The following is a 199,551-nucleotide window of genomic DNA, read 5'->3' on the forward strand; positions in this document are numbered from 1 at the left end:
GCTATCGAGCAGCATGGTGTGTTCTGCCGCGCTCAGCATGGCCGCTTCGCCCGTAGTACCGCATACCACCAGGCCATCAACGCCGCTGGCGGCCAGCTCGCAAGCGAGCTGCTGGGCGGCGTCAAAGTCGATCTCGCCATCACGGAATGGCGTGACCATCGGCACCCAGATGCCCTGGAAGTGCGCGGTGATGCGCGACGAAGACATCGCCTGCTCGCAGGAATACTGGTTCATAGCGATTTCCCCTGGCTGATGCGGCCAAATTCCGCCGCTGGCAGCAGGCGCATGACGGCATCCATGGTCAGGCGCAGGGCCGGCTCCGTCACGCACAGCCATACCTTCATGCGCTCGGCGTGGTCGACCGCCTCGACGCGCATGAACGACAGCATGCCGCCGCAGGTCCTGACGACCAGCTGGCGCAGCTCGGCCAGGCAGGACTTGTCGACCGTGATATGCATGAGGAAAGTGGGCAGGCGGGGATGGCGGTGGGGCAGTGCTTGATGCGCTTGATGCGTTTGCAGGCGTGAATGGGGTTCCATGGTGGCTTTGCAGCGGTGGTTGAGGTACGTTCAAGATTAGCAGCGGGGGCGTAAAGATTCTCTAAAAAGCGGGGCCGTGGGCGTAAACGGGCTGTATGCGGGCTGTATGCAGTTTTACTGCCGGCGTGTTGCGTGGAAATGCCGCGCATGTGCTTTTGTTACAAAATTGAATCGTGCTTTCGGGGGCAGGGGTTTATATTGAAAACGTCTCCGCTTTCAGTTAGCCTTGCCATGCCAGACGAAAAAGATCCCCAGCAGCCCCCTTCCGCCGATCCTGCAACGCCGGCGCGGCCCGACCGTGTCGGCAGGGCACCCGATGACGACCACCGCGCGCGCGATGCGGCACCGCGCTACTTGAAGGATAACGACACGCCGCTGGCGCTGGCCTGGCGCGTGATCACATCGCGCTACCGTTCCATGCGCGACAAGGCCAGCCGCGATTTCATGCGGCGCACGCTGCGCATCGGCATCTCGGCGCGCATTTTCCACCCCGAACCTGGCGCCACTGGCCTGCGCAGCAAGAACCTGCAATACCTGGAAGAGTCGATTGCGCAGTGGGTCATGTCGCGCGATGTGCTGGTGTTCATGATTCCGACGGTCAATACCAGCGGCTTGCTACACCCGAGCAACATCACCTTGCGTCACTATGCGCGCCACCTGGACGGTCTGGTGCTGCAGGGCGGCGCCGACGTCTCGCCGCAGACCTATTCCGAGACGGCCACGCGCCCCGAATGGAGCGGCGACCGCGCGCGCGACCTGTACGAACTGGAATTGCTGCACGAATTCGTCGACGCGGGCAAGCCCGTGCTGGGTATTTGCCGCGGCTGCCAACTCATCAACGTGGGCTTTGGCGGCACCTTGTACCAGGACATCGCCTCGGACGTGGAAGGCGCCACCTCGCACGTCAACGACCTGTATGACCGTCACCGCCACAGCATCGCCTTCCCGAAAGGCTCGTCACTGGCCGGCATGTTCCCGAAGGCGGGCGAGGCGCTCGTCAATTCCATCCACCATCAGTCGGTCAAGGATTTGGGACGCGACATCACCGTGGAAGCGTATTCGCAAGGGGACAATATCGTCGAAGCCATCCGCTACCAGCGGGCGCGCTTCGTCATGGGCTTGCAGTGGCACCCGGAATTTCATTCGGCGGGCGGGGTCGAACTGCTCGATTGCACCCCGATCCTCGATAACTTTTTGCGCGCGGCGCGGGAGACGCGGTTTTGAGTACGCACCTGACGCGCCGGCGCACCTTGCTGGCTGGCCTGCTGGCACTGCCCCTGACGGGCTTGCGCGCCGCGCCGCACCCGCGTGATAGCGTGCTGGCGTTTGCGCTGACGTCCGCCGCGCGCGCCCGCACGTTCAAGATGCGAGTGGCGCCGGCCATTGCCGAGCAGGTGCTCAAGGCGGCGCGCAAGGATGCGGCGCGACCCGTGCACCTGATGGCCGAAGTGCGCACGGGCGGCTTGCTGAAGGGAGAAGGCGGACGCGAGACCAGCCAGCAGGCGCAGGAAGACTGGCGCCAGGCGCGCCTGCAGGCGCTGGCCTGGAGATTATCGGGCGAGCTGGCGCATTTCGAAGCAGCGCGCCAGTTGCTGCTGGCCTGGAGCGGTGCTTATCAGCCATCGTTCAGTCCCGTCGACGAGACGGAGCTGGCCAGCCTGCTGATGGGTTTTGACTTGATACAGGAACGCTTGAACGGCGTCGAGCGCGAGCAGGTGCAGGCGTTTTGCCGCACCCTGGCGCAAGGGTATTTGAGCGATCCCATCAAGGTGGGCGGTCCGTCCACGGCACGCAACAACTGGCATAGCCACCGCATCAAGATCGGCACGGCCGCCGCGTATGTCACGGGCGACGCCTTGCTGATCGCGCGCGCGAAAGAGCGCTTCCTGGCGCACGTGCCGCGCAATATCGGCGCCGGCGGCGTACCCTTCGATTTCGAACAGCGCGACGCCCTGCACTACACCACCTACAGCCTGGAGCCGCTGCTGACGACGGCCCTGATGGCGCAGGCGCATGGCGACGACTGGTATGACGCGCCGGAAGCGCGGCGCCTGGCCGATGCGCTGGCCTGGCTGGCGCCGTACGCGCAGGGCAGAAAGACGCACGAGGAATTCGCAAAGAGCGCCGTGCCGTTCGACCGCAAGCGCGTGGCCGCCGGTGAAAAGGGATTTACGGGGAATTGGGAGTCCAAGGGCGCCGCCAATGTGTATCTGCTGGCGGCGCGCTTCGACCCCGCTTACCTGCCCCTGGCGCTGGAATTGCGCCCGCCAGCCTGGGCGCTGGCGCTGTACGGTGCTTAGTGAGAACTTAGCGTTAAAACTTCGTGCGCACGGTGAACATCACATTGCGCGGTTCGCCATAAAAACCTGTTCCGAACAGGCCCAGACCCGTCAGGTATTTTTTGTTCATCAGGTTGTTGACGTTCAGGCTGGCCGTGACGTTCTTGCTGATCTCGTAGCGCGCCATCAGGTTGACCAGTGCATAGCTGCCCTGCTGCAGGCGCGCATTGTCGTTGGTGGCAGGGTTCCAGACCTCGCCGTGGAAACTGCTTTGCCAGGTCAGGCCGCCGCCCACCGTCACTTTGTCCAGGCTGGCCGGCAGGCGCCAGCTGCCTTGCACTCTTGCCAGGTGGGCCGGCTGCGTGGTTTTCATCGTTTCCGCGAACACTGCCTTGCCATCCTTGTCGCGCACATGCGCATACGTGTAGCCGGCGCTCAGTTTCACATCCTTCAGCACCTCGCCTGTTACTTCCATTTCCGCGCCGCGGCTGGTGACGCCATCGATGGCCTTATACACTAACTCACCGTTGACTTCGCCCACAGGGCTGGCCACATTGCTTTGGCGGATCTGGAACAGGGACGCGCTGGCGTTGACCTTGCCATCGAGGTACTCCGCCTTCACGCCCGCTTCCATACCCTTGCCGCGCACGGGTGCGAGGAAGTTGCGGTTGATGTCGCGGTTGCTCTGCGGCGCGAAGATGCTGGTGTAGCTGCCGAACACGGAATAGGTCTTGTCGAGGTCATACACGACGCCCGCATATGGCGTGATGACGCCGCTTTCGTCCATGCGCGTATGGCTGGGCGTGCCATTGTCGAATAAGCTGCGCTTCTGGTCCATCTTGTAGTTGCTGATCCGCGTGCCGACGATCACCGATAGCGCATCGCTCGGGCGCAGGCGCACGGCGCCATACAGACCGCTCTGGCGTGTGCTGTCGTTGTCGTTTCCCTGGTGTTCGAACGCCGGCTCCGCATACTGGCCACGCCAGTCGAAGTAGCTGCTGTCCAGGGTCGGATAAACCGAATCATAGACGGGACCATCCTGTTTTGCCGTCGAGGTGGAATAGCCGAACATCGCTTCATGCTGGCGGCCGAACAGGGTAAACGGGCCGCTGGCGTCCACGTTGAAGGTGGTCTGGCGGCGGTCGCCCGCGTATTTGCCCATGTAGAAGCTGGCGCCTTCCCCTGTGACTGGGTTAGGATAGCCGCCGCTGACCGAGCTCAACACGCTGTCATGCTTGCTGCGCAACTGGTTGGCGCTCAATTTCACTTTCCACGCGTTGGCGAAGCTGTGTTCCAGCGACGTGAACAGCGTGGTGTTCTGCATGTCGCGGCGGCTCCAGTCGGTGGCAGGATTCCACGAGGTGGGGAAATCCGTGCGCGTGCCGTCGGAAAACAGCAGAGGAAAGCCCGTCCAGGTGGAGCCGCGCGGCTTGTAATCCTGGTGCGTGAAGCCTGCCGTCAGCAGGGTGACTTGTGTCAGGTCCGCCTCGACGATGCCGTAGGCGACCGATTTTTGCTGCTTGTAGCGGTCCAGGTAGGAGTGTTTGTCCTGGTAGGCGCCCACCAGGCGGCCGCGCACCGTGCGGCTGTCGTTCAGTGGGCCGGAAACATCGACTTCGCCGCGGTAGTTGTCCCACGATCCTGCGCCCAGGGTTGCCGAGCCCTCGAAGTTGGCGGTGGGGCGCTTGCGCACCATGTTGACGGTGGCCGACGGGTCGCCCGAGCCGCTCATCAGGCCCGTCGCGCCCTTCAGCACTTCGATGCGGTCGTAGATGGCCATGTCGCTGTTCGTCGTGCCCCAGTCGTAGACGCCGTCATAGATGGCCGACACGCCGTCGTACTGGAAATTGGTGACGGCAAAGCCGCGCGCCTGGAAGCTCCAGCGGTCGCTGTCGTAGTTTTGCACGCTCACGCCATTGACGTTCTTCATGACGTCGGAAACGGCGTTGCTGTTTTGGTCATCCATCTGCTGGCGCGTGACAATGGTCAGCGACTGCGGCGTTTCGCGTTGCGTCAGGGCCAGGCCTGTGGCGCCGCTGGCGGGGCCGCCCGTATAGCTGCCCGTGCCGCTAGTGGCGGCGTTGCGCTCGGCTGCCGCGATCACGGTGACGCCGCTCATGACGGCCACGCCGCGGCTGTCCGCCGAGGGAATATTCGCGCCGGAGGGGATCTTTTGCAGCAGGTAGCCGCCATTCGGCTGCGGTACGGCTTGCAGGCCGCTGCCTGCCAGCAGCACGCGGAAACCATCCTGCAAGCTGTAGCTGCCTTGCAGCCCGGCGCTGCGCAAGCCTTGCGTGGCATCGCTGGAGAACGACAGCAGGATGGCGCTGTCGCTGCCGAAGCGCGTCAGCACGTCGCCCAAGGAAGCTGCGGGGATGCTGTAGCTGCGCACTTGCCGGGTTTGCGCCTGAGCTGATGCCGGCAGGGCCAGGGCCATGCCGATCTGCGACAGGGCGCAGGCCAGGACGGTGCGGGTAAGGAGGGAACGCGAAGCGTGGTGCATGGAATAAAACCTTTCGTGGATGCGCAAGATGGAGACTACCTGTCTACCAAGTCACGCGAGCACGGCGAAACAGCTCACTTTGCAGAAAATACTTTTTTTCAACGCGCCGCCAGTTCGATCCTGACGACTTGATGGCCCCAGAAGCGCGTGACGGTATTGCGCCGCAGCCGCAGGCTGGCGCTGACGGTGTCGAGGATGGCATTGACATCGGCCAGAGGGTAGGAGCCGGAGACGCGCAAGCCGGCGATGGCCGGCGCGCAGGCCAGCGGATGGTTGCTGTAGCGCGACAGCTCGGCGAGGAAATCGGCCAGGCGCATGTCGCGCGCCACCAGCATGCCATCGAGCCAGGCGCCGCCATACGGCGCCAGCGCCTGGCGGTGCACACCCATGTCGTCGAAATGCGCGCCTTCGCCGGGACGCAGCACCAGGCGCTGTGCGCCATCGCCGGCCAGCACGGCGACTGCCCCTTCGAGCACGCCGGCGCTGGCGTATTGCTGGTGTAGGCGCACGGTGAAACGCGTGCCCAGCGCCTGCAGGCCGCCGTGCGGCGTGCCGACGAAGAAGGGACGTTGTACCGCATCCTTGCCGGTGGCGATGAAAATTTCGCCGGCCAGCAGTTCAATACGGCGCTGTGCACCGTCATAAGCGATGTTGACGGCGCTGTTGGTATTGAGCGTGAGCTGCGTGCCATCATTCAGGGTCACCACGCGGCGCTGGTTGACGCCGGTGCGATAGTCGGCTGTCCAGCCGCGCCATGGGCTGCGGCGTTCCAGCGCATACAGCGAGGCGCCGCAGCCCAGCAGCAGGGCCAGCGTCTTGACGGCATGGCGGCGCGGCGCGTTGGCTTGCACGCAGGCGCGCAGCAGGGTCGCGTGCATGGCGGGCGGCAGATGCTCGTGCTGCGTTTGCAACTGCTGCCACGCTTGCGTGGCGCTACCGGCCCGCTGCAGATGGCGTTTCACCGTGGCCAGCGAGATGCCGAGCTGGCGCGCGATATCTTCCTGCGGCAGCTCATCGAGCTGGCGTAGTAAAAAAGCCCGTTTGACGGGAGGCGGCAAGCCGTCGAGCATGCGGTCGAGTTCAAACACGGTGGCCAGCAGCATTGCCCGATCCTCCGGCGACGGTGTGTGCAGGGGCGGCAGTTGCGTCAGTACGTCGAGGTAAGCCTGTTCGAGTTTCTGGCGGCGGTAATGGTTGAACAGCACGCGCTGTGCGACGGTAACGAGCAAGGCGCGCGGCGCGCGCGCGGCGACGGCGTCTTCGCGGTCGAGCAGGCGCATGAAGGTGTCATGCGCCACATCGGCCGCGCAAGCCGTGCTGCCCAGCTTCTTGCGCAGCCAGCCTTGCAGCCAACCGTGGTGGTCGGCGTACAGTGTCGCGATGTCCTGGCGTTGTAGCGGCTTTGCCAGCGGCATCGCGTTCCCCTTGCATGGCCGGTCCGGCTGGACTGGTATTTTTAAACAATAATAAGAATCATTCTCACTTATTGTAACAAGCGGGGGCGGATGCTGTAAATGACGGGGGGATGGGGTGTGGTTTTTTGGGTTGCGTTATTGGGGTAAAAGTCACGATGCCTGGCCAAACCGTCGTGCAGCAGGTTTGGCCAGGCATCCTCAATAATTCATCGGCTCGCCGCGGAAGCAGCGAATAGCCGAATCGACCATGCCCTCGGCGCTGCCCTGCAGGCTGTGCTGCTTGCGCAAGTATTGCGCGTCGCTCCATTGCTTGGCCACGTCCGACAGGTGTTTCAGTGCTGGCGTGCTGCCCAGTGCCTCGGCGTGCGGCTCCATCTTGCGCAGGGTGGTCATGATGTCTTCGCGCAGCGACATCGTTTCGTAGGTTTTCGGATGCGTGATGGCGCCGTCGAGGCCGAAGCGGCAAGCCTGGAAGCGGTTGTAGTTATACACGAGGTAATCGTCTTCCACGGGCGGCGTTTCTTTCCGCTCCAGCAGGTAGCGGCACAGGGCTTGCAGGTAGGCGGCCAGCGCGGCGGCCCGCTCCACCGTCAGCGGCGTGTCGCACACGCGCAATTCGATGGTGCCGAATTCCGGCTTGGGACGGATGTCCCAGTAAAAGTCCTTCATGCTCTTGATGATGCCCGTGTTCTCCATCTTGGCGAAGTACTGATTGGAGAACTGGTCCCAGCTCAGCGTAAACGGCGCGCGCCCGCTCATGGGGAAGGCGAACACGGAGTTCAGGCGCGCTGAATCGAACAGGGTGTCGCGTCCCTGCACGTAGGGCGAGGAAGCCGACAGGGCGATGAAGTGGGGGATGTAGCGGTTCAACGAATGCAGCAGGAACATGGCATCGTCGCCCGAGGCGCAGCCGATGTGCACGTGCTGGCCGAAGATGGTGAATTGTTTGGCCAGGTAGCCGTACAGTTCCGAAATTTCCTGGAAACGGGGCTTGGAAAAGATTTTTTGCGACGACCATTGCTGGAACGGGTGCGTGCCGCCGCCCGCGATGCCGATATTGAGCTTGTCGCCGGCCGTGATCAAGGTGTCGCGGATTTCCTGCAACTGCGCCAGCAGGGGGCCGTGATGCGTGTGCACGCTCGAATTAATCTCGATCATGCTCTCGGTGATTTCCGGCGTGACGTTGCCGGGGAACGGTTTTTTATTCAGCAGATGCAGCAGGTCGGGGCTGGCGGCCGTCAAGTCATAGTCCGACAGGTTCACCAGTTGCAGTTCGAGTTCGACGCCGAAGGTCAGCGCGGCCGATTGGCCAAAGGGTTCCAGCGGCATTTAGCGCTCCTTGATTTCGTGGGTTTCTTTGGCCAGCATCAGCACGCGCTGCACCAACACGGGGCCGACCAGTTCCAGGCCCAGGGTGACGGCGGCCAGGGCGTTCAATTCGTCGCCGAAGTTCACGCCGTGCTGGCGCGCGTGCTCGAGAAGCAGGATGATGAAGACGGAGACGGGCGTCAGTGCCACGCCTGTCAGCACGCCCTTGCGCCAGGAAATGCCGCTCACATGCGAAAACGCGGCCACGCCAACGACTTTGGTCAGCAGGCGCCCGCCAACGACGGCCAGTGCCAGGCCCGCGCCTGCCGTCACGCTGGCCCATTCCAGGGTCGAGGCGGCATACACGAATAGCAGCACCGTCAGCAGCTCGCCCAGCGCGCCGAAATTGCGCTGCGCCTGGCTGAAGGCCACGCGGCGATGGCGCGCCACCAGGCCAAACGTCAGGGTGGCCAGTAGCGGCGACAGGCTGGTGGTGTAGGTCAGGGCGACCAGCAGCATCACCGACAGTGCAAATGCGACGGTGGCATCCTGCGCCATATTGCCCAGGCGGCGAAGCATGGCCGGCACGACGATGCCAAAGACGGTGCCGGCGGCCACCGAGGCGGCCAGCACGGCGGCGCTGCTGCTGCTCGCCTCGATCAAGTCGGTGGAACTCTGGAACATCCAGAAGCCGACGATGATGTTGAACGTGAAGACGGCCAGTACGCAGTTGAGCGCCGTCAGGTGGACGATGCGTTCCGTCACCTGGCCCGAGCTGCGTTCCTCGTTGATGACGCGCATGATGGTGGCCGGCGAGGTGGACATGGCCAGGGACGCCAGCAGCAGCGCCGTCATCGAGGTGCTGCCGAATTCGATGCCGATGAAGTAGACGACGGCAAAGGTCAGCAGGGATTCGACCAGGCCCGTGACGGCGATCCACGGATTGTTCTTCAGCCAGCGCAGGTTGATGCGGTAGCCGACCTCGAACAGGATCAGGCCGAAGGCCACGTCGGCCAGCACCAGCATGGGGCCGGCGTCCGTCTGCGGCAGGATGCCCACCTGCGTCTGCGCGAGGACGAAACCGATCACGCCGTAAAAACTGATGCGCGGCAGGCCAGTCCAGCGGTGGCCGAATTCGCCCACCACCCAGGCCAGGGTAATGGCGAACGGCCAGGACAGGTCGGCGGCGATCGAGATCAGACTTTGCATGCTCATTCCTTTGAAATAGCGCTGGCACCAGCCGGCAGCGCGGAGGCTGGCGCGGCAATGTCGTGGTGCAGCGATGGTGCATTGTTTGCGCAGAGCGATGCGCCGATTCTACCGGAGCAGAAGGCGCGCACCATGTGCGCAATCGAACAGAGTCGTGGCCATGGCGGCCGCGCACAGGATGCAGCAGGTTAGGGCCGGGCTGGTATCAGCGTATGGTACCCGCCCGCAGCGGAGAAGCTCCGCACGGTAGTGCCGTGTCGCAGTGTACGACATGGCGGCCACTTGCCGCCATGGACTTTTTGTCGTGCGTCTTTATTTACTGAGCAGACGCATACCCCGTTCCAGCCCGTCGATCGACAGGGGGAACATGCGGTTGTTCATCAATTGCCGCATCACGCCGATCGACTGGCGGTATTGCCACAGGCCTTCTGCTTCCGGATTGAGCCAGATGAATTTCGGGAACGCCTGGGTAAAGCGCGCCAGCCACGTCGATCCCGCTTCCTCGTTGTTGTATTCGACACTGCCTCCCGGCTGCAGGATTTCATAGGGGCTCATGGTGGCGTCGCCGACGAAAATCAGCTTGGTGTCGGACGGGTACTTGCGCAGCACGTCCCAGGTGGGAAAACGCTCGGCGTTGCGGCGCCGGTTGTTCTTCCACAAGGTGTCGTAGACGCAGTTATGGAAGTAAAAGAACTCCATGTTCTTGAATTCCGTCTTCGCCGCCGAAAACAGTTCCTCGGTGCGCTCGATATGGTCGTCCATGCTGCCGCCCACGTCAAACAGCATCAGCACCTTGATGCGGTTCTTGCGCTCGGGCCGCATCCGGATGTCGAGGTAGCCCGCATTGTTGGCCGTGGCGGCGATGGTGGCGTCCAGGGCCAGTTCGTCTTCCGCGCCTTCGCGCGCGAATTTGCGCAGGCGGCGCAAGGCTACCTTGATGTTGCGCGTGCCCAGTTCGCGCTCGCCGTCGTAATCCTTGTAGCTGCGCGCTTCCCATACTTTCACGGCCGTGCGGTTGCCACCCTTGCCGCCGATGCGGATGCCTTCCGGATTCGTGCCGCCATTGCCGAATGGCGACGTGCCGCCCGTGCCGATCCACTTGCTGCCGCCTTCGTGGCGCTCCTTCTGCTCCTTCAGCAGCTGGTTCAGGCGGTCCATCAGCTTGTCGTAGCCGAATTTTTCTAGCTGCGCCTTCTGCTCCTCGGACAGTTCGCGCTGCATGCGTTTCAGCAGCCAGTCGAGGGGAATCGCCGCGTTCGACTCGAAGGCCGCGTTGACGCCTTTGAAGTACTGCGCAAACGCGCGGTCGAACTTGTCGAAATGCGCTTCATCCTTGACCAGGGTCAGGCGTGCCAGATAGTAAAAATCGTCCATCGAAGCGTCGATGACGTTCTTTTGCAGCGCCTCAAGCAGCGTCAAAAATTCCTTGATCGAGACGGGAATCTTCGCATCCTTGAGCGTGAAGAAGAAATCGATCAGCATGGCGCTTCCTCTGTCGCTGCCTCGGTCCCTTCACCTCCTGCGCAAGGCAGGGCGGCGATAGGGCGCTGCGCCAGCTTGTAGCGCAGATGGGCGGCAATTTCCGGCCACTCGCCGCGCGTGATGCTGTACATGACCGTGTCGCGCACGGTGCCGTCGCGGCGCAGCGCATGGTGGCGCAGCACGCCATCCTTCTTCGCGCCCAGGCGTTCGATGGCCGCCTGCGAGGCATGGTTGAAGTTATCGGTGCGAAAACCCACCAGTGCACAGCCGAGCGTGTCGAAGGCGTGCGCCAGCAGCAGCAATTTGCAGGTGGTGTTGACGTGGCTGCGCTGGCAGCGCTTCGCATACCAGGTGTAGCCGATTTCCAGGCGGCCAATACTTGCTATCACGTCGTGGTAGCTGGTGGTGCCGAGCACCTCGCCGCTGGCCGCGTCGACGACGGCAAAGGCGAAGCGCGAAGGGCGCATCTCGATGCCCTTGAAAATGTACTGGTCCACCTGGTCCGGTTCGGGCACGGAGGTGACGCGCAGATTCCACAGCTCGCCATCCGTGGCCGCCGCGCGCAAGCCGGGCGCGTGGTGCGGCGCCAGCGTTTCGAGGCGGATACCGTGCAGTTGCAGGGGCACGAAGACCTTGTCCGAGCTGATGTCGTTCACCGGCGCTCCTTAGCGGTTGGTGCGCGACATGAACATCAGGCGCTCGAACAGATGCACGTCTTGCTCGTTTTTCAGCAGCGCGCCATGCAGCGGCGGTACGACAGCCTTGTTGTCCTTGCTGCGCAGGGCTTCGGCCGGGATGTCTTCGGCCAGCAGGAGCTTGAGCCAGTCGAGAAATTCCGAGGTCGACGGTTTTTTCTTCAGGCCCGGCACATCGCGCACTTCATAGAAGGTTTGCAGCGCCTGCGCCAGCAATTCCTGTTTCAGGTGCGGGTAGTGGACGGCGACGATCTGCTCCATCGTGTCTTTGTCCGGGAATTTGATGTAATGGAAGAAGCAGCGGCGCAAGAAGGCGTCCGGCAATTCCTTCTCGTTGTTCGAGGTGATGATGACGAGTGGACGATGGCGCGCCGTGACCATTTCGCGCGTTTCGTAGACATAGAATTCCATGCGGTCCAGTTCGCGCAGCAAGTCGTTGGGGAATTCGATGTCGGCCTTGTCGATTTCATCGATCAAGAGTACCACCGGTTCGGGCGCCGTGAATGCCTGCCACAGCACGCCCTTGACGATGTAGTTCTGGATATCGCGCACGCGCTCGTCGCCCAGCTGCGAATCGCGCAGGCGCGACACCGCGTCGTATTCGTACAGGCCCTGCTGCGCCTTGGTGGTTGATTTGATATGCCATTGCATCAGCGGCATGTTCAGCGCGGCCGCCACTTCCTCGGCCAGCATGGTCTTGCCCGTGCCCGGTTCGCCCTTGATCAGCAAGGGGCGCTGCAAGGTCAGCGCCGCATTCACGGCCAGTTTCAGGTCGGCGGTGGCGACATAGCTGTCGGAACCATCGAAGCGTTGGCCTTGCTGGGTGTGCTGTGCTTGCATGAGCGGTCTGCCAAAGTAGGGAAAGGGAGAGTATAAACAGAACTGTGGCGCACCGCCACGCGGACGGCCTGTGCCCGCCTGCCTACAATGCGGGTTTTATAGGTGGACTTGCAAGAATATCTTGGCTAGAATCGGCAAGCAGCAGATTAATTGTCAACCTTAATTGTCAATACATAAAATCAATAAAAACCAGCTCTGGCGTTTCTCCGATTACCTCTGTTCACTTTGCCACTATGAAAAAAATATTTGCACTTCTCGTGCTTGCCGGCATAGCAAATGCCGTCACAGCGGCTGACATTGTAGGAAACGCCAAGGCAGCGACTGCCAAGGTGGAAATGTGTATCGGTTGCCACGGCATTCCCGGTTACAAGGCGACCTTCCCTGAAGTGTTCCAGGTACCGATGATCGGTGGCCAGCCGGCAAAATATATCGAGAATGCGCTGCAAGCCTACAAGAAGGGCGATCGCAAGCACCCTAGCATGAAGGGCATTGCCAGCAGCCTGTCGGACCAGGATATCGCCGATGTCGCCGCGTATTATGCGCAACAAGCCAAGCCGAACTGAGGATCAGCCAGATGAAAACACTACTCGCCGCCCTCGTTTGTGCCACCGTCTCGTTCGGTGCCAGCGCCGCCGGCAATATCAACACGGGCAAGGCCCTGGCCGAAAAATACAGCTGCGCCACCTGCCACGGCAAGGATTACGGCTCGCCCATCGACCCGTCGTACCCAAAACTGGCGGGCCAGCACAAGGATTACCTGGAACACGCCTTGACGGCGTATAAACGCGGCGACAAGGCCAATGGCCGCAATAACGCCATCATGACGGGCCAGGTGAAACCGCTGAGCAACCAGGACATCAAGGATCTGGCCGCCTACTTCCACAGCCTGCCAACCACCCTGGTGATCCACCGCTGAGTTGCATCGCCGCGTCAGGCTTTCAGCCCGACGCGGCGCGCCAGCTTGTGCAAATTGCTGGCGTCCATCCCCAGATGGCGCGCGGCGGCGGCCCAATTATCCTGATGCAGGACCAGCGCTTGCCGGATGGCTTGGCGCTGGCTCGCTTCGACGATCTGATGCATGGATAGCAGCGGCGCCGCCGGCGTGCCGCATGTGGCCGGCGCTGGCAGTAGCGCGTCCGTGCCCGCCGGCGCTTCCAGCGCATCGAGATCGAGCATATCCGTTTCCAGGGTCACGATGTCCTTGCGGTTCGCGCCGCGGATGACGGCTTTCAGCGCGGCCCGGCTGATCACATGTTCGAGTTCGCGCACGTTGCCGGGCCAGCGGTAGTGGCAGAGCGCGTTTTCGGCGGCGGCCGACAGGCGCAGGCTGCGCAGCCCCAGGCGCGCACGGTTGAGCTCAAGGAAACCGCCGGCCAGCAGCAGCACGTCATTGCCCCGCTCGCGCAGCGGCGGAATCGGCACGGGATAGACCGATAAACGGTGATACAGGTCGGCGCGGAACGTGCCGTCGCGCACATGCTCGCGCAAGCTGCGGTTGGTGGCGGCGATCACGCGCACGTTGACCCGGCGTGGCCGGTCCGCGCCCAGGCGCTGGATTTCGCCATTTTGCAGGGTACGCAGAAGCTTGGCCTGTATCGACAGCGGCAACTCGCCCACTTCATCGAGAAATAGCGTGCCCCCTTCGGCCGCTTCGAATCGGCCTGGCCGGTCGCTGACGGCGCCGGAAAACGCGCCGCGTACATGGCCGAACAATTCGCTCTCGGCCAGGGATTCCGGCAAGGCTGCGCAATTGACGTGGATCAGCGGCTTGCCGGCGCGGCGTGACAGGCGGTGCAGGCGGTGTGCGCATAGTTCCTTGCCGACACCCGTTTCGCCCAGCAGCAGCACGGGCAAGTCCGATTCGGCCACCACCTGCAATTCATGCAGCAACTGCGTGATGGCGCTGCTCTGGCCGACAAAATCGTGTTCCTCGCGCGGCGCTTGCGCATCGGCCAGCATGGCGCCGCCCGACAGGCGCAGGGCGCGGATTTCCGTTTCCAGGCGGGTCACGCGCACGGCCGCCTCGATGGCGCAGGCCAGCTCGCCCAGGTCGCGCTGCGCGCGCGCGTCGAAGGTGCCCACCTGCAGGGCGTCGAGCGTGATCACGCCCCAGCGTTCGCCTTCCAGGTCGAGCGCCATGCCCATGCAGTCGTGCACGGGCAAGGGCTCGCCGGCCCGTTCGGCGATCAGACCATCGTAGGGATCGGGCAGGGAACTGTCGTGATGGAAGCACAGCACGCCGCGCCGTTGCAGGATGGCGGCCAGGCGCGGATGGTCGGCGATGGCGAAGCGGCGTCCCAGCGCGTCGCTGGCCAGGCCGGCCATCGCCACGGGGCGCAGGTGCTCGCCATCGAGCTTGAGCAAGGCCACGGCCTCGCAGCCGAAGTGCGCGCGCAGGCTGCCAACCAGGCGCTGCAGGCGCACGGCCACGGGCAGGTTGGCGACCAGATCGGTGAGTAGCAATAGGTGGATGGCAGTGGTGGTCATAAGTACCATGCAGGGTACATGGAACCACGGCAAACAAGGGTCATAACGACCCTGCATTTTTCAAATCGTTGATTTAAAACAAGTTTTCCCTGGCACGTCGTTTGCGTAGGTAAGAGTGCCGAACCGGCATACAAGACCAAGGAAAGCTTGATGAAAACGACTCCCTCCCTCCGCGCCATTGCCGCCGCCGTCTGCGTCCTGGCCATGCCCCTGTCCGTGCAAGCCCAGGCGAGCCTGCCGGCCAGTGCTGCCGCCACTGTCACCAAACCCGCCACCGCCGCGGTCAAACGCTATGAACTGCAAACCAATATCGTTGACGGCAAGATGGTATTCATCGACGCCAAGGGCCAGGTCAATCCCGTGCTGACAGCCAAGGTGGGTGACACGGTGGAACTCGTGCTGAAAAGCGGCGAAGGCGCCGAGCACGACCTGCTGATCCCGCAGCTCAACGTGGCCTCAAGCAAATTCAGCGCCAATAGCGGCAGCACTACAGTGCGCTTCACGGTCACGCGCGCCGGCACGTTCACCTATTACTGCTCGATTCCCGGCCACCGCCAGATCGGCATGGAAGGCAAGCTGGAAGTGAGCGGCACTTCGCTGGCCGAAGCCGCAGCTCCGAAGGCTGCTGGCGCCGGCTCCGCTGCCAACGAGTCCAGCCAGGCTGCGGCACTGGCCCTGTACACGCCCGCGCCGTCGCCGATGCGCGGCCCCGATCCCTCGGCCGTCAGCGTGGCCGCCAACCCGGCGCAGGTACCCGCCGCCATCGGCGCGCGCGCGCCGCAAACCTTGAAATACCGCATGGAGACGGTGGAATTGCCGGGCAAGCTCGATGACGGCACCAGTTTTACGTATTGGACTTTCAATCGCCAGGTGCCCGGCCCGATGCTGCGCGCGAAGGTGGGCGACACGGTGGAACTGACCCTGTTCAACGCCAAAGACAGCAAGATGATCCACTCGATCGACCTGCACGCCGTGACGGGCGGCCATGGCGGCGGACAACACACGCAGGTGGCGCCGGGTCAGGAAAAAACAGTCACCTTCAAGGCGCTCAATCCTGGCCTGTACGTGTATCACTGTGCCACGCCCTTGGTGCCGCAGCATATCGCTGCCGGCATGTACGGCATGATCCTGGTCGAACCGGAAGGCGGCCTGTCGAAGGTGGACCGCGAGTATTACGTGATGCAGGGCGAGATGTACACGGGCCGTCCGCACGGTGCGCCCGTGCACCAGGAACCGAACCTGGAAAAAATGGCCAATGAACTGCCCGACTACTACGTCTTCAACGGCGAAGTGGGCGCCCTGAGCAAGACGCATAAATTACAGGCGAAAGTCGGCGAGACGGTGCGCATCTATTTCGGCGTCGGTGGCCCGAACAAGATTTCGTCCTTCCACATCATCGGCGAGATTTTCGACAAGGTGTACAGCGAGGGCTCGATCAGCAGCCCGAAACACGACGTGCAAACCACGCTCGTGGCACCGGGCGGCGCGACCATCGTCGAACTCAAGGTACAGCATCCGGGCAGCTATCTGCTGGTCGACCATGCGCTGTCGCGCGCCGGCAAGGGCGCCGTGGGCGTGCTTGAAGTGACTGGAGAACCCGTACCCGGCGTCTACCACGCGGGCGCGGTGCAATAAATCTACCTATTCATCCTCAAGGAACTGTTATGGAAATGATCGAGCTATCCCTGGGCCAGCTGGCCCGCCGCATCCCCGGCGCCACGCGCCTGTTCGATGCGCACCGCCTGGATTTCTGCTGCGGCGGCAACAAGACCCTGCGCGCGGCGGCCGAAGCGGCCGGCGTGGACACGGCGCCCATCGTCGCGGAACTGCGGCTGCTGGCAGGGCGCGCAGATACCAGCGGCGAGCGTGACTGGCAGGAGGCCTCGGCCACCGAGCTGGTGGAGCACCTCTTGGCGCGTTACCACGCCGTGCACCGTGAGCAGCTGCCCGAGCTGATACGCCTGGCGCGCAAGGTCGAGCAGGTGCATGGCGACCGCGCCGACTGTCCGCACGGGCTGGCGGAACACCTGTCGGCCATGGCGCAGGAGCTGGAAAGCCATATGCGCAAGGAAGAAGACGTGCTGTTCCCGATGATCGTGCGCGGCCAGGGCCCCCGCGCCGGCGCGCCCATCAACGTGATGCGCATGGAGCATGACGAGCATGGCGTGGCCTTGCGCGCCATGGAGGCAATGACGAACGATATCACCGCGCCGGCTGGCGCCTGCACCACCTGGCGCGCGCTGTACACGGGCTTGCGCACCTTCCGTGCAGACCTGATGGCGCACATCCATACTGAAAACAATATCCTGTTCGAGCGCTTTGCGCCGGCCGTGGTGCACTGACAAAGGAAAGACCCATGGGTCCCTACAAAAAACTCTGGTTCACCCTGATCGGTGTGCTGATCGTGACGTTTTCGCTACTCGGCTACTACGGCGTCGAAGTCTACCGGCAGGCGCCGCCCATCCCCGCGCAAGTGCTGGCGCAGGATGGCCGGCAGCTGTTCGACCGCGAGGGCATCCTCGATGGCCAGACGGCCTGGCAATCGGTCGGCGGCATGCAGCTGGGCTCCATCTGGGGCCACGGCGCCTACCAGGCGCCCGACTGGACGGCCGACTGGCTGCACCGCGAACTGACGGCCTGGCTGGAGCTGGCTGCGCAAGAGCAGCATGGCAAGGCATACGCGGCGCTCGACGGCCCCGCGCAGGCGGCGCTGCGCGAAGCGCTCAAGATGGAATACCGCGGCAACCGCGTCGATGATGCACAAGTGCTGCGCCTGTCGCCGCGCCGCGTGCAAGCCATCGCCAACACGGCGCACTATTACGACCAGCTGTTTTCCGATGCGCCCGCGCTGCACGCCAGCCGCGAGCATTTCGCCATGAAGGAAAATACCCTGCCCAGTGCCGCGCGACGCGCGCAGATGACGCAGTTCTTCTTCTGGACCGCGTGGGCCGCCGCCACCGAGCGTCCGGGCCAGAAAGTGACCTATACGAACAACTGGCCGCATGAACCGTTGATTGGCAACCAGCCCAGCGGCGAAAACCTCGTCTGGTCGGTCGCCAGCGTGGTGGTGCTGCTGGCCGGCGTGGGCTTCCTCGTCTGGGGCTGGGCCTTTTTGCGCAACCACGACGAAGCGCTGCCGGCCCCCGGTCCGCGCGATCCGCTCACCACTTTCGCGCTGACGCCTTCGCAGCGCGGACTGGGAAAATATCTGTTCCTGGTCGTGGCGCTGTTCATCTTCCAGGTCTTCATCGGCGGCTTCACGGCGCATTACACGGTGGAAGGACAGCAGTTCTACGGCATCGACGTCTCGCGCTGGTTCCCGTATGCGCTCACGCGCACCTGGCATATCCAGGCAGCGCTGTTCTGGATCGCCACGGGCTTTCTGGCCGCCGGCCTGTTCCTGGCGCCCTTGATCAATGGCGGCAAGGACCCCAAGTGGCAGCGTCTGGGCATCGATGTGCTGTTCTGGGCCCTGGTCGCCGTCGTCGTCGGCTCGTTTATCGGCAACTACCTGGCGATTGCGCAAGTGATGCCGCCCGAGTGGAACTTCTGGCTCGGTCACCAAGGCTATGAATATGTGGACCTGGGACGCTTGTGGCAGATCGGAAAATACGTGGGCATCCTGCTGTGGCTGGTGTTGATGCTGCGCGGCGTGGTGCCGGCCCTGCGCAAGCCGGGCGGCGACAAGAACCTGCTGGCGCTGCTGACCGCGTCCGTCGGCGCCATCGGCCTGTTCTATGGCGCCGGCCTGTTCTACGGCGAACGCACACATCTGTCGGTGATGGAGTACTGGCGCTGGTGGGTGGTGCACCTGTGGGTGGAAGGGTTCTTCGAAGTCTTCGCCACCACGGCGCTGGCCTTCATCTTTTCGACCCTGGGCCTGGTGTCGGTGCGCATGGCCACGGCGGCCAGCCTGGCGTCGGCCTCGCTGTTCATGTTGGGCGGCATACCCGGTACCTTCCACCACCTGTACTTTGCGGGCACTACCACGCCCGTGATGGCCATCGGCGCCAGTTTCAGCGCGCTGGAAGTGGTGCCGCTGATCGTGCTGGGGCATGAAGCGTGGGAAAACTGGCGCCTGAAGGAGCGCGCGCCATGGATGGAGCAGTTACGCTGGCCCATGATGTGCTTTGTCGCCGTCGCCTTCTGGAACATGCTGGGCGCGGGTGTGTTGGGCTTTATGATCAACCCACCCGTGGCGCTGTACTACATCCAGGGCCTCAACACGACTCCCGTGCATGCGCATGCGGCGCTGTTCGGCGTGTACGGCTTCCTGGCGCTGGGCTTTACCTTGCTGGTGCTGCGCTATTTGCGGCCCGACTACCGCTTCAGCCCTGCGTTGATGAAGACGGCGTTCTGGGGCTTGAACGCGGGCCTGGTGCTGATGATCTTTACCAGTTTGTTGCCGATAGGCATTATCCAGTTCCACGCCAGCGTGACGGAAGGCCTGTGGTATGCGCGCAGCGAGGAATTCATGCAGCAGCCGCTGTTGCAGAATCTGCGCTGGATACGTACCTTTGGCGACGTGGTCTTCATCGTCGGCGCCGTCGCCATGGCGTTGCAGGTGGTGCTGGGGTTGTTGTGCAAGGCGCCGAAGGCAGCTGTACTGCAGCCTTCGGCAGTGTAGCCATGTTAGCGGCGGCGGACGCAATCGATATACGCATCCGTATCGGGCGGCAAGCCCGAGCGCTGCGAAGCCCAGATCATCTGGCCCAGGCATTCCATCACTTCGTGCTGGGCTGCATGGGCCGAATCGAGGCGTTGCGTCAGTTGCTGCACGGCCGGGCGGATGCCGCGCGGCTGGTCCACCTGCACCTGCTCTGTGATCGACAGATGCATGGATAGGTGCAGGAAGGGATTGGCTTGTCCGCCTTCGACGGAATAGTCGCGCGCCAGTGCCGCTTCGACATCGGAGAGCTCGTTTTCATACTCGGGGTGTTCGAGAATCCAGTCGAGCGCGATGGCTTCCATCGGCGTGAGGATGTCATGGGCGCGGTGCTTGCGCAAAGTGTCGCAAAAGAAGCGGCGCACATCGTCGGAAGAGGGGTTGAACATGGCTGAAGAACTATGGCTAAAGGGCAGCCGGCATTGTACCGCGTACATACGCAAAGGGCATCGAGGATGCCCTTTTTGCCGTCTGGCGCCCGCTTTCATGACCTGATATTCACCGTCATTTAATACCCTGCAGTAAGTATTATCCACTACCGCCGCAGCCTGGCGGTGCCAAATAACGGTGATAAAATCGCCGCTCTTGATATTTGCACTGGACATGACGGCGATTTTATTGCCGGTTTTTCAGCCGACAACGCAGTCCGCGCTGTCCATTGCCTGCACCTTTGCCACCAGATCTCGCTCCTGGCTTATCCCGGAGCGCGGCAGCATGCCTATCACCATCGACATTGACCTGTCCGGCCGTCTCGGCGCCGGAGTGCTGCCTGTCTTTCGTCAGATCAGCCGATAGCCGCGATGCTGCCGCCACGGTGGCGCGCAAGAATCATCCTTCAGTATTCATAAACGGAGTTACGTATGCGTAAATCGCTATTACTTTTGATGTCGTGCCTGATCCTGGCGGCATGTGACAAGACCCCTCCGGCCTCGTCCGAAAAACCGGTCGACGTGCTGCTGATCGGCGCCGGCACCATGAGCGCCACCCTGGGCAGCATGCTCAAGGAACTCGATCCCTCGCTGACGATGGAAATGGTTGAGCGCCTCGATGCCGTGGCCGCCGAAAGCTCGGACGCGATGAACAACGCGGGCACGGGCCATTCGGCATTTGCCGAACTGAACTACACGCCGGAAGCGGCCGACGGCAGCATCGAGACCAAGAAAGCCGTCGACATCAACGAGCAATTCGAAATTTCCAAGCAGTTCTGGGCTTATCAGGTAGCCAACAAGCACTTGGGCGCACCGCAAACCTTCATCAACAATGTGCCGCACATGGCCTTTGTCTGGGGCGACGCCAATATTGCTTTCTTGCACAAGCGCTATGAGGCGCTGCAAAAGCAAAACTTGTTCAAAGGCATGCTGTACTCGGAAGACCAGGCGCAGATCGCGCAATGGGCGCCGCTGGTCATGCAAGGCCGCGACAAGGGGCAGAAAGTGGCCGCGACGCGCATGGAAATCGGTACCGACGTCAATTTCGGCAACCTCACGCGCGGCCTGGTGAAATACCTGACGGACAGCCATGGCATGGTCCTGCACCTGCGTCACCAAGTGGAAGACATCCAGCGCGGCGCCGATGGCGTGTGGAACGTGACGGTGAAAGACTTGAACGCCGGTAAGGAAAAAACCGTGCGCGCCAAGTTCGTCTTCATCGGCGCCGGTGGCGGTTCGCTGCCGCTGCTGGAAAAATCGGGCATTCCTGAAGCCAAGGGCTACGGCGGCGTGCCGGTGGGCGGCCAATGGCTGGTCACCACCAATCCGCAACTGGTGGCGGCGCATGCGGCCAAGGTCTACGGCAAGGCATCCGTCGGTTCGCCGCCGATGTCCGTGCCGCATCTCGATACGCGCATCATCGATGGCAAGAAAGCCCTGCTGTTTGGCCCGTTTGCCACCTTCTCGACCAAGTTCTTGAAAAACGGTTCGTGGATCGACTTGCCTGCCTCGATCGGTACGGGCAATGTGAAACCGATGTTGCAAGCTGGCTACGACAATATTCCACTGACGAAATACCTGATTGAACAGGTCATGAACACGCCGGAAGACCGTTTGAAAACCCTGCGTGAATACTTGCCAAACGCCAAGATGGAAGACTGGACCCTGCAAAACGCTGGCCAGCGCGTGCAGATCGTCAAGGATGACCCCGTCAAAGGCGGCTTGCTGCAGTTCGGCACGGAAGTCGTCGGTGCCGCCGATGGCAGCATCGTTGCCTTGCTGGGCGCCTCGCCCGGTGCCTCGACCGCGCCGCCTATCATGATCAAGGTGCTGCAAACGGCCTTCAAGAGCCGCCTGGCGACACCGGAATGGCAAGCCAAGATGGTGGAAATGGTACCCTCGTATGGTCAAAAGCTGAACAGCGACCCAGCCCTGGCCAACAAGATCCGCCACTACAGCAGCAATATCCTGGGTTTGAAAGCGATCACCCTGGATGTACCGCCAGCACCAGCGCCTGCGGCCAAGTAAGTTGACTGGTCCGGCAGGGTGTTCCTGCCGGCATGAAAAAAGGGGCAGCCTGGTCAGGCTGCCCCTTTTGCGTGGGAAATTGCATTCATTGCGGCGGATTACCCCTTGCCCGGCAAGATCAGCTCCGGCGTACATCCTTCGGCGGCAATGCCGTCGCAAGGCTGGGCCAGTGCCGCGCCATCCTGCGCGCGTGGCGCGTGGGGTTGGCGCAGGTAGCGCGAGGTATGGCGGTGCGCTTGCTGTGCATTGCCATGCACGGGCCAGGTCAGGAAGCGGGACAGCTCCTGCAAGGCGCGCTGGTACACATCGCGTTTAAATTCAATCACGACATCGAGCGGGACCCAATATTCATGCCAGCGCCAGGCGTCGAACTCGGGATGGTCGGTCAGGCGCAGATTGACGTCGTTATCGCGCGCGCACATTCTCAGCAGAAACCAAATCTGCTTCTGGCCACGGTAATGGCCGCGAATCTCGCGCTTGATGAAGTGGTCTGGCACTTCATAGCGCAGCCAGTCGCGGGTGCGGCCGACAATTTTGACGTGTTCCTGTCTGAGTCCGATTTCCTCTTCAAGTTCGCGAAACATGGCTTGTTCCGGTGTTTCGCCATATTTGATACCGCCTTGCGGAAACTGCCATGAGTGCTCGCGCACCCGCTTGCCCCACCACACCTCGTTCTGGGCGTTTAGCAGGATGATGCCGACGTTGGGCCGAAACCCTTCACGGTCGAGCATAATGCACCTCAAACTTTCTGCGACAGTGCGTCTTTTTTTACATAATTACCCACAACTTCGCAAGCCGGTGACCTTTTCGGGGTGCGAAAAGCGCCGGAATCGCACCAATTGAGCGCATTTGTGTAAAGTATGGACGCATCAGCCAGCTAATCCTTTAAAATTAGGTTGATTATAACCCTCTCTTTTTAAAAAGAATTCACCGTTATGCGCGCCTCCCGTTTTTTTATTTCCACACTTAAAGATGCACCTTCTGACGCGGAAATCGTCAGCCACCAATTGATGATGCGTGCAGGCATGATCAAACGCCTCGGTTCCGGCATTTATACCTACATGCCGATGGGCTTGCGCGTGATACGCAAGGTGGAAGCCATCATCCGTGACGAGATGAACAAAGCCGCCGGCATCGAACTGCTGATGCCGCTCGTGCAGCCAGCCGAACTGTGGCAGGAGACGGGCCGCTGGACCAAGATGGGTGACGAACTGATGCGCGTGAAAGACCGCCACGGCCGCGAATACGCGATCCAGCCGACATCGGAAGAAGTCATCACCGACGTCGTGCGCACGGAAATCAAGTCCTACCGCCAGTTGCCGCTGAACTTTTATCATATCCAGACCAAGTTCCGCGACGAGCGCCGTCCCCGCTTTGGCCTGATGCGCGGCCGCGAATTCACCATGAAGGACGCCTATTCCTTCGACCGCGACCTGGCCGGCATGCAAGCGTCGTACAAGGTCATGTTTGACGCCTACACGCGCATCTTCACGCGTTTTGGCCTGCAATTCCGCGCCGTGGCCGCCGACAACGGCGCCATCGGCGGTTCCGGTTCGCATGAATTCCACGTCATCGCCCACACGGGTGAAGACGCGCTCGTGTATTGCCCGACGTCCGACTACGCCGCCAACATGGAAGCGGCCGAAGCGCTGCCGCCAGCGGGCGAGCGTCCTGCCGCCGCCCAGGCACTGACCAAAACGGCCACGCCGGACACAGTCAAGTGCGAAACCGTGGCGGCCCTGTTAGGTATTGATTTGTCGCAGACCGTGAAAACCATCGCCCTGACGGTGGAAACCACGGGCAAGGACGAGAAAGTCACGCAACAGCATTTCATGCTGCTGCTGCGCGGCGACCATGAATTGAACGACATCAAGGTAGGCAAGGTTGCCGGCCTGGCCGGTCACCGTTTCTCGACCGAAGCGGAAATCCTGGAAATCTACGGCACGATTCCCGGCTACCTGGGCCCGATCGGCACGAAAGCACCGGTCACCGTGGTGGCGGACCGCACGGTCGCCCACATGAGCGACTTCGTCTGCGGCGCGAATGACGCCGGTTTCCACTACACGGGCGCCAACTGGGGCCGTGACGTGGCCGAGCCAGCCATCGTGGCCGACTTGCGCAATGTCGTCGCCGGCGACGCTTCGCCGGACGGCCAAGGCCTGCTGGCCATCGAGCGCGGCATCGAAGTGGGCCACGTGTTCCAGCTGGGCACGGCGTACTCGGAAAGCATGAAAGCCACCTTCCTCGACGAAAACGGCAAGCCTGCGCCGCTGCAGATGGGTTGCTACGGCATCGGCGTGACGCGCATCCTGGGCGCCGCCATCGAACAGAACTTCGATGACAAGGGCATCATCTGGCCAGCGTCGATTGCGCCATTCGAGGTCGTGCTGTGCCCGATGGGCATGGACCGCAGCGAACTGGTCAAGGAAGAGACGGAGAAGCTGTACGCGGCCCTGCAAGGCGCTGGCGTCGATGTCATCGTCGATGACCGCGGCCTGCGTCCTGGCGCCATGTTTGCCGACTGGGAACTGATCGGCGTGCCGCACCGCATCGTCATCGGCGAGCGCGGCTTGAAAGAAGGCAAGCTGGAATACCAGGGCCGCCGCGACGTGGAAGCCACCGGCGTGGCGCCGGACGAGATCGTCGCCTTCATCCAGGGCAAAATGGCGCAGTGAAGCGCATATCGGTAAGTAAAACGGCTGGCGCGCTCGCGCTGGCCGCCTGCCTTGCCAGCGCTTTCCCGGCGCAGGCCGGTAACCAGAAAGAGGAGGCGCTGGCCGACTCCGTGCGCCTGGCCCTGTCGCACGCGATCCGCGACGAACGCCCGCCGCAGCCCAAATTTGCCACGTCCGCCGACTTGCAGCGCTACCAGCAATGGCTGGCGCAGATGTCCACGCGCCTGCAGCGCAAGCTGCCGGACGCGCAGTTGCGCACGGAATTCCTGGAAACGGTATGGTACGAAGCGCGTCGCGCGGGCCTGGAGCCGGCCCTGGTCTTGGGCTTGATCCAGGTGGAGTCGGCCTACCGCAAATATGCCGTCTCGCTGGCCGGCGCACGCGGCTACATGCAGGTGATGCCGTTCTGGACGGGCGTCATCGGCGACAGCGACCGCAGCAAGCTGTTCCACATGCAGACAAATCTGCGCTATGGCTGCGCGATCTTGCGCATGTACCTGGATATGGAACGAGGCGATTTATACTTGGCGCTGGGGCGGTATAACGGCAGCCGGGGGCGGGCCGAGTATCCGAATGCAGTGCGCGCCGCGTGGCGCCAGTGGGAATTCAAACCGGCCGGGTGATGGGCAAGCAAAAAAATGCCCCGCTCGCAGTGATGCGGCGGGGCACTCACACGGCGCGGAACGCCCTGCGCGTATCTGATTATTTCAAATGATCGGAGATCAGTTTCGTCATTTCAAACATGGAGACTTGGGCTTTGCCGCCGAAAACAGCTTTCAGCTTGTCGTCCGCATTGATCATGCGGCGGTTGGCCGGATCTTGCAAATCGAGTTTTTTGATGTAATCCCATACCTTTTTGGTCACTTCCGTGCGCGGCAGTGGTGCTGCGCCAACAACGGCGGCCAGCTCTTTCGATGGCGTCATTGCTTTCATGAATGCTGCGTTTGGCTTGCGTGGTGTTGCCGGTGCTGCCGCTTTCTTCGCCGCTGCTGGTTTAGCTGCTGCTTTGGCTGCGGGTGCTGCTTTCTTGGCGGCTGCAGGCTTGGCTGCTGCTGCTGCTTTGGCTGGCGCTGCTACTGGGGTTTTTTTGGCTGTTGCCATCTTCGAGCCTCCTTAACAAACACATGGGAAATTGCGCAATTAATCGCACGGCTAATATTGGTGTGGATTTACCTTGTATGCAAGTGTTTTTCACGTTTTCACGAGGAAAAAGCAGGGAAATGGCGATGCTGTCGCCCGGGCGCACCGCTTGGGGGCGCAGAACGGCGTTTTTGCCCGTGAAGGGCATGGTTGCTGGCTATGCGGGGAGGGGCGCTGCGGGGCAGGGAAGAAACGATACCGGACGCATGAAAATGCAATCCGGCATGATTTTATAACAGTGTTTTCAGCGTATTGCGCTTGGATACGCGGCGTAAAAAAGGCCTTCAAAATCACAGCGAGCGGGGATGATTTGTGGCCGAGAAGCGCAAGCGCACTCTAGTGCGCTGAGCATCGCCGGCCGCAAAGACCACCGCGCAGCGGATTTTGAAGCCTTTCCTCATCGCGGATTTTGAAGCCTTACCTCATCCCAGGCATCATGCCCTTCATGGAGCGCATCATCTTCATCATGCCGCCGCCCGACAATTTCTTCATCATCGTCTGCATTTGCTCGAATTGCGTCAACATGCGGTTGACTTCCTGCACTTGCACGCCGGCGCCAGCGGCGATGCGGCGCTTGCGCGTGGCCTTGATCAGTTCAGGCTTGGCGCGCTCTTGCGGCGTCATCGAATCGATGATGCCGCACATGCGGCGCACCTGTTTATCGGCTTGATCCATGTTCTTGCCGCCTGCCGCCTGCTGGAACTGCGCCGGCAGCTTGTCCATCAGGTTGGCCATGCCGCCCATTTTCTTCATCTGGCCAAGCTGCGCCTTGAAGTCGTTCATGTCGAACTTGCCGCCGACCTTGATTTTTTGCGCCAGGTCGGCCGCTGCCTTGCTGTCGACGCCCTTGCGCGCCTCTTCCACCAGCGCGAGGATGTCGCCCATGCCCAGGATGCGGTTGGCCATGCGGGTCGGATCGAACGCTTCCAGGCCGTCGAGTTTTTCCGAGACACCGGCAAACTTGATCGGTTTGCCCGTGATGTGGCGCACCGACAGGGCCGCACCGCCGCGCGCGTCGCCATCGAGCTTGGTCAGCACGATACCGGTCAGCGGCAGCGCATCGTTGAAGGCTTTCGCCGTGTTGATGGCATCCTGGCCCAGCATGGCGTCGACGACAAACAGGGTTTCGATCGGTTTCACGGCGCTGTGGACGGCGGCGATTTCGCGCATCATCTCTTCGTCGATACCCAGGCGGCCCGCAGTATCGATGATCAGTACGTCGTGGTAGTGTTTTTTCGCCCAATCCAGCGCGGCCAGGGCAATATCGACCGGCTTGTCTGTGCTGGAAGACGGGAAGAAGTCGGCGCCCACCTGGGCGGTGACCGATTGCAACTGCGCGATCGCGGCGGGACGGTAGACGTCGGCCGAGACGGTCAGCACTTTCTTCTTCTTTTCTTCCTTCAGGTATTTCGCCAGCTTGCCGACGGTGGTGGTCTTACCCACACCCTGCAGACCGGCCATCAGGATGATGGCGGGCGGCTGCTGGGCAAAGCTGATCTGCGACGCTTCCGGTCCCAGGTCGGCGCCCATCAGGGCGGCCAGCTCGCGCTGCACCACGCCGACCAGGGCCTGGCCTGGCGTGAGTGAGGAAATGACATCCTCGCCCATGGCTTTTTCTTTGACTTTGGCGATGAATTCGCGCACGGCGGGCAGGGCGACGTCGGCTTCGAGCAGCGCCAGGCGCACTTCGCGCAGCATGTCGGCGGTGTTCGCTTCGGTCAGGCGCGCCTCGCCGCGCATGGTCTTGACGACTTTGGCAAGCCGTTGGGTGAGATTATCTAGCATGATGAACCTGCAATGAAAGCTTGGGAGTGGGCGGCGCAAACCGGACGATGGGCGTCATTTTACCCCATCGCGGGTGGCAGGCGGTCCTGCGCTGCATCGCCTGGCGGTTGGCCCGCTTTTGAATTAGTTGGTATTTCTGTCAATGCCGCGATTGCATGAAAGGCATTGCGCAGTTAAAATGAGAATAATTCTTATTTACATTCTCAGGCGCCGCACGCCTGAGCGGAAAGGGATGCCATGTCGGCCGCCGATTTTGCACAGCAACAAGACCTGCACTCACTCTACAGCAGCCATCACGGCTGGCTGCAGGGATGGCTGCGGCATAAGCTGGGCAATGCGGGCGAAGCGGCGGACCTGGCGCAAGATACCTTTATCAGCGTGCTGACCAACGGCACGCCGCCGCAGATCCGCGAAGCGCGGCCTTTTCTCGCCACCATCGCGCGGCGCCTGGTGGCGCACCGCTACCGCCGGCAAGTGCTGGAAGACGCCTACCTGGAGGCGCTGGCTTGTCTGCCGCCCGAGGCGGCGCCCGCGCCGGAAGCACGTTTGCTGGCGCTGGAAGCCTTGCAGGAAATCGATGCGGCCCTCGACGGCTTGCCGACACCCGTGCGCACGGCGTTTTTGCTGGCGCAGCTGGAAGGTCTCAGCTATGCCGAGATCGCCGCGCGCCTGAACGTGTCGGCCAGCTCGGTCAAGCAATATTTGACGCGTGCCAACCGCCAGGTGTTTTTCTCCCTGTCGGCATGAGCACGGTGGCAGAACCTACGGCTCCGGCAGCCATCGACGAGGAAGTGCAGCAGCAGGCGGCCGAGTGGCTGACCGTGCTGATGTCGGACGAGGCCAGCGAAGCGGAACACGCCGCCTGGCAGCACTGGCGCACGCTGGACCCCGAGCATGAGCGGGCCTGGCAGCATATCGACGCGGTGTCGCAGCGGTTCAAGGGCTTGCACGGCGGTGCGGCCGCGCAGGCGCTGGCCGGCACGCAGCAGCAAGCCGTCAATGGCAAGCGGCGCCAGCTGCTGGCGTGGCTGAGCGTGGCGGTTGGCGGCGGCTTGCTGGCCGCGCAGACGGGCGCCTGGGATGGTGTGCGCGCCCTGCGCGCCGACTACCGCACGGCCACGGGCGAACGGCGCGAGGTGGTGCTGGACGATGGCAGTGTGCTCCGCCTGAATACGGCATCGGCCGCAAACGTACGTTTCGATGGCAGCCGTCGCCTGATTGAGTTGCTGGCTGGCGAAATCCTCGTTACCAGCGGCCACGGCATCGGCAGCGACGCGCCGCTGGTGGTGGCCACGCGCGAAGGCCGGGTGCGCGCGCTGGGCACGCGCTTTGCCGTGCGCCAGCAGGATGGCTACAGCACCGTGGAGGTGTTTGAAAGCGTCGTTGAAATCCGTCCGCGCGACGGTGCTGGCGCGCCTTTGCTGCTGACGGCCGGCCGCGGCGCGGCATTTTCCCGTCATGCGCCGGACGCGCCGCACGCCATCGATGCGTATGCGGGCGCCTGGTCGCGCGGGCAACTGATCGTCGACGACGTGACCCTGGGCGATTTCCTGGCCGACCTGGCCCGTTACCGCCCCGGCGTGATCGACTGCGCGCCGGCAGTGGCCCAACTGCGCCTGTCGGGTGTATTCCCGCTGGCCGATACCCAGCGCATCCTGAACATGCTGCCCAATTCGCTGCCGGTGCAGGTGCGCAGCCGCACGCGTTACTGGGTGACGGTGGAACCGGCCACGTAGCCCGCCTCGATAAAAATATTTTTCAATCGGACTGCCCGTTTTCGATTCTCGCGGCACCTGTAGTTGAGAGACATAATTTCAAGTACCCATTCAAGGCGCCACGTTGCGCGGTTTCATGCCGCTGCGTGCCGCCGCCATAATTAACTTTGATGGAAGGACGCAGTGTGATGCATCTGATGTATATGGTCTGCCACCCGGCGCAACAGCAGTTGTCTGGGGTGCCGCAACGATGAAATCGGCCAACATGATGTTGTTTTCGCGCGTGCTCGCCGCCGTCTTTGGCGGCTATGCGCTGACGTCCAGCGTGGCCGTGCTGCTGTCGGCCGTGCTGCCGCTGTCGCGCGCCGAAGCCGTGCTGACGGCCACCCTGAGCGCCTTCGTCGTCTACACCTGCGCCGTGATCTGGGTCTTTGCCGTGCAAGACCTGCGCCGCGCCTGGCTCGGGATGCTGCTGCCGGCCATCGTCTGCGGCGGCATCGGCATGCTGCTGTCGCGAGGTGCCGCATGAACGCCGTCAAGGTAGATAAAGTGGTCAAGACGCCACAGCAGGGCGGCTTGCGCCAGGCCATGGCCTGGCTGCATACATGGAGCGGCCTGTGGATTTCCTGGCTGCTGTTCGCCATTTTCCTGACCGGTACCCTGGCCGTCTTCGACGACCCGATCGGCCACTGGATGACGCCCGAACACGCCCTGGAAGAGGCGGCGCACGCGAACGATCCGCCGCTGCCGAAGGTCACGGACCGCGCGCACCGCCTGGAACTGGCGCTCGATTTCATGGCGAAGGAGCACCCGAAGGCGGACATGTGGGAAATCTGGCCCGTGCAGCGTCCCGGCCACGGCCTGTCCGCTTACTGGTTCCAGCCCAGCGGCGGCTATGGCTCGGCGGACCTCGACCCGCTGACGGGAGCCATCGTCAAACATGCGCGTGAGGTAACGGAACGCGAAACCATCGGCGGTCACCATTTCGTCGATTTCCACTACGAGCTGCACGCGGGACGCATCGGCGTGTGGATCGTCGCCATCACCACCATGATCATGCTGGTGGCGCTGGTGAGCGGCGTCATCACGCACAAGCGCATCTTCAAGGATTTCTTTACCTTCCGCCCGGCCAAGGGCCAGCGTTCGTGGCTCGACGCGCACAACGCGGTGGCCGTGCTGACGTTACCGTTCCAGTTCATGATCGCCTACACGGGCCTGGCATTTTTCAGCGATGACTATGTGCCGGCCCCCGTGGTGGCGCAGTACGGCATGGACAATTCCAAGAAGGCCTTTTTGGCCGATTGGAACGATGCGGGCAAGCCTGCGCGCTCGGGACAGCCGCTGGCCATTCCCGCGCTGGAATCGTTCGCGCTGCGCGCCGAGCAGGCCATCGGCCAGGAAATCCGCGCCGTGGTGCTGGACAATCCGAATGACGCCTCCATGCGCGTGTGTATGTATGGCTGGAATGAAGACGCGGATTTGCTGGAACGGATCAGCGCCAATTCGGGCAGGGCCTGCTATGCGCTGGCCACGGGCGAGCAGGTCGCCGTGCGCCGGCCGGGCGAGTCGGATACGGGCGGCGCCGGCTTGACGCGCTCCGTCATGTCGAACCTGCACATGGTCGGCTTTGGCGGCACGCCGATGCGCTGGCTGTACTTCTTCTGCGGCTTGGCCGGCACGGCCATGATGGGCACGGGCGCCATCCTGTTCCTGGTCAAGCGGCGCCAGAAGTCCGGCGGCGAGTTCGGCGCCTACACGCGGCGCGTGTACCGCGTCATCGAATGCCTGAACGTGGCGGCGATTGCCGGCCTGGCCATCGCCTGCGTGGGCTTCCTGTGGGCTAACCGTTTGATCCCTGTCGGCCTCGAGCACCGCGCCGGCTGGGAAGTGCGCGCCTTCTTCGGCGTCTGGTTCCTGATGCTGGTGCATGCCTGTCTGCGCGGGGAAAAGAGGGCGTGGATCGAGCAATTGTGCCTGCTGGCCGCCCTGTGCCTGCTGCTGCCGGTCCTGAATGTCCTGAGCACCGGCGACAATCTGGTGGCGCAGGTCGCGCGCGGCGACTGGGAAAGCGCCGGCGTGGAACTGGGCAGCATGGCCTTCGGCCTGCTGGCCGCCTGGGGCGCGTGGAAAGTCCACAAGCGCAAGGAAAAACCGGCCAGGAAGGCTGCGGCCAAGGAAAGCGCTGCGCCCACGACCAGCCTGCAAGTCACTACGGAAGGACAGTCATGATCAATACCATCCTCTGTGCGCTGGGCCTGTCGTACGCGGGCATGGCCAGCCTCTCGCTGGCGATGGACCGCCATCATGGCCAAGTCTGGGGCAGGGACGCGGCGCCGAACGTGCGGCGCGCGCTGCAACTGGCCGGAGCCATCCTGCTGGCGCTGGCCATCTGGCCTTGCGTGGCCGGCTGGAGCGCTACCGTCGGCGTGGTCGCCTGGCTGGGATTCATCGGGGCGGGAGCGTTGCTGGTGGCCCTGCTGCTGCCGTATGCACCCCGATTGTTGTTGCGTAGTTCCCTGCTGGCAGCCGTCGCCGCGCTGGCAGGTCTTGTGACGTTCTTGCGGTGATGTTCACCGCCATTTTCAAGGATAGACCGATGTATTTTTCATGCCTGGCGACACCGTTTGACGTTTGTAATTTCGTTTTGACTTCATCCAAGGCGGCTTCCTGATGGCGGCCCGCCTGCCTTCCCGCCGCACCCGCATCCTGGGCGGTGCGGTCTTGCTTGCGCTGTTTGGCGCCGGTGCCCTGTGGGCCACGCGCGGCCCGACCACCGTGTTCGACACGGCCCCCGTCAAGCGCGGCAATATCGAAGCCAGCGTCACGGCCATCGGCACCCTGCAGCCGCAAACCTATGTCGACGTGGGGGCGCAGGTGTCGGGCCAGATCACGCGCCTGCACGTGCAGCCCGGCAGCGCCGTGGAAAAAGGCCAGTTGCTGGCCGAGATCGACCCCAGCGTGCAGCAAGCCACGGTCGATGCGGGCCGCGCCGCGCTGGCGGGCTTGCGCGCGCAACTGGCCGACCAGCAGGCGCAGCACCGCCTCGCGGGCCAGCAGCACGTGCGCCAGAAGCAGATGGCCAAGTTCGACTCGACGCCGCTGGCCGACCTGGAAACGGCCGAAGCCACCCTGGCCTCGGCTAGCGCCAAGATCGACCACCTGAAGGCGCAGATCGATCAGACCCAGGCCAGCCTGAAGGCGGACGAGGCGCGCCTCGGCTATACGCGCATCTACGCGCCGATGGCCGGCAAGGTCGTGGGCCTGGACGCGAAAGAAGGGCAAACCCTGAACGCCACGTACCAGACGCCGAACATCCTGCGCATCGCCGATCTGTCGGCCATGACGGTGTGGACGGAAGTGTCGGAAGCGGACGTGCGCCGCGTGCGCCCGGACATGCCCGTGTATTTCACTACCCTGGGCGGCGACCAGCGGCGCTGGAGCGGCAAGGTGCGGCAAGTGCTGCCGGCGCCGCCGGTACCCGGTGGTTCTGCCGCCGGCACGGCCCTGGCGCCGTCGACCAGTAAGGTGATTCTGTATACCGTGCTGTTCGACGTGGATAACGCCGATGGCGAATTGATGCCGCAGATGACGGCGCAGGTGGTGTTTGTCACGGCCGCGGCAAACAATGTGCTGGCCGTGCCCTTGCCGGCGCTGAAACCATCGACTGAGGAAGGCGCCAAGCCGGGGCAGTTTACGGCCCGCGTGATGGATGCGGACGGCAAGGTCGATACGCGCGCCGTCACCGTGGGCGTGCGCAACCGTCTCAGCGCGGAAGTGCTGCAAGGCTTGCGCGAAGGTGAATTGCTGGTCACGGGTGAGCAGCCGGCCGGCAGCGGCGCCAGCAGGTTCCAGTTATGAGTGCCATGAGCGAGGCCGCGTCACTGGGGCAATCAGGACGGCCGGACCAGCCGCCGCCCCTGACGCCTTTGATTTCCCTGCAGGGCATCCGCAAGCGCTACGGCGGCCATGACGGCGCGCCGGCCGTGGAAGTGCTGCGCGGCCTGACCTTGTCGATTGGCGCCGGCGAATTCGTCGCCATCGTGGGCGCGTCCGGTTCCGGCAAATCGACGCTGATGCATCTGCTCGGCTGCCTTGACCGTCCCAGCGACGGCACCTACCGCTTCGCCGGCCAGGACGTGGCCAGCCTGAATCCCGATGAACTGGCGTGGCTGCGGCGTGTAGCGTTCGGCTTCGTCTTCCAGGGCTATCACCTGATCGCCACCGAATCGGCGCGCGAAAATGTGGAAGTGCCGGCCCTGTACGCGGGCATGCCGGCCGCGGCCCGCCACGCGCGTTCCGAAGCGCTGCTCAAGCGCCTGGGCCTGGGCGACCGGCTCGACCACCGGCCGAATCAATTATCGGGCGGGCAGCAGCAGCGCGTGTCGATCGCGCGCGCGCTGATGAATGGCGGGCGCATCATCCTTGCCGATGAACCGACGGGGGCGTTAGATAGCAGCAGCGGCGCCGAAGTCATGGCCCTGCTGGGCGAACTGGCCGACGCGGGCCACACCATCATCCTCATTACGCATGACCGCAAGGTGGCGGCCCAGGCGCGCCGCGTGATCGAGATCAGCGATGGCGAAATCATCGCAGATTCGGGCGCCATCGCCATCCCCGCTACGTCGACGGCCCTGCCGCCGCTGGACATGTCGCGCGCCGCCCACGATACAGGCGCGTCGCTGGGCACGGAATTGCTCGACGCGGCGCGCGCCGCCTGGCGCGTGCTGTGGATCAACCGCTTCCGCACGGGATTGACCCTGCTCGGCATCGTCATCGGCGTCGCTTCCGTGATCGTCATGCTGGCCATCGGCCTGGGCACGCGCCAGCAAGTGATGGCGCAGCTGGGCGCGTTCGGCTCGAACCTCTTGTATATGTCGTCGATCGGTGAAAGCTCGCGCATTCCCGGGCGCAGCATTACCTTGGCCGATCTGGAAGCGCTGGAGGAAGTGCCTGGCATTTCCCACGTGCTGCCGAATGTCACGGGCAACAAGGTGATACGCCACGGCAACCTCGACGTGCAGACGTATGTGCGCGGCACGGGGCCGGCCCTGCCGCAGATCCAGACCTGGCCGGTGGCCAAGGGCGGCTTCTTTACCGAAGAAGACGAGCGCGAGATGGCCACCGTGGCCGTGCTGGGCGCGCACCTGGCCGAAAAACTGATGCCCGACGTGGCCAATCCCGTGGGGCAGAGCATCCTGATCGGCAATGTGCCGTTCCAGGTGATCGGCGTGATGAGCGCGAAGGGCGCGCTGACGGGCGAGAAGGATGAAGACGACGTGCTGCTGCTGCCGTTTTCCACGGCCGGCATCCGTGTCTTCGGCCAGCGCGAACCGACGTACACGGTGCTGGCGGTGACCGACGTCAAGCGCGTGACGGAGGTGGAGGCGGCGGTCGACGCCACCATGTTCGAGCGCCACCGCATCCGCGACTATGGCATCAGCAACGCGGCCGCGTCGATCGCCGCCGAAGCCAAGACGCAGGACAACATGACGATGATGCTCAGCCTGATCGCCGCAGTCTCTCTGGTGGTGGGCGGCATCGGCGTCATGAATGTGATGCTGATGACGGTGCGCGAGCGCACGCGCGAAATCGGCATCCGCATGGCGACGGGCGCGCGCCGGCGCGACATCCTGCGCCAGTTCCTTACCGAAGCCGTGCTGGTGTCGGTAGTGGGCGGCGTGGCCGGCATCGTGGTCGGCGTGACGGTGGCCGGCTTGCTGCTGGTATGGGACGTACCGGTGATCTTTTCGCTGAGCGCCATCGGTGGCGCGTTTGCCTGCGCCGTGGTGACGGGGCTGGTGTTTGGCTTCATGCCGGCGCGCAAGGCGTCAGGACTCGATCCGGTGGTGGCACTGGCGGGCCAGTAAGCCGGCTGTTGTAACAATGCCGGCAGCGTGGCTGCCGGCAAAAAAATGTTGCCCTGGCTCTAACACACGGTACTATCTCCCCATAATAAAAAAAAGCTGTGTTTTATGCCCTTGCGGGCACACACCAACCACCACAGGAGAACCCGATGCAGACAAAATCAACCTTGAAAACCGGTATCGCCGCCGCCCTCATGCTGGCCTTCAGCGTGGGTGCCGTCCAGGCGCAGGCGCAGGAAGTCGTGCGCTTGGGCAATTTGAAATTCGCCCATTACGGCGCCGTGTCGTACATCAAGGAAATCGCGCCCAAGTGCGGCATCAAGGTCGAAGAGCATATCTTTGCCAAGGGCCTTGATGTCATGCAGGCCATTATCGCGGGCGAGCTTGACGTGGGTGCGACGGCATCCGAAGCGGCCATTTCCGGCCGCGCCGGCGGTGCGCCCATCTATGTGGTGGCCGGCTTTGCCAAGGGCGGTGCGCGCCTGGTGGGCGGCATGGGGCAAAAGATCGCCAGCGTCAAGGATTTGAAGGGCAAGCGCGTGGGTGTGACGCGCGGCGGTATCCAAGAAGTGCTGCTGCTGGCCGAGCTGTCGCAAGCGGGCCTGACATATTCCGAAACCAAGGGCAAGGACGTGCAACTGGTGTTCCTGGCCTACGCCGACTTGAACCAGGCGCTGATGGGCAAGAATATCGACGCCATGATGCAGTCGGAGCCGCAATCGTCGCAGGCGATCAATAAGGGATTCGGCACCGAAGTCATCAAACCGTACGACACGCCGATCGGCGAACCCGTGCGCACCATGGTGATGACGGAAAAGTTTTACAAGGATCGTCGCCCCGTGGCGGAAAAATTCATGCGCTGCTTCGTCGAAGCCACCAAGACCTTTATCGACAATAAGGCGACGGCGGAAAAGTATGTGCGGGAAGTCGTGTTCCGCGGCCAGATCACGAAGGATGACTTCGACGACGCGATCAGCAATTCGCCGTATTCCTATGACATTTCGCCCGAACATATTCAGGTGACCACCGATGTGATGGTGAAAACGGGCGTGGGCCGCATGAGCAAACCGCCCGTGGCCAAGGACTGGGTCAAGACGGACTTGCTGGAGCAGGCGAAAAAGAGCCTGAACGTGAAGTAAACCAGATATTGGCAGTGCCCGATGGCTCGCTTAAGCGGGCCATCATTTTTTTGCGGCATACTAATATATAGGCAGGTGGCACGCGGCGGCGCGAAAGATTACCGAAATCTTGAGGGTGCGCCACCCCGTTGCGCCTCAGGCGCGATATCATGGCAGGCTTGCAGCATTGGTTGGCGGCGGAATGCCTGTCACCCGGGCTGTCGCTTGAATCGCGCTTGTCGGCTATGGTGTAAACTTAAACTATGCAGATCTATTTCTTTTTTATCGCCGCTTTGTTGTACGTGGCGTGCGCGGTGCTTCCCTCGTCCCGTGCCCGGCTCATTGCCGGCCTGACCGGTGTCGGCTGGCTGGCGCATGCCGCCACCCTGTGGTTCGACCTGATGGCGCCTGGCACTTTGCGTTTCGGTTTTTCCGCCATGCTGTCGGCCGCGCTGTGGGTCTCGGTGGGCGCCTACTGGATCGAGAACCGCAATTTCAGCCTGGACGGATTGCGCCGCATGGTCATGCCCAGCGCCGTCATCGCCATCGGCCTGGCCTGGGCCTTTCCTGGCAGCCAGGTCAGCATGGAGGGCAAGTCCGCCGTCTTCGGCTGGCATATTGCCGTGGCGGTGCTGGCCTACAGCACCTTGACGATTGCTGCCTTTCACGCCGTGCTCATGGCGCTGCAGGAATCGCGCCTGCATACGCGCAGCGAAAGCCGTGGCTTCATCGGCAGCGCGCTGGACCAGTTGCCAGCGCTGCTGACGATGGAAAAGTTGCTGTTCCGCATGATCGGTCTGGGTTTTATCCTGCTCAGCTTGACCGTGCTGTCGGGCATCGTCTTTTCCGAGCAATTATTTGGCAAGGCGCTCAACTGGGATCACAAATCCGTGTTCACCATGCTGTCGTGGCTATTGTTTGCCGCCCTGCTGGCAGGGCGCCGCTATCGCGGCTGGCGCGGCAAGACGGCCTTGAGCTTCACCCTGGCCGGTTTCGCCACCTTGCTGCTGGCCTATGTCGGCAGCCGTTTTGTACTGGAAGTGGTTTTACACCGAGGATACGCATGACACGTGTTTTATTCTGGCTGGCGCTGGTGTTCCTGGTGCTGTTTGCTATTCGCAGCAAGATCCGGGGCATGCAGCAGCGCGCTCGCGCGCAGCAACAGCGGTCGCAGCCGTTTGCGCCGCCGGGCCGGCCGCAGGAATTGCCGGATGCCGAGCTGATGCTGTGTTGCGCCCATTGCGGCGTGTACTATCCGGTCTCCGAAAATGTGCAGGCCAAGGGGCACGATTACTGCAGCCACGCGCACGCCACGCTGTAAGGGGAAGCGCGCGCCGCGTTGCTCATCCGTATCGTAACGTCCTCCGGCAGCAGTCCGGCGTAGCATCTGCAGCAAGCGGTTTGCCACCGCCCTCGCAGAAAGGCGCGCTCCCCTATGCCCAGTCCCAACCCGCAGACCGCGACCGCCGCCGGCAACACGGCGGCCAGCGGCCTGCCGTCGGCGCCGCAACTAGGTGGCAATTCGCTGCCCATGCAGGCACTGCGCTCGCAGATCGGCCGCATCGCCCGCTGCGGCGCGCCGGTGGCCATCCGCGGCGAATCAGGCACGGGCAAGGAATTGGCGGCACGCGCCATCCACGCGCAGGGGGCGCGCGCCAGCGCCCCGTTTATCGCCGTCAACTGCGGTGCCATTCCCGAAGCGCTGATGGAAGCCGAATTCTTCGGCTGCCGGCCGGGCGCCTATACGGGCGCGCTGCACGAACGTCAGGGATTCTTCCAGGCAGCCCATGGCGGCAGTTTGTTGCTTGATGAAGTCGATGATCTGCCGCTGGCCATGCAGGTGAAGCTGTTGCGCGTGCTGCAGGAGCGCCGCGTGCGCAAGCTGGGCGGCAGTAGCGACGAAGCCGTTGACGTGCGCATCCTGTGCGCCAGCCAGCATGGCCTGGCGCGCGGCGTGGCCGCCGGCACGTTTCGCCAGGATCTGTTTTTCCGGCTCAATGTCATCGAGTTGGCGCTGCCGCCGCTGCGGGAGCGGCGCGGCGATCTGCAGGTATTATGTGAGGCAATCCTGGCGCGTCTGGCACCGGGCCAGGCCGTGAGCCTGGCGCCGCCGGTGCTGGCGGCCCTGACCGCGTATGCGTTTCCCGGCAATGTGCGCGAACTTGAAAATATGCTGGAACGGGCGCTGGCTTTTGCAGATGGCGGCGTGATCGCGCTCGATGGGCTGGGGCTGCAGTCGGCGGCGGGCATCACCCCGTTGCAGGCGGGGCCGGCCTTGCCGGAACGGCAACTGTGCCTGCCGGGCATGGCCGTGTGCGGCGTGCCGCTGGATGTGTATTTGCGCCAGGTCGAGCGCGACATGATCATGCAGGCGCTGGTGCAGGCGTGCTATCACCGCGTACGGGCGGCGCGCCAGCTGGGGCTGAGCGTGCGCCAGTTGCGTTACCGCATGCAGAAATTGACGATACAGGAAGCGCTACCTTGATGACAGCATGGACGATAGATGAAGACGGCTGGTGTGACGGCGCGCTGCGCTATGACTCGCCGTACCAGGATGCGCGCCCGGACGGTGCGCAAGTCGACTTGCTGGTGATCCATAACATCAGCTTGCCGGGCGGCCACTTTGGCGGACCACATGTGTCGGACTTGTTTACCGGTCGGGTAGATTATAATGCCGATCCTTCTTTCGCCGACCTGCGTGGCTTGCAGGTGTCGGCGCACTTTTTTGTGCGGCGCGATGGTGCGCTGTTGCAATATGTTTCTGCTGATCAACGTGCCTGGCATGCTGGCGCATCCACCTTCGAAGGACGCCCGCAGTGCAATAGCTATTCCATCGGTATCGAAATGGAAGGCGCGGACTTTGTCCCCTTCCAGCCGCAGCAATATCGCGTGCTGGCGGCGCTGACGGCGGCGCTGGTGGCGCGCTATGGCTTGTCCCAGGTGCGCGGCCACGAGCATATTGCACCGGGGAGGAAAACGGATCCGGGACCGTTTTTTGACTGGCATTTTTATCAAGAATGCTGGTTGGAAACTGTGCGCGGGCAGCCTGCGTTAGCGCTTACTACGCGGGGATTGGGCTTTCCATCCAAGCCCTGAAAAGTCAACCGAAATCGTATATGAAAATACAAAAAATTACGCTGGCGGATGCCGGAAAACTATTGCATCGCCTTTCGATGGGCACTACAATTAGTGCATAACTTGGATTTAAAGACTATATGTAGTGCCATCACAGACGTTTTCAGAATTATTACCAAAGCTACCCTGCTTGTTGATATGGCAACGGGAACTGGCGTTTCACCACCCTTGATCGTGTTTCGCGCCAGCCGGGCTGTACAGGTTGGCCGCATGATTTTTGGTTGTAAATTATTTACTATTTAGCAACAAACACCTGAAGAAACCCTGACCATCGGGCGTTCTATTCAACAACACACGCGGCAGCAAAACTGCAGGCTGACTTTAGCTGACAACGGGAGCTTCAATGCAATCACCACAAGATATTTCCATCCATCCAACGCCAGTATCGCCAGCGCCAGGCGCGGCCAATAGCGTGGCGAGCAAGGGCGCGGCATTGGGCGACTATCGCATCATCCGCCGCAACGGCGCGGTGGTGGCATTTGAGCCTTCGAAGATCGCCATCGCCATGACCAAGGCGTTTTTGGCCGTTAACGGCGGCCAGGGTGCCGCCTCGGCACGCATCCGCGACCTGGTGGAACAACTGACCGATGGCGTCGTCGCCGCGCTGGTACGCCGCCATCCGGGTGGCGGCACCTTCCATATCGAAGACGTGCAAGACCAGGTGGAACTGTCGCTGATGCGTTCGGGCGAGCACGACGTGGCGCGTGCCTACGTGCTGTACCGTGCCAAGCACATGGAAGAGCGTCGCCTGCAGAAGGAAGCGCTGGGCGCTTCCGCGCAAGTGACCGCACCCCAACTGAACGTGCTTGATAATGGCGTGCGCCGTCTGCTGGACATGCAGGAAGTGCGCGACCTGATCAACGCCGCCTGCGCCGGCCTGGAAAAGCACGTCGATGCCGACGCCATCCTGGCTGAAACGGTGAAGAACCTGTACGACGGCGTGCCCGTCGAAGAGCTGCACAAGTCGGCCATCCTGGCGGCGCGCGCGCTGATGGAAAAAGATCCGGCCTACAGCCAGGTCACGGCCCGCATCCTGCTGCACACGGTGCGCAAGGAAGTGTTCGGCAAGGAAGTGCCGCAAGCGGCCGCTGCTGCCGAGTACCTGACGTATTTCCCGCAATATATCGCCAAGGGCATCGCCAACGAGCTGCTGAACCCGGTACTCGCCAGCTTCGACCTGGAACGCCTGGCCAAAGCCATCGTTGCCGACCGCGACTTGCAATTCGGCTACATCGGTCTGCAAACCCTGTATGACCGCTACTTCCTGCACATCCATGACGTCCGCATCGAAATGCCGCAAGCGTTCTACATGCGTGTGGCCATGGGCCTGTCGCTGAACGAAGCGGACCGCGAAGCGCGCACCATCGAGTTCTACAATCTGCTGTCCTCGTTCGACTTCATGAGCTCGACCCCTACCCTGTTCAACTCGGGCACCCTGCGCTCGCAGCTGTCGTCGTGCTACCTGAGCACCGTCTCGGACGACCTGGAAGGCATCTACGACGCCATCAAGGACAACGCGCTGCTGGCCAAGTACGCCGGCGGCCTGGGCAACGACTGGACGCCAGTGCGCGCCCTGGGCGCCCACATCAAGGGCACCAACGGCAAGTCGCAAGGCGTGGTGCCGTTCCTGAAAGTGGTTAACGACACGGCCGTGGCAGTCAACCAGGGCGGCAAGCGCAAGGGCGCCGTCTGCGCCTACCTGGAAACCTGGCACATGGACATCGAGGAATTCCTCGACCTGCGCAAGAACACGGGCGACGACCGCCGCCGCACGCACGACATGAACACGGCGAACTGGATTCCCGACATGTTCATGAAGCGCGTCATGGAAAAAGGCGAGTGGACCCTGTTCTCGCCGAGCGAAACGCCAGACTTGCACGACTTGGTGGGCAAAGCCTTTGAAAAGGCTTACCTGGGCTACGAAGCCAAGGCAGCCGCCGGCGAAATCCGCTCGTTCAAGAAAGTCCAGGCGCTGGACCTGTGGCGCAAGATGCTGTCGATGCTGTTTGAAACGGGCCACCCATGGATCACGTTCAAGGATCCTTGCAACATCCGCAGCCCGCAGTCGCACGTCGGCGTCGTCCACAGCTCGAATCTGTGCACCGAAATCACGCTGAACACGGGGCCTGACGAAATCGCCGTCTGCAACCTCGGTTCCGTGAACATGCCGGCGCACATGAAGGAAGGCAAGCTCGATCACGTCAAGCTGGCCAAGACCATCCGCACCGCCATGCGCATGCTCGACAACGTCATCGACATCAATTACTACGCCGTCGAGAAGGCCCGCAATTCGAACATGCGCCATCGTCCGGTCGGCATGGGCGTCATGGGCTTCCAGGATTGCCTGCACATGATGCGCATCCCGTTCGCCTCGGACGCAGCGGTCAGCTTCGCCGACACCTCGATGGAAGCGGTCTGCTACTACGCCTACCTGGCGTCGACGGAACTGGCCGAAGAGCGCGGCCGCTATGAATCGTATGCCGGTTCGCTGTGGGACCGTGGCATCCTGCCGCAAGACTCGGTGAAACTGCTGGCGGAAGAGCGCGGCGGCTACCTGGAAGTCGATTCCTCGTCGGCCATGGACTGGACGCCGGTGCGCGAACGCATCGCCAAGTTCGGCATGCGCAACTCGAACTGCGTGGCGATCGCCCCGACGGCGACGATTTCGAACATCATCGGCGTGTCGGCCTGTATCGAGCCGACGTTCCAGAACCTGTACGTGAAATCGAACCTGTCGGGCGAATTCACCGAGATCAACGGCTATCTGGTGCGTGACCTGAAGGCACGCGACTTGTGGGATGAAGTCATGATCTCCGACCTGAAGTACTTCGACGGCTCCCTGGTAAAGATCGACCGCATCCCGCAAGACCTGCGCGACATCTACGCTACGGCCTTTGAAGTGTCGCCAAGCTGGCTGGTGGAAGCGGCTTCGCGTCGCCAGAAGTGGATCGATCAGGCCCAGTCGCTGAACATCTACATGGCGGGTGCTTCCGGCAAGAAGCTGGACGAGACCTACAAGCTGGCATGGCTGCGCGGTCTGAAAACCACCTACTACCTGCGTACCATCGCCGCTACCCACATGGAGAAATCGACCTCCAAGACGGGCGCCCTGAACGCCGTGGCAGTCGATGGCGGCATGTCGGCCAGCGCACAGAGCGCCCAGGCAGCGGTCATGGCGGCAGCCGCTGCCGCCGTGGTGGCACCCGTGGTGGCTGCGGCAGCAGACGACGCCGATGGTGAAGCCTGCTACCTGCGTCCGGGTGATGACGGTTTCGAAGAGTGCGAAGCCTGCCAGTAAAAACCTGCTGCGCAGCCCCCTCTCGGGTTCTGTGTTGCTCACCGTACTAAAGTACGGCTCCGCTACTCAACCCGATATCGGGCTTGCTCGCGACGGTTTTTAAAAAATTTAAAGTTGTCAGCCCAGCGCTGCTGGGCTGATTCAATGTTGTTAATGTCCGTATTGTCCGATTCAACGGGCCTGTTGCGGATCGCCGGCTTGCCGGCATGGAAAGGAAGAAGATTATGTCGTTGTCCTGGGATGATGAAAACACGTCGGCAGCAGTGCCGCGTCCGGCGCAGCAAGCGCCGTTGGGAAATGCCGAATTGAACGCGCCAGCGGGCGCCGAGCCGTCCGAAGCCAATGCCGAACAAGTGGCGCGCCGCGTGAATGCCGACGACAAGCGCATCATCAACGGCAAGACGGACGTCAACCAACTGGTGCCGTTCAAGTACAAATGGGCGTGGGACAAATACCTGGCCGGTTGCGCCAACCACTGGATGCCGCAGGAAGTGAACATGCAGCGCGATATCGAGCTGTGGAAAAACCCGAACGGCCTGACGGAAGACGAGCGCCGTCTGGTCAAGCGCAACCTGGGCTTCTTCGTGACGGCCGACTCGCTGGCAGCAAACAATATCGTGCTGGGCACTTATCGCCACATCACGGCGCCGGAATGCCGCCAGTACCTGCTGCGCCAGGCGTTCGAGGAAGCGATCCATACGCACGCCTACCAGTACATCGTCGAGTCGCTGGGCCTGGATGAAGGCGAGATTTTCAACGCCTACAACGAAGTCAAGTCGATCCGCGACAAGGATGAGTTCCTGATCCCGTTCATCGACATGCTGACCGATCCGACCTTCACCACGGGCACGACCGAAAACGACCAGAAGCTGCTGAAGTCCCTGATTGTGTTTGCCTGCCTGATGGAAGGCCTGTTCTTCTACGTCGGCTTCACGCAGATCCTGGCGCTGGGCCGCCAGAACAAGATGATGGGCGCGGCGGAACAGTACCAGTACATTCTGCGCGACGAATCGATGCACTGCAACTTCGGCATCGACTTGATCAACACGATCAAGATGGAAAATCCGCAGCTTTGGACGGCCGAATTCCGCGAAGAAATCAAAGTGCTGTTCCTGCGCGCCGTCGACCTGGAATACGCGTATGCGGAAGACACCATGCCGCGCGGCGTGCTGGGTCTGAATGCGCCGATGTTCAAGGGCTATTTGCGCTTCATCGCCAACCGCCGCGCGCAGCAGATCGGCATCGAGCCGCTGTTCGCGCAAGAGGAAAACCCATTCCCTTGGATGAGCGAAATGATCGATATGAAGAAGGAACGCAACTTCTTCGAGACGCGCGTGACCGAATACCAGACCGGTGGTGCGCTGAACTGGGAATAAGCGTTTTTCCCGCCAACGCCAAAAGCGCCGTCATCGTGACGGCGCTTTTTTTTTTGGCGTGCATGGCGGTGAAAAATGCCGCCGCCGCTGGAGGTTAAAAGTGCCGCCAGCGGGACGGAAAAAATGCGTGCTTCATTCAGCGATGCGAAGAGGCTTGCGCCAGGTTTTTTGGATGCCGCGAACGGCCGCATTGGCGGCCAAAAAAATCGTTTCCGGAGACGCTGGCGGCAGCATTTGCCGCGCGATTGTGCGATAGCACGCGTAACGTGCAAAAAAGCGGTCGAAAACGTGTCGTGCCGGTTGCGCATTGACAAGGTTTTCGTGTACTTTATGAGATTGCAAATGCGAGCGTTAGAATGCGGGGTTTTTTAACCAGCGCGGTAGCGAAAAAACCTCGCAAAACAGGGATACAGATTTACACGGATATGCACAAAACCACACCGTTTTCGTCTGCCGCCGTGCCCGAATTTTTTCAGGCATGGCGGTTTTTTATTTGACGCATGGGTGTTGTCGCGAGCGCGATGCGAGGAGCGAAAAACGCACGGCATCGAAAACGAATGACCGAATTCAGACTTTGCCACCAGCTGCGAGATAAAGCAGGGTGGCACCGACGATGGCTGAAGTGCTGCAAACGTGAGGAGTTGCAGCAGTTCAGCTGGTGCCGAATTCATTAGCGCAAACGACCGTTTGTGCCGATGAATAATTCGCCTGGCCTATCCCTGTGGTGGGTCGGACGGGTTTAAATCTTGTAGCTTAAATTTCTCATCTCAGATGAAGGAGAGACAAATGGCAACAGCCGCTAAGAAATCAGAAGTAAAGAAACCAGCCGCCAAGGCTGCTCCTGCCGCGAAGAAGCCGGCAGCCGCAGCCAAGACGGTTGCCGCTAAACCAGCTGCCAAAGCCGCAGCCAAACCAGCCGCCAAACCAGTCGCCAAAGCCGCAGCCAAGCCTGCAGCAAAAGTGGCTGCCAAGCCAGTAGCGAAAGCCGCAGCAAAACCAGCGGCCAAGCCAGCAGCCAAGGTAGCAGCGAAACCTGTCGCCAAGGCAGCAGCGAAGCCGGTGGCGAAAAAAGCCGTTGCCAAGCCTGCAGCAAAAGCCGTAGCGAAGCCTGCCGCCAAGGCAGCAGCCAAGCCTGCAGTGAAAAAAGCCGCAGCGAAACCTGCAGCCAAGGCAGCAGCGAAACCGGTCGCCAAGGCGGCAGCCAAGCCAGCAGCGAAAAAAGTTGTCGCCAAGGCAGCAGCCAAGCCGGCCGCCAAGGCAGCAGCGAAGCCAGCAGCAAAAGCTGCAGCCAAGCCGGCAGCCAAGGTAGCAGCGAAGCCAGCAGCGAAGCCAGCAGCAAAAGCGGCAGCCAAGCCAGCTGCCAAAGCAGCAGCGAAGCCAGCAGCGAAAAAGGTCGTTGCCAAGCCGGCAGCCAAAGCAGCAGCCAAGCCAGCAGCGAAAGCCGCAGCGAAACCTGCCGCCAAAGCAGTAGCGAAGCCAGCGGCCAAGCCTGCAGCGAAAAAAGCGGCAGCGAAACCAGCTGCCAAACCGGTAGCCAAGGCAGCAGCGAAGCCAGCAGCAAAAGTGGCAGCCAAGCCCGCAGCCAAGGTAGCAGCAAAGCCGGCAGCGAAAGTTGCCGCCAAGCCAGCCGCCAAAGTAGCAGCCAAGCCGGTAGCCAAAGCTGCAGCGAAACCTGCCGCCAAGATTGCAGCGAAACCTGCAGCGAAACCGGCAGCCAAGCCAGCGGCCAAGGTAGCAGCCAAGCCAGCAGTAAAAGCAGCCGTCAAACCGGCGGCCAAGCCGGCAGCGAAAGCAGCAGCGAAACCTGCCGCCAAGCCAGCCGCAGCGCCAGTCGTGGCAGCCGCACCAGCAGCAGTGCCGGCAGCAGCTCCAGCGGCAACAGCCGCCGTGGCCGCCAAGCCAGCCGCCAAGAAGGCCGCGCCTAAAAAAGCCGCGCCGAAGAAGGCAGCTCCTGTCGCCAAGCCATCGGCACCCATCGCACCTGTAGCAAAAACCGTGTTGGCACCGGCTGCAGCCTGGCCATTCCCAACCAGCACCCGCCCATCGTAATTCCAACGATACGGGTGCCTGGATGAGGCAACACGCCGCTGTGTGACTCAATCACACAGCGGTTTTTTTTTGGAGAATTAGTCGTGCTGATCGTTATCCTTACATTGGTCGTTGATACCATTGCCACCTTGCTGGGCGGCGTGTTGCTGCTGCGCTTCTGGATGCAGGCGGTGCGCGTGCGGCCTCCCTCGTCGGTGGCGCAATTCACGTTTCAATTGTCCGACTGGCTGGTGCGCCCCCTGCGCCGCGTAGTGCCGGGCGTGGGCGGGTATGACTGGGCCAGCCTGATCGGCGCCTTCCTGATCGTGCTGCTGGCCAGCTCGGTTCTGTTTATTTCCGGCGCTCCCGTCGAAGCGGTGCTGCTCAAGTCGCTGCAACGCTTCCTGCAATGGATACTCTACGGTTTCATGGCCTTGCTGATCATCGAAGCCATCTTCAGCTGGGTCAACCCGCATGCGCCGCTGGCGCCGTTTGTACGTGCCCTGAACGAGCCGCTGCTGCGTCCTATCCGCAAGGTCGTGCCGCTGGTTGGCAGCCTGGACCTGTCGCTGCTGGTGGCGCTGATCCTGTTGCAGATCGCGCAAGTGCTGGTGGGGATGATTATCGTGTTGAGGTAAAGCGGGGAGGCCGGCCTGGCGCTGGCGCGCAAGCCGACCGGACTACATATTAATAGCGGTATCCAAATGCCGCTTCAAACTGCTCGGCGATGCTGGCCGGCGTAAATACATGGTTTTGCGCGCCCTGGGTGGCGATCTTGATGGCGCCCAGCAGGCTGGCCAGGCGGCCGCTGGTTTCCCAGCCCAGGTCGTTGGTGATGCCGAACAGCAAGCCAGCACGGTAGGCGTCGCCGCAACCGGTTGGGTCCAGCACTTCCTTGGCGGTCACGACAGGAATGTCGATGCGCTTGCCGTCCGCATAAATTTCCGAACCCTTTTCGCCGCGCGTGACGATCAGCGCTTCCAGGCGGCTGGCGATGTCCGGCAGGGTCAAGCCCGTGCGTTCCATCAACATTTCCATTTCATAGTCGTTGGCCGATACATACGTGGCTTTGTTGATGAAGTCGATCAACTGGTCGCCATTGAAACGTGGCAACTGCTGACCTGGGTCGAACATGAAGGGGATGCCCAGCTCGGCCAGGTCGGCGGCGTGCTTGAGCATGCCCTGGTCGCCGTCCGGCGAAATGATGGCCACTCTGGCCGGCCCCGCATTGGCAATCGGGTTTTCATGCGCAAACGACATGGCGCCCGGGTGGAAGGCATTGATCTGGTTATTGTCCGCATCAGCCGTGACGAAGCACTGCGCGTTGTAGCTGTCGGCCTTGATCAGGATGGTGGCGGTGGAAATGCCCAGCTTTTGCAGGCGCTCCAGGTAGGCGGCGCTATCCTGGCCCATGACGCCGACGATGCGCGGGTCGCCGCCCAGCATTTTCAGGCTGTAGGCGATATTGCCCGAGCAGCCGCCGAACTCCGTGCGCATGGTGGGCACAAGGAAGGAGACATTCACCTTGTGCAACTGGTCGGCCAGCAGGGATTCGCCGAAGCGGCCGGGGAATTGCATGATGGTGTCGGTGGCAAGCGAGCCGCAGATCAGCGATGTTTTGGTCATGATAGTGTCCGTTAAGGATAAAAGATGGCGATATGGTAGCCAGACGCCGTGAGCTGGTCTAATGCAAAGTACAGTTTGATGGTTTGTTCCGAGCGCGGTGCAAAACCCTTGCTCACGTCGATATGGGCCGGCAGGTAGTCGCGCGGCGCGATCACGCGGCGCAAGAGCGGCTTGTCGTTGGCATCGTTGAGTATCAGTTCGATGCTGGGCCAGGCTTGCACGCTGCGGCTCTGGTTGCGCAGCAGCGAGACGTAGGAAAAGGTCTGTTCCTTGAGGGTTTGCAATTCACCCTGTTCGATGGCCAGCGCCTCGATCTGCGCCGGCAAGTCGACCTGGCAGCCACTGAGCTTGCACAGTGCGACCAGGGTTGGCTTCCACTGCGGCAATTGTGCCGCCAGCGGATTGCGGAAGGTGGTCATCACTTGCAGCAATAGCAAGAGCAGCAGCACCGCCGAGCCGATGGCCATGGCCATGCGCAGGGCCTTGCCGCTCTGTTCGCGGCGCCGTCCCCGGGTCACAAAGGCCGGTTCGTCGTCGGCCGGCGCCACTGCCGTTTCCTCGGCCTCGCCCTCAATCGCTGGCTCGGGCCTAACAGGGGCGGGCATGGCTTCAAACGAGTGGTCAAACGAGTGGTCGGCCAAGGTCGGTTCCAGGCGCGCGGGTGCGGGCGCGACGGGCACGGGCTTGTGCAGGCTGACTTTGTCGGCGGCAGGCAATACTGGGGCTACTGGGGTGACCACCGTTTCCAGGTTCGGCTCGCGGCGGCTGTCGCGCAAATACGTGGCGAAGGCGGGTGCGTCATCGACTTGGCGGCGCTTGAAGGGCGCCATCGGCTGGGGCAGCGGCGCTTCGGGCGGCTCGGCCGGTGCAATGACAGGGGTGGCGACAGGCGCGTCGACCGGCGCCTCGGCGGGCAGGGTGACGTCGAGGTCCAGCTCGATGTGGTCGCCGTCGTCTTCCTTGAGCTGCGCCGTTTCCGGCAGGATGCCGAACGGGTCGAACGAGGTATCGAAGTCGAGAGAATAGATGGGTTCGTCGTCCGTGGCGGACGGCAGGCTGTTGTCGGCCGGATACGTGGTCGACAGCGGGGCGGCAGCGCCGGGGTCAGACGTTAACAACGGCGATGCGGCAGCTGGATCGACCAGCGCAGCATTGCCGTCAAACACTTCCCTGCACGTGCCACAGCGTACGATGCCCCCACGTAACTTCAACTGGTCAGCAGCGACCCGAAATATCGTGTTGCAATGGGGGCATTTGGTGGCGAGGGCCATTGCTGTGCTTATGCACCTTCCGCGCGGGGCGCAGGTGCTTGCGTACTGCCCAGGCGGCCATGCAGGGCCACCCAGCCATCTTGCTCGGCCCAGACACCCAGTTCGATGAACGGTGCGTAGGCAGCGGCCACTTCTTCCGCCTGGCGTGCCAGCACGCCGGACAGGATCAGGGCGCCGCCGTCGGCGACGCGACCCGACAGCATCGGCGCCATCAGCTTCAATGGGCTCGACAGGATGTTGGCGACGACGATGTCAAATTTCGCCGTGGCGTGTGCCGAAGTGGCAAACGTGTCTGGCAAGAAATATTCGATCTCGCACTGGTTGCGTTCGGCATTCTCGCCAGCCGATTCGATGGCTTGCGGGTCGATATCGACGCCGACGACAGTTTGCGCACCGAGTTTCTTGGCCACCATGGCCAGGATGCCGGAGCCGCAACCGTAGTCGAGCACGCTCTTGCCAGGGGCGGGATTGGCTTCCAACCACTCCATGCACAGGCGCGTGGTCGGATGGCTGCCCGTGCCGAAGGCCAGGCCCGGGTCCAGTTCCAGGATCAGGCCATCAGGATCCGGTGCCTCGTGCCAGCTGGGTACGACCCAGATATTCTTGCCGATGTGAATCGGCGCGAATTGCGACTGGGTCAGGCGCACCCAATCCTGCTCTTCCACGGGGCGCATGGTAAATGCCGGTACCGTTGCCATGCCGACAGCTGCGGCGGCTGCGGCCACGATGGCGGCCTGGTCGGCGTCGACGTCGGTCAGCGCCACCACGCGGCTGCGTTCCCACGCCGCTTCCTTCGGTTCCATGCCGGGCTCGCCAAACAAGGGCTGCTCGGCATCCGTGCCTTCATCGGCGTCTTCCACAGAGACCGACAGAGCGCCCGCTTCCATCAACGCGTCGGACATGGCCTCGGCGTTGTCACGGGCGATTTCGATGACGATTTCCGTCCAGCTCATGCGCCCGCCTTGATTTCGGACTTCTTGGCGATGCTGGGGCTGCCGCCATTCAGATTCTTGCCCAGGTCCGGCATGTCGGCCAGTTTCTGTTCCAGATAGTGAATGTTGGTGCCGCCTTCGATGAAGCGCGCATCGATCATCAATTCGCGGTGCAGGGCGATATTCGTGTTGATGCCTTCGACCACCATTTCGGACAGGGCGATCTGCATGCGGCGGATCGCTTGCTCGCGCGTGGCGCCGTAAGCGATCACTTTGCCGATCATCGAGTCGTAGTGCGGCGGCACGTAGTAGCCGGCGTAAGCGTGCGAGTCGACGCGGATGCCAGGGCCGCCCGGTGCATGCCACGACACGATCTTGCCTGGCGATGGCGTGAACTTGAAGGGATCTTCGGCATTGATGCGGCACTCGATGGCGTGGCCCGACAGCAAGACGTCGCGCTGGCGGAAACGCAGTTTTTCGCCGGCGGCGATGCGGATCTGTTCTTGTACGATATCGATGCCGGTAATCATCTCGGTGACGGGATGCTCGACTTGCACGCGGGTATTCATTTCAATGAAATAGAACTCGCCGTTTTCGTACAGGAATTCGAACGTGCCGGCGCCGCGGTAGCCGATTTTGCGGCAGGCTTCGGCGCAACGGTCGCCAATTTTCTCGATCAGCTTGCGCGGGATGCCCGGCGCTGGCGCTTCTTCGATGACTTTCTGGTGGCGGCGCTGCATGGAGCAATCGCGCTCGCCCAACCAGACGGCGTTCTTGTGTTCGTCGGCCAGGATCTGGATTTCCACGTGGCGCGGATTTTCCAGGTACTTCTCCATATACACTTCAGGGTTGCCGAAAGCCGTGCCGGCTTCCGTCTTGGTCATCGCCACGGCGTTGATCAGGGCAGCTTCCGTGTGCACCACGCGCATGCCGCGTCCGCCACCGCCGCCGGCAGCCTTGATGATGACCGGGTAGCCGACCTTGCGGGCAATTTGCACGATCGCTTTCGGATCGTCCGGCAAGGCGCCTTCCGAGCCGGGGACGCACGGTACGCCAGCCTTGATCATGGTTTGCTTGGCCGACACTTTGTCGCCCATCAAACGGATCGATTCGGAGCGGGGGCCGATGAAGACGAAGCCCGATTTCTCGACGCGTTCGGCAAAGTCGGCGTTTTCCGACAGGAAGCCATAGCCAGGGTGAATCGCTTGTGCATCCGTCACTTCAGCGGCGCTGATGATGGCGGGCATGTTCAGGTAGCTCAGGGATGACTGTGCCGGGCCGATACAAACGGATTCGTCGGCCAGCTTGACGTATTTCGCGTCCTTGTCGGCTTCGGAGTGGACTACAACCGTTTTAATGCCCATTTCGCGGCAGGCGCGCTGAATACGGAGGGCAATTTCACCACGGTTGGCAATCAGGATTTTTTCAAACATGGTAGGTTCGCGTATGTCTGTGAGAGCCGGCGAGCCGGCGAAACAACAAGTGTGAGGGGCTAAAACTGCAAACGGCCGTTGCCGGCCGTGTGGACTGGGTTTTAGCCGATCACAAACAAGGGTTGACCGAATTCGACCGGTTGGCCGTTTTCGACCAGGATCTGGGTCACGACACCGGCTTTATCGGTGTCGATTTCATTCAGGAGCTTCATCGCTTCGATGATGCACAGGGTATCACCTTCCTTGACGGTAGCGCCCACTTCAACGTATGCGGCGGTGCCAGGAGCGGAGGAGCGGTAGAAGGTACCGACCATCGGCGACTTGACCACATAGCCCGTTGGCTCGGCGGCCACCACGACGGCAGACGCCGCAGCGGGAGCGGCGGCTGGCGCGGCCGGCTGATAGTGGGCTTGCATGCCTTGCGGCTGCATCATGACCATCTGGTTTTGCGGCATGGCCGACGATTTGACGATGCGAACCTTGCTTTCGCCTTCGGTAACTTCCAGCTCTGCGATATCCGATTCGGCGACCAGGTCGATCAAGGTCTTGAGTTTTCGTAGATCCATGTAAAACCCCTAGGAATGTAGTTTGTTTTATGAGTGATGCGGTGATGTCCAGAACCTATCGCCGCGCTAAATGCGTGCAGATCGCGTAGATTAACGTTTTTTAAGCGCAAAGTCGATGGCAAACCGATATCCATCGATACCCAGGCCGCAGATCGTCCCCTGCGCGATCGCGCTGAGAAATGAGTGATGTCGAAACGTTTCGCGTTGATAAATATTCGAGATATGCACTTCCACGAACGGAATGGCGACCCCGGCCAGCGCATCGCGCAAGGCAACGCTGGTATGGGTCAGGCCGCCCGGATTGATGACGATGGCATCGATCCCTTCCGCTCGCGCGGCATGGATGCGGTCGATCAGCGCGCCTTCATGGTTGCTTTGAAAGCAGACCAGGTCGGCACCGGCCGCCATGGCTTGCGCCATTGCTGCCTGTTCGATATCGGCCAAGGTGCTGGCGCCGTAGACCTCAGGCTCGCGCGTTCCCAGCAAATTCAGGTTGGGACCGTTGAGCAGAAGGAGGTTTTTTGCCATGTATGGAAGACCGTTTTAGCGAAAGTTCCGCATTTTGCCGCCAAAGATACGCATTGGCAAGAGAAAAAAGCACGCTCCGAATTTACAATTTATCCAGATCGGCGCGCAACTGATCAAATTTTAAGCGGCCCAGATAGGTCTTTTTGACTTCGCCATCGGCGCCGATCAGCACCGTAAAGGGCAAACCGCCCGTGGCATTGCCAAAATGGCGCGATAGATCGGTGCCGCTCAGGCCGGATACATACACGGGATAGGCGATCTTGAACTTGCTGGCAAAAGTGGCAATATTGCTGGCCGAATCGATACCGATGCCGATCACTTGCAGGTTTTTCGCCGCGTAGTGGCCTTGCACTTCGGATAACTCCGGCATTTCTTCCACGCATGGCGGACACCATGGGGCCCAGAAATTGACCAGCAAATTCTTGCCTTTCCATTGTGATAAGGCTTGCGTGGTGCCTGCCGCGTCCGGCAGGGACAGCGCATACAGCTCGTTGACGGGCCCCGTCGCGCCTGGCGCGATGGTGGTCGTCTGCGGCCCCGCTTCTTTCCCCGCTGCTTTCACTTTTTCCTTGCCCAAACCGACGTAGGCGCCCATGCCGCCAAACATCAGCGCAACGATGGCGCAGGCGATCCAATTCTTTTTTGTCATAACTTTATCTATATCAATGTTAGTCGGCAGCCGGCACGCCATCGGCGAGGCTGGCGGCCAGCAGGCTGCGCAGCCCCGCGATGTCGGTGCGCAGCACTTTGCCGTCCGCCTTGGCTTTCAGCGCGCCGCGCATATCGTCGAGCTCATACATGGCTGCGTGCACGCCTTCGTTTTTCCATAAGAAATTGGCTGTCTCGACCGCATCATAACGCGCTCCCTTGAAATGCGGGCTTTCCGACATGTCGAGCACGACATTTTTATTGAGCAGGAAGATGTGGATGTCCTTGGCGCTCTCGGCAAACAGCTGCACATAGATCTCGTCGTGCGGGCCGGCCGTGCCGTTCAGCACGGGGCCGCTGAGCAGGGGATGAAATTGTTGCAACGCTTCCATGACCTGCAGCGCTATCGTGCGCAGCTGGAACAGGCGCGCAGGCTGGCTGTCGGCGAGGAACAGGGCATTGTATTGCCGCAGCTGTTCCTCGATCATGTCGTTATCGGGCAGTATATTTGGCCGATTCGTGGGCCGGTTCGGCGCGTCGCCGAGGACCTGCCGCGCCGCCTTGCGCTTGGCGCTGCCATAGTCGGCGCCATCCTGCGCCACCAGGCGCGCGGCAGCGGCGGCAATTTCCAGGCGCAACTGCGCGCTATCGTCAAATGCATCGTTCGTCATGAGCGAGATGATACTCCGAAGCGGAAAAAGTCATGGCGTCAGGTAAAATCCCACACTTGCTCTTTTTTATCTCACCGTCTTACTTACTTAAGCGTGCACCTTTCGCACTGAACACATGCATATTCATATTCTCGGCATTTGCGGTACCTTCATGGGCGGCCTGGCCGTGCTGGCCAAGGAAGCCGGCCATAAAGTCACTGGTTGCGATGCCAACGTGTATCCGCCGATGAGCACCCAGCTGGAATCGCAGGGAATCGAACTGATCCAGGGTTTTGATCCGGAACAAACCCAGCTGAACCCGGATTTGTATGTGATTGGCAATGTGGTCTCGCGCGGCAATCCGCTGGTGGAAGAAATTCTAAACCGCAGCCTGCCGTATGTGTCTGGTCCGCAGTGGATCGGCGAACATATCTTGCGCAACAAGTGGGTGCTGGCCGTGGCCGGCACGCATGGCAAGACGACCACCTCGGCCATGCTGGCCTGGATACTCGAAGATGCGGGCTACGCGCCGGGCTTCCTGATCGGCGGCGTGCCGATGAACTTTGGCATTTCCGCCCGCCTCAGCGGCAAGATCGACGGCAAGAGCGCCGATTCTGACTTCTTCGTCATCGAAGCCGATGAATACGATACGGCTTTCTTCGACAAGCGCAGCAAGTTCGTGCATTACCACGCGAAGACGGCCATCATGAATAACCTGGAATATGATCACGCCGACATCTTCCCCGATTTGCACGCGATCGAGACGCAATTCCACCATCTGGTGCGCACCGTGCCCGGTATCGGCCGCCTGGTGTTCAACGGCGACGAAGCGTCGCTACAGCGCGTGCTGGCGCGTGGTTGCTGGAGCGAAAAGGAAAGTTTTGGTCAGGATGCCAACTGGCAACTGCAAGAGCAGGCCGATGGCAGTTTCGACGTGTATTTCAATGGCCGGCAGGAAGGCCATGTGGCGTGGGCGCTCACGGGCAAGCACAACCGCAGCAATGCGCTGGCGGCCATCGCCGCCGCACGTCACGTGGGCGTGCCCATTGCCCAGGCCTGCGCCGCGCTGGCCACGTTTGACAGTGTCAAGCGCCGCATGGAAGTGCGCGGCGTGGTCAACGACATTACCGTATATGACGATTTCGCGCATCACCCGACGGCCATTGCCACCACGGTGGGCGGGCTGCGGCAAAAAATCGGCAAGACAGTTGATAATAAGGGACGCATCCTGGCCGTGCTGGAACCGCGTTCGAACACCATGAAGCTGGGCGCCATGAAAGATGCGCTGCCCGGCAGCCTGAAGGACGCCGACCTGGTCTTCGGTTTCGGCAGCCATGCCGCGCTGGGCTGGAGCCTGGGCGACGCGTTGGCGCCGCTGGGCAAGATTGCCAGTGCCTATGAAGACATCGATACCTTGGTTGCCGCCGTGGCCGCTAGCGCCCGTCCCGGCGACCAGATCGTGGTCATGAGCAACGGCGGCTTTGGCGGCGTGCACCAGAAATTGCTGGAGGCGCTGGGCCGATGATTCTGTACCTGCATGGATTTCGCTCGTCACCCCTGTCGATGAAGTCGCGCCTGCTGGCCGCGCAAATGCAGGCGCTGGGCCGCGAAGCAGAGTGGCTGTGCCCGCAATTGCCGGCCTCGCCCAAGCTGGCCATCGCACTGGCCTTGTCGCTGGTCAAGGATGTGGCGCCCGCCGAACTGACGATTATCGGCTCCTCGCTGGGCGGCTATTACGCCACTTGGCTGGCCGAGCAACTGGGTTGCCGCGCCGTGCTGCTCAATCCCGCCATCGTGCCCCTGATCGACCTGGAACAGCATGTGGGGGTGACGACAGAGTTTCATTCTGACAAGCCATTCGAGTTCAAGCGCGCATACATAGCCGAGCTGGGAACCTTTGCTGTAGAGAAGATTACTGAGCCGCAACGCTATTTCCTGATTGCCGCCACCGGTGATGAAGTACTCGACTACCGCGACATGCTGGCGCATTATCAGGGGGCGCAGCAGTGCGTCATCGACGGCAGCGACCATGGCATCAGCGAATTTGCCGCCTACCTGTCGCCCGTGCTCGCATTTTGCTGCATCCCGACGGACGCCGCCCGGTGAGGCCGGGTTCGCTGCGCCAGGCGCAATGGCATGCGCACGTCAACGCCATCAATGCGCCACCGGCCTTGCGTCACTGGCTGACGGGCGGCGGTTCGCTGACGGCCAAGCTGAAAGCGCATAGTCAGGCATTTCGCGTGCAATGTTTGCACCAGGAAACAGCGCGCTGTTTGAGCGACGAGGCCGCCAGCATCGGCTTGCACCGCGCGGGTCGGGTATGGGAACGCGAAGTGCTGTTGCGTTGTGATAATAAACCGGCCGTGTTTGGTCATACCGTCGTGCCCATGCAGGCGACGGCCACGGACTGGCCCTTGTTTTCCGCGCTGGGCGAACGTTCGCTGGGCACGACCCTGTTTGGCGACCGCATGGTGCGGCGCGGCACACTGGAATTTGCCCGCTTGCGCGCCGGCCACCCGCTGGTGCAGCGGGCGCAGGCGGCGCTGGCACGGGAAAGGCAGCGCGCCGACGAGCCGGCGCTGTTTTTTGCCCGCCGCTGCCTGTATCAGCGTTACCAGGGCTTGCTGCTGGTAACAGAAGTATTTTTGCCGGCGGTGCTCGAGTTGACGTCCACCACTCGTACCGTTGCAACCGACACATTAATAAACAAAGCATAACAATGAATCTATTTTTTGAAGAATCCGGCGATTTCAAGGTCGGCACGGTCCTGTCGCAAGCGGGTGAAGCGTATCAAGTGGAAATGGCCAGCGGCAAGCGCACCAAGGTCAAGATCAAGGATGTGCTGCTGCAGTATGAAAAGCCGGCCCCGGCCGAGCTGCTCGAGCAAGCCAAAGCTGTTGCTGCCGAGATCGATCTCGATTTCCTGTGGGAAGTAGCGGGCGAAGACGAGTTCGGCTTTGCCGAGCTGGGCGCCGAGTATTTCGGCCACGCCCCGTTGCCGCCGGAAGCGGCTGGGCTGATCCTGGCCCTCCATTCGGCGCCCGTATATTTCTACAAGAAGGGGCGCGGCCGCTACAAGGCGGCGCCGGAAGCGTCCTTGAAGGCGGCGCTGGCCGGCATCGAAAAGAAAAAGCAGCAGGCGCTGGTGCAAGCCGCGTATGTGGAAGAGCTGAAACAGAACCGCTTGCCTGCCTCGATGCAGACGATGGTGCTGCAACTGCTGTTCAAGCCCGACAAGAACACTATCGAATACAAGGCGCTGGAAGCGGCGTGCACGGAATTGCACACGACGCCGCCGCGTTTGATGCTGGCTGTCGGTGGTATTGCTTCACCGAAAGACTTGCACCTGTCGAAATTCCTCTTTGAAAATTTCCCCAAGGGCGCCGGCTTCCCGAGCGTGCCCGTACCCGCCGTGACGGCCAAGCTGCCGCTGGCCGATGTGGCCGCCTTCTCTATCGACGACGTGACCACCACCGAGATCGACGATGCTTTCTCCGTGCAACCGTTGCCCGATGGCACCGTGAAAGTGGGCATCCACATCGCCGCGCCCGGCCTGGGCATCCGCCCGGACGACGTGATCGACAAGATGGCGCGCCAGCGCATGTCGACCGTCTACATGCCGGGCGACAAGATCACCATGCTGCCGGACGAAATCGTGAATGCGTTCACGCTCGCTGAAGGTACGACGTGCCCGGCACTGTCGCTGTACGCGACGCTGGACCCGAAAGCCGACTGGGCCGTGATCAGCACGCAGACGCGCGCCGAGCTGGTGCCGATTGCCAGCAATTTGCGCCACAACCAGCTCGATGACCTGGTCAACGAGGAAACCCTGGCCAGTGGCGAAGGCGAGTACCCGCACAAGGCCGATTTTGCCGTGCTGTGGCAATGGGCACAGCAGCTGGAGCAAGGCCGCATGAAGAAGCGCGAAGCGTTCGGCCTGAAGCCGGAACAGAATAACCGTGTCGATTTCAATTTCTATGTGGAAAATGATATCGTCAGCGTGGCGCGCCGCAAGCGTGGCGCGCCGCTCGACAAGATCGTCGCCGAACTGATGATTTTTGCCAACAGTACCTGGGGCAAGATGCTGCACGACCATGGCGTGCCCGGCATCTACCGCAGCCAGGGTGGCGGCAGTGGCAATAGCTGGGCGGCAAAGATGCAGGTGCGCATGGTCACCCATGCGGCGCCGCACCAGGGTCTGGGCGTGGATCAATACGCATGGAGTACTTCCCCCTTGCGCCGCTACACGGACCTGGTGAACCAGTGGCAAATCATTGCCTGCGCCGAGCATGGCGTGACGGCGCCGCTGGTGGCCCCGTTCAAGCCGCGCGATGCGAATCTGTTCGCCATCGTCTCGGCGTTTGACGCCGCATATGCCGCATATGGCGATTTCCAGTCGAACATGGAACGCTATTGGTGCTTGCGCTGGCTGCACCAGGAAAACGCGCGCCAGGTCGATGCCGTGGTCTTGAAAGATGAAATCCTGCGCCTGGTCGACATTCCGCTGGTCATCAAGCTGCCAGGCATGCCATCGGTGGCGCGCGGCGCCCAGGTGAAACTGGACTTGCTGCGCTGGGATGAAGTCGACCTGAGCATTGAAGCGCGCCTGCTGGAAATCGCCACCGTGCCCGATGCGGCGGCCGATGCCGAGCTGGACTACGAGGAAGAGGCGGGCGATGCGTCCCCTGAAGATGGCGACGTGACGGCTGAAGCATCGCCGGAAGCGGCCAACCAGGTCAGCGACGCCGATGCGGAAGTGGCGGAACTGGCCAGCGAAGACGTGGTCAGCGAGCCCGAGGTCAAGTAAGGCATCCAAGCCACAAGGCGGTGCTGAAAACTGTTGCCGGCATCGCCCTTTGACGTAGAATTCAGGCATCTTGTATCTTGTGTTGTAAAGAACTGGGTTGCGCGTGAAGTCTTTCCGAGAGTATCGTTTCCTGATGATTGCCGTGGCGGTATCGCTGCTGGCGCACGGCGCCTTGCTGGCGATGCATTTTGTCGCCCCGGCCCCGCAGCGGGCCGTGGCCACGGATCCCGGCCTGGAAGTGATCCTGGTCAACGCCAAGCATGCCAATACACCCCTGAAGGCCGAGGCCCTGGCGCAAGCCAACCTCGACGGTGGTGGTCAGGCCGACAAGGGCCGGGCCAAGTCGCCCTTGCCTGACATGCGCAAGGTGGAAGAGGGCGACAGCGTCAAGGCCAACGCCCGGCGCATTGCCGAACTGGAACAAAAACAGCAGGAGCTGCTGACGCAGGCGGCCAAGCCGACGCCTTACAGCGCCGCGCCCGTCACGGAAAAGGACAAACCCAATCCCCTGGCATCGGGCTCGGACTTGATGGAAAGTAGCAAGGCCATCGCGCGCATGGCGGCCGAGATCAGCCAGACCGTGGAAGACCAGAACAAGCGTCCCCGCAAGACCTTCATTACCCCCAGCACGCAGGAGGTCGGCTATGCCATGTATTACAAGACCTTGCAAAAGCGCATCGAGGAAATCGGCACCCTGAATTTCCCGCAAAAGAATGGCCGCAAGATGTATGGCGAACTGGTCGTCTACATTCCCATCTTCCAGGACGGCACGATTTACCAGAAGGAAGGCGGCGCCCGCGTGGAGAAAAGCTCGGGCAACCCGGCGTTGGATGCGGCGGCCCTGGCCATCGTGCGCCGCGCGGCGCCTTTCGGCCGTTTCCCACCGAATATGTTGTCGAGTGATAAAGATGACCTATGGGTCGTCATCACCCGTTTCAAATTTACCCGCGAAGAAAAAATGGAAGCTAACCTGACTGGCGGCAGCAATTGAGCAAGAAAAATATTAATCCTGATCAATATTGTGTATTCGGCAATCCTATCGCCCACAGCAAGTCCCCCCTGATACACGCCGCGTTTGCCCTGCAGACGGGCCTGGCCATGGTCTATGAACGCCGGCTGGCGCCGCTCGATGGCTTTGCCCTGGCGGCCCGCACGTTTGCCGCCGAGGGCGGCAAGGGCGCGAACGTGACGGTGCCGTTCAAGCTCGAAGCGTGTGCGCTGGCCACTGTCTTGACGCCGCGGGCCAGGGCGGCCGGTGCCGTCAATACCCTGCGTTTCGATGGCGAGACCATTCTTGGCGACAATACCGATGGCGCGGGCCTGGTGGCTGACATCGTGCGCAACGCGGGCGTGGCCATCGCCGGCAAGCGCATCCTGCTGCTGGGCGCGGGCGGCGCGGCGCGCGGCGTGGTGCTGCCCTTGCTGGAACAGGCGCCGCAGCAAGTGTTCATTGCCAACCGCACCGTGGCCACGGCCGAGGCGCTGGTGGCGCAGTTTGCCGATGCGGCGAGTCACGCTGTCCAGCTGCGCGCAGGTAGCTTCGCGCAGGCGGACGGCCAGTTCGATATCGTCATCAATGCCACCTCGGCCAGCCTGGCGGGCGACTTGCCGCCGGTGCCGCCGAGTATCTTCGGCAGCCACACCCTGGCGCTGGACATGATGTATGGCGCGCAAGCCACCGTCTTCATGGACTTTGCCGCGCAGCATGGCGCGCAGGTGCGCGACGGCCTGGGCATGCTGGTGGAGCAGGCGGCAGTAGCGTTTTACGTGTGGCGCGGCGTGCGGCCGCAGACGCAGGACTTGTTGGTGCAATTGCGGGGCAGCCTGTGAGCGGCGGCAAGAAGGGCGCGCGCAAAGGCGCTAGCCGCTACGGCTGGATCAAGTGGCTGTTCATCGTGCCCGTGCTGGCCTTCATCGTCGTGCAACTGTATTTCTTCCTGCAAATCTGGTGGTGGATCGACCATAACCCGTCCAGCACGGCCTTTATGCGCGAACAGTTGTCTGTCTTGCAGGACAAGAATCCGAACGCCACGATCAAGCAGAGCTGGGTGCCTTACAACCGCATCTCGAACAATCTGAAACGGGCCATCATCGCCTCGGAAGACGCGAATTTCTCCGAACATGAAGGCGTGGACTGGGAAGCCTTGCAAAAGGCATATGAAAAAAATAGCAAGAAGCAGAAGGTCGTGGCGGGCGGCTCCACCATCACGCAGCAGTTGGCGAAGAATCTGTTCCTGTCCGGTTCGCGCAGCTATGTGCGCAAGGGCCAGGAGTTGATCATCACGTATATGCTGGAAAGCCTGATGGAAAAGCAGCGTATTTTCGAGATTTATTTGAACGTGGTGGAATTTGGCACGGGCATCTTTGGTGCCGAAGCGGCCGCGCGCCACTATTACCGGGTCAGCGCGGCGGGCTTGAGCGCCGGACAGGCGGCGAAACTGGCCGTGATGCTGCCAAACCCGCGCTTTTACGACCGTCACCGCGATACGGGCTATCTGAACCGGCGCACGGGTGTCATCCTGCGCCGCATGGGAGCGGCCGAATTGCCTTGATGGCGGCCAGCTTTCTTTGCATAAAATCAAAGCTGCCTGATTGGCATTATTGCGGAACAGCATCTTAATCGGCGCCGTTGGTGCAACGCCGCACTTTTTCCGCGAAAAAGCGCTGCCGGGGGTGGTCGTGAAAAGGCCTTTGCGGGTACACTTGCGCTGTTTTCACTTTTGGCGCCAGCGCCAGCACATCACGATAACCCAACATCCGGCTGAGAGCGCGCATGATCAATGTCTTTGTATTACAGAATGGCCGGCTCAACCAGGTGCCGATCGACAGCCGCGCAGACCTCGAAAATGCCGAACCGGTGTGGGTCGACCTGACCGACCCCACCGATGATGAACGGGCCTGGGTCAAGGCCATCTACAACGTCACCCTGCCGGGTGAAGACGAAGTCAAGGATATTGAAGCATCGGCCCGCTATTACGAAGCGGAAAACGGCGACTTGCATCTGCGCACGGACTTCTTGCGCGAAGAAGACGACGGTCCCTCGCGCGTCATCACTGTGGCCTTCATTCTGGCCCGCAAGATTCTGTTTTCCATGCATACGGACGATTTGCCCGTGTTCCGCCTGGTGCGCATGCGCGCCCGTTCGCGGCCAGGTTCGATCGCCGACTACATGGATGTGCTGCTCGACTTGTACGCCACCGACGCCGAATATTCGGCTGACGTGCTCGAAGGCATCTACCAGAATCTGGAAGAGGTCAGCACGCGCGTGCTGCAAAAGGAATTTACCGATGCGCACGCGGCCGAAGCGCTGAATGCGATTGCCCACGAGGAAGATTTGAATGGCCGCATCCGTCGCAACATGATGGATACGCGCCGCGCCGTCAGCTTTTTGATGCGCGGCCGTCTGTTAAATTCCGAACAATTCGAGGAAGCGCGGCAGATTTTGCGTGATATCGAATCGCTCGACGGCCATACCTCGTTCCTGTTTGACAAGATCAACTTCCTGATGGACGCCACTGTCGGTTTCATCAACATCAACCAGAACAAGATCATCAAGATATTCTCGGTGGCCAGCGTGGCCTTCCTGCCGCCGACCCTGATCGCCAGCGTGTACGGCATGAACTTCAAGCTGATGCCGGAACTGGAATGGTCGTTCGGTTATCCTTGGGCCTGGGGCCTGATGATCACCAGCGCCATCGCGCCCTTCCTGTACTTCCGCCATCGCGGCTGGCTGAAATAAGCAAACGGGCCAGCAGGCCCGTTTTTTCAAGGAGCCGGTTTTTTCGGCGCGATGCCCGTGTATTGCGCGGACAGCAGTTTCCACACCGCTCCCTCCTTTTTCGCCACATAGCTGGCGCGCAGGGCCATGGCGCGCTGCTGTCCGCCCATCTGCACCGTCACCGCCAGCCTGGCGATCAGCACGGCGGTATCGCCCGCGACGCGCATGAACGGTTCTTCCACCATGATGACGGGGGCGGCGGATTTTTTCTCTGGCGCATAAAACGCCAGCATCTTTTCGCGCGTGTCGACGTCGCCCAGTGGCGAGACTTCGGCGTAATTGTCGGCCGTCAAGGCTGTCAGGGCCGGTACGTCAAAACTGGCTTGCGCCGCCACGTGCTGGCGCACGAGCTTGAGGACGGCAGCATCGTCGTCCGCCGCCCGTGCTGGCAGCGCAGCCGTCACGAAGGCAAACGCGGCAATTGTGGAAATCAGGGATAATCGGTCTTGCAAAAAGTGATTGCGAGTCATGGTATCGATCCTGTTGAGCCTGATTCAAACGATCAGGGCAAGGAGAGTATGCCATTGAAGTTATATAAAAGAAATTACTTCATGCCGCCGATGCCCGGCACGCAACGCACAGTATCGGGATGTGGCCGGCCAGGCGTAGCGCGCCACGTCCCCCTGTTTTATGCTGGCGGTGCGCACGGTGTGCGCCGCCCCTACTGGAGAATACATGCCTGACACCGTTCCTTCCCTTCCGCGTTTCACCCACCTGATCAGCGACTGCGATGGCGTGCTGATCGACAGCGAAGCCGTGGCCCTGCAAGCGCTGCTGGAATTGCTGGCGCCGCGCCTGCCCAACCTCCCCCAGGGCGTCACCCTGCAAGGCTTGATCGAGCCGCGCCTGGGCCAGCGCCTGGTGCCGCTGATGCAGGATATCTACAAGGAGCTGGGCTTGCCGCAATTGCCGGCCGATGACATCATGGCCATCGGCAACGCCGTCGATGCGGCCTGCGATGCGCAGCTGCGCGCCGTGCCCGGCGTGGCGCAGGCGCTGGCCGCCATTCCCCTGCCCAAGGCCGTGGCCTCGAACAGCGTCAGCGCACGCGTGCTGTCGGCGCTCGAACGCACGGGCATGGCGCCGCTGTTTGACCGTCGTGTTTTCACGCCGGACCTGGTGGGCCATGCCAAGCCGCATCCGGGCGTCTACCTGGCGGCGGCTGCCGCCTTTGGCGTGCCGCCAGGTCAATGCCTGGTGCTGGAAGACAGCGTCACGGGCGTGACGGCCGCCGTGGCGGCAGGCATGACGGTGCTGGGATTCATCGGCGGCGGGCATATCGCGCCGGGCCAGGAAGCGCGCCTGAAGGCGGCCGGCGCGCATGTCGTGTTCAGCGACATGGCCAGCCTGCCGGAATTGGTAGCGGCGCAGCTACAAAGTGCTACAGTGTAACGACACCTGACAAAACCGTAGCGAGCGGCAGTGATTTGTGGCCGAGAAGCGCAACCGTACTGAAGTACGGTGAGCATCGCCGGCCGCAAAGCGCGACGCGCAGTAGGTTTTGTCAGGTGTGTACCTTACGCCAGCTTGGCAAACACCTTGCGCGCCGCGGCGATGGTGGCGTCGATGACGGCATCATCGTGCTGAGCCGAGACGAAGCCCGCCTCGAAGGCGGCTGGCGCAAAGTACACGCCTTCGTCCAGCATGGCGTGGAAGAAGGCGTTGAACTTGCTGCGGTCGCCCGCCATCATTTCCGCGTAGCTGGTCGGTGGCGTGACGCTGAAATAAATGCCGAACATGCCGCCGATGTAGTCGGCGCAGAAAACCACGCCCGCCTCTTTTGCGGCGGTCGTCAAGCCTTCGGCCAGGCGCTTGGCGGTGGCGCCCAGTTGCTCGTAGAAGCCTGGCTGCTGGATCAGTTTCAAGGTGGCCATGCCGGCCGCCACGGCGACCGGATTGCCCGATAGGGTGCCCGCCTGATAGACGGCGCCCAAGGGCGCCATGTGGTGCATCAGCGCCGCGCTGCCGCCGAAGGCCGCCACCGGCATGCCGCCGCCAATCACCTTGCCCAGCGCGGTGAGATCGGGTTTGATGCCGTATAGCGCCTGCGCGCCGCCCAGGGCCACGCGCAAGCCACACATGACTTCATCAAAAATGAGCAGGGCACCGTGCTGCGTGCACAGATCGCGCATCGCCTGCAGGAATTGCGGCGTGGCTTTCACCAGGTTCATGTTGCCAGCCACGGGCTCGACGATCACGCAGGCGATCTCCGCGCCGAAGCTGTCGAAGGCGTCCTTCAATTGCTCCACGTTGTTATAGTCGAGCACCAGGGTGTGCTTCACAAAATCTTCCGGCACGCCGGCCGAGGTCGGGTTGCCGAAGGTGAGCAAGCCGCTGCCCGCCTTTACCAGCAGTGAATCGGCGTGGCCGTGGTAGCAGCCTTCGAACTTGACGATCTTGTCGCGTCCCGTGGCGCCGCGCGCCAGGCGCAGGGCGCTCATGGTCGCTTCCGTGCCCGACGACACCAGGCGCACCTGCTCGATCGACGGCACCAGACGTGTGATTTCCTCGGCCATCAGCACTTCGCCTTCGGTTGGCGCGCCGAACGACAGGCCCAGCGCGGCCGCATCCTGCACTGCCTTGACCACCTCGGGGTGGGCGTGGCCGACAATGGCCGGGCCCCACGAGCCGATGTAGTCGATATAGCGCTTGCCATCGGCATCCCAGAAGTACGGGCCTTCGGCGCGCGTGATGAAGCGCGGCGTGCCACCGACGGAACGGAAGGCGCGCACGGGCGAGTTGACGCCGCCTGGCGTGGTTTTTTGTGCGCGGGCAAACAGGATGTCGTTCTGTGAAGTCGTCGTCATGATAATCGTGCCTTGAAAGTGGATCGTTGTCTGTGTCGTCTGGTCTGTCTGGTCTACTACAGAATTATTGGCCGTCGCGCTGGCGCTGCTGCCGGAACAGCCGGTTCGGCACCAGCTTGCCCATGCCGTGGCGCCGTGCGTGAGCCAGTGCGCCGGCAGTGAATTCCTGCGCCGCCACGACCACCTGTGGCACATCATCTTCGTTTTCCGCCAGGGCCAGCAGGGCGGTGGCCGCTGCCGACAAGGTGCTGCCGGCGCCGTTGAAGATGCCGGGTAGGTGCTGCCATACGTCGTGGCGTACCACGCCGTCTTCGCCGAACAGGGTATTGGCGCGCAACTTGCCTTCTGCCGTGCCGGACTTGCTGGCGTCGGCCGGCATGCCGGTGACGAGCACGTATTCGCAGCCCAGGGCTACCAGGTAATCGACATCGTTTTGCAGGGTGTCGTCCGGATCGGCGTCGCGCCAGGTTTCGGCCAGGCGCTCCAGTTCCACCGGCGAGAGCACCAGCAAGGTCGTTTGCGGGATCAAGAGCTGGCGCACGGCGGTGAGAATGTCTTCGTCGTCCATGCCCTGTTCCGGCAGCGCGGAAATGAAGGGATCGAGGATCAGCGGCACGTTCGGATAGTCGGAGACGATTTCTGCGATGGCTGTCACGTTTTCCACGCTGCCCAGGGCGCCGATCTTGATGGCCGCGACGGACATGTCTTCCAGCAGCACGCGCGCCTGGTCGGAAACCCAGTCCGGGTCGACCGCCTGCACGTCTTCCACGCGCGCTGTATCGCTGATCAACAGGCCCGTGGTGACCGACAGGCCATGGCAGCCGAAGGCTGAAAACGTGGCCAGGTCGGCCTGGATGCCGATCGCACCGACCGGATCGGACACGCCGAAGCTTAATATGAGGGGAGAAGTTTGGTTTTGCACGGCGGGTAGATTAAGATACCTAATTCAGCATTTTACTTGATTGAAGGGTGGCAGAACGTGAGTAGCAACGAAACAACGCAGCAATTCCAAACGTGGATGTGTCTAATTTGCGGCTGGGTTTATGATGAAGCGGCCGGTCTGCCCGACGAAGACATCGCTCCCGGCACGCGTTGGGCCGATGTTCCGATGAACTGGACATGTCCTGAATGTGGTGCGCGCAAGGATGATTTCGAGATGGTGGCGCTTTAATTCCTCCAGATCCGTGGCATGGTGCTGCCAGCACGCTGGTATCGCGGCAGCCTGTGCTATGGTATGAAAGATTGTCGAATAATCATATGACGCATCCCATCCTGCCCGAGGCACCGTCCGATGCCGAGTGCGTCAGCGCCACGATACTCGTCATCGACGACAGCGCGACGATACGCAGCGCGGCCGCGAAGATACTGGGCGAGGCAGGTTATCGCGTCGTGGTGGCGGAAAACGGCTTCGAGGCCTTGGCCAAGATCGCCGACTGCCAGCCGGCGCTGATCGTGTGCGACATTCTGATGCCGCGCCTGGACGGCTACCGCACGTGTGCGCTGATCAAGGCCAGTGCGGCCTTTCATGCCACGCCGGTGCTGATGCTGTCGTCGAAGGAGGGTTTGTTCGACCGTGCGCGCGGCGCCATGGCAGGCGCCAGTGCTTGCCTGGTCAAGCCGCTGGCGCGCGAGGCGCTGCTGGAGGCCGTGCGGCTGCACCTGGCCAGGCATTTTGAGTAAGTGGTTTATTGATTGACAACGCAGCAAGGAAGCAGATGGCCATACATACAATTCTGATCGTCGATGACTCGCCGACAGAACGCTATTACCTGAGCGAGATGCTGGTGCGTGCCGGTTATGCCGTCGTCACGGCGCAGGACGGTGCCGACGCGTTGGCGCAACTGAAGCAGTCCAAGCCCGACCTGATCTTGATGGATGTGGTGATGCCCGGTGCGAATGGCTTCCAGATCACGCGCGCGATTGCGCGCGATCCCGAACTGCAGGACGTGCCGGTGATTATCTGCTCCAGCAAGAGCCAGGAAACGGACCGCATCTGGGGCTTGCGCCAGGGCGCGCGCGATTACCTGGTCAAGCCGGTGGTCGAAGCCGAGCTGCTGGTCAAGATCGCTGCGCTTTCCTGAGAATGCAAACGATGCCAGGTTACGGCGTTTCCACAGCGGCCTTCCCGCCTGCCGCTGCCGCCATGCCATCCTTCGAGACGGGCGCGCGGCAGGGGCGCTTGCGCCAGTATCAGTTGCAATTGATCGAGCGGATACAGGCCGCGCGCGGCGGCGCGCTGGCCGCGCGCAAGGAACTGGGCGTGATGCTCGGTGGCCGGCCGTGCCTGCTCGACCTGACGCAGCTCGGTGAAATCGTCATTGCCGCCGGCGTGCAGATCCAGGGCGTGCCGCTGGCGCAGGACTGGTACCTGGGCCTGGCAGCCATGCGCGGGCGCCTGACGGGGGTCGTCGACCTGGCCCGCTACATGGGCGAACCGCCTTGCGCGGCAGGCAATCACTGCCGCATCATCACGTTTTCTCCCCGCCTGGGCCTCAATTGCGCTTTGCTGGTCGAGCGCGTACTGGGCTTGCGCCAGCTGCGCACGCTGCAATCCGTACCCTTGCCGGATGCGCCACCATCCTGGGCGGCGCAGGCGCTGTGCGACAGCGAAGGGCAGCAGTGGCTGCGCCTGGACCTGGCGCAGCTGGCGCAATCGGAACGCTTCCTCGATGCCGGTTTTGGCGGCCTGGCCGCACACAAGGATATTTGCTGATGGGCGCCCATTCCCCTATCCTGGCCGCTGGCATGCCCGAAGCGGAACACCTTGCTGGCGAGCCGGCATCGGCGGCCGACCTGCCGCTACGCTTGCGCGACGCGCTGGGACGGCGCAAGTCGCTGGCCAGCGCGCCGGTCAGCGACTTGAAGCTGCCGCTGATTGGCCATTTGCCGCTGCAAAAGCAATTAAGCATCCTGTCGACGGTGATGGCCCTGAGCCTGGCCGCCAGCCTGCTGTTCGTCGGCCTCAACACGCGCAGCGGCAATATCGCCTCGGCGCAGACGCAGCTGGCCAGCGACGCGCTGATGCATTCTCAGCGCATCGGCAAGGCTGCGCCGAATGCCGTGCAAGGCAATCCGGAAGCCTTCCGCCAGCTCGAGGAAAGCCGCAATGAACTGAACCAGGATTTCCGCCTCATGCTGCGCGGCGGGACGTATCACGGGCGCGATATCGGCGAGTCGCGTTCCGGCCTGCTGGCGGCGGTGGCCGACGCGCGCAAGAAGTGGGCCAGCAGCGACCGCGCAGCCAGCACCATCTTGCGCCTGAAGACGGAGCTGGGTGAATTCGACAAGACCTTGCAGCAATTGAACGCGCTGTCGCCGGCGTTGCTGGCGCAGACGGAAGAAATCGCGGCGCTCAAGGTACAGCACGGCGGCAACGCGCGCGACCTGGCCGTCATCGGCCGCCTGATGATGCTGAGCCAGCGCATGAGCCGCAGTGCCAGCGAGTTTCTGTCGTCGGGCAGCATCAGCTCGGAAACGGCATTTTCGCTGGGGCGCGACACGACGTATTTCCGTACTGCCGTCGAAGGCTTGCTCAATGGCAGCGTGGCGTTGCAATTGGCACCCACGCGCGACGCCGAATTGCGCGACCGGCTGGTGGCGCTGAAAGCCAGTTTCGACACTTACCAGAAAATGGTCTCGTCGATACTCGACCGGCTGGATAAATTCAGTTCGGCCAAGAGCGCCGAACAGCTGATCTTCAACGAGAACGAAGACCTGCGCCAGCGCTTGACCCTGCTGCAGCAGATGTACCATGTGAACCAGGAAACGCTGGGCATGGTTTTCTGGATGATGGTCGGCGGCGTGTTGCTGACCCTGATCGCGGCGGCCGGCATTGGCCGCGTGCTGCTGCAGGACTCCGTCAACCGCACGCGCGACGCCGAGCGGCGGCGCCAGGAGGCGGAAATCCTGCGCCTGCTGTCGCAGGAAAAGGAAGCGCAGGCCAAGGCCAAGAATGAGCAGAACCAGGCGGCCATCCTGCGCTTGATGAACGAATTGCAGAAGGTCGCCGACGGCGACCTGACGGTGCAGGCCACCGTGTCGGAGGATATCACAGGCGCCATCGCCGATTCCGTCAACTACACGGTCGAGGAATTGCGCGGCCTGGTGGGGCGCGTGACGGCGACGGCCGAGCAGGTCAACCGCGCCTCGACGCAGGCGCAAGGCATCTCCAGCAAGCTGCTGATCGCTTCACAGCAGCAGTCGCGCGAAATTCAGGGCGTCAGCGCCACCGTGGTCAAAATGGCCAATGCGATTACCGACGTGTCGAAGTCGGCCAGTGTCTCGGCCGACGTAGCGCGCCAGTCGGTGGCGGCGGCGCAGCAGGGGGCGACGGCGGTGGAAAACGCCATCAAGGGCATGCATGAAATCCGCGAGCAGATCCAGGATACCTCCAAGCGCATCAAGCGCCTGGGCGAATCGTCGCAGGAAATCGGCGAAATCACCGAGCTCATTTCCGACATCACCGAGCAGACCAACGTGCTGGCGCTGAACGCCGCCATCCAGGCCGCCTCGGCCGGCGAGGCGGGGCGCGGCTTCTCGGTCGTCGCCGAGGAAGTGCAGCGCCTGGCCGAACGCTCGGCCGCCGCCGCCAAGCAAATCGGTGCGCTGGTGCGCACCATCCAGGCCGACACCCAGGATGCGACGCGGGCGATGGAAAAATCCACGCAGGGCGTGGTCGAGGGCGCACACCTGTCCGACGCGGCCGGCGCTGCCTTGAACGATATCAGCCAGGTGTCGAAACACCTGGCTGAACTGATCCAGGGCATCTCGTTTGCCACCGGCACGCAGGCCAGCTCGGCCAGCGGCGTGGCCTTGAATATCCAGCATATCCTGAGCGTGACGGAGCAGACCCAGGACGGCACGCAGCAAACGGCGCAGTCGATCCACAAGTTGTCGATGCTGGCGCAGGAACTGAAAAACTCGGTGTCGCGCTTCCGCGTCGCCGCCTGAACGGCGCGCCATTCCAGGCGCGGCGTGTTGTGCGTACCGATTTTTTGCGCTACGATTTCTTTACCGAGGCATGCATGAGCACACCTGATAGTCCGCAGCAGTCCAAGCCGTTCGACAGCGAACCCCTGTCGTGGGTGATGCTGGAAATCCGCGAAGCGCTGGGCCGCTCGAAAACGGCGCTGTTCGAAGCGGGTGGCCGCGAGCGCGAGGAACGCGCCACGGCACTGCAGCATGCACGCTCGCACTTGCACCAGGCGCATGGCGCGCTGGTGATGGTGGACGTGGCCGGTGCCAGCCTGCTGACGGATGGCGCCGAACAGGCATTGACGCGCTTTCGCGACGGCAGCCTGGAATACACGCTCGACCATGCGCAGATCGTCGCCGGGCTGTATCAGGCCCTGATCGAATACCTGGAAGACCTGGTGGCCGGCACGCCGCCGCAGCCGACGCGTTTGTTCCCCTACTACCGCGACCTGCAAACCATGCTGGGCGCCGAGCGCAGTCACCCGGCCGACCTGTTTTTCCCGCCCTCGGCTATGCTGGAAGGCCATGCCATTGCGCTGGCGGACGCTCCCCTGGTGACCGATTATCCGGCCTGGCGCGGGCGCTTTGAAAAGTCCTTGCTGCCTTTCCTGAAGGCGCAGGATGACGCGGCGCGGCGCCAGCATGCGGGCGACCTGCACGCCACCCTGACCCTGGTGGCGGCCGCGCAGCAAGAAGCGCCGGCGCGTACCTTCTGGTTCGCCATGCAGGCGTTTGCAGGACTGGCGGCCAGCGGCGAGGGCATGGGCACGCTCAACGTCAAACAGTTGTTCGGCCTGATCAATCTGCAATTGCGCCGCCTGGCGCAGGGCACGGCCAGCCTGCCTGCATCGATGCTGCGCGACGCCTTGTTCTTCATCGCCTCCGCCGCCGAGCCGACGCCGGAGGCGCGCCAGCTGCGTGCCGCTTTTGCGCTGGAGGGGCTGGTGCCCGCCGACGTGGAAGCGCGGCGCTACGGCCAGGTCGACCAGGATGCCTTGCAAGGCGCGCGCACGGCATTGGCGCAGGCGCGCGCCAGTTGGAGCCGTCTGGCGCAAGCCGACCTGGATCCTGCCCTGGGCGAAGCATTCGAACAGTCCTTGCAGCAGGTGGCGGCGCAGACCGACATCTTGAAGCAGCCGGCCCTGGCCAGCCTGCTGCGCGAATGCGCGGCCGTGGCGCGGCAAGCCGTGGCCAGCGGGCGCAGTGCGGCCTTGGCGAATGAAATCGGCATGGCGCTGCTGTTTGCCGACACGGGCCTGGAGCAGGTGCGCCGCCTGCCCGACGATTTCGCCGGCAATGCGGAAACCATCGCCGCGCGCCTGCAGGCGCTGCTGGCTGGCGAAGCGCCGCCGCCCGTCACGGCGGGCGAGCTGTCGCGCCAGATCGAACAGGGACAGACCGTCGCCGCGCTGGCCGAGGACATGAAGACGGGCCTGCGCCAGGTGGAAAAGGTGCTCAACGCGTACTACGCGGATGCCTCGCGTGGCGTAGCGGGGTCCCTGGATGGCGTCGCGCCCGTGCTGGGGCAGTTGCAGCAGCAGTTGGCCGGGCTGGGACAGGACGACGCGCGCGCCGCCGTGCTGCAGGTCGACGCGGCCGTGCGGCAGCTGGCCGGTGGTGACGCCAATGCGGATACCAATGCGGAGGCGCACGCCGACGCGCTCGACGAGATCGCGCAAAATGTCAGCGCGCTGGGCTTTTTTATCGATATGCTGGGCCGCAACGCGCAGGCGGCCAGCGGGCGTTTCCATTTCGATGCCGCCGCCGGTACCTTTCGCGCCCTGCCCTTTGAAAAAGTCGCCGCCGCCGGCGTCGTGCCGGTGCCCTTGCTCGACCAGGCCCTGGCGCCCGCCGCGCCTGCCGGCGTGGATGCCGCGCCGGCAGTGACCGATGTCGATGCGCAGATGCTCGACATCTTCATCGCCGAAGCACGCGAAGTGCTGGCCTTTATCGATACCACGCTGGCCCTGCCGCGCGAGCAGGCCGCCAGCGGCGACCACCTGGCCATGCTGCGCCGCTCGTTCCATACACTGAAAGGCAGTAGCCGCATGATCGGCCTGGCGCAGTTTGCCGAGGCCGCCGGCGCCATCGAGCGTGTCATGAATACCTGGCTGGCCGAGGCGCGCCCTGCCAGCGACGACTTGTTCACACTGCTCAATTACGGCTGGTACCAGCTCAGCGAATGGGTGGCCGAACTGGAAGGCGGCGCAGGACGCGAGCGCGAGGCCGGCATGCTGCTGGCGGCGGCCGAGCGCGTGCGCGAAGGCGGTCCGTTCGAACTGCGCAAGCCGCGCCCGGCCGCGCCCGTTGCCAGCAATGGCAATGTGATCGGTTTTCCTTCCGCCACGGCGCCCGCCGCGCACGAAGCGCCTGACGATCACCTCAAGCATGTCGGCGAACTGCGCATCAGCCTTCCCTTGTACAACATCTACCTGGCCGAGACGGATGAATTGCTGCGCGTGCTGACGCGCGACTTCGGCGAATGGCGCCATGAACAGCGCGCCGTCAGCGCGGAGGCGCTGCAAGCCGTGCATACCCTGGCGGGAACGTCCGGCACGGTCGGCTTCCAATCCCTGCGCGACCTGGCGCACGCGCTCGAGACGGTGATCGAGACGGTGGTGCCGCCACTGGCCGGCTTGCGCGCCGCGCAGCACGACGTGCTGGAGCAGGCCACGCAGCGCATCGCGCAGATGCTGCAGGCGTTTGCGCTGGGCGACCTGGCGCCATCGCAGCCGGACATGATCGAAGCGCTCAACACCCTGTGGCGCGCCTTGACGGCGGCACCAGGCGCGGGCAAGGAAGAGCAGCTCGACGCCCTGTTTGCCGCCGCTTACGCCAGCATCGTCGGCATGCCGGCGCAGCCTGCCGAAGCGCAGGCCAACGCCTTGGCCGAGATCCCTGCGGCGCAGCTCGAGACCTTGTTCGAGGCAACGTATGCGAGCATCGTCGCCGATGCGCTGCAGTCGGCCGCGCCAGCCACGCCAGCCACGCCCGCAGCGCTGGCGCCGACGCCGACGCAGGACAGTGGCGCCAGCGATGACCTGTTCGACGCCGGTTTCGAGCACTCGCCGCCGTTGGAGCACGTGGAGCCGGAAGCGCCGGCGCCCACCATCATGCCGGCCGATGCGGCTGCGCTGCTGGCGGCGAGCGCCGGCATCAGCGATGAACTCGACCTTGATTTGCTGTCCGTCTTCCTGGAAGAGGGCGCCGACCTGCTGCCGCAGATCGGCGAGGCGCTGCGCAGCTGGCAGCAGCAGCCGCACGACAGCGGCCAGGCGCAGATGCTGCTGCGCACCCTGCATACCGTCAAAGGCAGCGCGCGCATGGCCGGCGCCATGCGCCTGGGCCAGCATGCGCATGAAATCGAGACGCATATCGAAAACATGCTGCACGCAGGTACCGCCACGCCGCAGGCTTTCGATGAATTGCTGGCCCATTACGACCATGCGCTGCACCTGTTCGAACAGTTGCAGCAGCCCTTGCTGCCTTTGCCAGGCATGGAAGACACGCCGGCGGCCGAACCGAAGGCGGCGCTGGTGCGCGTGCGCGCCGATATCCTCGACCGTCTGGTGAACCAGGCTGGCGAAGTGTCGATTACGCGCTCGAAGATGGAAAATGAAGTGGGCGTGCTGGGCGCTTCGCTGTCCGAGTTTTCCGACAACCTGGCGCGCCTGCGCCGACAGCTGCGCGAAGTGGAAATGCAGGCCGAATCGCAGATCGCCTCGCGCATGGCCGTCGGCAGCGAGCGCGATTTCGATCCGCTCGAATTCGACCGCTTTACGCGCTTGCAGGAACTCACGCGCATGATGGCTGAAAGCGTCAACGACGTGGCCTCGTTCCATGAAAACCTCAGCCACAGCGTCGATGCAGTGACGGACGACCTGGTGCTGCAGGCGCGCCTGACGCGCGAGCTGCAGCGCGACCTGATGCAGATCCGCATGGTGCCGTTTGCCAGCATTGCCGAACGCCTGTTCCGCGTGGCGCGGCAAAGCGCCAAGGAAGTCGACAAGCGCGTCAATCTCGATATCCGGGGCGGTGGCGTGGAAATCGACCGCAGCGTGCTCGAACGCATGGCGGCGCCCTTCGAGCACCTGCTGCGCAACGCCATCGTGCACGGCATCGAGCCGCGCGATGCCCGCCTGGCCGGAGGCAAGAACGAGACGGGCGAGCTGCTGATACAGGTCAGCCAGCAGGGCAATGAAGTGGCGATCGCTTTTTCTGACGATGGCGCGGGGCTGGACCTGGAACGCATCCGCGCCAAGGCGCACGGCGCCGGCCTGGTGGCGACGGATGCGCCTTTGACCGACGCGCAGGCGGCCGAGCTGATTTTCAAGCCCGGTTTTTCCACCGCCGACAGCCTGACGGAACTGGCCGGACGCGGTGTTGGCATGGACATCGTGCGTTCCGAGGCATTGGCCCTGGGCGGGCGCGTGGAAACGTTGACGCAGGCGGGACTGGGCATGCGTTTTACCATCCACTTGCCGCTGACCCTGGCCGTTACGCAAGTGGTGCTGCTGGCGGCGAACGGCAAGACGTATGCCTTGCCATCGGTGCTGGTGGAGCAGGTGTTGCACCTGAAAGGCGCGCAGCTGGAGCAGGTGCGGGCGGCCGGGTGCGTCGAGTCGCACGGGCAGTCGCTGGCGCTGCACCACCTGTCGGCCATGCTAGGCGAGACGCCGACGGCGCAGTCCACGCAGCGTTATGCACCCGTGCTGTTGCTGCGCAATGGCAATGACCGGCTGGCCTTGCAAGTCGATGACGTGGTGGGCAACCGCGAAGTCGTGGTCAAGCATGTGGGGCCGCAGCTGGCGCGCATGCCGGGCATCGCCGGCGCCACGGTGCTGGGCACGGGCGATATCGTGCTGATCCTCAATCCGGTGGCGCTGGCGCAGCACCTGGAACATCATCCGGAACTGCTGTCGCAATATGCGCTGGCCAGCAGCGAACAACATGCCGCTTCCAGCGCACTGGCCGTGCCAGCCGTGCGCGTGATGGTGGTCGACGATTCACTGACGGTGCGCCGCGTGATGCAGCGTTTGTTCGAGCGCGAAGGCTACCAGGTATTGCTGGCCAAGGATGGCGTCGATGCGCTGGAACAGCTGCATGCGCTGGAAGCCGCTGCCGTGCCGGCCCTGCTGCTGGTCGACGTGGAAATGCCGCGCATGGACGGTTTTGACTTGACGCGCAATGTGCGCAGCGACGACAAGACGCGCGCCATCCCCGTCATCATGATTACCTCGCGCAGCGCCGACAAGCACCGCGCGCACGCATTCGAGCTGGGCGTGAATGCGTATTTCGGCAAGCCGTTCCAGGAAGAGGAATTGCTGGCCGAAGTGCGGCGTTTACAAACGGGGGCGGGTTCCGAACCACCTCGGCAACCATGACAGGCGTGCATCGCCGCGCCAGGAAAATAATGAGCCTTCACGCCAAACTGAAAAAACTCGAAGACAAAGCCACGGCCAAAGGCGAGCATGCGGTCGCCGCGGCAGCAGCCCATCTGTTGCAAAATATCGACGCCATCGACAGGCAAATCAACCTCGTCGGGGCGCTGCACGAAGTGGGCTACCTGCAAAACTCGCTGAAGCCCTACTGGAATGCGTTCAGAGCCGATGAGTCAGCATGGATAGAACGCTGCCTGGCGAGGCTGCTCATGTCCGATCATGACTATTGGGCACTCGCCGCGCTGCTGGGATGCGATGGCCCGGCCACCATCGGCATCGCCATGGGCAAGGGATTCAACTCCGCCGCGACGCGGCTATATGAGCGTTTTGATCAACCCGATGTCCATGTCGATACCTTGTATTTGACAGGTGTGGGGAGGGTGCTGCATCCCATATTGGAAGTCGGTTATGACACCAGGAAAATGATCAATGTGGACGTGGGAAGGGCGCGGGCACTGAGTTTGGACAATAAGCTGGACAATGCGCCATGGCAGCCTGGTGACCCGCTGGGAACGGGGGGACTCTCCATTTCCATGCAGGCGAAACTTCCGCACGGCGCCTGGCGGTCGGCCTGGACCGCGTTCACGCCACCCGATGCCACCTGACGGCAGTGGCGGCGCACGGCTTTGCTCCCGCCAGCTGCCTTATTTGACCACTTTGACGACTTCATAACGCTCCAGGGTTTCCTTGCGCGCCTCGTCGTGCTGTACCAGCGGTTCCGGATAGTCGCGCCCCAGCACGATATTTTTTTGCTCGAGCAGCATGCGTGGCACCAGCCAGGGCGCATGGATTTCCTTGTCGCCCAGCGCCTTCAGTTGCGGCAGGTAGCGGCGGATGAAGCGCCCGCTGGCATCGAATTTTTCCGACTGCGTGATCGGGTTGAAGATGCGGAAGTAGGGCTGGGCGTCGCAGCCCGACGACGAAGCCCATTGCCAGCCGCCGTTGTTCGAGGCCAGGTCGAAGTCATTCAGGTGCAGCGCGAAGTACGCTTCGCCGCGGCGCCAGTCGATGCCCAGATCCTTGATCAAAAAGCAGGCCGTGACCATGCGCAGGCGGTTGTGCATATAGCCCGTCTGGTTCAGCTGCGCCATGGCCGCGTCCACCAGCGGATAGCCGGTGCGCCCCTCGCACCAGGCCGCAAAGGCGGCATCGGCGTCAAGCCCCGTTTCCCAGGCGATGGCGTCGTAGGCCGGTTTGAAGGCGCCGCCTTCCACATGCGGGTTCTGGTACAGGATCATGGCGTAAAAATCGCGCCAGATCAGTTCTGCCAGCCACACGGGCGCGCCATCGCCGCCGCTACCCCGGTCCATCAGGTCAAGTACGGTGCGCACCAGGTAGCGCAGCGATACGGTACCGAAGCGCAGATGCATGGACAGGTAGGACGGCCCCTTCAGGGCAGGAAAATCGCGTGCCACGTCATAGCGGGCCACGCGCGGCAGGAAATCCTCGAACAGCTTGCCGGCGCCCGACATGCCCGTGGGAATGGCCAGTTCGGCCAGGTTGCTCGCTTCGAAACCCAGCTCGCCCAAGGTCGGCAGGGGGGCAGGCGTGCCGGTGCGCGGCGGCGCCAGGCTGGCCGCGTGCGGTTCGATATCGAACGGCGCCAGGCAGCCGGGTTCGGCGCGCATTTTCTTCAGCCAGGCATTCTTGTACGGCGTGTAGACCGTGTACGGCTTGGCCGAGAGCGTCAGCACCTCGTCCTTTTCAAAGATGACCTGGTCCTTGAAACTGAACCACAGGCGCGCGTCGCGCGTAAGCGCCGCGGCTACCCTGGCGTCGCGGGCGATCGCTTGCGGCTCGTAGTCGTGGTTGGCAAACACGGCGTCGGCGTTCAGCTCGGCGGCCAGGCGCGGGATGGCTTCGGCGGCGTCCGCGTGCAGCACGATCAGGTCGCCACCCAGCTGACGCAGCTCGCCGGCCAGTTCGGCCACGCTGGCATGGATGAAATCGACCCGCCGGTCGCGGCGCGGCAGCGCTGCCAGGATGGCGGTGTCGTAGACGAAGACACAATGCACGGCCTGGTTCTGACGCAGGGCGTGATGCAGTGCAGCATGGTCAAATGCACGCAGATCGCGCCGGAACCATACCAGGGAAGTCTTGATTGTCATTATTTTGCGTGTTCAGGGTCAAAGATAGGTTATTTTTTGCCGCCAACAGGGCTTTATGGGCACGCGCGTCGTGCCTTTGGCGTCGCTGCGGCGGCAATTCAGTGTAAACTACCGGGTATGTTCGTGGTGCTTTATATGCGACAGCGATTTTGCAATCAATTTTTCAATTGGCATTGAAATGCGTCTGCAGGCGAAGCGATGTTTGATATTGAACAAGCCATTGAGCAAGTCGTTGAGCGTGCAGGATGTTGCCGCAGGGCGCAGCGAATAAATAATTAATTTACAACATAACAAGAATAGCGCCTGGCATCACGGTGCGCGCCGCCCAATATTCGCGGCAGCTTGCGCCAGGCGTACGATAGCGGGGTAAGCGAGACTTGCCAGCAAGCCCACAGAGAGAGCATCGCGTATGAAAAAGAGTAAAATCGACCAGACTCTACCAGGGCATCGTTTGATGCAGGGTGTGGGAGAGCCTGCCGCGACCGGTTCCTCCACCTTGAATCTGGCCAATCATTTCCTGATCGCAATGCCGGCCATGCAAGATCCGATCTTCGGCGGCACGGTCGTGTACGTCTGCGAGCACAATGAAAACGGCGTGCTGGGCGTCGTCATCAACAAACCCACCGACATGACCATGGAAGTGCTGTTCGACCGCATCGATCTGAAACTGGAGGCTGGCAGCGACACGCCCATCATCAACGAGCCGATCATGTTTGGCGGCCCCGTGCAGGACGACCGCGGCTTCGTGCTGCATACGCCGGGCGCGCATTATTCCTCATCGCTGACGGTGACGGATGAAATCGCGTTTACCACCTCGATCGACGTGCTCGAAGCTGTCGCCAAGGGCGATGGTCCCCAGCGCATGCTGGTGTCGATCGGCTATTCGGGCTGGAGCCCGGGCCAGCTGGAAGACGAGATCGGCCGCAATGGCTGGCTGACGGTGGGTGCCTCGGCCGACATTCTGTTCGACTTCCCCATCGAGCAGCGTTACGTGGCGGCCATCAAATTGCTGGGCATCGATCCCCTCATGTTGGCATCGGAAGCCGGACACGCATGAGGTGGATGCCATAAACCTATTGCGCAGCCCACTTTCGGGCATCCGTTGCTCGCTGTACCTTTGTACAGCTCCGCTACTCAACCCGACATTGAGCTTGCTCGCTACGGTTTCTGACACCACCTATGTTGATCTTTATTATGGAAAAATGCTGTGACGAGTGACGCCATCGACACCATCCTCGCCTTCGATTTCGGCTTGAAACGCATCGGCGTGGCCATCGGCAATACCATGATTTGCCAGGCCAAGCCGCTCAGCGTGATCACGGCCACGGCGAATGAGCCGAAGTTTGCCGCCATCGATAGCCTGATCAAGGAGTGGGGTGCGAGCCGCATCGTGGTGGGCCTGCCCAGCCATCCGGATGGCACCGAACACGAGATGAGCGCGCGTTGCCGCCGTTTCGCCAACCAGGTACATGGCCGCTTCAACCTGCCGGTGGAACTGGTCGACGAACGGTATTCCTCGGCCGTGATTACCGCCAAGCGCGGCGAAGTCATCGACGACCGCGCCGCCGCCATCATCCTGCAACAGTATTTCGACGCGAATTATTAATCTGACCTTAGCCCCCATCCCTGAATGATTAAGAACTCTATGCCGCATCTTACGAATCCTTCCCAACTCGACGCCGAGGCCCTGTATGCGGTCTTGCTGCAGCAGGTGCAGAGCGGCCTGGCGGGCATCCCCAACGTGGCCATCGTCGGCATCCATTCGGGTGGCGCCTGGCTGGCCGAACGCCTGGCGCGCGACCTGAACCTGGTTGATCGCCTGGGCGTGCTCGATGTGTCGTTCTACCGCGACGACTTCGCCCAGAAGGGCCTGCATGCCGACGTGAAGCCGACGCAAATCAGTTTTGACGTGGCCGGCGCCACCATCCTGCTGGTCGACGACGTGCTGTACACGGGCCGCACCACGCGCGCGGCCATCAATGAATTGTTCGACTATGGCCGTCCGGCCAAGATCATGCTGGCCGCCCTGGTCGACCGCGGCGAGCGCCAGTTGCCGGTGGCTGCCGATTTCGTGGCCGCCTTCACTGCCGTGCCGCCTGGCCAGGCCCTGGTCCTGAAGCAAGCCGACGATGGAAAATTCACGCTCACCATAGATACCCACCATGCTTAATCCGCAACTGAATAAACACGGCGAACTGCAACATCTGCTGACGATTGAAGGCTTGCCGAAGTCTATCGTCAACCACATCCTCGATACCGCTTCTTCGTTCGTCGGCATTTCCGACCGCGATGTAAAAAAGGTGCCGCTGATGCGCGGCAAGAGCGTTTTCAATCTGTTCTTTGAAAACTCCACGCGCACCCGCACCACCTTCGAAATCGCCTCGAAGCGGCTGTCGGCCGATGTCATCAACCTGAATATCCAGGCTTCGTCGGCCAGCAAGGGCGAGTCCCTGCTCGACACCATCGACAACCTGTCGGCCATGCATGCCGACATGTTCGTCGTGCGCCACGCGCAGTCGGGCGCGCCCTACCTGATCGCCAAGCACCTGATCGACACGAAGCAGCCGCACGTCCACGTCGTCAACGCGGGCGACGGACGCCACGCGCACCCGACCCAGGGTTTGCTCGACATGTACACGATCCGCCACTACAAGAAGGATTTCACCAATCTGACGGTGGCCATCGTGGGCGACATCTTGCACAGCCGCGTGGCCCGTTCCGACATCCACGCGCTGACCACCCTGGGCGTGCCCGAAGTGCGCGCCATCGGTCCGCACACTTTGCTGCCGGGCGGCCTGGAACAAATGGGCGTGCGCACCTTCACCAACATGGATGAAGGTCTGAAGGGCGTGGACGTGATCATCATGCTGCGCCTGCAGAATGAACGCATGAGCGGCGCGCTGCTGCCCTCGGCGCAAGAGTATTTCAAGAGCTACGGCCTGACGCCCGAGCGCCTGGCGCTGGCGAAACCGGACGCCATCGTCATGCATCCGGGCCCGATGAACCGCGGCGTGGAGATCGATTCGGCCGTGGCCGACGGTCCGCAGGCGGTGATCCTGCCGCAGGTGACGTTCGGTATCGCCGTGCGCATGGCGGTGATGAGTATTTTGGCTGGTAATCAGGGCTGATAGCCCAAGGACGAGTAAGCGAGCATGACGACACTACATATCAAGAACGGCCATCTGATCGACCCTGCCAACGGCATCGATGGCTTGCAAGACCTGTTTATCGCCGATGGCAAAGTGCTGGCCGTGGGCAGCGCCCCGGCCGGTTTTACCGCCGACACCACCTTTGACGCGGCCGGCCTGGTGGTTTCCCCCGGCCTGGTCGACCTGTCCGCGCGCCTGCGCGAGCCGGGCTACGAATACAAGGCGACCCTGGAATCGGAATTGCAGGCAGCCCTGCAGGGCGGCGTCACGAGCCTGGTCTGCCCGCCCGACACCGATCCCGTGCTCGACGAGCCGGGCCTGGTGGAGATGCTGAAATACCGCGCCAAGACGCAGAACAAGGCCCACGTGCACCCGCTGGGCGCGCTGACCATGGGCTTGAAGGGCAAGTCGCTGACGGAAATGGCGGAATTGACGGAAGCGGGCTGCATCGGCTTTGCGCAGGCGGAAGAGCCAATCGAAGACACCACCGTGCTGCTGCGCGCCATGCAGTACGCGAACACCTTCGGCTACACGGTCTGGCTGCGCCCGCAAGATCCGCACATCGGCCGTGGCGGCATCGCCCACAGTGGCCCGCTGGCGTCGCGCCTGGGCCTGTCCGGCGTGCCCGTGATGTCCGAAACCATCGCCCTGCATACGATCTTTGAATTGATGCGCGCCAGCCGCGCGCGCGTGCACCTGTGCCGCATCTCGTCGGCGGCGGGCCTGGAACTGATCCGCGCTGCCAAGGCCGAAGGCTTGCCGGTCACCTGCGACGTGGGCGTGCACCATGTGCACTTGACGGACGCCGATATCGGCTTTTTCGATTCGAACGCGCGCGTCACGCCGCCGTTCCGCAGCCAGCGCGACCGCGATGCGATCCGCGCCGGCCTGCTCGACGGCACGGTGGACGCGATGTGCTCGGACCATACACCAGTCGACGACGATGAAAAGCTGCTGCCCTTCGGTGAAGCCTCGCCCGGCGCCACGGGCCTGGAACTGCTGCTGTCGCTGGCTTTGAAGTGGGCCGACGACTATGCGCTGGCGCAACCGCAAGCCGGTGCCCGTCCGCTGGCGCGCGCCGTGGCCAAGGTCACGTCCGACGCGGCCCGTGTCGCCGGCATCCCGGCCGGCAGCCTGGCCGTGGGCGAAGCGGCCGACATCTGCGTCTTTGATCCGGCCGCGCGCTGGACCGTATCGTCGGCGTCGCTGGCCAGCCAGGGCAAGCACACGCCTTTCCTCGGCTATGAGCTGAGCGGCATCGTCAAGGCGACCATCGTGGCTGGACAGGTGGCGTTTCAGCGTTAAAAATCAGATCCATGGACCGGGGCACGCTGCCCCGGCATCCCTTGTCTGCTCCCGGATTTCGGTTCTGGTTTATTTGTTGGTGTGATTTGAAACTTCTGCTTACCTACCGCCTCGCGCGCATCGTTATCCACCTGAGCTGCGGCATGGCCAAGAGCGCCGTGCTCTTTCCCTGGCTGGACCTGGAAGGGCGCAACCGGCGCATCCGCCGTTGGTCGACGCAGCTGCTCGATATCTGCGGCGTGCAAGTGGTGCATCCGGCAGACAGCGTGCCTGCACTCGACCATGCGATGGTGGTGGCGAACCATGTCTCGTGGCTCGACATCTTCGTCATCAATGCCGTCCACCCCTGCCGTTTCGTCGCCAAGGCGGAAATCCGCGCCTGGCCGATTCTTGGCTGGCTGGCGGGACGCGCCGGCACCATCTTCATTTCGCGCGGCAGCAAGCGCGACCTGCGTTTGATTTTCCAGGGCCTGGTGGATAAATTGACGGCGGGCGAGCGCATCGCGTTTTTCCCCGAAGGTACGACCGCCGCGCAAGGACAAATCCTGCCGTTTCACGCGAATCTGTTTGAGGCGGCCATCGACGCGCAAGTGCCGGTGCAGCCGTTCGCGCTCGTGTATGTGGATGACCAGGGAGCTTTGCATCATGCCGTCGACTTTATCGGCGACATGAGCTTTGCGCAAAGCATGGTGGCGATTTTGAGCGGCCCGCCCATCACGGCGCGCCTGACCTGTTTGGCGCCAGTGGCGACGCTGGACGCACACCGCCGCGAACTGGCGGCGGCAACGCAGGCGGCGGTGGCCGCCGCGCTGCCGCTGGAAAAGCTGCCTAGCTGATTGGCTTAGTTCTTCACGTGCAGCCAGCGTGCATGCGCGGCGCGGGCCAGGTAGTCGAGGATGAAACCGAGTATGCCGATCAGCACGATGGCGGCCATCAGTTCCGAATATGCGAGGCGGTCGCGCGTGTCGAGGATGAAGTAACCGAGACCGGCCGACACACCCAGCATTTCCGCCGGCACCAGCACGATCCAGATGATGCCGATGGCCAGGCGCACGCCCGTCAGGATATCGGCCGTGATGCCCGGCAAAATCACCTTGAAGACGATTTCGCTGCGCGTCGCCGACAGGCTGCGCGCCAGCAGCAGCCAGTTTGGATCGAGGCGCGCCACGCCAGCCGCCGTATTGAGCAAAATCGGCCAGATGGCCGCAAACGCCAGCAGGAAGTACACGGGCGCGTCGCCCACGCCCAGCACCATCACGGCAATCGGCATCCACGACAGCGGCGAAATCATGCGCAGCAGCTGGAACAGCGGCATGGCCGCGCCGGAAAAACTTTTCGACATGGCCACCAGCACGCCCAGCGGCACGCCGATGAGGATCGCCAGCCCCAGGCCGACAGCCACCCGTTGCAGGCTCAACACCACGTGCAGCCAGATATCCGCGCCGCCCAGCATTTCCCGGAACGCCAGCGCCGTGGGCAGCGGTGCAAAGGCGGTGGCGATGGGCGTGGATTTCTCCAGTGCCGTCACGCCCATGGACCACAGCAGCAAGGCACAGGCCAGCCCCACCAGGGGCAGTCCGAACTTCGTGAACAACTTGCTTGCCATCGTCAGACCGCCACGGTTTCGCTGCGCAGCAGGTTGGCCGGCAAGCCGAAGGCGGCAGGGCCGCCGACGGCCGTGATGGCCTTGCGCACGAAGCGGTCATCGACCAGGTCGCGCGCGGCGAACTTCGGATCGAGCTTGGCCAGGAAGCGCGTATCGCCTTCAACCTTGGTGCGGCCGATGGCGCGCACCAGTTCTTCCGTGTACGACGCGAACGGATACGGCTGGAAGTCGATGCGGCGCTGCTGCCAGTTCTTGTGCACGATCAGGCCCTGTTTTTCGTAGCTGGCGTAATCGGTGGTGGCCAGCACCTTGGTCAGCACTTGCAGCGGATGCGGCGTGTAGCGATGCTCGCCCACGTTTGACAGCAGCTTGGCCGTATCGACCTGGTTCGAGCGCGTCCACAATTGCGCCTTGACGATGGCGTTGGTGACCTTCTGTGCCCATTCTGGACGCGTGTTAATGTCGCGCTCGGACAGGAACGTGACGCAGCACGCATGGTTTTTCCAGACGTCGCCCGAGAAGCGCAGGATCTTGCCGATGCCGGCGTTTTCCGCCGCCGCATTGAATGGTTCGGCCACGATGTAGCCAGCGATGGACTTGCTGGCCAGGGCCGAGACCATTTCGGCCGGCGCCAGCACGATCAGGTTGACTTCATTCGGTTTGATGGCCGCGTTGCGCGCGCGTGTGACCGGAGTCAGGCCGTTGGCGCTGAGGATTTGCTGCAGCAGGATGTTGTGGATCGAGTACCAGAAGGGGATGGCGACCGTGCGCCCGCCCAACTCGGAGACCTTGTTGATTTCGTTGGCCACCGTCAGCGCGGAGCCATTGACGTGATTCCACGCGACGACCTTCGCCGGGAACTTGGCGCCGTAGCGCACCCACAGGGTGGCGGGCGACAGCAAATGGATGACGTTGACCTGGCCGGCGACGAAGGCTTCGATGATTTGCGCCCAGCTGCGGAACAGGCGCGGCGTTTCCGCCTGCAAGCCTTCCGCTTCAAACATTTTACGGGCGTGGGCGACGAGCAGCGGAGTGGCGTCGGTAATCGGCAGGTAGCCGATTTTCACGGGCTGGTCGTCGCCTTTCGGACCTTGCTGGGCCATGGCGTCGCCGGCGAACAGCAGGGGCGAGGCGACGCTGGCCGTGGCCAAGGCCGACATGCGCAGGAAGTCGCGCCGCGTCAGGCCGCAATCGCAATCGGAGGAAGCGCAGATGTGCAGGGGTTTGTTTTGATCTTCGAATGTCATGGAAAAGTTCCGGTCGATTAATTGGGAGCAAAGGCGGGAGTTTGATCTTGCTTTTGCAGCGCTTGCAGGGCATCCAGAATGTCCATCTTGAGGGCGATGACCTCGGCGCTGTGGCCGATTCTGGGTTGGGCGATGGCGACGGGCCATTCGCGCACGATGTTGCCCGGCTTGCCGCCCATCAGCAAAATGCGGTCGGCCACCAGGATCGCTTCATCGATATCGTGCGTGACCAGCAGCACGGCCGTGTGCCAGCGGTGCACCACGTCGACCAGCAGCGACTGCATCTCGGCGCGCGTGATGGCGTCGAGCGCTGAAAACGGCTCGTCGGCAAACAGCAGTTCCGGTTCGCGCGCCAGCGCGCGGGCCAGCGCCACGCGCTGCGCCATGCCGCCCGACAGCGCGGACGGATACAGCTTTTCGCGGCCCTTCAAGCCCACCGCTTCGATGGCTTGCGCCACGCGCACCTGGTGCGCTTCGCGCGTCAACTGCGGCTGGTGCTTGAAATCCAGGCCAAAGCCGGCGTTGCCCGTGACATTCAGCCAGGGCAAGAGGCTCGCCTGCTGGAACACGAGGGCGCTGCGCGGGTCCGGTTCGCGCATGGTCGCATCGAGAAACTGGATCTCTCCCGTCGATGGCGGCTGCAAGCCGGCCAGCACGCGCAGCAGGCTCGATTTGCCGCAGCCGCTGCCGCCCAGCAGGCAGACGATTTCGCGCTTGCGCACGCCCAGCGAGACATGCTGAAACACGGGCGCTGTGGCGGGATAGGCGTAGCTGAGATCCTGCGCCTGCAGCGCCCAGTCTTGCGCTTCCACTGCTGCCGTCATGCGGGCGCTCCTGCAGCCTTAGCCGCCTGCTGGCTGTCGAACAGCTGCAAGGCTGCCTGCAATTGCGTCAGGCTGGGGGTGACGATGGGGATGAATGACGACTCGCGCCAGCGGCGCGCAAAGCCCTGCTGTTCAGCATTCAGGTAGGCGCGTCCACCCATGGCTTGCAGTTCCAGCATCAAGGCTTGCTGCAGCACGTCGGCCAGTTGTATGCGCAGCCGGAACATGGCCGGCGCCTGCGTCTTGAAGCGGCCATCGTGCACGCCGGCCAGCAAGGCAGCGGCAGCCGCTTCCAGGGTCGCTTGCAGCGCTTCGATGCGCGGCGTGAGCTGGTTGCGCGAGCCGGCCGAGATCTGCGCCGCTTGCGCCAGGCTGGCGCGCGCCAGGCCGATCGACAGGCCGCACTGCATGCCGAGGAACGATGGACGCACCTGCGGCAGCCAGGCTGGCGCATTGTCGCTGATGATATCCGCAGCGGGGATGTGCACCTGCGTCAGCTTGACGGAGGCCGTATTGCTGCCGCGCAGGGCGATCAGGTCCAGGTCGTCGTTGCGCTTGACGCCTGGCGTACTGCTGTCAAAGGCGACGATGACGGGTGGCGCGCCGTCGTTGGGCGCCACGGCGGCCGCGGCGACAAAGCCCGCCTTGCGCAAATTCGTCACCCAGGCCAGGCCGCCGTCGACCAGCAAGCCGTCATCCTGGCGCACCCCCGTGATTTGCAGCTGCTCGATGCCGGACAAGAATTTCATGGCGTTCGACAGGCCGCTGGCGCCCGCCTGCGTGCCCGCCAGCAGGCCTGGCAGGCGGCGCTTGGCCAGCGCGCGGTTCTCGCTTTGCAGTAGGAATTCGATGAAGCAGCGCTGGCCCCAGAAGACAAAGGCCGCTGTCACCGATTGCTCGGCCACTTTGGCGATGGCATCGATGGCGTCGCGCACGTCGCCGCCCGCGCCGCCATGTTCCTGCGGCACGCCGATGGCCAGCAACTGGTCGCCGGCCAGCGTCGGCAGGATGGTTTCAGCCAGTGCCGACGATTGGTCGAGCTGGTCGGCATGCATGTGCAGCCAGTCAGTGAGCTTGCCCATGTCAGACGGCGCCAGGCAGGTAGGGCGTCAATTGCGGATTGACAGGCGTGCCGGCCAGACTGTTGGAGAAATTGCACAGGGTAGCCAGGCTGATGCCCAGCACCACTTCCAGCGCCTGCTGTTCGTTGTAGCCGGCGGCCAGGAAGGCTTGATATTCGGCGTCGCTGACAGCGCCGCGTGTGGCGATGACGGCCGTGGCGAAGGCGGCGACAGCGTCCAGCTTGGCGTCCCCCGTCGGCTGGCCATGCTGCAGGGCGCGCACGATATCGGGCGTCTGTCCCGCTTTTTTCAGCGAGATGGCGCTATGGCCGGCGATGCAGAAGTCGCAGCCATGGATGCGCGCGGCCGTGATCTGCACCACTTCGCGTTCCATTAACGTCAGGCTGGCGCGTGCATTGATGCCGGAGACGGTCAGATAGGTTTCCAGGGCCAGCGGGGCATTCGCCAGCACGCCGATCAGGTTAGGCAGGAAGCCGTTGTTGGCGATGGCCTTTTCCACGAAGGGGCGGCTATCGGCCGGGGCGGTATCGAGAGTGTGCAGCGTCAGACGGGGCATGGGGTACCTTGCTAAGTTAGTAAGTCACCCAGCCATTATATCGGCCATGCCGTGCAGGTAACAGACGTCAGCGTCGTCCTTTTGTGCTCGTTCGTCTGCGAATGTGCGATTCTTGATTTCAGCTGGCCAGTTGACGCTGGCGCTGGTCGCGCCTGTAGGCACCCGGTTGCTCGCCCGTGACCCGCTTGAAGGCGCGCGTAAAGGCGGCGTGCGAGCGGTAGCCCACCAGTTCGGCCGCGCGTTCGACGGAGACGCCTTCGTGCAGGCGTCGCGCGGCGATCTTCATGCGCAGCAGGAGCAGGAATTGGGCCGGCGATTGGCCGCTGGCGCTGGCAAAATGCTTGCAGAAGCTGGCGCGCGACATGCAGGCCGCTTTGGCCATGTTCTCGATCGACCAGTCGTCGGCGGGGGCGTCGAGCATGCGTTCGAGCAGCGGCGAAAATGCGGGCTGGTGCAGCAGCGACAGCAGGCCGGCTGCCACCTGTTCGCCCTGCGCCACATGGCGGATCAGGTAAAAAAACAGCAGTTCGACCAGGCGCGCGATGAGTGGCGACGGCTGTTCCGGATCGCCGCCCGCCTCTGCCAGGATCAGGTCGAACAGCGCGGCGGCGGCGCTGAAGGCGGGTGCATCGCCGCGTATCAGCAGATACGGCGGGAAGGAGTCGACGATCAGCGCGGAGAGGGCGCCGCGAAATTGAAAGAAGCCGCAGGCCAGCGCCGTCGCCGGCTGCTCCGTGAGCGCCTGCAGCGGCAGCATGGCTTGCGCGCTTACCGCCTGCAGCGGATCGCTGTGGGGGCTGAGGAAATGCGGCAAGTCGCGCAGCAAGAAGACGCCATCGCGCGGGCCGAGCGCTATCGGCGCCGCGCCATCGAAATGCAAATAGCAGTGGCCATCGAGCACCAGGTGAAAGCTGCCCAGTTCCCGGCCCGCCGTGGAAGCGCGCCAGCGGCCACAGTACTGGCCCACATGCAGGACAGCGGTGTCGAGCTCCAGGCTGCCGAGCAGCCAGCGCGCCAGTCTGTCGGTATCAGGATGCATGGGATGGCACAGGCAAAAGCTGCATCATACGGGGCTTGGGCGGCAAGGCAAACGACCGATTTCGACTAAGCATATGCGCGCCATGCGTATCACTTGGCACTTACCGCTTGCCACTGTGCTGCTGGAAGGCGGGACAGTCCACTTGCAGCAGCGAGCGGTCTTCCAGGCACACGGCGGAGAGTTTTCCACCCCAGACGCAGCCGCTATCGAGGCCGATCAGGTGGGGCCGCAACTGCAGTCCCAGCGCCGACCAGTGGCCGAAGACGATGGTGTCGCCGGCGCTGCGCCGGCCCGGCACGTCGAACCAGGGCAGCAGACCGGAGCCCGGCGGCGCGCTGCCGCTCTCCTTCATCTTGAAGTCCATCACGCCGCCCGGCGTGCAAAAGCGCAGCCGCGTCATGGCGTTGACGATGCAGCGCAGCCGGTCGGCGCCCTGCAGGTCGTCGCGCCAGGCAGCCGGCTCGTTGCCGTACATGCTGCGCAGGAACTCCACCCAGCCATCGCTGCGCAGCATGGTGGACACTTCCTCGCCCAGGGACAGGGCCTGCGAGGCGCTCCATTGCGGCAGCAAGCCTGCATGCACGAGCACATGGCCCTGATGCTGCAAGACGAGCGGACGGTGGCGCAGCCAGGTAATCAACTCGTCGCGGTCGGGCGCGTCGAGGATCTCGGCCAGCGTATCGGACGCATGCTCCGGGCGGATGCCGTTGGCCACGGCCAACAAGTGCAAGTCATGGTTGCCCAGGACGCTGTCGGCCAGGCCCTGTTGCGCCAGCGCATGCACATGGCGCAGGGTGGCCAGCGATGCCGGGCCACGATTGATCAGGTCGCCCGCGAACAGCAGGCGGTATGGGCCTTCTGCCGCCGCCTGGATCCGTTCGATCAGTTCGACGGTTTGTGCATGGCAGCCTTGCAGATCGCCGATAAAGTAAGTTTTCATAGGTACCGAGGTGAAGTGAACTACGCACATGCATTATAAGCATGGCTGCCCTTAGTCGTTGGGTGCATTCTTTGCTGGCGCCTGATTGCGCCAATGGTTGCTCGGCAGGATAAATCCGGGCGCCGGTTAATCTGTATTGGCATTTGCTGTGGCTGAATGTCCCGCTGTTTTATATCGATAATCATTTTATGGCTCGCTCGCTGGAATGGATGACCTCGCCATGCCGGCCTTGCCAGCACGCCCATCAGACCTGCCGGAATGCCAATCATCCATGTTTATGCATTTTCCACGCGTGCTGCCTGCATACTCTTCATTTAATCTTAATGTTGGGCCGTGAAATAAATCCGGGGCCGTGATTCAATTGGCGATGGATTATGCAACGGTGCGCAAATGTTTATGCAATGTAGTATATTCCACGTGATTTTATTATTTAACAATGTAAAGGATATACCGGATGGATCTGTCAACGATGACGATGCTGGAATTGCGCAAGCTGGAAGATAATGTGAAGCAGGAATTGAACAGCCGCGAGCGTGAAGACTTGAACAAGGCGCGCGAACAGATCATGGCCATCGCGCAGCAAGCGGGCATTCCGCTGAAACAGCTGATACTCGATGGCTTGCACCCGCGCACGGGCAAAGTCGCGGTACGTTACCGCCATCCTGACAATGCAACTGAACAATGGACAGGCCGTGGCCGCCAGCCGCTGTGGGTCAGGCAGTGGGTGGAATCGGGCAAGTCCATCGATCTGCTGCGCGTATAATTCGGTATACTCTTGGCGCAGTGGCAAGCTGCCAGTCGCATGCTGCACCTTGCCAGGCACCCTATTGATACCCTTACTTATAGCGCCCATACCATGCTTCCATTGTCCAGAACGATCTTCAAGGCCTACGATATTCGCGGCATCATCGCTAAAACCCTCGATGCCAGCGTGGCCTACAAGATCGGTCAGGCATTTGGCCAGGCGGCCCTGGCCAAGGGCGAGCAGCGGGTCGTGATCGGCCGCGATGGCCGCCTGTCGGGGCCTGAACTGACGGCGGCGCTGGCGCAGGGCTTGCAGGCCGCCGGCGTCGATGTGATCGACCTGGGCGTGGTAGCCACACCGATGGTCTACTTTGGCACGAACGTGCTCGACACGCGCTCCGGCATCATGGTCACGGGCAGCCACAATCCACCCGATTACAACGGCTTCAAGATGGTGCTGGCGGGCGAAGCGATCCACGGTGTAGCGATCCAGGCGCTGTACCACAGCATCGTGGCCCACGACGGCAGCGCCAGTACCAAGGACGTTGCCAACCTGGGAAGCTACACCACGCACGATATCCGTGCCGCCTACCTGGAGCGCATCCTGGGCGACGTCAAGCTGGCGCGCCCGATCAAGATCGCCGTCGACTGCGGCAATGGCGTGGCCGGTGCATTTGCGGGCGACCTGTTCCGCGGCATGGGCTGCGAAGTCATCGAACTGTTCTGCGAAGTCGATGGCAATTTCCCCAATCACCATCCCGACCCGGCGCATCCGGAAAACCTGCAAGACTTGATCCGCTGCCTGGCCGAGACGGACGCCGAAATCGGCATCGCCTTCGACGGCGATGGCGACCGTCTGGGCGTGGTCACAAAGGATGGCCAGATCATCTACCCTGACCGCCAGATGATGCTGTTTGCCGCCGACGTGCTGACCCGCCATCCGGGCGCGCAGATTTTGTATGACGTGAAATGCACGCGCCACCTGGCACCGTGGATCAGCAAGCATGGCGGCGTGCCGCTGATGTACAAGACGGGCCATTCGCTGGTGAAAGCCAAGCTGCGTGAAACGGGTGCGCCGCTGGGCGGCGAAATGAGCGGCCATATCTTCTTCAAGGACCGCTGGTACGGTTTCGACGACGGCATGTATGCGGCCGCGCGCCTGCTGGAAATCCTCACCCGCGAAGCAGATCCTTCGGCCCTGTTGAACTCTCTGCCGCAGTCCGACAGCACGCCGGAACTGCATCTGGAACTGAAGGAAGGCGAGAATGTCGCGCTGATGGACATGCTGCGCCGCGACGCCGTCTTCCCCGGCAATGAACAGATCATCACCATCGACGGCTTGCGCGTGGAGTACGCGGACGGCTTTGGCCTGGCCCGTTCGTCGAACACCACGCCGGTGATCGTCATGCGCTTCGAAGCGGAAACGCCGCAAGCCCTGGCGCGCATCCAGGGACAGTTCAAGAGCGTGATCCTGGCCGCCAAGCCTGACGCCGTTCTGCCCTTCTGACAGCATGGCCGGTCAATCTGGCGCACAGGCGCCCTTGAAAATCCTGCTGGTGCGGGTATCTTCGCTGGGCGACGTGCTGCATAACCTGCCGATGGTGGCGGACATCGCCCGCCATTATCCGGATGCCACCATCGACTGGGTGGTCGAGGAAGGCTACACCAGCCTGGTGCGCCTGAACCCCCGTGTGAATACCATCTTCCCGTTTGCATTGCGGCGCTGGCGCAAGAGCCTGGGCAAGAAAGAGACGCGCGCGGAAATCGCCGCCTTTTTCCGCAGCCTGCGCCAGACGCGCTACGATTATGTGTTCGATACCCAGGGCTTGCTCAAGACGGGCATCATCATGGGCGCAGCGCGTCTGGCGCCGGGTGGACAGAAGGTCGGCCTGGCGAATGGCAGCGAAGGTTCCGGCTACGAAGGCATTTCGCGCCTGTTTCATACCAACAGCATTCCGCTCGACCAGCGTACGCATGCGGTAGCGCGTGGCCGCCTGGTGGCCGCCGCCGCACTCGGCTACACGGTCGATACGCCGGCCGATTTCGGCTTGCCGGCAGTGTCAGGCAGCGAGCCGCGCCCGGACTGGATGGGTGCTGCGCCGTATTGCGTGTATTTCCACGGCACCGCGCGCGATGCCAAGAAATGGGCGCCGCAGAACTGGATCGCCCTCGGCCATGCGCTGGCGCCGATGCCGATTTTGCTGCCCTGGGGTTCGCCCAAGGAAAAGGCGGAAGCCGAACAGTTGGCGGCCAGCCTGTCGAACGCGCGCGTGCTGCCGAAGCTGTCGATGGGCGACGCTACCCTGCTGGCACGCCACGCGGCGCTGGTGATCGGCGTCGATACGGGCCTGACGCATATCGCCGCAGCCTTCCTGCGTCCGACGGTGGAAATCTATGCCGATTCGCCGCGCTGGAAAACGGAAGGCAACTGGTCGCCGAACATCATCAACCTGGGCGACAAAGGCGCGCCGCCCGGCGTGCCGGAAGTGCTGGCCGCGGCGCAGCGCCTGCTGGCCGAGCATCCTGCCGCCTGACTTCAACGTTACCTATCATGCGACTTCTTTACACCTTTGCCTGGTGGCTGGCCTTGCCCCTGGTGCTGGCGCGGCTGTGGCTGCGCGGACGCCAGGAACCCGGCTACCGCCAGCATTGGGGCGAGCGCCTGGGTTTTTACGGGCGCCAGTTGGAGTCCAAGATGCCGACGCTCTGGCTACACGCCGTGTCCGTCGGCGAGACGCGCGCGGCCGAGCCGCTGATCGATGCGTTGCTGGCCGCATGGCCCGATTGCCGCATCGTCCTCACGCACATGACGCCCACGGGACGCGCCACGGGCAAGTCCCTGTTCGCCAAGCACGGCGCGCGCCTGGTACAAAGCTACCTGCCGTACGACACGGGGGCCATGCCTGCCAGTTTCATCCGCCATTTCGCGCCGCGCATCTGCATCCTGATGGAGACGGAAGTGTGGCCGAATCTGATCCACCAATGCAATCGCCACGGCGTGCCCGTGGTGCTGGCCAATGCGCGACTGTCGCAGCGTTCGCTGGGCAAGGCGCAGCGCCTGGGCAAACTCATCGCCGATGCGGCGCGCGGCATCACTCTGGTGGCGGCGCAGACGCAGGACGACGCCGAGCGCGTGCGCCAGCTGGGCGTGCAGGACGTGGTCGTCACGGGCAGCATCAAGTTCGACGTCGTCGTGCCCGAGGCGGCGCTGGCGACGGGGGCGGCTCTGCGCGCAGCCATCGGCCAGCGGCCCGTTCTGCTGTGCGCCAGCACGCGCGAGGGGGAGGAGCAGTTGATCCTCGAAGCGCTGGCGCGCGCTAGCCTGCCACCTGGCGCGCTGCTGCTGATCGTGCCGCGCCATCCGCAGCGCTTCGACGAGGTGGAAAAAATGGTCGCCGCGCACGGCCTGGCCGTGCAGCGCAGGTCCGGCCTGACGCAGGACGACGCCGTTGCCGCGGGCACGCAGGTGCTGCTGGGTGACTCGATGGGCGAGATGTTTGCCTATTACGCGGCCTGCGATTGCGCTTTCGTTGGCGGCAGCCTGCTGCCGCTGGGCGGGCAAAACCTGATCGAGCCGGCGGCCCTGGGCAAGCCCGTGCTGATCGGTCCCCATACCTTCAACTTTGCGCTGGTGACCGAGCAGGCGATTGCCGCCGGCGGCGCCGCACTGGTGGCGGACGCCGATGCGCTGATGGCGCAAGCATTGGCATTGCTGCAGGATCCGGCGCGCCTGGCGGCTATGGGACAAAAGGCGCTGGCCTTCGCGGCGCAGCACCGGGGTGCCACGCCGCGCACGATCGCTGCCATCAAGACCCTGCTGCCCGTTTAATTGAACAAGACGGGGAGTTCCTGCGAGCGTTTTCTCAGCGCCTGCTTGGCGCCATCGTAATCGGGATAGATCGATTCCACGGTGGCCCAGAAGCGGGGGCTGTGGTTCATTTCCAGCAGGTGCGACAGTTCGTGCGCCACCACGTAGTCGATGAGCGGCAGGGCGAAGTGGATCAGGCGCCAGTTCAGGCGGATCTTGCGCTCGATGGTGCAGCTGCCCCATCGCGTGCCGGCCGAGGATAGCGATAATGAATCGTAGCGCACACCCAGCTTGTCCGCATACAGGTCCAACCGCGCCTCGAACAGCTGGCGCGCTTCATGCTGGAACCAGCCTTTCACTTTTTCCTTCAACTGTTGTTCGCTGCCCGTGGGCGTGACCCATACGTGCAATTCATTCGTCTCGCGCTGGAAGCTGGCGCGGTGGCGCGGCGCCTGGTGCAATCGTAATGTGATCTCGCCACCGAGATAGGGCAACACGGCGCCATCGATCCATTCCACGGGGGGGCGTTGCTGGCGCTGCACCTTGCGCTCGCCCCGTTCCAGCAGCTTCGAGACGATCCAGCCTTGCTTGGCGCGGATGGCGTTGTCGATTTCGGCCAGGGTGACGCGCTTGGGTGCCGTGACGCGCAAACCGTTATCGTCGATCATGAAGCCGATGGAGCGGCGCGTTGAGCGGCGCAGGGCGAATTCGACGAGGTGGCTGCCCAGCTGAAGCTGGCGCAATGGCGGGCCATCGGCGGTGCGTGGCGGGGACGGCAGGGGAGGCGGGGCAGGACGAACGATGGGGGGCGCGGGTGCCACTAGCGGTGGCGCCACGGGCGGCGCTGGCGGTGCCGTGGGGCGCACCGCCGGGGGCGTGCTGGTCGAGACGTCATGCGCGAACAAATCCAGTTGCTGGTCGCCGACCTTGATGGTCTTCATCTGCTGGCGCAGAGTCGGCTCCTGGATGACCGCGCTGATGCCGTCTAGCCAGCGTTGTAGGCGTGAGGCGAAATGACGCGCATTTCTGATTCTATCCAATTTTCCACCTGTTGCATCATGCTGTCCGGGGTTTGCCCTTCCGGCGAAATCGGTTCGCCTATCGAGACGGTGATCAGTCCCGGGCGTTTGAGGAATGACTGCTTGGGCCAGCATTCGCCTGAATTATGCGCAATCGGCACCACCACGGCGCCCGTGGCGATGGCCAGGCGCGTGCCGCCGCTCTTGTACTTGCCCGCCTGGCCCACCGGAATGCGGGTGCCTTCGGGGAACATGATAATCCATTGGCCGTCAGCCAGGCGGCGTTTGCCATGCGCGACCACGCTTTTGAAGGCATGCTTGCCCTGCTTGCGGTCGATGGGGATCATGCGCAGCAGCGCCATCGCCCAGCCAAAGAAGGGGATGTACAGGATCTCCTTCTTGAACACATACACCAGCGGACGGGGCAGGCTGGGCAGCAAGAAGATGGTTTCCCATGCCGACTGGTGCTTTGACAGCACGATGGCCGGCGCATCCGGGAAGTTCTCGGCGCCCTTGACTTCATAGCGGATGCCGCAAATGATCTTGGCGCACCACAGGATAAACACGTTCCAGCGCGAGGTGACCCAATAGCGCTTGTTGTAGCTCAATGGCGCGGCAAAAAAGCACACGCAGGCCCAGACGATGGTGGCCACGATCATGATGGTCATGAACAGCAGGGATCGCAGGAACAGGGAAATATTACGCAATGCGGTTCTCCGAAAATTAGATACTGAATGCCACGCTGGGCGCTGGTGCCGCTGGCGCCTTGAGCAGGTGGCTGACCACGGCGGCCAGGTCGGGGAAGACCTGGCTGCCAGGCGGCAAGCCACCAGTTTCGTTGGTTTTTTCGCCCTTGCCCGTCAAGACCAGGTAGGGCACGCAGCCGCTGATGAAACCTGCCTGCAGATCGCGCAGCGAATCGCCAACGGTGGGCACGCCTTTCAGATTGGTGTTGTAGCGCTTCGAGATTTCATGGAACATGCCCGGTTTCGGCTTGCGGCAGTCGCAATTGTCCGCGCCCGCGTGCGGGCAAAAGAAGATGGCGTCGATATCGGCGCCCACCTGCTGCGCCAGGGTATGCATCTTCTGGTGGATCGCGTTCAGCACCGTCATGTCGAAGTACTCGCGCGCGATGCCCGACTGGTTCGATGCGACGACGACGCGATAGCCGGCCTGGTTCAGGCGGGCTATCGCTTCGAGCGAACCGGGAATCGGCAGCCATTCGGCCGGCGACTTGATGAAGTCCGGCGAGTCATGATTAATGACGCCGTCGCGGTCGAGAATAATCAGTTTCAGCGCCGGCGTGCCCATTATGCCGCCAGCTTGGAAATGTCGGCCACGCGGTTCATCATGCCGTGCAGCGACGACAGCAAGGCCAGGCGGTTGTTGCGCAGGGCGACATCTTCGGCCATCACCATCACGTCGTTGAAGAAGCCATCGACGTCGTCGCGCAGCTGCGCCAGCGTTTGCAGGGTGCTGGTGAAGTCGCCTTTGGCGAAGGCCGCGTCGACTTCCGGCTGCACGCGCGAGACGGCGGCGGCGAGTTTTTTCTCCGCTTCGTCCTGCAGCAGCGCCACGTTGACGCCATTGTCGGCAACCAGCTTGAGCGCTTCCTCGTTCTTTTTCAGGATGTTCGTGATGCGCTTGTTGGCGGCGGCCAGCGAGGCGCTTTCCGGCAGGGCGGCAAACGCCTGCACGGCTTCCAGGCGCTGAACGATGTCGTCCAGGCGGTCCGGATTTTGCGCCACGACGGCTTCGATTTCATTCGGCGAGAAACCGCGTTCGCGCAAAATGCCGCGCAGGCGGTCCAGCATGAAAGTGGTGACGTCCGCCACAGGGTCCTTGAAGCCGGGGATGGCGGCAAATTGCGAAGCGGCGTCGCCCAGCAAGCTCTGGATCGACAGGGGCAAGCGCTTTTCCAGCAGCATGCGCAGCACGCCCAGGGCGTGGCGGCGCAGCGCGAACGGGTCCTTGTCGCCCGTGGGTGCCAGGCCGATAGCCCAGATGCCGACCAGGGTTTCGAGCTTGTCGGCCAGGGCCACGGCGGTGCCGGTGGCGGTCGATGGCAGGCTGTCGCCGGCAAAGCGCGGCTGGTAATGCTCGGAGGCGGCCAGCGCCACTTCTTCCTGCTCGCCGTCATGGCGCGCGTAGTACGTGCCCATGATGCCTTGTAGTTCCGGGAATTCGCCCACCATGTCGGTCAGCAGATCGGCCTTGGCCAGCAGGGCGCCGCGTTCGGCCAGGGCCGCGTCGTAGCCCAATTTGGCGGCGATGGCGCCGGCCAGCGACTTGACGCGCTCTGTGCGGGCGGCTTGCGTCCCCAGTTTGTTGTGGTAGACGACGTTGGCCAGCAGCGGCAAACGCGATGCCAGCGTTTTCTTCTTGTCTTGCTCGAAGAAGAACTTGGCGTCCGACAGGCGCGGACGCACGACGCGCTCGTTGCCGCCGATGATGTGTTCGGGCGTGTCCGTTTCGATGTTCGAGACGATCAGGAAGCGCGAGCGCAGCTTTCCTTCACTGTCGGTCAGCGCGAAGTATTTCTGGTTTGTCTGCATGGTGAGGATCAGGCATTCCTGCGGCACGGCCAGGAATTCTTCCTCGAAGTGGCACTCATACACGACCGGCCATTCGACCAGGGCCGTGACTTCGTCGAGCAGTGCTTCTGGCATCAGCACCTGGTCGGCACCGGCCTTGTCCAGCAGCTGGGCGCGGATGCGTTCCTTGCGCTCCTCGTTGCTGGCGATGACGCTGGCGTTGAGGATCAGGGACGGCGCATAGTTTTCCGCGTGCGCGATGGTGATAGCCTTGCCGTCGGTCAGGAAGCGGTGGCCCAGGGTGGTGCGGCCGGCGCTAAGGCCCAGCAGGGTCAAAGGCAGCACGTTGATGCCATGCAGTGCGATCAGGCTGTGGGCAGGGCGCACGAATTGCACGGTCGTGCCATCCGGGCGCTGATAGCTCATCAGTTTTGGAATCGGCAGCTTGGCGGCCGATTCGCTCAGGGCCGCCTGCGCGCCGGTGGCGAGCTGGCTGCCAGGGGCCGTGTAAGTGTAGAAGAAGCTTTCGGCCTTGCCATCGGCGGCGCGTTCCAGGTCGGCCACCGTCAGCTCGGGGAAGCCCAGCGCCGCCAGTTTCTTGGCCAGCGGCGGCGTGCCGTTGCCGTTCGCGTCCAGCGCCACGGAGACGGGCAGGACTTTTTCACGAATGGATTTATCGGGCGAGACTTCGCGCACGTTGGTGATGGAGACGGCCAGGCGGCGCGGCGAGGCATAGCTGGTGGCGACGCTGTCGGCTTCCAGGAAATCGCGCGCCTTGAGGCCGTTGACGATGCCGGCGGTAAAGGCCGCGCCCAGTTTGGCCAGCGCTTTCGGCGGCAGTTCTTCGGTCAGCAGTTCGATGAGCAGTGTTTGGTTCATGGTGTTCTTGTCTGGTACGGCGATGTAGAGGCTCGAATGATGGAGGCTCGAAGTTAAGCGGCGGCGGGTTGGTCTGCGGCGGGCAGCATCGGGAAACCGAGGCGCTCACGTGAGTCGTAATACGCTTGCGCCACCAGGCGCGACAGGGTGCGCACACGGCCGATATAGGCGGCGCGTTCCGTCACCGAGATGGCGCCACGCGCGTCCAGCATATTGAAGCTGTGCGAGGCCTTCATGATTTTCTCGTAGGCGGGCAGGGTCAGTTGCAGCTCGATCAGGCGCTTGGCTTCCGCTTCGTAGTTGCTGAACTGTTCGAACAGCAGGTCCGTATTCGCGTGCTCGAAGTTGTAGGTCGATTGCTCCACCTCGTTCTGGTGGAAGACGTCGCCGTAGGTCAGTTTTTTGGTCACGCCGTTTTCTTCCCACTCGGTCCAGACCAGGTCATACACGTTTTCCACGCCTTGCAGATACATGGCCAGGCGTTCGATGCCGTAGGTGATCTCACCCAGTACGGGCTTGCAATCGAGGCCGCCCACTTGCTGGAAGTAGGTAAATTGGGTCACTTCCATGCCATTCAGCCAGACTTCCCAGCCCAGGCCCCAGGCGCCCAGAGTCGGGCTTTCCCAGTCGTCTTCGACGAAGCGCACGTCATTCTGTTGCAGGTCCAGGCCCAGTGCGACCAGCGAACCCAGATACAGGTCGAGGATGTTTTCCGGCGCGGGCTTCAAGACCACCTGATACTGGTAGTAGTGCTGCATGCGGTTCGGGTTTTCGCCATAGCGGCCATCTTTCGGGCGGCGCGACGGCTGCACATACGCGGCGCGCCAGGGTTCCGGGCCGATAGCGCGCAGGAAGGTACCGGTGTGGAAGGTGCCGGCGCCGACTTCCATGTCGTAAGGCTGGAGCAGGGCGCAACCTTGCTTGTCCCAATAGGTTTGCAAGGTCAGGATAATTTGTTGAAATGTGAGCATCGTATGAGTTCGCCGCGCGGGAGGCTGCGCGCTGTAAGGGGTTGCTTGAAGCCCGGACGCAGTTAATCAAGCGCGTCCGGGCCGGAGTTTTGCTAATTTTAGCGGTTTTTACGGGCCCACTGTGACTCTTCGGGCAATATCGGCCGCTTATTGCGGCGCGGCGCGGCCACGGCGCGCGGCGCGCGACAGCAGGAAGGCCGCCAGCAGGGCCAGTGTGGCCAGGGCCAGCACCAGTTTATTGCCATACAAAATGTACGGCGTCATGCCGCCCATGCCTTGCACCTTGGCTGCCAGCGTGGCTTGCTGTTCCGGCGGCAGCAGGCTTTGCACCACGCCTTTGCCGTCGATGACGGCGGTGGCGCCCGTATTCGTCGAGCGCAGCATCGGGCGGCCCGTTTCCAGGCTGCGCATCTGCGAAATCTGCAGATGCTGCGGGATGGCGATCGAATCGCCAAACCAGGCCAGGTTGGAGATATTCAGCAGCACCGAGGCCGACTGCTTGCCATTGCGGTGGGCGCTGGCCAGCTGGCCCGCGATTTCTTCACCAAACAAGTCTTCGTAGCAGATATTCGGCAGCACCAACTGGTCGCGCACCTGGAGCGGCGCTTGCACGTCGGCGCCGCGGCCCATGTCGCCCAGCGGGATGGCCATCATGGCGACAAACCAGTGCAGGCCGGGCGGCACAAATTCGCCGAATGGCACCAGGTGGTGCTTGCGGTACTGGTAGTAGGGGCCAGCCGCGCTGTTGGGCGTGATGCCCAGCGCCGCATTGTAGAAGCGCTGCTGTTCGTCGAACACGGGCATACCGAGCAAAATCGTGCTGCCCGTCTGCTGCGAATAAGTCGCCAAGCTATCCAGATAGCCGGGCGGCAGCTGGTGCGGCAGCACGGTGACGGCCGTTTCCGGCGTGGCGATCAGGTCGGCCGGCGCGCTGGTGATGGCGCTCTGGTACATTTGCAGGGCGCCCAGCACGAAGCCGGGGTCGAATTTCTGCTGCTGCGGCACATTGCCTTGCAACAGGCGCACCGTGATCGGGCGTCCGACCGGATGGGTCCAGTTCATGTATTGCAAGCTATAGCCTGCCGCGTACAGGGCGATGACGCCGCCCAGCGCGCTCCAGCGCGTGCGGTGCAGGGGGTGGACTAGCAAGAGCAGGGCACCGGCCGATAGCGCCGCCAGCCAGCCCAGGCCATATGCGCCGACGATGGGGGCAAAGCCGGCCAGCGGGCTGGTATTGTGGGCATAGCCCGTGGCCAGCCACGGGAAACCCGTAAACAGCCAGCCGCGCGTCCATTCGAACAGGGTCCACAGGGAAGGTAAGATCAACAGCGTCATTGTCGGCAGCGAGAGTACCCAGCGCTGGCGCAGCCAGGCGGCCGCGCCCATGGCCAGGGCTACATAAATGGCCATCAAGAGTGCCAGCAGGGCCACGGCGATGGCCGCCAGCGGCGCGGCCATGTCGCCATAACGGTGCATGGAAATGTACAGCCAGTGCGTGCCGGCCGCGCACCAGCCAAAACCGTAGGCCCAGCCGATCAGCGTGCCGGCCTTGACGTTCGCCGCGCGCAGCACCTGGTAGAACAGTACGCCCAGGCTGAGGATTTGCAGCGGCCAGTAACCGAAAGGGGCGAACGCCAGCACCGCGACGGCGCCGGCGATGGCGGCAGTCAGCATGCGCGCCCACGTGCTGCGGGGCTGTTTGGCGGGGGCGTTGGGATCCAAGCGTCTGAAACGCATTTACAGCACGCGCATGTCAGAGTTCCAGTTCCGGCACGTTGGGCAGGCGCTCGACGAGCAGCACGTGCACCTGGCGCGCATCGGCGCGCAGCACCTCGAAGCGCAAATTGCCCAGGTCGAAAATATCGCCCTTGTGCGCCATGCGGCCCAGGTACTTCGAGACCAGGCCGCCGATGGTGTCGACGTCGTCGTCCACCAGGTGGCTGCCGACTTCTTCGTTGAACTGTTCGATCTCGGTCAGCGCCTTGACGCGCCAGCGGGGGCCGAACTGGCCTTCCTTGAGCGACAGGATATTGTCCTCGGCTTCGTCGAAGTCGTATTCGTCCTCGATATCGCCGACGATCTGTTCCAGCACGTCTTCGATGGTGATCAGGCCGGCGACGCCGCTGTATTCATCGACGACGATGGCCATGTGATTGTGGTTGGCGCGGAAATCGCGCAGCAGCACATTCAGGCGTTTCGATTCGGGGATGAAGATGGCGGGGCGCAGCATGTCGCGGACGTCGAAAGTTTCTTCTGCGTAATAACGCAGCAAATCTTTCGCCAGCAGGATACCGATGACCTTGTCGCGCTCGCCTTCGATCGCGGGGAAGCGCGAGTGGGCGGTGGACAGGACTTCCGGCATCCATTCCTCGATCGGCTTGCTGATGTCGATGACATCCATTTGCGAACGGGGAATCATGATGTCGCGCGCACAGAGATCCGATACCTGGAACACGCCTTCGATCATCGACAGGGCGTCGGCGTCGATCAGCTTGCGTTCATGCGCATCGTGTAGAACTTCGAGCAATTCTGCACGGTTCTCTGGCTCGGGGGATATGAGTGCGGTCAGGCGTTCAAACAGTGACCGGTGGGGCTTGACGTCAGTTCTGACGCCACTAGGGTGCTCGGGCATAGGAGGCGTGAGCCGTTGTTGCGAAGGGATATAGGATACACCAAAAGTGGGCCAATACCGGATTTCCCCGCTTTTGATGCAAATTTAATACGTTGAAGTGTGCCGTTGCCCGACGTTTCAGGCGTCCTGGCCCAGCACGCGTGCGCGCAAGGCTGCCACGTCCGCCTGCCAGTCGGCGAAATGCTCGCTGTCCTGCCATAGCTGGCGCAGTTCCGACGTTTCCGCCACGATCTTGTCCAGTGCCAGGCGTGCTTTTTCCAGCAACGGCGGCGTGACTTTCTTCTTGCAGGCAGCGACCCATGCGTCCACTTCGGCGGTGGCCGGGTCGTCCTCGCCCGGTTTGCCCAGCAGGCGCGCGATTACTTCCAGCGCGGCCAGCGCTTCGGCGGCAAACGGCGCTTCCAGTTCCGCTGCCTGGCTGTCGATGACGTTGTCGAGCGTCGTCTCGACCAGTTCCAGGGTTCTATATTCGTGCAAATCCTGCGCCCAATCCATGGCGTAGTCGTTGCCGAAGGCATCCAGTGCCCAGGTGCTCATGGCGCGCACTCCTGGTACGGGTCGGTGATGCCGAGTTTCGCGAGGATGTCCGTTTCCAGGCCCTCCATCTCGGTGGCTTCCTCGTCATCCATGTGGTCGTAGCCCTGCGCATGCAGCACGCCGTGCACGATCAAATGGGCCGTATGCTCTTCCACGCTTTTCTTTTGCTCTTGCGCTTCCTTTTCCAGCACGTCCGTGCACAGGATGATGTCGGCGCGCGTGGGCTCGTCGTCACCGAGTTCTTCGCCTTCGTTGTAGGCAAAGGTCAGCACGTTGGTGGCGTAATCCTTTTCGCGGTAGTCGCGGTTCAAGGTACGGCCTTCTTCCGCATCGACGAAGCGGATGGTGAATTCGGCCGGCGCGAACAGAGCCGCCTTGACCCAGCGGCGCACTTTCGGCCGCGTGATCAGGGTTTCCAGGCGGGCGTCCGGGTATTGCACGGACAGCGAGAGTTTATTTTTTTCGGACATTTTTGGCGGCAGCTGGTTTCAATAAGGGGAGTAACTGGGCGGCGTTGGCGCCGGCCGCCTGCGCCGTTTCATAGGCATCGACGATGCGGGCGACGAGCGGATGGCGCACCACGTCGCTACTGTTAAATTGCGTAAAGCCGATGCCGCGCACATCTTTCAGCACGTGTACGGCGTCGATCAGACCGCTTGTCTGGCTCTTGTGCAGGTCGACTTGCGTCACGTCGCCCGTCACCACGGCCTTGCTGCCAAAGCCGATGCGCGTCAAAAACATCTTCATCTGCTCGACGGTGGTGTTTTGCGCTTCATCGAGGATGACGAAGGCATGGTTCAGGGTGCGCCCGCGCATATAGGCCAGCGGGGCGATCTCGATCACCTGTTTTTCAAACAGTTTTTGCGTGCGGTCAAAGCCCAGCAAATCGTACAGTGCGTCGTACAGGGGACGCAGGTAAGGGTCGACCTTTTGCGCCAGGTCGCCCGGCAAAAAGCCCAGGCGTTCGCCCGCTTCGACGGCGGGGCGCGTCAGGATGATGCGCTTGACGGCGTCGCGTTCGAGCGCGTCGACGGCGCAGGCGACGGCCAGGTAAGTCTTGCCCGTGCCGGCCGGACCCACGCCGAAGCTGATGTCGTGTTCGAGGATGTCGCGCAGGTAGGCGATCTGGTGCGGCGTGCGCCCGCGCAGGTCGCTGCGCCGGGTTTTCAGCACGGGGCTGGCGATGTCCGGCTCGACGAAGGTGCTGATGGGCGCGTTGGTATGGTGTTCCGAGGCGGCGGACAGCCCTGCGCGCTGTTCCACCAGGGCCAGCTGCACTTCTTCCAGCGGCACGACCTTGTTGGCGATGGCGTAGAACTGTTCGAGAATTTCCACGGCGCGTACGGCATTGCTGCCGCCAACGATGAATTTCTCGCCGCGGCGGAAGATCGTCACGTCGAGAGCGGCGGAAATCTGGCGCAGGTTTTCATCGAGCGGCCCGCACAGATGCGCCAGGCGCGTGTTGTCCAGCGGCTCGGGGATGAAGTAATGCGGCTGTATCGGGGCTTTGGTTTTCAACTGGCTCTTTTCAATGCGGGTGCGCTGGCGACAAGTTCGCCGCGCAGGGTGTAGGAATGGCTTTCGGTGATGCGCACGTCGACCAGTTGGCCGACCAGCTGCAGCGCGTCCGGGCCGGCGTCGAAATTGACCACGCGGTTGTTTTCCGTGCGGCCTTGCAGCTCGCGATCAATCGTATCTTTCTTCGAGCGGCCTTCGACGAGGATGGTTTGCACGCTGCCCACCATGGCCAGGCTGTACTTGCGCGTGTTGGCGTCGATGGCCGCCTGCAGCTGCTGCAAACGGGCCAGCTTGACGTCATGCGGCGTGTCGTCTTCCAGGCTGGCAGCCGGCGTGCCGGGGCGCTTGCTGAAGATGAAGCTGTAGCTGTTGTCGAAACCGACGTCGGCGATCAGCTTCATCATGGCGTCGAAGTCGGCCTGGGTCTCGCCAGGGAAACCGACGATGAAGTCCGAGGAAATGGCCATGTTCGGGCGCACGGCGCGGATGCGGCGGATGATGGACTTGTATTCGAGGCCCGTGTAGCCGCGCTTCATGGCGCCGAGGATCTTGTCGGAACCGTGCTGCGCCGGCAGGTACAAATGGTCGACCAGTTGCGGGATCTTGGCATAGGCGTCGATCAGGCGCTGCGTGAATTCCTTCGGGTGGCTGGTGACGAAGCGCATGCGGGCGATGCCGGGAATGTCGGCCACGTACTCGAGCAGCAGGGCGAAGTCGGCGATCTCTCCCCCTTCCATCGCGCCGCGGTAGGCGTTCACATTTTGGCCCAGCAGGGTGATTTCCTTGACGCCCTGGGCGGCCAGTCCCGCCACTTCCGTCAGCACGTCCTCGAAGCGGCGCGACACTTCTTCGCCGCGCGTGTAGGGCACGACGCAGTAGCTGCAATATTTGCTGCAGCCTTCCATGATGGAGACAAACGCCGAAGCGCCGTCCACTTTGGCCGGCGGCATGTGGTCGAACTTTTCGATTTCCGGGAAGCTGATGTCGACCTGCGAGGCGCCGCTGGAGCGACGCAGGGCTATCATCTGCGGCAGGCGGTGCAGGGTTTGCGGGCCGAAGACCATGTCGACATACGGCGCGCGCTTGACGATGGCGTCGCCTTCCTGCGAGGCCACGCAGCCGCCCACACCGATCAAGAGGTGCGGCTTGGCCAGTTTCAGCTCGCGCAGACGGCCCAGGTCGGAAAACACTTTTTCCTGCGCCTTTTCGCGCACGGAGCAGGTGTTGAGCAGGATCACATCGGCATCTTCCGGCGTGTCGGTACGCACCAGGCCGTCGGAGGCGCCCAGCACGTCGGCCATCTTGTCTGAGTCGTACTCGTTCATCTGGCAGCCGAAGGTTTTAATGAATACTTTTTTCTGCATGGAGTCGGGTGCTTATCGGTAAATGTGGCGGCAAATAAATGGGGCAAAAAATGGGGCAAAAAATGGGGCAAATAAGTGTGGCGGCAAGGTGGCTTGCGCCGTGCGCCGCCCAGGGTGGGGACGGTGGATGACCGGCCGGGCGCCTCTGGCTGCCCGGTGGCAGGCTCGCTGCAAGTTCAAGCCATAGTTTAGCGTAAATCGCCGGGACGGGCCATGTCGCGCTGATCTTGCCGACCAGATTGCAGCGTGAATACGGCGCACGACATGACGATGCTGAAAAGCATTTATTGCCGTACGACACCATTGATTTGTAACAAGTTGCTGCAAAGCCTTGTGCGCGCCCGCTGGCATCCTAATGTGTTGAAATAGCATCGTTTCCAAGCCAACCAGCAGCTTGATTGATATTTAACAATCAGGAAGTTTGCGCGAGGCGCAGATGCGGCCTGTTTGGGCTAGTATATTGTCTTATATGCAATTCATTTTAGTGAATTGCACGTGTTTTACTCACGCGGCATGCTGCACACGTTGGCTGAACGTGGCTGTGCGAGTCCTGTGCAGGCAGTGCGAGAAGGAGGGAAGAAGGAGGGGAGGCTGAATCGGATGGGAAGACGTTTATTTAAACACTCTAAGCCAGCCTTAAGTTCGTATCGGCATTATTTTCTACATTCACCAGACGAGGAAAAATCATGGCACATCATGCATTAGCATCGCAAGAGAGTTACAACCCGAATCACCTGCTGGATATTCTGCTGAGCAAGATGCAGCTGAAAAACGACGCAGCCCTGTCGCGCCTGCTTGAAGTGGCGCCACCCGTCATCAGCAAGATCCGCCACCACCGCTTGCCGGTCGGCGCCTCGCTGTTGATCCGCATGCACGAAGTGACGGGCATGAGCATCCGTGACCTGCGCGACTTGATGGGCGACCGCCGCACCAAGTATCGTCTGTCCGACGCCCAGGGTCGTCCAAAAGCGGAAGACCGCGGCGATGCGCAAGAATCGAATTACGCGCACTGATGTGGTTGCGCGCTGACTGTGCCGCTTGCGTAGCTGCTGGCGGCAACAGGCTGGCGCGGACCGGGCAGCATGGACCGGGTAAGATGGATATACCGCAGTACCCATAACGGCTTTCGCTTCGCGGCGAGAGCCGTTGGCATTTGGCGCGGCGGTTAGCTCAGCAGTGCCGAGGTGATTTCGTCGTAGCGCAGCTCCGTTTCACGGAACAGTTGCAGATACGTGTCTTCGCCCAGGCCCAGCGCATCCCAGGCCACCGGCGAGACGCGCGGCACCATGTCGTCGCCCGCTTGCGCCAGGTCGAGCGCGCAGACGATAGCATTGGCCACGTGGATCAGCGCTGCCAGGAAGCCGGCCCCCGGCGCTTCCGGCTGCAGGTAGTTGGCCAGTGCCAGGTGCATGGTGTCGGAAAAATTCCAGTGCTCGGCCAGTGCCACGCCTGCCTGCACATGGTCCACGCCCAGCACGGCCCGCTCCGCTTCGAGCAGGCTGCTATCGTGCGTTGCCTGGTGCGCGATGACTTGGGCGTAGTGCGCGGGAAAACTGCTGACCAGCACCAGACGGCCGATGTTATGCAGCAAGCCGGCCGTAAAGGCGTAATCCTGGTTAAAGCGGATCTGCCGCGCCAGCACCTTGGCGCAGGCGGCCGTCGCCACCGAATGGCGCCAGAAAGCCTTGTCGTCGAAGCCGGGACAGCGTCCTTCCGGGAAGCAACCCGTGATGGCGGCGGACGTGATCAGGCTGCGCGTGGTCTGGAAGCCCAGGTAGGTAATCGCCTGCTGGATGGTGGTGGCCTTCACTTGCAGGCCATATTGGGAAGAGTTGGCCAGGCGCAAGGTTTTCGCCGTCAGCGCCTGGTCGTACGACACTTTTTTGGCCAGCACGGAAATATCGACGTCTTCCTGGTCGATGCTGTTGAGTAACTCCATCACGACGGCGGGCAGCGAGGGCAGGTTATCAAGGTGGGCGACGATATCGTCTAGGGTCAACTGGGTGCTCATGTCGCGTCTCCCGTACCCAGGCGGTATTGCATGACATAGCTGCGCAGCAAGGTGGTGGCCGCGTCCTCGGGATCGTCCGGATCATGCTTGCGGAACAGATGGGCTAGCCGCGCGCTGTGGGCCGCTTGCTGTGCGGCGATTGCTTCCGGCGAGGGCGGCGGCGCCTGGATCGGCAGCATGTCGATGCCGTGGCGCGGCATCAGGGCCAGCATGTTTTCCGTTAGTACCGCGCCTTGCGGCAACAGCACTTGTCCATGCGCGTCGAGCAAGACATCCGACAAGACCATGCCAGGACGCACTTGTTCAAGGGGTAGATGTTGATGCATGACCGCCATGACGACTCCTTAGATGATTGCGGGATATTACCATTGCCATGACGCAATGTCTCAACCTGTATCAAGACCACGCTGGAAAACGGGGCTGCTGTAAATCTTGCCAATAAGCATGTCATACCGTACATTTGCTTCAGGCTGTTGTCCGCTGACGTATCTGCGCCCGCACCGCGGGCCGGCGAGCTGCCTGGTCCGGGGAGTGTTGATCGATGGTGAGTATCCAAGTCCGGCTGACCCTGCTTTTTGTCGTGATCGTCACCTTGGTGTTGGGCATTTCCGGCAGCTATACCCAATATACACTGAGCCAGGAACTCGAATCGGGCAGTGCGCGCCTGCGCAGCGGCGTGCTGACGCGCTTGCAGACCAGCTTGCCTTCCGCCCTGTGGGACCTCGATAAATCCAAGGTCGACAGCATCGTCGCTGCCGAAATGCTGCCGCCGGAACTGGTCGGCATCCGCGTCTACGATGCTTCCGTGGGCCTGTTCGCGGGCGAAGTGCGCGATGCGGCCGGCACCTTGGTGCCTTTGACCTCCGACGTGGCCATGGGCGGCATGCCCGTCGAGGCGCCGCTGGTGTTCCGCGACGCCGTCGCGGCGGCCACGGGTGGCAAGCCGGTGATCGTCGGCAAGGTCATCGTCAATTTCAGCCGTGCGCAGATCGATGCGGCCCTGCGCAGCGAAGTGCGGCGCAAGGTGCTGGAAGTGTTGCTGCTTGACATCATCCTGGTGGGTGCTCTGGCGCTGAGCCTGCGCATCGTCTTCGGGCCCTTGAAACAGTTGCGCGACGGCTTGATCGACCTGGCCACGCGCGGCAGCGATGAGGTCGAGGAGTTGCCGGAAAACCGGCGCGACGAATTGGGCGACGTGATCCGCGGCTTCAATGCCGTGCAGCGCAAGCTCAAGTCCATCATCGAGGGCAGCCGCGAGGCGGAAGACATGGCGCGCCGTTCGCAGCAGGAGACGGCGCAGGCCATGGACGAGCTGCGCCGCGCGCAGGAATCGTTGCTGCAGTCGGAACGCCTGGCCTCGCTGGGCAGCCTGGTGGCGGGCGTGGCGCATGAAATCAATACCCCGGTCGGCATTGCGCTGACCAGCGCTTCGGTGCTGAAGGAAGCCACCGATCACATCAGTGCAGCGGTGGCCGGCGGCAGCGTGAAGAAAACCGATATCGTGCGTTACCTGGAAACGGCCAGCGAAAGTGCGCGGCTGATCATGAACAATGCCTACCGCGCCGCACATCTGATCCACAGCTTCAAGCAGATCGCCGTCGACCAGGTCAGCGAGGCGCGCCGTTTGTTCGAATTGCGCGACTATATCGGTGAAGTGGTCTCGAGCCTGCAGCCGACCTTGAAAAAGACGCGCATCAGCATCGATATCCATTGTCCGCCTGACATCATGCTCGACAGCTATCCGGGCGCGCTGGCGCAGGTGCTGACCAATTTGGTCTTGAACTGTGTCGAGCACGCCTTCGATGCAGATACTGCCGGTAACATCCATATCGGCGTGCGCCGCGACGGCGAGTGGATCTCCATGCAGGTGCGCGACAACGGCCGCGGCATCGCGCCCGATATGCTCGACCGCGTGTTTGACCCGTTTGTCACCACGCGGCGCGGACAGGGCGGCACGGGCTTGGGCTTGAATATCGTGTTTAACTTGATTGCCAAGCAGTTTGGCGGCACCATCACGGTCAGCAGCACGCTGGGGCAGGGCGCGACATTCCTGCTGCGTCTGCCCACGGTGACGCCGTTACCTGACAGCACCAGCAGCCAGGCATAGGCAAGGAGAAGAGACATGGCACAGCTAGAAAACAGTCAGCAAGTCGCGTTTTTGCGCGGGATCAATGTGGGCCGTGCCAAGCGCGTGGCCATGGCCGATCTGCGCAAGCTGCTGGGCGACTTGGGTTTTGCGCAGGTACGTACCGTACTCAACAGCGGTAACGTCGTATATGAGGGGGGCAAGGTGGCACCGGCCGAGGCCGCTGCCCGCATCGAAGAAGCGCTGGTACTGAAACTGGGCGTGGCGGCCAGGGTGACGGTGCTGTCGGCCAGCCAGTTTGCCGAACTGATGGAGCAGAACACCTTGGCGCCCGCGGCCGATGCCGCCCGTCTGCTGACGCTGGTGCTGAACAATCCTGCCGACGTGCAGCGCCTGGCGCCGTTACTGCAGCGGCCGTGGCAGCCGGAAGCGCTGGCGCTGGGGCGGTGGGCAGCGTATGCATGGTGTCCCGATGGCGTGCTGGCCAGCAAGGTGGTGGCGGCGCTGGGCGTACTGCTGGGTGATGGCGTCACCTCGCGCAACTGGGCCACCATGCAAAAATTACATGCGCTGCTGAACGGGCCCGATGCGGCTGCCACATCCTCATTTTCCAAGGAGTACTGATGCCTGCCATTACCGGCGCATTCGACGTCACCATCAGCCCGGAAACCTTGTCGGACACGGCCGCGCAGTCGGGGTTGGGACGCTTGTCGCTAGCCAAGCGCTACCATGGCGCTCTCGACGCCAGCGCACAGGGCGAGATGCTCAGCGTGCGCGCCGCCGTGGCCGGTTCGGCAGGCTATGTGGCGCTGGAACGGGTCGAGGGTGCCCTGGACGGGCGCCACGGCAGTTTTTATCTGCAGCACAGCGGCAGCATGACGCGCGGTGCGCCCGCCTTGTCGGTGACGGTGGTGCCCGATACGGGGACGGGCCAGTTGCAAGGGCTGTCGGGCAAGGGCTGTCGGGCAGCCTGGCCATCCGCAGCGAAGACGGCAAGCATTATTATGATTTCACGTATGACATTGCTGAGACGCCATGAACTGGGATATCGTCAAGGGCGTGCTGATCCTGCTGGTCGCCGGCAGCGCCCTGGGCATGGCATTCGTACTCATGTCCGCCTCGGGGCCGGACAAGGCAGGCTGCATCGCGCGCGCCCTGAAATCAGGCATTCCTGTGGGTAATATCGAGAGAGTCTGCCGTCTGCTGGACAAGTCGTAGCGCAGATAAAAAATTCCGCGCAAGGCGGAATTTTTTACGCTGGCGCCATGACGCCGCACAAGTCGCTTCAACTATCGAATTTTTCCTGTTTTTCACCGTGCATGCTCAAGGCCAGCAAACCCAGTCCCACCATTAACATTGAAACCATGCTCGCTTCTGGCACGGGCGGCGGTACATTGGATTGCTGTGCAGGCGCTGCCGTGATGGGCTTGGGAGGTGCCAGGGTGCCATGGCGTGCGCCGTTGCTCCAGTGTGACACCGTAATCGCGGTACTGCTGGCCAGCAGGCGCGCGTACGGCAAGTCCGGCGTTTCCCAGCCGGGATTGTTATTCAAGCTGATGCTTTCATCGATCGTCACAGCTTCGCTGGCATCGTGTAGCTTGCCCACCGTCGTATCGCTGACTGCCGCCACGCTCCATGCACTGGCCGACAGCGCCAGCATGGCCACGCATAGCGGCTGAAAGATCTTCATCTTTGACTCCTTGGTTCACCGTTCGGCGCGGCCGAAACCGGCCTGCGCCTGGACGGACAATGCGCCTGTACGGGGGCGTATCACGATTTTTCTGATGAGGTCTTATTACAGCACAAATCGTGGCAATTTTGCTACGTAAATTTGCATTAAATTACGAATATTTATCATTTTGATAGTGCGAAGACTATCGCTGCCGCTCACTTTGCATGAGCACGCTATCGTTGAAAAACACTGTTGTTTTTTTGTGCGAATCGCCAGCAGGAAAACAATATATTGATTAGTATATTGTTTATCGCACGATGCACAACATGACCGCCTGTGGGAGGGCAAGATGGAGACAGTTGCAACACAACACGCCGAATACAAGCTCGATGCCATGCGCGCCTCGGCCTACAAAGCCAGCGCGCTGCTCAAGGCCATGGGCAATGCCGACCGCCTGATGCTGCTGTGCCAGCTTTCGCAGGGCGAGCATTGCGTCAGCGACCTTGAGCAAAAGGTGGGCATCGGCCAGCCGACCCTGTCGCAGCAACTGGGCGTGCTGCGCGAGGAAATGCTGGTGGCCACGCGGCGCGACGGCAAACAGATTTATTACCGTGTCGCCAGCGCATCCGTGTTGGCCGTGCTGCAGGTGTTGTACGCGCAATTTTGCGCGCCGCGCCCCCTGTTCAACGACGAAGCGGACTGACCTTGCCATGAGTATAGCCTGGCAACACTTCACCCCCTGGGCCTCGCTGGCCGGCGGCATGCTGATCGGCCTGGCGGCTGCCCTGCTGATCCTGTTCAATGGCCGCATTGCCGGCATCAGCGGCATCCTCGGCGGCCTGCTGCGCCCGCGCCAGGGCGACCTGGGCTGGCGTATCGCTTTTCTAGCGGGCCTGATCGGCACGCCCCTGTTGTATTCGCTGTGGCAAGCCTTGCCGCCTGTACAGATCGACGCGGCCACGCCGGCCCTGATCGTCGCGGGCCTGATGGTGGGCGTGGGCGTGCGCTATGGCGCCGGCTGCACCAGCGGCCACGGCGTGTGCGGCCTGTCGCGCCTGTCACCCCGTTCGCTGGCGGCCACCATGGCCTTCATGGCGGCCGGTTTCCTCACCGTGTATCTGTTGCGCCATCTGTGAGCAAGCCTATGAGCAAGCTACTTCTTTCCCTGTTAAGCGGCCTCGTCTTTGGCTTGGGCCTGATCGTTTCCGGCATGAGCAACCCGGCCAAGGTGCTTGGTTTCCTCGACCTGGCAGGCGCCTGGGACCCGTCGCTGGCGCTGGTGATGGGCGGTGCCATCGCCGTGGGCCTGCCTGCGTTCTGGCTGGCAGGACGGCGCAGCACGGCGCTGCTGGGCGAGCCCATGCAATTGCCAGCGGCGCGGCGCATCGACCGGCGTTTGCTGCTGGGCAGCCTGGCCTTTGGCGCAGGCTGGGGCATCGCCGGTTTCTGTCCCGGTCCCGCCCTCGTATCCCTGCTGGCGGGCCAGCCGAAGGCATGGATTTTTGTGGGCGCGATGCTGGCCGGTATGGCCCTCTTTGAAGTACTGGAGCGCCGCAAGGCACCCGCGCCGGCCTGAGACGGTACAATCTGGCGCATCGTCACTCTGGATACCCGCATACATGAAGACCGTGATTTTCCGCGCCGGCGCGCGTGCCGCCCTGCTGTGCAGCGTGCTGGCGCTGGCTGCCTGCGGCAACTTGCTGAAGAAGACAGCGCCGCCCGCTCCCGCGCCCGTGGCCGATACCTTGCCCAATCCGCAAGTATTGCTGCTGGGTGAAGTGCATGACAATGCGCAAGGCCAGCGCCTGCGCGTCGAGGAGTTGCAGCGCCGCCTGGCGGCTGGCTGGCGTCCCGTGATTGTCATGCAGCAGTTCGACCGCGAAAACCAGGCCTTGCTGACGCGCGCCGCGCGCGATTGCGCCGACCCCGACTGCATCATCCGCGTGATGGAACAGCCGCGCTGGGACTGGAGCTTGTACCGGCCCGTGCTGGACCTCGTCATCAGCTACCAGCTGACTCTGGTCGCCGGCAATTTGTCGCCGGCCGATGCCTCGCGCATCGTGCGCGACGGCATCCAATCGGCGATGCCGCCCGCCATGGTGGCCACTTACCTGGCCGCGCCCGTGCCGGCCGATATCCTGGACGGGCAACAGAAGGAGGTCCAGGCGGCCCGCTGCAATATGCTGCCCGAGATGATGATCAAAGGTGTCGTCAATGCCCAGGTGGCGCGCGATATCTGGATGGCCAAGCTGATCCGCGACCAGGCGCCGCGCGATGTGGTGCTGATCGCTGGCAATGCGCATGTGCGCAAGGATATCGGCGTGCCCCGCTGGCTGAAGCTGGCCGACCCGCAACTGAACGTGCGCAGCATCGGCTACCTGGAGCAGGGCGGCAGCGGCTACAAGGGCACGTTCGACTTGACGCAAACCATGCCGGCGCAGTCGCGTCCGGACCCGTGCGCGAAGTTCAAGCAATAAAACAAGCAATAAATCAAGCAATAAGCGCTACTGCTGCACCCGCACCAGGGCGCTGACCCGGCTGGCCGTATCGAGCAGTTTCGGCAAGCTGTGTTCCAGCAAATGCGCCACGGACGGCCCCGCCGTCTGGCCGCTGACATTGATCGCCGCCACCACCTTGCCGCCCCGGTCGAACACGGGCGCGGCCAGGGCGATCAAGCCCTGTTCCAGCTCTTCCTGCACCAGGCACCAGCCCTGGCGCCGCACTTGCGCAATCTCTTCCATCAAAGCCTCGATATCGACCTTGGTCGCCGGCGTGATTTTCAGCAGCGCCATCTTCGACAGCCGTTCGCGCAGCACGTCGGGCGTCAGGCCCGACAGCAAGACTCTGCCCATCGAAGTGCAGTAGGCGGGCAGGCGGCTGCCGATGCCCAGGTTGATCGACATGGTGCGGTGCGCGGACAGGCGTACCACGTACACGATGTCGTCGCCGTCGAGCACTGTAGCCGAGCACGACTGGCGCAAGGTGTGCATCAATGCTTCCAGCAGCGGCTGCGCCTGGGTCCACACGGGCAAGGACGACAGGTAGGCGTAACCGAGGTCGAGCACCTTGGGCGTCAGGCGGAACAGCCGCCCGTCCGCTTCCACATAACCGAGATGCAACAAGGTGAGCAAGATGCGCCGCGCGCCCGCGCGCGTCAGCTGCGCCCGTTCCGCCACTTCGCTCAAGGTCTGTTGCGGCGCCTCCGCGCCAAAGCTGCGCAAGACGGCCAGGCCCCGTGCGAACGATTGCACATAGCTGTCGCCAGGGCGGGGCGCGCCGTCGCCATCCAGGGTTTCTTCGGCGGAAAGGGGCGTGCTGCGGCGGTCGGTCATGGCGATTCCAATGGGTCAAGGTGGCAATTATAGCCATGGCGCTGGTGAAACCGGCAAATTGACAAGCGCGCCGATCAGGCATATTCTCACGAATAAGTTCTAAATACGAATATTTGTTCTTTATACGAACAAATGGTTGATGAGTTTGATTTGGAGGAGACAGGCAATGATCGACAAACTGCGTTCCAGCGTCCTAGAGGCGCTGGCCGATATCCACGATGGCGCCACCGTCATGATTGGCGGCTTCGGCGGCGCGGGCCAGCCGGCCGAGCTGATCGACGGCTTGATCGCCCAGGGGGCGCGCGACCTCGTCATCGTCAACAACAATGCGGGCAATGGCGACACGGGTCTGGCCGCCCTGTTGAAAAACGGGCAGGTGCGCAAGATCATCTGCTCGTTCCCGCGCCAGGCCGATTCCCACGTTTTTGACGCGCTGTACCGCGCGGGCAAGCTGGAACTGGAACTGGTGCCGCAGGGAAACCTGGCCGAACGCATCCGCGCTGCCGGCGCCGGCATCGGCGGCTTTTTTACGCCCACGGGTTACGGCACGGACTTGGCCAAAGGCAAGGAAACGCGCGAGATCGATGGCCGCATGTATGTGTTCGAGTCGCCCATCCACGCCGATTTCGCGCTGATCAAGGCGGAGCAGGGCGACCGCTGGGGCAACCTGACCTACCGCAAGACGGCGCGCAACTTCGGCCCCATCATGGCCATGGCCGCGAAAGTCAGCATTGCTTCTGTGCATGAAGTTGCCGAGCTGGGCAGCATCGATCCCGAACACGTCATCACGCCGGGCCTGTTCGTGCAGCGCCTCGTGCAAGTGCCGCGCACGGCCACCGGCCCCGCCGGCTTCAAAGCTGCCTGAGGAGTATCAAATTGAACAAATGGAATCGAGAGCAAATGGCGGCGCGCGTGGCGGCCGACATTCATGAAGGCGCCGTGGTGAACCTGGGCATCGGCTTGCCGACCCTGGTAGCGAATCACTTGCCGGCTGGCGCCGACATCATCTTGCACAGCGAAAATGGCGTGATTGGCATGGGCCCCGCGCCCGCGCCCGGCGAGGAAGACTACGACTTGATCAACGCGGGCAAGCAGCCCGTCACCCTGTTGGCGGGCGGCAGCTATTTCCACCATGCCGACAGCTTTGCCATGATGCGCGGCGGCCATCTGGACATCTGCGTGCTGGGTGCTTTTCAAGTGTCCGCCACGGGCGACCTGGCCAACTGGCACACGGGTGCCCAAGACGCCATTCCCGCCGTGGGCGGGGCCATGGACCTGGCCATCGGCGCGAAAAAAACCTGGGTCATGATGGAATTGCTGACCAAGACCGGTGAAAGCAAGCTGGTGCAGGCGTGCAGCTATCCGCTCACGGGCATCGCTTGCGTCAGCCGCATCTACGGCGACCTGGCCGTGCTCGATCTGGGGCCAAACGGCGCCACGGTCGTCGAACTGGCCGATGGCTTGAGTTTTGAGCAGTTGCAAGCGTTGACGGCCGTGCCGCTGACGGACGGATGTTAATTCATCATCAATACGCACACCACTTTCTTGGAGGAAAGAACATGACCCACGCTTATATCTGTGATGCCCAGCGCACGCCATTCGGCCGTTATGGCGGCGGACTCGCTGGCGTGCGCGCCGACGACCTGGGCGCCGTGCCCATCCGTGCCTTGATGGCGCGCAATCCGAACGTGGACTGGAACTTTGTTACCGACGTGCTGTACGGCTGCGCCAACCAGGCGGGCGAAGACAACCGCAACGTGGCGCGCATGGCCGCCTTGCTGGCAGGATTGCCCGACAGCGTGCCGGGCGCCACCCTGAACCGTTTGTGCGGCTCGGGCCTGGACGCCATCGGCAGCGCCGCGCGCTTCATCAAGAGCGGCGAAGCGGGCTTGCTGATCGCCGGCGGCGTGGAAAGCATGAGTCGCGCACCGTTTGTCATGGGCAAGGCCGACAGCGCCTTTGCACGCGGCATGAAAATGGAAGACACGACCATCGGCTGGCGCTTCATCAATCCCCTGATGAAGGCGCGGTACGGCGTCGATTCGATGCCGGAAACGGCGGAAAACGTGGCGTCCGACTTTGGCATCAGCCGCGCTGACCAGGATGCATTCGCCCTGGCCAGCCAGGTAAAAGCGCTGGCGGCGCAGCAGGCGGGCGTGTTCGACAGCGAAATCTGTCCCGTCAGCATCGCCCAAAAGAAGGGCGATCCCATCGTCGTTGCCCGCGACGAGCATCCGCGCGCCACCACGCTGGACACCCTTGCCAAATTGCAGCCCGTCGTGCGCGCGGATGGCACGATTACTGCCGGTAACGCGTCCGGCGTAAATGATGGCGCGGCAGCGCTGTTGCTGGCCGACGAAGCAAACGCGGCCCGTTTTGGCCTGACACCCCGCGCGCGCGTCGTGGCCATGGCGACGGCCGGCGTGGCGCCGCGCATCATGGGCATCGGCCCTGCGCCCGCCACCCTGAAAGTGCTGGCCATGACGGGTTTGCGCCTGGCCGACTTCGACGTCATCGAACTCAACGAAGCGTTTGCCGCGCAAGGGCTAGCCGTGCTGCGCCAGCTGGGCTTGCAGGACGACGACCCGCGCGTCAACCCGAACGGCGGCGCGATTGCCCTGGGCCATCCGCTGGGCGCCTCGGGTGCGCGGCTGGCCATGACGGCCGTCAATCAGTTGCACCGCACGGGTGGACGCTACGCGCTTTGTACGATGTGCATCGGCGTAGGCCAGGGCATCGCGCTGGTGCTGGAACGCGTCTGATCGGCAGCGCCGGATGGCGAAAAAAGTTGCCGACGCTACGTATTAACCCGTATGTCGGGCGGCTTTTTCACCTTGACCCAGCGCGTATGATGCAACACCAGCCCGGGCAGCCTGGCTGGCGTTGGCTTTTTTACACGAACAAGAAGATTGATATGACATCCCACGATACTCCGCATGACGTTGCGCAGCTGACTTCCCAGCAGCGCATCAAGGCCATCATTGGCGCTTCCTCCGGTAACCTGGTCGAATGGTTCGACTTCTACATTTACTCGTTCTGCGCGCTGTATTTCTCGCACGCCTTCTTCCCTTCCGGTAACCCCACCACGCAGCTGCTGCAGACGGCCGGCATCTTTGCCGCCGGCTTCCTCATGCGTCCGGTGGGCGGCTGGCTGTTCGGCCGCATTGCCGACAAATACGGCCGCCGCCAGTCGATGATGATTTCCGTGCTGATGATGTGCGGCGGTTCCTTGATGATCGCCGTGCTGCCCACGTATGAAACCATCGGCGCCTTCGCCCCGTTCCTGCTGCTGGTGGCGCGGCTGTTCCAGGGCCTGTCCGTGGGCGGCGAATACGGCACCAGCGCCACCTACATGAGCGAAGTGTCGGAATCGGGCAGGCGCGGTTTCTTTGCTTCGTTTCAGTACGTGACCTTGATCGGCGGCCAGTTGCTGGCATTGCTGGTGCTGGTGGTCTTGCAGCAATTGCTGACCCTGGAAGAATTGCGTGCCTGGGGCTGGCGCATCCCGTTTGTGTTTGGCGCGCTGGCGGCCCTGGTGTCGCTGAACCTGCGTAAATCCCTGACGGAAACGACCACCGCCAGCGAGCGCAAGGACAAGGACGCGGGCAGCCTGCGCGGCTTGCTCAAGCATAAGCGCGCCTTCATCACCGTGCTGGGCTTTACGGCCGGCGGCTCGCTGGTGTTCTACACCTTCACCACCTATATGCAGAAATACCTGGTCAACACGGCCGGCATGGATACCAAGACGGCCAGCGCTGTCATGACCTGCGCGCTGCTCGTCTACATGATTTTGCAACCGGTGTTCGGCGCCCTGTCCGACCGCATCGGACGCCGCACCTCGATGCTGTTCTTCGGCGGTCTGGCCACCCTGTGCGTGCTGCCGATCATGCATGCCCTGAAAGACATCACCAGCCCGTACGCGGCGTTCGGCTTGATCATCATCGCGCTGGCCGTCATCAGTTTCTATACGTCGATCAGCGGCTTGATCAAGGCGGAAATGTTCCCCGTCGAAGTGCGCGCGCTGGGCGTGGGCCTGTCGTATGCGGTCGCCAACGCCATGTTCGGCGGTTCGGCCGAATACGTGGCGCTGCAGTTCAAGGCCTGGCACGTGGAAGAGTATTTCTATTGGTACGTGACCATCATGTGCCTGATTTCCTTCATCGTCGCCATCCGCATGCCGGACCCAAGCCGCTCGGGCCTGCTGAAGTAATGTTGCCGTAAAATGGGGGACACTGCGGTGTCCCTTTTTCATCACCGCCTTTTTATCGTGCCGATCAGGAGTCTTCATGTCGTATGTCATTCCCGCAGCCATCCAGCCCAGCGTTCCCGTTACCGGCAGCGTTGATACTTTTCCTGTCCACCGCATCTATTGCGTGGGCCGCAACTATGTCGACCACGCCAAGGAAATGGGCCACACGGGCCGCGAGGCGCCGTTTTTCTTCATGAAACCAAACGACGCCGTGTTGCCCGTGCCTGCCGGCACGACGGGCGAGTTGCCGTACCCCGCGCAAACGCAGGATTTCCAGCACGAAATGGAACTGGTGGTGGCCATCGGCAAGGGTGGCAGCGATATCGGCGTGGCCGATGCGCTGAGCCACGTCTGGGGTTATGCGATTGGTCTGGACATGACGCGCCGCGATGTGCAGGGCGCAGCGAAAAAGCAGGGTCGTCCGTGGGAGACGGGCAAGGCCTTCGAGCACTCGGCGCCCATCGGTTCCATCACCCCGGCCGCGCAGGCGGGCGACGTCAGCCATGCCGCCATCACCTTGCACGTGAATGGTGAGCTGCGTCAAAGCAGCAGCATCGACATGCTGATCTGGAACGTGGCCGAAACCATTGCTGACCTGTCGAGCTACTTTAGCTTGCAGCCGGGCGACCTGATCTACACGGGCACGCCGGCCGGCGTGGCGGCGGTGCAGCGCGGCGACGAACTGGTGGGAGCCATCGATGGCCTGGGCACCTTGCGCATGAAAGTGGTCTAAGCTGTCAAGGAGACTGGCATGATGAACGATACCTATTCTGTAGCACAACCGGCGCGCGCCGAGATCGACGCCTTGACGGGGCCGGCTTTGCTGGAATTTGGCACGGGCTGGTGCGGCCACTGCCGCGCCACCCAGGCGCCGCTGGCCGCCGCCTTTGCGCAGCATCCCGGGGTGCCGCACCTGCGCGTGGAAGACGGGCCCGGCCGCGCGCTCGGGCGTTCATTCCGGGTGAAACTATGGCCGACCTTGATCTTTCTCAAGGATGGCCAGGAAGTGGCGCGTCTCGTGCGTCCGCTCGATAGCGCGGAGATCGCCAGCGCGTTGGCCCTGATTGATGTGTAGGCCGTTTTAAACCCAACAGCAAGGACTGGGTTTGCACTTCAAACTGTCTTGCCGCACTGCAGCACTGCGCGTATGATAAGGCGCTTACAGCAAGATCAACCGCATCCTTCGGGATGTAGGCGCGATCATCGCCGGCCCGCTCCACCCGGAGGGGCCGCAGGCAAGGATTCACCACAAATGACCGATGCCGCGATGCCGACGCGCGGGTCTGGTACGGAATGCCTGGCGATACGCCGGGCTTGATACACGTCGACCATCCCCTGACGCCTTTCCTGCCGTGCCCCGGGTAACCGGATGGCGCACGACCGTTGTTTCTCTAAATCAGCACTGATCACAGCGCGTTAGCGCGCGTTGCCGGCAGTTCGCTACGGCAATAAAAAACCGTTGTTTTTGTTTGCAAATTTAATAGCAAATGCACAGCAAACGCTGGCGTGCGCAGCTATGATATGCCAACAACGCGCCTAGACAACGTGCTGTGCTGCTGCCTGAAAAAACATCCAGAGAATGGCCTTTAGACACCCTCCCCAAGGAGCGCAGTAAATGAGTAAGCCCCGGAGCACCCCCCCCAAGAAAAATTCCCCCGGCACGGTGCTGTTCGCCAGCCTGATCGGCACCACCATCGAGTTCTTTGATTTTTATATCTACGCCACCGCCGCCGTGCTGGTGTTCCCGAAACTGTTCTTCCCGGCCGGCGACCCGTCGGCCGCCGTGCTGCAGTCGCTGGCCACGTTTGCCATCGCCTTCTTCGCCCGCCCCATCGGCTCGGCCGTGTTCGGCCACTTCGGCGACCGCATCGGCCGCAAGGCCACCCTGGTGGCCGCCTTGTTGACCATGGGGATTTCCACCGTCATCATCGGCTTGTTGCCCACGTATGCCGCCATCGGCACCCTGGCACCATTGCTGCTGGCACTGTGCCGTTTCGGCCAGGGCCTGGGCCTGGGCGGCGAGTGGGGCGGCGCGGTGCTGCTGGCCACAGAAAACGCGCCACCGGGCAAGCGCGCCTGGTATGGCATGTTCCCGCAGCTGGGTGCGCCCATCGGCTTCTTCCTGTCCGGCGGCATCTTCCTGCTGCTCAGCGAAACCATGACCGATGAACAGTTCTTCAGCTATGGCTGGCGCATCCCGTTCCTGGCCAGCGCGCTGCTGGTCATCGTCGGCCTGTACGTGCGTCTGAAGATTACGGAAACGCCGGACTTCCAGAAAGTCATCGACAAGAACGAAGTCGTCAAACTGCCCGTCGCCACCGTGTTCCGCCAGCATGGCCGCATGCTCTTCCTGGGCACCATCATCGCCCTGGCCACCTTCGTGCTGTTCTATCTGATGACGGTGTTTGCCTTGAGCTGGGGCACGACCAAGCTGGGCTTTACGCGCAAGGAATTCCTCATTGTGCAGCTGTTTGCCGTGCTGTTCTTCGCCCTGACGATTCCGTTTTCCGCCGTGCTGGCCGACCGCCGCGGCCGCCGCGCCACCCTGATCTGGGTCTCCGTCGCCATTGCCATCTTCGGCCTGGTGCTGGCGCCGATGTTCGGCTCCGGCGTGACCTGGGAAGTGACGCTCTTCATGGCTGTCGGCCTGGGCCTGATGGGCATGACTTACGGACCGCTGGGCACCATGTTGTCCGAGCTGTTCCCGCCCGAAGTGCGTTACACGGGCGCCTCGCTGACCTTCAACCTGGCGGGCATTTTGGGCGCCTCGCTGGCGCCGTACATCGCCACCTGGCTGGCCACCAACTACGGCTTGCAATACGTGGGCTATTACCTTTCGCTGGCGGCCGTGCTGACCCTGGGCGCGCTGCTGATGGTGGGCAAGCCGAGGGCAGGCAAGGAAGCCTGGGAATAAACGCGCACGCCGTGTGAGCACCCCACAAACCGCCAGCCTTCAAGCTGGCGGTTTTTTTGCGCCGTTATTGCGCCGTTATTGCACCGTTATTGCACCGCTACGTGGCCATAGCAGGCTTTCAGCCCCGCGTAGTCGTAGAATACGCTGCCCGGCGCGATGCGGGCGCCATCGCAGGCCGCCTGGAACGGCGTTTCCTTTTCGTTGTACAGCAGGCGCACGATAAGCTGGCCCGTCGCATTGCGGTACACATCCCACTGCAGGTTGGCCGCCAGCGGCGAGACCAGTGCGCCGCGCCATGGGTTGTTGGCGTAACTGTAGGGCGTGGACTCCGGCAGGGGCGCCAGCACCTGCTGTAAACCCATGGCCGAGGCGAGCGGAATGATCATCTCGGCATGCGTGAAGCGCAGCTTGGCCGCATGGCGCAGGTCACCCTTGGCCAGCGCATCGACTTCCCGGAAAAAATCCTCGCGCAGCGCCACGGCGAAGCGCCAGGTGACGCCGGCACTGTCCGTGGTGGACGGCCCCCTCTTGTAAAAATCTTCGTGGTCGGCCACCGAAGCGTAATAGCGCGCATCGTCGGCCGGCATATAGCGGCTGAAATCGGCCTTCACCTCGTGGCGCATGCCGGCGGCGATGGCGTACAGCGCATACAGCGTCGTGGCGGCCGCATTCATGCTGCGGATGGCCGTCTTGCCGCTGCCCTTCAGGGTGCGCGTGAGTTTGCCGTCCGCGCTGGTGAACGTGTAGCTGCCCGTATCCGCATAGCTGGTGGCGCCGCCGTTAAACTGCGTGAGGAAGGCGGGCGTGAACAAGCGCTCCAGCACCTGGCGCGCATGCTTGGCTGCCGCCGGCTGCCTGGCGGGGGGTGTCATCAGGGTGTCCAGCCGCTTGGTCCTGATGTAATGCTGGTAAGCCTGGCTGGCGGCATAGGTGGCGGCATAGGTGGTGGAATAGGTGGTGGAATACGGGTTGGCGCGATCGGCCACAAAATCCGTCTGCGGCACCAGCTTGTGTGCATATAGCAGGAAGCGGTTCACGCCATCCGGTTGTAATATCGGCCGTACTGCGGGCGAGCGTCCCTGCGGGTACGGCGCCGGTGCGGGCGGCAGGTACAACAAGGGTGCCAGCGCGGGCGCATGCTCCAGCAGCGACTGCGTGAAGAAGCGCGCGCTGTCGCGCGCGCGGTCCACGCCGGAATGGATGGTGACGAGCTGACGCGGTGCCGTGGCAGCATCCTGTCCCACTTGCGCAAACAGCGTGGGCAAACGTGCGAGCAGGCGCGCGGCCAGTTGCCGGTGTTCCTCGATGCCCGTCTGCGACAGATTGCCGTAACCGGGTTGCTCGATGCCGGGTACGCCATGGCCGAGCAGGGCGTTGGCCTGCATCAGGGCCAGGATGTCGGGTCCCAGTTCGCGTCCCAGCGGCGTCAGAGCATCCTGCGCGGCCGCCTGCTTCCACATCGCGTACAGGGCCGCGTCGCCCTTCATGCCGGTCAGCCCGCGCGAACCGTGGCGCGCCACCAGTTGCGTGAAGATGGGCTGGAAGCCGGCCGGTGGCACGGCATACGTGGCCGGGTCCTGCTGCGGCGTGTAGGGCGTCTTGGTCTGGTAGTAGCCCTCGAAGGCCAGGGCGGGACTGGCGCAGGTGGCCAGGGCCAGCAGCATGCTGGACAGGGGAAGCGGTGGGGGCATGGTTTTTTTGGCGGATGGTTTCTTGAATACAAGCCTAGCACTGAACGAAAGAAAAAAAAGCGGGCACGGCAGAATGCCGGCCCGCCTGTTCCGTTACCGCAGCGTGTCAGCTTACCACTTCGGCGTGTACTTCAAGGTGAACTGCAGGTTGCGCGGGTCGCCATAGTAGTTATTCGAACCGGTGGTGTTGTAGGACGGAATGATATAGCGCTTGTCGAAGACGTTGTTGACGTTCAGCGACAGGGCCACTTGCGGCGTGGCTTGCCAGGCCAGACGCGCATTCCAGATCGAGAAGCCGGCAACCTTGAAGGTGCGCTCGGTATCGAGCGTATGGCTTTGCAGGTTGGCGCCAGCGCCTAAGCTGAACTTGTCCCACGCGCCGGGCAGCGTATAGCTCGACCAAAGGCGCAGCATGTGCTTCGGCGTCCAGGTGGAAAAGACCTGGCCCTTGTTGTCCGGATCGTCCAGGTAGGTCGTCGTCGTATAGGCGTAGCCGGCCGACAGTTGCAGGCCACGCGCCACTTCGCCCGACACTTCCGCTTCCAGGCCCTGGCTGCGCACCTTGCCCGAGGCGCGTGAGCAGTACCAGCCATCGCAGGCGAAACCGGCAGCGTAGTCGTTGACGGCGCGGTCCTTATGGTCGTAGCGGAACACGGCCAGCGATGTGTTGACCTGGCCGTCCAGCAGTTCACCCTTGATGCCGCCCTCGTAGCTGCTGCCGGTGATCGGTTTGAGGATCTGGCCTGCCACATTGTGGTTGGTCTGCGGCTGAAACACGTCCGCATAGCTGGCGTAGGTCGACCATTGAGGCGTCAATGCATAGATCAGGCCCACCGATGGCGTGAACTTGGCCGCGACGCTGGTGGTGTCGCGGTAGCCGTCCGGCGTGGCGTACACGAAGTCATACCAGTTGAAGCGCCCGCCCAGCAGGGCTTTCAGATTGCTGGTCAGCTGGCCGTTCCAGGTGCCGTACAGGCCTTTCTGGCGCATGTCATAGCTGCTGTAGCTGGTGACGCCCGTCTTGCGCGCGGCAATGGTATCAAAGTCTTGCCACGGGCGATGGTGGTTGATATTGAAGATATCCGCGCCCGGCTCCCACGCGCGCGCATAACGGTCATTCGACGTGAGGCTGACATAGCTGGCGCCGACGACGATTTCCTGCGCGATGCCCAGGCCGTCGAATTTGCCACGTACGAAGGCGTCGATGCCGCGCTTGCGGTTGTCGAAATCGGTGGAAAAATCGCCATAGCGCGCGCCGCTGCCGTCGGGGGTGATGGCGAAGGCCGTGCGCTGGTGCGTTGAGCTGGTGCTTTCATTCATGCCCAGCGCCGAGGCTTTCAGGCTCCATTGGGTATTGAAGTGGTGTTCCAGGTCCAGGTAGACAGTGCTTTGCTCCACCTGGCTGCGATTCCAGTCGGCACCCGTGAAGGTAGAGCGCGGCAGCGGCAGTTCGCTGCCGTCCGCGTAGCGGGGCAGGCCGATGAACGTGGGGCGGCCGTGGGCTTTGACGTGGCTGGCGGCCAGGCCCACGGTGGTGGCTGGCGCCAGGTCGTAGTCGAGCGCCGCGTACAGGGTGCGGTTCTTGCTCCACACCTGGTCGATGAAGGAGTGGCTGTCGTCTTCATCGACAATAACGCGTCCGCGCAGGCTGGCGTCCGCGTTCAAGGGGCTGCTGACGTCGAGCTGGGCGCCAAAGTGGTTCCACGAGCCGGCGCGCGCCGTCATGCTGACACTGCGCGCGGCGGTCGGACGCTTGCGCACCAGGTTGACAGAGCCGCCCGGACTGCCCGTGCCAACCAGCATGCCGGAGGCGCCGCGCAGCACTTCCAGACGGTCGTAGATGACCATGTTTTCCTGGCCCCAGTTACCCAGTGCATAGGTATTGCGGTCGATCGGCACACCATCGTATTGCCATTGGTCGATCTGGAAACCGCGCGCCGTGATGACCACGCCCGGCCCCACGCCATGCACGCCGACCACGCCGGTGACGTTGTTGACCGCCTCGCGCAAGTCCGTGATGCCCTGGTCGTCCAGGCGCTGGCGCGTCAGCACGCTGACCGATTGCGGGATGTCCTTCATCGCTTGCTCGCCCTTGCCGATGCTGATCTTGCGCGCCGTGTAGGAGCCGCTGCCTTCCGTGGTGGCGCCTTGCTCGGCCTGGCCGACGATGGTAATCGAGGGCATGGTGCGCTCGGCCGCCGAAGCGGAGGATGCGGCTGCAGTCGATGGAGCCGTTGCCGGCGCGGGGGCTGTCACCAGCACATAGCCGGTCGGCGTCTTGCCGATGGCGTAGCCGCTGCCGCGCAGCAGCACGGCGAAGCCGTCCTCGATGGCGTAGCTGCCTTGCAGGCCGGCACTGGTCAAACCCTGCACCTTGGAGGCGTCGATGACGATGGACACGCCAGCCTGCTGGGCATAGCGGTTCAGGGCGCCGGCCAGCGGACCGGCGGGGATGGTGTAGCTGGCGACAGCCGGTGCAGCCTGGGCATGCAGGCCGACGCCAGCCAGCAGCATGGCCGCCAGGGCCAGCGGGCGCAGCCGCGTGCGCAGGGTGTTCGGGGAGGAAACGGCAAGGACTTGAACGGACATGGTGACAGCCTTTTTTGATTGATCTCAGCTGCCTTGACGCACGAGATGCGCAAAGTGGAACCGCGAACGCACAATTTTTTATTTATTTTTGGAGGGGCTGCGGGCCGGAGCGTCGACCATCACCAGGTAGTGCGTCAGCATGCGTATGCGTAGTTGCGGGAAATTGTCGATCAACAGTTGCAGCGCCTTGTCCGTGTCGTCCAGCGGCAGCACGGCGGCCACGCGGATGCCGGCGATCTGCGCGCGGTCATAATGCAGCTGGCCGGGGCGGTGGCGCGCCAGTTCGTCGAGCACCTCGGCCAGCGGCAAGTCGTCGACTACCAGCTGGCGCGCGCGCCACGCATCCTGCACGCTGGCCGCATCGATGGCTTGCAACGGGCCAACCCCATTGTCCGTGATGCGCGTGCGCTGGCCCGCCTGCACCATGACGGGCGGATGTTGCGGCACCTGCGCCAGCACTTTGGATTCCAGCATGCTCAAGATGGTGGCGCCGTTTTCCTTGCGCACGCTAAAACGCGTGCCCAAGGCGCGGATCGCCGCCTGCTTGCTGTCGACGATGAAGGGGCGCTGCGCATCCTTGGCCACGTCGACGAGGATGTCGCCACGCAACAGCTCCACATGCCGCTCGCCTGCATTGAAACGCACGTTGACGGCGCTGTCGCTGCCCAGGGTGAGGCGGCTGCCATCGTCCAGCGTGTGCGTGCGCCATTGTCCTGTGGGGCTGCGCAGGTCGGCCAGCAGGTAGGCGGGGCGCTCGCTGATGACCAGTGCACCGGTCAGCACCAGCATGGTCACGGCGCTGGCCGCAGCCAACTGGCGCAGATGCTGGCGCGGACGCTTTGGTGCGATGGCGGCCAGGGCGGCGCGCGCGGGCCTATGGTTGCCGCCGGCCGGCTCGCGCACGACGTTCAATTGGCGCAGCAGGTTTTCCATGCCGGCGGCCGCGCTCGCGTGCAGCGGGTCGGCCGCCTTCCACGCAGCGAAGCCGGCCTGCGCGGTGTCGCGCTCGGCCGGATCGTCGGCGCTCAGCCGCACGATCCAGTGCGCGGCCTGCTCGGCTACCACGTCGGTGTGGGGGCGATTCATGCCGCCATGGCCGGACAGGCGTGGCGGCAGGCCAGCAAGGCTTGCACCAGGTATTTTTGCACCATGCGCGTGGAGACCTTCAGTTGCGCCGCCACCGCAGCCTGCGGCTGCTCTTCCAGGTAGTGCAGCAAAAAGGCGTCGCGCGCCTTGGCTGATAAGCCGGCCAGCGCCATGGCGATTTGCTCGAGCGCCTGCACGGCCATCAGGATCTCGTCGGGCGAGGGCGCGCCGGGCAAGCTGTCGGCCAGCATTGCCAATTCCGCCATGTAGCTGCGTTCGAGTATTTGCCGGCGCGCGCGGTCGAGCAGCAATCGCTTCGCCGTGGTGGACAGATAGGCGCGCGGCTCGCGTATGCCGAACAGGGCATCACGCGAAGCGATGATGCGCACAAACGTGTCTTGCGCCACGTCGGCCGCGCCGTGTGGGCAGCTGAGTTTTTTGCGCAGCCAGCCGAGCAGCCAGCCGTGATGCTCGCTGTAGAGCGATTGCACTTGCTGTTGCAGGCTGGGCTGGATGGCGGACATGAGTGACGAATAATATAAATGAGAATTATTCTCATTGTAAGCGCCAGTGGCGGCTTGCCACAATCCCCAATGCTTGCGGATGGGGCAGGTGTTGCATGCAGGCCGCACGCGAGGCGATGCAGGAAATGAAAAAACCCGCCGCTGCGCGAGGCAGGGGCGGGTTCATCAATGCTGCACATTCTTGGTGGTGATAGGTGGACTTGAACCACCGACCCCAGCATTATGAATGCTGTGCTCTAACCAACTGAGCTATATCACCAAACAGACCGGTCAGACCGGATGCTCGTTGCGACCATGGCAACACCATGATCTTTGTTCTTTGGTGGTGATAGGTGGACTTGAACCACCGACCCCAGCATTATGAATGCTGTGCTCTAACCAACTGAGCTATATCACCCAACAGCCGAGCATTATCCAGTCTTCCCATTTCCTTGTCAATGCTGGCGCAAAAAAATGTGCGGATTTCTCACGCGCCGGCGACGGCATGATTATTTTTGTAACGGCGTCATCAACGGTTGAATCTGCGCCAGCATGGCGCTGGCCGGGTCAAAGCCCAGGCAATCGATGACGATGCGCTCCGGCATGGCGCGCAGCCAGGTCAGTTGGCGCTTCGCCAGTTGGCGCGTGGCGATGATGCCCGTCTCGCGCAAGGCGGCACGGTCGATGCGGCCATCGAGGTACTCCCAGGCCTGGCGGTAGCCCACACAGCGCATGGACGGCAGGCCCGGATGCAGGTCGCCGCGCCGGCGCAACCGTTCCACTTCATCGAGCAGGGCATCGTCTTTCAGCATGCTGTCGAAGCGCGTGGCGATGCGCGCATGCAGCACGGCGCGGTCCGATGGTTCCAGCGCAAACGACTGTAATTGAAATGGCAGCACGGTCTTTTCGCGCAGGGCCAGCAGGGCCGACATGGGCTGGCCCGACAGGGCGATGATTTCCAGCGCGCGGCCGATGCGCTGCGCGTCCTGCGGCGCCAGGCGCGCTGCCGTGATGGGGTCTTGCTGCGCCAGGCGCGCATGCATGGCGGGCCAGCCGATGGCGGCCGCGTCCTCTTCCAGCTGGGCGCGCAAGGCAGGATCGGCGCCGGGCAAGTCGTCGAGGCCATCGGTCAGGCCCTTGAAGTACAGCATGGTGCCGCCGACCAGCAGCGGCAGCTTGCCGCGCGCGGATATTTCGCTCACCAAGCGCAGGGTATCGTTGCGGAACTGCGCTACCGAATAGGCGTCCAGCGGGTCGATGATGTCGATCAAATGATGTGGCACCTGGGCCAGCTCCTCTTTCGACGGCTTGGCCGTGCCGATATCCATGCCCCGATAGACGAGGGCCGAATCGACGGAAATGATCTCGGACGGAATGGCTTGCGCGATAGCCAGCGCACTGGCCGTCTTGCCGCTGGCCGTGGGACCCATGATGGCGACGGCCAGGGGGAGGTGTGGAGAGTTTTGCATGTTGGTTTTGTATGATGGGGTGCAAAAGAGACTGGCAAAACTTTCAGGGCGAGGCAGTGCAACGCCGCCATGGACGTTTTTCAGGCTCTTTTACTGGCCGCGCAGGAATAATTTGTCTAGGGCGTTGATCTCGACCTGCACCCATGTGGGCCGGCCATGGTTGCACTGGTCGGCGCGTTCCGTGCTCTCCATCTGGCGCAGCAAGGCGTTCATTTCCTGTACCGATAAAATCCTGTTGGCGCGCACGGCCGTGTGGCAGGCCAGGGTGCCCAGCAATTCGTTCTGGCGCTCGATCAGCACGCGCGAGCCGCCGTATTCGCGCACGTCGCGCAGCACGTCGCGCGCCAGCGTTTGCGCGTCGGCGTTTTTCAGCAGGGTCGGCACGGAGCGCACGGCCAGGGTGGTGGGCGACAGGGCGGCGATGTCGAAGCCGAGCGCTTTTAATGTGTCCTGGTTTTCATTCGCCGTCGACACTTCGATGGCGTCCGCGTAGAACGTCACGGGTATCAGGAGCGACTGCACCTGCATGTCCTGGCCCGAGACTTGCGCCTGCAGCGCGTTTTTCAGCTGCTCGTACAGGATGCGCTCGTGCGCCGCGTGCATGTCGACCAGCACCAGGCCCTTGGTGTTTTGCGCCAGGATGTAGATGCCGTGCAGCTGGGCCAGGGCAAAGCCCAGCGGGTATTCTTCGCGCGCCATCGCTTCGGGCGAGGCGATGTACGGTTCCACCTGCGTGATGGGCGAACTGGCAGCGCCGCCGCCGAACAGGGCGCCGTAGGCCGCCGTGTCCTGGGCCACACCTGGCGCATCGGCAAAGAAGGGGCGGGCCGCGCCGGGCGCCGCTGGCGCAAAGGTATTCGTGAATTGCGCGCCGAACGACGTCTGCGTCTGCTCGCGGCGCCAGATGCCAGATCCACCCAAACCCGCGCCGGCAGTATCGCCGCTCAGGGTGGAGGCGGCCGGCAGCGGCGCCGGTACGCTGCCAAACGCCGTGGCCGAGGTTTGCGCCAGCGCGCGCTGCACGGTGTGGAAGACGAACTGGTGTACGGAGCGGCTGTCGCGGAAGCGCACTTCGATCTTCGACGGGTGCACGTTGACGTCGACCAGGGCCGGGTCGAGGTCGAGCGCCAGCACGTAGGAGGGAAAGCGGTCGCCGTGCAGCACGTCCTGGTACGCCATGCGCACGGCGTGCACCAGCAGCTTGTCGCGCACGAAGCGCCCGTTGACATAAAAGAACTGGCCATCGGCGCGCGCCTTGGATGCCGTCGGCAAGCCGGCAAAGCCGTGAATGCGCAAGGTGCCGGCCGATTCGTCCAGCGCCAGGCGCGCTTCGGCAAAGTCATTGCCCAGGATGTGCGCGCTGCGCTTGGCCAGTTCGCTGATATTCCACTGGTCGATGGTGCGCCCATTGTGCGACAGCGAGAACGCCACGTCGGGCCGCGCCAGGGCGATGCGGCGCACCACTTCGGCGCAGTGGCCGTATTCCGTCTGCTCGGATTTGAGGAACTTGCGCCGCGCGGGCGTGTTGAAATACAGGTCTTGCACGTCGACCGTGGTGCCGTGCGCGCCGGACGACGGCGAGACGCTGCCGTTGTGCGAGCCGACGATTTCCCACGCATGGGCCGCGTCCGCCGTGCGCGAAGTCAGGGTGACGGCGGCCACCGAGGCGATGGAGGCCAGCGCCTCGCCGCGAAAGCCCAGGGTGCCCACGTTTTCCAGGTCGTGCAGCGAGGCGATCTTGGAAGTGGCGTGGCGCGCCAGGGCCAGCGGCAGCTGATCTTTATCGATGCCGCGGCCATTGTCGGTAATCGCGATGCGTTTTACGCCCCCCTCTTCCAGCCGCACCGTGATCTGCGTGGCGCCCGAGTCGAGGGCGTTTTCCAGCAACTCCTTGACCACGGCCGATGGCCGTTCGACTACCTCGCCAGCGGCGATTTGCGAAATCAACTGGTCAGGCAAGGCCTGGATCGGGCGGTGGGGCGTGATGGGAGCGTTCATGCCCTGATTATAACGGGTTGCGAATTGCCGGGCACCGCCTACTTCGCCACCTCGCGCACCGGTATCGGCGCATTGCATAGATCGACGTGGCCGGCCGTGACCTTGCTCCAGGGGCCGCCACGGTGGCGCTGGGCTTCCAGCACGGCTTGGTAAGCGGCGCTGTCGGTGCGCATCACTTCCAGCTTCGCGCGCTGCTCGGGTTGTACGCTGGCGGCCAGGCGGATGGCCTTGATCGGCACGTTTTTCTCGGGGCTGTCATAAAAGCCCATGGGTCCCGCGCCGCGTGGCAGGGTCGACAGCAGCGGCATGCCGGAGACGACCCTGCCGACGACCGTGATGTCGCGGTCCAGGTGGCGCGGCGACTGGCCGATGACGGCGTACAGTTCCGTGCCGCCGCCGCTGCCGCTGGCACTGTCGCGGCCCACGCCCACGGTGGCATAGCAATGCGTGAGCCATGCCGTGCCGGTTTTCGGGTCGCGCGCGGACGGGAAACCGTTCGAATGGCCCACCTGCGGCGCATAGCCATCGACGTCCGGCAGGCGCGTGAAGTTCTTGATGTTTTTCAAGGGCACGGTGAATTCGCCGGGCAAGGTGCGCTGGGCATGCAAGATGGTCTTGGGATTTTTCTCGTTCGGATCGCCCCACTGGGCCACCCAGTTGTCTTGCGCGCGCGTGATGGCCAGGCCGTCGTAATACTGTTCGGCCACCAGGGCCTTGATATTGGCCACGTGCTTAGGCGCGAAGTCGGGCGCCAGCTCAATCACCACGCGGCCGGCGGGAATCTCCAGGTACAGGGTGTTGTCCAGGTCCAGCGGACGCCAGTCGGACGGTTTCGAGGCCTTGATCACGTCGGCCAGCGTCGCCTTGGCGGGCAGTTCGGCGGGCGCCTTGATCTGGACAGGCGCCGCGTGGGCAGTCAGATGTGCAAGGCCCAGTACGGTGGCCATGGTCAGGCCGCTCAGTGGGTATCGATACATATTCTCTCCTGGTCGGCGCGGATTGCACCGGTCAGAAAGTGTATAACGGAATAGCAATATTTCGCTGAAAAAACATTGTACTGGCCCAACCTGGCATGCATGGAGGAAGACTGGCCTGAGCAAGTTGACGCGGGTATTTCCTTAACCTTTACTTAAATTGCCACACGCGCAAGGGCAGCACATAATTAATCCTGAAATATCGGCCGGGGGACTGCCGTTGCGCTGTCCGGGTGGTGTATGATTCCGCCGCTACCTTTAGGGAAAAATATATGGATTTTGTGCAATTCCTCGACATGATCGTGCATGTCGACAAGACGCTGGGTCTCTTGATCGAGCAGTACGGTACCCTCGTGTATGCAGTGCTGTTTGCCATTATTTTTTGCGAGACAGGCCTCGTGGTGCTGTTTTTCTTCCCTGGGGATACCTTATTGTTTATCGCCGGCGCGTTTTGCGCGACAGGACAGATGCACCTGGGCTTGCTGATCTTCCTGCTCGTCACAGCGGCCATCACGGGCAATACGCTCAATTACTGGATAGGCGAGGCCATCGGGCAGAGGGTGTTTACCCACGACTACCGCTGGATCAACAAGGATGCCATGCGCCGCACGCATGAATTCTTTGAAAAGCATGGCGGCAAGACCATCATCCTGGCCCGTTTCGTGCCGGTGGTGCGCACCTTCGCCCCTTTCGTGGCCGGCATTTCCGACATGACGCATGCGCGTTTCCAGATGTACAACGTGACGGGCGCCCTGTTGTGGGTGGTCGGTCTGGTGACGGCAGGCTACTTCTTCGGCAATATTCCGTGGATCCGCGACCACCTGACCTTGATCGTGCTGATCGGCGTCGGCGCCGCCGTCGTGCCGGTGGTACTGGGCGGCATGTGGAAACTCTACAAGCGCATGGTCGGCAAGTCGGCGTAAGGCCGCATGGATCCGGGGCAAGCGCGCTGCGGCACCGCCCGCAGCAAGCCTCGGATCCAGTTGTTCTTCTCTGCATTTCTGTTTTGCTTCTCCGCTGATTCAAGTTTTGTTGCTTTCCAGCCGTAAACCAGAGGGTATTCTTACTTTCTGGATTTCCATGCGACATTTGAGCGCCCTGTTAGCTTGCAGCCTTGCCGCGATGGCGGTCACGGCAAGCGCCAAAGATGCCCCCGCTTCGGCGAGCACCGCCGCATCCGCGCCAGCGAGCGCGCCCATGTCGGCGTCGGCGCGCGCGGCCGCCATGAAAACCCTGACCGAATCGGTGAAGGGTAAGGAAGGCAAGGAGGTCAAGGCGCCTGTCGTCGTCGCGCCCACGGCGCGCGAGAAGGAAGAAGCGGCCGAAGTCGACCTGTCCGAACGCATCGCGGCGCGCCTGGCGGAAATGCGCGCCACTCAGGCGGCTCGCGCCGCCGCCCGCGCCAAGCGCATCGCCGTGGTAAAAGCGGCGCCACCGCCACCACCTCCGGTGGCGCGCGGCACGCACTGGTCGTACGAGGGCGACAGCGGCCCGGCCAACTGGAGCAAGATCAATGTCGACTGGGCCAAGTGCGGCAATGGCAGCCGCCAGTCGCCGGTCGATATCCGCGATGGCATGAAAGTGGAACTCGAACAGATCAGCTTTGACTACCACCCGTCTTCGTTCAATGTAGTCGACAATGGTCACACGGTGCAGGTGGGGGTGAGTGGCGGCAATTACATCACGGTGCAGAACCGCATGTTCGAGCTGCAGCAATTCCATTTCCACCGCCCGTCCGAAGAGCGCATCAACGGCAAGGCCTTTGAAATGGTGGTGCACCTGGTGCACCGCGATGCGGAAGGCCGGCAAGCCGTGCTGGCGCTGTTGCTGGAGCGGGGCGCGCCGCAAGCGACCATCCAGACCGTGTGGAACAACCTGCCGCTGGAAAAATTCGAGACCATGCAGCCCACCATCCTGCTCGACCCGGCCGAGATGCTGCCGGCGCGGCGCGATTACTACACCTACATGGGATCGATGTCGGAGCCGCCTTGCAGCGAAGGCGTGCTGTGGCTGGTGATGAAGCAGCCGGTCCAGGCGTCGCCGGCGCAGATGGCGCTGTTCAGCCGCTTGTATCCTTTGAATGCGCGCCCAATTCAGCCTGCCAATGGCCGCATCATCAAGGAATCGAACTAAACAAATGCGAGGCGCTGGCGGCCGACCCATTCGGCGCCGGCAGCCAGCAGGTCGGGCTGGATCAGGGCCGGCTCGATGCAGAGGAAGCGCTGGTATTCGTCGTCGGCCAGGTCGGGCAGGGCGGCTGCGTCTTGCACGCCCGGGTTCCACACGACGGCATCCGTAAAGCCCTGCTGCTCCAGGCGCAGCGTGTGGCTGCCAGACTGCAGGTGCAAGGCGCCCGGCAACTGATAGTAGATGCGGTCCAGCTTGTCTGCGAACTGCAGCAGCTCTTCCGCCTGCAAGGCATCTTGCGGCGTCTCGTCCGAATAGCGCACGCGCTGCAAGCCGCCAACGCGCGCTTCGCTCAATTGATCTATCGAAAAATAGCTGTGCAGGGCGGCCGAGAACGGGAACGCCTGCTCGCCCGTGTTGTGCACGGACAGACTCAGCTCCAGCGATTGGCCTTGCACTGCCACGCGCAGGCGCAGGGTGAAGGCGTAGGGCCAGGTGGCGCCGATCGCTTCCGGCAAGTCAGCCTGGGTCAGGGAAAATTGCGCCCATGCAGCGCCATCGGCGTCGCCGGTCGATTCCAGCTGCCAGGTTGCCACGCGCGCAAAGCCGTGGCGCATACCCGTGCCGCGCGCGCCGAACTGGGGAAAGATCACAGGTACGCCGCCACGGATGGCGCGACTACCGTCGAGGCTGGATGCGCGGCTGCAGAACAGGCGCTCCTGGCCGTCGCTGGTTTTCCAGGAGACCAGGTGGCCGCCGTATAAAGTCACCGTCGCCTGCGCGCCATCGGTGGCGCGGATGGTCACGGCCGGCAATTGGCCAAATGTGCTCTTGCTCATACTGGATTGTCCTGTCAGGTCATGCGGCTTTTCGCCAGCGGCGGATTCTTCGCGAAGTAGTTCTTGATGCCGGTGACGATGGCGTCGGCCATCTGATCCTGGTAGCCGTTGTCGGTCAGCTTGGCTTCTTCTTCCGGATTCGAGATGAAGGCCGTCTCGATCAGGATGGAGGGAATGTCCGGCGCTTTCAGCACGGCGAAGCCGGCCTGCTCGACGGAGCCCTTGTGCAGGCGGTTGATGCCGCCGATTTCGCGCAGCACGGCCTTGCCCAGCTTCATGCTGTCATTGATCTGCGCCGTCGTCGACAGGTCGAGCAGCACGCTGGCCAGCTGCTTGTCGTGGTTCTTTACGTTCACGCCGCCGATCAGGTCGGCCTGGTTTTCCTTGTTGGCCAGCCAGCGCGCGGCCGTCGAGGTGGCGCCTTTTTCGGACAGTACGAAGACGGACGAGCCGCGCGCCGTCGGCTGGATGAACGCATCGGCGTGGATCGAGACGAACAGGTCGGCTTGCACCTTGCGTGCTTTTTCCACGCGCATGCCCAGCGGGACAAAGAAATCGGCGTCGCGCGTGAGCATGACGCGCATGTTCGGCTGCAGTTCCAGTTTGGTCTTGAGGCGCTTGGCGATGGCCAGCACCACGTCTTTTTCGCGGCTGCCCCGGCTGCCCATGGCGCCCGGGTCCTCGCCGCCGTGGCCGGGATCGAGCGCGATGGTAATCATGCGCACCACTTTTTGACCCGGCAGCGGACGCGCTTCGGGGCGCTGTTCCGGGCGGATATCGGGCACGGGTGGCACGATGGTCGCCACCGGCGGCGCGACGGCCACGGGCGGCTTGCCGCTGTCGGGCAGGGGCAGCGCGGGTGGCGCCGTATGCGTGCCGGCCATCGGTGGCTTGGTCGGGTCGCTCGACCAGTCGCCCTTTTCGATCATCTGCGCGATCAGGTCCGGCTCGCGCACGGGATACAGGTCGAAAATCAAACGGTGGTTGTAGGAGCCGGCCGGCGGCAGCGTAAACAACTGCGGCGTGACTTCCTCTTTCAGGTCGAAGACCAGGCGCACCACGTTGGGCCGGTTCTGGCCCACGCGCACCTGCTTGATGTACGGGTCGTTCGACTGGATCTTCGCCACCAGGCCCTTCAAGGTGGGATTGAGTTCCAGTCCTTCGATGTCGACCACCAGCCGTTCCGGGTCCTTGACGATGAAGTGGGTGGCCTTGAGGATGCTGTCGTTTTCCAGCGTGACGCGCGTGTAATCCTCGGCCGGCCAGACGCGCACGGCGAGAATTTGCGCCGCCATCGCCGACATGGGCGCGAACACGGACAACAGCAGGGTGCCGCCGGCCTTGAGTACCGTGCGCCGGGTGATGGGCGAGGAGATCAAAGGTTCGGGGCGAATTTGAGACGGTGAAGGCATGACAGACCCAATTCAGAAGACGCTTGCAATTCTACATCACGTCCTGTACCCGCAACGCTCAAATAAACATTCAGGTCCGCCGGCGGCAGCACCGGTTCGGCTTTCTCCGGCCATTCGACGATGCAGATATTGCGGCCGTTGAAGTCTTCGCGAAAACCGGCGTCGAGAAATTCCTCGGCGCTGCCCATGCGGTACAGGTCGAAGTGGATGACGTTGACGCTCTGGCCAGCGAGTTGCACCGTGTACGGTTCGGACAGCGTATAAGTGGGGCTTTTGACGTGGCCCGCATGGCCGGCCGCGTGCAACAGGGCGCGCGTGAGGGCCGTTTTGCCGGCACCCAGGTCGCCATGCAGGTAGATCGCCAGGCCTGGTGCCAGTGCGCGCGCCAGTGCGGCGCCCAGCGCGGCGGTACCGGCTTCGTCGTGGAGGTGGGCTGTGAAGTGTTCGGTCATTGTCGCTTGGTGTGAATAATATCGCATAAAATAGAGGCTGCTGTCATTGTAACCGCCCGCGCGCCTGCTGTTTTCCGTAAAGTCCCCTATGTCTGCCACCGTCACCGATCTCGCCGTCCTGGCGCGCACCATTAAAGAATGGGGGCGCGAGCTGGGTTTTGCCGAGGTGCGCATCGCCGACGTGGACCTGTCGCACATGGAAGCGCCCTTGCAGGCCTGGCTAGCCGCAGGGTACCACGGCGAAATGGACTACATGGCCAGCCACGGCATGAAGCGTGCGCGTCCGGCCGAACTGGTGCCGGGCACGGTGCGTGCCATCAGCGCGCGCATGAATTATCTGCCGCCGGCGCTGGGTCCGGACTGGCGCGCACACGAGGCGGCGCGCGACGCCGACCCTGCGGCGGCCGTGATTTCCGTGTATGCGCGGGGCCGTGACTACCACAAGGTGATGCGTTCGCGCCTGCAGCAGCTCGCTGAGCGCATCAAGGGCGAGATCGGCGACTTCGGCTACCGCGTCTTCAGCGATTCTGCACCCGTGATGGAAGTCGAGCTGGCGCAAAAGGGAGGGCTGGGCTGGCGCGGCAAGCACACCTTGCTGATCAACCGCCAGGGCGGCTCCTTCTTCTTCCTCGGCGAAATCCTGATCGACGTGCCGTTGCCGGTGGACGCACCTGAAACGCCGCGCTGCGGCCAGTGCTCGGCGTGCATCACGGTGTGCCCGACGCAAGCCATCCTGGGGCCGTACCAGCTCGACGCGCGCCGCTGCATCTCTTACCTGACGATTGAATTGAAGGGCGCCATTCCCGTCGAGATGCGCCCCCTGATCGGCAACAAGGTGTATGGCTGCGACGATTGCCAGACCGTCTGCCCGTGGAACAAGTTCGCCCAGCGCGCCGTGGTGCCCGATTTCGACGAGCGCCACAGCTTGGGCAGCGCCGGCATGGTGGAACTGTTCGCCTGGACGGAAGAGGAATTCAACCGCCGCATGGAAGGCAGCGCCATTCGCCGCATCGGCCACGAACGCTGGCTGCGCAACTTGGCCGTCGGCATGGGCAACGCGGCCGCCAAGGCCCGTGGCCAGGACGACATCGTCGCGGCCCTGCTGTCGCGCCGCGAGCACCCGTCGGCCATCGTGCGCGAGCATGTGGAGTGGGCGCTGGCCCTGCACGGCGTCGTTTGATTTTCGTTTAAACCTGCTTCAGGCGCAACGCCGACCACTCACGATCGATGGCGATCATCGCCACGCTGTCGAGTCCTATTGTTTGCGCAAAACTGCGCAGATCGTCGCGGTGGGTGTCGCTGCCCGCCTTCACGCCGCCCTTGCGGTACTCCACCCACAGCGCGCCGCCCGGCGTCATTCAGCACAGCCAGGGTCTTGGCATTTTTCACCAGCATGTTGTCAAAGGCGGTTTTGCCGGGCATGGCGGGCTGAGTGATCATGAAAAGCCGAGCATAAAAATTTCTCCTTGACTTATCGATATATCGTTATAAAATGGCGATACCTACTAACGATATATCTTTAAAGAGAAAACATGAGAAACTCACACCACGCAGAACACGGCCACCACGGCCACCACGGCCACCACGGCCACCACGGCCACCATGGTCATCAGCATCAGCATCACCATCATCACGGCGATTGCGGCCAGCAGCACCACCACGGCGAACATCGTCACGAACACTTCATGCATGGCCGCGGCCCGCGCGGCTTCGACGAGCGCGGCGACGGCATGGGCGGCGGTCCTGGCGGGCGCGGTGGGCGCGGCGAGCGGGCCGAGCGCGTCTTCGGCCGTGGCGACTTGCCCCTGATCGTGCTGGCGCTGATCGAGATCAGCCCCCGTCACGGCTATGAAATCATCAAGGCCATCGAAGAGCGTTGCGGCGGCGCCTATGCCCCCAGCCCGGGCGCCGTATATCCGACCCTGACCCTGCTGGAAGAGCAGGACCACGTCACGTCCTCCGAAAGCGCCAGCGGCAAGAAGCTCTACACGATCACGGACCTGGGCCGCGCGTATCTCGACGAGAACCGCGCCCAGGTGGACGGCATCCTGGCCCGCCTCGACATGTTCGCCCGCGTCCAGGCGCGCAACGCCTTGCCCGAGCGCGTGCACCAGGCCATGCATACCCTGAAACATGCGCTGTTGCTGAACAAGAGCAACTGGAGCGATGCGGAAGCCGAGCGCGTTTCCGCCGTGCTGGAACAGGCGGCGAACGCCATCGTCGACGGCCACTGAGCCTACTTTACAAGGATAAGCAATGACTACTGCATTACCTACGGCACCGCGCCCGCATGCCATTGAGCGCGTGCGGCATGACTTGAAACTGCGCGTGCTTACCGTCGTGCGCACCGAGCAGCTGACGCCGCATATGCGCCGCATCACGCTGGCCGGCGAGGACTTGGACGGCTTTGTCTCGCCGGCGCACGACGATCACGTCAAACTGTTCTTTCCCGCCCCGGGAGAAACAGCGCCTGTGTTTCCCGTGCTGGGCAATGGCCCGAATCCCATCCAGTATGCGGAAGGGGCGCGGCCCATCGCCCGCAACTACACGCCGCGCCGCTACGACGCAGAACGGCGCGAGCTGGAAATCGACTTTGTGCTGCATGGCGACGGGCCTGCATCGCTGTGGGCGGCCCAAGCCTTGCCCGGCCAGACCCTGGGCGTGGGTGGCCCGCGTGGCTCGATGCTGGTGCCGCTCGATTTTGACTGGTATGTGCTGGTGGGCGACCAGACCGCCCTGCCGGCCATCGCCCGCCGCCTGGAGCAGTTGCCGGCCACGGCGCGGGCGATGGCCGTGATCGACATCGTCGAAGACGGCGAACAGATCGCGTTGGACAGTGCGGCGCAGCTGGACGTGCGCTGGGTGGCGCGCAATGGCCGCAAGGGGCCGCTGCTACTGGAAGCGTTGGCGCAAGTCGCCTTGCCGCAGGATGGCGATGGCTATGTATGGGTGGCGTGCGAGCATGCGCAGGTGCAGGGCTTGCGCGGGCATTTTATTGACGCCGGGGTGCCGAAGCAGCACCTGCATGTGGCCAGCTACTGGAAGCATGGGGCGGCGGAGCACCATGAACGCCATGACGACTGATTAGATACCTGAAACCTAAAGCCGGGGGCTGACCTCAGACTTCAGTCTATTTCAACAACCCCGCCAGCTCCACCGCCGTCTTGACCTGCATCTTGTCGAAGATATGCGCGCGGTGCACTTCCACGGTGCGCATGCTGATGCCGAGCTTGTCGGCCACCACTTTGTTCATCTTGCCCGCCAAAATCAGGTCCAGCACTTCGCGTTCGCGCGTCGACAGGGTGGCCAGGCGCGCATGCACGGCGGCCAGTTCGCCCGCCTGGCGCGAGTTGGCCAGGCCCTGCTGCACGCGGTCCATCAAGTCGTTGTCGTTGAACGGCTTTTCAAAGAAATCGAAGGCGCCCCGTTTCAGGCTGTCGACGGCCATCGGCACGTCGCCGTGGCCGGTGAGGAAAATCACGGGCAGGCGCGCCGTCAGGTCGCGCTTGACCAGATGGTCGAACAGGGCGATGCCGTTCATGTCGGGCATGCGCACGTCGAGCAGCACGCAGTCGCCGGCGGCGTCGAAGCTGCCGTCGAGGCTATCGAGGAATTGCTGGGCGTTGGCGTAGATGCGCGCGTCGATGCTGCGCGAGGCGGCCAGCCAGGAGAGCGAGTCGCGTACGACCTCTTCGTCGTCGATAATGTGTAGCATGGTGTCTCCGGCTTGTCGTTATTCGTTATTCGTTATTCGTTGTTCGTTATTCGTTATTCGTTATTGCTTAGTGCGGCGCGCGCGGCGCAGCCGGCACGCTGAATGTAAAGATAGTACCGCCAGCGGGGTTGACGCTGAAGGTCAGCGCGCCGCCGTGAAATTCGATGGCGGTGCGGCAGATGTTCAGGCCCATGCCCATGCCTTCAGACTTGGTCGAGAAAAACGGCGAAAACAGCCGCTCCGCCACGTCTTGCGCAATGCCGTGGCCATGATCGATCACGTCCACCGTTACCATGTCTTGCTGCGCATCGTGGCTGGCCCGCAGGCGCATGATACGCCGTCCGGGCGCGGCATCCTGCATAGCCTCGATGGCGTTGCGCGTCAGGTTCAGCAGTACTTGCTCGATCATCACGGGATCGGCGCGCAGCAGCGGCAGGTCCGGCGGCAGCTCTTCCTGGATGGTGACATAGTATTTGCGCGCCTGCAGGTCGATCAGCGCGCGGATGCCGTCGATCAGCGTGCGGATGGCGATATCCTGGCGCTGCGGCTCGCTCTTGCGCACGAAATCATGCACGCTGCGGATGATCTGGCCGGCCCGCTGCGCCTGCGCGCCGGCCTGCTCCAGCGCCGGCTTCAGGGTGTTCGGATCGACGGGGGCGCCATGCTCGATGGCGCGGCGGATCAGGTTCAGCGCGCCCGTGGTGTAGCTGGAAATGGCCGCCAGCGGCTGGTTCAGCTCATGCGCCAGCATCGAGGCCAGCTCGCCCATGGTGGCCAGGCGCGAACTCGTTTGCAGTTTTTCCTGCTGTTGACGATTCAGTTCCTCGACCCGCTTGCGGTCCGAGATATCGAGCACGGAACCCATCCAGCCTGTCTGCCGGCCGTTCTTGTCCACCAGCGGCGCTTCGAAGATCAGCACCGCCACGCGCGTGCCGTCGGGGCGCTGGAAATAGGTTTCGAACTGCGGCGTGGGATTGCCGGCCAGGGCCTTGACGAAGCGCTGCTGGTATTCCTCCAATGCTTCCGGCACCCAGTAGGGCATGGGCGGCAAACACCCCAGGATTTGCTCGGGCGGATAGCCGACGATTTGGCAAAATGCGGGATTGACATACGTGACGCGGCCTTCCAGGTCGCGCGCGCGCATGCCCGTCACCAGCGAGTTTTCCATCGCCGTGCGAAACAGCATCTGCTGGCGCAACGCCCCTTCGGCCACCAGGCGGCGCGAAATATGCCGCCACAGGGCCAGCAAGCTCCACAGCAAACCCAGCGACAGGGCGATGACGGAGCCGACCAGCAAATTGGGCAGCAGCTTGGGTTGGCTTTTCACGCTGTCGGTAAACAAGGTGATGCTGGCACCGGGCACGTCGAGCGCGCGCTTGTGCGTGTACACGCCGTGACCGGGACCGGCGGCGGCACGCCGTGCCAGCACCTTGTCGTCGCGGTCGATCAGCGAAATCTGGTTATCCTGGGCAAACCACCACGGCACCATCTCATCGAGCAGGCTGCTGATCTGGTAGGTGGCCACCAGGCTGCCCACATGGCGCTGGCCATCGAACAGGGGCTGGTGGTAATCCATCAGCATGGCGCCCGGCGGCGCGTCGGGAAAGCCGCTTTGCTGCGAGGGCTGGGCATACTGCCCCCGGTGCAGGCGGCGCGCATTGTCGGCCGCCGTCAGCGAGGCCGGTGAAAATGACAGGGCATGCGGCAGGTTGTTGTCGCTGGTGGCAAGCACCTTGCCGCTGGTGTCGAGCCACAGCACGCGCTGTAATTCGCGGCCATTGCGCAGCATTTGCTGCAGCCGTTCGTGCACTTTTTCCGCGCTCAGCGAGGCGCTGGCGATGTCCTCACCCAGGTTGAACAGGCTTTCCTCGTTGCGCGCCAGTTGAAAGCGGATGGTTTGCTCCACCCACAGCGTGTCGGCGATCAGCTGCTCCTGGCGCTCGTTGCTCTCCATCTGGCGTGCCTGCCAGGGCAGCCAGAACAGGATGGACAGGAACAGCAGCAGCAGGATGACGGGCAGCAGCCAGCGCATCGGGCTCGATAGCTTGAAGCGGCGCGCAAGGGTGGGGGGAGTCGGCATGGCAGGCAGGGTAGCGGCTTATCGGGAACTGGCTATTGTGGTTAACCACAATAGCAGGGGCGGTTTCTTTGATACTATATTCAAATAGACAAATAATAAAGTTTTTCTAAAAACCATCCAGGAGACAATCATGCAGATGAAAACCATGCTCGTCGCGCTGTGCGCGGCCATAGGCGCCACCGCCGGCGTCCACGCATACGCCCAAGGCCCCATCGTCATCAAGTTCAGCCACGTGGTGGCGACCGACACGCCGAAAGGCCAGGCCGCCGTGCGTTTCAAGCAACTGGCCGAAAAAGCCACGAATGGCAAGGTCAGGGTAGAACTGTACCCGAACAGCCAGCTGTACAAGGACAAGGAAGAGCTCGAAGCGCTGCAGCTGGGCGCCGTGCAGATGCTGGCGCCGTCGCTGGCCAAGTTCGGCCCGCTGGGCGTGAAGGAATTCGAAGCGTTCGACCTGCCCTACATCTTCCCCACCAAGACGGCGCTGTACAACGTCACCGAAGGCGAAATCGGCAAGAGCCTGATGAAGAAGCTGGAGCCCAAGGGTATCACCGGCCTGGCCTACTGGGACAATGGCTTCAAGGTGATGTCGGCCAACAAGCCGCTGCATAATCCGGCCGACTTCAAGGGCCTGAAAATGCGCATCCAGTCGTCCAAGGTACTCGACGCGCAGATGCGCGCGCTGGGCGCCAATCCGCAGGTGCTGGCCTTCTCGGAAGTGTATCAGGCGCTGCAGACGGGCGTGGTCGACGGCACGGAAAATCCGCCGTCGAACATGTACACGCAAAAGATGCATGAAGTGCAAAAGCATGTAACTGTATCGAACCATGGCTACCTGGGCTATGCCGTCATCGTCAACAAGAAGTTTTGGGATGGCTTGCCGCCCGACATCCGCACGCAGCTGGAAAAAGCCATGCGCGAAGCGACCACATTTGAAAAAGCCATCGCCCAGCGCGACAACGACCAGGCCCTCGAGGCCATCAAGAAAGCCGGCAAGACGCAGATCTATACCTTGACGGTGCAGGAGCAGGCCGAGTGGCGCAAGGCGCTGGCGCCCGTGCAGAAGGCCATGGAAGCGCGCATCGGCAAGGACTTGATCTCGGCCATCAACAAGGAAAGCGCGAAGTAATAGCGCTGGCCGCGCCACCCGGCGCGGCTGTCAGGGACATCCCTGTCTTTCTGTAGCAACGGCACCTGCGCGTCCTGCGCGGGAGTGCGTGTACCCGCATTCTTTGAAAGTCCACCATGAAATTTCTGGATCACCTGGAAGAGTGGTTGATTGCGACCCTGATGGGCGCAGCCACCTTCATCATTTTCGTCGCGGTCGTGCACCGCTACCTGGCCGGCTTGCCGATACCGGTGGTGCAAGATTTCCTGATTCAAATCAATACCAGCTGGGCGCAGGAACTGTGCATCTACATGTTCGTTTGGATGGCCAAGTTCGGCGCCGCGTATGGCGTGCGCACGGGCATCCACGTGGGCGTCGATGTGCTGATCAACCGCCTGAACCCGCGCTGGCGTGACCGCTTCATCGTCTTCGGCCTGGCTGCCGGCGCCCTGTTTACGGGCGTCGTGGGCACTTTGGGCGCCAGCTTCGTGTGGTCGATCGGCCACACGGACCAGACCTCGGCCGACATGGAAGTACCGATGTGGCTGGTCTACCTGGCCGTGCCGCTGGGTTCCTACCTGATGTGCTTCCGCTTCCTGCAAGTCATGCTGCATTTCATCAAGACGGGCGCCTTGCCGAAACACGACCATTCGCATGTCGCGGGTCTGGAAGATGAATTGACGGCGGAAGAAAAAGGAGCCAAGGCATGAACGCGCTGATTATTTTTGTGCTGCTGCTGGTACTGATGCTGACCGGCATGCCGATCTCTATTTCGCTGGGGCTGACGGTACTGACTTTCCTGTTTACCATGACCAGCGTGCCCATCGAATCGGTGGCCCTGAAGATTTTCACGGGCATCGAGAAGTTCGAGATCATGGCCATTCCGTTCTTCATTTTGGCGGGCAACTTCCTCACACATGGCGGGGTGGCGTGGCGCATGATCAATTTCGCCAGTTCCATGGTGGGCCACTGGCATGGCGGCCTGGCGCTGGCCGGCGTGATGGCGTGCGCGCTGTTTGCCGCCGTCTCCGGCTCCAGCCCTGCCACCGTGGTGGCGATCGGTTCCATCATCCTGCCGGCCATGGTCAAGCAGGGCTATCCACGCGGCTTCGGCGCCGGCGTCATCACCACCTCGGGCGCGCTGGGCATCTTGATACCGCCCTCGATCGTGATGGTGATGTATTCCGTCAGCACGAACACCTCCGTGGGCAAGCTGTTCATGGCGGGTGTGATTCCCGGCATGATGCTGGCCATGCTGCTGGGCCTGACTACGTGGTTTTTGGCGCGCAAGCACAACTATCCGCGCATGAAGAAGGCCAGCTGGGGCGAACGCTTCGTGACCTTCAAGAAGAGCGCTTGGGGCTTGCTCCTGATCGTCATCGTCATGGGCGGCATCTATTCGGGCGTGTTTACGCCCACGGAAGCGGCCGCCATGGCTGCCGTGTATGCCTTCATCATTGCCGTCTTCGTCTACAAGGACTTGAAGATCAAGCAAGTGGGCAAGGTCTTGCTCGATTCGGCCGCCATGTCGGCGATGCTGTTGTACATCATCACCAATGCCGTGCTGTTCTCGTTCCTGATGACCAGCGAAAACATCCCGCAAGCGATGGCCGAGTGGATCACGGGCAAGGGCCTGGGCGTGATCAGCTTCCTGCTGGTGGTCAACGTGCTGTTGTTGTTGGCTGGTAACGTCATGGAACCGTCGTCCATCGTGCTGATCATGGCACCGATTTTGTTCCCCGTCGCCATGAAGCTGGGCATCGATCCTGTGCACTTCGGTATCTTGATCGTGGTCAATATGGAGGTGGGCATGTGCCATCCGCCCGTGGGCCTGAACCTGTACGTGGCTTCCGGTATCACCAAGATGGGCATTTCCGAATTGACCGTGGCCGTGATGCCGTGGCTGCTGACGATGCTGGGCTTCCTGGTGCTGATTACCTACGTACCACAAATCTCGCTGTGGCTGCCAAATTTAATTTACAACTAAAACAGTTGTCCCCGTCATGGTGCAAAAAAAGTCGATTCTGCCGAATAAATGCGCTATGATGGGCAGCCTTAAGGGGAAACACGTATATGCATATACGCTCCGGTAGCAAGGCTGAAATACAGAATTGGCAGCAAAGTTGGTGGGGGAGTGGTCTATAAAAACGGTATTGATACCGGGGATATATTGAGGAGACACACGTTTCACAGAAGTTGTTGAGTCATAGCTGTCTGCGGCCACAAGCCGGCACCGGCGGACCCAAACGACCGGGAACGTGAAGCAATATTTGAAGCGCACCGACTGGTGCGCTTTTTTTTCGTGCGCGGGAAACGTCCGCCGAGACGCCCAAAGTCGGTGCATAATTCCCGTGGCGCTGTTTCCGGCGCCGGCAGGTTGTATATATGCCACACTTGAATAATGATCAGCAGATGAAAAAACAACAGGGCAGTGAGCTGTTCAGCGCCATCGTGGCCGCGCCATTCGGCGCCATGGGCGTGCGTGCGCAGGACGGCCAGTTGCGTGAACTGGTCTACCTGCCGCCGCACTTCGACGAGAAGGAGCCGCAGGATGCCGTCTCCGAGCGGGCGTGCGTGCAGCTGGCGCGCTATTTCCTCGACCCCGATGAGGTCTTTGACCTGCCGCTGGCCGAGCTGGGCAGCGCCTTCCAGCAACGCGTATGGGCGGCGATCGCCGGTATCCCGCGCGGCCAGGTGCGCACGTACGGCGACGTGGCGCGCCTGATCGGCTCGGCACCGCGCGCCGTCGGCCAGGCCTGCGGCGCCAACTGGTATCCCGTGCTCATTCCGTGTCACCGCGTCACGGCCGCTGGCGGCCTGGGCGGTTTTGCCCACCACGACGATGCCAGCGGTTTTCACCTGGGCGTGAAGCGCTGGCTGCTGGCGCATGAAGGCGTGGCGGGCATAGCGTGGTCAACACGATGATGAACAGCTTGCTGGCGCCCGACAACACTACCCTGATCGATGAATTCTGCGACAGCCTGTGGCTGGAAGACGGCCTGTCGAAAAACTCGCTGGACGCCTACCGGCGCGACATGCGTCTGTTCGCGCGCTGGCTGGAGGTGGCGCGGCCCGGGCGCGAGGGGCTGTACGAGGTCTCCACGGCCGATGTCGAAGCGTATTTCGCCGCCCGCCATGACGAGAGCAAGGCGACGTCGTCAAACCGGCGCTTGTCCGTGCTCAAGCGCTTTTACCAGTTGGCCTTGCGGCAAAAACATATCTCGTTTGATCCCTGCTTGAAGATGGTCTCGGCCAAGCAGCCGGCGCGCTTCGTGCATACCCTGAGCGAAGCGCAGGTGGAAGCGCTGCTGGCGGCGCCCGACGTGAGCACGCCGCTGGGCCTGCGCGAGCGCACCATGCTCGAACTCATGTACGCGAGCGGCTTGCGCGTGTCGGAACTGGTGGACTTGACATCCGTGGAGTTGAGCCTCAACGATGGCGTGCTGCGCATCACGGGCAAGGGCAGCAAGACGCGGCTGGTGCCGTTCGGTGAGCAGGCGCGGCTGTGGATCGAGCGCTACCTGAAGGAGGCGCGCGGCGTCATCCTCGACGGTCAGATGGACGATGCGCTGTTCGTCACGCGGCGCGGCGGCGCCATGACGCGGCAAATGTTCTGGGTCATCATCAAGAAACACGCGCTGAGCGCCGGCATTACGGCGCCGCTGTCGCCGCATACCCTGCGCCACGCATTCGCCACCCATTTGCTGAACCATGGCGCGGACTTGCGTGTTGTGCAATTGTTACTGGGGCACTCCGATATTTCCACCACGCAGATTTACACGCATGTGGCCCGTGAACGGCTGAAACTGCTGCATGCGCAGCATCATCCGCGAGGCTAAACATTTGGTGTTTGGTTCAATTACGTCATAATGTGCCTTATGTGCTTATCTGTAACATCTAAAAACTAAAGAGGTAGTAAATGGCCAAGACAAATTTCCAATACGAAAAACGGCAAAAAGAGCTGGAAAAGAAGAAGAAAGCCGAGGAAAAAGCCAGGCGCAAGCTGGAAGCGAAGAACAATCCCAAGCCGGCCGATGGCAGCGAGGGCGATGAGCCGGAAGCGGACGACGCCGATGACGCCGCCGATGCGGCCGCCGAAGGCGACGCGCCCGCCCAGCCGCAGTAATTCCCTGTTCTTGATGACCGGTGCGGCATAGCCGCGCCGGCCCCGCCTCGTACTTTCTTTCCCTTGCTATAACGTCGGCCGCTGGCCGATGGCCAGTTGCAGCTGCGTGCTGGCGATGGCCGCATCGGCGCGCGCCTGCACATAGCCTTGGTAAGCTTCATCGGCCGAACGCTGCGCCGCCAGCCATTCCAGCAGCGAGGCATTGCCTTTGGTGTAAGACAAACGCATGCCATCGACCACCTTTTGCGCGTCGACCAGCACGCCGTCGCGGTAGCGCGCCAGCCGTTCCTGCGCCGCACGCAGCTGCCGCTGCGCCGTGCGCACTTGCGTCTCCGCCTGCAGTTCTGCCTGGCGCAAGGCCAGCATCGCCTGCGTCACGCCCGCTTCGGCCTGCACGATGTCGCCCTTGTCGCGCCGCGACAGGGGGATGGGAATGGCCAGCGAGAGGGACAGCGCGCGCGAACGGGGTGAGCCATCGACGGGATTGCCGCTGGCGTCGATCCCGTCATGGTAACCGCGCGCGGCGGCCAGACCCAGCGTGACGGTGGGATCGACGGTGCGGTTGGCGCGCACGAGCGCCGCGCCATCGCGCAGATTGTCCAAGGTGGCGCGGGCGATGCGCACGTCGCTGCGGGCGTTGAGCGCTTGCGCCACCAGCCCGCTGGCCTCCCTGTCTGCCTGCGCGGCGAAGTCACATGCCAGCTGCGCGTTTGGAAACAGCGCCTCGAACTGGCGCCCCAGCGGCGGCGACAGGTTCAGCATGGCGCTATCGGCCTCGCTGCGCGCCTGCGCCAGGTCGGCCTGGAACTGGTCGCGTTCCACGCGCGACTGCAGCAGCTCGATGCCGCCCACGTCGCCCGCCTTGCGCCGCACGACGTTCGCTTCCACCACCGTCGACAGGGCCGCCATGGTCTGCTGCTTGCGCGCGACGACTTCGCGCGTGCGGCACGCTTCCGTGAACGCGGCGGCGGCCGTGCCATACAGTTCGCTCCTGAAGCCGGCCACCGTTTCCTCGGCCAGCGCGACATTGCTATGCGCTGCTTTGATGCGCGCGGCGCGCTTGCCGCTCGTCTCGATGGCCATGCTGATGGCCGGGTTCCACGTGACGGGGCGGTGTCCTCCTGTGGCTACCGTTTCGCGCGTGGCACCCAGCGTGAATTCGGGATCGGGACGCAGGCCGGCGATGCCGATGCCGGCCTTGGCCGACGTGATGCCTTCCTGCTGCGCCTGCAGTTCCAGGCTGTGGCTTTCCACGGCGGACAGGTAGGTGTCGAAGCTCAACGGGGCGGCGCTGACGCAGGGGGCGATCAGCCAGGCCGCCAGCAGCAGATTAAAACGTGTCATGGTTCACTCCTTCGGTATCGGTCTGGCGTTCGTGTAGGTGCGCCTCGATCAGGTAATACAAGGCCGGCAACAGCAGCAGGGTCAGTGCCGTCGCCGTGACCAGCCCGCCCACCACGACGGTGGCGAGCGGGCGCTGCACGTCGCTGCCCAGGCCCGTCGCCAGCATGGCTGGCGTCAGGCCCAGGGCAGCCACGGTAGCCGTCATCAGCACGGGGCGCATGCGGTCGCGCGCGCCTTCCAGCACGGCCTCGCGCAAGCTCCTGCCTTCGTCGGCACGCAAACGGTTGATCTGCGCCAGCATCAGCACGGCATTCAATACCGCCACACCGAACAGGGCGATGAAGCCCACCGCGCTCGACACATTCAAGGTCATGCCGCGCAGGTGCAGCGCGGCCAGGCCACCGAGCATGGCCAGCGGTACGGCCAGCAAGACCAGCGCGGGCTGGCGCAGGTTGCGGAACTGGCCAAACAGCAGCAAAAACATGGCGCCCAGGGTCATTGGCAGGATCAGGGCCAAGCGGCTTTGCGCGCGCTGCAGGTTTTCGAACTGGCCGCCCCATTCGACGCTGATGCGCTGGTGTTCATTGGCCACGGCTTGCGCCACCAGCGGGCGCGCTTCGGCCAGGAAGCCGGCCAGGTCGCGCCCACGGGCATTCAGGCGCACGATGATGTGGCGCCGTCCCATTTCGCGCACGATCACGCTTTCGCCCGAGGTGGTGCTGATGCTTGCCACTTGCGCCAGCGGAATCCTGGCGCCATTAGCGGCGGTGAGCATCAGTTTGGCGATGGCATCCGGGTCGGAGCGCGCGGCGGGCGGGAAGCGCACGGCGATGTCGTAGCTTTTTTCGCCCACGTAGACCTGGCCGATGGGCGCGCCGCCGATGCCGGTGGCAATCAGGTCCGCCACGTCGGCCGCGTTGATGCCGTAGCGGGCCGCCTTTGCCCTGTCCAGTTCCACCTTCAGGTTGGGTAGCGGCGGCTCCACGTCCACGGCCACGTCGGAGGCGCCATGAACAGTCTTCAGGGCATTTGCCACCTTGCCGGCGATGGCGCGCACTTCATCGAGGTCGTTGCCGAAGATTTTCACTGTCAGGTCGCTGTGCGCGCCCGACAATTTATCCTGCACGCCATCGATCATCGGCTGCATGAAGGCCACCGTATAGCCGGGCATGCGGGCGAAGCGTTCGTTCATTTTCGCGATCAGCTGCTGCTTGCTCAGGCCCGACTTCCAGCTCTTGTAGGGGTGCAGGCCCACGCTGGCCTCGATATGTGATGGTGTCCAGTAATCGGTACCATCGTCGTTGCGCCCCGTCTGCGTGACAATGGTCGACACTTCCGGAAATTCCAGCGCCGCGCGGCGCAGTTCACTGGCCATCTCGGAGGCCTTGTCCAGGGTGATCCCGGGCGGCATCTGCACCTGCAGCCACAGGGAACCTTCATCGAGATAGGGCAGGAAGTCGCGTCCGATGCTGCCGCCCAGCAGGGCCAGGCCCGCCAGCGAGGCGGCGCAGACGGCGGCCACCCAGCGCTTGCGGCCCACCATGCGCTCGAGGAAGCGCCCGTACGCGGCCGCCAGCTTTTCCAGCGCGCGGTTATGGAAGGTGCGACGCGGCTTGCGCAAGGCCAGCCAGGCCAGGCCCGGTATCAGCACCAGCGCCACCACCAGCGCGCCCACCAGCGCCGCGCCTACCGCATACGCCATCGGAGAAAACAGCTTGTACTCGATGCGCTGGAAGGCGAACAGGGGCAGGTAGGCGGCGATGATGACGGCCATGCCGAACATGATGGGGCGTGCCACCTGCAAGGTCGCCTCGATGGCGTCCTGCAAGGTGAGGGGCCGTTCCTGCTCGCGTTCGCGGCGGCGCAGCATGTTTTCCAGCACCACCACGGAACCGTCGACGAGGATGCCGAAGTCGATCGCCCCCAGCGACAGCAAATTGGCGGGAATTTTAAAATGGTGCATGAAGATGAAGGCGATCAGCAGGGCCAGCGGGATCGTCAGCGCAACGATGGCGGCCGCGCGCGGGCTGCCCAAAAACAGCAGCAGCACCAGGGCGACCAGCAGCATGCCTTCGCCCAAGGTATAACTGACCGTGTGCAGGGTGGCGTCGATCAGCGAGCTGCGATCCAGGTAGGGCACCACCTTGACGTCCTTCGGCAGCAGGTTGCCGTTCAAATCGTCCACTGCCGTATGGATGCCGGCCAGCGCTTCGGACGGATTGAAATCCTTCAGCAGCAGGGTGATGCCTTCGATGGTGTCGGGGTTGTCATCCTTGCCCAGGATGCCGCGCCGCTCCACATTGCCGTAGGCGAGCTTGCCCAAGTCCTTCACCAGCACGGGCACGCCGTTCTTGCTGCTGACGACAACGTTGCCCATGTCGCCCAGCGAGTGCAGCAAGCCCACGCCGCGCACCACGTACGATAGCTGGCCACGGTCGATGACGCTGCCGCCGCCGCTGATGTTGTTGGCGTTGATGGCGTCCTTGACCTGCGCCAGCGAGAAACCGTAACTGTCGAGTTTTGCAGGATCGAGCTCCAGCATGAACTGCGTCGTCAGGCCGCCGAAATTGCTGACGTCCGCCACGCCGCGCACCTGCTGCAGGCGCGGAATCACGGTCCAGAACTGCAGTTCGGACAGTTCGCGCAGGGACCGTGTTTTCGATTCCAGCGTGTAGCGGTAGATTTCGCCCGTCGGCGAGGTATAGGGATCGAGCCCCGGCTTGGCCTCGTAGGGCAGGTTGACGCTGGCCAGGCGCTCCTGCAGCCGTTCGCGCGTGAAGTAGCCGTCGCTGCCATCCTCGAACACGACCGTGATCAGCGACAGCGCGAACAGGCTGCGCGTGCGCAGCACATGCATGCCCGGTGTCCCCAGCAGGGCGCGCTCCAGCGGTATGGTGATCTGCTGCTCGATTTCCTCGGCGCCCAGGCCCGGCACCTGCGTGACGATTTGCGAGGTGACGTCGGCGATGTCGGGATACGCTTCGATGGGCAGCTGCTTCCAGCAATAGACGCCGTAGGCGGCAACGAATAGCAGTACCAGCCAGACGATGCCGCGCCGCTGGCAGCAGGCGGCGATGCAACGGTCAATCATTGAGCAGCACTCCTTCCTTGACGACGATGCGCTCGCCCGCCTTCAGACCTGCGAGGATTTCCACTTGCCCGCCATGGCTGGCACCCACTTCCACCGTGCGCGGCGCGAAGCGCAGCGGGCCGCGTTCGACCATCACGCGCGTCGACGGCCCGCTTTGCAGCACGGCGGACGCGGGCACCAGGATGGCGCGGCGGCTGGCGCCGGAAAAACCCGCGTGCGCGAACATGCCCGGTTTGAAGGTGCCGGAGCGGTTGTCGATGGCCACGCGTACCTGCACCGTGCGCGTCTCGGGATCGAGCACCGCACCCACATAGGCGACCTTGCCTTCGAAGCTTTTTCCGGGCCAGGCATCGACGCTGATGCGGGCCGTCTGGCCCACGGCCACCTGCGCCAAGTCTCTTTCAGCCACGTTGGCCGACAGCCACACGGTGGACAGATCGGCCACCGTCATGACGGGTGCGTTGATATCGTTCCAGTAGCCGCCCTGGGCAGCGTTCATGGCGATCACGGTGCCGCTAATGGGCGAGCGCAAGACGTAGTCGCGGCGCGAACCGCGTGCGCTGGCGCCGTACTGGGCCAGCTTGTCGGCGCTGGCCTGCGCGTCGCTGCCGGCCTGGTTGTAGGTCGCCTGGGCCGATTCGTACTCCCTGCGCGCGGCGATCTCCGCATCGAACAGGGTTTTCTGGCGATCGAGTTCCTGACGCGCCTGCAGCAGGGCGGAACGGGCCTTGCTGTCGTCCGCGTAGGCGGCGCTCAGTTCGGCCGAGTCCAGGGTAAACAGCGGGTCGCCCGCCTTCACGCTGTCGCCCAGCGAACGCTGCAAGCGGGTGATGCGCCCGGCCAGCGGCGGGGTGATTTTCACCAGTTTTTCCGGCATGGCTACAATGCTGCCCGGCGCATCCGTCTGCGTGGCGATATCCTGCTCCAGCACGGCGGCGATTTGCAGGCGCTGGCGCAGGGGGGACATCTTGTCGACGGCGATGCTGCCGTCGTCCAGATGCGTCGACTGGGCAACGGGCGTGGCCGCTGCCGTCGGTTTGGCGCAACCGGCGAGGGCCGAGCAGGCGAGAGCGAGGGCGCAACTGGCGCCCAGGGCGTTGCGGGTGGTCGTGTTCATCCCGTGTTTCCTTGTTATTGATGGTGATGGTGATGGGGTATGCGTGGATGCCGTGCCCAGGCGGGCAGTCGGAGGGAGCGCAGGTGGCGTGGGCAGCGTCACTACAGCGCCGGGAAAGCATAGCAATGCCGTCCTGAAGAAGCGCCCAAGAATGCCTGAATCATTCTTCAGGTGCGGTGCGCGCACGGTGCGGCGCGGTAAAATGCCAGCATGGAAAACAGGGCGCGACGCGAAAGGCAGGCATGAGAATTCTCCTGGTGGAAGACGACCGCAAGGCGGCGCGCCTGCTGGCCCGTGGCTTGCAGGAAGAAGGTTTTGTCGTCGACGTGGCGCACAGCGCCGAGGAAGGCGAGGACGAAAGCTACGCCGTCGACTACGACGTGATCGTGCTGGACTGGATGTTGCCGGGCAAGCAGGGCATCGATTTTTGCCGCGACTTGCGCGCACGCGCCATCCAGACGCCCGTGCTGATGCTCACGGCGCGCGACGCCACGGCCGACCGGGTGGCGGGCCTGAACACGGGCGCCGACGATTACCTCACAAAACCGTTCGAATTCGAGGAGCTGCTGGCGCGCATCCGCGCCTTGCTGCGCCGCTCCGACATCAGCCGTCCGTTGGTACTGGCGCTGGCTGATTTGACGCTTGATCCCGTCAGCCATCAGGCGATGCGGGCCGGTACGCCGCTGGTGCTCACGCCGAAGGAATATGCAATTCTGTTGATCCTGCTGCGCCAGGCGGGCGAAGTGGTCAGCCGGGCGCGCCTGGCCGAGCAGATATGGCAGGCGGACTTGATCGGCATCGATAACCTGATCGACGTCCACGTGCGCAACTTGCGGGGAAAAGTGGATGCGCCGGGCTTGCCGCCATTGATTCACACGGTGCGCGGACGCGGTTTCCGCCTGGCGGATAACAACGGTGGCTAGCTTTCGCAAGCGCCTGTTGCTGGTGCACCTGGCCGTTATCCTTGCCATCGTCGCCTGCACGGCGCTGGCCGGCTACTGGGGCCTGTCGCGCGCCGTGCATGGCCAGCTCGATGCGGCCCTGCTGGCGCTGGCCGAGACGGAAATGGCGATGCTGCCGGCCGCGCCGCGCCAGCCCGTGCAGGTGCACGAGGTGGCGCCAGGTCTGGCGCCGCCGTCATTGACGCGCCTCGACCGCCTGGTGCAGATCATCGATGGCGAAGGCCGCGTGCTGGCGCGCAGCCGCAACCTGGAGGCGGCGCAGCTGCCGGCGCCTGCCGCCCTGCTGGCGCGCCTGGCGGCCGGCGACACCGTCTTCGAGACCCTACCCAAATTTGGCGAAGAGCCGCTGCGCATGGTCTCGATTCCCGTGCCCTCATCCGGCGCAGGCCTGGCGGTGCAGGTGGCCGGTTCGCTCGACGACACCAATCACGTGCTGGCCGCGGCCACCGTGCTGTTTGGCGCCATGGCGCTGGCCTTGCTGGCGGCCGTGGGCCTGGCCGGCGAAATGCTCACGCGCCGCGTGCTGGGCGCCATCGACGACGTGGTGCGCCAGGCGCATTCGATCGGCGAAGCCAGCCTGCACCAGCGCCTGCCCCACCCTGGTACCCAAGACGAGATCGGCCGCCTGGTCGATACCCTGAACGCCATGCTGGACCGCCTTGAGCATGGTTACGACGCGCAGCGTCGCTTCACGGCCGACGCCTCGCACGAATTGCGCTCGCCCCTGTCGCGCCTGCGCACGGAAATCGAAATCACCCTGCGCCGCCCGCGCGAGTCGCCCGAGTATGTCGACGCGCTGGCCTCTTGTCTCGATGAAGTGCAGCGCCTGACGACCCTGGTGGAAGAATTGCTGATGCTCACACGCCTCGATGCTGGCCAGGAGCGCAATGCCGTGGAAACGGTCGCGCTCAATCCGCTCGTGCGCGCGGCGGCGCAGCGCCTGGAAAAGCCGGCAGCGCAGCGCGGCATTCGCATCGTCTTCGATGCCGGCGTGGCCGTGCACGCGCGGGTGGCGGCCGGTCCCGTGGACCTGGTGCTGGCCAATCTGCTGGATAACGCCGTGAAGTTTTCGCCGCCTGACAGCGTCATCATCGTCCATGTATCGCGCGATGGCGAGCATGCACTGGTGGGCGTGGCCGATGCAGGACCGGGCATCGGCGTGGAAGACTTGCCGCATCTGTTTGAACGTTTTTACCGGGGCGCCCAGGCGCGCGCGGGCGAGGCGCCCGGCTTCGGCCTGGGCCTGGCCCTGTCGCAAGCCATCGTGCATGCGTATGGCGGCAGTATCGCGGCGCAGAACCGCCCGGAAGGCGGCGCGCTGTTCCTCCTGCGCCTGCCGGCGTCAGATTGAGGCCGCCACGCCTTCCCAGCGCACCTCCCGCACTTGCGGCCAGGCGCCCGCGCGGTTGACGAAGCGCACCAGCACGGCGCGCTGCACGGCCTGGCACAGCACCGTGGCGATCAGCTGCACCACTTGCCGGGCCTCGTCCCAGCTGCGCAGCATCAGTGACGGTGTCAGGCCCGCGCCTTTCAGTTCGGCCAGCAGCAGGCGCACCACGTGGTCGGCCTGCGCCGCAGGGCAGGTGACGGTCAGGCGGTAGGTGGCCACGACAGGAGCACGCCTGGCAAACCAATGGAGGAATTTTTTCATCATCACACTCCCCGCTCGGCGACAAATTCCGCGTTATTCACCAGCGCCCAGCGCACGGCCGAGACGCTGCCTTCCAGGCTGACCTGGCTGACGATCTGCTCCAGCAATCCCAGGCTGGACAAGGGCGTGAGCAGGTCGGCGCGCACTTCGATGCGCCCGGCCTGCGACGCGTCTTCGCTGTGCAAGGATTGCAGCATCAGCGCCGGCATGCCGCTGATCATGCGCAGCATCAGCTTGCGCACCTGGACTTCCTGCTCCGCCTCGCACACGGCCGTGACGCGGTAGATGCTTTCCGTCTCGATGCCCGCGTCGCTGCCATGGGCGTTGATGCGTTGCGCCAGGTGGCGCAGCACCAGGTTGGCGACCAGCACGAAGCCCGTGCCGATGGCCGCTTCCAGCGCAAAACCGAGGCCGCACAGCACGCCGATGGCGGCCGAGCACCACAGGGTGGCGGCCGTGTTCAGGCCGCGCACCGTCATGCCTTCGCGCATGATGACGCCGGCGCCAAGAAAGCCGATGCCCGACACTACCTGCGCGGCGATGCGCAGATGGCCGTCGGGATCACCTTCGAGCACCGAGACCATCACGAACAGCGAGGCGCCGACGGACACCAGCGCGTTCGTGCGCAAGCCTGCCATGCGCTGGCGCAGCTGGCGTTCGGCGCCGATCATGGCGCCCAGGGTCAATGCTGCGGCAACGCGCAGCGCAAAGTCAAATACCACCATCAGTTTCTCCCGGCTGGGGAGGAACAGGCGAGTGCAAAGGCGAAGACAATTCGCCCCGAAAGGGGGCAGCAGACGATAACGGTGGAACGATGAGGAGGGAAGTGGCGGCGAATGTGCATCGCCGCTGGTAAAACCGCACCTTGCCATGGGCAAGGCGGGCGGAATGCGCGCGTCTTGCCTAAGGCCGATCGCCGATGGTCAATCGACTACTGTCACTGGAACAAGCACCCACGAGTCACTCCATATCATTGATAACGGGGACAGTCTAGCCAGTGGGGCAGCTTTGGTCAACTGAAGCTCTCTTCAGGAAGCCGCCGCGTCGTCCCCGCCAATGCGGGGACGGTGAAGGCGACTGTTGCGAACTTAATGGGCGGCGCCGGTGGCGTCGGCGTGGGCATGCTCGCCGCCGCCGCTGCCACCGAAAAAGCGCGCGGCGCGCTTGCCCAGGCTGTCGAGGTAGGTGTAGGCGACGGGCACCACCACCAGCGTCAACAGGGTCGAGGTGATGACGCCGCCGATGACGGCGCGGCCCATCGGCGCCTGCGATTCGCCGCCGTCGCCCATGCCGATGGCCATCGGCAGCATGCCGAAGACCATCGCCAGGGTCGTCATCAGGATGGGGCGCAAACGCACTTGCCCCGCTTCCATCAGCGCTTCGAACTGCCCCAGTCCTTCGCGCTGGCGCTGGTTGGTGAAATCGACCAGCAAAATCGCATTTTTGGTGACTAAGCCCATCAGCATGATGAAGCCGATCACGGAGAAGATGTTCAGGGTACTGCCCGTGATCAGGAGCGCCAGCAGCACGCCGATCAGCGACAGCGGCAAGGACACCATGATGGCGATCGGCTGCAAAAAGCTGCCGAACTGGGACGCCAGCACCAGGTAGATGAAGATCACGGCAATGCCCAGCGCCATCATCGCGCCACCCATGGTTTCGGCCATCTGCTGCGCATTGCCGGCCACGTCGAAGCGCACGCCGGGCGGCAGGTCGATGGACTTGATGGCTTTCTGCACGTCGGCGTCGACGTCGCCGGCAGGGCGGCCCTGCACGCCCGCATAGATGGCGACGCGGCGCTGCAAGGCCTGGCGTTTCAACACCTGCGGGCTGGACGAGGGCACGAATTCGACCACCTGGCGCAGCGGAATCATGACCGGCTTGCCGTTCGCATCGAGCTTGCTCGACGCCAGCGACAGGTCGGCCAGGTCAGCGACTTTCTGACGGCCCGACTTGGGCAGCTGCACGTTGACGTCGTAGTTTTGCCCGTCGGACGCCAGCCAGTGGCTGACCGTGTCGCCCGCCACGAACGGACGCAGGGCATTGCCGATCTGCTGCACCGACAATCCCAGGTCGCTGGCCAGCTCGTTGTTGATCTTCACGGTGGTCGACGGATTGGCGCCTTCCTGGCTGTATTCCATGTCGGCCAGGCCCTTGATGGTGCGCATCTTGTCCATCAGGCGGTGCGCCACTGCATCGAGCTTGCCTTCATCCGTGCCCAGGATGGCGATGAAGATGGGGCGGTTGCCCACCGACAGGGTGATGCCGGCAATCGGCGCCAGGCGTTCGCGGATCAGTTTTTCCAGTTCCTGCTGCGAGCGGCGCTTGTGCGTCTTGATGTCTGTCAGCTTGAGGTTCACCTCGGCCGCGTTGCGTCCATCCGGCGTGCCGATATTGGCCACCAGGCTGTCGATTTCGGGAAATTCCTTCAAGGCCGTTTCGATCTGGCGCACCTTGGAATCCGTGTAGGCGAGGCTGGAGCCGACGGGCGTCTTGAAGCGCAGGTTGACCCAGCCCTGGTCCGTCTCCGGGAACATCTCGCCGCCGATCATGGGCACGAGCATCAGGCTGCCCGCGAACAGCGCCACGGCCGTGGCCAGCGTCGTCTTGCGCCAGCGCAGGGCAATGCCCAGCACCTTGCCATACCAGACGTGCAGGCGGTCGATGCCCGTCTCGATCCAGGCCATGAAGCGGCCCAGCCACGGCGCGTACTTGAAGCGGTCCTTGACGGGGTCGCGCCAGACGGATGACAGCATGGGGTCGAGCGTGAAGCTGACGAAAAGCGACACCAGCACGGCGACCGCCACGGTGATGCCGAACTGCAGGAAGAAGCGGCCGATGATGCCGTCCATGAAGGCGACGGGCACGAACACGGCGACGATGGCGAACGTGGTGGCCATTACCGCCAGGCCGATTTCATTGGTGCCGTCATTGGCCGCCTTGTAATGGTTCTTGCCCATGCCCAGGTGGCGCACGATGTTTTCGCGCACCACGATGGCGTCGTCGATCAACAGGCCGATGCACAATGACAGCGCCATCAGGGTCAGGAAGTTCAGGGTAAAGCCGAAGGCCTTCATGGCGATGAAGCTGGCCAGCACGGAGATCGGCAGGGTCAAGCCCGTGATGATGGTCGAGCGCCACGAGTGCAGGAACAGGAAGACGATCACCATGGTCAGCACGGCGCCTTCGATGATGGTGCGCTTGACGTTATTGAGCTGGCTTTGCACGCGTTCCGATTCGTCGTCCAGCACGCGCAGGGTGATATCGGGCGGCAGCGTCTTTTGCAGGTCGGCTGCCACTTTCAGGATGCCGGTGCCCACTTCGACCACGTTGGCATCCTGCACCTTGGTGATTTCCATGGTCACGGCTTGCTGGCCGTTCATGCGCGAAATCGACAGTTCTTCCTGCTCGCCGTCGACGACGGTGGCCACCTGGTCCAGGTAGACGGGGCCGACAGCGCGGCGCGCGACGATGATCTTGCCGAATTCGCGCGCATCCTTGATCTTGCCTTCCACGCGCACCAATTGTTCGGCCGCGCCATGGCTGATCGAGCCGGCCGGCAAATTGGTATTCGTGGCCTGGATGGCGCGGATCACTTCATCGACGCCGATGCCCTGGGCATTGAGTTCGATCGGCTTCATGCTGATGAGGATCTGGCGCGCGCGCAGGCCGCGCAGCTTGACTTGCCCCACGCCGGCCACGCCCTGGAAGCGCTTGCTGATGATCTGCTCCGTCATGGTCGACAGCGAGCGCAGGTCATGCCCGGTCGACGTCAGCACGATGGTGGCGATGGGGCGCTCGTTGTCACCCTCGGCGCGCGCGATGAACGGGTCCTTGGCTTCCTTCGGGAAGCGCGGGCGTACCAGGGCCACCTTGTCGCGCAAGTCCTGCATGGCTTTGTCCATGTTGGTCGACAGCTCGAATTCCAGATAGACGCCGGCGCGTCCTTCCCACGAGTTGGCGCGGATGGTCTTGATGCCGCTGACGGTGTTGACGGCGTCCTCGATGGGGCGCGTGATGTCGTTTTCCACGGCTTCGGGCGAGGCGCCAGGGTAGTTCACTTCAATGGCGGCGAACGGGAACTGCACGCTGGGCATGCTTTCCACGCCCAAGCCCCGGTAAGAGAAGATACCCAGCACCACCAGCGCCACCATGACCATGGTGGCGAAGACGGGGTTTTGAATACTGACTTTGGTCATCCACATGATTTAATCCTTCCGTGCCAGCACTGCCGCCGGCGCGGCGGGAACGGCGGGCGCGGTGGCTGGCGCGGCGAAGGTCACGCCGTGGCCCGGTTTCACGCCATCGAGCTTGGCGACGATGACTTTCGCGCCCGGCACCAGGCCGGACGTCACTTCGGCATAGCCTTCATCCTCGTTGCGCAAGCCCAGGGTGACGGGCTGCGCGACCACCTTGTTATTGACCAGCGCATATACCACGGGACCCTGCTTTTCATGGCGCACGGCCGTCAACGGCACCAGCGGCGCCACGGGCGAGCGCTCGGTAACGATGCTGCCCTTGGCGAACATGCCGCCGCGCAGCGCGCCATCGCCATTGTCGACGGCGATGTAGACCAGCATGGCGCGCGAGCCGCTCTCGGTGGTGGGGTTGATGCGCGTGACCTTGCCGGCAAAATCGCGCGCGCCGAAGCCGTCGACCTTGAAATGCACATCCTGGCCCAGCTTGATGCGCGGAATCTCCGCGCTGGGCACGGGCGCTTCCAGGGTCAGCTGCGCCAGGTTGACGATGGTGTAGACGGGCATATCGGGCGAGACCTTTTCGCCGGCCTGCAGATGGCGCTTGCTGACGATGCCAGCCATGGGCGCGCGGATCACCGTGTCGGCCAGCGCGATGCGGGCGATGTCGAGCATGGCAGCGGCGGACTTGACGTTGGCGCGCGCCAGGTCGACCGAGTTTTGTGTCGTGTCGTAGGCTGTCTGCGAAATGTATTTTTGCTTGAGCAGCGCCTGGCTATTCGCTTCATTCTTGGCCGCCATGGACAGGCGCGCCTGCGCTTCGTCCAGCATGGCTTGCTGCTGCGTCAGGCGGGCGCGCAGGTCGGCCGCATCCAGGCGCACAAGGATTTGCCCATTGGCCACTGGCTGGCCTTCCTGCAAGGTCGTTTCCTGGATGACGCCGGAGACCTTGGCCTTGATGGTGGCCTGGGTCACGGGCGCCAGCGAGCCGGACAGGGGCAGGCTGATGGCCAACGCGCGCGCATCGATGGCGGCCACGTCGCCCTGCGCCAGTTCATGCACGGGCGTCTTGGCCTGTTCCTTCTTCTTGCTCGCTTGCAATTCGGCAGCCTTGGCGGCTTGCTGCTTTGATTGCATGACGGTCCATCCGCCGCCGGCCAGGCCCAGCACGACCAGGATCAGCACGGGGGTGCGCCAGCGCCGGCGGCGCGTGGCGGCAAGGGGAGAGGCGGGGGGCAGGGTCTCGTTTTTCATAGGTTTTTTAGTCAGGAGCGGCGCAGGGGCTCGGCGCCAGGTCTCGGTGCGGACCCGGCCTGTCGCTGGCCGGGGGGAATTCGGGTAGCGCATCACCGTGGCGGCCGCAGGCAGCACGCCTGCCGCTGCGGCCGTTCACGGCGATGCGCATGTTGCCACTTTAGGAAGATTCAAGTCCGGCCGCCATCGCCATGCGACAGATTGCACAAAATCGGGGCTGGAATGCAAAAAACGGCGACCAAAGACAACTGCCTGCATGGAAGCCGCGTACGTCACGATGCTTGCGCATCCTCAAGAAGCCGATTCGCCGGCGCGCAAGAATGGTCGGGATGGTTGCGCCACCGGACAGGCCATTCGCTCGCCGGTTGCCGTGCGGCCGCGCCACGGGGGGCCTGATGTCTGATCGGATTGTCGGAGCCGCGTCGTCGCCGGGGCGCCTGCTGGCTGCGGCCGAACCGCAGGGCGGACCGGCCGACAAGGCACTGGACTTGCTGTCCATTATTGTTGCTGCTGTCGAACAGGCGCCTGGCCTGGCCGTGCGCGGCATCGACCGCGACGGCATTGTGCGCTACTGGAGCAGCGGCGCGGCGCGCCTGTATGGCGTGGCAGCGGAGCTGGCGCTGGGCCAGCCGTGGGCCACGGTGGCCGCCTCGCTGCCGGACGCCGCCAGCCTGGCCGAGGATGTCTGCGGCGAATTGGCGACCGTGTGGGAGAGCGGCAAGGCGCGCAGCACACGCCTGTGGAAGCTGGACGCCGATGGGGCCGCGCCGCGCTGCATCTGTTCCACCGTGTTTCCTGTCATTCAGTCCGGGCGCGTGCGGCAAGTGGTCTGCATCGATGTCGACATCACGGCCAGCGGCCAGGATGGCGCCGCGCAGGGCGCCTTGCTGCAGATGGGCGACAATTTTCGCCAGTTGTACGACAAGTCCGCCGACGCCATCGTCATGCTGCGCGACGAATACATCGCCGAGGCCAACCCGGCCGCCATTGCCCTGTTTCAATGCGAAGACCGGTCACGGCTGCTGGGGCGCCGCCTCAGCGACTTTTCGCCCTTGCATCAGCCCGATGGCGAATTGTCATCGTTGCGCGGCACGCAACTGGCGGCGCAGGCCCATGCCGACGGCAATTGCCGCTATGACTGGCGCTATCAGACGTGCACGGGCCAGCTGTTCTGGAGCGAAGTGCTGCTCACTTCCGTCACGCTCGACCATACCTATCTGTTTTACGCCGTCATCCGCGATATTTCCTCGCGCAAACTGGCCGAGCGGGCCTTGTACCTGGCGGCACAGGTGGTCGAACATGCAAGTGTAGCCATCGTCATGATGGATCCGCAGCAGCGCGTCGTCAGCATGAATCCCGCGTACAGCGAGATCAGCGGCTACAGCCTGGACGACATGCTGGACAAGCCCTTTGTCTTGCACGGCGTGGAGCCGGATGCGCCGGCGTTTTTTGACCACGTGTGGGACGAAGTCGATGCCAACGGCTATTGGCAAGGCGATATCCTGGGCCCGCGCAAGCAGGGCGGGCGCTATCCGGCCTGGCTGTCGCTGACGGCCATCCGCGACAGCCAGGGGCAGTTGAGTAATTATCTGGCCATACTCAGCGATATCAGCGAGCGCAAGAAAAACGAGGAGCACACGCGGCACCTGGCCGAGCACGATTTCCTCACCGACTTGCCGAACCGGGTGCTGCTGCTGGACCGGCTGTCGCTGGCGCTGGCGGCCGCGCGGCGCAAACTGAGCATGCTGGCCATCCTGTACCTGGACCTCGACCATTTCAAGCACATCAATGACAGCATGGGCCACCACGTGGGCGACCTGTTGCTCAAGGAAGTGGCGCGGCGCCTGGTGCGCTGCGTGCGCGGCGTCGATACCGTCAGCCGGCATGGCGGCGACGAGTTCGTCATCATCCTGGCCGAGGTGGGCGGCATCGACCAGGTGGCTCATGTGACGTCCAGCCTGCTGCATGCCGTCACGCAGCCCTATCAATTGGGCGAATACGAACTGCATGTGTCGACCTCGATCGGCGTGGCCATCTTTCCCAGCGATGGCGACAGTATCGACACCCTGATGCACAACGCCGACATCGCCATGTACCACGCCAAGGAAAGCGGGCGCAACAGTTTCCAGTTTTTCAATGCCGAGATGAATGCGCAAATTGTCGAGCGGGCCAGCCTGGAGCAAGGCTTGCGCGCCGCGCTGGGCCGCGATGAACTCGTGCTGGAGTTCCAGCCCGCGCTCGATATCGCCAGCGGGAAGATCCTCGGCGCCGAGGCCCTGTTGCGTTGGCGCCACCCGCAACTGGGCGTGCTGCCGCCCGAGCGCTTCATTGCCGTGGCCGAGGAGTGCGGCTTGATGGTGTCGATTGGCAACTGGGTGCTGCGCCACGCCTGCCTGCGCGCACGCGCCTGGCACGATGCGGGTCAGGCCTGGCGCGTGGCTGTGAATCTGTCGCCGGCGCAATGCCTGCACAATAATTTATTGCTCAGCGTGCAAGATGCGCTCGCCGTGTCGGGTTTACCTGCCGCCTGCCTGGAACTGGAAGTGACGGAAGCGCTGCTGATGAAGGGCGGCGCGCGCCTGGCCGGCGTGCTGGCGCAGCTGCGCGCGCTGGGCGCCAGGCTGGCCATCGACGACTTCGGCACCGGCTATTCGCGCCTGGCCAATCTGCGCCATTACCCGGTAGACAAGTTGAAAATCGACCCCTCGTTCTTGCCTGCTGCGGCGGAAGGCGCGGCCGGCGAGTCTGACACGGCCGTCGCCGCCACCATCATCGCCATGGCGCGCGAGCTGCAATTGACGGTGATTGCCGAAGGCGTGGAAACGGCGCAGCAACTGGCCTATCTGCGGGGGCAGGGCTGCCAGCAATACCAGGGGCGCTATGCCAGCGCGCAAGTCGAGGGCAGTGCGCTGGCGACGTTGTTACATTAGTTGTTACATTAGTTGTTACATTAATCAATGTTTCCCAGCAGCTTGATGCGCGCCAGCACCTGGCCATGGTCGGATGCATGCGGCAGGCCCAGCAGCAAATGGTCGTTGAGGCAGCTCACTTCCTGCACCGCGCCGATGGCGCGCGGTGAGGCGGCGTGGAAGTGTTCGGACACGAGAATATGGTCGATCGTCATGTAGGCGCTGTCATGGATATTCGTGTAGCCCACGTGGCGCAAGGCATCCTGGCGCAGCTGGATGGCGTTGGCGTCATACAGGCGCGCGCGCATTTCCGGCATCTCACCATGCGCTTCGCACGGCGCGCCCGCTCCCATGACGATGGCCGTGGTGACGGCATTGGCGATGTCGTTGAAGTCGCCCAGCACGATGCGGGGACGGCCGCTGTGGCCCAGTTCGCTTGCCAGCACGCGCAGGGCCACGGCTTCCGCTCCGCGCCGCTGCAGCGAGCGCAGGTTGGCCAGCGCATAGGCAGCGGCATCGTTGCCGTCGCCATGGCGGTAGTCGGGTCGGCGTGATTTCAAATGCACCACGACGACATCGGTGAGTTGGCCGCCAGGCAAGTGCACCTGCACATGCAGCGGGGCGCGGGCGAAGCGGCAGGCATTGTCATCGGCGGACACAGTCATGCCGGCCGGGAAATTTGCCCATGCCACACCGGCGCCGGCCAGCGGCAGCCGCGATACCAGCGCCACCGTGGGCAGCATGCGTCCTGCCGCATCCATCGCATCGTAGCCGGCCAGGGTGGCGTCGCGGTAGTGGCGCGTGCGCGACAGCACGTCGCGCAGGGCCGCTTGCGAGAAAATTTCCTGGAAACCGATCACGTCGGCGTCGAGCAGGTCGATTTGTCGCGCCGTCCACTCCGCCTTGGCCGCGTATTGCGCCGGGCTCAACGGTTCCAGGTTGTCATACAATTTCGCCCCGGCCGGGGCCAGGTTGCAGACATTGAATGTGGCAAAGCGGATTTCTTCCTGCATAATTAGTACTCCTCACTGAACGATCAGCGTATCACGCATGGCTAAAAAAGAGCATATTTCCGAAACCCAGGCGACGCAGTTGCTACGCAAGCATCAAGTTTCCTTTGAAGAACACCCGTATCCGTATGAGGAGCACGGCGGCACCAGCGTCTCGGCGCGCGAGCTGAACGTGCCGGAACACGCGGTGATCAAGACCCTGGTGATGCAGGACGAGGCGGCGCGGCCGATGATCGTGCTGATGCATGGCGATTGCAAGGTCTCGACCAAGAACCTGGCGCGCGGCATCGGCTGCAAGTCCGTCGAGCCGTGCAAGCCCGAGGTGGCGCAGCGCCATTCCGGCTACATGATCGGCGGCACCTCGCCGTTCGGCACCAAAAAGGCCATGCCCGTCTACGTGGAAGCGTCGATCCTGGAATTGCCGCGTATCTACATCAATGGCGGGCGCCGCGGTTTTCTCGTCTCGCTGGCGCCCCAGGTGCTGCTCGATTTGCTGAACGCCAAGCCGGTGCAGTGCGCCCTGCCGGATTAAGAAAACGCGACGCAGCCCTGTCCCTGGACTGGGCGCTGGTGTATATTCTGCTGCGCCAGCCTCGATGCTGCTGTAAAAAATACAACAAAGGGAAGAAATGAATCCAGTAATCACAACCGTGGCAATGACAGTGGCCGCTTACTTGCTCGGCTCGATATCGTTTGCCGTGGTGATGAGCAAGGTCTATGGTATTGCCGATCCGCGCACCTATGGCTCGAAAAATCCGGGCGCCACCAATGTGCTGCGCAGCGGCAACAAGGGCGCCGCCATCATGACCCTGCTGGGCGATGGCGCCAAGGGCTGGCTGGCCGTGTTCCTGGCTGACCACTTTTCCACGGCGCTGGGCGTGGGCGACACGGCCGTGGCGCTGGTGGCCATCGCCGTTTTCCTCGGCCATTTGTGGCCCGTGTTTTTCCGCTTCGTCGGCGGCAAGGGCGTGGCCACGGCCCTCGGTGTGTTGTTGGGCATCAATCCATGGCTGGGCCTGGCGACCCTGGCCACCTGGCTGATCATTGCCTATGCCTTCCGTTATTCCTCGCTGGCGGCTCTGGTGGCGGCCCTGTTCGCGCCGTTTTATTATGGCTTGCTGTTCGGCGTCGATCCCATCTTGCTGGCCGTCATCGTCATGAGCGTGCTGCTGGCTTACCGCCACAGCCAGAACATTGCTAACTTGCTCTCTGGAAAGGAAAGCAAAATCGGCGGCAAGAAGGACGCGGCCAAGGCCGCTGGCAAGAAACAGTAAGCGCTTGATTTCCCGCGGCCCGCACGCATATGCTGTGCTTGCGGCGCCGCGCTGTGCGGCCGCCACCGACTCGCGCAAAGGCTGTCCACCATGAGTTCCACTCCCGCCACACCCACTCCCATCCGTATCGACTTCGTTTCCGACGTTTCCTGCCCTTGGTGCGTGATCGGCCTGAAGTCGCTGGAGCAGGCACTGGACAAGTTGCAAGACACCGTCCAGGCCGACATCCACTTCCAGCCCTTCGAGCTGAACGCCAATATGCCGCCCGAAGGCGAGGATGTTGGCGAACACATCGCCCGCAAATATGGCTCCACCCCGGAACAGATGGCGCAATCGCGCGAAGCGATCCGCGCGCGCGGCGAGCAGCTGGGCTTTACCTTTGCCATGGACAAGCGCGGCCGCATCTACAACACCTTCGATGCGCACCGTTTGCTGCACTGGGCCGAGAGCGAAGGGCGCCAGAAAGAACTCAAGATGGCGCTGTTCGAGGCCTATTTCACGCAAGGGCAGAATCCGTCCTCGCACGAGGTGCTGCTGGCCGTGGCGGGCAAGGTGGGGCTCGATACCGTGAAAGCGGCCGAGGTGCTGGCGTCCGATGCCTATGCCGGCGAGGTGCGCGCGCAAGAGCGGTTCTACCAGCAGAACGGCATCAACTCGGTGCCCGCCGTCATCATCAACGAACGCCACCTGATTTCCGGCGGCCAGCCTCCCGAAGTGTTTGAGCAAGCCTTGCGCCAGATCATCGCAGGCGGCTGAACGGCGCGCCAATGGCGCGCGCCATGGCAGACTTTTTGCGCTACACTCGGCGCAGAAGGAGGATAGTCAAATGCCAACAGCCCGCTGGAATGGTGTCGTTATCGCGCAAGCGGCCGACGATCAGGTGCAAATCGTTGAAAACAATGTGTATTTTCCTTTGTCCAAGGTGACGCAGGATTACCTGCGTCCCAGCAGTCATACGACCATCTGCCCATGGAAAGGCACGGCCAGCTATTACGACCTCGTCGTCGATGGCCAGACAAATGCCAATGCAGCCTGGTATTACCCCCAGCCCAAAGATGCCGCCAAGCAGATTGCCGGCCACGTCGCCTTCTGGCGCGGCGTGAGCGTCGAGCGCTGACGCTTTTTTCCCATACGCAATAAAAATCAACAGAAAGCAGACGATGGATTTACGCCTCGCCGTGTACCAGCTTGCCTCGGACTATGCGCTCGATGCCCAACAAACCCGGCAGTTGCAGGAAGTGGCGGGCTTCCAGCACGCGCCTGCGCGCCTGGCCTACTGGCTGCCGCGCGGCGTCGCCGTGCTGGGTGCCGCGCTGCTGGGCATGGGCCTGATCTGCTGGGTCGCCGCCAACTGGGAAGACCTGGGTCGCGTGGGCCGTTTTGCCCTGCTGCAAGGCGTGTTTGCCGCCACCTGCGTGGGCGCGTTTGCCGTGCCCAAGGCGCGCGTGCCCTTGCTGCTGTTGGCCTTGCTGGCCATCGGCGGCCTGTTCGCGTATTTCGGCCAGACCTACCAGACGGGCGCCGATCCGTGGCAGCTGTTCGCCCTGTGGGCCGCGCTGGCGCTGCCCTTGTGCCTGGTGGCGCGCAGCGACGTGCTGTGGACGCCGTGGATGCTGATAGTGTCGACGGCCGCCGCCCTGTGGATGCAGGCGCATGCACATCACAGCTGGCGCATCGATTCGTCCGATCTGAGCATTTTTGTCAGCGGCTGGCTGGCCGTGCTGATTGCCTGTGCGTTCGTCTCGCCCCTGCTGGCGCGCTGGACGGGCGCAGGCAACTGGGCCTTGCGTCTGGGTCTGGTGCTGGCCACCATCCTTATCACGGGCACGGCCGTCAGTGCCCTGTTCGGCGGTGAGGTCGAATCGCCGTACTGGGCCGGACTGGGCTTGTTGGCCGTCGCCGGCGTCTTGCTGGCCACGCGCCGCTACTTTGACGTGTTCGGCCTGAGTGCCGTCGCGCTGGGCCTGAATATCTTGCTCGTGGGTGGCCTGGCGCGCGTGCTGCTTCGCGGAGGAGGCGATGGCGTCGGCAAGCTGATTATGCTGGGCTTGCTGGCTGCCGTGCTGCTGGCGCTGACCGTGCAAGGCATCCTGTGGCGCACGCGCCAGGAGACGGCATGAGCAATATCAATAGTCAAAGAGCCGATGCGCTCGCCACCCTGATCGACGACGCCACGCGCGCCGGCCTGTTGCCGCCCAACGCCACCCGGCCGGTGCAGGATGTGCGGCCGTGGCCGCTGGTGCTGATGACGGCCTTCGGCGCCTGGCTGGCCGCCATTCCCCTGATGATTGCGCTGGGCGTGGGCCTGGAAAGCGTGGTGCGCCACGGTCCCGGCGCGTATGTCGTGGCCGCCATCGTGCTGGTGGCGGCCGTGCTGCTGATCCGCGCGCGCGGCGTGGCGCTGTTTGTCGAGCAGCTGGCCGTGCCCTGCCTGCTGGTGGGCGGCGGCTTGCTCGGCTATGCGCTGTACCGCGATTACACGGCGCAGATGGCTTCCTCGCTGCTGTGCCTGGCATGCTTGGTGGTGGCAGCCGCCCTGCCGCGCGACTGGCTGCGCGTGCTGCTGGGCGTGGTCTCCTGCGGCTTGCTGGCGCTGGGCATCGTCGATAGCAGGACCGACTGGATTTTCGAGAATGATCCCACGCAACTGTATCTGGCCTGGATGCTAGCCCTGGCATTCTGGCTGGGCGTGCACTGGCTGCAGAAGCAGGCTTTCAACGATGGCCGCGGCGCGCCCATCGCCACCTTCCTGGAATCGCTGTCGACAGGCTGGGTGCTGGCGATCCTGATGGGACTGGCCTTTTGGTCCGGCATGACCTTCATGCTGGGCGCCAGCGTGGGGCCGGGCATCACGCAGGAAGTGGTGAACGAATTGGCCCGGCAGCGGGCGGGCACCTGGTATGCGCAGGCATTAAACGGAGTGTCGCTCGTGCTGGCCGTGGCGGCCACTGCCTGGACGGGATGGCGCTGGCCGGCACTGCGCCAGTTGCCCGCCATCGGCGTGGCGCTGGTGCTGATCGTGCTGGCGTGGTTCATGCCGGCGCTGGGGCCGGTGCTGTTGATCCTCGGGTATTGTTTGACGAGCGGGCGCTCGCGCGTGGCCGTGGCAGCCGCGCTGGCGGCGGCGTGGATACTCGGCAGCTTTTATTATCAGCTGGCCTGGCCGCTGGCCAGCAAGGCGGCGTTGCTGGCCGTGGCCGGCGCGCTGCTGTGCGCCCTGTCGTGGCTAGCCACGCGCGGCGCGGTGCTGCACCTGGTGGAAAGCCAGCCGGCGGGCGTGGCTGCCGGAGGCCGCGCCGCGCGCCTGGGTGTGCTGGGAGGCGTGCTGCTGGTGTTGTTGGTCGCCAATGGCGGCATCTGGCAAAAAGAGCAGCTGATTGCCAAAGGGGAGCCTATCTTCGTGACGCTGGAACCCGTCGATCCCCGCTCGCTGATGCAGGGCGATTACATGCGCCTCAATTTCGTCAACCTCGGCGTCCTCTCCACGTTGGCCAGCGTGGACAGGGCGCCTGGCCGGCCCCTCGTGGTGGCCACGCGCGATGCGCGCGGGGTAGCCGAGCTGCAGCGCCCGTACACCAAAGAGGCTTTGGCGCCCGGGGAATTCCTGCTCGAACTGACGCCGAAGGATGGGCGCTGGGTGCTGGTCAGCGATGCCTGGTTCTTCAAGGAAGGCGAGGCGGCGCGCTGGGAAAAGGCCCGTTATGGCGAGTTCCGCGTGCTGCCCGATGGTCGCGCCTTGCTGGTGGGCATGCGCGGCCCGGAGCTGGAAAAACTGTAGCAGCTGTAGCGCAAGCAGTCGTGCAAGCAGTCGTGCAAGTTCGCGCCGGGGCGGCCATCCTGTAAAATTGCCCGATGGATAATCTTACGCATTCGGTCATCGGCCTCGGGGTCGGCGAACTGGTACACCGCAGCCTGCCGCCCGAGCCGCAAGCCCCCGCCCAGCGCACCCGGCGCGCGCTGTTTCTGTTTACGGCCTGGTTTGCCAGCAACGCACCCGACCTGGACCTGGTGCTCACCCGCTTGCTGCCGCGCCCGTTCGGCTACATGTTGCATCACCGTGGCCACACGCATACCTTGCTGCTGGCCTTGCCGCAGGCGCTGCTGTTGCTGGCCCTGCTATGGCTGCTGTGGCCAGGCGCGCGCCGCTTGCTGAAGGACAGTGTGCCTGCCCGGCTGGGCCTGGCGGCCTGCTTGCTGCTGGGATTTTGCTTGCACATGGGCATGGATTTCCTTAATTCCTATGGCTTGCACCCGTTTTACCCGTTTGACAGCCGCTGGCTGTATGGCGACATGGTCTTCATTGTCGAACCCATGTTCTGGGTGCTGCTGGGCGTGCCCGTGATCATGTCCTTGCATTACGGCATCGTCAAAAGCGTGCTGCTGGCCGCTCTGGCGGCGACCTTGTGTTTCTTCACCTATAAAACCTATCTGGCGCCCGCCTCGCTGGCTGTCTTGCTGGGGCTGGGCGTGGTCCTGGCCGTGCTGCAAAGGCGGGCAGGCGAGCGGGGACGGGGAGCGCTGCTGCTGGCCTTCGCGCTGGCCGCCACCTTCATCGGCACGCAGGGCGTGGCCTCGGCCATCGGCCGTACGCGCATCGAGGCGGCCGTGCAGCGCCTGAACCCCGGCACGCGCGTGTGGGATGTGGCGATGACGGCGTTTCCCAGCAACCCCCTGTGCTGGATCTATGTCTCGCTCGACAGCAAGACAGACGTGTACACCCTGCGGCGTGGCACCCTGAGCCTGCTGCCCGAGTCGCTGGCGCCCGCCGCCTGCCCGGCCGGGCTGGCCGAGACGGGCAAGCAAGGACAGCAACTGGCGCCCGGCATTGCCGTGTCCGCGCAGGCGGCGGGCAGTCTGGCCACCTTGCGCGCCTTGCAGGAAGACAATTGCTTTGTCGACGCCTGGTTCCGCTTTGCCCGCATGCCCAGACTGAATGCGGACAAGCTGACGGATGTGCGTTTCAATCCCGGCATGCTGCCCAATTTTACGACCGTGGAGTTGCAGCAGTTCCGTAGCCGGCCGTGCCCCGCCTACGTGCCGGACTGGGACCGCCCCCGTGCCGACATGCTGGCGCTGCCCGATCAGGGGCGCAAATAACGTAGATATTGCCTTGCGGAAAAAATATCGTGTGTGTGCTGACTTCGCCGTGCCCGTGCATGCGACACTAGCAATTGAGCATGAATATCATTGAGTTAGGAATATTTTGGAAGAGCAGCACGCCTTACCCTATTTGCGAGAAACCCTGCTGTTTCTCGCCCTGGCCGGGATTTTTATTCCGCTATTGCAACGCCTGAAGGTCAACCAGGTGCTCGGCTTCCTGGCCGTCGGCGCTCTGTTTGGTCCCTTCGGCTTCGGCCTGTGGGCTGGTGAATTCAGGTGGCTGACGCATTTTTCGTTCGTCCGCGCCGAGCAGGTCAGCGGCCTGGCCGAGCTGGGCGTGATGTTTTTGATGTTCATGATCGGCTTGGAACTGTCGACGGAACGCCTCTGGGCGCTGCGCCGCTGGGTGTTTGGCGCGGGCGTGGGGCAGGTGGCTGTCAGCGCCTGCCTGATCGGCGGCGTGGCGTATTACTTCGGCTTGTCGCTGGAAGCGTCCATCGTGCTGGGCCTGGTGCTGTCGCTATCGTCCACGGCCGTGGTGATGCAGCTGCTCACCGACCAGCGCTCCCTGCAGACGCCAGCCGGGCAGGCGGGCTTTTCCATTTTGATGTTCCAGGATTTGATGGTGGTGCCGCTGTTCATCCTGATCGACGTGTTCGCCAGCGGGCGCAGCGATGACCTGGCGTATCTGCTCAGTTTTGCGGCCGTGAAATCGGCGGGCGCCATCCTGCTGATCTATCTGCTGGGGCGTCGCGTGATCCGTCCGCTGTTCCAGTTCTTCGTCAAGAAACGCCAGCCGGACGTGTTCATGGCCCTGACCTTGCTCAGCACCTTGGGCATCGCTGGCCTGACGTATCTGGCGGGCCTGTCGATGGCGCTGGGCGCCTTGCTGGCCGGCTTGCTGCTGGCGGAAACGGAATTCCGCCACGAAGTGGAAGTGACGATCGAGCCATTCAAGGGTTTATTGATGGGCTTGTTTTTCATGTCGGTGGGCATGCAGATCGACGTGCGCGAAATCCTCAAGTCGCCGATTTTGATTCCCTTGGCCGTGCTGAGCCTGTTTGCGGTGAAAACCCTGGTCATCAGCGTGATTTTCCGCATCGGCGGCTTTCACTGGGGGCGCGCCGTGGAAACGGGCGTGCTGCTGGGACAGGGCGGCGAATTTGCCTTCATCGTCGTCGCGTATGCGCTGGGTACGAAGTTGATCGGTCCGCAGGTGGCGCAATTCGTCATGCTGGTGGTGGGCCTGAGCCTGTTTGCCACGCCGGCGCTGGCCAAGGCGGCGCGCGCTTTCGGCAACTGGTGGGAAAAGCGCCACCACCATCAGCTGGCCGACCTGTCGCGCGGGGCGCTGCCGCCGCAGGGCAGCACCGTCATCATCGCCGGTTTCGGCCGGGTGGGGCAGTTGCTGGCGAAGGTGTTGACGGAACAGGATATCGCGTATGTGGCGATTGAAAATGATGCGCGGCTGGTGACGACCCTGCATCCGCGCGGTTTTCCCGTGTATTTCGGCGACGCCTCGCGCGCGGAACTGTTGCAAAAAGTGAATGCGGACCGGGCCGCCGCCGTGGTGCTGACCATGGACCATGCGGCCTCCGTGCTGCATGCCGTGAAATCGATCCGCCGCGAATATCCGCAGTTGCCCGTGTATGCGCGCGCGCGCGACGAGGCGCATGCGGTGGCCTTGATACAGGCGGGCGCCACTCTGGTCGTGCCCGAGGCGCTGGAATCGGCGCTGCAGCTGACGGCCACCGTGCTGCACACGGTGGGCTTGTCGGAGGCGCGCACTGCAGACATCGTGCAGGCCGAGCGCGACCGGCGTAATGCCGTGCTGCTGGCGAAAAAGCTGTCGTAGTGCAAGCGTGCGTGTCGTCGTGCTTTGTAAATTATCTATACAATAATAGTATATGAGCATACTACCCACATGAAAGCCGCGACGAAGAGCGGAGCGGCACCCTTGACGCCGCAACAACTGGCGGCGCAGGAAACGCAGCAAAAATTTGGCAAGCCCGAGCGGGGCTGGCGCGAGCAGGTGTACACCGTCATCTTCGAGGCGGAAACGCGCACGGGCCGCGCCTTCGACTTGCTGCTGATCGCCGCCATCCTGATCAGCGTGACGGTGGTCGTGCTCAGCAGTGTCGCCTCCGTGGCCGAGCGCTATGGCACCTGGCTGACGGCGCTGGAATGGTTTTTCACCATTTTGTTTACCATCGAATATATTGCCCGCCTGGCGTGCCTGAAGCATCCGGTGCGCTACGCCAAGAGTTTTTTCGGCATTATCGATTTGCTGGCCATCGTACCGACCTACATCGGCTTGCTGTTGCCGGGCGCGCATGTGCTCATTGATGTGCGTATTTTGCGCCTGCTGCGCATGTTCCGTATCCTCAAGCTCACGTCCTATGTACATGAATACACGGTGCTGGGGCGGGCCTTGCTGGCCAGCCGGCGCAAGATCCTCATTTTCTTGTCTTTCGTCATGATGGTGGTCTTTCTGTTGGGTACGGTGATGTATGTCGTGGAAGGGCCGGATAACGGTTACAGCAGTATCCCCACGTCGATATATTGGGCCATCAGCACCATGACCACGGTGGGTTTCGGCGATATTACGCCGCGCACCGACATCGGGCGCACCATCGCTTCCCTGATGATGCTGCTCGGCTGGGGCATCCTGGCAGTGCCTACCGGCATTATCAGCGCCGAAATGACGGTACAGCGCAGTTCCAAGCTGGTCACCACACGTACCTGCCCCACGTGCCTGAAAGAAGGGCTCGATGACGATGCCAATTTCTGCAAGAACTGCGGAGTTGCATTGCCGCCGCTGGCACGCGATTAGCGCATAGACCATACATAAACCGTATTTACTTCATTTTTTTAAGGCCAACATGATTCCAGTTCGCCTGATCGCGACGGGCAAAGCCGTGCCGTCGCATAGCGTTACTTCCGCAAGCCTGGACCTGAAATTGGGCCATCCGGCCGGCTACACCTTGCGCAAGAGCGGCGTGCTGTCGCGCTTTGTCGCCGCGCCCGATGAGTCGCAAAGCCAGCTGGGCGCCGCCGCCCTGCTCGACGCGCTGAAGAACGCCAGCTTGCGTCCATCCGACATCGACTTGCTGATCTGCGCCTGCGGCGTGCCAGAGCAAGCCTTGCCGAACACGGCCTGCTTCGTTGCCGAACACGCCGGCTTGCCGCCCGGCACGCAAAGCTTCGACGTCAACGCCAGCTGCCTCAGTTTCATGGCCGCCTTCCGCGTGGCCGCGTCCATGCTGGCCGGCGGCGCCTACCGCCGTATCGCCATCGTCTCGTCCGACCTCGCTTCGCGCGGCGTCGACTGGAGCGAGCCGGAAGCGTCGATGATCTTTGGCGACGGCGCCGCCGCCGTCATCGTCGAGCGTGGCGATGGCAGCGCCGGCATCCGCGCCTACAAGATGGGCACGTATCCGGAAGGGCGTCGTTACTGCGAAATCCGCGGCGGCGGCACCGAGCGCAATCCCCGCAACGGCTGCGAACCGGGCGACTATCTGTTCCGCATGGATGGCAAGGCCGTGTTCCGCCTGGCCGTCAAGGTGATGCCGGATTTCCTCGCGGAACTCATGCAGGAATCGGGCGCCGGACTGGAGAAAGTCGACGTGGTCGTGCCGCACCAGGCCAGCCCGCTGGGCCTTGCGCATGCGGCGCGCATCCTCGACGTTCCCGATGCTAAAATCATCAAGATATTTGAAACGCATGGTAACCAGGTGGCCGCGTCCTTGCCCACCGCCCTGCACGAGGCGGTAATGACGGGGCGGGCCGTGGCAGGCCAGCGTTTGCTGATGATGGGCACGGCCGCGGGCCTGACCATCGGCGCCATGATTCTTGACCTTTGAAGGTGGTGTGATGAGGCGGATACTGGTCACAGGAGCGACGGGCGGTTTGGGGCGCAATGCCGTGCGCACCCTGCTGGCGCAGGGTGTGGAAGTACGCGCCACGGGTCGCAACGCCGCCGTGGGCCGCGAACTGGAGTGCATGGGCGCGCAATTCGTCGCGCTTGATCTGGCGCAAGCATCGCCGCGTCAGGTCGATGAGCTGGTACGCGGCATGGACACCGTCTGGCACTGCGCCGCGCTGTCCTCGCCGTGGGGACCGGAGCGCGACTTCATCGCCGCCAACGTCACGGCCACGGGCCAGTTGCTGCGCGCAGCCGCCAGCATGCATGTAGCGCGCTTCGTGCACATTTCCACCCCGGCCATCTATTTTGACTACCGCAACCGCTACGACGTGCCGGAAACCTTCCGCCCCGATGCCTTTGTCAACGCGTATGCGCGCAGCAAGGCGATGGCGGAAAAACTTGTGCAAGAGTCGGTGGACCGCCATCGCGGCATGACCTGCGTGATCCTGCGTCCGCGCGCCATCTTCGGTCCACACGACCAGGTGCTGATCCCGCGCCTGGCGCGCGTGCTGCACGAGCGCGGCGGCAAGCTGCCGCTGCCGAGGGGGGGCGCAGTCTCCATCGATGTCACCTATGTCGACAATGTCGTCCACGCGATGTGGCTGGCCACCGTGCACAAGACCATCGCTTCGGGTGCCGCCTTCAACATCACGAATGGCGAACCGGCGCGCCTGTGCGACATTTTGCGCACGTTGTTCTGCGAGCATCTGCAGCAGCCGTTCCAGATCGTCAGCGTGCCGTACCGCGTGCTGACGCTGGCTGCGCGTCTGATGCAGTTCGCTTCGCGTTTTACACACCGCGAGCCTTCCCTCACGCCTTACAGCATCGGCGCGCTCAGTTTCGACATGACGCTCGATAACGCCAAGGCGCGCAAGGTGCTCGGCTACCGTCCCATCGTCAGCCTGCAGGAAGGCATCGCCCTGACGGCACAGTGGATGCGCCAGGAAGCGGCGGCGCACAAGGTGGGCAAGGAGCGCAATGGCTAGTATTACCGCGTTTCGCGTCGGCCACTGCACCCACCCGTCCTGCATGGTCTTGAAAGGCAGCGGGCTGGCCAGTCGATGCTTCCCCTCGCGCGCCTATCTGATCGAGACGCGCGCGGGCCTGTATCTGTGGGACACCGGTTACGCCGAGCACTTCCGCGCCGCCACGGCGAAGGGTGTATACCGCATGTATGCGTGGGTGACGCCGATTTCCTTCGATGCGCACGAGTCCTTGCAGGGCCAGCTGCGCGCGCATGGCGTATCGCCCGGCGACATCCACACCTTGCTGCTGTCGCACTTCCACGCCGACCATATCGCCGGCCTGCGGGACTTTCCCGGCGTGCGGCTGATGGCCTCAAAACCGGGCTGGGACGCCGTGCGCGGCCTGTCCGGCGTGGCCGCCGTGCGCCAGGCCTTCGTGCCCGAGCTGCTGCCGCCCGATATTGCCGACCGCCTGGCTTTTGTCGAAAGCGTGCCCGAAACGGCGTTGCCGGCGGCCCTGCTGCCGTTTACGCACGGGCGCGACGTCAGCGGCACGGGCGAGATTTACATTGTCGACCTGCCCGGCCACGCCATCGGCCATCTCGGCACCTTCGTGCTGCAGGATGGCGGCTGGACCTTGCTGGCGTCGGACGCCGCCTGGGTGCCGGAAAGTTTTCAGCAGCTGCGCGGGCCGTCCGAACTGTCGTTCATCATCCAGCATAAGCGCGCGCCGTATTACGCCACCCTGAACCGCTTGCACCAGTTGCACCAGTCGGGCAATGCGCAGATCCGCATCACGCATGAAGATACGCTCGATTATTTGCCTGTGGCAGGCCGCCCGTGAAGCGTATTTTCTGGTTGTTATTGGCGTACTGGCGCACGCGCCGCCTGTGCTTTGCCGACCGCGCGCAGCTGGAAAGTTACCAGCAGGAGCAACTGGCCCGCTTCATCGATGTGTTGTGCGTGCGCAGCCGTTACTTTGCGCCGTACCGCAACCTGCCACTGGCGCAGTGGCCATTGATGAACAAGGCGCTGATGCTGGAACACTTCGATACCATGAATACCGAGGGTGTCACCTTGGCGCAGGCGATGGCTTCTGCCATGGCGGCCGAGCATAGCCGCGACTTCACGCCCGCCGTGGGCGACATTACCGTAGGGCTGTCGTCGGGCACCTCGTCGCGGCGCGCCGTATTTACCGTCAGTCCCCGCGAAAAGGCCCAATGGGCGGGCGTGATGCTGGCCAAGGCGCTGCCCGACGGCCTGTTTTCCGGCGAAAGAGTCGCCCTGTTCCTGCGCGCAAACAGCAATCTGTACACGGCCGTGCGCTCGCCGTGGCTCACGTTTGCCTTCTACGATCTGTTCGAACCGTTCGACAGCCTGTGCGCGCAGCTGGCGCAATATCAAGCTTCCGTCATCGTCGCACCCGCGCAGGTGCTGCGCCAGCTGGCCTTGCGCGTCATCGATGGCAGCCTGGCGCTGACACCGAAAAAAGTCATCTCGGTCGCCGAAGTTCTGGAAGCGCAGGACCGTGCCCTGATCGTGCAGGCGTTTGGCGCCGTGCATGAAATCTACCAGGCCACCGAGGGTTTTCTTGCCAGTACCTGCGAGCACGGCGTGCTGCACCTGAACGAAGAATACGTGCACGTCGAGCCGCAATGGCTGGATGTGGAACAACGCCGCTTCGTGCCCGTGATTACCGACTTTACGCGCATCACGCAACCCATCGTGCGCTATCGCCTGGACGATATCCTGCTCGCGCGCGCCACGCCATGCCCGTGCGGCCGCGCCACGCGCGCCATCGACGGCATCGAAGGACGCTGCGACGACATGCTGTTGTTGCCATCCTTGCCATCGGCGCGCGGCGGCGAACCCGTCGCCGTGTTTGCCGACGTGCTGACGCGCGCGTTCGCGCAAGCCTTGCCGGCGGATGCCGATTACCGCCTGGTGCAGTCGGGCGATAGCTCGTTGCAGTTGCACGCGGCCCTGGACGATGCCGGCCTGGCCGCCCTGCGCGCGCACCTGGCAACGGTGCTGCGCGGGCTGGGCGTGGCCGTCGATGGCCTGGCCTGGACGACGAACGGCGAACTGCCGCCCTTTGACCCCACCATGAAACGGCGCCGCATCCGGCGCCTTGCAAGCGCATGAATCCCTCTTCCATGACTGTACGCAGCCGCCTGCTGCACCTGCTGGCCGGCTGGGGCAGTGTCGGCCTCGTGTATTTTTCCAGCGACTTGCTGCAAGGGCAGGGCGTGCTGCTGCCCGAGACGGCCATCGACCGCGCCATTCCCTACAGCGATGCCGCCATCTGGCTGTACCTGTCGTTTTTCATCCTGATCCCATATGCCTACCTGGCGGCCGATGCGGCGCGCGTGCGCTGGCTGGCGCGCGCCATGGCGCTCTCCGCGCTGGCTTGCGGCGTGGTCTTCCTGCTGTACCCGAGCACCCTCGCGTATCCGCCCGTGGGTGACGGTAATGCCTGGAGCACGCAGGCGCTGCGCATGCTGCAGGCGGCGGATTCCACGCAAAACTGCCTACCCTCGCTGCACGGCGCCCTGACATTGCTGTGCGTGTGGGCCTTGTGCGACAAACGCCACCTGGCGCGCTCCGCGTTGGCCCTGCTGCTGGGGATCAGCATCTGCTACGCCATCATCGCGCTGCGCCGGCATGTGAGTATCGACCTGGCCGCCGGCCTGGCTGTGGGCGTGGCGGGCGGCATGCTGGCGAAAATGCAGGTATTCTGGGCAGCCCGCCGCGCCATTTCCACTGAAACCGCATCATGATGAATCCCTTTGCCCTCTCTTTCCTTGTCATGCTGGTCTTCGTGCTGGCCGAACTGCTGATCCTGAAATGGGTGCGCAAGACACCGGTGCCGTGGAAAGATGTCATTTTCAACCTCAATTCCGGGCACATTTTGATGTGGGTCTTCCGCGGCGTGGAAGTGGCGGCCTTCGCCCTGCTGCTGCGCCATGTGAACCTGCACATCGTCGACCAGTGGCCGGTGGCCGCGCAATGGGTCTTCGCTTTTTTTGCCTGGGACCTGTGTTTTTACTGGATGCACCGGCTGCACCATAAAATCCCTTTGCTGTGGGCCGTGCACGTGGTGCACCACCAGGGCGAACATTTCAACCTGTCGCTGGGCGTGCGCAATTCCTGGTATTCCTCGCTGACGAATTTCCCCTTCATCGCCGTGCTGGCCGTGCTGGGCGTGCCGCTGGAAATCTTCCTCGTCGTCTCGTCCCTGCATTACACGGTGCAGTTCTACAACCACAATGCGCTGGTGAACAAGTCCGGCATCCTCGACAAGTTCATGGTCACGCCCTCGCACCACCGCGTGCATCATGGCACGGACAAGCGCTACATCAACCGCAATTTCGGCGGTACCCTGCTGGTCTGGGACAGGCTGTTCGGCAGCTTCCAGCCCGAACTCGACGGCGTGGAAATGCGCTATGGCGTGAAGGGCATGACGCCCACGCACAACCCCCTGTTGGCCAGCAACGGCAAACTGTTCAAATGGCTGCGCGTGCGCTTTCCCCACTGGCAGTCGCGCGGCACTTTCGAGGTGCCCGAACTGTTCATCGGCAGCGGTGGCGTGATTTTGTTTGGCCTGGTGATTTATTACGTCAACCACGAGGCGGCGCTGTCCGGCGCACAGCAGGCGATCCTGTTCGCGCTGATCTTTGCCGGCACGCTGGCGCTGGGCGGCCTGTCGGATGCGCGCCGCTGGGGCGCCATCGCCTGGGTCACCATCGCCGTGGCCATGCCGCTGCTGTTCCTGGGCTGGTATGGCGCGCGCGACGCCTGGGGCATGGTCTTCCTGGCCGCGCTGCTGGCGCATGGCCTCGACGGCGCGCGCCGCCTGTGGTGGCCGGCAGCGGTGGGGACGCGCGCGTGACGCCTGTGCCTTCCTTGCCGCCGCTGCGCTTCCAGCCCGCGCGCGACTCCGCCTTCCGCCGCGAACTGCGCGCACGCGCCGATGCGTATCTGGCGGACGAAGGAAAACACCGCTTTGGCGACTGGCGCATGCATGCGAAAGCCGTCTTCCTGGCCGTGCTGACGGTATTGCTGTATGTGCTGGCCTTGAACGCCGACAGCACACTGGCCTTTGTCGGCAGCTATGTCGCTTGCCTGGTCACGGCCATGGCGCTGGCCATGAATGCCCTGCACGACGCGGCCCACAGCGCCGTTTTCCGCCAGGGACGCCTGAACCGCATCCTGATCCGCCTGGTGGGCTTGCCCGTGGGCGTGGACACGGATTTCTGGACCATCCGCCACGTGCATTTTCATCATACGTATGCCAACGTGGAAGGCTATGACCTCGACACGGAACCGAACCCGTTCCTGCGCCAGACGCCGTACCAAAGCTGGTCACCCCAGTACCGCTATCAATACCTGTACTGGCCCGTGGTGGCGGCCCTGTCGCTGCCTTACCTGAATTGGTATGGCGATTGGCTGGACCGCTTCGGCAAGACGCCCGTGGCGGCGCACAGCCGTTTGCAGGGCTGGCGTGGCTGGCTGTCTTTCCTGGGCTGGAAACTAGGTCACGTGGCGCTCGTCCTGGCGCTGCCCATGTGGGTGCTGCAGCAGCACGGCATAGTCTGGGGCATGGTGCTGGGCGCGTATTTCGTGGGCCAGATGATCGCCTCGTGTGCGCTGGTGGCGCTGATCCTCGGCACGCACTGGGCCGAAGTGGAGTTTTTCCAGCCGGGGGCCGATGGCACCCTGCCGCATGACTGGTACCAGCACACGTTTTACACGGCTTGCGACTGGACGCCGCAACCGCGCCGCCTGCGCTGGCTTGGCTACTGGCTCGGCGGCTTGAATCTGCATCTGACGCACCATTTGTTCCCCACCTGGAACCACCGCCATTACCCGGCGCTGGCGCGCATCGTGTCTGAACTGGCGCCGCGTCACGGCCTCGTGTACCGGGAACTCGGTTATGCTCAGCTGCACGCCTCGCAGCAGCAGTTCCTGCGCGCCATGGGCCGGCCACCGGCCCGCACCTGACGAATCGTGCTTGACTCGGTTTCTGTTTCATCTTACATTTCTGTAGTGACAGAAATTAGAGAAAATCATGGAACTGAGTCCGACCACGCAAAAGTACATTCTCCATTGGGGGGAAATGGGCACCCGCTGGGGCGTCAACCGCACGGTGGCGCAGATCCACGCGCTGCTATTCCTGGCAAATGCACCGCTGACGGCGGAAGACATCGCGGCCAGCCTGAACGTGGCCCGCTCGAATGTCAGCAACAGCCTGAAGGAATTGCAAAGCTGGGGCTTGGCGCGCATCACGCACGTGATGGGGGACCGGCGCGACCACTTCGTCGCCTTGCAGGATGTGTGGGAAATCTTCCGGGTCATTATGGAAGAGCGCAAGCGGCGCGAGATCGACCCCACCCTGACAGTGCTGCGCGAATGCGCGATCGAGGGCGAGCACGATGCGGCAATTTCACCGGAAACGCTGGCGCGCATGGGCGAAGTGCTGGCCTTCCTGGAAATGCTCAGCAGCACCTACAGCGACTATAAAAACCTGCCGCCGGCGACCCTGCAGCGCATGCTCTCCATGGGCGGCAAGGTGGCCAAGTTCCTCAGCCCGGAAGAAAAACCAGGCAAGCGCGGAAAATCATGAGCGGCCCGTCCGAAGGCGAGTTGTTCAAGAAGGTGATGGGGGAGCAGTGGCTCACCCTGCACGCGGACATCCGCCGCCGCTTCGAGAAAAATCCCGCGCTTGGCCAGCCCCTGTACTACCGGGGTGAACTCAGTGAACTCACCAGTTCGCGCCTGGGCAAGGTACTGGGTTGGCTGACGCGCCCTTTCATCGATGGCGCCCTGATCCCGTATGACGACGCGGATTTTCCCGTGGATATCGAAGTCTATTCGCGCCCTGGCTGCCCCTTCATCTTCAAGCAGCGTACCTACCGCCTGCACGGGCGCGCACCGATCCGCTTCACCTCCTACATGGCGGAAAGCGCGCAGGGCGAAGTGCTCGAATACGTCGGCATGGGCCTGGGCATGAAGCTGGTGCTGCACGTCGAGGATGGCAACCTGCACTTCACCAGCGACGGCTATTTTTGGGATCTTTTCGGCTGGCGCCTGCCGCTGCCGGGCGTGCTCACTCCCGGCAAGACCTATCTGTGCCACCGCAACGACACGCCGCAGCAGTTCAATATCCGCATCGAGATCCGCCACGCCCTATTCGGCACCACGTTCACCCAGGTCGGCGTGTTCCGCGAAAGCGCGGCGCCTGCCCTTCACAAGGACAAACCATGAATACGCATTTGTTGGCCCTGCAACTGATGGCGGCGCAAGGCTGCCTGGGCGCCTTCGACACCATCTACCACCATGAAATCACGGAGGCGTTGCCGCAAAAGGCCTCGGCGCGGTTAGAGCTGACCATCCATGCCACGCGTGCGCTGATCTACAGCCTGCTGTTCGTCGGCCTGGCCGCCTGGGAATGGCATGGCGCCTGGGCCTGGGTGCTGGTCATCGTGTTTGGCGTGGAAATCGTGCTGACCCTGTGGGATTTCGTGGTGGAAGACCAGACCCGCCTCTTGCCCGCCACCGAGCGGGTCACGCACACGGTGCTGGCGATCAACGCGGGCGCCTTCATCGCGCTGCTGGCCCTGAACAGCAGCGAGTGGGCGAACCTGCCGACGGCCCTCGTGTGGCAGCCGTATGGCTGGCTCAGCGTCTTCCTCGCCCTGTGCGGCGTGGGCGTGGGCCTGTCCGGCCTGCGCGACGCGTACGCCGTGTGGCAACTCGGCCGGCGCAAGGTGCAGGAGAAGGCCGAGCAAGAGGAGCACCTGAGCTTTGCCGCCACGCCGCAAACCGTGCTGGTGACGGGTGCCACGGGTTTCATCGGCCAGCAACTGGTGGCCGCCTTGCTGGCCGACGGCCACGCGGTGACGGTGCTGACGCGCCAGCCCAAGCAGGCCGCATGGACGTTCGACGGCCAGGTGCGCTGCATCGCGGCGCTGGACGAATTGTCGGCTGCGCAGCACATCGACATGGTGGTCAACCTGGCCGGCGCGCGCATCGTCGGGCATCGCTGGACGGACGCGCGCAAGGCCGCCCTGCGCCGCAGCCGCGTCGCGCTGACGCAGGAACTGGTGGCGTGGATCGCCCGCGCGCAGCACAAGCCGCGCGTGCTGCTGTCGGCGTCGGCCATCGGCTATTACGGCGTGCAGCCGCAGGGCGACGCGACTGAATTGGCTGAAGACAGCGCGCCGCAAGCCATCTTCATGTCGCAGCTGTGCCAGGAATGGGAAGCGGCCGCGCGCCAGGCGGAGTGCTATGGCGTGCAAGTGGGCTGCATGCGCTTTGGCCTCGTGTTTGGCCACCAAGGTTCGCTGCCGCAGATGCTCTTGCCGATACGCTTCGGTGTGGGCGGCCCGCTGGGCAGCGGCAAGCAGTGGGTCACGTGGGTGCATGTGCGCGACGTCATCCGCGGCATCGCCCATTTGGCGCGCCGCAGCGAAGAACAGGCAGTCAGCGGCGCATACAACTTCTGCGCGCCGGAAGCCATCGAGCAGCGCCGCTTCGCCCAGGTGGCGGGCGCGGTGCTGCACCGTCCCAGCTTCATGCCCACCCCGGCCTTCGTCATGCGCGCCTTGCTGGGCGAGCAAGCGGACTTGCTGGTGGAAGGCCAAAGGGTCGTCCCGCGCCGCTTGCTTGCCGAGGGATTTGCTTTCCGCCATCCGCAGCTGGAAGGCGCGCTGCGCAGCCTGTAGCCTGGCGTAGAATGGGGCATTGGAGATGCTTTGGAGCACAATCTATGCCCCGCTTCAGCCATACGATAGACAGCCATACCTATGCTTTCGCCAGCCTGAAAGAGCTGCTGGCGAAGGCTACGCCGCCCCGTTCGGGCGATGTGCTGGCCGGCGTGGCGGCCGCCAGCGCGCGGGAACGGGTGGCGGCGCAGCTGGCGCTGGCGGACGTGCCGCTGTCGCTGTTCCTCAACGAGGCGCTGGTGCCGTACGAAGACGACGAAGTCACGCGCCTGATCATCGATAGCCACGAGCGCGCCGCCTTCGCACCGATCTCTCACCTGTGCGTGGGCGATTTCCGCGACTGGCTGCTCGATGACGCGGCGGATACGCAAACGCTGGCGCGCGTCGCCGCCGGCATCACGCCGGAAATGGCGGCGGGCGTCTCGAAACTGATGCGCTTGCAGGACCTGGCGCTGGTGGCCCGCAAGTGCCGTGTGGTCACGTCTTTCCGCAATACCCTGGGCTTGGAGAGCCGTTTGTCCACGCGGCTGCAGCCGAACCACCCGACGGACGACGCCACCGGCATCGCCGCCTCCATCCTCGATGGGCTGATGCTGGGCAGCGGCGACGCCGTGATCGGCATCAATCCCGCCACTGACAATGTGGCGCAGGTGGTCTCGCTGCTGCAACTGCTCGACGCTGTCATTGACCAGTATCAAATACCCACCCAGTCTTGCGTGCTCACGCACATCACCAATACCCTCGAAGCGATACGCCGCGGCGCGCCCGTCGACCTGGTATTCCAGTCGGTGGCGGGCACGCAGGCGGCCAACCGCAGCTTTGGCATCGACTTGTCGTTACTGGCCGAGGGGCAGGCGGCGGCCCTGTCGCTGGGGCGCGGCACGGTGGGCAACCATGTCATGTATTTCGAGACGGGGCAGGGCAGCGCCCTGTCGGCCGGCGCGCACCACGGCATGGACCAGCAAACGTGCGAGGCGCGCGCGTATGCGGTGGCGCGCGCGTATCAACCGCTGCTGGTCAATTCGGTGGTGGGTTTCATTGGCCCCGAATACCTGTACGACGGCAAGCAGATCATGCGCGCGGGGTTGGAAGACCATTTCTGCGCCAAGCTGCTGGGATTGCCCATGGGCTGCGACGTGTGCTACACCAACCATGCGGAAGCGGACCAGGACGACATGGATGCCTTGCTGACTATGCTGGGCGTGGCCGGCTGCAATTTCATCATGGGCGTGCCGGGCGCGGACGACATCATGCTGGGCTACCAGAGCACCTCGTTCCACGACGCCCTGTATGCGCGCCGCGTGCTTGGCCTGCGTCCTGCGCCCGAATTCGAGGCCTGGCTGGCGCGCATGCAGATCACGGATGCGCAGGGTCGCTTTCGCACGGCGCTGGCACCGGCCTTCCAGGCCGCCCTGCTACGCCTGGACGCCTAGGGAGAACGCATGGACGAAACCAGGTCGTGGCAAACCCTGCGCGCGCATACGTCGGCGCGCATCGCGCTGGGACGCCGCGGTGTCAGCGTGCCGACCAGTGGGCAGTTGGCGTTCCAGCTGGCCCACGCGCAGGCGCGCGACGCGGTGCACCTGGCGCTCGATGGCGAGGCCCTGGCACGCGTATTGGCCGCGCAAGGGCAAGCCAGCGTGCAGCTGCACAGCGCCGCCGCCACGCGCGCCGAATATCTGCAACGTCCCGACCGGGGGCGCCGGCTCGACGACGCTTCGCGCGCGCGCCTGGAGGCCGGTGCGACGGGAGTGGACCTGGCGCTGGTGGCGGCTGACGGCCTGTCGGCGCTGGCCGTGCAGCGCCACGCGGCGCCGTTCCTGGCTGCCTTGCGCGAACGGCTGGCGCTGGAAGCATGGACGCTGTCGCCGCTGCATATCGTGGCGCAGGGGCGGGTGGCTATCGGCGACGAGGTGGGGCAATTGCTGCAAGCGAAAGCTGTGCTGGTGCTGATCGGCGAGCGGCCAGGTTTGAGTTCCCCGGACAGCCTTGGCCTGTATCTGACATGGGCGCCCAGGGTGGGGCTGCTGGACGAGCGCCGCAACTGCATCTCGAATGTGCGCCCCGAAGGCCTGGCGTATGCGCCGGCGGCGTACCGGCTGCATTATTTGCTGTCGCAGGCATTTACCCGGCAGCTGTCGGGCGTGGCATTGAAGGATGAAACGGTGGCGCAAGGCGCGGCCCTGGCGGGCGCGCGCAACTTCCTGCTGGAGTGAGTCGCGGCGATCAGATGTCGCGGATTTCGTCCAGCGGCCAGCGCGGGCGCACATTGAACGAATAATCGTGCTTGGCAGCGTTCGGGTTGATTTGCAGGCGCATGGCGCCGGCAAAGGCGATCATGGCGCCGTTATCGGTACAGAATTCCAGCTCCGGGTAATACACCTTGAAACGCTTCTTGGCGGCCGCCGCGTTGAGCGAGGCACGCAGTTGCGCGTTGGCGCCCACGCCGCCGGCGATCACCAGGCGCTTCAAGCCCGTGTGCTTGAGGGCCGCCACGCATTTGGCCGTCAGCACGTCGACGATGGCGTCGACGAAGCCGCGCGCGATATTCGCCTTGTCCTGTTCGCAGATGTTGGCGATGACTTTTTCTTCATGGTTCTTCACCACCGTCAGCACGGCCGTCTTCAGCCCAGAGAAACTGAAATTGAAATCCTTCGAATGCAGCATCGGGCGTGGCAGCTTATACGCCAGCGGGTCGCCGAATTCGGCCAGGCGCGAAATGGCGGGGCCGCCCGGATAACCGAGGCCCAGCAGCTTGGCCGACTTGTCGAACGCCTCGCCGGCCGCATCATCGAGCGTTTCGCCCAGCATCGTGTACTGTCCCACGCCATCGACGCGCATCAACTGCGTATGGCCGCCCGACACCAGCAGGGCGATGAAGGGGAACTCCGGCGGCTCCGACGCCAGCAGTGGCGACAGCAGATGGCCTTCCAGGTGGTGGATGCCCAGCACCGGCTTGTTGATGGCCAGGCCCAGGCTGCAGGCGACGGAAGAACCCACCAACAGCGCGCCGGCGAGGCCCGGACCTTGCGTGTAGGCGATGGCGTCGATTTCGGACAGGGTGATGCCGGCCTTGGCCAGCGTCTCTTCCAGCAGCGGGATGGCGCGGCGGATATGGTCGCGCGACGCCAGTTCCGGCACCACGCCGCCATATTGCTCGTGCATGGCCACTTGCGAATAGAGGGCGTGCGACAGCAGGCCGCGTTGCGTGTCGTACAAGGCCAGGCCGGTTTCGTCACAGGAGGATTCGACGCCAAGAACAATCATGAAGGTGCTAAATAGGGAGGAGTAATCCGCCATTGTAAAGGAAAGCCGGGCAGTCCACCGTGCGGCCGGCGCACCATTTCGGCGGCAGTGTGCACTTGCGCAGTGCGCCGCAACGGCATTTTGCTTTGTATTAGGCCCTTCTTACGCCTGTGCCGGCACTGGCACCGCTCTTGCTTAGGCAAGCGTGTGCCTTTTTCAAGGAGCTTGCGATGCCAGAACAATGGAAAATGATTTGCCGCCTGAAGGATATGCCGCTGGCGGGCGCGCGCATGGTGCCGCGGGGACTGGCGTGGCAGGACTTGCCGGGCGTGGCGCTGTTCCGCGCGTTGGATGACACGGTGTACGCGCTGCTCGACACGGTGCCTTGCCTGGGCGGCCCGCTGGCGCATGGGGTGCTGATGCAGAAAAACTTGATGGGGCCGAAGAATAGCTGGATCATCGAGCTCGATTCGGGCCGCCTGGTGGCACCCGTGCAGGGCATGGCGCGCCTGTACGCCGTGCGCATCATGGACGGGCGCATCTACCTGGACGTCAATGAACTCAATATCCCGGCCAGCAAGGCCGAACAGGCGCTGGCGGGATCGTTCGCCGTGCTGCCGCATGTGCTGATGGCGTAATGAAGGGAAAAGCAAAAACGGCGCACAGGGCGCCGTTTTTCGTCTCCGCGAGAGGCTTATGCCGGGCGGTTCAATAAATGCGCATGCGCGTCGCGCAGCATGGTGGCCGTCGTGTCCCAGTCGATGCAGCCGTCGGTGACGGAGCAGCCGTAGGTCAGTTGCGACAGGTCTTGCGGTATCTTCTGGTTGCCACCGACGATGTTCGATTCGATCATCACGCCCACCAGCGAGCCGTTGCCCTGGCGGATCTGGTTGACCACGTCGGCCATCACCAGCGGCTGCAGTTCCGGCTTTTTATAGCTGTTCGCGTGCGAGCAGTCGACCACCAGGTTGGCGGGCAGCTTGGCCTTGGCCAGCGCCTGTTCGGCGATGGCGATCGAGACCGAATCGTAGTTCGGGCGTCCGTCGCCGCCGCGCAGCACCACGTGGCCATACGCGTTGCCGCGCGTGCGCACGATGGCGACATTACCTTCGGCGTTAATGCCCAGGAAGGAGTGCGGGTGCGCCGACGACAAGATCGCGTTCACCGCAATGCTGATGTCGCCATCGGTGCCGTTCTTGAAGCCCACCGGCGTCGACAGGCCGGACGACATTTCGCGGTGCGTCTGCGATTCGGTGGTGCGCGCGCCGATGGCCGTCCAGGCGATCAGGTCGCCCAGGTACTGTGGCGAGATCGGGTCCAGCGCTTCAGTGGCGGTGGGCAGGCCCAGTTCGCACACGTCGAGCAGGAACTGGCGCGCCTTTTCCATGCCTTCGTTGACCTTGAAGGAATCGTCCATGTACGGGTCGTTGATGTACCCCTTCCAGCCCGTGGTGGTACGCGGCTTTTCGAAATACACGCGCATCACCAGCAGCATCGTATCCTTGACTTCTTCTTGCAGCGCCTTCAGGCGGCGCGCGTAATCGAGGCCGGCAACGGGGTCGTGGATGGAGCACGGACCGACGACGACGAACAGGCGCTGGTCCTTGCGGTCGATGATGTTGCGCAGCGCTTCGCGGCCGCGGCTGACGGTGTCGAAGGCGCTCTCCGACAGCGGCAGCTTGGCGTGCAGTTCGGCCGGTGTTGGCATGGGCGCGAAGGAGGTGACGTTGATATTTTCGATGTCTGGCGTATTCATGATTCTGGCTCGGCTTTCGCTATTGCGTTCTTTAAGAGGCAATAGTGTAGCGGAAATGCGGCCTGGCGGCGGGGATGGGGCCAAAACGGGAATGCATGAGTTGTTTTATGGCAGGGCCGGTACGCCGCCGGGCCCCCTGGTTTGTGCGCGCAATGTGTGCGCTCAATGGCCGCCGGCCAGGCTGGCGCCAAAGGTGTAGCGGGCGATGCGCTGGTAGGTGCCGGCCAGCTCAGGCGGTCGTGGCAGGCCGGGATGGCGCCGCACATGCTCGAGGATGGCCATTTCGTGCTGGCGTATCTGCGCATCGAGGCAGGCAATTTGCTGGCGCAGTAATTGATGTAGCGCAATCTGGCCCGCATGAAAGTGGCTCTCCAGGCGCGCCACTTCTTGCTTGCGCAGCTGTTGCACGGTGTACAGGCGGCGCAGCCACAGCCGTAGTTCCACGTAGGCGGGCGAGGGCGGCGTCCAGGGCTCAGGGCGTGCCGCCGCGCAATAATGGGCCAGCACCACGGCGCTGCGTGCCGCATCCTCGGGCAAGCCCTGGTCGCGGATATATTCTTGCAGCTGCGTGGGCTGGGCATCGCAGACCAGCATGCCCATCTCGGCCAGCACGCGGGCTGCGACCTCGCTGTGTGGTGCGTCCAGGCGCAAGCAGACGCGCAAGCCCATGATGGTGATGTCGTTCCTTTGCAGCCAGCTGCGCAGCCAGCGGTAGCCGGCAACGTCGTTTTCCAGCACCTTGCACAGTACTTCGCCGCCCGAGAGCAGCACGGCTTTCAGCCGCAGCTTGCTCGTTTCGATGCCGACGAAGGCGCTTTCCTGTTTGATCGCATATTCCATGATGAGTTCTCCTGTGCAGTCTTATACGGAGTGGCGGCGCGTTTGGATGCAGTCGTGCTGCACATTCATCAAAGAAATATGTTGAGAGACTGTTGCATTGGCACCTATGCCGTCCATCAGCCCGTCTGCACGGGGAAAAATCCGTGTAAGCTGGCGCCATGACGACTGTTTCCATCCCCCATACCGATGTGGCCGGTGAGCCATTTCCCGCTGCACGTTTCATCAAAGAAATAGGACGCGGCAAGAACGGCGCGCGCAGCATGACGCGCGACGACGCTCGTGCCCTGTACCGCGCCATGCTCGAGGGCCGCGTGTCGGACCTGGAACTGGGCGGCATTTTGTTATCCATGCGCATCAAGGGCGAGTCCGTGGACGAGATCGCCGGCTTCCTCGACGCGGCCGAAGCGTCGTTTGTCCCGCTGGCCGCGCCGGCCGGTGAATTTGCTCCGATTATCATTCCCAGCTACAACGGCGCGCGCAAGATGGCCAATCTGACGGCCTTGCTGGCGCTGCTGCTGGCGCGCGCGGGCGCGCCCGTGCTCGTGCATGGCGTCACCAGCGACCCGGGCCGCATCACCACGGCCGAAGTGCTGGCCGCGCTGGGCGTGCCGGCGTCGCCGGACCATGCGCAAGCCGAGGCCGCCATGGAGCGCGGGGAAGCGGCCTTCCTGCCCATAGCGTCACTGGCGCCGCGCCTGGCACACATGCTGTCGCTGCGGCGCGTGTTGGGCGTGCGCAATTCCACGCATACCTTGGTGAAAATCATGCAGCCGTTCGCCGGGCCCGCCCTGCGCCTTGTGTCGTACACGCATCCGGAATATCTGGAAATGCTCGGTGAGTATTTCCTGACTGCCTCTGATCCCGCGCGCGGCGACGCTTTCCTGATGCGCGGCACGGAAGGCGAGACGGTGGCCAACGCCAACAAGGCGCAGCAGATCGACTGGTTCCATGGCGCTGAGCGCACTGTGCTGGTGGAAAAGCAGGCGCTGGTGGCGGGTTTGTCGCAGTTGCCGCATTTGCCGGCCGAGCGCGATGCGGCCACCACTGCTGAATGGATCGCTGCCGTGCTGCGCGGCGAGGTGCCCGTGCCGCCGTCGATCGCCGAGCAGGTGGAGCAATGCCTGATGGCATCGCGGCAGATTGCAGCACGGCCGCGCTAGCCGCGTCGCCGCAGTTTACAATGGCGTCTTTGTAATCAGCGGTGACCGGAATTCTTATGGCAAAACAATTTGATGTGGCAGTGATCGGCGCGGGCGCGGCCGGCATGATGTGTGCGGCTGTTGCCGCCCAGCAAGGCAAGCGCGTGGTGTTGATCGATCACGCGGCCAAGCTGGCCGAAAAGATCCGCATCTCGGGTGGCGGACGGTGTAATTTCACCAATATTAACGCCACCCCGCAAAATTTCCTTTCGGAAAACCCGCACTTCTGCAAGAGCGCGCTGTCGCGCTACACGCCGCAGGATTTTCTTGCGCTGGTGAAGAAATATAGGATCGGCTACCACGAGAAGCACAAGGGCCAGCTGTTTTGCAACGAATCGGCCGAGCTGATCATCGACATGCTCAAGGACGAGTGCGCCGCTGGCGGCGTGCATTGGCGTATGCCGTGCAAGATCGACAATGTTGTCCAGCAAGATGATGGCGGCTTCGTGCTGCAGACGGACAGCGGCGACATCGAGACGGCCAGCATCGTCATCGCCACGGGCGGCTTGTCGATCCCGAAGATCGGCGCCACGGATTTTGCCTACCGCATCGCCAAACAATTCGATTTGATGATGGTCGAGCCGCGTCCGGCCCTGGTGCCGCTGACGTTCGATGCGGCCAGCTGGGCGCCATTCGCGGAACTGTCCGGCATCGCGCTGGAGGTGGATGTGGAAACGGGCAGCCTGAAAGGCCGCAAGGCAACAGGCGCGCGTTTCCGCGAAGATTTGCTGTTTACGCACCGCGGCCTGTCGGGCCCGGCGATCCTGCAGATTTCCAGCTACTGGCTGCCGGGCACGCCCATCGTCATCAATCTGTTGCCGGAAGTGGACGTGGCGCAAACCTTGATTGAAGGCAAGGGCACCTTGAAGAAGCAGCTGGGCAATATCGTCGCGCAATGGCTGCCGGAGCGCCTGGCCGACTGCCTGCTGGCCGTCAACGGCCTGGCGCCGGACGCGCGCATCGCCGACATGCCTGACGCCCAGCTGCGCAAGCTGGGGCTGGCCATCAATGCCTGGTCCATCGTGCCGAACGGCTCCGAAGGCTACCGCAAGGCGGAAGTGACGCGCGGCGGCATCGATACGCGCGAGCTGTCGCAGCAGACCATGATGGCCAATAAAGTGCCGGGTCTGTACTTCATCGGCGAAGCGGTCGACGTGACGGGCTGGCTGGGCGGCTACAACTTCCAGTGGGCCTGGGCTTCCGGCGTGGCGGCAGGTATTGCCTTGCAGTAAGCAAGTCTGTAGGATGGGGTTCTGGCGCCCGGTGCGCCGACCCCGGTGCGTGGTTTACGCCACATTCCGGCAGCGACCGCAGGCTGCATGCCGCACGCAAGTGGGGAGGGTCTTCCCTTTTCGAATAAAAGCTGCTACCATCTATCTCTTCCTATACACCACCTCAACGGTTTGAATTTTACATGACCACTATTCGCCTTAAAGAAAACGAGCCGTTCGAAGTCGCAATGCGTCGCTTCAAACGCACCATCGAAAAAACGGGTCTGCTGACCGAATTGCGCGCACGCGAATTCTACGAAAAGCCAACAGCTGAGCGCAAGCGCAAGCTGGCAGCTGCTGTAAAGCGTCATTACAAACGCATCCGCAGCCAACAACTGCCGAAAAAATTATTCTAAGACTGTTCAGTCAGAACCAACCCGGGTAGTTCGGCGCATTGTTCGCCACGGGTTTTGTTTTGATTCGCCTGGAGTGATACTTCAGATGAGTCGCATACCCGCTCCGGTTCGCCGCAGCGGGTTTTCGCTTTTGTGGCCGCCTGCTTAGTTCGCGTACACGAGCATCGAACCCCACTTACCAACACGAGGATTGCCATGAGCTTGAAAAAACAAATTACCGAAGACATGAAAAACGCCATGCGCGCCAAGGAAGCGGGCAAGCTGGGCACGATTCGCCTGTTGCTGGCCGAAATCAAGCGCAAGGAAGTCGACGAGCGCATCGAATTGACGGATGCCCACGTGACGGCCATCGTGGAAAAGATGATCAAGCAGCGCAAGGATTCGATCACCCAGTTCGAAGCCGGTGGCCGTGCCGACCTGGCCGACATTGAAAAAGCCGAACTGGTGCACCTGGCGGGCTACATGCCTGCCGGCCTGTCGGACGAAGAAGTGGCGGCCGAAGTGGCTGCCGCCGTGGCCGCCTCGGGCGCCGCCGGTCCGCAAGACATGGGCAAGGTCATGGCTATCGTCAAGCCGAAGCTGGCGGGCCGCGCCGACATGACCGTGGTGTCCGCCCTGGTCAAGAAAGCCTTGACGCCGGCAGCGTAAGCATTCAATAGTAGCAAAGGCTGCCAGTCACCGCGCTGGCAGCCGCTCAATCGCCCACACGTTGACTTGGCTCAACCTCAGGCCACGTGCGGTAGTATAGTCTGACCTATAACAAGACCCGCCCTAGCCAGTGATACCTCAATCCTTCATTTCCGATTTGCTCAACCGCGTCGATATCGTCGATGTCGTGGGCCGCTATGTGCAACTGAAAAAAGGTGGCGCCAATTTCATGGGCCTGTGCCCGTTCCACAGTGAAAAATCGCCCAGCTTTACCGTCAGCCCCACCAAGCAGTTCTATCACTGCTTCGGCTGTGGCGCGCATGGCACCTCGATCGGCTTCCTGATCGAGTACTCGGGCATGGGCTTTGTCGATGCCGTCAAGGACTTGGCGCAGAACGTGGGCATGGTGGTGCCGGAAGCGGACGACAAGATCCCGCCGGCCCAGCGCGCACAGATCCAGGCGCAAAGCATGGCCTTGTCTGACGCCATGACGCAGGCCTGCGATTATTACCGGGGGCAATTGCGCCACGCGCCGGAAGCCATCGCCTACCTGAAGAACCGGGGCTTGACGGGCGAAGTGGCCGCTCGCTTCGGCATGGGTTTCGCACCGGGCGGCTGGGATAATCTGCGCTCCGTCTTCCCTGACTACGATGTGGTGGCCCTGGCCGAGGCTGGCCTGGTAATCGACAAGGTCGATGAAGAAGGCAACAACCGCAAGCGCTATGACCGTTTCCGCGAGCGCATCATGTTTCCGATCCGCAATACCAAGGGGCAGGTCATCGCCTTTGGCGGCCGCGTGCTCGACCATGGTGAGCCGAAATACCTGAACTCGCCGGAAACCCCCTTGTTTTCCAAGGGCTTCGAACTATATGGGCTGTTCGAGGCGCGCCAGGCCATCCGCGACGCCGGCTATGTGCTGGTGACGGAAGGTTACATGGACGTGGTGGCGCTGGCGCAAATGGGTTTCCCGCAGGCGGTAGCGACCCTGGGCACGGCATGCACACCCACCCATGTGCAAAAACTGCTGCGCCAGACCGATAACGTGATTTTCAGCTTCGACGGCGACAAGGCTGGTCGCCGCGCCGCCCGCCGCGCGCTGGAAGCGAGCCTGGCCCACGTGTCGGACAATAAAACCATCAAATTCCTGTTCTTGCCGTCGGAACACGATCCGGACAGCTATATCCGCGAATTCGGCACCGAAGGTTTTGAGCAGCAAGTGCATGAAGCCATGCCGCTGTCGCAATTTTTGCTGAAAGAAGTGTCGGGTGAGCATGATTTGTCCGAGCCGGAGGGGCGTGCCCGCGCGCAGTTCGACGCCAAGCCCCTGCTGCAGCTGATGGCGCCGTCGTCCTTGCGCTTGCAGATCGTGAGGGGACTGGCGCAGCTGACGCAGTCCACGCCGGCCGAGATCGAAGCCCTGTTCGAGCTGGCCAAGCCCGTTGCCGTAGCGCGTCGCGCGCCGCCGAAATCGGGCCGTCCCGTGCCCGTGGGTCTGGAATTGAAGATCATGCGCATGCTGGTGGCGCATCCGCCCCTGAGCATGCGTATCGACGAGGCTGCTCTGACCGCTTTCCAGCAGCTGGGACCGGACGCGGCCCATAGCCTGGGACAGCTGGTAGCCGTGGGTCAGGCGCTGGGCGAGCATGGCAGTTTTGCTGCGCTGGCGCAGCAATTGAAGGAGCTGGGCAGCGAATACGACGAGATCATCGGCGAGATCGCGGCCGGCACGGAGTCCGATTACGACAGTGAATTGTCATGGCTGGTCAGCACCATCCGCGAGATCAAATTGAATGCCTTGAAGGCGGAATTGCAGCAATTGTTTGCGTCGGGTTTGCCATCCGAGAAAATTGGTGTACGCTACCGCGAAATCATGCAGGAGCAAGGCGAGTTGGAGCGCGAACGCGATGCCGAGTTGGTGAATCGCTAAGCTTGCTCTGGGGGTATGGCACGCACTGGAAAAACATTTTTCGCGTGCTATAATTAAATGCTAAGTATTGTGTGCTTTGGCAAGCTAGTTCTGTTTCGTAAATAGTATTTGTTTTCAGTAAGTTAGGCTCTTGATCGGCGCGGTGGATCGTGTCGGCAGCCAGGGCCAACTGGCGTTTGCGGCGTTGCGGGCAAGGCTCGCAGACGCTGGCAAGCCGCGCCAGGCTCTCGCTCCCAACGCGGTCGATGCAGAAATTTCTGCCGAGGCGGCTGGCAACAGCTGGTGGACAGGAATTGCTGCGCTTCCCGCGGATCGTGGCCGATGAGGTGTAAGTAACGTAACAGTGTCGAATTTGCGTTGTCGGCAGGTTCGAAGATGGTGGTTCCCGCAGGTAGACAGGGAACTGGCAGCAAACTTTATCCTAATCCACCGTAAAGCAAGTCGTTGTGTAATCGAAAGCGCCTGTGCCAATCAAGAAACCCGAATCCAAAGCGGCTGTAAAGCCCACTAAAGTTACCACGAAAGCCGAAAAAGCGCTTGACCGGCCAGAAGCGCGTGTGACCAGCGCGCCCGTGGTCAGCCAGACCACCGACGCTGCCACCCTGGCAGCCATCGATACGTCCGGCTATGTCTTGCCGTCGGTAAAAGTGCCAGGCCGCCGCGGCCGCAAGCCAAAAGAGTTCCAGCCAGAAAATGATGAAGTCGCCGCCCTGAACGCCGTCGAGCGGGCCGAACTGAAGGCCGTCGACAAGGCCAAGGCCAAGGATCGCAAGGCGAAGGAGCGTGCGCTGCTGAAAGACGCCTTCTCGTCCGACACGGAAGCGAGCGAGGAAGAACTCGAGCGCCGGCGCCAGAAACTCAAGACCCTGATCAAGTTCGGCAAGGAGCGCGGTTTCCTGACCTACGCGGAAATCAACGATCACTTGCCTGAAAACATCGTCGATCCGGAAGCCATCGAAGGCATCATCGGTACCTTCAATGATATGGGCATCGCCGTCTACGAACACGCGCCCGATGCCGAAACGTTGTTGCTGTCCGATAACGTTGCCGTTGTCACCAGCGATGACGAGGCGGAAGCAGCGGCCGAGGCCGCATTATCGACCGTCGATTCCGATTTCGGCCGCACCACCGACCCCGTGCGCATGTATATGCGCGAGATGGGCTCGGTCGAGTTGCTGACGCGCGAAGGCGAGATCGAGATTGCCAAGCGCATCGAAGATGGCTTGAAAGACATGATTCAGGCCATTTCCGCCTGCCCCGTGACGATCGCCGAGATTATCGCCGCCGCCGACCGCATCGCCAACGAAGAGATCAAGATCGACGAAATTGTCGACGGCCTCGTCGATGAAAGCGAACCGGTCGCCGCCGCTCCTGTCGTTGCCGCTCCCGTCGAAGAAGACGAGGAAGAAGGCGAAGCGGAAGAAGAGGAAGTCGAAGAAGAGGAAGAGGCGAACGCTTCCGGCGCGGCCGGTTTCTCGGCCGAGCAGCTGGAAACTTTGAAGCGTACGGCGCTGGAAAAATTTGCCGTCATTTCGCAGCAGTTTGACAAGATGCGCCGCGCTTTCGAGAAAGACGGCTACAACTCCAAGCCCTACGCCAAGGCGCAGGAAGCCATTTCGCAAGAGTTGCTGGGCATCCGCTTCACGGCCAAGGTGGTGGAAAAGCTGTGCGACACCCTGCGCGGTCAGGTCGATGAAGTGCGCCATATCGAGAAGCAGATTCTCGACGTGGCCGTGAACCGCTGCGGCATGCCGCGCGCCCACTTCATCAAGGTCTTCCCGGGCAATGAAACAAACCTCGACTGGGTCGATGGCGAAGTCAACGCAGGACACGCCTACAGCGCCATCCTGGGCCGCAACATTCCGACCGTCAAGGAACTACAGCAGCGCCTGATCGACCTGCAGGCGCGCGTCGTGCTGCCGCTGCCGGACTTGCGCAACATCAACCGCCAGATGGCGGCCGGTGAAATGAAGGCGCGCAAGGCCAAGCGCGAAATGACGGAGGCCAACTTGCGTCTGGTCATTTCGATCGCCAAGAAATACACGAACCGTGGCTTGCAATTCCTAGACCTGATCCAGGAAGGCAATATCGGCCTGATGAAGGCCGTCGACAAGTTCGAGTACCGCCGCGGTTACAAGTTCTCGACCTATGCGACCTGGTGGATCCGCCAGGCCATCACGCGCTCGATCGCCGACCAGGCGCGCACGATCCGTATTCCCGTGCACATGATCGAGACGATCAACAAGATGAACCGGATTTCCCGCCAGATACTGCAGGAAACGGGCGCGGAACCCGACCCGGCCACCCTGGCGATCAAGATGGAAATGCCCGAGGACAAGATCCGCAAGATCATGAAAATCGCCAAGGAACCGATCTCGATGGAAACGCCGATCGGCGACGACGACGATTCCCATCTAGGCGACTTCATCGAGGACAACAACACCCTGGCGCCGGCCGACGCGGCGCTGCACGCGTCCATGCGTGGCGTGGTCAAGGACGTGCTCGACTCCTTGACGCCACGCGAAGCGAAAGTACTGCGCATGCGTTTTGGTATCGAGATGTCCACCGACCATACGCTGGAAGAAGTGGGCAAGCAATTTGACGTGACGCGCGAGCGCATCCGCCAGATCGAAGCCAAGGCGCTGCGCAAGTTGCGCCATCCATCGCGCTCCGACAAGCTGAAAAGCTTCTTGGAAGGCAACTAGAAGCCAATAGGGCTTGACGTGCGCCCCTGATACCCCTATCCTCGCGTGTCCGTTTCCAAAACGGCCGCGCGAGGCGGGTTTCAACAACGCCGCCACGCCGCAGTCCCCGGGCCTCTAGCTCATGCTTGGTTAGAGCAGCGGACTCATAATCCGTTGGTGCCGTGTTCGACTCACGGGAGGCCCACCATTTTTACGTAGCTGCTCATGGGCCGCTATGATCCGCACTACCTCGTCTGCAGGGACGCCCGACTCTTCGATGATCTTTATGGTCGTATGGAAGTCGGGCACTCTCTCGCCATTCACATAGCGATCCAGTGTCTTCTGCGGCACCCCCCACGCCTTCGCTACAGGCAGCACTTTCCTACCTTGCAACGCTCTTGCTATCAATTCCTGATATTCCATAGTATTTTCTCATTGGCAATTAGTCCAAATGGACATTAATATCGCACTTAGCTAGTCCGAACGGACATTTTTATTTGTCCGATTGGACGAAGTAAACGATAGCACATCTAGGTTGAATGTAAACCGCTCAGTCTCCGGCCCACGGGCCGCCTGTTTGCCCACTGGTACGCCTTGGGAGGTTTTTTTGGTTGTCGATCTGTGCAAAGCGAAAAGTGTTTGACGGTAGTCGTATCAAAAAGTGTGCATGTTGATTAATAGGCGTTCGATATCGCTTCGTATTTTTTCTGCTGTAGGGATGCTCGGGTAGCGAATCGTATGGTATCCGGCTTGTTTGAGCATGGTGTCACGCTCATGGTCGTTCTGTTCGCGGCCTATGTGGCTGCGGTCGTCAAGCTCGATTACTGCGATGACGTTCATGTGGTTGCTGCATAAAACGAAGTCGATCACCTTGCGATTGAATCGATTTCGGGATTGCCAGCCATCTGCGGTGATGAGAGCGGAAAACGCTACTTGTGTTAGCACGATGCATTCAGGCAGTGCAGTTGTTAAGAGTGCGAACATTTGTTGCTCACGGCTTGTAAGTATTGGCCTTCGTTTTATCTGTAGTGACTCCGATGATTTGGCTACAACAAGCCTAAAGATCCCCGGATTAAAAAGCTTCGGAAATATTAGTGCAATTAGTGCCACGGAAAGTAACAACAAAAGTGTGTTCATAAAATTACCATTAGTTCTGGATGGCAATAAACATATCACAGTCGTACTTAATCGCTCTAGCGGGCGACTCACTCTGAGGTGTACTGTCAATAGCGGACACTCTTGTTTCAAGCCGCCTGTGGTTGTTTGCTGAATTTTTCAGCAAACAACGCGGGCGGAACATTGCCGAGGCGCGAGTGGCGCCGCTGGCGGT

At 63.0% G+C, this 199,551-nt stretch carries 189 protein-coding genes, 3 tRNA genes and 1 pseudogene (1 of these 193 only partly in view); 112 read left to right on the forward strand and 81 right to left on the reverse strand.

Annotation, left to right across the window (positions count from 1 at the left end; all coding sequences use genetic code 11):
• Together dapA and ACP7DE_RS10270 are read right to left on the reverse strand one after the other, a co-directional pair.
• Positions 1–234, reverse strand: partial view of a 4-hydroxy-tetrahydrodipicolinate synthase gene (dapA, locus tag ACP7DE_RS10265; RefSeq protein ID WP_426072005.1) — the 5' end (the start) only. It extends 798 nt beyond the left edge of the window; the window shows 234 of its 1,032 coding nt (coding positions 1–234); its start codon is at positions 232–234; its stop codon lies beyond the left edge, outside the window.
• A complete protein-coding gene (locus tag ACP7DE_RS10270) occupies positions 231–539 on the reverse strand; it encodes a hypothetical protein (protein WP_243136064.1) in 309 nt (102 codons plus the stop codon). The genes dapA and ACP7DE_RS10270 overlap by 4 nt, the downstream gene beginning before the upstream one ends.
• Before the next feature lie 231 nt (positions 540–770).
• Here ACP7DE_RS10270 and ACP7DE_RS10275 point away from each other — a divergent pair, with 231 nt between their 5' ends.
• Positions 771–1,763: a gamma-glutamyl-gamma-aminobutyrate hydrolase family protein gene (locus tag ACP7DE_RS10275; protein ID WP_426072006.1), complete on the forward strand. Its 993-nt coding sequence runs from the start codon at positions 771–773 to the stop codon at positions 1,761–1,763.
• Complete coding sequence (locus ACP7DE_RS10280; RefSeq protein WP_426072007.1) at positions 1,760–2,839, forward strand: alginate lyase family protein; 1,080 nt, start codon at positions 1,760–1,762, stop codon at positions 2,837–2,839. Before ACP7DE_RS10275 ends, ACP7DE_RS10280 begins: the two co-directional genes overlap by 4 nt.
• 13 nt (positions 2,840–2,852) lie before the next feature.
• Here ACP7DE_RS10280 and ACP7DE_RS10285 read toward each other — a convergent pair whose 3' ends face one another.
• From ACP7DE_RS10285 to ACP7DE_RS10320, 8 genes and pseudogenes are all read right to left on the reverse strand, one after another.
• A complete protein-coding gene (locus ACP7DE_RS10285) occupies positions 2,853–5,321 on the reverse strand; it encodes a TonB-dependent siderophore receptor (protein WP_426072008.1) in 2,469 nt (822 codons plus the stop codon).
• Positions 5,322–5,419: 98 nt separating this feature from the next.
• Positions 5,420–6,199 carry a FecR domain-containing protein gene (locus ACP7DE_RS10290; protein ID WP_426072176.1) on the reverse strand — a complete coding sequence of 260 codons (780 nt, stop codon included), beginning with the start codon at positions 6,197–6,199 and terminating at the stop codon, positions 5,420–5,422.
• Positions 6,200–6,253: 54 nt separating this feature from the next.
• A pseudogene (locus tag ACP7DE_RS10295) lies at positions 6,254–6,736 on the reverse strand (sigma-70 family RNA polymerase sigma factor); the annotation flags it as partial.
• A 198-nt stretch (positions 6,737–6,934) separates the two neighbouring features.
• On the reverse strand, positions 6,935–8,065 hold the full coding sequence (locus ACP7DE_RS10300) for a YbdK family carboxylate-amine ligase (protein WP_426072009.1): 1,131 nt from the start codon (positions 8,063–8,065) through the stop codon (positions 6,935–6,937).
• Positions 8,066–9,253 (reverse strand): cation:proton antiporter, encoded by a 1,188-nt coding sequence (locus tag ACP7DE_RS10305; RefSeq protein ID WP_426072010.1) that lies wholly within the window; start codon positions 9,251–9,253, stop codon positions 8,066–8,068. It lies immediately after the preceding gene.
• A gap of 312 nt (positions 9,254–9,565) precedes the next feature.
• Positions 9,566–10,735 carry a vWA domain-containing protein gene (locus ACP7DE_RS10310; RefSeq protein WP_426072011.1) on the reverse strand — a complete coding sequence of 390 codons (1,170 nt, stop codon included), beginning with the start codon at positions 10,733–10,735 and terminating at the stop codon, positions 9,566–9,568.
• The gene (locus ACP7DE_RS10315) at positions 10,729–11,391 is read right to left on the reverse strand and encodes a GNAT family N-acetyltransferase (RefSeq protein WP_426072012.1); all 663 of its coding nucleotides are present in this window, start codon (positions 11,389–11,391) and stop codon (positions 10,729–10,731) included. Before ACP7DE_RS10315 ends, ACP7DE_RS10310 begins: the two co-directional genes overlap by 7 nt.
• 9 nt (positions 11,392–11,400) lie before the next feature.
• Positions 11,401–12,270, reverse strand: coding sequence for an AAA family ATPase (locus ACP7DE_RS10320; RefSeq protein ID WP_426072013.1), 870 nt, complete (start codon positions 12,268–12,270; stop codon positions 11,401–11,403).
• Between the two features lie 233 nt (positions 12,271–12,503).
• Between ACP7DE_RS10320 and ACP7DE_RS10325 the strand changes: the two genes are divergently transcribed.
• Complete coding sequence (locus ACP7DE_RS10325; RefSeq protein ID WP_092796428.1) at positions 12,504–12,833, forward strand: c-type cytochrome; 330 nt, start codon at positions 12,504–12,506, stop codon at positions 12,831–12,833.
• A gap of 11 nt (positions 12,834–12,844) precedes the next feature.
• A complete protein-coding gene (locus ACP7DE_RS10330; RefSeq protein ID WP_426072014.1) occupies positions 12,845–13,186 on the forward strand; it encodes a c-type cytochrome in 342 nt (113 codons plus the stop codon).
• Between the two features lie 14 nt (positions 13,187–13,200).
• Here ACP7DE_RS10330 and norR read toward each other — a convergent pair whose 3' ends face one another.
• Positions 13,201–14,757 carry a nitric oxide reductase transcriptional regulator NorR gene (gene norR, locus ACP7DE_RS10335; RefSeq protein WP_426072015.1) on the reverse strand — a complete coding sequence of 519 codons (1,557 nt, stop codon included), beginning with the start codon at positions 14,755–14,757 and terminating at the stop codon, positions 13,201–13,203.
• A 150-nt stretch (positions 14,758–14,907) separates the two neighbouring features.
• Here norR and nirK point away from each other — a divergent pair, with 150 nt between their 5' ends.
• From nirK to ACP7DE_RS10350, 3 genes are read left to right on the forward strand one after another with little or no spacing between them, the layout of a single operon-like run.
• The gene (gene nirK / locus ACP7DE_RS10340) at positions 14,908–16,392 is read left to right on the forward strand and encodes a copper-containing nitrite reductase (protein WP_426072016.1); all 1,485 of its coding nucleotides are present in this window, start codon (positions 14,908–14,910) and stop codon (positions 16,390–16,392) included.
• Positions 16,393–16,421: 29 nt separating this feature from the next.
• Positions 16,422–17,099: an iron-sulfur cluster repair protein YtfE gene (gene ytfE, locus ACP7DE_RS10345; RefSeq protein WP_426072017.1), complete on the forward strand. Its 678-nt coding sequence runs from the start codon at positions 16,422–16,424 to the stop codon at positions 17,097–17,099.
• Positions 17,100–17,113: 14 nt separating this feature from the next.
• Positions 17,114–19,384, forward strand: coding sequence for a nitric-oxide reductase large subunit (locus ACP7DE_RS10350; protein WP_426072018.1), 2,271 nt, complete (start codon positions 17,114–17,116; stop codon positions 19,382–19,384).
• Positions 19,385–19,389: 5 nt separating this feature from the next.
• On the opposite strand, the gene ACP7DE_RS10355 is transcribed toward ACP7DE_RS10350, so the two are convergent.
• Complete coding sequence (locus tag ACP7DE_RS10355) at positions 19,390–19,860, reverse strand: DUF1841 family protein (RefSeq protein WP_426072019.1); 471 nt, start codon at positions 19,858–19,860, stop codon at positions 19,390–19,392.
• 166 nt (positions 19,861–20,026) lie between these two features.
• Here ACP7DE_RS10355 and ACP7DE_RS10360 point away from each other — a divergent pair, with 166 nt between their 5' ends.
• Positions 20,027–20,218 carry a hypothetical protein gene (locus tag ACP7DE_RS10360; RefSeq protein ID WP_426072020.1) on the forward strand — a complete coding sequence of 64 codons (192 nt, stop codon included), beginning with the start codon at positions 20,027–20,029 and terminating at the stop codon, positions 20,216–20,218.
• Between the two features lie 65 nt (positions 20,219–20,283).
• On the forward strand, positions 20,284–21,879 hold the full coding sequence (gene mqo, locus ACP7DE_RS10365; RefSeq protein ID WP_426072021.1) for a malate dehydrogenase (quinone): 1,596 nt from the start codon (positions 20,284–20,286) through the stop codon (positions 21,877–21,879).
• A 98-nt stretch (positions 21,880–21,977) separates the two neighbouring features.
• On the opposite strand, the gene ACP7DE_RS10370 is transcribed toward mqo, so the two are convergent.
• Entirely contained in the window at positions 21,978–22,610 is a 633-nt protein-coding gene (locus tag ACP7DE_RS10370) for an RNA pyrophosphohydrolase (protein WP_426072022.1), read from the reverse strand.
• 204 nt (positions 22,611–22,814) lie between these two features.
• Here ACP7DE_RS10370 and ACP7DE_RS10375 point away from each other — a divergent pair, with 204 nt between their 5' ends.
• The gene (locus ACP7DE_RS10375; RefSeq protein ID WP_426072023.1) at positions 22,815–24,554 is read left to right on the forward strand and encodes a proline--tRNA ligase; all 1,740 of its coding nucleotides are present in this window, start codon (positions 22,815–22,817) and stop codon (positions 24,552–24,554) included.
• Complete coding sequence (locus ACP7DE_RS10380; RefSeq protein ID WP_426072024.1) at positions 24,551–25,177, forward strand: lytic transglycosylase domain-containing protein; 627 nt, start codon at positions 24,551–24,553, stop codon at positions 25,175–25,177. The genes ACP7DE_RS10375 and ACP7DE_RS10380 overlap by 4 nt, the downstream gene beginning before the upstream one ends.
• Positions 25,178–25,256: 79 nt before the next feature.
• Here ACP7DE_RS10380 and ACP7DE_RS10385 read toward each other — a convergent pair whose 3' ends face one another.
• Positions 25,257–25,655, reverse strand: a complete 399-nt coding sequence (locus tag ACP7DE_RS10385) for an SWIB/MDM2 domain-containing protein (RefSeq protein ID WP_099376516.1) — start codon at positions 25,653–25,655, stop codon at positions 25,257–25,259.
• A 77-nt stretch (positions 25,656–25,732) separates the two neighbouring features.
• On the opposite strand from ACP7DE_RS10385, the gene ACP7DE_RS10390 reads away from it, so the two are divergent.
• On the forward strand, positions 25,733–25,930 hold the full coding sequence (locus tag ACP7DE_RS10390; RefSeq protein ID WP_426072025.1) for a hypothetical protein: 198 nt from the start codon (positions 25,733–25,735) through the stop codon (positions 25,928–25,930).
• A 181-nt stretch (positions 25,931–26,111) separates the two neighbouring features.
• On the opposite strand, the gene ffh is transcribed toward ACP7DE_RS10390, so the two are convergent.
• Entirely contained in the window at positions 26,112–27,479 is a 1,368-nt protein-coding gene (gene ffh, locus ACP7DE_RS10395) for a signal recognition particle protein (protein WP_010401368.1), read from the reverse strand.
• A gap of 237 nt (positions 27,480–27,716) precedes the next feature.
• Between ffh and ACP7DE_RS10400 the strand changes: the two genes are divergently transcribed.
• The 14 genes from ACP7DE_RS10400 to ACP7DE_RS10465 all read left to right on the forward strand — a co-directional run bounded on the left by ACP7DE_RS10400 (position 27,717) and on the right by ACP7DE_RS10465 (position 43,985).
• Positions 27,717–28,226, forward strand: coding sequence for a sigma-70 family RNA polymerase sigma factor (locus ACP7DE_RS10400; RefSeq protein WP_426072026.1), 510 nt, complete (start codon positions 27,717–27,719; stop codon positions 28,224–28,226).
• 5 nt (positions 28,227–28,231) lie between these two features.
• The gene (locus ACP7DE_RS10405; protein ID WP_426072027.1) at positions 28,232–29,215 is read left to right on the forward strand and encodes a FecR domain-containing protein; all 984 of its coding nucleotides are present in this window, start codon (positions 28,232–28,234) and stop codon (positions 29,213–29,215) included.
• Between the two features lie 244 nt (positions 29,216–29,459).
• On the forward strand, positions 29,460–29,723 hold the full coding sequence (locus ACP7DE_RS10410) for a hypothetical protein (RefSeq protein ID WP_426072028.1): 264 nt from the start codon (positions 29,460–29,462) through the stop codon (positions 29,721–29,723).
• Positions 29,720–31,423, forward strand: a complete 1,704-nt coding sequence (locus ACP7DE_RS10415) for a PepSY-associated TM helix domain-containing protein (RefSeq protein WP_426072029.1) — start codon at positions 29,720–29,722, stop codon at positions 31,421–31,423. The genes ACP7DE_RS10410 and ACP7DE_RS10415 overlap by 4 nt, the downstream gene beginning before the upstream one ends.
• Entirely contained in the window at positions 31,420–31,761 is a 342-nt protein-coding gene (locus ACP7DE_RS10420) for a DUF3325 domain-containing protein (protein ID WP_071075502.1), read from the forward strand. The genes ACP7DE_RS10415 and ACP7DE_RS10420 overlap by 4 nt, the downstream gene beginning before the upstream one ends.
• A gap of 103 nt (positions 31,762–31,864) precedes the next feature.
• Positions 31,865–33,052 carry an efflux RND transporter periplasmic adaptor subunit gene (locus ACP7DE_RS10425; RefSeq protein ID WP_426072030.1) on the forward strand — a complete coding sequence of 396 codons (1,188 nt, stop codon included), beginning with the start codon at positions 31,865–31,867 and terminating at the stop codon, positions 33,050–33,052.
• A 5-nt stretch (positions 33,053–33,057) separates the two neighbouring features.
• Positions 33,058–35,061, forward strand: coding sequence for a MacB family efflux pump subunit (locus tag ACP7DE_RS10430; protein ID WP_426072031.1), 2,004 nt, complete (start codon positions 33,058–33,060; stop codon positions 35,059–35,061).
• Positions 35,062–35,252: 191 nt separating this feature from the next.
• Positions 35,253–36,197, forward strand: a complete 945-nt coding sequence (locus ACP7DE_RS10435; RefSeq protein ID WP_426072177.1) for an ABC transporter substrate-binding protein — start codon at positions 35,253–35,255, stop codon at positions 36,195–36,197.
• Between the two features lie 242 nt (positions 36,198–36,439).
• Positions 36,440–37,243, forward strand: a complete 804-nt coding sequence (locus ACP7DE_RS10440) for a cytochrome C assembly family protein (RefSeq protein WP_426072032.1) — start codon at positions 36,440–36,442, stop codon at positions 37,241–37,243.
• Positions 37,240–37,497, forward strand: coding sequence for a PP0621 family protein (locus ACP7DE_RS10445; RefSeq protein ID WP_426072033.1), 258 nt, complete (start codon positions 37,240–37,242; stop codon positions 37,495–37,497). Before ACP7DE_RS10440 ends, ACP7DE_RS10445 begins: the two co-directional genes overlap by 4 nt.
• Positions 37,498–37,611: 114 nt before the next feature.
• Positions 37,612–38,661, forward strand: coding sequence for a sigma-54 interaction domain-containing protein (locus ACP7DE_RS10450; protein WP_426072034.1), 1,050 nt, complete (start codon positions 37,612–37,614; stop codon positions 38,659–38,661).
• A complete protein-coding gene (ampD, locus tag ACP7DE_RS10455; RefSeq protein ID WP_426072178.1) occupies positions 38,661–39,272 on the forward strand; it encodes a 1,6-anhydro-N-acetylmuramyl-L-alanine amidase AmpD in 612 nt (203 codons plus the stop codon). Before ACP7DE_RS10450 ends, ampD begins: the two co-directional genes overlap by 1 nt.
• A gap of 382 nt (positions 39,273–39,654) precedes the next feature.
• On the forward strand, positions 39,655–42,609 hold the full coding sequence (locus ACP7DE_RS10460; RefSeq protein WP_426072035.1) for a ribonucleoside-diphosphate reductase subunit alpha: 2,955 nt from the start codon (positions 39,655–39,657) through the stop codon (positions 42,607–42,609).
• A gap of 224 nt (positions 42,610–42,833) precedes the next feature.
• The gene (locus ACP7DE_RS10465) at positions 42,834–43,985 is read left to right on the forward strand and encodes a ribonucleotide-diphosphate reductase subunit beta (RefSeq protein WP_426072036.1); all 1,152 of its coding nucleotides are present in this window, start codon (positions 42,834–42,836) and stop codon (positions 43,983–43,985) included.
• A 767-nt stretch (positions 43,986–44,752) separates the two neighbouring features.
• Here the strand turns inward: ACP7DE_RS10465 and ACP7DE_RS10470 are convergent.
• Positions 44,753–45,559 (reverse strand): hypothetical protein, encoded by an 807-nt coding sequence (locus ACP7DE_RS10470; RefSeq protein ID WP_426072037.1) that lies wholly within the window; start codon positions 45,557–45,559, stop codon positions 44,753–44,755.
• Here ACP7DE_RS10470 and ACP7DE_RS10475 point away from each other — a divergent pair.
• A complete protein-coding gene (locus tag ACP7DE_RS10475; protein ID WP_426072038.1) occupies positions 45,549–46,034 on the forward strand; it encodes a hypothetical protein in 486 nt (161 codons plus the stop codon). The genes ACP7DE_RS10470 and ACP7DE_RS10475 overlap by 11 nt on opposite strands.
• An 83-nt stretch (positions 46,035–46,117) precedes the next feature.
• Complete coding sequence (locus tag ACP7DE_RS10480) at positions 46,118–46,651, forward strand: YggT family protein (protein WP_426072039.1); 534 nt, start codon at positions 46,118–46,120, stop codon at positions 46,649–46,651.
• A 49-nt stretch (positions 46,652–46,700) separates the two neighbouring features.
• Here ACP7DE_RS10480 and ACP7DE_RS10485 read toward each other — a convergent pair whose 3' ends face one another.
• From ACP7DE_RS10485 to ACP7DE_RS10520, 8 genes are all read right to left on the reverse strand, one after another.
• A complete protein-coding gene (locus tag ACP7DE_RS10485; RefSeq protein ID WP_426072040.1) occupies positions 46,701–47,639 on the reverse strand; it encodes a carbohydrate kinase family protein in 939 nt (312 codons plus the stop codon).
• 11 nt (positions 47,640–47,650) lie between these two features.
• A complete protein-coding gene (locus tag ACP7DE_RS10490) occupies positions 47,651–48,910 on the reverse strand; it encodes a DUF3426 domain-containing protein (protein ID WP_426072041.1) in 1,260 nt (419 codons plus the stop codon).
• Between the two features lie 8 nt (positions 48,911–48,918).
• The gene (gene prmA, locus ACP7DE_RS10495) at positions 48,919–49,863 is read right to left on the reverse strand and encodes a 50S ribosomal protein L11 methyltransferase (RefSeq protein WP_426072042.1); all 945 of its coding nucleotides are present in this window, start codon (positions 49,861–49,863) and stop codon (positions 48,919–48,921) included.
• Positions 49,860–51,275 (reverse strand): acetyl-CoA carboxylase biotin carboxylase subunit, encoded by a 1,416-nt coding sequence (accC, locus tag ACP7DE_RS10500; RefSeq protein ID WP_101482775.1) that lies wholly within the window; start codon positions 51,273–51,275, stop codon positions 49,860–49,862. Before accC ends, prmA begins: the two co-directional genes overlap by 4 nt.
• Before the next feature lie 101 nt (positions 51,276–51,376).
• The gene (accB, locus tag ACP7DE_RS10505) at positions 51,377–51,841 is read right to left on the reverse strand and encodes an acetyl-CoA carboxylase biotin carboxyl carrier protein (RefSeq protein ID WP_426072043.1); all 465 of its coding nucleotides are present in this window, start codon (positions 51,839–51,841) and stop codon (positions 51,377–51,379) included.
• A 90-nt stretch (positions 51,842–51,931) separates the two neighbouring features.
• Positions 51,932–52,369 (reverse strand): type II 3-dehydroquinate dehydratase, encoded by a 438-nt coding sequence (gene aroQ, locus ACP7DE_RS10510; RefSeq protein ID WP_034746628.1) that lies wholly within the window; start codon positions 52,367–52,369, stop codon positions 51,932–51,934.
• An 82-nt stretch (positions 52,370–52,451) separates the two neighbouring features.
• The gene (locus tag ACP7DE_RS10515; protein ID WP_426072044.1) at positions 52,452–53,018 is read right to left on the reverse strand and encodes a TlpA family protein disulfide reductase; all 567 of its coding nucleotides are present in this window, start codon (positions 53,016–53,018) and stop codon (positions 52,452–52,454) included.
• Between the two features lie 19 nt (positions 53,019–53,037).
• Positions 53,038–53,688, reverse strand: coding sequence for a hypothetical protein (locus ACP7DE_RS10520; RefSeq protein ID WP_426072045.1), 651 nt, complete (start codon positions 53,686–53,688; stop codon positions 53,038–53,040).
• Positions 53,689–53,803: 115 nt separating this feature from the next.
• Here ACP7DE_RS10520 and mpl point away from each other — a divergent pair, with 115 nt between their 5' ends.
• The 7 genes from mpl (at position 53,804) to mtgA (ending at position 61,026) form a co-directional block, all read left to right on the forward strand.
• A complete protein-coding gene (gene mpl / locus ACP7DE_RS10525; RefSeq protein WP_426072046.1) occupies positions 53,804–55,192 on the forward strand; it encodes a UDP-N-acetylmuramate:L-alanyl-gamma-D-glutamyl-meso-diaminopimelate ligase in 1,389 nt (462 codons plus the stop codon).
• Positions 55,189–55,773: a YqiA/YcfP family alpha/beta fold hydrolase gene (locus tag ACP7DE_RS10530; protein ID WP_426072047.1), complete on the forward strand. Its 585-nt coding sequence runs from the start codon at positions 55,189–55,191 to the stop codon at positions 55,771–55,773. The genes mpl and ACP7DE_RS10530 overlap by 4 nt, the downstream gene beginning before the upstream one ends.
• Positions 55,770–56,384 (forward strand): chorismate--pyruvate lyase family protein, encoded by a 615-nt coding sequence (locus tag ACP7DE_RS10535; RefSeq protein WP_426072048.1) that lies wholly within the window; start codon positions 55,770–55,772, stop codon positions 56,382–56,384. Before ACP7DE_RS10530 ends, ACP7DE_RS10535 begins: the two co-directional genes overlap by 4 nt.
• Before the next feature lie 2 nt (positions 56,385–56,386).
• On the forward strand, positions 56,387–58,474 hold the full coding sequence (locus ACP7DE_RS10540) for an RNB domain-containing ribonuclease (protein WP_426072049.1): 2,088 nt from the start codon (positions 56,387–56,389) through the stop codon (positions 58,472–58,474).
• A gap of 133 nt (positions 58,475–58,607) precedes the next feature.
• Entirely contained in the window at positions 58,608–59,465 is an 858-nt protein-coding gene (locus ACP7DE_RS10545) for an energy transducer TonB family protein (protein ID WP_426072179.1), read from the forward strand.
• The gene (aroE, locus tag ACP7DE_RS10550; RefSeq protein ID WP_426072050.1) at positions 59,462–60,304 is read left to right on the forward strand and encodes a shikimate dehydrogenase; all 843 of its coding nucleotides are present in this window, start codon (positions 59,462–59,464) and stop codon (positions 60,302–60,304) included. The genes ACP7DE_RS10545 and aroE overlap by 4 nt, the downstream gene beginning before the upstream one ends.
• Complete coding sequence (mtgA, locus tag ACP7DE_RS10555; protein ID WP_426072051.1) at positions 60,301–61,026, forward strand: monofunctional biosynthetic peptidoglycan transglycosylase; 726 nt, start codon at positions 60,301–60,303, stop codon at positions 61,024–61,026. The genes aroE and mtgA overlap by 4 nt, the downstream gene beginning before the upstream one ends.
• Before the next feature lie 64 nt (positions 61,027–61,090).
• On the opposite strand, the gene ACP7DE_RS10560 is transcribed toward mtgA, so the two are convergent.
• Positions 61,091–61,249 (reverse strand): hypothetical protein, encoded by a 159-nt coding sequence (locus tag ACP7DE_RS10560; protein WP_426072052.1) that lies wholly within the window; start codon positions 61,247–61,249, stop codon positions 61,091–61,093.
• Between ACP7DE_RS10560 and corA the strand changes: the two genes are divergently transcribed.
• Positions 61,248–62,213, forward strand: a complete 966-nt coding sequence (corA, locus tag ACP7DE_RS10565) for a magnesium/cobalt transporter CorA (RefSeq protein WP_034746658.1) — start codon at positions 61,248–61,250, stop codon at positions 62,211–62,213. The genes ACP7DE_RS10560 and corA overlap by 2 nt on opposite strands.
• 26 nt (positions 62,214–62,239) lie before the next feature.
• Here the strand turns inward: corA and ACP7DE_RS10570 are convergent, their stop codons facing one another.
• Positions 62,240–62,722 carry a nuclear transport factor 2 family protein gene (locus ACP7DE_RS10570; protein WP_426072053.1) on the reverse strand — a complete coding sequence of 161 codons (483 nt, stop codon included), beginning with the start codon at positions 62,720–62,722 and terminating at the stop codon, positions 62,240–62,242.
• 205 nt (positions 62,723–62,927) lie between these two features.
• On the opposite strand from ACP7DE_RS10570, the gene ACP7DE_RS10575 reads away from it, so the two are divergent.
• A complete protein-coding gene (locus ACP7DE_RS10575) occupies positions 62,928–63,644 on the forward strand; it encodes an HAD family hydrolase (protein WP_426072054.1) in 717 nt (238 codons plus the stop codon).
• Between the two features lie 125 nt (positions 63,645–63,769).
• Here the strand turns inward: ACP7DE_RS10575 and hemL are convergent, their stop codons facing one another.
• Together hemL and thiD are read right to left on the reverse strand one after the other, a co-directional pair.
• Positions 63,770–65,059, reverse strand: a complete 1,290-nt coding sequence (hemL, locus tag ACP7DE_RS10580; RefSeq protein WP_426072055.1) for a glutamate-1-semialdehyde 2,1-aminomutase — start codon at positions 65,057–65,059, stop codon at positions 63,770–63,772.
• A gap of 64 nt (positions 65,060–65,123) precedes the next feature.
• On the reverse strand, positions 65,124–65,981 hold the full coding sequence (gene thiD / locus ACP7DE_RS10585) for a bifunctional hydroxymethylpyrimidine kinase/phosphomethylpyrimidine kinase (RefSeq protein WP_426072056.1): 858 nt from the start codon (positions 65,979–65,981) through the stop codon (positions 65,124–65,126).
• A gap of 96 nt (positions 65,982–66,077) precedes the next feature.
• On the opposite strand from thiD, the gene ACP7DE_RS10590 reads away from it, so the two are divergent.
• The 7 genes from ACP7DE_RS10590 to ACP7DE_RS10620 all read left to right on the forward strand — a co-directional run bounded on the left by ACP7DE_RS10590 (position 66,078) and on the right by ACP7DE_RS10620 (position 76,079).
• A complete protein-coding gene (locus ACP7DE_RS10590) occupies positions 66,078–66,230 on the forward strand; it encodes a rubredoxin (protein WP_010401308.1) in 153 nt (50 codons plus the stop codon).
• 86 nt (positions 66,231–66,316) lie between these two features.
• Positions 66,317–66,739, forward strand: a complete 423-nt coding sequence (locus ACP7DE_RS10595) for a response regulator (protein WP_426072057.1) — start codon at positions 66,317–66,319, stop codon at positions 66,737–66,739.
• A gap of 35 nt (positions 66,740–66,774) precedes the next feature.
• Positions 66,775–67,140 carry a response regulator gene (locus ACP7DE_RS10600; protein ID WP_426072058.1) on the forward strand — a complete coding sequence of 122 codons (366 nt, stop codon included), beginning with the start codon at positions 66,775–66,777 and terminating at the stop codon, positions 67,138–67,140.
• Between the two features lie 11 nt (positions 67,141–67,151).
• Positions 67,152–67,772: a chemotaxis protein CheW gene (locus tag ACP7DE_RS10605; protein ID WP_426072059.1), complete on the forward strand. Its 621-nt coding sequence runs from the start codon at positions 67,152–67,154 to the stop codon at positions 67,770–67,772.
• Positions 67,772–70,009, forward strand: coding sequence for a methyl-accepting chemotaxis protein (locus ACP7DE_RS10610; RefSeq protein ID WP_426072060.1), 2,238 nt, complete (start codon positions 67,772–67,774; stop codon positions 70,007–70,009). The genes ACP7DE_RS10605 and ACP7DE_RS10610 overlap by 1 nt, the downstream gene beginning before the upstream one ends.
• Positions 70,010–70,083: 74 nt before the next feature.
• Positions 70,084–75,417 (forward strand): Hpt domain-containing protein, encoded by a 5,334-nt coding sequence (locus ACP7DE_RS10615; RefSeq protein ID WP_426072061.1) that lies wholly within the window; start codon positions 70,084–70,086, stop codon positions 75,415–75,417.
• 29 nt (positions 75,418–75,446) lie between these two features.
• Positions 75,447–76,079: a hypothetical protein gene (locus ACP7DE_RS10620; RefSeq protein WP_426072062.1), complete on the forward strand. Its 633-nt coding sequence runs from the start codon at positions 75,447–75,449 to the stop codon at positions 76,077–76,079.
• 39 nt (positions 76,080–76,118) lie between these two features.
• On the opposite strand, the gene ACP7DE_RS10625 is transcribed toward ACP7DE_RS10620, so the two are convergent.
• Entirely contained in the window at positions 76,119–77,582 is a 1,464-nt protein-coding gene (locus ACP7DE_RS10625; RefSeq protein ID WP_426072063.1) for a cryptochrome/photolyase family protein, read from the reverse strand.
• A 454-nt stretch (positions 77,583–78,036) separates the two neighbouring features.
• Here ACP7DE_RS10625 and ACP7DE_RS10630 point away from each other — a divergent pair, with 454 nt between their 5' ends.
• The 6 genes from ACP7DE_RS10630 (at position 78,037) to ACP7DE_RS10655 (ending at position 82,872) form a co-directional block, all read left to right on the forward strand.
• Positions 78,037–78,639 (forward strand): YqgE/AlgH family protein, encoded by a 603-nt coding sequence (locus ACP7DE_RS10630; protein ID WP_426072180.1) that lies wholly within the window; start codon positions 78,037–78,039, stop codon positions 78,637–78,639.
• Between the two features lie 165 nt (positions 78,640–78,804).
• Positions 78,805–79,188, forward strand: a complete 384-nt coding sequence (ruvX, locus tag ACP7DE_RS10635; protein ID WP_426072181.1) for a Holliday junction resolvase RuvX — start codon at positions 78,805–78,807, stop codon at positions 79,186–79,188.
• Positions 79,189–79,227: 39 nt separating this feature from the next.
• Entirely contained in the window at positions 79,228–79,752 is a 525-nt protein-coding gene (gene pyrR, locus ACP7DE_RS10640) for a bifunctional pyr operon transcriptional regulator/uracil phosphoribosyltransferase PyrR (protein WP_426072064.1), read from the forward strand.
• A complete protein-coding gene (locus tag ACP7DE_RS10645) occupies positions 79,745–80,710 on the forward strand; it encodes an aspartate carbamoyltransferase catalytic subunit (RefSeq protein ID WP_034746695.1) in 966 nt (321 codons plus the stop codon). The genes pyrR and ACP7DE_RS10645 overlap by 8 nt, the downstream gene beginning before the upstream one ends.
• Before the next feature lie 24 nt (positions 80,711–80,734).
• On the forward strand, positions 80,735–82,036 hold the full coding sequence (locus tag ACP7DE_RS10650; RefSeq protein WP_071075540.1) for a dihydroorotase: 1,302 nt from the start codon (positions 80,735–80,737) through the stop codon (positions 82,034–82,036).
• A gap of 86 nt (positions 82,037–82,122) precedes the next feature.
• On the forward strand, positions 82,123–82,872 hold the full coding sequence (locus ACP7DE_RS10655) for a lysophospholipid acyltransferase family protein (protein WP_426072065.1): 750 nt from the start codon (positions 82,123–82,125) through the stop codon (positions 82,870–82,872).
• Positions 82,873–82,877: 5 nt separating this feature from the next.
• On the opposite strand, the gene ACP7DE_RS10660 is transcribed toward ACP7DE_RS10655, so the two are convergent.
• From ACP7DE_RS10660 to ACP7DE_RS10690, 7 genes are all read right to left on the reverse strand, one after another.
• Positions 82,878–83,642, reverse strand: coding sequence for an ABC transporter permease (locus ACP7DE_RS10660; protein WP_426072066.1), 765 nt, complete (start codon positions 83,640–83,642; stop codon positions 82,878–82,880).
• A gap of 2 nt (positions 83,643–83,644) precedes the next feature.
• Positions 83,645–84,889, reverse strand: a complete 1,245-nt coding sequence (locus tag ACP7DE_RS10665) for an ABC transporter substrate-binding protein (protein WP_426072067.1) — start codon at positions 84,887–84,889, stop codon at positions 83,645–83,647.
• 17 nt (positions 84,890–84,906) lie between these two features.
• Positions 84,907–85,713, reverse strand: coding sequence for an ABC transporter ATP-binding protein (locus tag ACP7DE_RS10670; protein ID WP_426072068.1), 807 nt, complete (start codon positions 85,711–85,713; stop codon positions 84,907–84,909).
• A complete protein-coding gene (locus tag ACP7DE_RS10675) occupies positions 85,710–86,795 on the reverse strand; it encodes an acyl-CoA dehydrogenase family protein (RefSeq protein WP_426072069.1) in 1,086 nt (361 codons plus the stop codon). The genes ACP7DE_RS10670 and ACP7DE_RS10675 overlap by 4 nt, the downstream gene beginning before the upstream one ends.
• Before the next feature lies 1 nt (position 86,796).
• On the reverse strand, positions 86,797–87,351 hold the full coding sequence (locus ACP7DE_RS10680) for a carboxymuconolactone decarboxylase family protein (RefSeq protein WP_426072070.1): 555 nt from the start codon (positions 87,349–87,351) through the stop codon (positions 86,797–86,799).
• Between the two features lie 118 nt (positions 87,352–87,469).
• Entirely contained in the window at positions 87,470–88,390 is a 921-nt protein-coding gene (locus ACP7DE_RS10685) for an AraC family transcriptional regulator (RefSeq protein WP_426072071.1), read from the reverse strand.
• 100 nt (positions 88,391–88,490) lie between these two features.
• A complete protein-coding gene (locus ACP7DE_RS10690; RefSeq protein WP_426072072.1) occupies positions 88,491–89,330 on the reverse strand; it encodes a symmetrical bis(5'-nucleosyl)-tetraphosphatase in 840 nt (279 codons plus the stop codon).
• Between the two features lie 454 nt (positions 89,331–89,784).
• Between ACP7DE_RS10690 and ACP7DE_RS10695 the strand changes: the two genes are divergently transcribed.
• The 4 genes from ACP7DE_RS10695 to waaA all read left to right on the forward strand — a co-directional run bounded on the left by ACP7DE_RS10695 (position 89,785) and on the right by waaA (position 93,903).
• Positions 89,785–90,093 (forward strand): H-NS family nucleoid-associated regulatory protein, encoded by a 309-nt coding sequence (locus ACP7DE_RS10695; RefSeq protein ID WP_077408468.1) that lies wholly within the window; start codon positions 89,785–89,787, stop codon positions 90,091–90,093.
• A gap of 93 nt (positions 90,094–90,186) precedes the next feature.
• Positions 90,187–91,581, forward strand: a complete 1,395-nt coding sequence (locus tag ACP7DE_RS10700; protein ID WP_426072073.1) for a phosphomannomutase/phosphoglucomutase — start codon at positions 90,187–90,189, stop codon at positions 91,579–91,581.
• A 4-nt stretch (positions 91,582–91,585) separates the two neighbouring features.
• The gene (gene waaC / locus ACP7DE_RS10705) at positions 91,586–92,608 is read left to right on the forward strand and encodes a lipopolysaccharide heptosyltransferase I (RefSeq protein ID WP_426072074.1); all 1,023 of its coding nucleotides are present in this window, start codon (positions 91,586–91,588) and stop codon (positions 92,606–92,608) included.
• 17 nt (positions 92,609–92,625) lie between these two features.
• Positions 92,626–93,903, forward strand: a complete 1,278-nt coding sequence (waaA, locus tag ACP7DE_RS10710) for a lipid IV(A) 3-deoxy-D-manno-octulosonic acid transferase (protein WP_426072075.1) — start codon at positions 92,626–92,628, stop codon at positions 93,901–93,903.
• On the opposite strand, the gene ACP7DE_RS10715 is transcribed toward waaA, so the two are convergent.
• From ACP7DE_RS10715 to miaB, 11 genes are all read right to left on the reverse strand, one after another.
• Positions 93,900–94,823, reverse strand: a complete 924-nt coding sequence (locus ACP7DE_RS10715) for a M48 family metallopeptidase (protein WP_426072182.1) — start codon at positions 94,821–94,823, stop codon at positions 93,900–93,902. The two genes, waaA and ACP7DE_RS10715, sit on opposite strands and share 4 nt — an antisense overlap.
• 44 nt (positions 94,824–94,867) lie before the next feature.
• Entirely contained in the window at positions 94,868–95,608 is a 741-nt protein-coding gene (locus ACP7DE_RS10720) for a lysophospholipid acyltransferase family protein (RefSeq protein ID WP_426072076.1), read from the reverse strand.
• A gap of 16 nt (positions 95,609–95,624) precedes the next feature.
• The gene (gmhB, locus tag ACP7DE_RS10725) at positions 95,625–96,212 is read right to left on the reverse strand and encodes a D-glycero-beta-D-manno-heptose 1,7-bisphosphate 7-phosphatase (RefSeq protein WP_426072077.1); all 588 of its coding nucleotides are present in this window, start codon (positions 96,210–96,212) and stop codon (positions 95,625–95,627) included.
• Positions 96,212–98,314 carry a glycine--tRNA ligase subunit beta gene (glyS, locus tag ACP7DE_RS10730; RefSeq protein WP_426072078.1) on the reverse strand — a complete coding sequence of 701 codons (2,103 nt, stop codon included), beginning with the start codon at positions 98,312–98,314 and terminating at the stop codon, positions 96,212–96,214. Before glyS ends, gmhB begins: the two co-directional genes overlap by 1 nt.
• 53 nt (positions 98,315–98,367) lie before the next feature.
• Positions 98,368–99,285, reverse strand: a complete 918-nt coding sequence (gene glyQ, locus ACP7DE_RS10735) for a glycine--tRNA ligase subunit alpha (protein ID WP_426072079.1) — start codon at positions 99,283–99,285, stop codon at positions 98,368–98,370.
• A gap of 147 nt (positions 99,286–99,432) precedes the next feature.
• Positions 99,433–100,959, reverse strand: coding sequence for an apolipoprotein N-acyltransferase (lnt, locus tag ACP7DE_RS10740; protein ID WP_426072080.1), 1,527 nt, complete (start codon positions 100,957–100,959; stop codon positions 99,433–99,435).
• 79 nt (positions 100,960–101,038) lie between these two features.
• On the reverse strand, positions 101,039–101,917 hold the full coding sequence (locus ACP7DE_RS10745; RefSeq protein WP_034746750.1) for an HlyC/CorC family transporter: 879 nt from the start codon (positions 101,915–101,917) through the stop codon (positions 101,039–101,041).
• A gap of 117 nt (positions 101,918–102,034) precedes the next feature.
• Entirely contained in the window at positions 102,035–102,454 is a 420-nt protein-coding gene (locus ACP7DE_RS10750; protein WP_426072081.1) for a DUF4259 domain-containing protein, read from the reverse strand.
• Entirely contained in the window at positions 102,451–102,924 is a 474-nt protein-coding gene (gene ybeY, locus ACP7DE_RS10755) for an rRNA maturation RNase YbeY (RefSeq protein WP_426072082.1), read from the reverse strand. Before ybeY ends, ACP7DE_RS10750 begins: the two co-directional genes overlap by 4 nt.
• Complete coding sequence (locus ACP7DE_RS10760) at positions 102,908–103,972, reverse strand: PhoH family protein (RefSeq protein WP_426072083.1); 1,065 nt, start codon at positions 103,970–103,972, stop codon at positions 102,908–102,910. The genes ybeY and ACP7DE_RS10760 overlap by 17 nt, the downstream gene beginning before the upstream one ends.
• Positions 103,969–105,336, reverse strand: coding sequence for a tRNA (N6-isopentenyl adenosine(37)-C2)-methylthiotransferase MiaB (miaB, locus tag ACP7DE_RS10765; RefSeq protein WP_426072084.1), 1,368 nt, complete (start codon positions 105,334–105,336; stop codon positions 103,969–103,971). The genes ACP7DE_RS10760 and miaB overlap by 4 nt, the downstream gene beginning before the upstream one ends.
• Positions 105,337–106,022: 686 nt before the next feature.
• Between miaB and ACP7DE_RS10770 the strand changes: the two genes are divergently transcribed.
• Positions 106,023–106,349, forward strand: a complete 327-nt coding sequence (locus ACP7DE_RS10770; RefSeq protein WP_034746769.1) for a hypothetical protein — start codon at positions 106,023–106,025, stop codon at positions 106,347–106,349.
• Between the two features lie 152 nt (positions 106,350–106,501).
• On the opposite strand, the gene ACP7DE_RS10775 is transcribed toward ACP7DE_RS10770, so the two are convergent.
• Positions 106,502–107,347 (reverse strand): HDOD domain-containing protein, encoded by an 846-nt coding sequence (locus ACP7DE_RS10775; protein ID WP_426072085.1) that lies wholly within the window; start codon positions 107,345–107,347, stop codon positions 106,502–106,504.
• Positions 107,344–107,682: a hypothetical protein gene (locus ACP7DE_RS10780; RefSeq protein ID WP_426072086.1), complete on the reverse strand. Its 339-nt coding sequence runs from the start codon at positions 107,680–107,682 to the stop codon at positions 107,344–107,346. Before ACP7DE_RS10780 ends, ACP7DE_RS10775 begins: the two co-directional genes overlap by 4 nt.
• Positions 107,683–107,888: 206 nt before the next feature.
• Between ACP7DE_RS10780 and ACP7DE_RS10785 the strand changes: the two genes are divergently transcribed.
• The 3 genes from ACP7DE_RS10785 to ACP7DE_RS10795 are packed head-to-tail and all read left to right on the forward strand — an operon-like array spanning position 107,889 to position 110,614.
• Positions 107,889–109,454, forward strand: a complete 1,566-nt coding sequence (locus ACP7DE_RS10785) for a sensor histidine kinase (RefSeq protein ID WP_426072087.1) — start codon at positions 107,889–107,891, stop codon at positions 109,452–109,454.
• 15 nt (positions 109,455–109,469) lie between these two features.
• Positions 109,470–110,057 (forward strand): DUF1697 domain-containing protein, encoded by a 588-nt coding sequence (locus tag ACP7DE_RS10790; protein WP_426072088.1) that lies wholly within the window; start codon positions 109,470–109,472, stop codon positions 110,055–110,057.
• On the forward strand, positions 110,057–110,614 hold the full coding sequence (locus ACP7DE_RS10795) for a DUF3224 domain-containing protein (RefSeq protein WP_426072089.1): 558 nt from the start codon (positions 110,057–110,059) through the stop codon (positions 110,612–110,614). Before ACP7DE_RS10790 ends, ACP7DE_RS10795 begins: the two co-directional genes overlap by 1 nt.
• Positions 110,615–110,718: 104 nt before the next feature.
• Here ACP7DE_RS10795 and ACP7DE_RS10800 read toward each other — a convergent pair whose 3' ends face one another.
• The gene (locus ACP7DE_RS10800) at positions 110,719–111,123 is read right to left on the reverse strand and encodes a hypothetical protein (RefSeq protein WP_426072090.1); all 405 of its coding nucleotides are present in this window, start codon (positions 111,121–111,123) and stop codon (positions 110,719–110,721) included.
• 331 nt (positions 111,124–111,454) lie between these two features.
• Here ACP7DE_RS10800 and ACP7DE_RS10805 point away from each other — a divergent pair, with 331 nt between their 5' ends.
• Genes ACP7DE_RS10805 through ACP7DE_RS10820 form a run of 4 tightly spaced genes read left to right on the forward strand, consistent with a single transcriptional unit; the run spans position 111,455 to position 113,582 of the window.
• Positions 111,455–111,808: an ArsR/SmtB family transcription factor gene (locus ACP7DE_RS10805; protein WP_426072091.1), complete on the forward strand. Its 354-nt coding sequence runs from the start codon at positions 111,455–111,457 to the stop codon at positions 111,806–111,808.
• Positions 111,809–111,815: 7 nt separating this feature from the next.
• Positions 111,816–112,241, forward strand: a complete 426-nt coding sequence (locus tag ACP7DE_RS10810; protein ID WP_426072092.1) for a YeeE/YedE family protein — start codon at positions 111,816–111,818, stop codon at positions 112,239–112,241.
• 8 nt (positions 112,242–112,249) lie between these two features.
• Entirely contained in the window at positions 112,250–112,681 is a 432-nt protein-coding gene (locus ACP7DE_RS10815; protein ID WP_426072093.1) for a DUF6691 family protein, read from the forward strand.
• A 43-nt stretch (positions 112,682–112,724) separates the two neighbouring features.
• Positions 112,725–113,582, forward strand: coding sequence for a ChaN family lipoprotein (locus ACP7DE_RS10820; RefSeq protein WP_426072094.1), 858 nt, complete (start codon positions 112,725–112,727; stop codon positions 113,580–113,582).
• Between the two features lie 27 nt (positions 113,583–113,609).
• Here the strand turns inward: ACP7DE_RS10820 and ACP7DE_RS10825 are convergent, their stop codons facing one another.
• The gene (locus tag ACP7DE_RS10825) at positions 113,610–114,437 is read right to left on the reverse strand and encodes an IclR family transcriptional regulator domain-containing protein (protein ID WP_426072095.1); all 828 of its coding nucleotides are present in this window, start codon (positions 114,435–114,437) and stop codon (positions 113,610–113,612) included.
• A 166-nt stretch (positions 114,438–114,603) separates the two neighbouring features.
• Here ACP7DE_RS10825 and ACP7DE_RS10830 point away from each other — a divergent pair, with 166 nt between their 5' ends.
• The 7 genes from ACP7DE_RS10830 to ACP7DE_RS10860 all read left to right on the forward strand — a co-directional run bounded on the left by ACP7DE_RS10830 (position 114,604) and on the right by ACP7DE_RS10860 (position 121,600).
• Positions 114,604–115,302 (forward strand): 3-oxoacid CoA-transferase subunit A, encoded by a 699-nt coding sequence (locus ACP7DE_RS10830; RefSeq protein WP_353660054.1) that lies wholly within the window; start codon positions 114,604–114,606, stop codon positions 115,300–115,302.
• 11 nt (positions 115,303–115,313) lie between these two features.
• Positions 115,314–115,955 carry a 3-oxoacid CoA-transferase subunit B gene (locus tag ACP7DE_RS10835; protein ID WP_426072096.1) on the forward strand — a complete coding sequence of 214 codons (642 nt, stop codon included), beginning with the start codon at positions 115,314–115,316 and terminating at the stop codon, positions 115,953–115,955.
• A 41-nt stretch (positions 115,956–115,996) separates the two neighbouring features.
• Complete coding sequence (gene pcaF / locus ACP7DE_RS10840) at positions 115,997–117,199, forward strand: 3-oxoadipyl-CoA thiolase (RefSeq protein WP_426072097.1); 1,203 nt, start codon at positions 115,997–115,999, stop codon at positions 117,197–117,199.
• A gap of 152 nt (positions 117,200–117,351) precedes the next feature.
• Positions 117,352–118,647, forward strand: a complete 1,296-nt coding sequence (locus ACP7DE_RS10845; protein WP_426072098.1) for an MFS family transporter — start codon at positions 117,352–117,354, stop codon at positions 118,645–118,647.
• Between the two features lie 76 nt (positions 118,648–118,723).
• Positions 118,724–119,419 (forward strand): fumarylacetoacetate hydrolase family protein, encoded by a 696-nt coding sequence (locus ACP7DE_RS10850; protein WP_426072099.1) that lies wholly within the window; start codon positions 118,724–118,726, stop codon positions 119,417–119,419.
• 18 nt (positions 119,420–119,437) lie between these two features.
• Positions 119,438–119,761 (forward strand): thioredoxin family protein, encoded by a 324-nt coding sequence (locus ACP7DE_RS10855; protein WP_426072100.1) that lies wholly within the window; start codon positions 119,438–119,440, stop codon positions 119,759–119,761.
• A 540-nt stretch (positions 119,762–120,301) separates the two neighbouring features.
• Complete coding sequence (locus ACP7DE_RS10860) at positions 120,302–121,600, forward strand: MFS transporter (RefSeq protein ID WP_426072101.1); 1,299 nt, start codon at positions 120,302–120,304, stop codon at positions 121,598–121,600.
• An 86-nt stretch (positions 121,601–121,686) separates the two neighbouring features.
• On the opposite strand, the gene ACP7DE_RS10865 is transcribed toward ACP7DE_RS10860, so the two are convergent.
• From ACP7DE_RS10865 to ACP7DE_RS10905, 9 genes are all read right to left on the reverse strand, one after another.
• The gene (locus tag ACP7DE_RS10865; protein ID WP_426072183.1) at positions 121,687–123,264 is read right to left on the reverse strand and encodes a histidine-type phosphatase; all 1,578 of its coding nucleotides are present in this window, start codon (positions 123,262–123,264) and stop codon (positions 121,687–121,689) included.
• Positions 123,265–123,402: 138 nt separating this feature from the next.
• Positions 123,403–125,880 carry a TonB-dependent siderophore receptor gene (locus ACP7DE_RS10870; RefSeq protein WP_426072102.1) on the reverse strand — a complete coding sequence of 826 codons (2,478 nt, stop codon included), beginning with the start codon at positions 125,878–125,880 and terminating at the stop codon, positions 123,403–123,405.
• A 78-nt stretch (positions 125,881–125,958) separates the two neighbouring features.
• On the reverse strand, positions 125,959–126,966 hold the full coding sequence (locus tag ACP7DE_RS10875) for a FecR family protein (protein ID WP_426072103.1): 1,008 nt from the start codon (positions 126,964–126,966) through the stop codon (positions 125,959–125,961).
• A complete protein-coding gene (locus ACP7DE_RS10880) occupies positions 126,963–127,490 on the reverse strand; it encodes a sigma-70 family RNA polymerase sigma factor (protein ID WP_426072104.1) in 528 nt (175 codons plus the stop codon). The genes ACP7DE_RS10875 and ACP7DE_RS10880 overlap by 4 nt, the downstream gene beginning before the upstream one ends.
• 182 nt (positions 127,491–127,672) lie before the next feature.
• Positions 127,673–127,749, reverse strand: a tRNA-Met gene (locus tag ACP7DE_RS10885).
• Positions 127,750–127,810: 61 nt separating this feature from the next.
• Positions 127,811–127,887 (reverse strand) — tRNA-Met (locus ACP7DE_RS10890).
• 91 nt (positions 127,888–127,978) lie between these two features.
• On the reverse strand, positions 127,979–128,938 hold the full coding sequence (gene miaA, locus ACP7DE_RS10895) for a tRNA (adenosine(37)-N6)-dimethylallyltransferase MiaA (protein WP_426072105.1): 960 nt from the start codon (positions 128,936–128,938) through the stop codon (positions 127,979–127,981).
• Positions 128,939–129,028: 90 nt separating this feature from the next.
• Positions 129,029–130,936 carry a DNA mismatch repair endonuclease MutL gene (mutL, locus tag ACP7DE_RS10900; protein WP_426072106.1) on the reverse strand — a complete coding sequence of 636 codons (1,908 nt, stop codon included), beginning with the start codon at positions 130,934–130,936 and terminating at the stop codon, positions 129,029–129,031.
• A 38-nt stretch (positions 130,937–130,974) separates the two neighbouring features.
• Positions 130,975–131,913: a peptidylprolyl isomerase gene (locus ACP7DE_RS10905; RefSeq protein WP_426072107.1), complete on the reverse strand. Its 939-nt coding sequence runs from the start codon at positions 131,911–131,913 to the stop codon at positions 130,975–130,977.
• Between the two features lie 269 nt (positions 131,914–132,182).
• Between ACP7DE_RS10905 and ACP7DE_RS10910 the strand changes: the two genes are divergently transcribed.
• Positions 132,183–132,833 (forward strand): VTT domain-containing protein, encoded by a 651-nt coding sequence (locus tag ACP7DE_RS10910; protein ID WP_426072108.1) that lies wholly within the window; start codon positions 132,183–132,185, stop codon positions 132,831–132,833.
• Between the two features lie 99 nt (positions 132,834–132,932).
• Here the strand turns inward: ACP7DE_RS10910 and ACP7DE_RS10915 are convergent, their stop codons facing one another.
• The gene (locus ACP7DE_RS10915) at positions 132,933–133,136 is read right to left on the reverse strand and encodes a hypothetical protein (protein ID WP_426072109.1); all 204 of its coding nucleotides are present in this window, start codon (positions 133,134–133,136) and stop codon (positions 132,933–132,935) included.
• Here ACP7DE_RS10915 and ACP7DE_RS10920 point away from each other — a divergent pair.
• Positions 133,135–134,043 (forward strand): carbonic anhydrase, encoded by a 909-nt coding sequence (locus tag ACP7DE_RS10920; RefSeq protein WP_426072110.1) that lies wholly within the window; start codon positions 133,135–133,137, stop codon positions 134,041–134,043. The genes ACP7DE_RS10915 and ACP7DE_RS10920 overlap by 2 nt on opposite strands.
• Here the strand turns inward: ACP7DE_RS10920 and ACP7DE_RS10925 are convergent.
• From ACP7DE_RS10925 to tsaE, 3 genes are read right to left on the reverse strand one after another with little or no spacing between them, the layout of a single operon-like run.
• Positions 134,040–134,876, reverse strand: coding sequence for a D-hexose-6-phosphate mutarotase (locus tag ACP7DE_RS10925; protein WP_426072111.1), 837 nt, complete (start codon positions 134,874–134,876; stop codon positions 134,040–134,042). The genes ACP7DE_RS10920 and ACP7DE_RS10925 overlap by 4 nt on opposite strands.
• 14 nt (positions 134,877–134,890) lie before the next feature.
• Positions 134,891–136,288, reverse strand: a complete 1,398-nt coding sequence (locus tag ACP7DE_RS10930) for an N-acetylmuramoyl-L-alanine amidase (RefSeq protein ID WP_426072112.1) — start codon at positions 136,286–136,288, stop codon at positions 134,891–134,893.
• Positions 136,252–136,740, reverse strand: coding sequence for a tRNA (adenosine(37)-N6)-threonylcarbamoyltransferase complex ATPase subunit type 1 TsaE (gene tsaE, locus ACP7DE_RS10935; protein WP_426072113.1), 489 nt, complete (start codon positions 136,738–136,740; stop codon positions 136,252–136,254). Before tsaE ends, ACP7DE_RS10930 begins: the two co-directional genes overlap by 37 nt.
• Before the next feature lie 88 nt (positions 136,741–136,828).
• Between tsaE and queG the strand changes: the two genes are divergently transcribed.
• Positions 136,829–137,920, forward strand: a complete 1,092-nt coding sequence (gene queG, locus ACP7DE_RS10940; RefSeq protein WP_426072114.1) for a tRNA epoxyqueuosine(34) reductase QueG — start codon at positions 136,829–136,831, stop codon at positions 137,918–137,920.
• A 7-nt stretch (positions 137,921–137,927) separates the two neighbouring features.
• On the opposite strand, the gene ACP7DE_RS10945 is transcribed toward queG, so the two are convergent.
• Together ACP7DE_RS10945 and ACP7DE_RS10950 are read right to left on the reverse strand one after the other, a co-directional pair.
• Positions 137,928–138,098: a hypothetical protein gene (locus ACP7DE_RS10945; protein ID WP_426072115.1), complete on the reverse strand. Its 171-nt coding sequence runs from the start codon at positions 138,096–138,098 to the stop codon at positions 137,928–137,930.
• 183 nt (positions 138,099–138,281) lie between these two features.
• A complete protein-coding gene (locus ACP7DE_RS10950) occupies positions 138,282–138,431 on the reverse strand; it encodes a hypothetical protein (protein WP_426072116.1) in 150 nt (49 codons plus the stop codon).
• Here ACP7DE_RS10950 and ACP7DE_RS10955 point away from each other — a divergent pair.
• Positions 138,426–138,974 (forward strand): PadR family transcriptional regulator, encoded by a 549-nt coding sequence (locus ACP7DE_RS10955; RefSeq protein ID WP_426072117.1) that lies wholly within the window; start codon positions 138,426–138,428, stop codon positions 138,972–138,974. The two genes, ACP7DE_RS10950 and ACP7DE_RS10955, sit on opposite strands and share 6 nt — an antisense overlap.
• A 22-nt stretch (positions 138,975–138,996) precedes the next feature.
• A complete protein-coding gene (locus ACP7DE_RS10960) occupies positions 138,997–139,824 on the forward strand; it encodes a siderophore-interacting protein (RefSeq protein WP_426072118.1) in 828 nt (275 codons plus the stop codon).
• A 46-nt stretch (positions 139,825–139,870) separates the two neighbouring features.
• Here the strand turns inward: ACP7DE_RS10960 and ACP7DE_RS10965 are convergent, their stop codons facing one another.
• Entirely contained in the window at positions 139,871–140,455 is a 585-nt protein-coding gene (locus ACP7DE_RS10965) for a response regulator transcription factor (RefSeq protein ID WP_426072119.1), read from the reverse strand.
• A gap of 67 nt (positions 140,456–140,522) precedes the next feature.
• Positions 140,523–142,535, reverse strand: a complete 2,013-nt coding sequence (locus ACP7DE_RS10970; RefSeq protein ID WP_426072120.1) for a PAS domain S-box protein — start codon at positions 142,533–142,535, stop codon at positions 140,523–140,525.
• A 136-nt stretch (positions 142,536–142,671) separates the two neighbouring features.
• On the opposite strand from ACP7DE_RS10970, the gene ACP7DE_RS10975 reads away from it, so the two are divergent.
• The 6 genes from ACP7DE_RS10975 to ACP7DE_RS11000 all read left to right on the forward strand — a co-directional run bounded on the left by ACP7DE_RS10975 (position 142,672) and on the right by ACP7DE_RS11000 (position 147,769).
• Positions 142,672–143,664 carry a TRAP transporter substrate-binding protein gene (locus ACP7DE_RS10975; RefSeq protein WP_426072184.1) on the forward strand — a complete coding sequence of 331 codons (993 nt, stop codon included), beginning with the start codon at positions 142,672–142,674 and terminating at the stop codon, positions 143,662–143,664.
• A gap of 116 nt (positions 143,665–143,780) precedes the next feature.
• Positions 143,781–144,353, forward strand: a complete 573-nt coding sequence (locus ACP7DE_RS10980; protein WP_426072121.1) for a TRAP transporter small permease — start codon at positions 143,781–143,783, stop codon at positions 144,351–144,353.
• Entirely contained in the window at positions 144,350–145,630 is a 1,281-nt protein-coding gene (locus tag ACP7DE_RS10985) for a TRAP transporter large permease (protein ID WP_426072122.1), read from the forward strand. The genes ACP7DE_RS10980 and ACP7DE_RS10985 overlap by 4 nt, the downstream gene beginning before the upstream one ends.
• 425 nt (positions 145,631–146,055) lie before the next feature.
• Positions 146,056–146,568, forward strand: a complete 513-nt coding sequence (locus ACP7DE_RS10990; protein WP_426072123.1) for a methylated-DNA--[protein]-cysteine S-methyltransferase — start codon at positions 146,056–146,058, stop codon at positions 146,566–146,568.
• Positions 146,565–147,482, forward strand: a complete 918-nt coding sequence (xerD, locus tag ACP7DE_RS10995) for a site-specific tyrosine recombinase XerD (RefSeq protein ID WP_426072124.1) — start codon at positions 146,565–146,567, stop codon at positions 147,480–147,482. The genes ACP7DE_RS10990 and xerD overlap by 4 nt, the downstream gene beginning before the upstream one ends.
• 80 nt (positions 147,483–147,562) lie before the next feature.
• Positions 147,563–147,769, forward strand: a complete 207-nt coding sequence (locus tag ACP7DE_RS11000) for a hypothetical protein (RefSeq protein WP_426072125.1) — start codon at positions 147,563–147,565, stop codon at positions 147,767–147,769.
• A 66-nt stretch (positions 147,770–147,835) separates the two neighbouring features.
• Here ACP7DE_RS11000 and ACP7DE_RS11005 read toward each other — a convergent pair whose 3' ends face one another.
• Genes ACP7DE_RS11005 through ACP7DE_RS11015 form a run of 3 tightly spaced genes read right to left on the reverse strand, consistent with a single transcriptional unit; the run spans position 147,836 to position 153,321 of the window.
• Positions 147,836–149,113, reverse strand: coding sequence for a TolC family protein (locus ACP7DE_RS11005; RefSeq protein ID WP_426072126.1), 1,278 nt, complete (start codon positions 149,111–149,113; stop codon positions 147,836–147,838).
• A complete protein-coding gene (locus tag ACP7DE_RS11010) occupies positions 149,100–152,204 on the reverse strand; it encodes an efflux RND transporter permease subunit (protein WP_426072127.1) in 3,105 nt (1,034 codons plus the stop codon). Before ACP7DE_RS11010 ends, ACP7DE_RS11005 begins: the two co-directional genes overlap by 14 nt.
• Positions 152,197–153,321: an efflux RND transporter periplasmic adaptor subunit gene (locus ACP7DE_RS11015; protein WP_426072128.1), complete on the reverse strand. Its 1,125-nt coding sequence runs from the start codon at positions 153,319–153,321 to the stop codon at positions 152,197–152,199. The genes ACP7DE_RS11010 and ACP7DE_RS11015 overlap by 8 nt, the downstream gene beginning before the upstream one ends.
• A 242-nt stretch (positions 153,322–153,563) precedes the next feature.
• Here ACP7DE_RS11015 and ACP7DE_RS11020 point away from each other — a divergent pair, with 242 nt between their 5' ends.
• Positions 153,564–154,244 carry a response regulator transcription factor gene (locus tag ACP7DE_RS11020; RefSeq protein WP_426072129.1) on the forward strand — a complete coding sequence of 227 codons (681 nt, stop codon included), beginning with the start codon at positions 153,564–153,566 and terminating at the stop codon, positions 154,242–154,244.
• Positions 154,237–155,634, forward strand: coding sequence for a HAMP domain-containing sensor histidine kinase (locus ACP7DE_RS11025; RefSeq protein WP_426072130.1), 1,398 nt, complete (start codon positions 154,237–154,239; stop codon positions 155,632–155,634). Before ACP7DE_RS11020 ends, ACP7DE_RS11025 begins: the two co-directional genes overlap by 8 nt.
• Here the strand turns inward: ACP7DE_RS11025 and ACP7DE_RS11030 are convergent.
• The 4 genes from ACP7DE_RS11030 to ACP7DE_RS11045 all read right to left on the reverse strand — a co-directional run bounded on the left by ACP7DE_RS11030 (position 155,626) and on the right by ACP7DE_RS11045 (position 161,384).
• Positions 155,626–155,937 carry a hypothetical protein gene (locus ACP7DE_RS11030; RefSeq protein ID WP_426072131.1) on the reverse strand — a complete coding sequence of 104 codons (312 nt, stop codon included), beginning with the start codon at positions 155,935–155,937 and terminating at the stop codon, positions 155,626–155,628. The genes ACP7DE_RS11025 and ACP7DE_RS11030 overlap by 9 nt on opposite strands.
• Positions 155,937–156,656 carry an MgtC/SapB family protein gene (locus ACP7DE_RS11035; protein ID WP_426072185.1) on the reverse strand — a complete coding sequence of 240 codons (720 nt, stop codon included), beginning with the start codon at positions 156,654–156,656 and terminating at the stop codon, positions 155,937–155,939. The genes ACP7DE_RS11030 and ACP7DE_RS11035 overlap by 1 nt, the downstream gene beginning before the upstream one ends.
• A gap of 366 nt (positions 156,657–157,022) precedes the next feature.
• Positions 157,023–160,139 carry an efflux RND transporter permease subunit gene (locus tag ACP7DE_RS11040; protein WP_426072132.1) on the reverse strand — a complete coding sequence of 1,039 codons (3,117 nt, stop codon included), beginning with the start codon at positions 160,137–160,139 and terminating at the stop codon, positions 157,023–157,025.
• 3 nt (positions 160,140–160,142) lie between these two features.
• Positions 160,143–161,384, reverse strand: coding sequence for an efflux RND transporter periplasmic adaptor subunit (locus tag ACP7DE_RS11045; RefSeq protein WP_426072133.1), 1,242 nt, complete (start codon positions 161,382–161,384; stop codon positions 160,143–160,145).
• Positions 161,385–161,779: 395 nt separating this feature from the next.
• On the opposite strand from ACP7DE_RS11045, the gene ACP7DE_RS11050 reads away from it, so the two are divergent.
• Positions 161,780–164,314, forward strand: coding sequence for a sensor domain-containing protein (locus tag ACP7DE_RS11050; RefSeq protein WP_426072134.1), 2,535 nt, complete (start codon positions 161,780–161,782; stop codon positions 164,312–164,314).
• Between the two features lie 20 nt (positions 164,315–164,334).
• Here ACP7DE_RS11050 and ACP7DE_RS11055 read toward each other — a convergent pair whose 3' ends face one another.
• Positions 164,335–165,306, reverse strand: a complete 972-nt coding sequence (locus tag ACP7DE_RS11055) for an endonuclease/exonuclease/phosphatase family protein (protein ID WP_426072135.1) — start codon at positions 165,304–165,306, stop codon at positions 164,335–164,337.
• 37 nt (positions 165,307–165,343) lie between these two features.
• On the opposite strand from ACP7DE_RS11055, the gene ybaK reads away from it, so the two are divergent.
• From ybaK to eutC, 21 genes are all read left to right on the forward strand, one after another.
• A complete protein-coding gene (ybaK, locus tag ACP7DE_RS11060; protein ID WP_426072136.1) occupies positions 165,344–165,835 on the forward strand; it encodes a Cys-tRNA(Pro) deacylase in 492 nt (163 codons plus the stop codon).
• Positions 165,836–165,932: 97 nt separating this feature from the next.
• Positions 165,933–166,577 (forward strand): glycerol-3-phosphate 1-O-acyltransferase PlsY, encoded by a 645-nt coding sequence (gene plsY, locus ACP7DE_RS11065; RefSeq protein ID WP_426072137.1) that lies wholly within the window; start codon positions 165,933–165,935, stop codon positions 166,575–166,577.
• 90 nt (positions 166,578–166,667) lie between these two features.
• Entirely contained in the window at positions 166,668–167,333 is a 666-nt protein-coding gene (locus ACP7DE_RS11070) for a DsbA family oxidoreductase (RefSeq protein WP_426072138.1), read from the forward strand.
• 70 nt (positions 167,334–167,403) lie between these two features.
• On the forward strand, positions 167,404–167,694 hold the full coding sequence (locus ACP7DE_RS11075; RefSeq protein ID WP_426072139.1) for a DUF427 domain-containing protein: 291 nt from the start codon (positions 167,404–167,406) through the stop codon (positions 167,692–167,694).
• Positions 167,695–167,737: 43 nt separating this feature from the next.
• Positions 167,738–168,697 carry a DUF2157 domain-containing protein gene (locus ACP7DE_RS11080; RefSeq protein WP_426072140.1) on the forward strand — a complete coding sequence of 320 codons (960 nt, stop codon included), beginning with the start codon at positions 167,738–167,740 and terminating at the stop codon, positions 168,695–168,697.
• Positions 168,694–170,355: a GDYXXLXY domain-containing protein gene (locus ACP7DE_RS11085; protein ID WP_426072141.1), complete on the forward strand. Its 1,662-nt coding sequence runs from the start codon at positions 168,694–168,696 to the stop codon at positions 170,353–170,355. Before ACP7DE_RS11080 ends, ACP7DE_RS11085 begins: the two co-directional genes overlap by 4 nt.
• Before the next feature lie 74 nt (positions 170,356–170,429).
• Positions 170,430–171,674, forward strand: a complete 1,245-nt coding sequence (locus tag ACP7DE_RS11090; protein ID WP_426072142.1) for a metal-dependent hydrolase — start codon at positions 170,430–170,432, stop codon at positions 171,672–171,674.
• Between the two features lie 106 nt (positions 171,675–171,780).
• Positions 171,781–173,532, forward strand: a complete 1,752-nt coding sequence (locus tag ACP7DE_RS11095) for a cation:proton antiporter (RefSeq protein WP_426072143.1) — start codon at positions 171,781–171,783, stop codon at positions 173,530–173,532.
• A gap of 69 nt (positions 173,533–173,601) precedes the next feature.
• Positions 173,602–174,510, forward strand: a complete 909-nt coding sequence (locus tag ACP7DE_RS11100) for an ion transporter (protein ID WP_426072144.1) — start codon at positions 173,602–173,604, stop codon at positions 174,508–174,510.
• 49 nt (positions 174,511–174,559) lie between these two features.
• Positions 174,560–175,540 (forward strand): 3-oxoacyl-[acyl-carrier-protein] synthase III C-terminal domain-containing protein, encoded by a 981-nt coding sequence (locus ACP7DE_RS11105; RefSeq protein ID WP_426072145.1) that lies wholly within the window; start codon positions 174,560–174,562, stop codon positions 175,538–175,540.
• 10 nt (positions 175,541–175,550) lie between these two features.
• The gene (locus ACP7DE_RS11110) at positions 175,551–176,588 is read left to right on the forward strand and encodes an NAD-dependent epimerase/dehydratase family protein (protein ID WP_426072146.1); all 1,038 of its coding nucleotides are present in this window, start codon (positions 175,551–175,553) and stop codon (positions 176,586–176,588) included.
• Positions 176,581–177,411: an MBL fold metallo-hydrolase gene (locus ACP7DE_RS11115; RefSeq protein ID WP_426072147.1), complete on the forward strand. Its 831-nt coding sequence runs from the start codon at positions 176,581–176,583 to the stop codon at positions 177,409–177,411. Before ACP7DE_RS11110 ends, ACP7DE_RS11115 begins: the two co-directional genes overlap by 8 nt.
• Positions 177,408–178,712, forward strand: a complete 1,305-nt coding sequence (locus ACP7DE_RS11120) for a F390 synthetase-related protein (RefSeq protein WP_426072148.1) — start codon at positions 177,408–177,410, stop codon at positions 178,710–178,712. Before ACP7DE_RS11115 ends, ACP7DE_RS11120 begins: the two co-directional genes overlap by 4 nt.
• An 11-nt stretch (positions 178,713–178,723) precedes the next feature.
• The gene (locus ACP7DE_RS11125; protein WP_426072149.1) at positions 178,724–179,347 is read left to right on the forward strand and encodes a phosphatase PAP2 family protein; all 624 of its coding nucleotides are present in this window, start codon (positions 178,724–178,726) and stop codon (positions 179,345–179,347) included.
• Positions 179,344–180,459: a sterol desaturase family protein gene (locus ACP7DE_RS11130; RefSeq protein ID WP_426072150.1), complete on the forward strand. Its 1,116-nt coding sequence runs from the start codon at positions 179,344–179,346 to the stop codon at positions 180,457–180,459. Before ACP7DE_RS11125 ends, ACP7DE_RS11130 begins: the two co-directional genes overlap by 4 nt.
• On the forward strand, positions 180,456–181,571 hold the full coding sequence (locus tag ACP7DE_RS11135) for a fatty acid desaturase family protein (RefSeq protein WP_426072151.1): 1,116 nt from the start codon (positions 180,456–180,458) through the stop codon (positions 181,569–181,571). The genes ACP7DE_RS11130 and ACP7DE_RS11135 overlap by 4 nt, the downstream gene beginning before the upstream one ends.
• A 67-nt stretch (positions 181,572–181,638) precedes the next feature.
• Positions 181,639–182,193: a GbsR/MarR family transcriptional regulator gene (locus ACP7DE_RS11140; RefSeq protein ID WP_426072152.1), complete on the forward strand. Its 555-nt coding sequence runs from the start codon at positions 181,639–181,641 to the stop codon at positions 182,191–182,193.
• Positions 182,190–182,834: a DUF4166 domain-containing protein gene (locus ACP7DE_RS11145; protein WP_426072153.1), complete on the forward strand. Its 645-nt coding sequence runs from the start codon at positions 182,190–182,192 to the stop codon at positions 182,832–182,834. The genes ACP7DE_RS11140 and ACP7DE_RS11145 overlap by 4 nt, the downstream gene beginning before the upstream one ends.
• Positions 182,831–184,294 (forward strand): TIGR01777 family oxidoreductase, encoded by a 1,464-nt coding sequence (locus tag ACP7DE_RS11150; protein ID WP_426072154.1) that lies wholly within the window; start codon positions 182,831–182,833, stop codon positions 184,292–184,294. Before ACP7DE_RS11145 ends, ACP7DE_RS11150 begins: the two co-directional genes overlap by 4 nt.
• A gap of 44 nt (positions 184,295–184,338) precedes the next feature.
• Entirely contained in the window at positions 184,339–185,727 is a 1,389-nt protein-coding gene (locus tag ACP7DE_RS11155; protein WP_426072155.1) for an ethanolamine ammonia-lyase subunit EutB, read from the forward strand.
• Positions 185,728–185,736: 9 nt separating this feature from the next.
• Positions 185,737–186,510 carry an ethanolamine ammonia-lyase subunit EutC gene (gene eutC / locus ACP7DE_RS11160; protein WP_426072156.1) on the forward strand — a complete coding sequence of 258 codons (774 nt, stop codon included), beginning with the start codon at positions 185,737–185,739 and terminating at the stop codon, positions 186,508–186,510.
• Positions 186,511–186,520: 10 nt separating this feature from the next.
• Here the strand turns inward: eutC and tsaD are convergent, their stop codons facing one another.
• Positions 186,521–187,561, reverse strand: a complete 1,041-nt coding sequence (gene tsaD / locus ACP7DE_RS11165; RefSeq protein ID WP_426072157.1) for a tRNA (adenosine(37)-N6)-threonylcarbamoyltransferase complex transferase subunit TsaD — start codon at positions 187,559–187,561, stop codon at positions 186,521–186,523.
• A gap of 209 nt (positions 187,562–187,770) precedes the next feature.
• Here tsaD and ACP7DE_RS11170 point away from each other — a divergent pair, with 209 nt between their 5' ends.
• A complete protein-coding gene (locus ACP7DE_RS11170; protein WP_426072158.1) occupies positions 187,771–188,178 on the forward strand; it encodes a hypothetical protein in 408 nt (135 codons plus the stop codon).
• A gap of 56 nt (positions 188,179–188,234) precedes the next feature.
• Here the strand turns inward: ACP7DE_RS11170 and ACP7DE_RS11175 are convergent, their stop codons facing one another.
• Both ACP7DE_RS11175 and ACP7DE_RS11180 read right to left on the reverse strand, forming a co-directional pair.
• Complete coding sequence (locus ACP7DE_RS11175) at positions 188,235–189,296, reverse strand: 3-deoxy-7-phosphoheptulonate synthase (RefSeq protein ID WP_426072159.1); 1,062 nt, start codon at positions 189,294–189,296, stop codon at positions 188,235–188,237.
• 162 nt (positions 189,297–189,458) lie between these two features.
• Positions 189,459–190,136, reverse strand: a complete 678-nt coding sequence (locus ACP7DE_RS11180; RefSeq protein ID WP_426072160.1) for a hypothetical protein — start codon at positions 190,134–190,136, stop codon at positions 189,459–189,461.
• Between the two features lie 158 nt (positions 190,137–190,294).
• On the opposite strand from ACP7DE_RS11180, the gene ybiB reads away from it, so the two are divergent.
• From ybiB to ACP7DE_RS11215, 7 genes are all read left to right on the forward strand, one after another.
• Positions 190,295–191,296 (forward strand): DNA-binding protein YbiB, encoded by a 1,002-nt coding sequence (gene ybiB, locus ACP7DE_RS11185; RefSeq protein ID WP_426072161.1) that lies wholly within the window; start codon positions 190,295–190,297, stop codon positions 191,294–191,296.
• A gap of 56 nt (positions 191,297–191,352) precedes the next feature.
• Positions 191,353–192,567, forward strand: a complete 1,215-nt coding sequence (locus tag ACP7DE_RS11190) for an NAD(P)/FAD-dependent oxidoreductase (protein WP_426072162.1) — start codon at positions 191,353–191,355, stop codon at positions 192,565–192,567.
• Between the two features lie 182 nt (positions 192,568–192,749).
• Positions 192,750–192,962, forward strand: coding sequence for a 30S ribosomal protein S21 (rpsU, locus tag ACP7DE_RS11195; RefSeq protein ID WP_008451879.1), 213 nt, complete (start codon positions 192,750–192,752; stop codon positions 192,960–192,962).
• 195 nt (positions 192,963–193,157) lie between these two features.
• Positions 193,158–193,610: a GatB/YqeY domain-containing protein gene (locus ACP7DE_RS11200; RefSeq protein ID WP_426072163.1), complete on the forward strand. Its 453-nt coding sequence runs from the start codon at positions 193,158–193,160 to the stop codon at positions 193,608–193,610.
• Between the two features lie 130 nt (positions 193,611–193,740).
• Positions 193,741–195,537 carry a DNA primase gene (gene dnaG, locus ACP7DE_RS11205; RefSeq protein ID WP_426072164.1) on the forward strand — a complete coding sequence of 599 codons (1,797 nt, stop codon included), beginning with the start codon at positions 193,741–193,743 and terminating at the stop codon, positions 195,535–195,537.
• 464 nt (positions 195,538–196,001) lie between these two features.
• Positions 196,002–198,242, forward strand: coding sequence for an RNA polymerase sigma factor RpoD (rpoD, locus tag ACP7DE_RS11210; RefSeq protein ID WP_426072165.1), 2,241 nt, complete (start codon positions 196,002–196,004; stop codon positions 198,240–198,242).
• 108 nt (positions 198,243–198,350) lie between these two features.
• A tRNA-Ile gene (locus ACP7DE_RS11215) sits at positions 198,351–198,429 on the forward strand.
• A 446-nt stretch (positions 198,430–198,875) separates the two neighbouring features.
• Here the strand turns inward: ACP7DE_RS11215 and ACP7DE_RS11220 are convergent.
• The gene (locus tag ACP7DE_RS11220; RefSeq protein ID WP_426072166.1) at positions 198,876–199,358 is read right to left on the reverse strand and encodes a DUF2726 domain-containing protein; all 483 of its coding nucleotides are present in this window, start codon (positions 199,356–199,358) and stop codon (positions 198,876–198,878) included.
• A gap of 10 nt (positions 199,359–199,368) precedes the next feature.
• Positions 199,369–199,551: hypothetical protein (locus ACP7DE_RS11225; RefSeq protein ID WP_426072167.1), on the reverse strand; the 183-nt coding region annotated here is incomplete at its 5' end.

The organism is Janthinobacterium sp. DSP2-3-3 (genome assembly GCF_049897325.1).
Lineage (GTDB): Bacteria > Pseudomonadota > Gammaproteobacteria > Burkholderiales > Burkholderiaceae_D > Janthinobacterium.

Coding starts and splice junctions, on each gene's coding strand:
- ACP7DE_RS10770 (WP_034746769.1), top strand. CDS start 106,023: ATGGCACATCATGCATTAGCATCGCAAGAGAGTTACAACCCGAATCAC.
- miaA (WP_426072105.1), bottom strand. CDS start 128,938: ATGCAAAACTCTCCACACCTCCCCCTGGCCGTCGCCATCATGGGTCCC.
- ACP7DE_RS10515 (WP_426072044.1), bottom strand. CDS start 53,018: ATGACAAAAAAGAATTGGATCGCCTGCGCCATCGTTGCGCTGATGTTT.
- ACP7DE_RS10860 (WP_426072101.1), top strand. CDS start 120,302: ATGAGTAAGCCCCGGAGCACCCCCCCCAAGAAAAATTCCCCCGGCACG.
- rpsU (WP_008451879.1), top strand. CDS start 192,750: ATGACCACTATTCGCCTTAAAGAAAACGAGCCGTTCGAAGTCGCAATG.
- ybaK (WP_426072136.1), top strand. CDS start 165,344: ATGGCTAAAAAAGAGCATATTTCCGAAACCCAGGCGACGCAGTTGCTA.
- ACP7DE_RS11150 (WP_426072154.1), top strand. CDS start 182,831: ATGAATACGCATTTGTTGGCCCTGCAACTGATGGCGGCGCAAGGCTGC.
- ACP7DE_RS11220 (WP_426072166.1), bottom strand. CDS start 199,358: ATGAACACACTTTTGTTGTTACTTTCCGTGGCACTAATTGCACTAATA.
- ACP7DE_RS11110 (WP_426072146.1), top strand. CDS start 175,551: ATGAGGCGGATACTGGTCACAGGAGCGACGGGCGGTTTGGGGCGCAAT.
- ampD (WP_426072178.1), top strand. CDS start 38,661: ATGACAGCATGGACGATAGATGAAGACGGCTGGTGTGACGGCGCGCTG.
- ACP7DE_RS10330 (WP_426072014.1), top strand. CDS start 12,845: ATGAAAACACTACTCGCCGCCCTCGTTTGTGCCACCGTCTCGTTCGGT.
- ACP7DE_RS10745 (WP_034746750.1), bottom strand. CDS start 101,917: ATGCCCGAGCACCCTAGTGGCGTCAGAACTGACGTCAAGCCCCACCGG.
- ACP7DE_RS10425 (WP_426072030.1), top strand. CDS start 31,865: ATGGCGGCCCGCCTGCCTTCCCGCCGCACCCGCATCCTGGGCGGTGCG.
- ACP7DE_RS10520 (WP_426072045.1), bottom strand. CDS start 53,688: ATGACGAACGATGCATTTGACGATAGCGCGCAGTTGCGCCTGGAAATT.
- ACP7DE_RS10275 (WP_426072006.1), top strand. CDS start 771: ATGCCAGACGAAAAAGATCCCCAGCAGCCCCCTTCCGCCGATCCTGCA.
- ACP7DE_RS10820 (WP_426072094.1), top strand. CDS start 112,725: ATGAAGACCGTGATTTTCCGCGCCGGCGCGCGTGCCGCCCTGCTGTGC.
- ACP7DE_RS10615 (WP_426072061.1), top strand. CDS start 70,084: ATGAGCACACCTGATAGTCCGCAGCAGTCCAAGCCGTTCGACAGCGAA.
- ACP7DE_RS10930 (WP_426072112.1), bottom strand. CDS start 136,288: ATGCCTTCACCGTCTCAAATTCGCCCCGAACCTTTGATCTCCTCGCCC.
- ACP7DE_RS11005 (WP_426072126.1), bottom strand. CDS start 149,113: ATGACACGTTTTAATCTGCTGCTGGCGGCCTGGCTGATCGCCCCCTGC.
- ACP7DE_RS10490 (WP_426072041.1), bottom strand. CDS start 48,910: ATGGCCCTCGCCACCAAATGCCCCCATTGCAACACGATATTTCGGGTC.
- accB (WP_426072043.1), bottom strand. CDS start 51,841: ATGGATCTACGAAAACTCAAGACCTTGATCGACCTGGTCGCCGAATCG.
- ACP7DE_RS10415 (WP_426072029.1), top strand. CDS start 29,720: ATGAACGCCGTCAAGGTAGATAAAGTGGTCAAGACGCCACAGCAGGGC.
- ACP7DE_RS10570 (WP_426072053.1), bottom strand. CDS start 62,722: ATGACTCGCAATCACTTTTTGCAAGACCGATTATCCCTGATTTCCACA.
- waaC (WP_426072074.1), top strand. CDS start 91,586: ATGGCCGGTCAATCTGGCGCACAGGCGCCCTTGAAAATCCTGCTGGTG.
- ACP7DE_RS11175 (WP_426072159.1), bottom strand. CDS start 189,296: ATGAATACGCCAGACATCGAAAATATCAACGTCACCTCCTTCGCGCCC.
- glyS (WP_426072078.1), bottom strand. CDS start 98,314: ATGAACCAAACACTGCTCATCGAACTGCTGACCGAAGAACTGCCGCCG.
- ACP7DE_RS10320 (WP_426072013.1), bottom strand. CDS start 12,270: ATGCAAGCACAGCACACCCAGCAAGGCCAACGCTTCGATGGTTCCGAC.
- ACP7DE_RS10420 (WP_071075502.1), top strand. CDS start 31,420: ATGATCAATACCATCCTCTGTGCGCTGGGCCTGTCGTACGCGGGCATG.
- ACP7DE_RS10780 (WP_426072086.1), bottom strand. CDS start 107,682: ATGGCGGTCATGCATCAACATCTACCCCTTGAACAAGTGCGTCCTGGC.
- ACP7DE_RS11055 (WP_426072135.1), bottom strand. CDS start 165,306: ATGCAGGAAGAAATCCGCTTTGCCACATTCAATGTCTGCAACCTGGCC.
- pyrR (WP_426072064.1), top strand. CDS start 79,228: ATGCCGCATCTTACGAATCCTTCCCAACTCGACGCCGAGGCCCTGTAT.
- ACP7DE_RS10540 (WP_426072049.1), top strand. CDS start 56,387: ATGAATCTATTTTTTGAAGAATCCGGCGATTTCAAGGTCGGCACGGTC.
- ACP7DE_RS10545 (WP_426072179.1), top strand. CDS start 58,608: ATGATTGCCGTGGCGGTATCGCTGCTGGCGCACGGCGCCTTGCTGGCG.
- ACP7DE_RS10785 (WP_426072087.1), top strand. CDS start 107,889: ATGGTGAGTATCCAAGTCCGGCTGACCCTGCTTTTTGTCGTGATCGTC.
- ACP7DE_RS10440 (WP_426072032.1), top strand. CDS start 36,440: ATGCAGATCTATTTCTTTTTTATCGCCGCTTTGTTGTACGTGGCGTGC.
- ACP7DE_RS10355 (WP_426072019.1), bottom strand. CDS start 19,860: ATGTACGCGGTACAATGCCGGCTGCCCTTTAGCCATAGTTCTTCAGCC.
- ACP7DE_RS10660 (WP_426072066.1), bottom strand. CDS start 83,642: ATGGCAAGCAAGTTGTTCACGAAGTTCGGACTGCCCCTGGTGGGGCTG.
- ACP7DE_RS10990 (WP_426072123.1), top strand. CDS start 146,056: ATGAAAAAACAACAGGGCAGTGAGCTGTTCAGCGCCATCGTGGCCGCG.
- corA (WP_034746658.1), top strand. CDS start 61,248: ATGATCAATGTCTTTGTATTACAGAATGGCCGGCTCAACCAGGTGCCG.
- prmA (WP_426072042.1), bottom strand. CDS start 49,863: ATGAGCTGGACGGAAATCGTCATCGAAATCGCCCGTGACAACGCCGAG.
- ACP7DE_RS10575 (WP_426072054.1), top strand. CDS start 62,928: ATGCCTGACACCGTTCCTTCCCTTCCGCGTTTCACCCACCTGATCAGC.
- nirK (WP_426072016.1), top strand. CDS start 14,908: ATGAAAACGACTCCCTCCCTCCGCGCCATTGCCGCCGCCGTCTGCGTC.
- norR (WP_426072015.1), bottom strand. CDS start 14,757: ATGACCACCACTGCCATCCACCTATTGCTACTCACCGATCTGGTCGCC.
- ACP7DE_RS10310 (WP_426072011.1), bottom strand. CDS start 10,735: ATGCTGATCGATTTCTTCTTCACGCTCAAGGATGCGAAGATTCCCGTC.
- ACP7DE_RS11145 (WP_426072153.1), top strand. CDS start 182,190: ATGAGCGGCCCGTCCGAAGGCGAGTTGTTCAAGAAGGTGATGGGGGAG.
- ACP7DE_RS10650 (WP_071075540.1), top strand. CDS start 80,735: ATGACGACACTACATATCAAGAACGGCCATCTGATCGACCCTGCCAAC.
- ACP7DE_RS10855 (WP_426072100.1), top strand. CDS start 119,438: ATGATGAACGATACCTATTCTGTAGCACAACCGGCGCGCGCCGAGATC.
- lnt (WP_426072080.1), bottom strand. CDS start 100,959: ATGCTGACTGCCGCCATCGCCGGCGCCGTCGCGGTGCTGGCGTTCGCC.
- aroQ (WP_034746628.1), bottom strand. CDS start 52,369: ATGGCAAAAAACCTCCTTCTGCTCAACGGTCCCAACCTGAATTTGCTG.
- ACP7DE_RS11045 (WP_426072133.1), bottom strand. CDS start 161,384: ATGAAAAACGAGACCCTGCCCCCCGCCTCTCCCCTTGCCGCCACGCGC.
- ACP7DE_RS11010 (WP_426072127.1), bottom strand. CDS start 152,204: ATGATTGACCGTTGCATCGCCGCCTGCTGCCAGCGGCGCGGCATCGTC.
- ACP7DE_RS11130 (WP_426072150.1), top strand. CDS start 179,344: ATGATGAATCCCTTTGCCCTCTCTTTCCTTGTCATGCTGGTCTTCGTG.
- ACP7DE_RS10270 (WP_243136064.1), bottom strand. CDS start 539: ATGGAACCCCATTCACGCCTGCAAACGCATCAAGCGCATCAAGCACTG.
- ACP7DE_RS11125 (WP_426072149.1), top strand. CDS start 178,724: ATGACTGTACGCAGCCGCCTGCTGCACCTGCTGGCCGGCTGGGGCAGT.
- ACP7DE_RS10980 (WP_426072121.1), top strand. CDS start 143,781: ATGAAATTTCTGGATCACCTGGAAGAGTGGTTGATTGCGACCCTGATG.
- ACP7DE_RS10925 (WP_426072111.1), bottom strand. CDS start 134,876: ATGAGCAAGAGCACATTTGGCCAATTGCCGGCCGTGACCATCCGCGCC.
- ACP7DE_RS10815 (WP_426072093.1), top strand. CDS start 112,250: ATGAGCAAGCTACTTCTTTCCCTGTTAAGCGGCCTCGTCTTTGGCTTG.
- ACP7DE_RS10590 (WP_010401308.1), top strand. CDS start 66,078: ATGTGTCTAATTTGCGGCTGGGTTTATGATGAAGCGGCCGGTCTGCCC.
- ACP7DE_RS10390 (WP_426072025.1), top strand. CDS start 25,733: ATGCAAGTGTTTTTCACGTTTTCACGAGGAAAAAGCAGGGAAATGGCG.
- ACP7DE_RS11180 (WP_426072160.1), bottom strand. CDS start 190,136: ATGGAATATGCGATCAAACAGGAAAGCGCCTTCGTCGGCATCGAAACG.
- ffh (WP_010401368.1), bottom strand. CDS start 27,479: ATGCTAGATAATCTCACCCAACGGCTTGCCAAAGTCGTCAAGACCATG.
- ACP7DE_RS10290 (WP_426072176.1), bottom strand. CDS start 6,199: ATGCACGCGACCCTGCTGCGCGCCTGCGTGCAAGCCAACGCGCCGCGC.
- ACP7DE_RS10775 (WP_426072085.1), bottom strand. CDS start 107,347: ATGAGCACCCAGTTGACCCTAGACGATATCGTCGCCCACCTTGATAAC.
- ACP7DE_RS11015 (WP_426072128.1), bottom strand. CDS start 153,321: ATGAACACGACCACCCGCAACGCCCTGGGCGCCAGTTGCGCCCTCGCT.
- ACP7DE_RS10920 (WP_426072110.1), top strand. CDS start 133,135: ATGAAAACCCTGACCGAATCGGTGAAGGGTAAGGAAGGCAAGGAGGTC.
- ACP7DE_RS10800 (WP_426072090.1), bottom strand. CDS start 111,123: ATGAAGATCTTTCAGCCGCTATGCGTGGCCATGCTGGCGCTGTCGGCC.
- eutC (WP_426072156.1), top strand. CDS start 185,737: ATGGACGAAACCAGGTCGTGGCAAACCCTGCGCGCGCATACGTCGGCG.
- ACP7DE_RS10805 (WP_426072091.1), top strand. CDS start 111,455: ATGGAGACAGTTGCAACACAACACGCCGAATACAAGCTCGATGCCATG.
- ACP7DE_RS10630 (WP_426072180.1), top strand. CDS start 78,037: ATGCAGGGTGTGGGAGAGCCTGCCGCGACCGGTTCCTCCACCTTGAAT.
- ACP7DE_RS10945 (WP_426072115.1), bottom strand. CDS start 138,098: ATGACGCCGGGCGGCGCGCTGTGGGTGGAGTACCGCAAGGGCGGCGTG.
- ACP7DE_RS10430 (WP_426072031.1), top strand. CDS start 33,058: ATGAGCGAGGCCGCGTCACTGGGGCAATCAGGACGGCCGGACCAGCCG.
- queG (WP_426072114.1), top strand. CDS start 136,829: ATGTCTGCCACCGTCACCGATCTCGCCGTCCTGGCGCGCACCATTAAA.
- ACP7DE_RS11075 (WP_426072139.1), top strand. CDS start 167,404: ATGCCAACAGCCCGCTGGAATGGTGTCGTTATCGCGCAAGCGGCCGAC.
- ACP7DE_RS10825 (WP_426072095.1), bottom strand. CDS start 114,437: ATGACCGACCGCCGCAGCACGCCCCTTTCCGCCGAAGAAACCCTGGAT.
- ACP7DE_RS11020 (WP_426072129.1), top strand. CDS start 153,564: ATGAGAATTCTCCTGGTGGAAGACGACCGCAAGGCGGCGCGCCTGCTG.
- ACP7DE_RS10485 (WP_426072040.1), bottom strand. CDS start 47,639: ATGACCAAAACATCGCTGATCTGCGGCTCGCTTGCCACCGACACCATC.
- ACP7DE_RS10350 (WP_426072018.1), top strand. CDS start 17,114: ATGGGTCCCTACAAAAAACTCTGGTTCACCCTGATCGGTGTGCTGATC.
- ACP7DE_RS10830 (WP_353660054.1), top strand. CDS start 114,604: ATGATCGACAAACTGCGTTCCAGCGTCCTAGAGGCGCTGGCCGATATC.
- ACP7DE_RS10605 (WP_426072059.1), top strand. CDS start 67,152: ATGCCAGGTTACGGCGTTTCCACAGCGGCCTTCCCGCCTGCCGCTGCC.
- ACP7DE_RS10870 (WP_426072102.1), bottom strand. CDS start 125,880: ATGTCCGTTCAAGTCCTTGCCGTTTCCTCCCCGAACACCCTGCGCACG.
- ybeY (WP_426072082.1), bottom strand. CDS start 102,924: ATGTCCGAAAAAAATAAACTCTCGCTGTCCGTGCAATACCCGGACGCC.
- ACP7DE_RS10620 (WP_426072062.1), top strand. CDS start 75,447: ATGAGCCTTCACGCCAAACTGAAAAAACTCGAAGACAAAGCCACGGCC.
- ACP7DE_RS10880 (WP_426072104.1), bottom strand. CDS start 127,490: ATGTCCGCCATCCAGCCCAGCCTGCAACAGCAAGTGCAATCGCTCTAC.
- ACP7DE_RS10360 (WP_426072020.1), top strand. CDS start 20,027: ATGACGGCGATTTTATTGCCGGTTTTTCAGCCGACAACGCAGTCCGCG.
- ACP7DE_RS10845 (WP_426072098.1), top strand. CDS start 117,352: ATGACATCCCACGATACTCCGCATGACGTTGCGCAGCTGACTTCCCAG.
- hemL (WP_426072055.1), bottom strand. CDS start 65,059: ATGACGACGACTTCACAGAACGACATCCTGTTTGCCCGCGCACAAAAA.
- ACP7DE_RS10950 (WP_426072116.1), bottom strand. CDS start 138,431: ATGCATGAAGTGTTCGTGACGATGTTCGCCGTGGTGGTGCTGCTGGCC.
- ACP7DE_RS11155 (WP_426072155.1), top strand. CDS start 184,339: ATGCCCCGCTTCAGCCATACGATAGACAGCCATACCTATGCTTTCGCC.
- mqo (WP_426072021.1), top strand. CDS start 20,284: ATGCGTAAATCGCTATTACTTTTGATGTCGTGCCTGATCCTGGCGGCA.
- ACP7DE_RS10795 (WP_426072089.1), top strand. CDS start 110,057: ATGCCTGCCATTACCGGCGCATTCGACGTCACCATCAGCCCGGAAACC.
- mpl (WP_426072046.1), top strand. CDS start 53,804: ATGCATATTCATATTCTCGGCATTTGCGGTACCTTCATGGGCGGCCTG.
- ACP7DE_RS11105 (WP_426072145.1), top strand. CDS start 174,560: ATGATTCCAGTTCGCCTGATCGCGACGGGCAAAGCCGTGCCGTCGCAT.
- ACP7DE_RS10670 (WP_426072068.1), bottom strand. CDS start 85,713: ATGACGGCAGCAGTGGAAGCGCAAGACTGGGCGCTGCAGGCGCAGGAT.
- ACP7DE_RS10610 (WP_426072060.1), top strand. CDS start 67,772: ATGGGCGCCCATTCCCCTATCCTGGCCGCTGGCATGCCCGAAGCGGAA.
- ACP7DE_RS10285 (WP_426072008.1), bottom strand. CDS start 5,321: ATGCACCACGCTTCGCGTTCCCTCCTTACCCGCACCGTCCTGGCCTGC.
- ACP7DE_RS11200 (WP_426072163.1), top strand. CDS start 193,158: ATGAGCTTGAAAAAACAAATTACCGAAGACATGAAAAACGCCATGCGC.
- ACP7DE_RS10985 (WP_426072122.1), top strand. CDS start 144,350: ATGAACGCGCTGATTATTTTTGTGCTGCTGCTGGTACTGATGCTGACC.
- ACP7DE_RS11115 (WP_426072147.1), top strand. CDS start 176,581: ATGGCTAGTATTACCGCGTTTCGCGTCGGCCACTGCACCCACCCGTCC.
- ACP7DE_RS10530 (WP_426072047.1), top strand. CDS start 55,189: ATGATTCTGTACCTGCATGGATTTCGCTCGTCACCCCTGTCGATGAAG.
- tsaD (WP_426072157.1), bottom strand. CDS start 187,561: ATGATTGTTCTTGGCGTCGAATCCTCCTGTGACGAAACCGGCCTGGCC.
- ACP7DE_RS11030 (WP_426072131.1), bottom strand. CDS start 155,937: ATGATGAAAAAATTCCTCCATTGGTTTGCCAGGCGTGCTCCTGTCGTG.
- glyQ (WP_426072079.1), bottom strand. CDS start 99,285: ATGCTCACATTTCAACAAATTATCCTGACCTTGCAAACCTATTGGGAC.
- ACP7DE_RS10675 (WP_426072069.1), bottom strand. CDS start 86,795: ATGGGCAAGCTCACTGACTGGCTGCACATGCATGCCGACCAGCTCGAC.
- mutL (WP_426072106.1), bottom strand. CDS start 130,936: ATGAACGCTCCCATCACGCCCCACCGCCCGATCCAGGCCTTGCCTGAC.
- ACP7DE_RS11085 (WP_426072141.1), top strand. CDS start 168,694: ATGAGCAATATCAATAGTCAAAGAGCCGATGCGCTCGCCACCCTGATC.
- ACP7DE_RS10370 (WP_426072022.1), bottom strand. CDS start 22,610: ATGCTCGACCGTGAAGGGTTTCGGCCCAACGTCGGCATCATCCTGCTA.
- ACP7DE_RS10410 (WP_426072028.1), top strand. CDS start 29,460: ATGATGTTGTTTTCGCGCGTGCTCGCCGCCGTCTTTGGCGGCTATGCG.
- pcaF (WP_426072097.1), top strand. CDS start 115,997: ATGACCCACGCTTATATCTGTGATGCCCAGCGCACGCCATTCGGCCGT.
- ACP7DE_RS10680 (WP_426072070.1), bottom strand. CDS start 87,351: ATGCCCCGTCTGACGCTGCACACTCTCGATACCGCCCCGGCCGATAGC.
- ACP7DE_RS11000 (WP_426072125.1), top strand. CDS start 147,563: ATGGCCAAGACAAATTTCCAATACGAAAAACGGCAAAAAGAGCTGGAA.
- ACP7DE_RS10685 (WP_426072071.1), bottom strand. CDS start 88,390: ATGCATCCTGATACCGACAGACTGGCGCGCTGGCTGCTCGGCAGCCTG.
- miaB (WP_426072084.1), bottom strand. CDS start 105,336: ATGCAGAAAAAAGTATTCATTAAAACCTTCGGCTGCCAGATGAACGAG.
- ACP7DE_RS10915 (WP_426072109.1), bottom strand. CDS start 133,136: ATGGCGGCCGCGCGCGCCGACGCCGACATGGGCGCGCTCGCTGGCGCG.
- ACP7DE_RS10960 (WP_426072118.1), top strand. CDS start 138,997: ATGACTACTGCATTACCTACGGCACCGCGCCCGCATGCCATTGAGCGC.
- ACP7DE_RS10595 (WP_426072057.1), top strand. CDS start 66,317: ATGACGCATCCCATCCTGCCCGAGGCACCGTCCGATGCCGAGTGCGTC.
- ACP7DE_RS10910 (WP_426072108.1), top strand. CDS start 132,183: ATGGATTTTGTGCAATTCCTCGACATGATCGTGCATGTCGACAAGACG.
- ACP7DE_RS10750 (WP_426072081.1), bottom strand. CDS start 102,454: ATGAGCACCTGGGCACTGGATGCCTTCGGCAACGACTACGCCATGGAT.
- ACP7DE_RS11170 (WP_426072158.1), top strand. CDS start 187,771: ATGCCAGAACAATGGAAAATGATTTGCCGCCTGAAGGATATGCCGCTG.
- ytfE (WP_426072017.1), top strand. CDS start 16,422: ATGGAAATGATCGAGCTATCCCTGGGCCAGCTGGCCCGCCGCATCCCC.
- ACP7DE_RS10690 (WP_426072072.1), bottom strand. CDS start 89,330: ATGAAAACTTACTTTATCGGCGATCTGCAAGGCTGCCATGCACAAACC.
- ACP7DE_RS11090 (WP_426072142.1), top strand. CDS start 170,430: ATGGATAATCTTACGCATTCGGTCATCGGCCTCGGGGTCGGCGAACTG.
- ACP7DE_RS10300 (WP_426072009.1), bottom strand. CDS start 8,065: ATGCCGCTGGAACCCTTTGGCCAATCGGCCGCGCTGACCTTCGGCGTC.
- ACP7DE_RS10450 (WP_426072034.1), top strand. CDS start 37,612: ATGCCCAGTCCCAACCCGCAGACCGCGACCGCCGCCGGCAACACGGCG.
- ACP7DE_RS10810 (WP_426072092.1), top strand. CDS start 111,816: ATGAGTATAGCCTGGCAACACTTCACCCCCTGGGCCTCGCTGGCCGGC.
- ACP7DE_RS11100 (WP_426072144.1), top strand. CDS start 173,602: ATGAAAGCCGCGACGAAGAGCGGAGCGGCACCCTTGACGCCGCAACAA.
- ACP7DE_RS10965 (WP_426072119.1), bottom strand. CDS start 140,455: ATGCTACACATTATCGACGACGAAGAGGTCGTACGCGACTCGCTCTCC.
- ACP7DE_RS11070 (WP_426072138.1), top strand. CDS start 166,668: ATGAGTTCCACTCCCGCCACACCCACTCCCATCCGTATCGACTTCGTT.
- xerD (WP_426072124.1), top strand. CDS start 146,565: ATGATGAACAGCTTGCTGGCGCCCGACAACACTACCCTGATCGATGAA.
- ACP7DE_RS10790 (WP_426072088.1), top strand. CDS start 109,470: ATGGCACAGCTAGAAAACAGTCAGCAAGTCGCGTTTTTGCGCGGGATC.
- ACP7DE_RS10875 (WP_426072103.1), bottom strand. CDS start 126,966: ATGAATCGCCCCCACACCGACGTGGTAGCCGAGCAGGCCGCGCACTGG.
- ACP7DE_RS10385 (WP_099376516.1), bottom strand. CDS start 25,655: ATGGCAACAGCCAAAAAAACCCCAGTAGCAGCGCCAGCCAAAGCAGCA.
- ACP7DE_RS10465 (WP_426072036.1), top strand. CDS start 42,834: ATGTCGTTGTCCTGGGATGATGAAAACACGTCGGCAGCAGTGCCGCGT.
- ACP7DE_RS10325 (WP_092796428.1), top strand. CDS start 12,504: ATGAAAAAAATATTTGCACTTCTCGTGCTTGCCGGCATAGCAAATGCC.
- ACP7DE_RS11040 (WP_426072132.1), bottom strand. CDS start 160,139: ATGTGGATGACCAAAGTCAGTATTCAAAACCCCGTCTTCGCCACCATG.
- ACP7DE_RS10700 (WP_426072073.1), top strand. CDS start 90,187: ATGCTTCCATTGTCCAGAACGATCTTCAAGGCCTACGATATTCGCGGC.
- ACP7DE_RS10955 (WP_426072117.1), top strand. CDS start 138,426: ATGCATGGCCGCGGCCCGCGCGGCTTCGACGAGCGCGGCGACGGCATG.
- ACP7DE_RS10975 (WP_426072184.1), top strand. CDS start 142,672: ATGAAAACCATGCTCGTCGCGCTGTGCGCGGCCATAGGCGCCACCGCC.
- ACP7DE_RS10695 (WP_077408468.1), top strand. CDS start 89,785: ATGGATCTGTCAACGATGACGATGCTGGAATTGCGCAAGCTGGAAGAT.
- ACP7DE_RS10850 (WP_426072099.1), top strand. CDS start 118,724: ATGTCGTATGTCATTCCCGCAGCCATCCAGCCCAGCGTTCCCGTTACC.
- ybiB (WP_426072161.1), top strand. CDS start 190,295: ATGACGACTGTTTCCATCCCCCATACCGATGTGGCCGGTGAGCCATTT.
- ACP7DE_RS11050 (WP_426072134.1), top strand. CDS start 161,780: ATGTCTGATCGGATTGTCGGAGCCGCGTCGTCGCCGGGGCGCCTGCTG.
- ACP7DE_RS10600 (WP_426072058.1), top strand. CDS start 66,775: ATGGCCATACATACAATTCTGATCGTCGATGACTCGCCGACAGAACGC.
- ACP7DE_RS10560 (WP_426072052.1), bottom strand. CDS start 61,249: ATGCGCGCTCTCAGCCGGATGTTGGGTTATCGTGATGTGCTGGCGCTG.
- ACP7DE_RS10715 (WP_426072182.1), bottom strand. CDS start 94,823: ATGAAGACCATCAAGGTCGGCGACCAGCAACTGGATTTGTTCGCGCAT.
- tsaE (WP_426072113.1), bottom strand. CDS start 136,740: ATGACCGAACACTTCACAGCCCACCTCCACGACGAAGCCGGTACCGCC.
- gmhB (WP_426072077.1), bottom strand. CDS start 96,212: ATGGGCACGCCGGCGCTGAAACTGATTATTCTCGACCGCGACGGCGTC.
- ACP7DE_RS10865 (WP_426072183.1), bottom strand. CDS start 123,264: ATGCTGCTGGCCCTGGCCACCTGCGCCAGTCCCGCCCTGGCCTTCGAG.
- ACP7DE_RS11190 (WP_426072162.1), top strand. CDS start 191,353: ATGGCAAAACAATTTGATGTGGCAGTGATCGGCGCGGGCGCGGCCGGC.
- ACP7DE_RS10400 (WP_426072026.1), top strand. CDS start 27,717: ATGTCGGCCGCCGATTTTGCACAGCAACAAGACCTGCACTCACTCTAC.
- ACP7DE_RS10665 (WP_426072067.1), bottom strand. CDS start 84,889: ATGACATTCGAAGATCAAAACAAACCCCTGCACATCTGCGCTTCCTCC.
- ACP7DE_RS10905 (WP_426072107.1), bottom strand. CDS start 131,913: ATGTATCGATACCCACTGAGCGGCCTGACCATGGCCACCGTACTGGGC.
- ACP7DE_RS10460 (WP_426072035.1), top strand. CDS start 39,655: ATGCAATCACCACAAGATATTTCCATCCATCCAACGCCAGTATCGCCA.
- ACP7DE_RS10645 (WP_034746695.1), top strand. CDS start 79,745: ATGCTTAATCCGCAACTGAATAAACACGGCGAACTGCAACATCTGCTG.
- ACP7DE_RS10625 (WP_426072063.1), bottom strand. CDS start 77,582: ATGACAATCAAGACTTCCCTGGTATGGTTCCGGCGCGATCTGCGTGCA.
- ACP7DE_RS10445 (WP_426072033.1), top strand. CDS start 37,240: ATGACACGTGTTTTATTCTGGCTGGCGCTGGTGTTCCTGGTGCTGTTT.
- ACP7DE_RS10375 (WP_426072023.1), top strand. CDS start 22,815: ATGCGCGCCTCCCGTTTTTTTATTTCCACACTTAAAGATGCACCTTCT.
- ACP7DE_RS10435 (WP_426072177.1), top strand. CDS start 35,253: ATGCTGGCCTTCAGCGTGGGTGCCGTCCAGGCGCAGGCGCAGGAAGTC.
- ACP7DE_RS11080 (WP_426072140.1), top strand. CDS start 167,738: ATGGATTTACGCCTCGCCGTGTACCAGCTTGCCTCGGACTATGCGCTC.
- ACP7DE_RS11140 (WP_426072152.1), top strand. CDS start 181,639: ATGGAACTGAGTCCGACCACGCAAAAGTACATTCTCCATTGGGGGGAA.
- plsY (WP_426072137.1), top strand. CDS start 165,933: ATGAATCCAGTAATCACAACCGTGGCAATGACAGTGGCCGCTTACTTG.
- waaA (WP_426072075.1), top strand. CDS start 92,626: ATGCGACTTCTTTACACCTTTGCCTGGTGGCTGGCCTTGCCCCTGGTG.
- accC (WP_101482775.1), bottom strand. CDS start 51,275: ATGTTTGAAAAAATCCTGATTGCCAACCGTGGTGAAATTGCCCTCCGT.
- ACP7DE_RS10970 (WP_426072120.1), bottom strand. CDS start 142,535: ATGCCGACTCCCCCCACCCTTGCGCGCCGCTTCAAGCTATCGAGCCCG.
- ACP7DE_RS10305 (WP_426072010.1), bottom strand. CDS start 9,253: ATGCAAAGTCTGATCTCGATCGCCGCCGACCTGTCCTGGCCGTTCGCC.